We start from the raw sequence: 225,403 nt of genomic DNA, 5'->3' as shown, positions 1-225,403 counted from the left end.
CGTCGGCGCGGCTGGCTCGCGCCGGGGGGGGAATGTCAGTCGCGGCGCACGCGCCGCATCGTCACCAGGGACGCCCGCAATGCGCATCCGCATCCGCCACGAGATCACCCAGCGCTTCGAGCCCGGCACCCGCAACATGGCCGTGACCGTGCGCATGACCCCGCGCGCCCACGAGGGCCAGTTCATCCTGCGCTGGGCGCTGGACCTCAATTCCGACTGCCGCCTGCACCCCCAGGAGGATGCCTTCGGCAACCTCTGCCACACCTTCTCCGTGGACGGGCCGGCCGATCACCTCACCGTCTGTGCCGAGGGCGAGATCGAGACGCAGGACACCACCGGCATCGTGCGCGGCACGGTGGAGCGCTTCCCGCCGTCCCTGTTCCTGCGCCAGACCGACCTCACCGAGGTCGACGCCGCCCTCGCCGCCCTCGCGGCGGACATCGAGGCGCCGGCCGACGACCCGCTGGCCCAGCTTCACGCCCTCATGGTCAAGGTCCACGAGACCGTGGAGGAGCAGGACGGGCCGACCCTCGCTGATCCCCTGAGCGCGGCCGAGGCCGTGAAGGCGGGCACCGCCTGCGCCGGCAGCATCGCCCATGTCTTCACCGCCGCCGCCCGGCACCTGGGTCTGCCGGCGCGCCATATCTCCGGCTATGTCGTGCCCGAGGACGGCGAGGAGGGTGAGGGCGAGGCACGGCACTGGGCCGAGGCCCATGTGCCCAAGATCGGCTGGGTCTCGTTCGACGCCGGCCGCAACATCTGCGGCACGGAGAACTACGTCCGCCTCGCCGTGGGCCTCGACGCCGTGGGCGTGCAGGCGCTGCGCAGCACCGGCCTCGACGTGGAGGAGCGCATCAGCGCCCTCGACGGCCGCGCGCCGCAGAAGCTGGCGCAGGCCCAGAGCCAGGGCCAGAACTGAGCGGAGCGACGCTGAGCCGGCGCAGGAAGCGGTCCTGCCCGGCGCCCCGGAAAAGCGGCGCCGTCGCTCGATTTTTCCCATTCCGCGTGCGCCGCATGAGCTGGCGCAAGGACGCCCCGCAGCAGACGATCTAGGCAGGATACATCAGCTCCTGCCGAGGATCGGTCGCCATGTCCATCCACACCCCGTCGTCGCTGCCCCCGGACGGCTCGGCCCATGCCGGCCTGCCCGCGCCGACGGTCTTCGCCAGCCGGCAGGCGACCCTGCCTCCGGTCAAGCTCTCCGTCCGAAACCTGAGCTTCTATTACGGCGACGCCATCGCCCTCAGGAACATCTCGGTCGACCTGCGCGCGCATTGCGTCACCGCCTTCATCGGCCCGTCGGGCTGCGGAAAATCGACCCTGCTACGCATCTTCAACCGCATGTACGAGCTTTACCCGGACCAGCGGGTGGAGGGCGACGTGCTGCTCGACGGCGTGAGCATTCTCGGCGACGCCATGGACCCTGCCAGCGTCAGGGCCCGCATCGGCATGGTGTTCCAGAAGCCGACGCCGTTCCCCATGTCGATCTACGACAACGTGGCCATCGGCCTGCGCATCAACGAAGACCTGAAGCCGGCCGATCTCGACCTGCGCGTCGAGGAGGCGCTGCGCAAGGCGGCCCTGTGGGACGAGGTGAAGGACATCCTGCCCCAGAGCGGCCTCAGCCTCTCCGGCGGCCAGCAGCAGCGCCTTTGCATCGCCCGCACCATCGCCCTCAAGCCGGAGGTGATCCTGCTCGACGAACCTTGCTCAGCCCTCGACCCCATCACCACGGCACGCATTGAGGAGACCATCGAGGAACTGAAGGCGCACTACACCTTCGCCATCGTCACCCATAATCTCCAGCAGGCGGCGCGCATCTCCGATTTCACCGGCTTCATGTACCTCGGCGAGATGGTGGAGTTCGGCCCCACGCAGGACCTCTTCACCCACCCGCGGGACCGGCGGACGCAGGATTACGTCACCGGCCGGTTCGGCTGAGGTCGTCCGCGCCGCACCGGTGCGGGCTTGACCCCCCGCCCGCGCCCTGCAATCTCCTCCCCCAACAGGGAGACACGTGCATGACCGCAACGCCGGCTTACGATCCGCAGAACATCTTCGCCCGCATCCTTCGCGGCGAGCTGCCGGCGCACAAGGTCTATGAGGACGACAAGGCCCTCGCCTTCCTCGACATCATGCCACGCTGCCCCGGCCATACGCTGGTGATCCCCAAGGCACCAGCCCGCAACATCCTCGACATCACGCCCGAGGACCTCGCCTATGTGGCGACCATCGCCAAGAAGGTGGCCATCGCCGGCATGAAGGCCTTCGCGGCGGACGGAATCACCATCCAGCAGTTCAACGAGGAGGCCGGCGGGCAGGTGGTGTTCCACCTCCACGTCCACGTCATCCCGCGCCATTCGGGTGTGCCCATGAAGCCGCCGGCGAGCGAGATGGAGAAGCCCGACGTGCTCGCCGCCCATGCGGAGCGGCTGCGCGCCGCCCTCGCCGGCTGAGCCGCCGCGTGGATCTGCGCAACGCGGCCGGGGTGAAGGTGCGCGCGCCGGCGCGGCTGCATCTCGGCTTTCTCGATCTCGGCGGCTCGCTCGGCCGCCGCTTCGGCTCGCTCGGCATCGCGCTGGAACGGCCGGCCACCGAGGTGAGCGTCCGCCGCAGCAGCACGGATGCCGCCGAAGGACCGGACAGCGACCGTGCCGCCCGCGCGCGGGATCTGGTGCGCGACAAGCTCGGCATTGAAGAGCGCTTCGCCATCGACGTGGACGCCGCCTTGCCGGCCCATGGCGGGCTCGGCTCCGGCACCCAACTGGCGCTGGCGGTGGGAGTCGCGGTGGCGCGTCTCTCCGGGCATGATTTGTCGCCCCGCGCGGTCGCGACCGTGCTCGGGCGTGGCCGACGCTCGGCCATCGGCATGGAGGCGTTTGCGGCCGGTGGCGTGATCCTCGACGGCGGCAAGGCGCTCGCCGGCCCTGAGGCCAGCGCGCCCCCGCCCCTGCTTGCGCGCTTCCAGGTTCCCGAGAGCTGGCGCATCCTCCTCGTCTTCGATACCGCCCGCGAAGGGCTGAGCGGGCCGCAGGAGACGGCGGCCATGGCCACCCTTCCGCCCTTCCCGGCGGAGCAGGCGGCCGAGCTCTGCCACATGATGCTGCTTCAGGCGCTGCCGGCGCTCGCGGCCGCGGATGCAGACGACTTCGGCCGGGTCATCGGCCACTGGCAGCGCGTGCTGGGCGATCATTATGCCGCAGCTCAGGGCGGCGGGCGCTTCCTGAGCCCGCAGGTTGCGGAAGCCATCGCCGCAATCGAGGCCGAGGGCGTCCCCGGCGTCGGCCAAAGCTCCTGGGGGCCGACCGGATTCGCCATCGTCGATGGCGAGGAGGCGGCGACGCGACTGGCCGCCACCTTGCGCGACCGCTTCGCATCGTTCACAAACCTGTCATTCGATTGCGTGCGAGGAAACAATCAGGGCGCGGACGTCATCGCTCTCTGAGTACCTCCGGCGCGGCACCGGACAGGACGGGAGGAGGCGCGCCCCAAAGGGCCGCGCCGCACAAAAGGCCCCGAAAGTGGGCTCCGAACCAACAGGCTGGGATCCATATGGATATTGCTCTGATCGCCATTTCCGCCCGGCCGCTGGCGGCCAGCGCCGCCCGTGCCGGCTTCGCCGCGCTCTCGTTCGACCTGTTCGCTGATCTCGATACCTGTGCTCACACCGCGCGCTGCGTGCGCGTGCACAAGAAGAACGGCTGCGCCTTCGATGGCGACGACCTGATCCAGGCGCTCCACTCCCTCGCGCCCACCGGGCTGCCGGTGGTGCTGGGTGGCGGGCTGGAGGACGACACCGCCCTCATGACCCGCATCGCCGAGCGCAACCCCATCCTCGGCAACGCGCCGGCCATCGTGCGCGTGCTGAAGGACCCCATCGCCCTTGCCGCCCTCGCGGCCCATCTCGGCATTCCCTTCCCCGCCGTTTCGCTCGAAGCGCCCACCGCCGAGACCTTCGGCGACGCTCCGGTGCTGGAGAAGAAGATCGGCGGGGCGGGCGGTGCCCACATCCGGCGGCGTGCGCCCGGCGACCTCTCCCCGCCCGCGCCGGGCCACTATCTCCAGCGCGAGGTCGACGGGCAGTCCCTCTCTCTGCTTCTCCTGTCCAATGGCAGCGCGGCCCGGGTGATCGGCGCCTCGCGGCAATGGCACGCGCAGGACGAGGAACATCCCTTCCGTTACGGCGGCGCCGCTGGGCCTGTCGCCCTGCCGGAAGCGTTCGCCGGCGAGATGCTGAAGGGCGCGCTCAGCGTCACGCTCGCCTGCGGGCTGGTGGGGCTGGTTTCGCTCGACTTCGTGGTGAACGATGACGGCTGGTGCCTGGTGGAGGTGAACCCTCGCCCCGGTGCCACCCTCGACATCTTCGACACCGATCCCCTGCCCCCCCTGCTCGGCCTGCATCTGGCGGCCTGCGGCGGCAGGCTGCCGGAAGTGCTGCCCGTGCCCGCGCAGGCGCACGCCGCCGGCGTCATCTATGCCGCGCACGACATGGTGGTGCCGCAGGATGCATGGCCCGAATTCGTGGCCGACCGCCCGCCCGCAGGTGCCTCGGTGCTGAAGGGGGCCCCGCTCTGCACCGTGCGCGCCACCGGCCCCACGCCGGAAGTCGCCGAGGCGCGCATGCGCGAGCGCACGCAGGCCCTGCTGCGCGACTTCGGCCTCGGCGCGGTGATGGAACCGGCCCCTTGAGCACTGCTTGCGTCACCGCATGAGGGCTCTTGCGCCGGCCGAGGTGGCGGAAGCCTTCCGCGCCGCCTGCCTTGCCGAGCTGTCCGCGCTGAAGCCCGGCAACGTCCATGTCTTCGCCGCCGGGCACGGCATGGAAACCACTCAGTTCGAGGCGGCGGCCGCTGCCGCGGCTCCTGCCATCGCCCGCGCCGGCGCTTCCGTCGGCGCGCGGGTGCTGGCGGCGGTGGAAGCCTCGCTTGCAGTCGCCGGCTGCAACACCAATCTCGGCATCATCCTGCTCTGCGCACCTCTGGCGGTGGCGGCCGAGGGCGGCGGCCCGCTCCGGGATCAGCTGGTGCAGGTGCTCGACGGGCTGGATCTCGCCGACGCCGAAAACGCCTTCCACGCCATCGCGGCGGCGTCGCCCGGCGGCCTGGGTGCATCGGCCGAGGCGGATGTGCGCGCTCCGGCCAGCGTCACGCTCAAGGCAGCCATGGCGCTCGCCGCCGATCGCGACGCCATCGCCCGCCAGTATGTGACCGGATATGCCGACCTGTTCGCGCTCGGCGTTCCCGCGCTTTCCGGCGGGCCGCTGGAGCGGCGGCGCATTGAGGACGCCTACCTCGCCTTCCTGGCGACGCTTCCAGACAGCCACATTGCCCGCAAGTTCGGGCCGGAGCAGGCGGAGGTGGTGCGGCAGGAGGCTGTGGCGCTGCGTGGCGGGCTCTCCGGCCTGTCACCGGGCGAACGCCACGACGCGCTTCTCGCCTTCGACACGAGCCTGAAGTCCCGCGGCCTTAACCCGGGCACCAGCGCCGACCTCACCGTGGCGAGCATCTTCGCCGCGCTGATCGAGCAGCAGGCCAGGGGCTGAGGCCTCAGGCGCGTCCCTTGCTCCCCGTGGCCGACGAGACGGGCGCGCGATGCGGGGGCGCTCAGCCCTGCCCGCGCGCCCGATCTCCTCAGAACTTCACCGCCAGCGTCGCCTTGCCGGCGTTGTAGCTGGTGCCGTCACCGGCCATGCCCTCGTAGCCTAGCGAGAAGGTAGCGCCGGTGGCGAAGGCGAAGTCGATGCCCACCGAGCCGACGATGCTGTCCTCGGCGATGGCGAGGCCATCGATGCCGAAGGCCGTGCCGGTGTTGATGAAGCTCAGCACCGTCTGCGGCGTTACATCGCCGAAGGCGTGGCGCCAGCCGGCCGAGGCGTGGGGCGTCACGACGATGCCGGAGGCGTTGAAGCTGGTGGCGATGCGCAGGCCCAGTGTGGAATAGGCGGTGTCGAACGACGTGCCGGTGGAGGACAGGCCGGCGACAGGCGCGTTGTTCTCGATGAAGCTGCCGAGATCCACGCTGGTCCAGCCGATACCGGCGAAGGGCTCCAGCGCCACGCCGCTGAACGCGAAGGTGTAGCCGGCTTCGGCGAACAGGTTGCCGGCGGTGCCGGTGTAGCTCGCCTTCGGGCTTTCACCGGTGAGGGCGACGAAGCGGCTCTGGTCGATGCTGCTCCAGCCGTAGCTGGCGCCGGCGCGGAGCTTGATCGCGTCGAAGGTCGCGCCACCGTAGGCGGCGATGCGCCAGGTCTCGGTGTTCGCCGACGCCGCGTCCGCGCTGGTGGAGGCGGAGGAATAGCCGGCGGCGAGGCCCATCACCCAGTTGCTGGCCGAAACGTCCGCACCGATCAGCAGGCCGCCCAGATTGGTGTCAGCCGCCGCGGCATTGCCGTTGGCCGAGGTGGAGAGCCACTGGCCGTAGCCCTGCGCCCAGGTGGTCCACACCGGACCGGGCTCGGGCGCCTTGATGGCCTTGAAGGCCTGCGCACCCGGCGTCGCCGGGTCGGCATAGGCCCGGGCCGGCCCGCCCGCTCCGAGCGCGGCTTCCGCCCCCTTGGCGCTGGTGTATCCCGCCTGCCGCAAGCGGCCGAGGATGAGGTCGTTGACCATCATGTTCTCGGTGGCCAGCTGACCGGGCAGGGTGGCGTAGAGGTCGCCGGACAGCTGGGAGAGGGCGAGGGTGGGGTTGGCGGTGTCCGTCTGCGTGGCGAAGGCGGTGTAGAGCGCGGAAGTCTTCGCCGCCCCGTTGCCGGCGCGGTCCAGCGCGTTCGCGGCGGCGGCGGCATTAGGCGTCGCGGCGTAGGAGGCGAAGGCGATGCCATTGCGCTCCAGTTCCAGATAGACATGGGTCGCGTCGTAGCTCAGCTCCGGCGCGATGAAGAGATAGCTCGGCCCGTAGGCGGCGAGTGATCTGAAGGTGCCATCGATGCCACCCGATGAAGAAAGGATGGTATAGCGCGTACCCCAATCTAGGGTGCCGTAGACATCCACATAGGTGCTCGCTGCATTCAGCGTGGTCTTGCCGCCGGCCGCGATGAGGTCGGACGTGCCGCCCGGCCCCACATCCACCTCATAGCGCATATGGGACAGGGCCACGTCGCCCGTCACCACGATGGTGCCGGTGGTGCCGATGGTGGTGCCGGGCGCGAGCATGAGGTTTGCCACATCGAGGCTGCCGATGGTGCCTTCGCCCCACAGGACCCGCAGGCCGATTCCACCCGCCACGCTCACCACGTGGGCATCAGGGGCGTTGAGATGGTCCAAGAAAACGCTACCCAATTCGCCCATGTTCACGTCGCCGGCAAAGGTACTGGTGCCGGAGAGGGACACGATGCCATCGATGGCCACTTCCTCGAAGTGGCGATAGGTGGCGCTGTCGCCGACCTGGCTGAGGTCGAATTCCATAACCTGACTGCCGCTCGCGAGTTCGAGCGTGTCGCGGCCGCCTTCCGCATCCACGATGCCGACCACCTTGCTGCCCGCGCCGACCACGAACAGGTCGTTGCCGTTGCCCATCTGCACCGCATAGGTGGTGCCGGAGATGGTGCCGTAATTGGTGACGGTGAGGGACTTGGTGGGGTCGCCGCCGGAGTTCACATAGCGGATGCCGTAGCCGTCGAGGCCCTGGATGGTGCCGTAGTTCGTGACGGTCGCGGCGGCGTAGGCATCGCCGCTGTTGCTGTCGTCGATGAGGATGCCGTTGTTGGCGCCGGAGATCAGCGCCGAGGTGTGGGCCGCGTCGCCGTTGACCATCAGACCACCGCCGATGGCGATGCCCTCGGAGGTGCTCGGCTTGGTCTCGCCCGGCTTGATACCCTTGGAGCCGAGGCCCTCGATGGTGCCGTAGTTCAGGACCGTGCCGGCGTGGTCGAAGTCCACGCCGTCGCCATCGCCGAAGCTCGCCGCCGGATCGAAGGTGCCGGAGATCGTGCCGTAATTGGTCAGCGTGCCGGTGCCGTTGGAATTCACGCCCGAGCCGTTGCGGCCCTCGATGGTGCCGTTGTTGGTGACGATCAGGTTGTCGTCGGTGCCGGTGGCCTTGATGCCGTGATAGGCGCCGCTGATGAGGGCGCCGGCATAATTGTTCACCTTGAGGGTGATGGCGTGGCCCTGGTCGTCGCCGCTCACCTTGACGGCGGAATTGTTCTGCGTGTCGGCGGTGCCGGCCGCGTAATAGGACGAGATGGTCCCGTAATTGTTGATGGTGACGCCGTTGGTGCCCTGGATGCCGTCATTGTCGGTGGCGGTAATCAGGCCGGTCTTCTGGTTGGTGATCGTGATCGTGGCGTTGGTGGAATAGATGTCGCCGAGGTCGATGCCCTGACCACCCGACTTCGACTGGATCGTCCCCGCATTGGTGATGGAGATCACCGGAGCCGCGGTGCTGCTGGTGGTGGACGAAATCTTGATGGCGTCGTCGGTGCCGGTGATGACGCCGCCCGCCTCGTTGGTGATGGTGAGGCTCTTCAGCGTGTCGAAGTTCGAGGCCGTGTCGAACTTGATGGCGCGCTTGCCGGACGAGGTGGTCGCGATCGTCCCCGAATTGGTGATGCCGATGGTGCCGCCGCCGAGGCGGATGGCATCCGAGCCGGCCGAGGAGATGGTGCCGGTGTTGCCGATGGTGACGGTGGCCGTGGCCGCGTTCGCCTTGTCGAAGTCCAATGCCTGGCCGGTCTGAGAGCTGATGGTGCCGGCGTTGTTGACGATCACCGTGCCGTTGGCGAGCGGCCCATTGATGCGGAAGGCATCATCCTTGGACATGACCTTGCCGGTGGCGGTGTTGGTCAGCGTGAAGGTGCCGGTGAAGGCACCCGTGGTGTCGATGGTCCGGCCGGTGGACGTGACGGTGCCGGAATTGGTGATGACCACGCCGGGCGTCGTCGTGGCATTGCCATTCCACACGATGGAGGCGGACGAGCCCGTGCTCAGGGTCGCGCCGGCGGCAATGGTGCCGGTATCGCTGCCGGAGACGGTCTGCTGCCCGGAGGCCGGCGGCACCGTGAACGATCCCGCAAGAGCGGGCAGCGCCGCGCCGGAGCAGACGAGTGCCAGGACGATGCGGCTTGCGGACGAATGGAGCAGCGGCAGGCGGAGCATCATGGAAGAGCAATTCCGGGCGGGAGGATCGAGACGCTCGGCCCTGCCTATGGGAACGATACTACAGTTCCGTGACACGGGGCACCCTTGCGGCATCTCCATGTGCAGGTGTGGCGGGAAGGTAACAGTGAACCGGGCTCAAGGCTAAGCACATGCCCCGGCAGGCAAGCCCAATGGCGGCCTGCGCCTCAGGCCCACCGGCGCGCGCTTTCCGCGTCGATCCGCCCGTCGTGAAGGGCGCTCGCCACCAGCGCGCCGGCAACGCCGGCCCGGGCGAGGGCTTCGAGATCCGCTGGCCCCCGCACGCCGCCGGCGGCGTAGAGCGCGGGCGCCGCCCCCTGCCCCTCGGCCAGCCGGCCGGTGCGCTCCAGCGCGGCCATGTCCGGCCCCTCGCCGCTGCCGACGCGGGCGAGCGTCATGACGATCACGCGGGCTGGCCACAGGCGCGCATCGCGGTGCGCACGCGCCGGCCCGCGCGGTCCCGCGGCATCGTGGTCCAGGGAGAGAATCACCCCGTCCACGGCGAGCGCCGCCTCCACGTCGGCCTCGCCGAGGACTTCGGTTCCGACGATGCTGGTGCCGAGCCGGGATCTGGCGCGGGCGACGATCTGGGCCGGATCGCGCTCCCCGGCATCCACCCACAGGTCGAGGCCGGGGAAGGCGCGGACGAGTTCCGCGATCGCGTCATCGTTGCGGCCTGCCCCGGTTATGGCATCGATATCAGCCACATAGAGGGTGCGGAACGGGGCGAGCGAGAGCAGCCCCGCCACCACGTCCCGCGGCCGGGCCGAGGGGGAAAGCGGCGTGACGATGGGACGATAGGCCTCGCGCTCGCCCCTGTGGGCACGCACGACCACCCCTCCCTTCAGGTCAACGACGGGGATAAGCTGCATGTCGAGGTCCGGCTGAGCGTTTGCGAGAGGAGCCCCATGCGCGTCTTCATCTGCGAGTACGTGACATCCGGCGGCATGCGCGACAAGCCCCTGCCGGAGGCGGCCCTGGCGGAGGGGCGCCTGATCCGCGACGCCATCGTCACCGATCTCCAGGAACTCGTCGGCATCAACGTGGTGCTGGCCTATGACGACCGCCTGCCGCCGCCCAACGAGGAGGCGGTGCCGGTGCGCAAGGGCGACGATCCCTGGATCATCTGGTCCGGCCTCGCCCAGGACGCCGACGTGGTGTGGCCCATCGCCCCTGAGGCCGGCGGCCTTCTGGCGCGCCTTGCCCGCCTGATGCGCGAGGGCGGGGCCCGCACGCTCGCGAGTTCCGGCGAGGCCGTCATCCTCACCTCGAACCGGCTGGCATTGGCCCGCCGCCTCGCGGAGTACGGCATTCCGCACGTCCCGACCTACCCGCTCGATGCCCTGCCCTCCGGGCTCGACGGCGATCTGGTGACACGGCCTGAGGACGGCACCGGCTGGTCGGCCGCCCGCGCCTGGCCGAACAGGGCTGCCCTGCCCCGCGCCGGTGGCCTCGTCGTCCAGCCCTTCCTCAACGGCAACCTCGCCAGCCTCAGCGTGCTGGTGCGGCCGGACGGGGTGACATTGCTCGCGGCGAACCGTCTCAGCATCAGCCACCTTGTGGGCGTGTTCGCCTTCGAGGGCGTGCAGGTCGGCGGCATCGCGGATGAGGACGGACGCCTTGCCGAGACGGCGAGACGGGTGGTGGAAGCCATTCCCGGCCTCTCCGGCATCGTCTGCATCGACGTGATCCTGACGCCGGAAGGCCCTGTCGTGGCGGAGGTGAACCCGCGTGTCACCGCCTCCTATGCCGGACTGCACGCGGCACTCGGCGTCAATCCGCTCGCCTTCGTTCCCGAACTGATCCGCGAGGGCGTGCCGCCCTCCATGCCGCGGTTGCCGCGTCCGACTCCGGTCGAGGTGAAGATCCGTTGAAAGCAGGCGGCGAAACCAATAGGAAGGCATCGAGTTTGAGGCAGGGAGCGCGCCCACGGCGGCGCCTCCGCGCGAGGATGAGATGACCTCCGAAGATCCCACCGCCCTTGCGGACACGCAGGCCGACGCGAACCCCGCGCCCCGTACCCGGCCCCACAACACCGACCGGCTGTTCTTGCGGCAACTGCCCTTCTATGCGCGTCACGGCGTGTACGACGCGGAGCGGGAGCTGGGTCAGCGCTTCATCATCGACGTGGACTGCTGGTTCGATACCCGCCCCGCCGCCTGGGCGGACGATGCGGCCCTCACGGTGTCCTACCAGGGCATCTACGAGCAGGTCGCCGCGGTGGTGGGGGACGATCCCGTCCACCTCATCGAGACGCTGGCGGAGCGCATCTCCACGCGCCTTCTGGACCATTTCGAGATGGTCGAGCAGGTGCGCGTGGTGGTGCACAAGCCGGGCGCGCCTGTCACCGGCGTGTTTGGCGATGTCGGTATAGAGATCGTCCGCACCCGCTGAGGCGGGGCAAGACGAAACCCGATCGGACTGCCGTCGGCCCAGCCGCCGGATCGAAGGAGAGCACAAGGTGAGCGTTGCTGTGAGCCTCAAGACCTATCTCACGGACTGGGCAGGGAGCGACGCGTCGCGGCAGGCCGTGGCCGCCACCGTGACCGCCATCGCCGAGGCCGGGCTCGGCATCGCCGACCTCGTGGCCCGTGGCCCGCTGGAAGAGGGGCTCGCCAACATCCGTGGCGTCGATCCCAACGCCGGCGGCGACGCCCAGAAGGAACTCGACGTGGTGGCCGAGGAGCTGATCCGCGAGAAGCTCCTGCCCACCCCCACCGCCTTCCTCGCCTCCGAGGAGAGCGAGGAGCTGATCCCGCTCAATCCCGAAGGCCGCCTCGTGGTTGCGGTGGACCCGCTGGACGGCTCGTCCAACATCGACACCAACGTGTCCGTGGGCACCATCTATTCCATCATGCCCTATGACGCTGCGGCGTTCGCGAAGCCCGAAGATGCGGTGATGCGGCCCGGCTCGGCGCAGGTGGCGGCCGGCTTCCTCGCTTATGGCCCGGCGACCATCCTCGTCGCCACCTTCGGCGAAGGCACGCAGGTGTTCGTGCACGACCGCCGCACCGGCGAGTTCCTGCTGGCCCGCAGCGATGTGGAAATCCCCGCCGAGACCAAGGAATACGGGATCAACCAGTCCAACGTCCGGCACTGGGACGCGCCCATGCAGCGCTATCTCGCCGACTGCCTCGCCGGCAAGGAAGGCCCGCGGGGCAAGGACTTCAACATGCGTTGGGTCGGCTCCATGGTGGCCGACGCCTTCCGCATCTTCACCCGCGGCGGCGTCTACGTGTACCCGCGCGACAAGCGCAAGGGCTACGACAACGGCCGCCTGCGCCTGATCTACGAGGCCTTCCCCCTCGCCTTCCTGGTGGAGCAGGCCAAGGGCGCCGCCACCGACGGCACGACGCGCATCCTCGACATCCAGCCCCACCACATCCACCAGCGCATCCCGCTGGTGTTCGGCTCGAAGGCCGAAGTGGAAGCCATCGCCTCCTATTATTGACGCGTGCGTCCCGCGTGCCTGTGGCGCGCGGGAGAGCCTTGACCTCCCCCGGAAAAAAACGTTCGATCGTTTCCTTGAAGCGCAGCCGCCGGCAGAGCGGCGCCGAGGGAGGTGACGATGCTCGTTCCGGCCGATGACTATGCGGGGCTCAAGCGCGCCTTTTCCTGGCAGGTGCCGGCCCGCTTCAACATGGGCGTCGCCTGTGCCGATGCTCATGCGGACGGATCGGGCAAGCCGGCGCTGATCTTCGTGGAGGAGACGGGCGCGGTCCGCTCCTACAGCTTCGACGAGCTGACAGCCCTCACCAACCGTTTCGCCAACGTCCTCGTCGCCAAGGGCCTCCAGCGCGGCGACCGCGTGGCGGTGTTCCTGCCGCAGGCGCCGGAGACGGCCATCGCCCACATCGCCGCCTTCAAGGCGGGGATGATCTCGGTGCCGCTGTTCACCCTGTTCGGCGACGAGGCGCTGGAATTCCGCCTCGCCGCCTCGGGCGCGAAGGTGCTGGTGACGAATCTGGGCGGGCTCGCCAAGCTCATGCGGGTGCGGGACCACCTGCCCGACCTCGCTTATGTCTTCGTCATCGGCCCCGACAGTGGCGGCGCCCTCTCCTTCGACGCGGCGCTGGCGCAGGGCTCGGACCGCTTCACGCCGGTGGATACGGGGCCGGACGATCCCGGCATCATCATCTTCACCTCTGGCACCACTGGAAACCCGAAGGGCGCGCTGCACGGCCATCGGGTGCTGCTGGGGCACCTGCCCTGCATCGAGTTCGTCCACCAATACATGCCGCAGCCGGGCGATCTGCACTGGACGCCGGCCGACTGGGCGTGGATCGGCGGACTGTTCGACGTGCTCTTCCCCTCGCTCTATTTCGGCGTGCCGGTGCTCGCCCACCGGGCGAAGAAGTTCGATCCCGACGCCGCCATGGCGCTGATGGCGGACCATCATGTGCGCAACGTCTTCCTGCCCCCCACCGCGCTGAAGCTGCTGCGGCAGGCGGACGTGAAGCACAGCGGCCTGAAGCTGCGCTCCCTCCTCACCGGCGGCGAGACTCTGGGGGCGGAGCTGGGCGCCTTCGTCGAGGAGCGGCTGGGTGTCGAGGCGCGGGAGATCTACGGGCAGACCGAATGCAATCTCGTGGTCGGCTCCAACTCCAGCTTTTTCCCCATCCGCCCCGGCTCCATGGGCAAGGCCATCCCTGGCCATGACGTGCGCATCGTGGATGACGCGGGCCACGAGCTTCCCTGCGGAACGGAAGGCCACATCGGCATCCGTCGGGGCGATCCGGTGATGATGCTGGAATACTGGAAGAATCCCGAGGCCACCGCGCAGAAATATGCCGGCGACTTCCTTCTCACCGGCGACATGGGCCGGCAGGATGAGGAGGGCTATCTCTGGTATGTCGGCCGCGCCGACGACGTGATCACCTCAGCCGGCTACCGCATCGGCCCCGGTGAGATCGAGGACTGCATCCTCAAGCACCCGGCGGTGGCGCTGGTTGCGGTGGTGGGGGTTCCGGATGCGCTCCGCACGGAGGCGGTGAAGGCGTGGATCGTGCCGAAGCCGGGCGTTGCTCCCTCCGAGGCGCTGGCGAAGGACATCCAGGACTTCGTGAAGACCCGCCTCTCCGCCCACGAATATCCTCGCATCGTCTCCTTCACCGATGCCCTGCCCATGACCGCCACCGGCAAGATTCTGCGCCGCGAACTGCGCGCTCGAGGGTAGCCGGGGAGCGAGCCCCGCATTCCAAGGCAAGACTGCGGCGGATCGCGCCTCAAAGCCGTAAGCCGGCTGTAAGCTTGGCTTCCTAGTGTCCTTGCCAAACGAGGGGGAGGCTTGCGGTGCGCGCGCCCATCGCTTACGGGAGAGGCTGCCTGACGTCCTTAGGCTGGCTGGTCAGCCGGACAGGTAGTGACATTCGACATGGGGGAGGCTTGCGGCACTCTCCCCCACGGTCCCGGAAGGATCTGCGCCGGCTTACCCAGCGCGACCGTACCTTCGACCCATCGTTTCGCAAGGCCGTAGGATAACGCACAAAGAATGCCGGATTCCGCGCCTGCCCCCTTCGGTTCCTCGTCTCCCCGCGGCCCCGGCGCCATCCGGCCGGGCAGCGCCGAGCCCGAATCCGATGCGACGGACGACGTGACCGCCGGCGCGCTGCCCGCGGTGCCGCGGCTGTCCGTCATCGTCCCCACCTTCAACGAACGCGGCAACGTCGAGCGGATGCTCGTCGGCATCGACGGCGCGCTGAAGGGCGTCCCCTACGAGGTGATCTTCGTCGACGACGATTCGCCTGACGGTACGGCAGACACCGTGCGGCAGATCGGCGAGCGGGATCCCCGCGTCCGCTGCATCCGCAGGGTCGGCCGGCGCGGCCTCGCCGGCGCCTGCATCGAGGGGATGCTGGCCGCCCAGGCGCCCCTCGTCGCCGTCATCGACGGCGATCTCCAGCACGATGTGAACGTGCTGCGGACCATGCTCGATCGGTCCCCCGATGCAGACCTCGTGGTTGCCAGCCGCTATGTGGACGGCGGCAGCGCCGATGGGCTGAACCGCCGGCGCGGCGCCATGAGCCGCACGGCCACCGGCATGGCGCGCCGCATCCTCGGCATCAAGACGTCCGACCCCATGAGCGGCTGCTTCCTCATCCGCCGTGCGCTGGTGGAACGCCTCGCGCCCGCCCTCTCGCCCAACGGCTTCAAGATCCTTCTGGACATCATGACAGCAAGCAAGGAACCAATGCGGGTCGTGGAAGTGCCCATGGCCTTCGCCGCCCGTGACGAGGGTGACAGCAAGCTCGACAGCCGCACGATGCTCGATTTCGTCACCCTCCTGATCTTCAAGGTCAGCGGCGGCACCATCTCGCCCCGTTTCGTCTGGTTCTCGGCCGTGGGCGGCGCAGGGCTGGTGCTGCACCTGCTGATGTTGAAGGGCGGACTGCTCGTCGGGCTCGGCTTCGCCGTGGCCCAGTCCATCGCGACCATCGGCGCCATGACGTCGAACTTCGCCATGAACAACGTCTTCACCTATCGCGACCGGCGGGTGAGCGGCCTCGCCATGCTGCCGGCCCTGCTCAAGTTCTACCTGATCTGCGGCGCCGGCGCGGTGGCCAATGTGGGCGTCGCCAGCTGGGTGTTCGAGGGCGGATGGCGCTGGTGGCTCGCGGGCGTTGCGGGCTCCGTGATCGGCGCGGTCTGGAACTTCGCCATGACCTCCCTGTTCGTCTGGGGACCGTCCAAGTGAGCGTATCCATGCCAGGTCTCGCGCGGCCTGGCGTCGGCGACCGGCCTGCAGGCCTCAAGACGCTGCAGGACCGGATTTCCCCCGCCTCGGCCCTTGCCGCCGTGCTCGTTTTCGCACTGGCCGTGCGTCTCCTGTTCGCGGCCACCACCGGCCTCGGCAACGACGAATCCTACACCGTCGTCACCAGCCGCATCCCCGCGCTGAGCTATTTCGACCATCCGCCCATGGCCTGGTGGCTGGCGCATTACTCCGCCGTCCTCTTTGGCTCGGAGGCGCCGCTCGCGGTGCGGGCGCCGTTCCTGTTGCTCTCCACCCTCTCGACCCTGCTCATGTATCTGCTCACGGCCCGGCTGTTCGGCCGCTGGGCCGGGGTGTGGGCGGCGCTGCTGATGGCGTGCGCGCCCGTGCTGGGCCTGACCAGCGCCACCTGGGTGCTGCCGGACGGGCCGCTCATCGCCTTCCTGCTCGCGGGAACGCTGGTGATCGCCCACGTCCTGTTCGACGAGCGGGCCCACCCTGCCCTGTGGCTTCTGGCCGGGGCCCTGGGCGGGCTGGCGCTCCTCTCCAAGTATCACGGCGTCTTCCTGTTCGCCGGAACCTTCCTGTTCCTGCTGCTGTGCCCGCGGCAGCGGAAATGGCTCGGCACCGTGTGGCCCTATGCGGGTGGCGTGGTCGCCCTCGTCCTGTTCTCGCCGGTGATTGCCTGGAACGTCGGCAACGGCTTTGCCTCCCTCGCCTTCCAGAGCGCGCGGGCGTCGGCGGCGGGCTTCCACCCGCTGATGGCGCTGATGGTGGTGGGCGGCATCGCCCTGTTCCTGACGCCCTGGATCTGGGTCGGCCTCGTGGCAGCGGCGGTGCGTGCGCTCAGGGCCCGGCCCGTCAACCCGCGCGCCCTCCTGCTCCTATGCCTCGCGGCCGGGCCGGTGCTGGTGTTTCCGATGGTGGCGGCCTGGTCGGGTGCCAAGCCCTTCTTCCACTGGGCCGCGCCGGGCTATCTCATGCTCTTTCCCCTGCTCGGGCGGGCCACCGCGCAGCGCTGGGCCGCCAACGCCGCGATCCGGGGCTGGACGGTGTGGTCCGCGGGCTTCACGGCGGCGGGCGTGGCCGTGATCGCCACGGTCTCCATGGTGCCTTCCCTCGGCACGGCGGTCTCCGGCACCGGGGGCGACCCGCTGCGGGAACTCGCGACCTGGAGCGACCTCGAAGCCGCCGTGCGGCGCCACGGCCTGACACCCGGCCCCTATGCCTTCGTGGCGACGCCCGTCTGGCATATGGGCGGAAAGGTGGGCTACGCCCTCGGCCCGTCCTGGCCGGTCGCCTGCATGGGCGACGACTGCCGCGGCTTCCTCATGAGCGACATCCAGCATGGCCGCAAAGGCGCCGACGCAGTGCTCGTGCTCGATGTCGCCGGATCGGAAGCCCAGATGAACGCCATGCGTCGGCGCTTCCAGAGCGTCGAGCCGCTGGAAACGGTGGAAATCCGCCACGCCGGGACGATGGTCGCGCTGGTGGTGCTCGCGACCGGGCGCGGCTATCTCGGCGATCCCTCGACGCGATAGGACTGCGAGGGCTACTTTTGGCCGCCCCGGTACCTCCTGTTCACAGAACCGGTCCATGATAGCTTGACCTTGAGCGTCGCGAGTGGGGGCGGGAAGCGGCATGTCCGGGATTTTCGACTGGCTCGAAAAGGGAATGCCGGCGGTGCTCGACGCCATCCCCGTGCCAGTGTTCGTCAAGGACCCGGACAGCCGGTTCATCCTTATCAACCGGCGTTGCGAGGAACAGTGGGGCATCCCGCGCACCGAGGTGGTGGGCGGCACGGGGGAAGGCATCTTCCCGCCGGAACAGGTGATGCGCCTCATGGAGAACGATCGCCGCGCGCTGGAGGGTTCTGCCGTCGCGTGCGACGAGGTGATGCGCAACGTCGCCCTCGGCCAGGATCGCACCCTGCACACGCTGCGGCGCGCCATCCGTGATCAGGTCGGGCGGACGTGCTCCCTGGTGGGCGTGTCCGTCGATATCACCGACATCAGGCGTACGGAGCCTGCCCTGCGCGACAGCGAGGAGAAGCTGCGCGGCCTGTTCGAGCTTTCGCCCCTCGGCATCGTGCTGAACGGAATGGACGGCAGCTACCTCGAGTTCAATTCCGCATTCTGCGCCATCTGCGGCTACAGCCCGGACGAGCTGCGGCGCCTGGACTATTGGACACTGACGCCGACGAAATACGCCGCGCAGGAGCGCGAGCAGCTCGATGCCCTGCTGACCCAGGGCCACTACGGCCCCTACGAGAAGGAATACATCCGCAAGGATGGCAGTCTCGTGCCGCTGCGCCTCACCGGCGTGCGGCTCCATGCCAGCGACGGCGGGTCCTACATCTGGTCCATCGTCGAGGATATCTCCGCCCAGAAGAAGGCGCAGGAGGCGGTCTGGTATCACGCCAATTTCGACGACATCACCGCGCTCCCCAATCGGCGCCTGGTCCACCAGCGGCTGGAGGAGGAGATCGCGCGGGCGCGCGGGACCGGCCGGCGCATGGCGCTGCTGTTCATCGACTTCGACCGCTTCAAGGAGATCAACGACGCCTTCGGCCACGACAAGGGCGACATGCTGTTGAAGGAAGCCGCGCGGCGCCTCGCAGAGCGCCTGAGCGCGGGCGATACGGTCGGCCGGCTGAACGGGGACGAATTCATGATCGTCGCCGCCGAAGACGACATCCGGCGGCTGCGCGAACTGGCGGACGACCTGAGACAGGCACTCGGCGCCCCCTACCGTCTGGGGGCAGACCTCGCCTATTCCTCGGTCAGCATCGGCATCGCCGTGTTCCCGCAGGATGGCGAGAACGCCGAAGCGCTGGTCCGCCATGCCGACCAAGCCATGTACGAGGCCAAGGGGCTGGGCCGCAACCGCTGCCGCTTCTTCCGCAGCGCGCTGCAAGAGGAGGCGACACGGCGCGGCCGCATCGCCAACGAATTGCGCGGCGCCATCGCAGGCGGCCAGTTCCGCCTGTTCTACCAGCCCATCATCGACCTTGGGACGGGCGAGGTGTTGAAGGCTGAGGCGCTGCTGCGCTGGCAGCATCCGCAGATGGGGCTCGTCAGCCCCGCAGAGTTCATCCCGGTGGCCGAGCAGACCGGCGAGATCATCGCCATCGGCCAGTGGGTGTTCGAGGACGTGCTGCGCCAGATCACCGCCTGGGACGCCGCCGGCCTGCCGCCCATCCGCATCGGCGTCAACCGCTCCCCGGTGGAGTTCCGCCAGTCCGCTGACGTGCTGGACGCCTGGGCCGAGCGCCTCGCGGAACATGGACTGTCCGGCCGGCGCATCCTGGTGGAGATCACCGAGGGGCTGCTGGTGGAACTGAGCGACACGGTACGCGACCAGTTCGAGCGGCTGCAGGGAATGGGAATCTCCCTCTCCCTCGACGATTTCGGCACCGGGTACTCATCCCTCGCCTATCTCAGGAAGTTCGACGTCGATTTCCTCAAGATCGACCGCGCCTTCGTGCAGGGCGTCGAGCGCGGCTCCGACGATCTCGCCTTGTGCGAGGCCATCATCGTGATGGCGCAGAAGCTCGGCATCGAAGTGGTCGCCGAGGGCATCGAGACCGAAGACCAGTGCGCACTGCTGGTCACGGCGGGTTGCCGGCTCGGCCAGGGCTTCCTGTTTTCCCGCCCCCTGCCCGCCGATGCCTTCGCCGCCTATCTCCGCGGCGCGGCGCAGCACGGCTGAGGCGGGAAAGACGGGAAAGACGGGCGAGGCAACTCTGGCCTCGCTGTCCCGCAGCCAACACAAACCGCGCGTAGGCGGCCGGGCGGAAGGCGGCCCCGCCTGAGAGCCACGGGAAACGCATTCCCCGCCTCAGAGGCGCCCGTTAGGGGCTCGTGGGCCAGTTCCATGCTTGATCAGATGAAGTCCGAGGGCGGGGCTGCGCAGGCCGATCACAAGCCGCCGACGGCGACGGACCAGAAGACGTCTGCCCGGTCGAGGCTTCGAGACGGCAACCGCCCTCGCACTCACGTTGTGAGCGGAGCAAAGAACCGATTGTTTTGGGATGATAAATGGCGGGAGTGACGGGGCTCGAACCCGCGACCTCCGGCGTGACAGGCCGGCGCTCTAACCAACTGAGCTACACCCCCGGACCGGCGGAAGGTCTTGCCGACCGCCGAGGAGAGCGGCGTGGTACGGCACCCCTCCGCCCAAGTCAAGCAAGCCGCGCATTTTTTGCCGGGAAGTTGTCCACAGCCCCCTTAAGATTGAGCGCTGGCAACGCTTTTCGGCGCTGCCGGCATTGCGTGTTCTGACCGATGTTTGCGGGGATTCGCGAGGAGCGCGGAGGCGCAAACGGCCCACGTTCGCGTGGGTGGAATCGCGGATGCCGACGTGGGGAGAGGATGGAGCTGGACATGGTGGGCGGTGACGGGCTCGAACCGCCGACCCTCTCGGTGTAAACGAGATGCTCTACCAACTGAGCTAACCGCCCGGTCGTCGCAGGACCTTCCGGCGCTATAATCCGCCCAGGCCGCAGCGGCAAGGGTGGGATGCGGCTGGGGCGTGGAACAGCGGCTGCGCGCTGGCGTGGCGCGCGTGCCCGTCCGCCGGACACCTTCAGAAAAAATGGCTTTGGAAAACGTCGGCGCGATGGCCGGATCTCGCGCTTGGCGCGCTGGCGCTTCGTGCGCCCTGAATCCGCGAGGCCGGGGCTCGTCGGATCGGGGACGCTCCGCCCGGTACGGCCGGGCCGGGAGCGTCCGGATAGCCCCCCGGACATCGATCCGGAGAGGCACATGCAGCGGCATCACGGCCGGCGCAGCGCGCGCCCGGGCCGAGAGGGCCGGATCAGTCGTTGACGGCTTCCTTGAGGCCCTTGCCGGGGGTGAACTTCGGCGCCTTGGAAGCCTTGATCTTCACCGGCTTGCCGGTGCGCGGGTTGCGGCCTTCACGGGCAGCGCGCGTCACCACGGAGAAGCTGCCGAAACCGATCAGCTTGACTTCCTCGCCATCCTTGAGCGCCTTGGCGATGATGTCGAAGGTCGCGTCCACAGCCGCAGCCGCAGCGGTCTTCGTCAGCTTCGCCTCTTCGGCCACGGCGGCGATCAGTTCGTTCTTGGTGGTCATCTGACCTTTCCTTCCGTTGTCAGAACGCGAATCGTGCAGGGCTAGCCCTGACGAACGGCGCGAGCATCACGGAAAATAAGGCTTTTGCAAGCGCGATTGGCGCCAAACCCGCACCAATGCACGATTTTGCGCTGTGCGCCTGCGAAGAGCCGGGGCGCAGGCGACACGCAGCGACACGCCGGAAGTCCATTTAAGTCATTGAAAAGACTGAGGGCGTGCCCCGCGCTCCCCGAACGTCCGGGGATGGCGGCGACACGCCCTCTGAAAAAGTTTCAGAAACTGTTGAAACAGGCCGGGTTGCGGACAATCCGGCCTGTTTTTCGCGTCAGTGGGCGACCACGCCCGCGTTGTCCTCGTCAGCGACCGGCGGGTTGTTCACCGGACGCTCTTCCCAGGTGATGGGCTCGGGCGGGCGAACCAGCGCGTTGGCCAGCACCTCGTCCATGCGCGACACCGGCACGATCTCCAGCGCGTTCTTCACGTTGGCCGGGATATCCGCCAGATCCTTGGCGTTCTCCTCGGGGATCAGCACCTTCTTGATGCCGCCGCGCAGGGCCGCAAGGAGCTTCTCCTTGAGACCGCCGATGGGCAGCACCCGGCCGCGCAGGGTGATCTCGCCGGTCATCGCCACGTCGCGACGGACGGGGATGCCGGTGATGACCGACACGATGGCCGTGGCCATGGCCACGCCGGCGGACGGGCCGTCCTTCGGGGTCGCCCCCTCGGGAACGTGGACGTGGATGTCGCGCCGCTCGAACAGGGGCGGCTCGATGCCGAAGTCCACCGCCCGCGAGCGGACGTAGGACGCCGCCGCGGAGATGCTCTCCTTCATCACGTCACGCAGATTGCCCGTGACCGTCATCTTGCCCTTGCCGGGCATCATGAGGCCCTCAATGGTCAGCAGCTCGCCGCCCACCTCGGTCCAGGCGAGGCCGGTGACGACACCCACCTGGTCCTCGCTCTCCACCTCGCCGTAGCGGAAGCGCGGGGCGCCGATGAAGTCCTCGAGATTCTTGCCCGTGACCTTCACCGACTTCTTCTTGGAGAGCATGAGCTCCTTCACCGCCTTGCGGGCGAGGGTGGAGATCTCACGCTCGAGGTTGCGCACGCCCGCTTCCCGCGTGTAGCGGCGGATGAGCAGGAGCAGGGCCTCGTTGTCGATGGTCCACTCCTTCTCGGTCATGCCGTGCTTCTGGAGCGAGTTGGGGATCAGGTGCTTGCGCGCGATCTCCACCTTCTCGTCTTCCGTGTAGCCGGCGATGCGGATCACCTCCATGCGGTCCAGAAGGGCCGGCGGGATGTTCAGCGTGTTCGCCGTGGTCACGAACATGACGTTCGAGAGGTCGTAATCCACCTCAAGATAGTGGTCGTTGAAGGTGTGGTTCTGCTCGGGGTCGAGAACCTCGAGCAGGGCCGAGGACGGATCGCCGCGGAAGTCGGCGCCCATCTTGTCGATCTCGTCCAGCAGGAACAGCGGGTTGGACTTCTTGGCCTTGCGCATGGACTGGATGATCTTGCCCGGCATGGACCCGATGTAGGTCCGCCGGTGGCCACGGATCTCCGCCTCGTCGCGCACGCCGCCGAGGGCCACGCGCACGAACTCACGGCCCGTCGCCTTGGCGATGGACTTGCCGAGCGAGGTCTTGCCGACGCCCGGAGGGCCGACAAGGCACAGGATGGGCCCGGTGAGCTTGTTGGCGCGGCTCTGGACCGCCAGGTACTCGACGATGCGCTCCTTGACCTTGTCGAGGCCGTGGTGATCGCTGTCGAGAATCTCCTGGGCGTAGTTCAGATCCTTCTTGACCTTGCTCTTCACGCCCCACGGGATGGAGAGCAGCCAATCCAGATAGTTGCGCACGACGGTGGCTTCGGCCGACATGGGCGACATCTGGCGGAGCTTCTTCAGCTCGTGCGTCGCCTTCTCACGGGCTTCCTTGGTGAGCTTGGTCCGCTTGATGCGGTCCTCCAGCTCCTGCAGGTCGTCCTTGCCGTCCTCGTCGCCCAGCTCCTTCTGGATCGCCTTCATCTGCTCGTTCAGGTAGTACTCGCGCTGGGTCTTCTCCATCTGCCGCTTCACGCGGGTCCGGATGCGCTTCTCCACCTGGAGCACGGAGATCTCGCTCTCCATCAGGCCGAGCACCTTCTCGAGGCGATCGGGAACCTTCAGGGTTTCGAGCACGCCCTGCTTCTCGGGAATCTTCACCGCGAGATGCGAGGCCACCGTGTCGGCGAGCTTGGAATGGTCGTCGATCTGGCTGACGACGCCGACCACCTCGGGCGACACCTTCTTGTTGAGCTTCACATAGTTCTCGAACTCGGTGACCACCGAGCGCGCGAGCGCCTCGCCTTCGACGCGGTCTCCGACCTCGTCGTCGAGCGTGATGGCCTCGGCCTCGTAGAGGTCGGTCCGCTCGGTATAGCGGGTCACCTGGGCGCGGCTGACGCCCTCGACCAGCACCTTCACGGTGCCGTCGGGCAGCTTCAGCAGCTGCAGCACGGTCGCGAGCGTGCCCACCGGGAAAATGGCCTCGGGGGCCGGATCGTCATCCGACGCATTTTCCTGGGTGGCGAGCAGGATATAGGTATCGCCGCGCATGACCTCTTCGAGGGCGCGAATGGACTTCTCGCGACCCACGAACAGGGGGACGATCATGTGGGGAAACACCACGATGTCGCGAAGCGGGAGGACCGGGAAGGTCTGGGACACTCCGGCAACGAGCGGCGGGCGCGGCTTCTGGCTCGTCATGACGCAATCCTTTCAAGAAGTGCACGCGCTGGATTTGGGCGCAGAACTGCGTTGCCGCGCGTGCACGCGGCCGGAGACGGGTGTGGATTTTCAATGCTGAAGCGGCTTTCGCCGCAGGAGGCACGAGGTCCGACCCCCGAGACCGGAACTTTCGAAAAGTAGATGGACACGCAACCTGCCCGTTTCAAGGGCACACCATTGACCTCTTTGGAGGATTGGCCCTCGCGGGCAAACGCCCCGAGAAGAGGGCGGACCGGCGCCACGGCCCCGGCCGTCATCTCCCGCCTCATGCCCCGGGCCCTGACCCGAACCGGGACCATCCGCCGGCCGGAAAGGGTCCGGGCCGGTTGAACTCCGGTCGCGTCCCGCCCTCTCCCGAAACCGCGAGGTCTGGGGAGAGGCGCGGGGCCCGACACGTCACGCACTGGCGCCTGCGTCGCCGACGCGATCGGCGTAGATGTAGAGCGGGCGCGCATTCTGCTCGACGACTTCCCGGCTGATCACCACTTCCTCGACCCCCTCCAGACCGGGGAGATCGAACATGGTGTCCAGCAGGATGCCTTCCATGATGGACCTGAGGCCACGGGCACCGGTCTTGCGCTCGATCGCCTTGCGGGCGATGGCGCCGAGGGCCTCCTCGTGGATGGTGAGGTCGACACTCTCCATCTCGAACAGCCGCTGGTACTGCTTGACCAGGGCGTTCTTCGGCTCGGAGAGGATCTTCTTCAGCGCCTCCTCGTCGAGATCACCCAGCGTCGCCAGCACGGGCAGGCGGCCGATGAACTCGGGGATGAGGCCGTACTTCAGCAGATCCTCGGGCTCGACCTCGCGGAACACCTCGCCGGGACGACGATCCTCGGGCGGCGCCACCTTGGCCTGGAAGCCGATGGAGGTGGAGCCCTTGGAGCGGGACGAGATGATCTTGTCGAGGCCGGCGAAGGCACCGCCGCAGATGAAGAGGATGTTGGTGGTGTCCACCTGCAGGAATTCCTGCTGGGGATGCTTGCGGCCCCCCTGGGGAGGAACGGACGCGACCGTGCCTTCCATGATCTTCAGCAGGGCCTGCTGCACGCCCTCGCCCGAGACATCGCGGGTGATGGACGGATTGTCGGATTTGCGACTGATCTTGTCGATCTCGTCGATGTAGACGATGCCGCGCTGCGCCCGCTCGACATTGTAGTCGGCAGCCTGGAGCAGCTTGAGGATGATGTTCTCCACGTCCTCGCCCACGTAGCCGGCCTCGGTCAGCGTGGTGGCGTCGGCCATGGTGAAGGGCACGTCGAGGATGCGCGCCAGCGTCTGCGCGAGCAGCGTCTTGCCGGAGCCGGTGGGCCCGATCAGCAGGATGTTGGACTTCGCGAGTTCCACGTCGCCGTGCTTGGTGGCGTGGTTGAGACGCTTGTAGTGGTTGTGCACCGCGACGGAGAGGACCTTCTTCGCGTGGTCCTGGCCGATGACATAGTCATCGAGGACCTTGCGGATCTCCTTCGGGGTCGGGATTCCATCCCGCGACTTCACCAGAGAGGACTTCGACTCTTCCCGGATGATGTCCATGCACAACTCGACGCATTCGTCGCAGATGAACACGGTGGGTCCGGCGATGAGCTTCCTGACCTCATGCTGGCTTTTGCCGCAGAACGAGCAATAAAGCGTGTTCTTGCTGTCGCTGCCGCCGGTCTTGCTCATCTCACGTCTCCTAACGCCCTCACGAACCGGACATTTGGACCGGCCGTCCCGTCAGGGCCTCTTATGGGTTTTGCACGAAGCAAAAACCTCGCCAAACCCGAATGTGGTGATCGACTTTGCAAAAGCCAATCACCCTGAGGCGACGCGATCAAGGCAGGCTGGCGACATTCCCCAGACCAAGGGATGCACCGCCGCCGACCCTGGGGTCGCGCCGTCCGCCGATCGTCTGCCCACGACCTTTCGCAAATCTGAACCCGGAACTCATTACGAACTCCGGACCCCGATGGTTCATGGCCCTGAAACGCGAAGGCCCCCACCATCAGGCGGGGGCCGACAACGCGGCATCCGATGCCGGCTTAACGACATGCAAGCGCGATCTTGCACCGCACGCAAGTGGGGCAATGCGAGAACGCCGGACGTGTTGCCCAACTATCGCTATCGCCCCGCCCGGCCTTGCGGCCAAGCTCGTGCTCGACCTCAGGCGGCCTTGGCGGCCTCGTCGGTCGGGCGCTTGTCGATCACGGAATCGATGAGCCCGAACTCCTTGGCCGCCTCGGAGGTCATGAAGTTGTCGCGCTCGAGGGCGTTCTCGATGGCCTCGAAGGGCTGGCCGGTGTGCTTCACATAGATTTCATTCAGCCGCTTCTTGAGGCTGAGGATTTCCTGCGCGTGAAGCATGATGTCCGTCACCTGGCCCTGGAAGCCGCCAGACGGCTGGTGGACCATGATTCGGGCGTTCGGCAGCGCGAATCGCATCCCCTTCTCGCCCGCGGTCAGCAGCAGCGAGCCCATGGAGGCCGCCTGGCCGATGCAGAGCGTCGACACCGCCGGCTTGATGAACTGCATGGTGTCGTAGATGGCGAGGCCCGACGTCACCACTCCCCCGGGGGAGTTGATGTACATCGAGATTTCCTTCTTCGGATTGTCCGCCTCGAGGAACAGCAGCTGCGCCACCGCGAGGGTGGCCATGCCGTCCTCGACCGGGCCGGTCAGGAAAAGGATGCGCTCCTTCAGGAGGCGGGAAAAGATGTCGTAGGACCGCTCGCCACGGTTGGTCTGCTCGACCACCATGGGGATCAGGTAATTCATATAAGTATCGACTGGATCACGCATCTTAAGACCCCCGGGGGCGCATAGGGAGGGCGCGGGTAGAGGCACGCCGCTGCCGGCGTGCCGCGCGAATTCGTCGCAGGACGGATCGCGACCCGAGCCTCAGGCCGCCTTCTCGTCCTCGTCATCCTTGAAGAGCTCTTCCTTGGTGACCGTCTTCTCGGTCACGTTGGCAAGCTCCAGGAGGAAGTCGACGACCTTCTCCTCGAACAGGGGGGCGCGCACGGACGCCAGAGCCTCGGGGGTGCGGCGGTAATAGTCCCACACCTGCTGCTCCTGGCCGGGGAACTGGCGGGCCCGTTCGACCACCGCGCGCGTCACCTCGTCGTCGGAAACCTGGATATTGTTGCGCTCCCCGATTTCCGCAAGCACCAGGCCGAGGCGCACGCGACGCTCGGCGATGCGACGGTAGTCCTGGCGGGCCTCGTCCTCGGTGGTGCCTTCATCGGCGAAGGTGCGGTTCTGGGCGGCGAGATCCTCGTTCACCCGGCTCCACACGCCGTAGAATTCCTGCTCCACGAGGCCTTCCGGCACGTCGAACTTGTGAGTCGCGTCGAGGCCGTCGAGCAAAGCGCGCTTCACCTTCTGGCGGGCGGCGCCGGCATATTCCTGCGCGATGCGGGCCTTCACGGTCTCGCGGAGCTTCTCGAGGCTCTCCTGGCCGAGGGTCGCGGCGAAGGCGTCATCGAGCGCGATGGCGCCGGGCGCGTCGACGGACTTCACGGTGACTTCGAAGGTCGCGGCCTTGCCGGCGAGTTCCTTGGCGGCGTAGCCCTCGGGGAAGGTCACGTTGAGGGTGCGGTTCTCACCGGCGGAGGCGCCGACGAGCTGCTCCTCGAAGCCGGGGATGAAGCCCTTGGAGCCGAGCAGGACGTCGATGTCCTGGCCCTCGCCGCCCTGGAACTTCTCGCCGTCCACATAGCCGGTGAAGTCGATGGTCAGGCGGTCGCCGTCGGCGGCCGGGCCTTCCTTCGTGGCGAAGGGGCGGTTGGCGTCGGCGATACGCTGCACCGCCTCGTCCACCTCGGCCTCGGTCACTTCGACCACCGGCTTCTCGACGGAGATGTCCTTGAAGTTGCCGAGCTCGATCTTCGGCAGGATCTCCAGCTCTACGTCGTAGGCGAGGTCCTTGCCGCCATCGAGCAGGGTCTGGAACTGCGGGTCCTCCTCGGGACCCTTGATCCGGGGCTGGAGCGCGAGCTTGAAGCCGTGCTCCTCGACGATCTTGCCGTTGGTCTCGTTGACGGTCTGCTCGATGATCTCGGACATCACGGACTTGCCGTAGACGCGCTTGAGATGGGCCACGGGCACCTTGCCGGGGCGGAAGCCGTTCAGCTTCACCTGGCCCTTGAGCTCGTTGAGCCGGGCGTCGGCCCGGGCGTCGAGGTCGGCGGCGGACACCACCACACGGAAAGCGCGCTTGAGGCCCTCGGCCCCGGTCTCGGTCACCTGCATCGTCTTGCCTTCACATCCTCATCGCGCCAGGCGCGTTAACTTGAATTCAGCGCTGTCACCGGCATCCCGCGGCAATCGCCGGAGGCCGCGCGGCACGGTGGACCTGCCCCGACCGGACCGCCTTGCGGCGACCGACGCGCGGGCTTGCGGCGGCATTGGTGCGGGCGGAGGGTTTCGAACCCCCACGACTTGCGTCACGGGAACCTAAATCCCGCGCGTCTACCAGTTCCGCCACGCCCGCGGCCCCGTCTCGCCAAAGGCCCGTCGCGCCCAAAGGCCCGTCATGCCTGCGAGGTGTCGCCGGGCACGGGAACGGCACCGAAGCGCTTGAGCGCACGACGCCTCCGGGCACAGCTCCACCGCTCGCGCACGAGGCCGCACGCGCCGTTCGGGTCGCGGCTTATATCATGCCCGTGCGGCCGCGCAGCAAGAAAATGGCGCCCGCAACCGCACGCTCCCCATGGCGCTCGCCTCACGGCACGACGCCGCATCTCCGCCCGCGAAGCCGGCCGGCGGAGCGTATGGCCCGGCGGGCGGAAGATTGAGAGCTGCCAAGCTCCCGCTCGCAGACACGATCAACGGACACCCGGCGCCGACGGCGCGGTCCGTGCCGCGGCGCTGGGGAGAGCGCGAGCAAAGCCGCTTGCCCTTTTTCCGGCCGCGTAACATGGTCCACCCACCCCGCCAGGAGATGCAGCGTGAGCCCGTCGATTCCCTCTCGTCGCAACGTTCTCAAGGGGGCTGCGGCCCTGTCGTTCGCCGGCGCTGCCGGTGCCCTGTTGCCGGACTGGGCGTTGGCGCAGGGCCAGGGCGCTAGCCCTGTGGCGCTCGCGGCCGCGGAAGGCAGCCGGCCGGAGATCGCCGGCCAGGGCAACCTTGCGCTCTTCAACGATTCTCTGCCGGGTCCTGTCCTTCGCGTGACGAAGGGGAGCGAGCTTCAGGTCCAGTTCGCCAATGCGCTCAAGGAGAGCGTGGCCCTCACGTGGCAGGGCGTGCGGATGCCGGCGGATGCCGCGGCTTCCGCTGCCGTCGCGGGCGGGCAGAACAAGCTCATCCGGCTCACGCCCAAGGATGCCGGCACCTTCTGGTACCACGCGACATCCCCGGCGCTCGCCCGCCGCGCGCTCTCCGGCGCGCTCATCGTGGCCGAGCCCGGAACCCCGGCCTACGCTTCGGACAATCTCCTGTTCATTCAGTCGTTTCCGCCCGAGAGCGGGGTGCCGATCTTCCCGGTGAACGGCGAGTTCTCGCCGACCTTCCAGGGCCCTGCAAGCGGCCGCAGCCGGCTGCGGCTCGTCAACGCCACGCCCCTGTTCCTGCGCCTCCGCCTGAAGGGCCCGGCGGCCTACGCCATCGCCATCGACGGGCAACCGGTCGCCCAGCCGTTCGAATTGAAGGATGGCCGCCTCCAGATGCCGCCGGGCGGGCGGATGGATGTCGCCGCCACCATCGACGACGCGGATGCCACCATCATCGAGGTCGAGACCGCCCAGGAGCCGATCCGGCTCGCGGTGGTCACGCCCGTCGGCCCCGCCGGCCCGATGCCGTCCGGCCCGCCCGCTCCGCTCCCGGCGAATGATTTGCCGGCTGATATTCCCCTCAAGGACGCCGTTCGTGTAGAACTGCCCATCGGGGGGAAGAGCGGCGCCCCGGCCTCGCTCGGCACCGTGAAGTCAGGCAAGGCAATGGTTCTGACCCTGGCCAACAGCCTCGACGCTCCCGTTTCAGTCTATGTCGCCGGCCATGCGGTGCGGCTGCTTGATAGCCTCGACGATGGCTGGAAGCCGTGGTGGCACGACACAGTTCCTGTGCCGGCTAAAGCGACAGTAAGGGCGGCCCTTCTGGCCCAAGCGACCGGGACATGGAGCGTCACGGCGCAACGGGGCGGCGATGGCGAGGTGGTCGCCTCGGCCACCTATCAGGTCACGGCCTGACCGGTTTTCCCTGTCGAATCACAAATCTATCCCGCCGGGACCACCCGGCGGCCGGGCGCATGCGCTCCGCTGCTGCACGCGAGGACGTCACGGGCCAGACGAGGCGTTCGCTCTGATTCGTTTTCGGACGTCAAGCTTTTTCGATGGCGGCATATAGCCGGCTATAGACCCCACGCAGACCCTCGGGCAGATCGTCGGCGATGAGCCCCGGCCCCGCCTCGCGGGCGGCCTCTCCGTGAAGCCACACGGCAGCGCACGCCGCCTCGAAGGGCGGCATGCCCTGCGCCAGCAGGCCGCCGGCGATGCCGGCCAGCACATCCCCTGCCCCAGCTGTCGCCAGATAGGCCGGCGCGTTCTCCGCGATGGCGGCACGTCCGTCGGGATGGGCGATCACCGTGTCGGCGCCCTTCAGCACCACCACGGCCCCGAGCCTGCGCGCGGCGGCACGGGTGCGGGCGAGCTTGGAGGGTGCCTCCAGCACCTCCCCGTCGCCACGGAACATGCGGGCGAACTCCCCCTCATGCGGCGTGACGATGAGGCCATCGCTGCACGCGGCCACGGCCGCCAGAGCCCAGGGCACGCCCTCGTAGCTGGTCAAGGCATCGGCATCGAGCACCAGGCGCCGCCCCGGGGCGGCCACGTCGATCTTGGCCCGCGTCTGCTCACCGCCGCCGAGGCCCGGCCCGAGCACCACCGTGTTCAGGCGCCGGTCGGCCAGCAGTTCCGCCAACTCCCCTGCCCCGTCCACCGGGCGGGGCATGATGGCGGCATAGGAGGCGGCCTGCAGCGGCAGGGCATCCCGCGGCAGGGCGATGGTGACGAGCCCGGCGCCGGCCCGCAGCGCCCCGCGGGCGGAGAGGCGGGCGGCGCCGGAGGTCCAGGCCGGTCCACTCACCACGACGGCATGGCCGCGGGAATATTTGTGCCCGCCGGCGGTGGGAACAGGGAAGGCGTCGCGCCAGAGGGCCGGCATGTCGACGAACGTCTGCGGGCGAATCGCATCCAGCGCCTCGTCAGGAATGCCGACGTCTGCCACCCGCACCCGGCCGCACAGGCTGCGCCCCGGCTCCAGCAGATGCCCCGGCTTGCGCCGGAAGAAAGTGACCGTCTCCACCGCCTGCGCCGCCGCGCCGCGCACCTTGCCGGTGGCGCCATCGAGACCCGATGGCAGGTCCACGGCGACGATGGGCTTGCCGGACTGCGCCATGCGCTCCACCAGCGCCCGTGCCGCGCCATCGAGGTCGCGGGCGAGGCCGGCGCCGAACAGGGCATCCACGATGACGCCCGCCTCGTCGAGATCGACGGCGGCCGGCTCCTCAACCGCGCCGCGCCAGCGCTCGGCGGCCCGGCGCGCGTCGCCTGTGAGCTTGTCGCGGTCCCCCAGCAGGGCGAGGCGCACCTTGAAGCCCCGCTGCGCCAGCACACGCGCGGCGACGAATCCGTCGCCGCCGTTATTCCCCGGCCCGCAGAGCACGAGGATGCGCGTGGGATAGGGGTAGCGCGCGACCGCATCGGCCACGGCGGTGCCGGCGCGGTCCATCAGCGTCAAGGACGGCGTGCCCATTTCGACGGCGAACTTGTCCGCGCGCGCCATTTCGTGTGGATCAAGCAGTGCGTACACCGATGCCCCCGTCCTCAGATGCTCAGATCATGCTCACGTCGGCGAACTGAAAATCCGCAGGTAAGCCCAATATTTCATCACATCGACTAAGAAATATGCACATCATCCGACCAGCGCTGCCTGTCTTCTGCATGGGCAAATGACGCAAGGCATGGCACATATCATGCTTACAAATGGCGTCTCGACCGTACGGCGGCGGATCGGGTCAGGGAGACGGAGCGGATGAAGAAGATCGAGGCAATCATCAAGCCCTTCAAGCTCGATGAGGTGAAGGAAGCCCTCCAGGACGTCGGTCTGCAAGGCATTACCGTTACGGAGGCCAAGGGATTCGGCCGCCAGAAGGGCCATACGGAGCTCTACCGCGGTGCCGAATATGTGGTCGATTTCCTGCCTAAGGTGAAAATCGAGGTTGTCCTCTCCGACGATATGGTAGATCGAGCCGTCGATGCCATTCGCCGCGCGGCCCAGACCGGGCGGATCGGAGACGGGAAGATCTTCGTGTCGTCCATCGAAGAGGCGATCCGTATCCGGACCGGCGAATCCGGCCTCGACGCGATCTGACGCGTCCAAAACAAACCGTCCAAGAAACGAACTGCAGGCCAGCAGAAAGGTAGCAATCCCCATGACGACCAAGACGGCCAAGGACGTCCTCGACCTCATCAAGAGCGAGGACGTGAAATATGTCGACCTGCGCTTCACCGATCCGCGCGGCAAGTGGCAGCATGTCACGTTCGACATCAGCATGGTCGACGAGGAATTCCTGACCGAAGGCACCGCCTTCGACGGTTCGTCCATCGCCGGCTGGAAGGCCATCAACGAGTCCGACATGCTGCTCATGCCGGATCCGACGACCACCTGCATCGACCCCTTCTTCTCGGAGACCACGCTCTCCATCGTCTGCGACGTGCTGGAGCCCACCACGGGCCAGCCCTATGGCCGCGACCCCCGCTCCATCGCCCGGAAGGCCGAGGCCTATGCCAAGTCCACCGGCGTGGGCGACGCGGTGTATTTCGGCCCCGAGGCCGAGTTTTTCATCTTCGACGACGTGCGCTTCAAGGCGGACCCATACAACACCGGCTTCAAGCTCGACTCCATCGAGCTGCCGACGAACGGCGACACCGAGTATGAGGGCGGCAACCTCGGCCACCGCGTGAAGACCAAGGGCGGCTACTTCCCCGTGCCCCCCATCGACTCGGCGCAGGACATGCGCTCCGAGATGCTGGCCGCCATGGCCAAGATGGGCGCCAAGGTGGAGAAGCACCACCACGAGGTGGCTTCCGCCCAGCACGAGCTCGGCCTCAAGTTCGGCTCGCTCGTGACGATGGCCGACCACCTGCAGGTCTACAAGTACTGCATCCACCAGGTGGCGAACATCTACGGCAAGACGGCGACCTTCATGCCGAAGCCGGTGTTCGGCGACAACGGCTCGGGCATGCACGTGCACCAGTCGATCTGGAAGGAGGGCAAGCCCCTCTTCGCCGGCGACAAGTATGCCGACCTCTCCGAGTACTGCCTGTGGTACATCGGCGGCATCATCAAGCACGCCAAGTCGCTGAACGCCTTCACCAACCCGCTGACCAACTCCTACAAGCGTCTGGTCCCGGGCTATGAGGCCCCCGTGCTGCTCGCCTATTCGGCGCGCAACCGTTCGGCGTCCTGCCGCATCCCCTACACCAACAACCCGAAGGCCAAGCGCGTCGAGGTTCGCTTCCCCGATCCCGGCGCGAACCCCTACCTCGCCTTCGCGGCCCTGTTCATGGCGGGCATGGACGGCATCCTGAACCGGATCGACCCCGGCCAGGCCATGGACAAGGATCTCTACGACCTGCCCCCGGCCGAGCTGAAGCAGATCCCCACCGTCTGCGGCTCGCTCCGCGAGGCGCTCGCCTCCCTCGAGGCGGATCACGAGTACCTGCTGAAGGGCGACGTGTTCCAGAAGGACTTCATCGAGTCCTACATCGACCTGAAGATGGCCGAGGTGATGCGCTTCGAGATGACGCCGCACCCGGTCGAGTTCGAGATGTACTACTCGGTCTGATCGACCTTCCTCCCAAAGCAGAACGGGCGCCCTTCGGGGCGCCCGTTTTCGTTTGTGGTGTCTGTGCTTAAGCGGGGCTCAGTCGGCCTCGCCGCTCCCCGTGGTCCCGCTCCCGGCCTTGCGGGCGGCGGCGCGGGCGTTGTTCTCGGCCTTGCGCGCCTCGCGCCCTTCCCTGCCCTCCTCCAGTGCCGTCACCGCGCCATGCAGGGTGGCGAGATCCTGCCGGGTGAGACCTAGCCGGTGGAAGATGTTGCGCAGGTTGCGGATGGTGGAGGGCGCCTTCTCCGGCGAGCGGAAGAAGCCGGAGGTCTGGAGCGCTGTCTCCAGATGGTCGAAGAAGGCGAAGAGATCGCCCTTGTCGGCCAGCGGCGAGCGATCCGGCGGAGCGAACGGCAGGGCGCCGCCGCTTTCCGCCTTGGACCATTCATATCCCGCCACGGCCACGCAGGTGGCGAGGTTCAGGGAGGCGAAGGCCGGGTTCACCGGAAGGGTGAGGATGGCATCACACAAAGATACCTCCTCCGTGTAGAGGCCGGTGCGCTCGCGGCCGAACACCAGCGCCACCTCCTCGCCGGCGGCCATGCGGCTGCGGGCCTCGGCCACGGCTTCATCTGCTCCGAGCACCCGCTTCGCCATGCCACGCTCGCGGGCGGTGGTGGCGAAGGCGAACTTCACGTCATGCAGCGCCGCGCGCAGGTCCGGGAAGAGCTGCGCCTCGTCGAGGATGCGGTCGGCTCCGGCGGCGAAGGTGCGCGCCCGGTCGTTCGGCCAGCCCTGGCGCGGGTTCACGATGCGCAGGCGCGACAGGCCGAAATTGCCCATGGCGCGCGCCGCCGAGCCGATGTTGTCCCCAAGTTGCGGCTCCACCAGGATGATGAGCGGCCCCCCCGCCGTCCATGGCTTGGTGCTGTCGGTACCCGAACCCGGCATGTGGTCTCCTTGTCCGCGCCTTGGTCGCATACGGCGCCCGGACGTGTCGATACCCGGACGAAAGACGGGCCAGGAGATGCCGATGGCCCGACCGCCAGAGCGGGCGGGCGTGGGAAACGATCTCACGGCATTAGCCGGGTTTCCGTCTTGCGCCGCACTGCACCGGTGCTATAGCGGCCCGTGCCGGAGGCCGGTGGCGCCGCAACGCCGCCATCGCCTCCCCCGATTTACCAAGGCTCATTGAGCAGTCGCGAAAGGCCGTCCCATGGCGAAGATCAAGGTGGCAAATCCGGTCGTCGAGCTCGACGGCGACGAGATGACCCGGATCATCTGGCAGTACATCAAGGACAAGCTGATCCACCCCTATCTCGACCTCGACCTCGAGTATTACGACCTTTCCGTCGAGAACCGCGACGCCACCAACGATCAGGTCACGATCGCCGCCGCCGAGGCCATCAAGAAGCACGGCGTGGGCGTGAAGTGCGCCACCATCACGCCGGACGAGGCCCGCGTGAAGGAATTCAACCTCAAGGAAATGTGGAAGTCGCCCAACGGCACCATCCGCAACATCCTCGGCGGCGTGATCTTCCGCGAGCCCATCATCTGCAAGAACGTGCCGCGCCTGGTGCCGGGCTGGACCCAGCCCATCGTCGTCGGCCGTCACGCCTTCGGCGACCAGTATCGCGCCACCGACTTCAAGGTGCCCGGCAAGGGCAAGCTGACCATCTCCTTCGTGGGCGAGGACGGCACGAAGATCGAGAAGGAAGTCTACAGCTTCCCCGGCGCCGGCGTGGCCATGGCCATGTACAACCTGGATGAGTCGATCCGCGAGTTCGCCCGCGCCTCGCTCAACTACGGCCTGCTGCGCAACTATCCCGTCTACCTCTCCACCAAGAACACGATCCTCAAGGCCTATGACGGCCGCTTCAAGGATATCTTCCAGGAAGTCTACGAGGCCGAGTTCAAGGCGGAGTTCGAGAAGCGCGGCCTCACCTACGAGCACCGCCTCATCGACGACATGGTGGCCTCGGCCCTCAAGTGGTCCGGCGGCTATGTGTGGGCCTGCAAGAACTATGACGGCGACGTGCAGTCCGACATCGTGGCCCAGGGCTTCGGCTCGCTCGGCCTGATGACCTCCGTGCTGATGACGCCCGATGGCAAGACGGTGGAGGCGGAAGCCGCCCACGGCACCGTCACCCGCCACTATCGCGAGCACCAGAAGGGCAAGGAGACCTCCACCAACTCCATCGCCTCCATCTTCGCCTGGACCCGCGGCCTTGCCCATCGCGCCAAGCTCGACGGCAACGAGGACCTCGCCAAGTTCGCCGCGACGCTGGAGAAGGTGTGCGTGGACACGGTCGAGGCCGGCGACATGACCAAGGACCTCGCGCTCCTCGTCGGCGCCGACCAGAAGTGGCTCTCCACCACCGGCTTCCTCGACAAGGTGTCGGAGAACCTCACCAAGGCCATGGCGGCCTGAGGCAGACGATATTTGGCGGCAGCCCAGGCTGCCGCCGCAATCCCGAAGGGGTCGCCACGCGCGGCCCCTTTTCTTTTTAGCGGGAAGGCGTCAGGCGGCGGGGGCGTCGGTCTCGGGCTTCACGTCCGGATGCAGTTCCGAGAGCCGGCCGATCACGTCAGGATGGCGCAAGGCGAGCATGTACAGCTCGTTCTCCTCGATGGAGAGGATCTTGGTCTTCGCCACTGCCCGCACCGTCGCCGGATCGGGCTTCGTGTGACCGGGCAGGAGCCCGAACACCTCGCCCGGCCCCAGCGAACGGATACCATCGGGACTCTCCATCTCCACCCTGCCCTCCAGCACCACAAACAGGTGCGCCGCCTCCTCGCCACGCCGCACCACGTGGTGGCCGCGGTCGTAGCTGCGGGAATGCAGAACGGGCAGGATGTCGCCCAGCACGGGCGCATCGAGATCGGAAAAGGGCGGCAGCCGCGCGATCATGGAGAAGGTGACGACGAAATTGTGCTTCGAGATCACCTCGGCAAAGGAGCCGGCGATGATGGCGATGGGCAGCGCCAGCATCATCAGGCCGGAGATCATGGTGAGGCCGCCGATGACGCGGCCGAGATTGGTCACCGGCACCACGTCGCCATACCCCACCGTGGTGAGGGTGGTGATGGACCACCACATGGCGAGCGGGATGGACCCGAACTTGTCCGGCTGCACATTCCGCTCGGTCAGGTACATGGCGGTCGCCGACATGAGCACGCCCGAGCACAGGATGATGAGGCAGGAGAGCAGCGCGTAGCGCTCGCGTCGGATGGCGAGATAGAGCGCATTGAAGCCGGAGGAATAGCGCGCCAGCTTTAGGAAGCGCACGAGGCGCAGCACCAGCAGGGCGTGGGGATCGAAATCGGTGGCCAGCGCCACGAACCACGGCAGGATGGCGATGAGGTCGATCAGCGCCGGCACGGTCAGCATGTAGCTGAGCCGCGCGCGCGTATTCGACATGCCACGCCGGAGCGGGTGCTCCGGTGCCACCCACAGCCGGAACCCGTATTCCACCGTGAAGATCAGCAGCCCGCAGAACTCGCCGACCCTGAACCACCACGCATCGCGAATTTCCAGGGATTGCACGGTCGCCAGCACCGCGCCCGTCACCGACAGCAGCACCGTTCCGATCAGGAAATAGTGGACGAAATCCGCTGTCCGGTCGCCGGGAAGGTCTCGCTCCAGGATGTCGAACACACGCCGCCGGGCCGATTGCTCCTTCATCTCGTCCTCAAATCCCCTGCCCGCCTGTGCTTCGCGCGCGACCGAGCGCTGTCTCGATGCGGGCCCGGGCGCGCTCGGTGCGCGCCACCACCACCTCGTCCGGCAGACCGAGCTGCGTCAAGAGGCGGGCGGCGAGTTGCAGGCTTGCTTCCTGCGCCTCCGGTATCACGCCCGCCACCCCGAGCGCCGAGAGCCGGTGGGCATGCTCGGTATCCTTGGCACGGGCGATGATGGCGGCCGACGGCCAGTGCTGGCGCACGGCGCTCGCCATGCGTTCGGCCGCATTGGGCGCATCGAGTGTCACCACGAACACGGTCGCGCGCTCGGCGCCCAGACGCGCCAGCATCTCCGCGCGCCCGGCATCGCCGAAATAGACCGGCAGGCCGGCACCCCGCGCCTCGGCCACCCGGCGGGGATCGTTGTCGAGCGCCACATAGGCGACGCCCTCTTCCTCCAGCGCGTCCGCCACCATGCGGCCCACCCGCCCGAAGCCACCAATGACCACGTGGCCCTCGGCGCTGCTCTGCGCAGGCGCGGCGAGGTTGTCGTTGAGGCGGGCATCCAGCGTCCGCCCAAGCCGCCGGCCCAGCCGCGCGAGGAACGGCGTTGCCGCGAGGCTGAGGCCGACCATGGCGATAAGGACGCCGGCATCGGCCCTCGGCAGCGCCCCGTTCGCCGCCAGGAGCGCCAGCACCACGAGGGCGAATTCCCCCGTCTGCGCCAGCAGCACGGCCGCCTCCGCCGCCGCCGGTGGCGCGACTTTCATCAGGCGGCCGGCGGCATAGGTGAAGACGATCTTCACGGCGAGGATGCAGGCGACACCGCCCAGCACCCAGCCGAGCCGTGGCAGCACCACGGCGAAATCGATGCTCATGCCCACGGTGACGAAGAACACGCCGATGAGCAGGCCCTTGAACGGCTCGAGATCCACCTCAATCTGGTGCCGGTAGGCCGTCTCCGACAGCAGCATCCCGGCGAGGAAGGCCCCGAGCGCGCTGGACAGGCCCGCCCGATGGGTGATCGCGGCCGAACCCACCACCACCACCAGCGTGATCGCCATGATGAGATCGCGCGACCGGGTGGAAGCCGCCGCCGCGACCAGAGGCGCCAGCACGAAGCGCCCTGCCACCAGAATCAGCGCGACGGCGCCCACCGCCTTGACGAGCGCAAGGGCGGCCAGCGTCAGCACGTCCGGCGCATTGCCGGTGAGAAGCTCGGCCGCCAGGAGGATGGGCACCACCATCAGGTCCTGAAACAGCAGCACGGCGATGACGAGCTGGCCGAGCGGGGCAAGGGCGCGATGCTGATCGATGAGCAGCTGGCTCACGACCGCCGTGGACGACAAAGCGAGCGCCGAGCCCAGCACCAGCGCCACACCCGGCGGGTATCCGATGAGCACCGCACCCAGCGCCAGCGGGACACCGCAAAACACCACCTGCAGGCAGCCGACGCCGAACACCTCCCGCCGCAGCGCCCACAGGCGTGCGGTGGAGAATTCAAGCCCCAGCAGAAACAGCAGGAAGACGATGCCCAGTTCGCCGAACGGCGCCGCCCGTTCGGGACTGGAAATGGTGACGAAGCGCACAAGCGGCAGCGTATCGGCGAGGCGCCCGAGCCCGTGGGGACCCAAGAGCGCACCCACCGCGATGAAGCCCACCACGGCACCGATACGGGCGCGGTGGAAGAGCGGCACCAGCACCCCGGCGGCGAGGAGATAGACGAACGCATCCTTGAGGAAGCTGTCGTTCAATGCCCCGCCACTCCGCTACCGTTCGCCCGCGCCCCTTCCCTGTGTGGCAAGAATGACTGACGCTGCGCAAGAGGCCTGGATCAAATCAGCCCCCAATACGTCAGAGAATGGTCTCGGAACCCAGCTAGTCGGCGGTCCTGTCCTTTGACACCGCGCTGCGGCGGGGCGGCGAACCGCCCGGCCGTTCAGCCCGCGAGGGCCGCCTCGATGGCGGAGAGGGCCGCGTCCGCCTTGTCGCCGTCGGGTCCGCCGGCCTGGGCCATGTCGGGCCGGCCACCGCCGCCCTTGCCGCCCAGCGCCTCCGCACCCCGCCGCACCAGCGCAACGGCATCCACGCGGGCGGTGAGGTCGGCGGTGACGCCCACCACGATGCCGGCCTTGCCATCGGACGTGACGCCGACGATGGCCACCACGCCCGAGCCGATCTGCTTCTTGCCCTCGTCCACGAGGCCCTTGAGATCCTTGATCTCGATGCCTTCCACCTGCCGCGCCAGGAGCTTGATGTCGCCGACCGTGCGCACGGCGTCGGCCGCGCCCTGGTTGCCACCCATGGCGAGCTTCTTGCGGGTCTCGGCCAGCTCGCGCTCCAGCTTGCGCCGCTCCTCCACCAGCGCGGCGACACGCGCCTCGACCTCCGCCACCGGCGCCTTGAGCGCGGAGGCGGTGGCGATGAGCGCGGCGTTGGCGCCGTTGAGATGCTTGCGGGCCGAGCGGGCGGTGAGCGCCTCGATGCGGCGGACGCCGGACGCCACCGCGCCCTCAGAGACCACCGAGATGAGGCCGATGTCGCCGGTGCGCTTCACATGGGTGCCGCCGCACAGCTCCACCGAATAGGGCGCGCCGTTGCCGTCGTCGGTGCCCATGGAGACGACGCGCACCTCATCGCCATACTTCTCGCCGAACAGCGCGCGGGCGCCGGACTTGATGGCGTCGTCCACCGCGAGGATGCGGGTCTCCACCGGCTCGTTGCGCAGCACGAAGCGGTTGGCGATCTCCTCCACTTCCGCCACCTCGGCCTCGCTGAGGGGCTTGGGGTGGGAGAAATCGAAGCGCAGGCGGTCGGGAGCGACCAGCGATCCCTTCTGCGCCACATGCTCGCCGAGCACCCGGCGGAGCGCCTCGTGCAGGAGATGGGTGGCGGAATGGTTGGCGCGCACCGCGGCACGGCGGTCGTGATTGACCTCCAGCACGAGGACGGTGCCGGGCTTGAGCGTGCCGCTCTCGACCTTCACATCGTGCAGGAACAGGTCGCCCAGCTTCTTCTGGGTGGCTCGGACCTCCACCACGATACCGCCCTCGCCGGTCATGCGGCCGGTGTCGCCCACCTGGCCGCCGGATTCGGCATAGAAGGGGGTCTGGTTGAGCACCACGAGGCCGGTCTCGCCGGCATTGAGGGCCGCAACCTCGGCGCCGTCACGCACGAGCGCGGTGACAACGCCTTCGGCCTTCTCGGTGTCGTAGCCGAGGAAGTCGGTGGCGCCCACCTTGTCGCGAACAGAAAACCACAGCGTGTCGGTCGCTGCCTCGCCGGAGCCGGCCCAATTGGCACGGGCTTCCGCCTTCTGGCGGGCCATGGCGGCGTCGAACGCGTCGGTGTCGACGCTGATGCCGCGGGCGCGCAGCGCGTCCTGGGTCAGATCGAGCGGGAAGCCGTAGGTGTCGTAGAGCTTGAACGCCACCTCACCCGGGAAGCTCGCGCCGGAGACGAGGCCCTGGCTCTCTTCCTCGAGGATGGAGAGCCCGCGCTCCAGCGTGCGGCGGAAGCGCGTCTCCTCCAGCAGCAGCGTCTCTTCCGCCAGCGGCTCGGCGCGCACGATCTCGGGATAGGCCCGGCCCATCTCGCGCACCAGGATGGGCACGAGGCGGTGCATCAGCGGGTCCTTGGCGCCGAGCAGCTGCGCGTGGCGCATGGCGCGGCGCATGATGCGGCGCAGGACGTAGCCGCGCCCCTCGTTGGAGGGCAGCACGCCGTCGGCGGTGAGGAAGACAGACGCGCGCAGGTGATCGGCGATCACCCGGTGGCTGGCCTTCTGCGGCCCTTCGGGATCGACGCCGGTGAATTCCGCGACCTCGGCGATGAGGGCGCGCATGAGGTCGGTCTCGTAATTGTCATGCGTGCCCTGCAGCACGGCCGAGATGCGCTCGAGGCCCATGCCGGTGTCGATGGACGGCCGCGGCAGGCCGACGCGCTCGCCGCCCGGCAGCTGCTCGTACTGCATGAACACGAGATTCCAGATCTCGATGAAGCGGTCGCCGTCCTGGTCCGCCGAGCCGGGCGGGCCACCGAAAATGTGCGGGCCGTGGTCGAAGAAGATTTCCGAGCAGGGGCCGCACGGGCCAGTGTCGCCCATGGACCAGAAATTGTCCGAGGACGCGATGCGGATGATGCGGTCGTCGGACAGGCCGGCGATCTTCTTCCACAGGCCGTAGGCTTCCTCGTCCTCGCTGTAGACGGTGACGAGCAGGCGGTCCTTCGGCAAATCGAAGGTGCGGGTCACGAGGTTCCAGGCGAGCTCGATCGCGCGATCCTTGAAATAGTCGCCGAACGAGAAATTGCCGAGCATCTCGAAGAAGGTGTGGTGCCGCGCCGTGTAGCCCACATTGTCGAGGTCGTTGTGCTTGCCGCCGGCCCTGACGCACTTCTGCGACGTCGCCGCCCGCGAATAGGGCCGCTTCTCGACGCCGGTGAAGACGTTCTTGAACTGCACCATGCCCGCATTGGTGAACATGAGCGTGGGGTCGTTATGCGGCACGAGGGGCGACGAGGCGACGGCCTCGTGGCCCTCCTTGACGAAGTAGTCGATGAAGCTCGACCGGATCTCGTTGACGCCGCTCATGTGCCGGCACTGTCCCTCGGAGGCCGGGCCTTGCGGCGGCCGGCTCTGGTGATCGCTGCGCGCGCCAGCGCCTCGGGCCGAGCTTGGGGCCATCCCTCGGGTGTCGCGCGGTTCCCTCGACCGACGCGGCCGGCGGAACCGGGTTCGTTTAACGATGGGCCCGCCGCTTGTCCAGAAACGCGAGGGCGCAAGACGAAACGGGCGGAGACCATCCGGCCCCCGCCCGCACCGAAATCCGTCAAGGCGACGTCCGCGCCCGGCGCATCAGGCGTCAGCGGCGGACCCTTCGGCGTCCTCCTCCGGATCGCCGGCGAGGATCTTCTCGGCGATGAGGCCGGCATTCTGGCGGATAGCGGCCTCGATGCGCCCGGCGATCTCCTGGTTCTGCTTCAGGAAGGTCTTGGCGTTCTCGCGACCCTGTCCCAGGCGCTGGCTGTCGTGGGAGAACCAGGCCCCGGACTTCTCCACCACGCCAGCCTTGACGCCGAGATCGAGCAACTCGCCCGTCTTGGAGACGCCCTCGCCATACATGATGTCGAACTCGACCTGCTTGAACGGCGGCGCCAGCTTGTTCTTCACCACCTTCACGCGGGTCTGGTTGCCCACCACCTCGTCGCGTTCCTTGATGGCGCCGATGCGGCGGATGTCGAGGCGGATCGAGGCATAGAACTTCAGCGCGTTGCCACCCGTGGTGGTCTCCGGCGAGCCGTACATCACGCCGATCTTCATCCGGATCTGGTTGATGAAGATGACCATGGTGTTGGACTTGGAGATGGAGGCCGTGAGCTTGCGCAGCGCCTGGCTCATGAGGCGGGCCTGAAGGCCCGGCTGGTTGTCGCCCATCTCGCCGTCGAGTTCGGCCCGGGGGGTGAGGGCCGCCACCGAATCGACCACCAGCACGTCGACCGCGCCGGAGCGCACCAGCGTGTCGGCGATCTCCAGCGCCTGCTCGCCGGCGTCGGGCTGGGAGATAAGCAGGTCGTCGAGGTTCACGCCCAGCTTGCGGGCATAGATCGGGTCCAGCGCGTGCTCGGCGTCGATGAAGGCGCAGGTGCCCCCGCGCTTCTGCGATTCGGCGATCGTGTGAAGCGCAAGCGTGGTCTTGCCCGAGGATTCGGGCCCGTAGATCTCCACGACGCGTCCCTTGGGCAGGCCGCCGATGCCCAGTGCGATGTCGAGCCCCAGCGAACCGGTGGGAATGCTCTCAATCTCAAGGGCTTTCCCGCCCTTGCCGAGCCGCATGATGGAGCCCTTGCCGAAATGCCGCTCGATCTGCGAGAGCGCGGCATCCAGCGCCTTGGTCTTGTCCATGGAAGAACCTTCGACGAGTCGGAGTGTCGCCTGAGTCATCGCCGCGCTCCGGTGCGGGTGCAAGGGGAATTAAGAACGTTATGCTTGTACCCTTTTTGTTCTCCGTTCGCAATATGTTCTCTTTTGTCCCCGACGTGTGGTGGAAGCGCTGGGGGCGAAAACGCTCTTTGTCGTTCTTGCGGTTCCAGCTCCCCGCCACTCTCTGTCGATCTTTTCCCCGCAAAGCGTTGCAAACGCATCAAAGTTGGGGTTCCCAAATCAGCAACGGCGGACCAACGGGATCAAAGATCGACAACCAAATGCGGAGCATTATGATTTTGCTCAGCTTTTTGGGGACCCGTTTGTCAAACTGTGACGACGGCTGAATAGATTGGTAACCCAATTGGTAACCCTACATCGGGTCTTTCCGCTGCTTTTTCAGCCGCTCCATACCCAGCCGTACCTTGCGAAAGAACTCCGCCTGCTGCTCCGCTTCAGCCTCCTCGACGACCAAAAGGTTATCTAGATGGTTATCGAGCGAAACACCAAGTATCGCATATACGAAATCGACTACTCCGCGATAGTGAAGCACTAGTAGATTTTCATACGGTATCTTATTGCGCCTTCGCCAAGTCGATATAGTCGTTTTCGATACACCCAGCACGCGCGCCAAATCGGTGTCCGTCTTTAGAGACAGACGCTCAACTACGCGATTCAGAACCACATCCGCTGTCACCCCATGGCTGGCGAGCTCGTGGGCGACGTCAGGCGATCCGATATCATTATCTGTTGACAAATCGCGCACCATAAGTTGGCATAATGCGAACACAAATTCGCAGGCTTTAGCCAATGAGAAGCACGTTGGAACAGCGCAAGGCAAGATTTGAGGCGGAGGGGATATCGGTCAGAGAATGGGCACGCGACCGCGGCTTTTCACCTCGGACCGTCTATGCGGTGCTCAACGGCCAGTTGAAAGCAAAGAGAGGGGTGTCACATCGCATCGCTGTGGCACTCGGGATAAAGCCTGAACTTCGATCCAGCGACGCATGATTATGGCTTGGCTGGATACCTGTGACTTGGCAGCCATTGCCGGCATCTCGCGCCAAAAAGCTCATCGAGCTTTGCAACGTGTCCATCGCGATCCGGTATCCTTGTGGCGCGGTGCCACCCTAGTGGTTCGCACGGTTCGGGGGCGGGGCGGTCGCTCAGGCCTCTGCTACGAGGTTCTCGTCTCCTCCCTGCCGCCTGACCTTCAAGAGCGGCTGAGAGTGCTCTCAGGGGCCTATGAGAGACCTCTTTCCGACCTCTCCACGGCACGGGACGAACGCAACTGGTGGAGCATCGTGCTCGCGCCCGCCGCCGCCCAGCCCAAGTTCTCCCGCGAGCGCGGTGCTGCGGTCGCCGATATCATTGGCCGCACGCACGTGGATTGGCAGGGACGGCCATTCCAGCCATCCCGCAAGACGGTCGAACGGAAATTGGCGGCCTATGAGCTGCATGGGGCGGCCGGCCTCTGCCCTCAGGCCCGGCGCGACAAAAACACCCGCCGCGTCGTCATATCCAAGCCGTGGGACACGGCAGCACCGTTAGATCTGCCACAGAAAGAGCGGATCGCCCACGAACTGCGCCAGCACATCCGAGGGCTCTATAAAGACGGCGCCTCAGCCAAGATCATCGGCGCCCTCGCCAGCGACAAGCTGCGCGTCCTCTCCGCCCTGGCGGGATGGGACCGGCCGCCCGCCGCCGCCCTCGCGGTCCCACGCCGCTTCATTGAAGCGGAAGCCACCTTCCGAAAAGTCGCGATCTTCAACAAAGACCGCAAAGCCCATGAGGACGCGCGGCCGCGCGTGCGGCGCACCCGCGACGGCCTTGCCCCGATGGATACCGTCTTCGGAGACGTGCATCACCTCGATATCGTCATGCGACGCGAAGATGGCACCGAGGCTTGGCCTAAGGCCATCGCGTGGCAAGATTCCGCGACAAACCGAGTGCGCTTCGACCTCGTGCTTCTCGAAAAGGGGAAAAACGTCCGCAACGCGGACCTGATTCGCAGCTTCGTTGCGATGACGCAGGATCCAGCATGGGGCGTCCCACGCGGGCTCTATTTTGATAATGGAAAAGAATACCTCTGGGCCGACTTCATGGACGACGCCATGAAGCTGGTTGAGCGAGTGATGGTCATCGGTGGAGATGATTCATCCCACGTTACGAGGGCCCGTCCCTACAACGCTCAGGCAAAGCCCATCGAGGGGCTCTTCGGTGTTTTGGAGCAACGGTATTTCCGAACCATCCAAGGATGGGTTGGCGGGGACCGGATGAACAAGACGACGGCCAAGGTAGGCCGGCCTACCGAGCCATTCTCCGGCACGCTGGACGATCTACGCGCGATCATCGCGGGATCTCTGGCGGTTTACGAAAGCCTGCCCCAGAAAGGTGCGCTGAAGGGGCGGTCGCCCCGCGCGGCCTACAATGAGGCCCTCGCCGGAGGCTGGCAGAGAATCGACGTGGATGCCCGCCAGCTCCACACCGTCTTTGCCACCACCCAGAACCGAGAGGTTCGACAGGGCTGCATCTCATTCGGCGGCCAACGGTGGACCTGCGACGAACTCACCACCTACCTGTCAGCGCGCGTTTCGATCCTGGTTCCGAAATTCGAGTCGCCCTCGATCCTGCCGCTCCTGGACGAAAAGGGTAACGTCTTCGGCTTCGCTCATCCGGAGCGGGATTATGCTCTTTTGGACCGTGCCGGCGCACGCGAATCCTCGCGCCGAGACCGCTTGCATAAGAGCGCCATTCGTCAGCTCGATCAGATCGCGCCGGACGTGGACACAACTGCCGAGGTGATGCGCCTTGCGGCGACACTGCCGCCGGCCGCTCCGGCTCCGATCGCCGCCACCCTGTCTATTTCCACCACCGCCGCCGAGATCGCCCAAGGCCTCGCCGAGCTACCGGAAGAGAGGCAAGCACGCATTCACTCGCAAAAGGAACGCGAACACAGGGAGCGGACGGCCCAGTTGGAGGCGGCGCACAAGAGGATCATGGGAGGCCGAGCATGAAGTTCTTCGTCGAAACGTCCGTAGCCCAGCGTGTGAGCCGGACGATCGACCTCGCGCGCCGGATGGAAACGAACGCGGCCATCATCGGCGTGCCGGGGGTCGGCAAGACGGTCGCGCTCAATGCCTACAAGGAAAGCCATCCGCTGACGGCGATGTTCACAATCACGCCCATCCTCGCGGGGTCGCTGCGGTCATTGTTGGAAGAGATGTGCCTGCAGGTCGGGCTCTACGGCGGCGGCAGCATCTCAGATCTTGAGCACCGGCTGCTCAAGTTCAACGTGCCACTCTGGAGCAGTCAAGACAGTGAAATGCCGCCATCGAGCCCCCACATCGTAATTCTCGATGAAGCTCAAAATCTTCCGCTCAAATCGTTGCGTCAGCTTCTGCATATGAGCGTCGAGGATGGCGGCAATATCTCCTTCGTTTTCTGCGGAAACAACGAAGTTCTGAAACGAGTTAACACCGATCACGGGGCATTCGCCCAAATCAGTCGCCGCGTCACTTTCCGAGAGCCGATCGAATCCATTCTTGAGGATGACGCAGACCTTCTCGCCAGCGCCTTCGGGACGGAGGGCATGGATGCCTACCGCCTTTTGAGGGCCATAGGCGCCAAATTCCATGCCGATGGCGTTGTGCGCGTCCTCAAAATGGCTCGTCAGCTTGGAGCCGAAAAGGTCATTCGCGCATCCCACATACTCGACGCTATCGAAATTCTTCCGCAGTTCCGTTCTGCAATCCGGCAATACGCCTAAAAAGGAGACGCCAATGTTTCACCTCATAGATCCGAATTTGTTTGAGAGCGGACACGAAGAAATATCCTGCATAGCGGACAACCTTGCACATATTTCCCACTTCATTAGCGAATCACTCCTCTCCGAAAATACAGATTGGAGTCCCAAGGCCATGATCGGTGCCGGCCTTATCGCTGGCGCAGTTGCAAGCAGCTTGGAAAACATCGGCGAGATCGCGCACCGACATCATCAACTTCTTCATTCGCTCCGAAACTCGGGCGTCAAGGGCACCGCCCATGCCGCTGAATAGCAAGCAGATCGGGCTGCTCCATGTCGCCAAGGCGCGGTTGAAGCTCGACGAAATCACATACCGCGCCATTCTCTATAAGTGCGGCGGCGCCATGAGCGCCCGCGACCTCGATCAGCGCGGCTTCGATGCCGCGATGATCTATTTCGCCTCGCTCGGCTTCCGGTCCGACTGGACCAAACGCACCTATGGCGAGCGCCCGGGCATGGCAACACCGAGTCAGGTGGAACTGCTTCGCCAGCTCTGGCAACAGTGGGCGGAGAACGACAACGAGGCGGCGCTGAACTCCTGGCTGGAACGCAGCTATCAAATCAGCGCCCTGCGCTTCGCGGATCGCAAGACGGCCGCCAAAGCCATCAATGGCCTTCGGGCGATGATCCGGCGGAAATTGGCCCGCGTAGCCGAAAACGCATCCGGGGCGCGGTGACGCCCCTTTTCCTTCCGTTGCGCACACATTCCCTACCCGCCGAGCCGTCGCCGCTCCAAGTGGCATCTTAGGCCTCTTATTCGCCTCTCAACGGCTCCGCTCAGGCACAGCGCGGCGGTTGGCCCATCCAAGCCCTGAATTTGCGCCCTCCCGAAACTGATGGCACGCTGTGATCGTGGCCGCCCTGACAACCGGGAAATTCGCCGGTCCGGTTCGTTGATCCCGCCTTGGCTGCGGGCCTGCGCTACGGGGAGGATGGCGTACCCCCTTGGCGGCCACGCCTGAGAGCCACGGGCCGGGATCGTCCTGCGCTGCACAGATATCGCCCTCCCGAAACCGAACCTCTCAGCCTGCACCTGTCATCATTGCTGTCAGGTGCGAGCATGAGCTTTCTATAGCGCATCGTCCGGTAGCGGATATCAGCCCCCGTTCAAATTCGAGATGCGCTTGGACCAAAATAGCGGCCTCCCACTTCCGACTGGCGGCGAAGAAAAGCTCGTCGCACTCATTGGTCCACATGCTGCATTAGTACTTATCGAGGCATTCGGCGGAACCAGAATTTATGTAAGCTCGCGCGATTTTCATCAGTCAAAAATATCGGACCTGATAGGCGCGAATGCCTGCGAGAAGTTGGCCGGAAAATTTGGGGGCCTTGCATTCATGGTGCCCCGTGCCCTCAGCTGGCGAATTCTCATCTACCGAGCAAAAGGTCTGTCCGTCGCCGAAATTGCTCGCCGCGCTGGGACCACTGAACGAACGGTCTACCGGATATTAGGCGATTTCGGTGCGAAGCGGATAAGGGGCAAAGGAATCGTCGGAGCGCCTCGGACCTGATCGTATCGCTCGATATGCCCCCGCTTAGGGGCATTACCTCAATGCTGGGGCATGACGTAATCATCAAACGAGAGAAGTACGAAACTTCGCGAAGGTCGAACACGAGATGCGAACCTGATGTACGACCAAGCAACACTTCCGCCACATCCGCGCGAATTGGAAGAGCTAATATCTTCCATTGGCCCGGATATGACGCTAAAATTGATAGAGTACGCATCCGGAAGCCGCATTTATGTTCCAACCGGCGTAAGAAAATCCATCGACACCAGCGTTTTGTTTCCCATCCTCGGGAATGACGCCCTAGAACGACTTTCGGCAGCAAAGGGCGGTGAGTACCTTAAGGTCCCGGTCGCACGGACTTGGCGTGTTCTCGCCTATCGGGACCGTGGCCTGTCTTACGATGAGATTTGCCGCGCGGCGGGCTGCTCCGCTGCGACGGTCCACCGGATACTTTTTGAGTACGGCCGGACCGGCAAAGACAGAGAGGGAGCCTGATGGCCGCGCCGTCCGCCCCCTCCCGCACCAGCATCGCGCTTTGCACCGAGGCGACAGGTGCTGCGGAAACATGGATCCATCTCCTGCCGCTCGGCACCTTCTCCGGCCGCGACGGTCGGGGGCCTTATCGCCTCGGCGACGCGGCTCCGGTGCTTCGGCAAACCCAGCTGATGGCCGGCTCTCGCGCCATGGTGGTGGACTACGAGCATCAGACCGACCTTGCACCGAAGAACGGTCAACCCGCTCCTGCCGCTGGATGGATCGATGCGCTGCAAACCCGCGCCAACGGCATCTGGGGCCGGGTGAAATGGACAGAGACGGCTTCCGCCTTCCTCGCCAAACGTGAGTATCGCTATCTCTCGCCGGTCTTCCACCACACGACGGATGGCACCGTGACGTGCCTCCTTCGCGCCGCCCTCACCAACCATCCAAACCTTGAACTGACCGCCCTTGCGCGTGCGGAGACACCCATGGACCCGACCGAAGTCGACGCCTTGCTCAACAACTTGCGAACCCTTCTCGGGCTCGCCGCCGATGCTACCGCCGCCGACATCCTCGCGAAGGTGGGCGACCTGACCGCTTCCGCCCACGCCTCCCAGCCCGATCCCAGCCAGTTTGTGCCCATAGGGGTGCTCGAAAATGCCGTCGCCGAAGTCAACCGGCTGAATTGCGGCATCTCGCGGCAGGCGGCGGAAGACCACGTGTCCCGCCAGATCGGGCACGGCAACTTGCCGCCCGCGCTGCGCACCTGGGGGGTCGCCCTCTGCACAGTGAACAAGCCCGCCTTCGATGCCTTCGTTGAGCGCACCCGTGGCGCCTTCAACCGGATTGTCGATCCGAAGGCGACGGGCCGCCAGATCGCGGCGCAGCACAGAGCGACGCACCTCTCTGAAGAGGAGCGCGTTATCTGCGAACGCATGGGCGTCACCGCCGAAGACTATGCGAAGGCCCGCGCCTTCACTGAAACTGGAGCGTGAGCCATGCTTGTCAATCGCGGCAATCTCGACAGCCTTTTCAATGCCTTCAACGCCGCCTTCACCAAGGGTTATGGCGGCGCGGACAGCGCCTATCGCGACGTTGCGATGGTGGTGCCGTCTTCGGCCTCGGCTGAGACCTATGGGTGGCTCGGCCAGTTTCCCAAGATGCGCGAGTGGGTGGGCGATAGGGTGGTGCACAACCTCGCCGCCCACTCCTATGCGATCACGAACAAGAAGTTCGAAAGCACGGTCAGCGTTGGCCGGACTTACATCGAAGATGATCGCTACGGGGTCTTCTCGCCCATAATGGAGGAGATGGGAAAGAGCGCGGCCGAGCATCCCGATGAGCTTGTCTTTTCTCTGCTTTCGCAGGGCTTCACCACCACCTGCTACGACAAGCAATACTTCTTCGACACCGACCATCCGGTGCAGAACGCGGCCGGCGAGGTGGTGTCCGCCAGCAACATGCAGGCCGGCTCCGGGCCGGCTTGGTTCCTGCTGGATTGCAGCCGGGCTATCAAGCCGATGGTCTATCAGGAGCGCATTCCCTACCGGCTCACGCCGCTGAATGACGATGGCGACGCCAACGTGTTCTGGAAGGACGAGTACGTCTATGGCGTGCGTGCCCGATCCAATGCCGGCTTTGGCCTGTGGCAGCTCGCCTATGCCTCAAAGGCAGAACTCACGGCCGAGAACTACGAGGCGGCGCGCGCCGCGATGATGAACCTGCGCGGCGACGGCGGCCGCCCGCTGGGTGTGAAACCGAACATCATCGTCGTGCCGACCGCGCTTGAAGGCGCGGCCATGCGCCTGCTCAACAATGGCACGCGCATTGTCACGGTGGGTGGCACCTCCGTGGCGGTGCAGAACGAATGGGCGGGCACAGCCAAGCCCATCGTGTCTGCCTGGCTGTCCTAACCGGCTCGCCGCACTCCTTCCGGTTCCATGGGGAGTGCGGCCGAGGCGGCCGGCCGCCGTCACTGAACGCGTAGCGCTGCGGCAAGAGCGCGACGCAGACGGCGGCCGGCTTTCCACTCCGACGAAGTCGGAACCGAACGGTTCAACGGTAAATCGGGAAATGCGGCACCCTGAGAAGGCGCGTCGGCAAGCACGGTGTCCCGATCAGTAGATCACGTCCGCACGAACATGCCGGTTGAGCCAAGCCAGCTCGCCCTCTGTCATCGGAGTGCCGCGCTCCAGAGAGCGCTCCATCACGAGAATCATCTCGTCCGCGGCCTGTGCGAAGTCATTGAAGTGCCCAAGGGACTGCTCGCCGAACCGATCGTAATAGCGGCGGGAGAGCGCTACCTTGACTTCCCATTCCTGAAGCGCCGCGCTCACGTCTGCAAATCCCCTGAGTGTGTTCCTCTACCCGTCGAATATAGCGCGAGCTGCGGCGACGATCACCTGTTCCGCTGAGGTCATCGACCCCATGAAAGACCACGCCAACGAACCCGAGCCATTTCCTCTCTATGCGACCATCGCGGGCGTGGCCGTGGTGACGATCCCCATTACCGACTACGCCGCGCTTCTCGAATGTCAGCGGCGAGAAGCTCACGATAGTCCTGCCCCAGCGGTCCCCGCCGTGCCGTCGAGGTCTCCGGTGGAGCGAGATATGGAGGTTACCACCTTCTTGGCCGAAAGCTTTGGTCGCGGTCGCTTGGTGGAAGCGCTTGAGGCGTGCCGCATCCAGTTCGGCTCGAACCGCACCCCGTCCCGAACTGCCGCTTACGCCTATTGGAAGCGGCTGCGCTCGCGCCGGTGACGATCGCGCGCACAGCCCCATCCCACGGAATCCCGCTCAATGTCGCGAAATCCCGCAAAAGATCGACAGGGACCGCCGGAGATCGTCAAAGAGTGTCTACAGAGTCAGCGCGATCGCTCTTTGTCGCTGGAGCACCAACAGGATTCCGGAATTAAATGTCGCTGACGCCGGGCGCTGAACGACCTCGATACGCTCATAACCGGAGCGGGTCGGCACCGCCGCCGCCCTGTCGGTGATCGACCGGCAGGGCGACGTGGCATCGGCGTGGAGGCGTGAGCGCCTAGAGGGCTGCGTGGTCGCGCACGGCTTCGCCGAGGGCGTCCTTGAGGGTGGCGAAGCGGGCATCGAGGGCGAGCGGGTCGGTGCGGTTGAGCGCGATCATCTGCGCCCGCGCCTCGCCGCCCCGCACCACCTCGAAGGCATCGGCCGCGATGCCGGCGACAACCGCTTCGGCCACCGCCTCGGCAGGTTCGCGGCTGAAACCGACCTCCGGTCCGGCGCGGCTGCTGCGCATCATGGGCGTGTCGGTGGCGCCGGGATAGACGGTGAGGACGCGCACGCCTTCTCCCGCCAGTTCCCGCCGAAGCGCCTCGTCGAAGCGCGCGAGGCCAGCCTTCGCCGCCGCATAGGTGGCGTAGAACGGCATGCCGATGAGCGCGATGGCGGAGGTGATGTCCACGATCAGCCCCTCGCCGCTCGCCCGCAGCGCCGGCAGCGCAACGCGGGTGAGGAGGATGGGCGCGATCAGGTCCACCTCGATCATGGCGCGGATGTCGGCCTCGCTCGTCTCCTCCAGCCGGCCGGCGCGCACGCCGCCGGCATTGTTTATGAGAATGTCGAGGCCGCCCAGAGCCGCCACCGCGCCGTCCAGCATGGCCGCACGGTCCGCAGGATCGGTCACGTCGCCAGGGATGCCGTGGACCTCGGCGCCGGACGCCTTGAGCGCGCCCACCGCCTCCGCCAGCACCTCTGGCCGGCGGCCGGTGAGCACGAGGCGTGCGCCGTCTGCCGCCAGAGCGGTGGCGATGGCACGGCCGATGCCGCTCGATCCGCCGGTGAGGAGGATTCGCTTTCCCTTGATCTTCATGGCGTTGCCTGCCCCTTCACTCCGCAGCCGGGGGATAGTTGGAGGGGAAGAGTGCCTTGCGGGATTCCTCATCGCCCATGGGCTTGAAGGCGTGATCGGTGCCCACCGCGCGGGCGCGGGCGGCGGCGGGGCGGGCGTCGATCTCGGCGAACCAGCGCTTGATGTGCGGGAAGCGCGCCAGGGGATCGTCCTCGCCCTTCAGCACACGCGCCGCACGAAGGATCCACCCCCAGGCCGACATGTCGGCGATGGTGTAGTCCTTGCCGGTGATGTAGGGGCGGGTGGCGAGCAGGTCGTCGAGCACCTGATAGTGCCGTTCCGCCTCGCGCCGGTACCGGTTCACGGCATAGCCGAGCCCCTCGGGCGCGGCGTGCTGGAAGTGCACCGCCTGACCGGAGAACGGCCCGAGGCCGCTGGCGAGGAACAGCAGCCAGGAGAGCAGCTCCGGCCGGTCCTTGGGATCACCGCCAAAACGGCCGGTCTTCTCCGCGAGATAAATGAGGATCGCGGTGGAATCGAACACCCGCGCCTCGCCGCCGCCCGGCCCGTCCGTATCGACAATGGCCGGCACCTTGCCGTTGGGATTGATGGCGCGGAACGCCGGCAGGTGCTGCTCGCCCTTGGCGGTGTCCACGGGGATCACCTCGTAGGGAAGGCCCGTCTCTTCCAGGAAGAGCGCGACCTTGGCCGGGTTGGGCGTGGGATGGAAATATAAGCGGATCAACGGGATCACCCTTCGCTGGCAGCCGCCGAAGCGGGCGCGTTTGCGTTTTAGAACGACTGATATAGAATGCACGCATCGGACACCTGCGCAAGCTGTCCGCATCGCAAAATACTGCCGCATGCCAGATCTCGGCGGCGGCACGACATGTCATGGATGATCCCGAATGATCGACCTGCATTATTGGCCGACCCCGAACGGTCACAAGATCACGATGTTTCTCGAAGAAGCGGGCATAGATTACAACATCGTCCCCGTGGACATCAGCGCAGGCGACCAGTTCAAGCCGGATTTTCTGGCCATCGCCCCCAACAACCGCATGCCGGCCATCGTCGATCATGCCCCTGCCGATGGTGGCGCGCCCATCCCGGTGTTCGAATCCGGCGCCATCCTGCTCTATCTCGCGGAGAAGACGGGCCGCTTCATTCCCGCCGACGTGCGCGGGCGCAAGAGCGTGCTGGAATGGCTGTTCTGGCAGGTGGGCGGGCTCGGTCCCATGGCCGGGCAGAACCACCATTTCGTCCAGTACGCGCCGGAGCGCATTCCCTACGCCATGGAGCGCTACGTGAAGGAGACGAACCGTCTCTACGGCGTGCTCAACACGCGCCTCGGCAAGAGCGCGAACGTGGCCGGGGAGGATTATTCCATCGCCGACATGGCCATCTACCCCTGGATCGTGCCGCACCAGCGCCAGCAGCAGGATCTCGACACCTTCCCGCACCTGAAGCGCTGGTTCGAGGCGGTGGCGGCGCGCCCGGCGACCATCGCGGCCTACGCGAAGGGCGAGCCCTTCACCAAGCGACCGACGGTGACCGAGGAAGGCAAGAAGATCCTGTTCGGCCAGACCGCACGGCAGGCCGGATGACGCAACGCCCGGCGCGGGTTACGCTGCGCCGGGTGTCGCGGAAAGACGCGGGAAAGACGGGGTATTATGGCGCGGCCGAGGGCGTTCAACGAGGGCGAGGTATTGGACGCGGCGCTGCGCTGCTTCTGGACCCGCGGCTACGAGGCGACCTCCGTGCGCGATCTCGCCTCCTCCATGGGCCTCACCGGCGCCAGCCTCTACAACGCCTTCGGCGACAAGCGCACGCTCTATGAGAAGGCGCTGGACCGCTATGCGAGCCACAGCATGGCGGAACGCATCCGCCGGCTGGAAGCGCCCGGCATGGCCCCGCGCGACGCCATCGCCACCTTCTTCCGGGAGACGCTGGAGCGGGCGCTGGACGACCCCGAGATGAAGGGCTGCTTCGTGGTGAACGCGGCGGTGGAGATGGGGCCACACGACCCTGAGCTGCGCGCCGCCGCGCTCGCCTCCCTCGGCGAGGTGGAGGCCTTCCTCACCCGCCGCATCGAGGCCGGCCGCACGGACGGCACGATCCAGAGCCGGGAGACCGCGCAGGAACTGGCGCGGATGCTCCTCGGCGTCCACCTTGGCCTCCGGGTGCTGGCGCGCCTGCGGCCCGGTCGTGAGCTGCTGGAAGGGGTGGTGAAACCCGCCCTCGCCGCCCTCGATCCGTGAGGACGCACCGCGCTATTTCGGCAGCGCCTCGGTGAAGTCCTCCTGAAACTCCTTCAGCTCCACCGGATTGAGGTCGGACACCGCCCAATAGGACAGCCCCGCCTCGCTCCAGCCCATGAGCGTGTAGCCGTCGCGGCCCTTCACCGTGTGCGCGCCGGATGCGCCCGGCCAGACGAAGACGTTGATGACATGGCCATTGCGGCGATAGACGAGCGCCGCGACCACCCGTCCCCCCACATAATCGAGCCGCCCGCCCACCAGCGGAAACCCGCGCGCAGCGAGGTCCAACACCGGCGGCGAGAAGTCGATGCGGCCGCCGAACCACGGCTTCACCGTGTGCTGGTTGGACGAGGCCACGTCGGTGAGATGATCGGCGAGCAGGGACCGGACATGGCCTGCGACCAGTTCGTCCTCCAGGGCGCCCCCGCGCGGCGGCAGCACGGCGATGACGAGAGCCACGGCCAGCACCGCGAGGGAGGGCACGAGGCTCCACCGCGCGACCCGTTCGCGTATCACGGTGCGCCCCGCATCGCCCCACAGGCGGCGCCACAGCGCCGCCGGGCTCCAGCCCGCCGCCGGCGCGGCATTGGCCGCCTCCGCCGCGAGGGCAGCGACCACGCTCTCGCGCAGCCCCTCCGGCACCGGCCAGCGGGCCTGCCCGGAGGCGAGGAGCGTGTGCGTGTTTTCCAGCCCCCGCAGGTGCGCGGCGCAGGCCGGACAGGATGCCAGATGCCGCTCCACCTCCAGGACGTGAACGGCGTCGAGTTCCCCGTCGAGGTAAGAATTGAGCCGCGTGTCCCAGTCGGCGCAGGGCTCCGGTGTGCGATCCGGACCTTCGCTCATAGCACCGCCTCCGGCCCGGTGGCGACGCGCTCCCACAAATCGGCGAAATGGCGCCGCGCGCGGGACAGGCGCGACATGACGGTGCCCACCGGCACGCCCGCGACGTCGGCGATCTCGCGATAGGAGAGTTCATCCAGCTCGCGCAGCACCAGCACCTCGCGCAGGGGTTCGGGCAACAGCTCAAGCGTGCCGCGCACCCGGTCGGCCTGAGAACGGCGCAGCAGGATGGTTTCCGGCGTCTCGCCGTCCACCAGCAGATCGATCGCATCTTCCGGGTCGCCGCCCTCTTCTGCGGCCACCGCGTCCGGCGCGCGGCGCTGCATCTCGCGGCGTCGGTGGTCGCGCCAGGTGAGGTGGCAGTTGCGCACGATGGCAAGCAGCCAGGCCCGGGCGCTGCCGCCCTTGAAATCGGCGAAGGCGCGATAGGCGCGCAGATAGGCGTCCTGCACGATATCCTGCGCGGCATCCGCATCGCGTGTGAGATAGCGGGCGAGGGTATAGGCGGCGTCGAGATGGGGCAGCATGCTGGCGCGGAAGTGCGCCGCCTCCGTGGCGGTCAGCGGACGACCGGGCCGCGCCTCCTCGGTGCGCCCGGCGGCGCCCTCCACCGATGCCGCGGCCACGGCGAAGAGCGCGCGCACAGCGTCGGCGACGGCGCCGAAGACGCCGCGCCTGCCGCCCGCGACGGGGACCCGCCACCGCCGCCCGCCTGCAAGCGGGAAGGTCGCAATCGAGATCATTCCATGTCCGTTCCGGATGGAGGGGGCGGCCGTAGCCGCCCCGGACCGGGCATCAGCCGCCCGCCTTCACGATGACCTTTCCGACCATGTGCGGATGAAGGGAACAGAAATACGAGTAATCTCCCGCATTCGTGAAGGTGAAGGAGAATTTTCCTTCCGTATCGAGAGCCTTCGACCGGAAGGCCTGCTTTTTATCCACCACCGTGTGGGGAATATCGTCATTGTTGATCCAGGTCACAGTGGTGCCCGGCGTGACGGTGACTTCGGCCGGCGTGAAGGTAAAATTGTCGATGCTGACTGCGACCTCCTCGGCAGCGGCCGGCGTCGCGAGGGCGCCGAGGGCAAGACAGATGGCGAGCGCCGCAACCTGCGGCGGAAGGGGAAGACGCGATCGTTTCACGGATGAAGCTCCTGTCGGATGACGCCGGCCGCAGCCGACCATGACGAATGAAGGGCGACGGGGGCGGCTCAGCCTTCGAGCGGCGTGTCGATGATGGCGAGTGGTTCGGAGCCGCGGACGAAGTTGACCGTCGCGATGCCGAGATTCTTCTTCAGCTCGCCGGCCGGCAGCTTCAGCGGCCCAGGCGAAGGCGCGGTGCCGGGGGCGGGCTGCGGGAAGGCCGTGGAGCGTGCGGTGTGGAAGGAGACGTTGCCCTCCACCTTCTGCATCACCTGATGGATGTGCCCGTTGAGCACCGTCACGGAGCCGAACCTTTTCAGGTAGGACAGGGCCTCCAACCCATCGGCAGTGCCCCAGCCCCATTCGGGATAGACGGTCCAGAGCGGGATGTGGGCGAACACCACCAGGGGGGTCGAGGACGGCAGGCCGGCGACGTCATTCTCCAGCCATTCCAGCTGCTCGACGCCGAGATTGCCAAGGCCGCCGGCCTTCAGGTTCACCACGTTCACGAGCGCGATGAAATGCACGCCGCCATGGTCGTAGCTGTACCAGCCGGCACCCTTCGCACCCTTGCCGTAGCGGTCGAGATAGGCCTTGCCTTGGCCGTCGTCGAGGAGGTCGTGCTCGCCCGGCACGTAGAAGACGGGGATGCCGGCCTCCTTGATGATCTGGTCGGCGTCGTCGAATTCCTTGTCCTTGGACAGGTGGCTGATGTCGCCGGTGTGGATCATGAAGGCTGGTTTCTCCTTCAGCGTCCGGATACGGGCCACCGCTTCCCGCAGCGTGCCCAGCGCATCCGGATTGGCGGCTTTGTCGAAGCCCACGTGGCTGTCGGAAATCTGCAGGAAGGTCAGCGCCTTCACCGGCTCGGCGGCGAGCGCGCGCCCGAGGCCGACGCCGCTCGCGACGCCGCCGGACATGGACCACAGGATTCCGGTGCCGGCCCAGGTCATGCACTCAAGAAAGCCGCGCCGGTCGATACCGTCGGCGTCAGGGCGAGGGGCGGTCTCGGAAGACGGCCGTTCGTGTCTGCTCATGGATCTCTCCGCATGGCGCCGGGCGCTGCCGGCGCTGCGACCGCGCGCCCGTTAGGGGCGGCGCCGGCCGAGGCGTGGGCGTCGCCTCAGGGCGTCCCACATGGGCCAAGACCGGGGAGCGAGCCGGTTTATTCCCGACCGGAGAGATTTTTTGCGGCTGACGACACCGGCAAAGCGGCGAGCCGGTTTCGCAGCCGGGGCACGGTGAACGTCACGAAGGCCCGCAGCTTCGCGGCCGGCAGGCGCGCCTCGGGATAGACGATGGCCACCGGCAAGGGCGGACCTTCATACTCCTCCAGCAGCAAGGCGAGGCGCCCGGCCGCCACCGCCTCCTCCACCTGATAGGAGAGCACCCGCGTGATGCCGCGGCCGCGCACGGCGGCATCGATGGCCGCCTCGGCGCCGTTCACCACATAATGCGGGCGCACCGTCACCTGCTTGCGCGAGCCGCCGCCGGGACCGGGCGCGAAGCTCCAGATGGAATTGTCGGTGATCTGGGAGAAGGAGACGATCCGGTGGCCGGCGAGGTCCGCCGGCACCTGCGGCACGCCATGGGCGGCGAGATAGGCGGGGCTCGCGCAGACCACGCGGCGCACCTCCCCCACCCGTGTCGCGACGAGGCTGGAATCCGGCAGATGGCCGATGCGCACCGCCGCGTCGTGGCCTTCGTCGATCAGGCTCACCACACGATCCACCAGCAGCAGCCGAGCCTCCAGCTTCGGGTTCGCCTCCAGGAGGTCCTCCACCAGCGGCGCCACATGCAGCCGGCCGAAGGTGACGGGCGCTGTGATGGAGAGGAGGCCGCGCGGATCGGTGCGCTCCCCCGCTGCGAGCTGATCCGCCTCGGCGAGCTCGGCGAGGATGGCGCGGCAGGCGGCGAGATAGCGCTCGCCCGCCTTGGTGAGGTGCAGCGCGCGCGTGGTGCGGTGGAGGAGGCGGGTGCCCAGCCGCTCCTCCAGCAGCGCCACGGCCCGCGTGATGGCCGCCGGCGAGCGCCCGAGGCGCCGCGCCGCGCCGGCAAGGCTCCCTTCGTCCAGCGCGGCGACGAAGGCGGTCATGGCGTCGATGCGGTCCATAGCCCAATTTCAAAAAGTGAAACAATAGCTTTCAGATTATAGCCATTCTGCACAAGAGCGGGAAGCCCTAGCTATTCCTCACCGAGCCGCGAACAAACGCCGGCCCGAAGCGAAACGCGAAAGGCGCCCCCGTGAACCACTCTTCCAGCCGCATCCCGGCCCTCGACCCCGCCTCCACCACCGGCAAGGCGAAGGACCTGCTCTCCGCCGTCCAGGCGAAGTTCGGCGCCACGCCGAACCTGTTCAAGGTCGCCGCCAACGCGCCCGCCGCTCTGGAGGGCCTCATCGGCCTGTCCGGCGCGCTGGGCTCTGGCGCACTGCCGGCGAAGACGCGCGAAAGCCTCGCGATCGCCGTCGCCGAGGTGAACGGCTGCGACTATTGCCTCTCCGCCCACAGCCTCATTGGCAAGGGCGCCGGCCTCTCCGACGCCGATATCACCCTCGCCCGCGCCGGCCGCGCGGCGGACAGCAAGGCGGAAGGCGCTCTGGCCTTCGCCCGCGCGGTGGTCGCCAAGCGTGGCCAGGTGAGCGATGCGGACCTTGCCGCCGCCCGCGCTGCCGGCCTTGACGAAGGCGCGCTGGTGGAAGTGGTGGCGCATGTCGCCGTGAACATCTTCACCAACTACCTCAACAACGTCGCCGGCACCGAGATCGACTTTCCCGTGGTGCGCTCCGGCACGCCGCGGGCCGCCTGAGGCCTGCGGCCGGCATCCGAACGCGCTCCGCCGGACGAACCGCCCCTCAAACGGCGGAGCGCAGGCGAGTGCCAGCCGAAGCCTCACAGCCGGGCCCCTCCGGGGGCCCGGCACCTCGTGTTTTCCGAAGGAGGCTGCCATGTCCGAACCCCTCGCAATCACGCCCTCCAGCGATGTCGCCTTCACGGCGGCGGTGAAGGCGGCGCAGCAGGCGCGCGGCTCGCGCCAAGCCTATGCCCGCGTAGAGGCGCGCGGCGGCTTCCGCACGGAGCTGACGCCGGATTTCGTGCAGTTCCTCGGCGGGATCGACACCGCCTTCCTCGCCACCGCGAACGCCGCCGGCCAGCCCTATGTGCAGCATCGCGGCGGGCCGAAGGGCTTCATCCGCGTGCTGGACGCGCGCACCCTCGGCATGGCGGATTTCAGCGGCAACCGGCAGTACATCACGGTCGGCAATGTCTCGGAAAACCCGAAGGCCTTCCTGTTCCTGATGGATTACACCCACCGCCGCCGCATCAAGGTGTGGGGCGAACTCTCCATGGTGGAGGGAGATGCGGACCTCGTGGCGCGCCTGATGCCGGAGGACTACGGCGCCATTCCCGAGCGCGCCCTGCTGTTCCACGTAACCGCGTGGGACATCAACTGCCCGCAGCACATCCCGCAGAAGATCGACGCCGCGCTCGTCGCAGCCGCCCTGCAGGAGCGTGAGGCGCGCATCGCCGCGCTGGAGATGGAGGTCACGCGCCTGCGCGGCCTTGTCGGCGCGGGCGACGCCGCAGGCGTGTGAAGCAAATCCCCCGTTCACTCGTTCGTGAACGGCGTAACGGGGGCCGCTTCCGCCGCGAATTCACTCACAGACAAGCAAAACCGGAACGGGGACGAGCCATGATCGACCTGCGCGAGGGCGTGCGCACACGCGCCCCGGGGTCTGGAGACCTGTGCGCCATCGCCGTGATGGCGAAGGCGTCGGCGCCCGGACGCACCAAGACGCGGCTCTGCCCGCCGCTCGATCCCACGGAGGCGGCGGCGTTCAACACCGCCTTCATCCAGGACATCGTGGGCAACATCCTCGCCGCCGGACGAATGGCGCCGGTCTCGGCCTATGTCGCCTATGGGCCCGCAGGAGCCGCGCATTTCTTTGATGCCGTGCTGCCGCCGGGCGTCGGGCGGATGGAGGCGGTAGCCCCCGGCTTCGGCGCCTGCCTCACGATGACCCTCGCCCACCTCTTCGCCCTCGGACATCCGGCGGCAGCGGTGTTGAATGCTGACAGCCCGACGCTGCCCCCTGCCCTTCTCGCGGAACTTGCCGACGTGCTCGCCCAGCCCGGCGACCGCGCCGTGCTCGGCCCGTCCACGGACGGCGGCTATTACGTGCTCGGCCTGAAGGCGCCGCACTGGCACCTGTTCGCGGACATCGACTGGAGTACCGAGCGCGTCTTCGAGCAGACGCTGGCGCGCGCCGCCGAGATCGACCTTCCCGTCCATGTACTGCCGCCCTGGTATGACGTGGACGATGCCCACGCGCTGCGCCTGCTCCATGGCGAACTGATCGCCGGCGTGCCCTTCGGCAATGTGCCCCTCGCCCGCGGCGCGGCGCGCAACAGCGCGGAGCTGCTCCGGCGCCTTCTCAGCCACGAACACCTCGCGGAACGGCTCGGCCTGCCCGTGGCCGACATCGATCCTCCCTGCCGCCGCGCGTCCTGATCGCGGCCGCCTCCCCCTTCCAGCAACGGATCTTGACGATGAACGCTCTCACCCCCGGCGCGCCCGCCGTCTCCCGCCGCTATTTCGAGCGGGCGGAAACGGACCGCACCAGCGTGCCGGTCCGAAAGCCGGTGTGCCTCTATCTGGAGACCACGAACCGCTGCAACCTGCTCTGCACCACCTGCCCGCGCACCTATGAGGAGCTTGAGCCGCCGGCGGACATGAGCTGGGAGCTGTTCACCTCCATCGTGGACCAGATCCCCGATCTCGAACGCTGCGTGCTGCACGGCGTCGGCGAGCCCATGCTGGTGCCCGACCTCGACCGCATGGTCCGCTACCTCAAGGATCGCGGCACCTATGTGCTGTTCAACACCAACGGCACGGTGCTGACCGAGAAGAACGGCCGCGCCATGATCGCCGCCGGCCTCGACGAACTGCGCGTTTCCCTCGATGCCGCCAACGCCCATTCCTACCGCGCCATCCGCGGCAAGAACTATTTCGACCGCATCCTGAAGAACGTCCGCGCCTTCCGCGACCTTCAGGAGCGCGAGGGCCACACCAATCCCCGCGTCTCCGCCTGGCTGACGGGCCTCAAGGAGACCATCTCCGAACTACCGGACTTCGTCCGCGTGGCGGCGGAGCTGGGGGTGCGGGAAGTCTATCTCCAACGCCTCGTCTTCTTCGAACAGGAAGCCATCGGCCGCGCCCGCCCGGATCAGGCGCTCTACGAGCAGATCAACACCGATGAAGCCGCCTATATCGCCGAGGCGGCGCGGGTGGCGGCGGAGCTGGGGATGGTCTTCTCCGCCTCCGGCGCGGCCTCCGAGCCGGGCATGAGCCTGAAACGGCCGGAGGAGGGCTCGCCCTGGTCCATGTGCCGGCGGCCGTGGACCGTGATGTACTTCGCCGCCAACGGGCGCGCCCTGCCCTGCTGCATCGCGCCCTTTTCCCAGCGCGGCTACGAGAATTACACGCTGGGCGACGCGACATCCCAGTCCCTGTCCGACATCTGGCACGGCGACGCCTACAAGGCGTTCCGCGCCGGCCTCCTCTCCGAAACGCCGCCGGCCGCCTGTGCCAATTGCGGCCTGCGCTGGAGCCTGTAGATGGCCCGCGCAGGCGCTCCGAGGGTCGCCCTCGTCATCCCGACGCTGAACGAGGCCGAGGCCATCGCCGCGACGCTCGCGGAGATTCCCACCGGCGTCGTTGATCTCGTGGTGGTCGCCGATGGCGGCTCCACCGACGGCACGCAGGAAATCGCGGCGGCGGCAGGGGCCACCGTGCTCGCTTCCGGCCGCGGCTTCGGCCGCGCCTGCCTCGAAGGCGTGTGCGAGGCCCGCGACGCCGACATCATCGCCTTCATGGATGCGGACGGCGCGGATGATCCGGCTTTCCTTCCCGCGCTGCTCAGGCCGCTCGCCGAGGGCAAGGCCGACTTCGCCATTGCCTCCCGCACCCGCGGCGTGCGCGAGCCCGGCGCCATGGCCTGGCATCAGGTGGCGGCGGGGCGCGCGGCGGGCCTCGGCATCCGCGCGCTCTACGGCGTCGCCTATTCGGACATGTGCACCTTCCGCGCCATCCGCCGCGACGCGCTGGTCGGGCTCGGCATGCGGGAACTGACCTACGGCTGGAACATCGAGATGCAGATGCGCGCCGCCCGCGCCGGGCTCGCCATCGTCGAGATTCCCGTCGCCTACCGCCGCCGCAGAGGCGGCGTCTCCAAGGTCGCCGGCAACCTCTCCACCACCCTGACCGCCGGCACCCGCATCGTCTCCACCTTCCTGCGGGTCGCGACCCAAAACGCCGCGCCCGCCGTCGCGCCGAACAAGATGTGAGTGATCGCCATGCTGCTGCAGCCTCTCGACGAAGCCGACGACATCTCGCGCATGCGCGCCGTGCCTGTACCCTCCGGCTTTCTGCCCTCCGGTTTCCTGCCGCTGATCGAGCGGGCGGACCATCGCGCGCCATCGGTGTTCCGGCCCGAGAACATGATGCGCGAGGCGCGCCGCCAGAAAGGGCTCGACGCCGGCCCGGTGCCGCGCGTGGTGCTGCTCGATCCCGACGGCGACATGGTGGACTATGTGCGCGCGCATTTCGGCGCCGTCCGCTCGCCCTACTGGGCCTGTTACCACACGGACATGTGGACGTGGGAGGCGGAGGGCCTCTCCTTCGGCATCGTCGGCTATGCGGTGGGGGCGTCCTTCTCCGTGCTGGTGGCGGAGCAGGCGTTCGTCTGCGGCTGCGAGCTTTTGATCTCGGTGGCCTCCGCCGGGCAGATCGCCGAGCACGCGCCGCCCTCCTACCACATCATCATCGACCGGGCGCTGCGCGACGAGGGCACGAGCTACCACTATCTGCCGCCCGCGCCCTTCGCCCCGGCGAACCCGGAGGTGATCACCATCGCCCGCGCCGCCTGTAGCGAGGCGGTGGGACCGGTGCTGACCGGCGCCACCTGGACCACCGACGCCCCCTTCCGCGAGACCGAGGCGGCCATCTCCCGCCGCAAGGCCGAGGGCCTGCTGGCGGTGGAGATGGAGGCGGCCGCGCTCTACGCCTTCGCCCATGCGCAGGCCAAGCCGGTGCTGTGCCTCGCCCACGTCACCAACCAGCTCGGGCGGGTACATGGCGACTTCGAGAAGGGCGACCACAACGGCGCCTCCCGCTCCATCGCCCTCGCCGCCGGCTTCGCCGCCGCCTGGATGGCGCACTGCGCCCAAACCGTTCACCCCCGCTGAGAGGCCGGCCCCGATGCTCGACCGCACCGCCTATCTCGCCCTCGACGCATCGAGCCTGCCGCGCCGCCTCGGCGGACGGCCGGAGCTTCTGGACCGGCTCGGCCCGGCCGAGGCCTGGCAGGTGCGGGAAGTGGGGGACGGCAACCTGAACCTCGTCTTCATCGTCGAGGGGCTGAAGGGCTCCGTCGTGGTGAAGCAGGCGCTGCCCTATGCCCGCGTGGTGGGCGAGAGCTGGCCTATGTCCCTCGACCGCGCCTTCTTCGAGCATGAAGCGCTGTCGCGTCTTGGCGCGCGCGATCCCGGCCGGACGCCGGAACTCCTCTTCTTCGATCCCGCCCAGGCAATGCTCGCCATGGAGCACCTGACCCCGCACAAGGTGGCCCGCCGCGCCTTCATGGCGGGGGAGGAACTGCCTCTGCTCGGCACCCACCTCGGGCTCTACCTCGCCCGCACGCTCTTCCGGGGCTCGGACTGGTCCATGCCCACGACGGCGCGCAAGGCCGACCTCGCCCTGTTCGCGGGCAATGCGGAACTCGCCGGCATTACCGAGGAACTGGTCTTCTCCGACCCGTTCAAAGCCGCCCCCCTCAACCGGCACACGCCGGGGCTCGACGACATAGCGAGCGCCTTCCGCGCCGACCGCCCGTTGAAGCTCGCGGCTGTGGAGATGAAGGCGCGCTTTGCGACCTGCGCCGAGACCCTGCTGCACGGCGACCTGCACACCGGATCGGTGATGGCGACGCCCACCGACACGCGGGTGATCGACGCCGAGTTCGCCCTCTACGGCCCCATGGGCTTCGATGTGGGCGTGTGCCTCGCCAACCTCTGGATGGCCGCCTTCGCGCAGGAGGGCCACCGCGCCGATGCGCGGGCGGCTGGCGCCTATTGCGAATTCCTGCTGGCCACCGCCGGCATCCTGTGGCGGACCTTCGAGGCGGAATTCTCCCGCCTCTGGACGCACGAGCGCACCGGCATCCTCGGCGGCTCCGACCTGTTCGATGCTCAGGGGGACGAGGCCGGCGCGAAGGTGGCGCTTGCGACCCATCTGGCTTCCGTCTGGCAGGATGCACTGGGCTTTGCCGGCATGGAAATCAGCCGCCGCATTCTGGGCCTTGCCCATATCGCCGAGTTCGAGACCATCACGGACATCGGCCTGCGCGCGCGGCTGGAGCGCCGCGCCCTCGCCTTCGGCCGGCATTTGGCGCTGAACCGGCGGCAGATCCCGTCCATCGAGGCGGCGAACCTGCTGGCGGAAACGCAAAGGGCGCGGCCATGACCGCGCCCCTTCCCAATCAGCGCCGGGTGATGGCGATGCGGATGATGTCGTCTGGCGGCACGCTCTGGCCGGCAGCAGGCGTCCAGGACACGAGCTTCGGCAGGTCGTCGCGGGGGATGTCCAGAAGCGCGATCTGCCGGCCGAGGATCGCCACCGTCTCAAGGGGCACCGGCACCGGCCGGCCGCCATGGCCGAACCAGCCGCCCACCGGCACCACGAGCACGATGCCGCCCTCGGGCGTGCGCGCCACCTCGGTGACGAACCCCAGCGTGCGGTCGTCGAAATCGAGCAACGGCAGGCCCACGAGATCGCCCACCCGCACCTTCTGGGGAAAGCGCTCGGCCATCCGCTCGGCGGGGGTGAGGTCATCGTCCCCCGGCGCGGTCTGGGTGTTGGCGTGGGGCGGACCGCCCGCGAAGGCCGGCGCGCCGATGCCGGTCGCACCGAGGACGAGGGCGAGCGCCAGAACAGGACGAATGGGGTTCATGCAAAGACTCCAAGAGTTTTTATCTGACGATATACATCGTCATATACGAATCTCGGTCAATATTTATTACAAGATACAAAAATAAATACGCAAAATCCGGAACGAAAGCGATGCACATGAAAGAACACACATCAAGACGCATGCATCCGCTTGCCTTGCGGATCATGCACTGGACCAACGCCATCGCCATGATCGTCATGATCGGCAGCGGCTGGAAGATCTACAATGACGAGGTGATCTTCGGCTTCCTGCACTTCCCGCAGGCGATCGTGCTCGGCGTGTGGGCGCAGCACGCCTTGCAATGGCACTTCTTCGGCATGTGGGTGCTGGTGCTGAACGGCCTCGCCTATCTCGCCTACGGCATCGCCACCGGCCGCTTTGCCCGCCTGCTCTTCCCCATCCGCCCCCGCGAGGTGATCGCCGAGGCCGTCGCCGCCTTGACCTTTCGGCTGAAGCACCAGGATCTCACTCACTACAACGCGGTGCAGAAGCTGCTCTATGTGGGCGTCATCACCATCATCGTGGTGCAGGTGGCCTCCGGCCTCGCCATCTGGAAGCCGGTGCAGTTTTCCGGGCTCGTCTCGATGTTCGGCGGCTTCCAGTCGGCGCGGCTGATCCACTTCCTCGGCATGGCGGCCATCGTGCTGTTCATGGTGGTGCACGTGGCCCTGGCGCTGTTGGTGCCGAAGACGCTCTTCGCCATGTTCACCGGCGGCCCTCGCCTGCCCGATCCCGACACCCTCCCCGCCGATGGCGCGCCCGCGCCCGATCCCTCGCGCTGACCTGAGGCAAGCCCATGTCCCTCCGCTCCTTCTTCCGGCCAAACCGGGCCTCCATCACGCGGCCCGACCAGAGCCTCATGGTCGAGAACCGTGCCCTCCTCGAGCGCATCGACCGCCGCAAATTGCTGCGCGGTTCGCTGAGTCTGGGCGCAATGTCGCTCCTCGCCGGCTGCGACATCTCCAATCGCGAAGAGGTTCAAGGGGTTCTTCGAACCGTCTCCGACTTCAACGACGGCGTGCAGGCGGCCCTGTTCGACCCGAAGCGGCTCGCCCCCACCTATTCCCGTGACCTCGTGGTGAAGCCGCCGCGCTTCAACGCCTATTACGAGATCGACGAGGTGAAGCCGGTGGACCTCTCCACCTGGCAGCTGGAACTCTCCGGCCTCGTCAAGGACAAACGGCCGTGGACGCTGGACCGCGTCAATGCCCTGCCGCAGCAGGAAGTGATCATCCGCCACATCTGCGTGGAAGGCTGGGACTATATCGGCCAGTGGTCCGGCCCGAACCTCAGGGACTTTCTCACCCGCATCGGCGCGGACCTCACGGCGAAGTACATCGCCTTCTACGGCAATGACGATTACATGGAGAGCATCGACATGGCCTCGGCGCTCCACCCGCAGACGATCCTCGCCACGCACTATGCGGGCGAGCCCATCACGGACCCGTTCGGCGCACCCATGCGGCTGCGCACGGCGGTGAAGCTCGGCTTCAAGAATCCCAAATGGATCCGCGCCATCGAGGTGACCAACACCTACCCCCTCGGCTTCTGGGAGAAGCAGGGCTTCAACTGGTTCGCCGGCCTGTGACGGCCGGCGCCGCCCGCTGATGGTGTCCCTCCCGAGCCTTCTCCTGTGCCTTCCGCTGGCGCTCGTCCTGTGGGGAATACCCGGCTGGTTTCTGGCGCGCGGACTGGGGCAAGGCCGGACGGCGGCGCTGGCGTTGGCGCCTGCGCTCGGATGGGCCACGCAGACGCCGGCGGCTCTCGCCGTGGCCCATCTGTTCGGCCTCTCGCCGGTCGTCATCATCGGATCGGCGGCGCTGGTAAGCCTGTGCGCGCTCGCCCTTCCGCGCGCGCCGGCCGGTGGTCGCTTTCCGCTCCTCGCGCTCGTGGTCGCCGGGCTTCTAGCGCTGGTGCCGATGCTGGGCGTGCTGCCGAAGATGATGCCGGATGGCGCCATCGCGCTCGCCTCCCCCATCTACGACCACGCCAAGATCATCCTCATCGACGAGATCGCGCAGAACGGCACCATTCCGCCCGCCAATCCCGTGTTCGGGGCGGGCGGCGCGGCGGGGACGGTGGCCTATTATTATCTTTGGCACTTCGGCGCGGCGGAACTCGCCCTCCTCTCCGGCGCGCACGGCTGGGCGGCGGATGCGGCCGCCACCTGGTTCACCGGCTTCGCGGCGCTCGCGCTCGTCGCGGGGCTCGCCTTCCGCCTGCGCCCCGGTTCATCTGCCCCACTCCTCGCGCTCCTCGCCGCATCGGCGGGCTCGCTGCGGCCGGTATTGGCGGCGCTCTTCGGCGGGGCGCGGGTGGATCTTGCGCTCGAACCCGCGTCGGGTCTCGCTGGCCTCCTCTACCAGACGAGCTGGAGCCCGCATCATGTCGCGTCCGCCACGGCCTGCGTGATCGCGGTGCTGCTGATGGCGCGGTTGCGCGCGGGGTCCGGTGGCGGGCAAGGGGCGGTGCTCGCGGGGCTGATCGGGCTCTCCGCAGCAGCGGCCTTTGGCAGCTCCCTGTGGGTGGGCGGCATCACCTTCGCGCTGGCTGGAACGGCGGCGGCGCTGGTTGTGGTCTTCTCCGGGCCCACAAAGGGCCGCCTGCGCTTCCTCGCGGCGCTGGCCGGCGCGGCGCTGGTGGCGCTGGCGCTCGTCGCGCCACTGCTGATGGCGCAAATCCATGCGGCGGCAACGCGGGGCGGTGGAACTCCCCTCCAGCTCACGCCGCTGCCCGTGTTGGGGCCGGGATGGCCGGATGCGGCACGCGCGGTGCTCGATCCGCTCGCCTACTGGCTGGTGCTGCTGCCGGTGGAATTTCCGGGCATCCTCTTCGCTGGCGTCGCGGGGCTTGCGTTGGTGTTCGCCGGGCGCATGGGCGGTCGGTCGGCCCGGCAGATCGCGCGCCCGCTGGCGGCGCTGGCCGTCGTGGCGCTGGCGGTGAGCGCCACCCTGCAAAGCACGGCGGGGGAGAACAACGATCTGGGCTGGCGCGCGGTGCTGCCCGCCGTTCTGGTGCTGGCAGCCTTCGCGGGCACGGCGCTGTCGATGGCGCTGTTCTGGGCCATGCAGACACGGCGCGCTCGGGAGGGCCGCGCCCTTCTCGCCGCGGGCCTCGCTCTTGTCGCCCTCGGACTGCCGGACACAATCGCCCTCGCCCACCGCAACATCACGGGCGAACCGAGCGCGGACGGCCCCGTCTTCGCCGATGATCCGGCGCTGTGGCGAGCAGTGCGGCGGGCGGTCGGGCCGGAGGTGCGGATCGCCAGCAATCCGGCGCGGCTGGAGAAGCTGACGCCTTGGCCCATCAACCTGTCATGGGCGCTCCTTTCGCGCCGCCGCTCCTGCTTCGGCGGGCAGGAGATGGCGCTCGCCTTCGCGCCCCTCTCCGCATCCAAGCGTGTGGACGCGGCAATGCTCTTCGACCGGGTTTTTGCCGGCACCGGAACGGCGGAGGACGTGGCGACCCTGCGCTGGACCTTCGGCTGCGGCGCCATCGTCGTCACCGCGCAGGATGGCGCCTGGAGTCCCGATCCCTTTGCGTCCAGCGCACTCTATCGGCTGGCAGAGGAAGAGGACGGGCGGTGGCGGATCTATGTGGCGAGCACGGTCGCCCGCTGATCCCTCTGAAACGCGAAAAGCCGGCCGCGATGGAGAACCACCGCGGCCGGCTTTTGTGAGGCCCGATCAGCTGTTGCCGAGGCCGCGATCACCGAGCTTGAACAGCGCGCGGTCGGCATCGGAGAGGGTGTGCTCGGGCTGCGCCCCGGCAAAGCCGTGGTGCACCCCGGTATCCGCACCATAACCGAGCGGCGCGGGATCGGTGTGGGTGATGCCGGCGGCGACGCGCACGCTCTCGCGGTTCACGGCGGTCTCGGTCTCGTCCGCGAAGGCGGCAGTGCCGAGGGCCAGAGCAGAGGCGAGGACGGCGAGGGAGAGGATCGACTTACGCATGTATTTTCTCCAGTATCGAAGCGTTGATGCTGGATATTCCGCAAGTCGAACCTCTCAGGTTACAATCAGTTCGAAAGACCTGTTCAACAGATTTTGAGATCACGATAATCCTCCGCGCAACGCTGCCGAAACACTGTCAGGACCAAGGTCTCCGCGGCACGTCCCGGCACCCTCGCATCCTCGTGATCGCGCCGCGTGTAACCTTTCAGCACCGCCCCGCGAATTCGTGCTCATGAGGGGGAATTTCATGAGCCGAGAACCCGATCTGGAAGCGCTGATGCGCGCGAGCCAGTCCGGCGATGCCGAGGCGCACCGGGCGCTTCTGCAGCATGTGTCCGTGCGACTGCGCAGCTATTTCCGCAACCGCCTGCGCCGCAGCGGTGCCGGGACGGACGATGCGGAGGATCTGGTGCAGGACACCCTTCTGGTGCTGCACACCAAGCGCCACACCTATGATGGCTCCTCGCCCGTCCTCGCCTGGACCTACGGCATCGCCCGCTACAAGCTCATCGACCACCTGCGCCTCAACGCGCGGGCGCTGCGCAACGTGCAGATCGACGAGATGGACGATCTCGCCGACGTGGACAGATATGAAGCGGTGGATACATCGCGGGAACTGCACCGGGCACTGGATACGCTGCCCCGGCATTTCCGGCTGCCCATCGAATACGTGAAAATCGAAGGCCTCAGCATCGCCGAGGCCGCAGCCCGCATCGGCATGACCGATGCCGCGGTGAAAATCGGAATCCATCGCGGCATGAAGAAGCTTGCTGCCCTTTTGTCGGAGGCACGCCCATGAACACCGACGACCTCATCGATTTCCTCGCCACCCGCGTCGAGGCGGTGGACCCGGGCCGGCAGGATCGCCTGCTGACGCTCGCCATGGCCGGCTCCCTCTGCCTTGCGGCTCTCGCCTGCATCTTCGCGCTCGGGGTGCGGCCGGACCTGTTGCGGGCGATGGGCACGTTCGATTTCGTGCTGAAGGTCGGCTTCCTCGCCGCGATGGTCGCCATCGCCGCGCACGGCCTGCGCCGGGCGGCGCGGGCCGGACGGGCGAGCGGCAAGCTGCTCCGCCTAGCCCTCCTTCCGCTGGCGCTGGTGTGGTTCGCCGCGGTGATGCAGATCGTCGCCACGCCCGCGACCAGCGGCATGGCGACCATGTTCAACGACTGGTTCGTCTGCGTGCTCGCCATCCCGCTCCTGTCGGTCATTCCGCTCGTGGTGCTCACGCTGGTGCTGCGCGAGACGGCGCCGACGGACCTGCACTATTGCGGGGCGCTGCTCGGCCTCGTGGCCGGCGGCATCGGCGCCCTCGCCTATGCGTCCTTCTGCGTGAATGATGCGCCGGTCTATGTGGGCATCTGGTACGCGGCGGGCCTCGCCATCGTCACCGGCTTCGGCTGGCTGACGGGACCGCGTTTCCTCAAGTGGTGAGCCCGGCCCCGGCCGCTGCCCGCGCGGAAAAGGCGGACAGCGGCTGGGTCATACCAAACTCAACGCGCGGCAGGCTTGCCGGGCGCGGTGGCGGGGAGCGAGCGGGCGAGGAAGTCGCGCATCAGGACGGCGATTTCGGCGCCCTTGTCTTCCAGGGCGAAGTGGCCGCTGTTCAGCAGGTGAAGCTCCGCCTTCGGCAGATCCCTGAGATAGGCCCGCGCCCCGGCGGCCGGGAAGATCTCGTCATTGGCGCCCCAGACGATGAGCGTCGGCGGCTTTTTCTCCCAGAAGAAGGCGTGGAACTGCGGGTAGAGGGCGATGTTGCTCGCATAATCCTTGAACAGATCGAGCATGATCTCATCCACGCCGGGCCGGTCGAGCAGTGCCTGATCCACCAGCCAGGTGTCGGGATCGATGCGCGAGACATCGGCAACCCCGTTCACATATTGCGAGCGGGTCGCCTCAGGCGTGAGGCCCGCGCGCAGCGCCTCCCGGTTGGCCTGTGATCCGTCCGCCCAATAGGCCTTGAGCGGCGACCAGAAGGAGCTCAGGCCGTCCTCATAGGCATTGCCGTTCTGCACCACCAGGGCCGTCACCCGCTCGGGATGCTTGAGGGCCAGCCGGTAGCCCACCGGCGCGCCGTAATCCATCACGTAGAGCGCGTAATGCTCGGCCCCGAGGGTGCCCATGAGGCTGTCCACGAGATCGGCGAAGGCGGCGAACCCGTAGGTGAACTGCGCGCGCTCCGGCACGCCGCTGTGGCCGAAGCCGGGATAGTCCGGCGCGATCACGTGGTAGCGGTCGGCGAGCAGCGGGATGAGGTTTCGGAACATGTGCGAGGACGAGGGAAAGCCGTGCAGCAGCAGGAGCACCGGCGCGTCCACCGGCCCCGCCTCGCGATAGAAGATCTCGACGCCGGCGATGCTCTTCGAGCGGTAATGCACCGTGGGCGAGAGAGCGACCGGCACCGTCGCCGTGGCAGCGGGCGCGGGCGGCGAAGCGGCAGAGGTGGGGGTCGGCAGCGACAGGGCGACAAGGACGGCCATCGCGGCGAGCGAAATCCGTCCCGAGACCGAAGTTGGGGAAAGCGTCAGGGGCACGAGGCTGGCTCCATTGGAGGGCGGCCGCGCCGGATGGTCCGGCGCGGCGCTGTCGGGAACGATGTCAGGCGACGCGGGCGAGGAAGCCGCGGATGGCGCCGGCAATCTCCGGCAGGTGGGTTTCCAGCGCAAAATGGCCGGCGTCGTAGGTGTGCACCTCGGTCGCGGGCACCAGCGCCTTGAACAGGTCGCGGCCCTCGGCGGTGAAGAAGGGATCGTTGTCGCCCCACACCACCAGAATGTTGGGCTGGCGGTCTTTCAGATAGGCCTGGAAGGCGGGATAGGCGCCCACGTTGTCTTGGTAGCGATAAAGCAGTTCCAGCTGGATGCGGTCGTTGCCGGGGCGGTCGAGCAGCGCCTGGTCGTGGGTCCACGTATCGGGCGAGAGGCGGTCGGCGCGGGTGGACGAGCCATGCTCGTACTGGAAGCGCGTGGTCTCGGCGGCCAGGAAGCTGCGGACCGGCTTTTCCGTCTCCGCGTTGCGGTCGGTCCAGTAGGGGCCGAAGGCGGCGGCGGCATTGGCGTGGAAGCCTTCGAGGTTCGCCACCGCATTCTGCACGATGAGCCCCGTCACCCGCTCGGGATGCCGGGCCGCGAGCCGGAAGCCCACCGGACCGCCGTAATCCTGCATGTAGAGCGCATAGCGGCGGATGCCGAGCCCTTCGAGCAGCGCCTCAACCACGTCGGCGAGCGTGTCGAAGCTGTAGGCGAACGCCTCGGGCGCCGGCGCGCTGGACTGGCCGAAGCCGGGATAGTCGGGGGCGATCACCCGGTAGCGGTCGGCGAGCGCGGGAATGAGGTTGCGGAACATGTGCGAGGAGGAGGGAAAGCCGTGCAGCAGCACGACCACCGGCGCGTCGGCCGGGCCGGCCTCCCGGTAGAAGATGTCGAGCCCCCGGATGGCGGCACGGTGATAGGCGACCTCGGTCCCGGCGCCGGAGCGCGCGGCGGTGTTGACGGCATGCATGGGATGTCTCCACGTAACTGGCTTAATGCCGCTTATGGGGTTACATACCGCAAATAACCTGTCAATATCATTTTAAGTGGTTACGTTGGCGGTGCGCGCTTGTGCCCTCCCGGTAATCGCCTATCTTTCCGGTTACAGCCGACGCTGCGCCGGCAGCGGGCAGGATCAGGCGGCAGACAGAGAAGAGGTTCGTGTGAACACACCGCAGGAGAGCGACTTCCGCGACGGGATGCCCTTCCTCGGCAGTCGCCTGTGGATCGATCTCGTCAATTCCGCCCCCGCTGCGCTGGGGGATTTCCTGGCCACCGAGGATGGCTGGCAACGCTGGCTCAAGGCGGCGGGGCTTGATGCCGACGCCGCCCCCGCATTGCGGCCGCAGGCCCTCGCATTGCGTGAGGCGCTCGCCCGCCTGTTCGAATGCCTCAGGACCGGCAGCAAGCCCAAGCCGGCCGACCTTGATTTGGTCAACGCCCTGCTGGCGGCGGGCGCACCCCAGCCGCACCTTGCGTGGCGGGGCGGCGCGCTTGTGGTGGAGGAGCACCCGCCCGAAAGCGCGGGTCCCCTCCCCGCCATCGCCGCAGATTTTGCCGATTTCGCCGCCCGCCACGAGTCGGCGCGGCTCCGGCATTGCGCCAATCCCGAGTGCAGCCTCGTCTTCTACGACACCGCCCGCAACGGCACCCGTCGCTGGTGCTCCATGGCCGCCTGCGGCAATCGCAGCAAGGTGCGCAGCCACCGCTTGCGCGCTTCGGCGGTCACTGAGGGATAGGCCCCGCTCAGCAGGCCCGCGGGCCGGCGTCCCGTTCTGCCGCCCCCTGCGGCACGAAGGCTGCCGCCTGGCCAAGGCGCGCCTCGAACTCCTCCGCAGGCATCGGCCGGCCGAACAGATAGCCCTGCCCTTCCGGACAATGGCGCGCAGCGAGATAGGCACGCTCGGCTTCGGTCTCGATGCCCTCGGCGATCACATCCATGTCGAGAGCCCGGCCCATCTCCAGGATGGCGGCGATGACCGCCGCCTCGCGCGGCGCCTGCAGCATGGCCTGAACGAAGCTGCGATCGAGCTTGATGCAGCTCACCGGAAACCGGGTCAGCAGGCTGAGCGACGCATAGCCGGTGCCGAAATCGTCGAAGGCGATGTGGACACCCATCTGCCGCAGCCGCGTCAACGCGTCGATGGAGGTGGAATGGTCCGAGAGCACGATATTCTCGGTGATCTCAAGCTCCAGCGCCTCCGGCGGCAACCCGTGCCGCGCCAGCGACTCCTCCACCTCGCGGGGCAGATCGCCGGTGCGAAACTGCGAGGCGAAGAGATTGACGGCCATGCGGAAATCGGCGGCGCCCTGCCGTCGCCAGCGGGCCGCCTGGGCGCACCCCTGCTCGATGACCCAACGCCCGACCTGGGGCGCCAGCGCGCTCCCCTCCAGCGCCGGCAGAAAGGCGGCCGGAGACAACAGGCCGCGGCTGGGATGCATCCATCGGATGAGCGCTTCCGCGCCGACCAGCGCCCCGTCCGACAGGCGCACCTGCGGCTGATAGAAAAGCACGAACTCCCCGTTCGCCACTGCCCGGTGCAGATCGATGCTGGAGAGGCGACGGTCCAGCGCATCATTGCGCAGCGCCGGAGAATAGAGCGCGACGTTCGCCGTCGCCTCGGCCTTGGCGGCGTGGAGCGCGAGGTCGGCATCGCCGATCAGTTCCACCGGTTCCTGCGCGTCACGAGGGAACAGCGCGATGCCGCAGCTTGCACTGATCCGCATGTCTTCGTGCCCCATGGGGGCGAGCTCGGATATCTTGGCGAGGAGTTGGCGGGCGAAAGGCTTTGCCGCCTCGGCCGTCAGCCCGCAGACCCGCATGGCGAACTCGTCTCCGCCGATGCGCGCGACGGCGGTGCCGCTCGATGCCTCGGCGACCAGAAGCTGGCCGATCGCTCTCAACACATCGTCGCCCGCGGCAGGGCCGAGGATGTTGTTGATGTCCTTGAAGCCGTCCACGTCCACCATCAGCAGTCCGCAGGCCCGGCCGGTGAGAAGCGCCGCCTCGACCGCCCGGTAGAACTGGCGGCGATTGGGCAGACCGGTCAAGGCGTCGATCTGGGCGAGGTGCGCGAGGTGCTCCGGCCCCACCACCCGCTTGGGCACCGCCGTTCGGCCCGCCGACGCGGCCATGGCGAGGCGGCGGATCTCCAGCCGATCCATCACCATGTGGGCCAGATCGCTCAGGCGGACACGATCCTCGGCGCCGAAGCCGTCATAGGGCACCGTATCGAGGATGCAGAGCACGCCGATGGCGTGGCCGTCCGCCGAGAGCAGCGGTGCGCCGGCATAGAAGCGGATGTTGGTGGCGCCGGAAACCAGCGGATTGTCGTGGAAGCGCTCGTCGTGCGTCGCGTCCGGCACGACCATGGTGGCGCCCTGAAGGATGGTGTGGGCGCAGAAAGAGACTTCCCGGCGCTTGTCAACATCATCGCCGAACCCGGCGCTCGCCGCGAAGAACACGCTGTCGGTGCCGATCATGTTCACGGCCGCCATCGGCACGTTGAAGATGCGCAGGGCTATCTCGACCAATGGCGTGAGGTCGGCGACGGCCCCCTGGCCGGCAAGCACATAGCTATCGAGCGCCGCGAGACGATCTTTCTCGTGCGGAGGTATTGGAGGGCACTTCATCCCTTTTCCCCCTTTCGTCAGCAGCTTAGGCCAAGCGAAATCGGGCATTTATTCGCCTCAAAGTAGCACGATGCGACCTTGAACGCGAGCAAGGGGTGTCCTGAGCCGTCTCCGGATTGATGCGGAACCGTGTGCCTACCCGGCTCCCGCCCTCAGAGCCAAAACGCAAAAGGGCCGCCTTGCGGCGACCCTTTTGAGACCTTGAAACCAAGGTTTGGTTGCGGGGGCAGGATTTGAACCTGCGACCTTCAGGTTATGAGCCTGACGAGCTACCGGGCTGCTCCACCCCGCGTCAGAACCGAGAGTTTGCCGGCGAACCGGCTGTCGGCGAGGCGTATGTAGCAACCCCCGCCCCCGATGGAAAGGGCACGGGCGATAATTTGTGGTCCCGCCCCCCTGCCCTGTGGACGACGCATGCCTCGCAATACCACTCGTCCCGCGTCAAAGCCTTGCCCCGCAACGTGCAGTGCGGAGATCGCCGCGTTTCAGCCGTGGAGAAAATAAGCGCCGCCCATGAGCACGATCTCGCCCACCACCACCCCGGCGAACACCGAGCGGCGCACCACGAGGAAGCCCGCCACCCCTGCGAGCACGGCCCCGAGGCGCAGCGCCAGCGGAACCTCGGCGAGGACGCCGGCCGGCGCGAACAGGAGCCGCGCGATCACCGCAGCCAGGAGGGCGGTGGCCACCGCCCGCACCCAGTGGAAGACGGCGCTGCCCTCCTCCACGCGGCGACCGGCAATGACCGCGAGGGTACGCCACACCTCCGTCGGCAGGAAGCCGAGGAGAATCACCAGCAGCAGGGCGGTGCCCTCGCTCATCGGGGCGATCATCGGCGTCGCTCCAGCAGGCGGCCGGCGATGAAGGCGAGCGTGCCGCCGCCGATGCCGGAGATCATCAGATCGAGCCCGCCCCCAAGGTTCAGCGTCAGCGGCATCAGGATGAGGCCGGCGGCGAGCGCCAGCCAATCGGTGGCGGAGACGGCGTTGCGCACCATCAGCACGGTGAAGGACAGGGGCGTGAGCAGAAGCAGCCCGGCTGCGATCCAGCCCGGCACCTCGCCGGCCATGGTGTAGCCCGTCACCGTGCCGAGGCAGCTCACGCCGATCAGCGAGAGGCCGAGCCCGAGGGTGAAGGGCACGCGCGCCTCACCGGGCAGGTGCGGCAGCATGCGGAGCCCTTCGAGCCAGACCGTCATCGCCACGAAATGGGCGCAGACCAACTCCCAGAACAGACTGCGGCGCGGCCCGCGCATGTAGGGCGCCACCGAAACCACCATGGGCAGGAGGCGCATGGAGGAGAGCCCGACGGCGAGCGCGATGGCCGGCAGCGCCGTGCCCGCCGCAAGGCCGCCGATGAGGATCAATTGTGCCGGCAGGGCCCACACGAGCAAGGTCGAGGCGATACCGGCCCCGAGGGGAAATCCCACCCCATGCAGCACCGCGCCGAAGCCCAGATAGCTCGCGAACAGCACCAGCGCAGGCACCGACACGGCCTTGCGCATGCCCTGGAGGAAATACACCGGCGACGCATGATGCGCATGGTGAAGGGAAGGCGGGGCGTTCACGAGGGAGGATCCGGGGCGAGGGGCAGATGGGCGCACGGGTCGCCCAGAGGGCGAATGCCTCCAAATAGCAGCTTCGCCCGAAGCCGGGGAGTGATCCCGCCGCAGGGCGCTGGCGCCGGCCATGCGGGAACGGAACGTCTGGTGCGGGACTTTACGGCTGGTGCGGACGGCGGGACTCGAACCCGCACGCCTTGCGGCGCAAGATTTTAAGTCTCGTGCGTCTACCGGTTTCGCCACGTCCGCGGGACCGGGCGCGGGGCCCGGCGGACGTGTCTTAGAGCATGTTTCGCGGCGGGAGTGTACCTCCTGCCGCGCCGGCTTCCACCGCGGCTCGGCGCGTGCCGACGGGCTCGTGCCGTCAGGCGCGGGGGCGCGCTTCGCGCTGTCTCAGGCGCGGGGGCGCGCTTCGCGCTCCAGGCGCCAGCACAGGATGGCGCCAATCATCAGGCCGCCGATCAGGCTGATGTGCTCCACCACCACGTGGAACTCGAACAGGCGCTGCTCGCCCTGCATGGTCCAGAAGGGGTGGGCGATGGGAATGGTCAGCGCGGTGAACACCGCCAGCATCCCGAAGCCGAGCCAGGCCATGCGGTTGGCGATGACCATGGCCGAGCCGCCGAGCAGCACGACGATGGCGAGCGGCACGAAGAACAGGGCCGGTTTCACGCCGAAGAAGTCGAACAGCGCCAGCGCCTCGCCGAAGTTGAACAGCTTGTCCAGGCCCGCGCCCCAGAAGATGAAGGTGAGCAAGGCACGGGCGACGATGCCGAATGCGGGGCTCGACAGGAGGGCGGCGATGGGACGAGGGGTCAAGATGGCACCTGTGGGCAGTTATGGCGGCGCGCGACCGCCGGCCCGAGCCGGCATACGCGCGATGTGCCACTCTTGCCGCGGCCAAACTGAACGGCGGCTGAACCGCCCTGCCCCGTTCGGCGCCGAAGCGCCCCTCAGGACGCGTCGGCAGCCGCCGGCGTGATGGCGACGGATTCGCCGCAGCCGCAGGAGGATGTCTGATTGGGATTGTTGAAGACGAACTGGGACGAGACCTTGTCCGTCTTGAAATCCATCTCGGTGCCGATGAGGAAGAGCACCGCCTTGGAATCCACCACGACCTTCACGCCCTTGTCCTCGACGACGGAGTCGAGCGGGGCCACATCGGTGGTGAAATCGAGCTTGTAGGACATGCCGGCGCAACCGCCGTTCTCGATGCCCACCCGAACCGCAGTGCCCGGCTCGGCCTCGGCGAGAATCTCGCGCAGGCGCTCGGCGGCGATGTCGGTGATGCGGATGACCGGCGGCGGGCTGCGCCGGGCGGGGCGCACGGGGGGTGTTTCAGCGACACTCATGGCAGACCTCCAGACCCGGCCGATTCAAGGTCGGCGGGCCAGCTCCCTACAAATGGTGGATGATCGCGGCAGGAGCAAGTCTCAGGATCGAGTCTCGCGATAAGGTATCGGCGGAAGGCCCTGGCCGCCGGGCAGTGGCTTTGCAGGCATTTGGCAGGTATTTTAAAACCTTATCGAAGGGAAATTCCGCGATTTCGCTTTTTCCCACCAACGGCGAAGATATAGGTCTCGAAGCGGCGGCGGCTTGACTGCCGGATCGAGGGCAGCAGGACGAGGCATCATGAGGGCGCAACCGGCCAAAGGGCGGTTCCGCGCGGCGACCGTGTTCACGGCGGTGGCGGCGCTGTGGAGCCGTGCGGCCGAAGCGCAGCCCTCCCTCGCTACCGGCGGCTTCGGTGGTGCGCCGACGCTCAAGACCACCCTCATCGCCCTCGTCGCCGCAGCCGTGATCGGCACCGCTGCGTTCATGGCGACGCTCTTCGTCGCCCGGCGCCGTGCGGCGGCCGCAACGATGGCTCGGACCACCACCGACGTGGCTCCCGCCCCGCGCAGGACCGGCACGGTCGGTGTGGCCTCCACTGTGCCGAACTCCATCGGCGCCATGCGCGCCGTGCTCCTGCTGCTGGGCCTCGGCGCCATCCTTCTCGTGGTGACGGTGCTCGTCTATCAGGCGAGCGTGCAGTCGGCGATCTCCGACACGCGAAGGCTCCTCGGCACCCTTGCGGAAGTGCAGGTGCGCAACCTCGCCCAGGAGCGCCAGCGGCTGGAGACGGGCGCGCTGGCGCTGGGATCGAGCCGCTTCCTGGCCGACGACGTGGCCGGCTGGCACGCCGAGCCTTCCTCCGAGCGCCGCGAGCGCCTGCGCCTTTTGCTGGGCGAGAGCGCGCGCGCCTTCGGCTTCACCGGCGCCGAGCTGTGGGCCAACAACGGCGCTTTCATCTTGTCCTCCGGACCGGAGCCGGGCCGGCCCGACATGGCGGAGATGGTGCGGGAGGTCGCGGCCACTGGCCAGATGGCGGAAGCCCCGCCGCCGCGCGACACCACGCGCACAGGGGGCTTCGCCTTCCTCGTCAACGTGCCGGTACGCGGGGCCGAGCATGATCCCTGCTGCGTCCTGTTCCTGCAGTCGGCGGTGCGGCCGGAAGCCCATCCCATGCTCTCGGCCGTGTTCCGCACCGCCCGCAGCGCCGAGGCGCTGCTGGTGGCGCCGGACCCGCGCGGCGGCGTGCGCGTCGCCTCGGCGGTCTCGCGCGATCAGGCCGCCCCGCTGCCACGGACCTTCGTGGCCGACCCCTATCCCTTCGCCGCCGGCACCGACAGCCCCGGCGCGACCGGCGCCGGCGCCGATCCCTCCGGCCGCGCCGTTCTGGCGGTGCGCGCGCCCATCCCCGGCGACCAATCCTCCCTCGTGCTGAAGGTGGACCGCGACGAGGTTCTGGGCGGCGCCCGCACCTCCGCCTTCTTCTCGGCGGCGCTCGCCTGCGTGCTGCTGCTGCTCGCGGTGGCGGTGGGGCGTGGCCTGCTGCAGAAATCGCGGATGCGCGAGGCGGCGCGCGAGCTTTCGGCCGCCCGCGCGGTGGGCGAGGCCGAAGCGCGCTTCCGCGCCGCCTTCGACCAGGCCGCGACCGGCATCCTCCACCTCGACCTCGACGGCACCATCCTGCGGGCCAACGGCAAGGCCTGCCGCATGCTCGGCCGGCCGGCGAGCGCGCTGATCGGCGAACGCATGTGGCACTTGCGGGAGCCGGACCCCGCCTCCGGCGGCGCCGATGTGATCGGCCCGCTCCTCGACGGCCGGTCGGCCGAGATCGAGACGGAGGAAAGCCTCGTGCGCCCGGACGGCTCGGCCGTCTGGCTGGCCTTCACCTTCTCTCTGGTGCGCAACGCGGATGGCGCGGCAGACCACCTCCTGCTGGTGGCGCAGGACATCTCCGCCCGTCGCGCCGCCGAGGCCGCCCTGCGCGAGAGCGAGGAGCGCTTCGGCCTCGCGGTGAAGGGCTCGGACCAGGGCGTGTGGGATCTCAACATCCGCACCGGCAGCCTCTATCTCTCGCAGCGGGCGCGGGAGATGCTCGGCGTGGGCGCCGACGAGGCCGTGGACATCAGGCGGCCGTGGCACGAATTGCTCCACCCGGACGACCGCCGCAAGGTCGCGGCTGCGTGGAAGGCCTTCCTGCGCGGCGGGGCGCCCACGCTGGAGCTGGACATCCGCCTGCGCCGGCCGGACGGCAGCTATCACGACTTCCGCTGGCACGGCCTCGCCGCCCGCGACGCCGCCGGCGCCCTCAGCCGCGCCGTCGGCCTCCTCGCCGACATCACCAGATCGAAGCACACCGAGCGCCACCTGCGGCTCGCCGCGGCCGTGTTCGCCAATTCCTATGACGGGCTGGTGGTGACGAATCTCAAGTCCGAGGTGTCCGCCGTCAATCCGGCCTTCTCGCGCATCACCGGCTACAGCGAGGAGGAAATCCTCGGCCAGAACATGCGCCTCCTTCATTCCGGCCGGCACGACCGCGACTTCTACCGCAGCCTGTGGAGCGAGCTGACCACCGCCGGCTCCTGGCAGGGCGAGATCTGGAACCGCCGCAAGAACGGCGAGATCTTCCTCCAGCAGCTCAACATCACCACGGTGTATGACGACAGCGGCGCGGCCCAGAATTTCGTCGGCGCCTTCCAGGACATCACCCAGGCCAAGCATTCCGAGTTCGAGCTGGACCGTATCGCCCACTACGACCCGCTCACCGATCTGCCGAACCGCACCCTCCTCGCCTCGCTGCTCGACCTCGCGCTGAGCCGGCCCGGATCGCGCTGCGCGGTGCTGTTCGTGGACCTCGACCGCTTCAAGACCGTCAATGACAGCCTCGGCCACATGGCCGGCGACGCCGTGCTGCAGATGGCCGCCCGGCGCATTCAGGATGAGCTGGAGGCCGGCGCCACGCTCGGGCGCCATGGCGGCGACGAGTTCGTCATCATCCTCGAAGGCATCTCCGGGCCGGAGGATGCCGCCACCCTCGCCAACCACGTCATCCAGGAGATGGGGCGCCCCTTCTCCATGCCCGAAGGCGGGGAAATCTATCTTGGCGCCAGCGTCGGCATCAGCCTGTTCCCGGAGGATGCCGAGACGCCGGCGAGCCTGCTCCAGCACGCGGATTCAGCGCTGGCGGAGGCGAAGTCCCACGGCCGTGGCGGCTACGCCTTCTATACCCAGGCGCTCACCCGCGGCGCCCGCGTGCGGATGGAGATGGAAGCGGACCTGCGGCGCGCCCTCGCCCGCGACGAGTTCATCCTGAACTTCCAGCCGGTGGTGAACCTCGCCACCGGCCGCATCACCGGCACCGAGGCGCTGGTGCGCTGGCAGAGCCCGACCCACGGCCTCGTGACCCCCAACCGCTTCATCCCGCTCGCCGAGGAAACCGGCCTCATCGAGCCGCTCGGCAATTGGGTGATGGAGGCCGCCTGCCGGCAGATGGCCGAATGGCTCGACAAGGGCGCCGACCTCGACTTCATCGCGGTGAACCTGTCCCCGCGCCAGTTCCAGCGCGGCGCCCTGTGCGAGTTCGTGGACGACGTTCTGCGCCGCACCGGCCTGCCGGCGCACAAGCTGGAGGTGGAGATCACCGAGAGCCTGCTGTTCGACGCCCGCGCGGCAGCCGAGCGCAAGCTGCGCCAGCTGAAGGACACCGGCGTGCGCATCGCCCTGGACGATTTCGGCACCGGCTATTCCTCGCTCGCCTATCTCAAGCGCTTCCCCATCTCCAAGCTGAAGATCGACCGCAGCTTCGTACGCGACCTGCCGCGCGCCGCCGACGCGGAGATCGCCACGGCGATCATCTCCATCGCCCGCGCGCTGGGCTTCTCGGTGGTGGCGGAGGGGATCGAGGACCCGCGGCAGCACGACTTCCTGAAGGCGCGGGGCTGCGACTTCGGCCAGGGCCACCTGTTCAGCCGCGCGGTCACGGGCGACCGCCTGCTGCGCCTTGCGCTGAGCGGCCCTCTGGCGCCGGGGCCTGCCCCGGGCGCACCGCGCGGCGCGGGCCCGATCAGCAGCACCTCCCTGCACTGATGCCGGTAGGTGGGCTTATTCCGCGGTCTTGAAGGGCAGCGGAATGTCTTCCAGCGCGATGATGCCGCTGGTCATGATGTAGACGATGCCGGCGGTGACCACGAGCGCGATGAGGCTGGTGGCGATCACCTTGTAGAGCATGAGCGGCCGCACCGGCGCGCCGGGATCGGTGCCCGGCGTGACGTCCGCGCTCTCGGCCTGGGAGCGCACGCCCCACGGCAGCACGGCGAAGAGGCTGGTCCACCACACGATGAAATAGATGGCGACGACGGCACCGATCGACACGGCGTCTTCCTTGACTGGCGGCGCCGGGGTCCCGGCGCCGCGAGGGGGGATCAGGCCTGCTCCAGCTCGACAAGCGTGCCGTTGAAGTCCTTCGGATGAAGGAACAGCACCGGCTTGCCGTGGGCGCCGATCTTCGGCTCGCCGGAGCCGAGCACGCGCGCGCCCCTGGCCTTGAGCTGGTCGCGGGCGACGATGATGTCGTCCACCTCGTAGCACAGATGGTGGATGCCGCCGTCCGGATTGCGCTCCAGGAATTTGGCGATGGGCGAATCCGCGCCGAGCGGCTCCAGGAACTCGATCTTGGTGTTGGGCAGGGTCACGAACACCGTGGTCACGCCGTGCTCCACCTGGGGCACGGCGGCGGAGACCTCCGCGCCGAGCGTGTCGCGATAGAGCGCCGAGGCGGCCGCGATGTCGCGCACCGCGATGGCCACGTGGTTGAGCCGTCCGATCATGTTTCCCTCCGGTTCGTCACCGATCCATAGCGCAACGGGGCGGGCCGAGAAACACGACCTCCGCAGGAGAGAAGGTGGAGAGAACTCACACCTCCAGCACGTGGACGTGGCAGACCGGCTTCTTGCCCCACACCGCATTGACCGCCGAGCGCACGGCCCGCTCCAGGCTCTCCGCCAGCGCCTCGGGATCGCGGCGGCGGGCCTTGGGCAGATTGTCGAGGGTGGCGACCACCGTGTCGAGCACGTGGTCGAGCATGTCCACGCCCCCCTCCCCGCGCTCCGGCACGCCGGTGATCTCGACGGAGGGGTCGCCGGCAAGGCCGCCCTGCTTGTTCACCGCGACGGCGATGGAGATGGCGCCCACGAAGCTCAGCTTGCGCCGCTCGGGAATGGCACGCGCGCCTTCGGCCAGCAGCAGGCGGCCGTCCTTGTAGAGGCGGCCGAAGGGCACGTCGTCCACCCGCTCGGCCGGGCCGGGCGCGAGGCGGATGACGTTGCCGTCGTAGCAGTTCAGCACCTCCGGCACGCCGAGACGGCGGGCGAGCAGAGCGTGCTCGTGCAGGTGCAGCGCCTCGCCATGCACCGGGATCGCCACCTGCGGGCGGATCATGCGGTACATCTCCTCCAGCTCGCCGCGCCGGGGATGGCCGGAGACGTGGACGAGGGCGGTGCGATCGGTGATGACCTCCACCCCGCGCTTGATGAGCGCGTTGACGATGTGGTTCACCACCTTCTCGTTGCCTGGAATGGTGCGCGAGGAGAACACCACCTGATCGCCGGGCGACAGGGCGATCTCGGGATGGTCGTCATCGGCGATGCGGCGCAGCGCGGCGCGCGGCTCGCCCTGGCTGCCGGTGAGGATGGCCACCACCCGCTCGCGCGGCAGATATCCGTAGGCGTCCGCGCCGCGAAAGGCGGGAATGCCGTCCAAGAGCCCCTGCTCGCGGGCGACGCCGATGACGCGCTCCAGCGCCCGGCCCACCAGCACCACCTCGCGGCCATTGGCATAGGCCGCCTCGGCGATGCCGCGGATGCGGGCCACGTTGGAGGAAAAGGTGGTGAAGGCGATGCGGTGCTTCGCCTTGGCGACGATGGCCTTCAGCGAGGCCGCCACGTCCGCCTCGGACGGAGAGATGCCGTCGCGGATGGCATTGGTGGAATCGCAGATGATGGCGCGCACGCCCTCATCGCCCAGCGCCTTCAGCCGCGCGATGTCGGTGGCCTCGCCCACGAGGGGCGTCGGGTCGAGCTTCCAGTCGCCGGTATGAACCACCAGCCCGGCCCTGGTGCGGATGGCGAGTGCATGGCTGTCGGGGATGGAGTGCGACACCGGCACGAATTCGACGCTGAACGGGCCGATCTGCACCGGCTGGCGCGCGCGCACCACCTCGATGGGCAGTTCGGAGGGGGCGCCCGGCTCCCCTGCCCGCTTCGCTTCCAGGAGGCCGGCGGTGAAGCGGGTGGTGTAGATGGGGCACTTGAGGCGCGGCCAGAGGTCCAGCACCGCGCCGATATGGTCCTCGTGACCATGGGTCAGCACGAGGCCGGCGATCTTCTTGCGCTCGGATTCCAGGAAGCGGATGTCGGGCAGCACAAGGTCGACGCCGGGCGCCTCATCCCCGGCGAAGCTCATGCCGAGGTCGACAATAAGCCATTCCCGCGCCTTCTTCGGGCCGAAGCCGTAGAGGCCGAGGTTCATTCCGATCTCGCCCACGCCGCCGAGAGGCGCGAAGACCAGTTCTTCCGAGGGTGCCATCAAAGGGTCACTTCCAAACGCGGCGCCCGCAATGCCGGCTGCCCCGGAGCGCGTCTGCCCCGGGACGCACCGACAGCGCGTGGCGCGCCAAACACAAACAGCCCCACGGCGCGGGGCTCATGAAAAGGCGGGCGGCCGCATGATGGAGGCGCGCCGCCGCAATGCAAGCCTTCAGCACGCGCGCGCGACGATACGCACGTGTGCGGGCAAGTCAGTCCGGCTTGCCGAGGGAGACATCGCCCGCGGTGATGATCTCGGCCACGCCGTCGCGACGCCGCAGCATCATGGCGCCGCGGGTGTCGATATTCTCGAAGCGGCCCACCACCTCGCGCTCGCCGATCTTGACGCTCACCTGATCGCCCATGCCCAGGGCATGGCGCATCCAGTCGGAGCGGATGGCGGGAAAGCCGGCGCCGGCGTTCCACTGGTTGAGGCGAACCGCCATGGCGAGGTCCAGCGCTTCCAGCATCCGGTCGGGCGCGGTGGGCGCGCCCAGCGCCTCAAGGCTGGTCGCCTTGTAGGGCAGGTCCTCGGGATGGTGCAGGCAGTTGACGCCGAAGCCGATGACCGCGGCGGGGCGGCCGTGCGGATCGGTGCCACCCTCCACCAGGATGCCGGCCACCTTGCCGCCGTCGATCAGGAGGTCGTTCGGCCACTTGAGCTTCATGTTGTCCGTCGCGATCTGCGGCGCGGCGGAGATCACCGCGTCCCGCAGCGCAAGGCCGGCGACGAAGCAGAGCTGTGCAAGGTTCGCCACAGGCGCCGGATTGGGCAGCACGAGGGTGGCAAAGAGATTGCCGAGCTCAGACGTCCACGGACGGCCACGGCGTCCTCGCCCGGCCGTCTGGATGTCGGCGACCAGCCACACCGGGAAGGTCTCGCCCCGCTGCAGGCGCGCCATCCCCTCGGCGTTGGTGGAGCCGATCTGGGTGAAGCGGACGATGGGAACCGTGGAACCCTGGAATTCGTAATGAGCCATCGTTCAGAAAAGCGAACGGGCGGCGACACTCGCTGCCTCAATGAGAGGAGCGGGATAGACGAAATAGAAGATGGTGAAAAGCCCGCTCACCGCCAGCACCGCCTTCAGCTCGGTCGGCATGGGGTCGAAGGCGTCCACCGGCTCGTCGAAATACATGATCTTGACGACGCGCAGGTAGTAGAAGGCGCCCACGACGGAGGCGAGCACGCCCACCACGGAGAGGCCATAGAGGCCCGCCTGGATGGCGGCGACGAAGACGTAGTACTTGGCGAGGAAGCCCGCGAGCGGCGGGATGCCGGCCAGCGAGAACATGAGCGCGCCCAGCATCAGCGCCATCAGCGGATTGCGGCGGGCAAGGCCGGCGAGATCATCCACCGTCTCCACCGCCTGACCCTTGCGGCGCATGGTGAGCACGCAGGCGAAGGTGCCGAGCGTCATCATCAGGTAGATGGCCATGTACAACAGCACGCCGCGCACACCCTCGGCGGTGCCGGCGGCGAGGCCTACGAGGGCGAAGCCCATGTGGCCGATGGAGGAGTAGGCGAGCAGTCGCTTGATGTTGCGCTGGCCGATGGCGGCGAAGGCGCCGAGCACCATGGAGGCGAGCGAGACGAAGGCGACGATCTGCTGCCACTGATGCGAGACGTGCGGGAACGCCTCGATCAGCACGCGCACGAAGATGGCCATGCCGGCGACCTTCGGGGCGGAGGCGAAGAAGGCGGTGACAGGCGTGGGCGCGCCTTCATAGACGTCCGGCGTCCACATGTGGAAGGGCACCGCCGACACCTTGAAGCACAGGCCCGCCACCAGGAAGACGAGGCCGAAGATGAGGCCGATGCTCGGCTCCTTCGCGATCGACGCGATCTGCAGGAAATTCACCGAGCCGGTGAAGCCGTAGATCAGCGAGGCGCCGTAGAGCAGCATGCCCGAGGAGAGCGCGCCGAGGACGAAATACTTCAGGCCCGCCTCGGTGGAGCGCACCGAGTCGCGGTTGATGGCGGCCACCACATAGAGCGAGAGGCTCATCAGCTCGAGGCCGAGATAGAGGGCGATGAGGTCGCCGGCCGACACCAGCATGAACATGCCGAGCGTGGCGATCACCACCAGCACCGCATATTCGAACTTCGCCTGCTTCTCCCGTGCCTGCCAGTCCACCGACATGATGAGGGAGACCAGCGCGCCGATGGAGACCAGCACCTTCATGAAGCGGCCGAAGGGATCGATCACCAGGGAGCCGTTGAAGGCCGAGATTTCGGCGCCCGGCTGAAGCAGCACCAGCACGCCCGCCGCGGCGAGCACCGCGATGGCAAGGCCCGTGACCAGATTGGCCGAGCCCTCCCCGCGGAACGCGCCGATGAGGATCAGCGCGATGGCCGAGACGGCGAGCACCAGTTCCGGCAGGACCGCGCCGAGGGGAGGCAGGAGCTGCGACATGAGGCGTCCTCGAAAATCAGAAGCTCAGCAGCAGGGCGGTCTTCACCGCGCCGGCCACGGAATCGGTGCGCGCGACGACCGCGTTCACCGCATGGGATGTCATGTTGAGGATGGGCGCGGGCCACACGCCGAACAGGATGGTGAGGATCACCAGCGGGACCATGATGGCGATCTCGCGGGGCGAGAGATCCATCATGGACTTCAGCTTCTCCTTCTCCAGCGGGCCGAACACCACGCGCCAGTAGAGCCACAGGGCGTAGGCCGCGGAGAGGATGACACCGGTGGCCGCGAAGAAGGCGACCCAGGTGTTGCGCTCGAAGGCGGCGAGCATGGTGAGGAACTCGCCGATGAAGCCCGACGTGCCCGGCAGGCCCACATTCGCCATGGTGAACACCATCAGCACCGTCGCGTAGAGCGGCATGCGCTTCACGAGGCCGCCATAGGCGGCGATCTCGCGGGTGTGCAGCCGGTCGTAGATCACGCCGACACACAGGAACAGCGCGGCCGAGACGAAGCCGTGGGAGATCATGAGGAACATGGCGCCCTGCAGGCCCGCCTCGTTCATCGCGAAGATGCCCATGGTCACAAAGCCCATGTGGGCGATGGACGAGTAGGCGATCAGCTTCTTGATGTCCTCCTGCACCAGCGCGACGAGCGAGGTGTAGATGATGGCCACCACGGAAAGGGTGAACACCAGAGGCGCGAAATAGTGGCTCGCCTCCGGGAACATGGGCAGCGAGAAGCGCAGGAAGCCGTAGCCGCCCATCTTCAGGAGCACGCCGGCCAGGATGACGGAGCCGGCGGTGGGTGCCTCCACGTGCGCGTCGGGCAGCCAGGTGTGCACCGGCCACATGGGCATCTTCACCGCGAAGGAGGCGAAGAAGGCCAACCAGAGCCAGTACTGCATGCCCGACGGGAAGCCGAACTGCATCAGGGTGGGCACGTCGGTGGTGCCGGCCTTCCAGTACATGGCCATGATGGCGAGCATCATCAGCACGGAGCCGGCCAGCGTGTAGAGGAAGAACTTGAAGGCCGCGTAGATGCGGCGCGGCCCGCCCCACACGCCGATGATGAGGAACATCGGGATGAGGCCGCCCTCGAAGAAGAAGTAGAAGAGGACGAGGTCGAGGGCCGTGAAGGTGCCGAGCATCATGGTCTCGAGCACCAGGAAGGCGATCATGTATTCCTTCACCCGCTTATGCACGCTCTCCCAGGAGGCGAGGATGCAGAAGGGCATGAGGAAGGTGGTGAGGATGACGAAGGGCAGCGAGATGCCGTCCACGCCCATGTGGTAGGAGGCGAGATCGCCGAGCCACGCCTTCTTTTCTACGAACTGGAAGCCGGGAGCCGAGGCGTCGAAGCCCGGCAGCAGCAGCAGCGACACCAGGAAGGTGACGAGCGTGGTCCACAGCGCCACCCAGCGGGCGTTGCGCGCGGAGACGTCGTCGTCGCCCCGCACCACGAGGATGAAGAGCGCCCCGACCAGCGGCAGGAAGGTGACGACGGAGAGGATGGGCCAGTCGGTCATCGTCACACTCCGGCGAACATGAACCAAGTGATGAGGGCCGCGACGCCGATCAGCATCACGAAGGCGTAGTGGTAGAGGTAGCCGGTCTGCAGCCGCACCACCCCGCGGGTGATGTCAAGCACGCGGGCGGAGACACCATCCGGTCCCAGCCCATCGATGATGGTGCCGTCACCGCGCTTCCACAGAGTGCGGCCGAGCCAGAGGGCCGGGCGCACAAAGAGGAAGTTGTAGATCTCGTCGAAGTACCACTTGTTCAGGAGGAACTGATACAGCGCGTCCTGCGACTTCGCGAGGGCCGGCGGGATCTTCGGGTTCACGAGATAGAACCAGATGGCGATCAGCGATCCCACCACCATCATCACCGTGGGGGCGAAGGCCGCCCAGCCGGGGATGTCATGCATGGCGTGGAGAATGTGGTTCTCCGCGCCCATGAAGATGGAATGGCGGAAGAAGTCGTGCACGCCCTCGCCCACGAAGATGCCGTGGAAGGCCCAGCCGGCAAAGATCGCGCCGAGGGACAGCACGCCGAGGGGGATGGTCATCACCAGCGGGCTTTCGTGCGCGGCCTCATAGTGGTGATGGTCGTGCGGGTGACCCCAGAAGGTGAGGAAGATGAGGCGCCAGGAATAGAAGGCGGTGAGCGCCGCGGCGATCACGGTCATCCAGTAGCCGTAGGTGCGGAAGTAGTTGTGGCTCGCATAGGCCGCCTCGATGATGGCGTCCTTCGAGTAATAGCCGGCGAGGAACGGGAAGCCGGTGATGGCCAGCGTGCCGATCACCATGGTCCAGTAGGTGTAGGGGATCTTCTTCCGAAGGCCGCCCATGTGCCGCATGTCCTGCTCGTGGTGCATGGCGTGGATGACCGAGCCGGCACCGAGGAAGAGCAGCGCCTTGAAGAAGGCGTGCGTAAGCAGGTGGAACATGCCGATGGAATAGGCGCCCGCGCCCATCGCCACGAACATGTAGCCGAGCTGGGAACAGGTGGAGTAGGCGATCACCTTCTTGATGTCGTTCTGCACCAGACCGACCGTGGCGGCGAAGAAGGCGGTGGTCGCGCCCACCAGCATCACCACGTTGAGCGCGGTCTGCGACAGCTCGAAGATGGGCGACATGCGCGCCACCATGAACACGCCGGCGGTCACCATGGTGGCGGCGTGGATGAGGGCCGAGACCGGGGTCGGGCCTTCCATCGCGTCCGGCAGCCAGGTGTGCAGCAGGAACTGGGCCGACTTGCCGCACGCGCCGACGAACAGCAGCAGGGCGATCACGGTCGGCGCATCCCAGTGGTGGCCGAGGAAGGGAATGGTCTTGCCGGCAAGGCCCGGTGCGGCCGCGAACACCTGCTCGAAGCTCACCGAGTTGGTCATCACGAAGAGGGCGAAGATGCCCAGCATGAAGCCGAAGTCGCCCACGCGGTTCACCACGAAGGCCTTCATGGCCGCCGCGTTCGCCGAAGGCTTCTCGTACCAGAAGCCGATGAGCAGGTAGGAGGCGAGGCCCACGCCCTCCCAGCCGAAGAACAGCTGGAGCAGATTGTCCGCCGTCACCAGCATGAGCATGGCGAAGGTGAACAGCGAGAGATAGGCGAAGAAGCGCGGCCGGCTCGGGTCCTCGTGCATGTAGCCGATGGAGTAGAGATGGACCAGCGAGGACACGGTGGTGACGACGATCAGCATGATCACCGTCATGGTGTCGATGCGGAACGCCCAGTCGACCTTGAGGTCGCCCACGTAGATCCACTTCATCACCTGCACGCGCGTGTCGTGGTCGCCGAAGCCGACCGAGAAGAACGCGATCCATGAGAGCAGGCACGCGACGAACAGGAACGAGGTGGTCACCACCTCGCTGGCGCGGTCACCGATCTTCTTGCCGAACAGGCCGGCGATGAGGAAGCCGAGAAGGGGGAGGAAGACAATCGCCTGATACATGGCCTCAGCCCTTCATGGCGTTGATGTCCTCGACGGCGATCGAACCGCGGTTGCGGTAGAACACCACGAGGATGGCGAGGCCGATGGCCGCCTCGGCTGCGGCGACGGTGAGCACGAGCAGCGCGAACACCTGTCCCGTCAGGTTCCCGAGGAAGGCGGAGAACGAGACGAGGTTGATGTTCACGGCGAGCAGGATCAGCTCCACCGACATGAGGATGACGATGACGTTCTTCCGGTTGAGGAAGATGCCGAGCGTCCCGAGCGTGAACAGGATCGCCGCGACGGTCAGATAGTGGGAGAGACCGATGTCCATGCCCATCCCCCTCAGAGGCCCTGGCCGGGACGCACCTTCACCACCTCGATGGTGGAGGAGCGCGTCACCTGAGCCGTGATGTTCTGCCGGCGCACGTTCACCTTGTGGCGCAGCGTGAGCACGATGGCGCCGATCATGGCGACGAGCAGCACGAAGCCGGCGGCCTGGAAGAAGTAGATGTAGTCCGTGTAGAGCACGGCCGCGATGGCGCGCACGTTGCTCTCGGTGGCGATGCCGCCCGGCGCCGACTGCACCGCGGAGGCGACCCCGGGACCGGTCGCCCAGGCGCCGACCACCAGCACCAGCTCGGCGAGGAAGATCATGCCGACCACCACGCCCACCGGCAGGTATTGCAGGAAGCCCTGGCGCAGCTCCACGAAGTCCACGTCGAGCATCATCACGACGAAGAGGAAGAGCACCGCCACCGCGCCCACATAGACCACCACCAGGATCAGCGCGAGGAACTCGGCGCCGATGAGGATGAAGAGGCCCGCCGCGTTCACGAACGCGAGGATGAGGAACAGAACCGACTGCACCGGGTTGCGGGAGGAGATCACCATGAAGGCGGACGCCACCAGCACGAAGGCGAAGAGATAGAAAAACGCTGCCGCGACGCTCATGCGCGTAGCCCCCCTGCCCGCGGCGCGTCCGCGCCGGTCATGTCCGGCCCCGCAAGGCGGCCGGCCCCTCTGATGTCCTGACGCATCCCGAAAACCCGACGCATCCCGAAAGTCCGATCTATGGCGCCGCGCGCATGGCGCGTCGCCGGTCCCGTTTCAGAAGGCCGGCAGGATGCCGGCCGATGTCTCACGCCCCTCAGCGGTACGGCGCATCGAGCGCGATGGACCGCGCGATCTCGCGCTCCCACCGGTCGCCGTTCGCGAGCAGCTTTTCCTTGTCGTAGTAGAGTTCTTCGCGCGTCTCGGTGGCGAACTCGAAGTTCGGTCCCTCGACGATGGCATCCACCGGGCACGCCTCCTGGCAGAAGCCGCAATAGATGCACTTCACCATGTCGATGTCGTAACGCGTCGTGCGGCGCGTGCCGTCATTGCGGCGTGGGCCGGCCTCGATGGTGATGGCCTGCGCCGGGCAGATGGCCTCGCACAGCTTGCAGGCGATGCAGCGCTCTTCCCCATTGGGATAGCGGCGCAGGGCATGTTCGCCGCGGAAGCGCGGCGAGAGCGGGCCCTTCTCGAAAGGATAGTTCAGCGTCGCCTTGGGCTTGAAGAAGTAGCGCATGGCGAGGAAGAAGCCCGAGACGAGCTCGGTGAGAAAGATGGCGCGCGCGGCCTGATCGAGCTTCACAGGCGCTCTCCCCGAAGGCTGTGCGAAAGGGCGGAAGGAACGGTCATTGCGGCGCCGTCCCGGTGAAGTGCAGCACGCCCGCGACCACCACGACGGCGACGAGGGAGATCGGCAGGAACACCTTCCAGCCGAGCCGCATGAGCTGGTCGTAGCGATAGCGGGGCACCATGGCCTTGGCCATCGCGAACAGGAAGAACATGAAGCAGAGCTTGATGACGAACCACACCAGCCCCGGCACCCAGGTGAAGGGCGCGAACGGGATGGGCGAGAGCCAGCCGCCGAGGAACAGGATGGTTCCCATGGCGCACATGGTCATGATCGCCACGTACTCGCCGAGCATGAACAGCAGATAGGGCGTCGAGCCGTATTCGGTCATGAAGCCCGCCACCAGCTCCGATTCCGCTTCCACGAGGTCGAAGGGCGGGCGGTTCGTCTCGGCGAGCGCCGACACGAAGAAGATGACGAACATGGGCAGCAGCGGCAGCCAGTACCAGCCGAGGAAGCCGAAGCGGCCGTTCTGCGCCTCGACGATCTCGGAGAGGTTCAGCGAGCCCGCGCACATCAGCACGGTGATGATGACGAAGCCGATGGAGACTTCGTAGGACACCATCTGCGCCGCCGAACGGAGCGCGGCGAGGAAGGGATACTTCGAGTTCGAAGCCCAGCCGCCCATGATGATGCCGTACACGCCGAGCGACGAGATGGCGAAGATGTAGAGCACGCCGACGTTGAGATCGGCGATGACCCAGCCCTGCGCGATAGGCACCACCGCCCAGGCGGCGAGCGCCAGCACGCAGGTGACCAGCGGCGCGAGCAGGAAGATCGCCTTGTTGGAGCCCGACGGAATGGTCGGCTCCTTCAGCACGAACTTCAGAAGGTCGGCGAAGGACTGGAAGAGGCCGAACGGCCCCACCACGTTGGGGCCGCGGCGCAACTGCACCGCCGCCCAGATCTTGCGGTCCGCCAGCAGGATGAAGGCGATGAAGATCAACAGCGCCACGAGCAGAGCAAGGCTCTGCCCGAGGATGATGAGCACCTGGATGAGGGTGTCCTGCCAGTTCATGTCCGCGTTTCCGTGAAGCTCGCAGCCGTCCGGTTCACCGTGCCCATCGCCTACTCCGCCGCTTCCGCCGCCGCCGCAAGGCGCAGCGCGGAGCATTCGGCCATCACGGCGGAAGCCCGCGCGATGGGGTTGGTGAGGAAGAAGTCCTCGATCACCGGCGCGAACGCCGCCTTGTCCACGCTGCCGCCCACCCCCGCGAGGGTCGACACGGCGCCCGCGTCCGCCGCCGCCGCCTCGTCGATATGGCCGAGGTGGGGATAGCCGGAGACGAGCTGGGCGCGCAGCGCCTGCATGTTGTCGAACGGCAGCGTCTGGCCCAGCACCTCGGAGAGCGCCCGCAGGATCGCCCAATCCTCGCGCGCCTCGCCGGGCGGGAAGGCGGCGCGGTTGGCGAACTGCACCCGGCCTTCCGTGTTCACATAGATGCCGCTCTTCTCGGGATAGGCGGCACCGGGCAGGATCACGTCCGCCCGGTGGGCGCCGCGATCACCATGGGTGCCGAGATAGACGACGAAGGCGCCAGGGGCGACTTCAACCTCGTCCGCGCCCATCAGGAAGGTCACGTCCAGCGCGCCGGGGGCGGTCATTCCAGCCACGTCCAGCCCGCCGGGGCCGGGAACCGCGCCCACATCGAGGGCGCCGACGCGGGCCGCCGCCGTATGCAGCACGCCGAAGCCGTTCCAGCCATCCTTCACCGCGCCCACCGCCACCGCCACGCGAGCGGCCAGCGAGAGCACCGCCGCGCCGTCCGGCCGCGCCAGCGCGCCCTGGCCGACGATGACCAGCGGCCGCTCAGCCTTGCGCAGGATGTCCCCAAACGCGGAGGAGCCGGCGAGGTCGGCGAGGCTGTCGGGGCCGGCGCCGAGATAGTCATAGGCGTAGGTGAGATCCACCTTGGCGCCGATGAGGCCGATCTTCAGCCCGCCCTGGCGCCAGCGCTTGCGGATGCGCGCATTGATGACGGACGCCTCATGCCGGGGGTCGGTGCCCACGAGGAGGATGGCGTCGGCCTGCTCGATGCCGGCGATGGTGGGGTTGAACACATAAGTTGCGCGGCCGAGCGCCGGATCGAGCTTGGCACCATCCTGGCGCGCGTCGATGTTGGCGGAACCGAGCTTACCCATCAGCGTCTTGAGGGCGAACACCTCTTCCACGCTGGCGAGGTCGCCGATGATCGCTCCGATCTTCGTGGGGGCGGTGCCCTTCACCTTGGCGGCGATGGCGGCGAACGCCTCGCTCCAGGTGGCGGGCACGAGCCGGCCGTCCTTGCGCACATAGGGGCGATCCAGGCGCTGGACCTTCAGGCCGTCCCAGACATAACGGGACTTGTCGGAGATCCACTCCTCGTTCACCGCGTCGTTGTTGCGCGGCAGGAAACGCATGACCTCGCGGCCGCGGGTGTCGATGCGGATGTTGGAACCCACCGCGTCCATGACATCAATGGACTCGGTCTTGATCAGCTCCCACGGCCGGGCGTGGAACTGGTAGGGCTTGTGGGTCAGCGCCCCCACCGGGCAGAGATCCGCCACGTTGCCCTGCATCTCGGAGCGCATGGCGTGCTCAAGATAGGTGGTGATCTCCATGTCCTCGCCGCGGCCGATGGCGCCGAGGTCCGGCACGCCAGCCACTTCCGTGGAGAAGCGCACGCAGCGAGTGCACTGGATGCACCGGTTCATGGAGGTCTTGACCAGCGGGCCGATGTACTTGTCTTCGACGGCGCGCTTGTTCTCGGCGAAGCGCGAGGTATCCGCGCCATAGGCCATGGCCTGGTCCTGCAGGTCGCACTCGCCGCCCTGATCGCAGATCGGGCAATCCAGCGGGTGGTTGATGAGCAGGAACTCCATCACCCCTTCGCGCGCCTTCTTCACCATGGGGCTCTTGGTGAGCACCACGGGCGGCTCGCCGTTGGGGCCGGGGCGCAGGTCCTTCACCGCCATGGCGCAGGACGCCGTGGGCTTGGGCGGACCGCCCTTCACTTCCACAAGGCACATGCGGCAGTTGCCGGCGATGGACAGCCGCTCATGGAAGCAGAAGCGCGGAATCTCGACGCCCGCCGCCTCGCACGCCTGAAGCAGCGTGTATTCGGCAGGTACATCGACCTCGGTTCCGTCGACGACGATCTTCGCCATCACTTCCACCTCACCTTGAACCGCGCCGGGCGCGGCCGGAGCCGGACGCTCGGCGCCCGCTCCCTAGGACAACTCCCCTCCCCGCCCGTCGCGTCGGCGCGCCCGGCGGGGTGCTCTTCACTCCGCCGCCACCGGAACCACCGGTTCCGGATGCGGGTTGGCGGCATACTGGTCGATGCGCGCCTCGATCACATGACGATAATGCCGGATGAGGCCCTGCACCGGCCACGCGGCGGCATCGCCGAGCGCGCAGATGGTGTGGCCCTCGATCTGGGTGGTGACTTCCAGCAGCAGGTCGATTTCGCGCTTCTGGGCGCGGCCCTCGGCCATGCGGTTCACCACGCGCCACATCCAGCCGGTGCCCTCGCGGCACGGCGTGCACTGGCCGCAGCTCTCGTGCTTGAAGAAGGCCGAGATGCGGGCGATGGCCTTGATGATGTCGGTGGACTTGTCCATCACCAGCACGCCGGCCGTGCCGAAGGACGACTTCACTGCGCGGGTGCCGTCGAAGTCCATGATGAGGTCTTCGCACTGCTCGCCGGGGATCACCGGGCAGGACGCACCGCCGGGGATGATGCCGAGCAGGTTGTCCCAGCCGCCGCGGATGCCGCCGCCATGCTTCTCCACAAGCTCCTTGAAGGGGATGCTCATGGCCTCCTCGATCACGCAGGGCGTGTTCACGTGGCCGGCGAGGGAGAACAGCTTGGTGCCCACATTGTTGGGGCGGCCGATGGAGGAGAACCAGGCCGCGCCGCGCCGCAGGATGGTGGGCGCGACCGCGATGCTCTCCACGTTGTTGACCGTGGTGGGGCAGCCATAGAGGCCCATGTTCGCGGGGAACGGGGGCTTCAGGCGCGGCATGCCCTTCTTGCCCTCGAGGCTCTCCAGCAGCGCGGTTTCCTCGCCGCAGATATAGGCGCCGGCACCGTGGTGCACATAGAGGTCGAAGGGATAGCCGTGGACGTTGTCTTTGCCGATGAGGCGCGCCTCATAGGCCTGGTCCACCGCCGCCTGCAGGCGCTCGCGCTCGAAGATGTATTCGCCGCGGATGTAGATGTAGGCCGCGTGGGCGCCCATGGCGAAGGAGGCGATCAGGCAGCCCTCGATCAGCGTATGCGGATCGTTGCGCATGATCTCCCGGTCCTTGCAGGTGCCGGGCTCGGATTCGTCGGCGTTCACCACCAGATAGTGGGGGCGGCCATCGGACTGCTTGGGCATGAAGGACCACTTCATGCCGGTCGAGAAGCCGGCGCCGCCGCGACCGCGCAGGCCGGACGCCTTCATCTCGTTGATGATCCAGTCGCGGCCCTTTTCCAGGATGGCCTTGGTGCCGTCCCAGTTGCCGCGCTTGAGGGCGCCCTCAAGACCGAAGTCGTGGAAGCCGTAGAGATTGGTGAAGATGCGGTCCTTGTCGGCGAGCATGGGCGTCACTCCCCGGAAGTCGGCGCGGGCGCGCCGGATGTGGGGGCCTCGTCCGCGGGTGCCGCTTCCTGGCCGATCTTCACGTCGTGCGCATACAGCGCGGGATCGAGCAGCACACGCGGGCCGCCCTCGGGCTCCGAGCCCTTGCGCGAATTCTGCGGACCCACCTTCACCGGACGGCCGGCGGCGAGATCGTCGAGCAGCTTCTCGAAGTTCTCGGGGGTCAGGTCTTCGTAATAATCGTCGTTGATCTGCACCATAGGCGCATTGGTGCAGGCACCGAGGCATTCCACCTCAAGCCAGGAAAAGGTGCCGTCGGCGGAAACATGCCGCTCGTGGCCGATCTTCTTCTCGCAGACATGCCTGATGGCTTCCGCGCCGCGCAGCATGCAGGGCGTGGTGCCGCACAGCTGAACGAAATACTTCCCCACCGGCTCAAGGTTGAACATGGTGTAGAAGGTGGCGATCTCCAGCACGCGAATGTTCGCCATGCCGAGGCGCTCGGCGACCGCGCGGATCGCGGGCTCGGGCAGCCAGCCGCCGGCGGCCTTCTGGGTTTCCCACAGCAAGGGCACCACGGCGCTGGCCTGCCGGCCTTCCGGATACTTGGCGATCAGCTTCTGCGCGATGGCCTCCAGCTCCGGCGTGAAGCTGAAGCTCTCGGGCTGCTCGGCGGCGAGGCGGCGGACGGACATGGTTCAGATCCCGGAAGAAGCCGCGCGCGGGCCGCGCGCAAGCATCGGGCAAAGGGCGAGAGGAAGGCGGGCCATCAGCGGTCCACCTCCCCGAACACGATGTCGAGCGAGCCGAGCACCGCGGAGACGTCGGCCAGCATGTGGCCGCGATTGAGGAAGTCCATCGCCTGAAGGTGCGCGAAGCCCGGAGCGCGGATCTTGCAACGGTACGGCTTGTTGGTGCCGTCCGAGACGAGATAGACGCCGAACTCGCCCTTGGGCGCTTCCACCGCGGCATACACGTCGCCTTCCGGCACGTGGAAGCCCTCGGTATAGAGCTTGAAGTGGTGGATGAGCGCTTCCATGGAGCGCTTCATCTCGGCCCGCTTCGGCGGCGCGACCTTGTGGTCCTGGGTGTGGACCGGGCCGCTCTCCTTCAGCAGGCGCTCGACGCACTGCTTCATGATGGCGGTGGACTGGCGCATCTCCTCCATGCGGACGAGATAGCGGTCGTAGCAGTCGCCGTGCTTGCCCACCGGAATGTCGAAATCGAGTTCCGAGTAGCACTCGTAGGGCTGCGCGCGGCGCAGGTCCCACGCCGCGCCGGAGCCGCGCAGCACCGGGCCGGAGAAGCCCCAGGACAGCGCCTCGTCCACCGAGACGATACCGATGTCCACGGTGCGCTGCTTGAAGATGCGGTTGTTGGTGACGAGGGCGTCGAGGTCCGCCACCAGCTTCAGGAACGGGTCGCAGAAGGCGCCGATGTCTTCCACCAGAGCGCGCGGCAGGTCCTGATGGACGCCGCCGGGCCGGAAGAAGGCGGCATGCATGCGGCTGCCGGAGGCGCGCTCATAGAAGATCATGAGCTTCTCGCGCTCCTCGAAGCCCCACAGCGGCGGGGTCAGCGCGCCCACGTCCATGGCGAACGTGGTCACGTTGAGGAGGTGGGAAAGCAGACGCCCGATCTCGGAATAGAGCACGCGGATGAGCTGGCCGCGCTTGGGCACCTCGATGCCCAGCAACTTCTCCACCGCGAGGCAGTAGGCGTGCTCCTGGTTCATCGGCGCGCAATAGTCGAGCCGGTCGAAATAGGGCACGGCCTGAAGATAGGTCTTGGCCTCGATCAGCTTCTCGGTGCCGCGGTGCAGCAGGCCGATGTGCGGGTCCACCCGCTCCACCACCTCGCCGTCCAGCTCCAGCACAAGGCGCAGCACGCCGTGCGCCGCAGGATGCTGCGGGCCGAAATTGATCTGGAAGTTGCGGACCTTGTCCGCGGGCTTCATCTCGTCGGCGACATCAACCATGAGACGCTCCCTCACCCGGCCTTGGGCGGCGCGGGCGGCTGGCCCGAGGCCTTCTCGTCACCGGGCAGGACGTATTCGACGCCCTCCCACGGCGAGAGGAAGTCGAAGTTCCGGAACTCCTGCGGCAGGCGGACCGGCTCGTAGACAACGCGCTTCTGGGCGTCGTCGTAGCGCACCTCCACGAAGCCCGTGGTCGGGAAGTCCTTGCGCAGGGGGTGGCCGTCGAAGCCGTAGTCCGTCAGCAGGCGGCGCAGCTCCGGGTGGCCGGTGAACAGGATGCCGTACATGTCGTAGGCCTCCCGCTCGAACCAGTTGGCCCCGGGGAAGACACCGGTGATGGAGGGCACCGGGGTGTCCTCGTCGGTGGCCACCTTGAGGCGGATGCGCGCGTTCTGCTTCACGGAGAGCAGGTGATAGACCACGTCGAACCGCTTCTCGCGGGCCGGATAGTCCACGCCGCACACGTCCACGATGCAGGTGAACTGGCAGGCCGGGTCATCCCGGAGGAAAGTCACGGCCTTGACGATCTGCGACGGCTCGATGAAGAGCGCCAGCTCGCCATAGGCGATCTCGGTGCCGGTCACCACGCCCGGCAGGGCGCCCGATACGTGGGCGGCGAGGTCGTTGAGGGTCTCGTCCATCACACCGGCTCCCGATCAGCGCTCGATGGTGCCGATGCGGCGGATCTTCTTCTGCAGCAGCAGGATGCCGTAGAGCAGCGCCTCCGCGGTGGGCGGGCAGCCCGGCACGTAGATGTCCACCGGCACGATGCGATCGCAGCCGCGCACCACCGAATAGGAGAAGTGGTAGTAGCCGCCGCCATTGGCGCAGGAGCCCATGGAGATGACGTAGCGCGGCTCCGGCATCTGGTCGTAGACCTTGCGCAGGGCCGGGGCCATCTTGTTGGTCAGCGTGCCGGCGACGATCATCACGTCCGACTGGCGTGGCGAGGCGCGCGGCGCGAAGCCGAAGCGCTCCACGTCGTAGCGCGGCATGGAGGCCTGCATCATCTCCACCGCGCAGCAGGCGAGACCGAAGGTCATCCACATGAGCGAGCCGGTGCGCGCCCAGGTGATGAGGTCGTCGGCGGTGGTGAGGAGGAAGCCCTTGTCCGCCAGTTCGTTGTTGATCTCCTTGAAGAAGGGATCATCAGCGCCGACGGGACGGCCGGTGGAGGGATCGACGATGCCGGTGGAGGCGCGTGCGATCTCGGGCTTGGTGGCCGAAGGGGTCAGTCCCATTCCAGAGCTCCCTTGCGCCATTCGTAGATGAACCCGACGGTGAGCACGCCGAGGAAGATCATCATCGACCAGAAGCCGAGGTCGCCGAGGCCACCGAAGCTGATCGCCCACGGGAAGAGGAAGGCGACCTCGAGGTCGAAGATGATGAAGAGGATGGACACCAGATAGAAGCGCACGTCGAACGTCATGCGCGCGTCGTCGAATGCGTTGAAGCCGCACTCGTACGCGGACAGCTTCTCCGGGTCGGGATTCTGGTAGGCGACGATGAAGGGCGACACCAGCAGGGCCAGGCCGATCACCGCGGAAACGCCGATGAAGATCACCACCGGCAGATAGTCCATGAGCAACGCGTTCATCTTGCTCGCACCTCGGAGCGCTCGGTCGGTGCCGTGGGCAGCGCGCTTGGCTCACCCATCAGGGTCAAAAGGAGCTTGAAACGGCTGATCGCCTGAAGCGTTACCGCGCCGTCCGGCTAGAGAAGTTCGAAACGACGCGAGAGCCTTATCGCAGCGCCAGAAGGGAGGCAAGTGCGCGGATCGGCCAAGGTGTCATGCCTTTGGTAGCGGATCGCGGGTGTGCCCGGTGCAGCCCGTCCGCGACCGCCGCGCCGCCCCTTTCGCAGCGCCGCGAAAGCTGGGCCGGAGCCGGCTTGCGGTTCTCTCACGGGAGGTAGATCGGGAGGGCCTCAATTCTGTGCAAGATGCAGTTGCGGGCGACTGTTGCATCCGTGCGACACAATGCCGTGTGCATCTTCCAGCCTTCCCCGGCCCCGCGGAGCGGCGAAGGCCCCGGCCGCAGCCGCAGCCAATCCATCAGCCGGCCTCCCGGCGCGAGCGAGTCGCACCGGGCGCGACCGCAGTGCCGGGGCGAATCCGCCACGGCGATTCTGCGTGAGGTCGGTGCCGGGGCGTGCCCGGCACCGGTTCAGCGATGGGGACGTGCGCCGCCCGCGCGGCCACCGCCGCCGCCGACGCGTCCGCCGCCACCCTGGAGCTTGGCGCCACCGCCGCCACCGCTGCGGTACTGCTTCGGCGGCCCGGCCGGCCGGCCGGCGGGTTTCACGCTCGACTTGCCGCCGCCGCCCTTCTTGAGCTGCTGCGACCCGCCGGAGGGCTTGACCGGCTTTGCCGTGGTGGCCGCACCGCCCGGCTTGCCCGCACTGCCCGGCTTGCCGGCACCGCCGGCCCCACCGGGCTGTCCGGGAGCACCGGGTCCGCCCGGCTTGCCGGGAGCGCCGGGACCACCGGGGCCTCCTGGAGTGCCAGGTCCACCCGGCTTGCCCGGGCCGCCAGGACCACCGGGACCACCGGGACCACCCGGATAACCAGGACCGCCCGGCTTGGCGGGGCCACCGGGACCGCCAGGACCACCGGGATAGCCGGGACCACCCGGTCCGCCGGGCTTGCCGGGGCCACCAGGGCCCCCGGGATAACCGGGGCCACCCACGCCGCCGGGGCCGCCTGGATAGCCGGGCTTGCCGGGAAGGGGCTTGGCGGGATTCGGCTTCCACGGACCGACCGGGCCGCCGGGACCGCCAGGGCCGCCGGGATAACCGGGGCCACCCGGCTTGCCGGGATAGCCGGGACCGCCGGGCTTGCCCGGGTAGCCGGGATACCCCGGGCCTCCGGGATAGCCGGGAGGCGGCGGCCAGCCGGGATGGCCGGGACCACCGGGCCAGCCGCCCGGCGGGCGGGGCGGCGGCGGGCGCCAGCCGGGATAGCCCGGCCACGGCGGCGGATAGACCCAGCCGCGGCCCCAGTTCCACGGGTTGCTCCAGGCACTGCCCACGAGCACGCCGGCGCCGAAGGCCAGCAGGCCGACGCCAGCCGCGGTGTAGATGGTGGAGGAATCGTAGGTCGGCACATAGACCATCGTCGGGTCGGCCGAGGTGATGTAGACCACGTTCCGGCCGTCCTCCTGCCGGGTGGTCACGACCTGCTTGTCGTTACTCTTCAGCGAGCCGGCCGCCTCGGCCTTGGCGCGCAGGGCCTGGATGGCGACCGACACGTCCTCCGGCTGGCTGACGAAGGCGTAGCCGATGGACTGGGTGGCATCGAGGTTTTCATTCAGCTTGGCGACCACGGTGGGGAAGCGCGTCAGCGCCTTCACCGAGGGGTCCCACTTCTGCGCATCGGCGCCGGAGAAATCGCCCTTCTTCACCGCGCTCTTGTGGGAGTCCAGCCAGCGCTGTGCCTGCACCAGCTCCAGCGGATAGGCGGTGGCCGGCAGCATCTGCGCGAGCAGCGTGTCGGGATAGAGCGCATAGGGCGCGAGCAGGGTTTCCAGCTCGGCGAGGGTGTAGAGCGCGGACGCCGGCGGCGCATCGGCGGGGGGCGCCCCGGCCGGAACGACCGGCGCCGGCGCGACGCCCGCAGGAGCAACGCCAGCAGGAGCAACGCCAGCAGGCGCGATAGGTGCGGGCGCGGCCGGTGGCGGCGCGACGACCGTGGTGGCGGGCGGGGCCACAGGAGGCGCAACCGGCGGCGCAGCCTCGGGCGCCACTTGCGGCGCGGCCGCGGGCGGCGTCGTGGGTGGCGGGACCGGCGCCTGCGTTGCTGCCGCGCCGGTATCGGGCGCGCTTTGCTGGGCGAAGGCCGGATAGAGGCTCGTGGTCCAGCCGAAGGCCAGCGCCACGGCGATGCGGGACCAGCCCGCCAGCTCCCGGCGCCGCATGTTCGTGCGTCTTGGTGTCAAGTCAGGGTCCTCCCCCTCGCCGGCCAGCCCGACCGCAGATCGGGCGCGGGGGCCTGATCTGGCGACCGCCGGGCGGGCCGCGCCTTGACAATGCGCAAACGCGGCCCGCCCGTCTAGAGCGCGCCGCGCCTGATGAAGCGCCACCGCGAGGGGTGATATCCCTTCTCTCTCATTACGTTAGAGAAAGGCCGCGCCCGGCGGGCGGGTTCAGGCGCGCAGGGTCTCGCTCACGGCGGCCACCAGCTGCTTCAGCGAGAAGGGCTTGGGCAGGAAGGAGAAGTGCTCGCTCGGCGGCAGGTTGCGGGCGAACGCCTCCTCGGCATAGCCGGAAATGAAGATCACCTTCAGCCCCGGCTCAAGGCTGCGCAATTCCCGCAGCAGGGTCGGGCCGTCCATCTCCGGCATCACCACGTCGGAGATGACGAGATCGACCTTGCCCTCGCGCTCGATCAGTTCCAGCGCCTCGACGCCGCTGGCGGCGGCCAGCACCTCGTAGCCGCGATTGGCCAGCGCCCTGCTGGCGAAGGCGCGCACCGCGTCCTCGTCCTCCACCAGCAGCACGCGACGGCCCTGCCCCGTGGTGTCGCCGGCCTTCGGCTCCGGCTCGGCGGGCCTCGGGGCCTCCTCCGGCTCGATGCCCGCGAGATGGCGGGGCAGGAACACGCGGAAGGTGGTGCCGTGGCCCATCTCGCTGTCGGCGAGGATGGTGCCGCCGGTCTGCTGCACGATGCCGTACACGGTGGAGAGGCCGAGCCCGGTGCCCTTGCCCACCTCCTTGGTGGAGAAGAAGGGCTCGAAGATCTTGTCCATGATGTCGGGCGGGATGCCGGTGCCGGTGTCCGCCACCTCCACCATCACATAATCGCCCTCCGGCAGGCCCTGCCCATAGGCGGCGCAGCCGGCGGCCGGCACATTGCCGGTGCGGATGGTCAGGGTGCCGCCGTCGGGCATGGCGTCGCGGGCATTGACCGCGAGGTTCACGATCACCTGCTCGAACTGGTTCACGTCCACCTTCACCGGCCACAGGTCGCGGGCGTGCTCCACGTCGAGGGTGATGCGCTCGCCGATCAGGCGGCGCAGCAAGGCGGCGGCATCCGAGATCACGTCGCCGAGCTCGATCACCTGCGGGCGCAGGGTCTGGCGGCGGGAGAAGGCGAGCAGCTGCCGCACGAGGCCGGCGGCGCGGTTCGCGTTCTGCTTGATCTGCATGATGTCCGGGAAGGACGGGTCGCTCGGCCGGTGCTTGGCCAGCAGCAGGTCGCAATAGCCGATGATGGCGGTGAGCACGTTATTGAAGTCGTGCGCCACGCCACCGGCGAGGTGCCCCACCGCCTGCAGCTTCTGCGACTGGGCGAACTGCACCTCCAGCGCCCGCTGCTCGGTCATGTCGATGGCGCAGAGCGCGATGTCGCCGCTCACATCGAGGGGCGCCGCATAGAAGCGGACGGAGCGGGCGCTGCCACCGGCCAGCGTCACGTCGCAAGGCGCGGGCGGCTCGCTGGCGCCAGCGGCAGCGGCGAGCAGCGCCTCGGTGCCCGAGGCGTCCGCCACCAGAGCGGTCAGCGGGCGGCCGGCGGCATCGCGGCCGAACAGGCGCTCGAATGCCGCATTGGCGGCGCGCACCCCGCCGGAACGATCCACCAGCGCCATGGCCAGCGGTGCCCGGCGGAAGAACAGGTCGCCGAGAACCTCAGTGCTGTCGCTCTGCGGGGCCTGGGGGGCCGTAGTCCGGGCGGAGGCGCCGAGGGCGCCTTCCACCGCGTCGAGCGGCAAGGCAACGGCGCCGGTGCCATCCGGAGCGGCGGCGATGCGCAGCAGGACGGGAAGCGCCGCGCCGTCCTTGCGCTTGAGCGAGGCGACCAGCGAGGCGCGGCCGCCATTGGCCTGCGCCGCGGCCAGCGCCGGCATGCTTTCCGGGGCGACGATGCGGCTGAGCGGCATGCCGTCCGGCCCCCAGTCGGCGAGGGCGTAGCCGAGCATGCGGCAGAAGGTGAGGTTGGGGTCCACCACCCGCCCGCCGACGATGCGCAGGAGGCCGGCCGGCAGTTCTTCCCATGATGCCACGAGGTCCGGACCGGCATAGCCCTCGGGGGCCGTCGGCGACGGTGCAGGCACCCGGGCTTCGGACACGGGAACAGGGGCGGCAACGGGAACCGGAGCGGCGACGGCCGGCGCGGGTGCCACCACCACCGGATCGGGCGGACGCACGGCGGGCGCGGCCGGCAGCGGCTTCGCCACGACCGGAGCCACAGGGAGAGGCGTGGCGGGGAGAGGCGCGGCGGAATGCGCCGCGGGAGCAGGCCCCGGCGCGGGAGCGAAGGCCGGCGCCGCCTCCGCCTCGGCGGTATCGACCATGCGCAGCGTCCACAGCACGCGCCGGGGGCCGCCCACGGGGTGCACCGAGACCTCGAGCTGCCGCCCGCGCGCTCCGCCCCCGAAGGGCATGGTGCTCAGGTGGGCCGTCGATCCGGCAACGGCGTTGAGCAGCTCGCCTACGATCGTCTGGCTACCGGGAATGCGGGAGAGGAAGCGCTCGGGCAGCGGCGGCTCGGCGGTGCCGCTACGGCACATGCGCAGATAGGCGGCGTTGGTCTCGACGATGCGCTCGCCATCCTCGACCACGGCCATGGCGTCGCCGGATGCCGCAAGGGCAATCGCGCCCAGCGGGTCCTCCGGCTCGACGCCCTTGAAGGCGCGGCGGGCGGCCAGGAACAGTTCCACCACCCCCACCACGGCGAGCGCCGCGATGATGGCCGAGGGCACGCCGCCCCCGTCCCGCCCGAGGATGGTCGCGCCCACGAAGCCACCGGCCAGCGCGAAGACGACGATGAAAAGCCGGGTGCCCAGCGGCCCCGCCCCGCGGCTTTTCCTGCGCCGGACGGCGGTTCCCTGGTCCTTCGTCTGGCGACCCCGCATGCGCTCTTTTACCATTCCGGCGATCCGTTCAGGCGATCTGCCGCCCTGATGCGTGCACCATTCGCACGGATTTAAGGGAGAGAATCGCCGGTGACTTAAATCCTGCCACGATTATCAACAAAACCTTAGGCCCTGAGGCTCACGATGCGCGACCGGCGCGGCTATTGGCGCGAGCGGGCGTCCAGGCATTTCGTGATATTGACGGCGTGAGGGTCCAAAGGGCATCGCGCGTTCCGGATGTGGATGCCGGAGGGAGGCAGCCGACGGGCCATGGCCCGGGGAGGCACCCGGTTCGAGTAAAGCGGAGGCATGATGCTACAGCAGTTGTTCGGTACCCAGCTCGCGTTTCCGATTCGGGTGGCCATCGCCGCCATCGTGATCGCCGCGCTGCTGGGCTTGACGGTGCTGGTGATGCGCCGCCTCGCCGGCCGCGCCGCCGGAGGCGACCGCCGCGGCCGGGCGGGTCCCCGCCTGTCCGTTCTCGACAGCGTTTCCGTGGATCAGCGCCGCCGCCTCGTGCTCGTGCGCCGGGACGAGGTGGAACACCTGCTGCTGGTCGGCGGCAACAGCGACCTCGTCATCGAGCAGAACATCGGCGCGACCGAGGCGGTGGAGACCGCACCCGCCGCCGTGCCGCCGCCGCGCGAGGCGCCGACCCTGCAGCGGCCCACGCCGCGCCGTTCCCTCTCCGCTACCCCCGCCGCGCCGGTGCTGGCCGCCGAGACCGCAGCCGCCAGCCTTCCGGCGCCTGAGCCCGTCGTCGCGGAAGCGCCTGCGTCTGAAACCCGCGAAGATCGCCGCTCCGCTCTGGCGCGCCGGCCGCTGATGCGCGGCGACGGCACCCTCTCCGGCCGTCCCGCGACGCGCGGGGCGGACGCCGCGCCCGAGCCCGCCGCCCCCAGGGAACCGGTCAAGGAGCCGGCGCGGGACGCCGTTCGGGTTGAGGCGCCGCGCCCCGACCAGGCGCGGCTCGACGCCTTGAAGGCCGAATTCGCCGCCAGCACGCCCAAGATCGACGCGCCCAAGATCGATGCCCCGCGCACCGAGCCGGCCCGCGCCGAGGCCGTGAAGATCGAGGCCCCCAAGATCGAGGCCCCCAAGGGGGAGGCATCGAGGACCGAGCCCGAGGACGCGCCCCCCGCGGTCAGCGAGGTCGCTGCGGAGCTGGAGGATCTCACCCACCGTCTTGACGCCGCCCTCGTCCACCCACAGCCGGCCGCCGCCGCGCCGCAGATCAGCCTTTCCGATCTCCTCGGCGACGAGCCCGCAGCGCCCGCCGAGCCGACCCCGGTCACGCCGACCGCCGCCCGACCCGAACCGGTGATCGAGCCCCCGCCGCCGCGCAGCGAAGGCCCGCTGACGCGCTTCCTGTCCCAGTCGCGCAACCGCTCGGCGGAGGCTCGCTCGACGGAGGCCCGCCCGGCAGAGGTGCGCCCCCGCCCCGACGTCACGCCGCGCACCGAGAGCCCCCGCATCGAGGCGCCTCTGCGCCCGCGCGAGTTCGCCTTCCGCCCGGCCGGGGAAAACCGTCCGCTGCCGACGCCGGAGCAGCCGCGCCGCGAGCCCCTCGCCTTGCGCAACGTGACCCGCGAAGACGCCTCCCTGCGGCCCGAGACGGCGAGCCCGCTGCTGCGCGCCCCGTCCCCGACGGTGACGCCGCCGGCGTCCGCGGAGGTCGCCGCTCCGGTGATCCATGCCCCGGCGCCGGCTCAATCAGCGCCTCACGCCTCGCCCTACGCGGCGCCGCCGGTGGCTGCTCCCCCGAGCGTGCCCCACGCCGAGGAGGCTCCCGCCGTCGAGCCGGAGGCGCCGCGCGATCCGCTGGACGATTTCGACGCCGAAATGGCGAACCTGCTCGGCCGCACCAACGCGCGCAGCCGCTGACCCTTCCGCCGGCTTCGGCCGGTCCCGGATGCAAGAAGGCCGGCGGGGCGATGGCTCCGCCGGCCTTCTTCACATCTGAAATCGCTCTGCCGAAATTGGCAGCCGGAAACAGCGGCTCAGTCGTCGCGGTAGACCCGCTCGCGCCGCTCGTGGCGCTCCTGCGCCTCCACCGAGAGGGTGGCGATGGGCCGGGCCTCGAGGCGCTTCAGCGAGATGGGCTCGCCGGTGTCCTCGCAATAGCCGTAGGAACCGTCCTCGATCCGCAGCAGCGCCGCGTCGATCTTGGCGATCAGCTTGCGCTGGCGATCGCGGGCGCGCAGCTCGATGGAGCGGTCGGTCTCGGACGACGCCCGATCCGCCAGGTCCGGGTGATTCTGGTTCTCGTCCTGAAGGTGCTGCAGGGTCTCGCGGGCCTCCTTCAGGATGTCGTCCTTCCAACGCAGCAGCTTGAGGCGAAAATACTCGCGCTGCCGGTCGTTCATGAAGGGCTCATCCTCACGGGGCCGATAGTCCTCGTCGATTTGGATCGACATCAGCAAGGTCCTCGATATGCGTCGCTCTGCCGTCGAAGCAAGACGCTGCAAGGCGGATCATGCCCATCCGGCCTTGCGTGGAGCCAAGCACCGACAACGAACTCCCCGTCACGGAACTCAAGGGCTGCCGCCCCAGCGTCCGGGCCGGCGGAGCCGACCTTTCGGCCAGGAGGACGCCCCATGGTCGCCGCGCTTATATCGACGCCTTCGGGTTCCGACAACCGGCATGTCCTTGTCCAGCGGGCGCCGCCCCTTGACGGATGGGCGCCGGGTGCCGACCTTGCTGCGGCGCGACAGGCGGCGGAAGGGATCAAGTCTCATGCGGTTCGAGGGCACGAAGAGCTATGTGGCCACCGACGACCTCAAGGTCGCCGTCAATGCGGCCCTCGTCCTCGAACGCCCCCTGCTCATCAAGGGCGAGCCCGGCACGGGAAAAACCGTTCTGGCGCAGGAGGTTGCCGAAGCCCTCGGGGCACCGCTGATCGAGTGGCACGTGAAGTCCACCACCAAGGCGCAGCAGGGCCTCTACGAGTATGACGCGGTGGCCCGCCTGCGCGACAGCCAGCTCGGCGACCCCAAGGTCCACGACATCGCCAATTACATCCGCAAGGGAAAGTTGTGGACGGCCTTCTCCTCCCCCGTGCGGCCGGTGCTGCTGATCGACGAGGTGGACAAGGCGGACATCGAGTTTCCCAACGACCTGCTGCAGGAACTCGACCGCATGGAGTTCCATGTCTACGAGACCGGCGAGCAGGTGAAGGCGGAGCAGCGCCCCCTCGTCATCATCACCTCCAACAATGAGAAGGAGCTGCCGGACGCCTTCCTGCGCCGCTGCTTCTTCCACTACATCCGCTTCCCCGATCCCGAGACCATGCGGGCCATCGTCGAGGTGCACTTCCCCGGCATCAAGCAGCGCCTCGTGGGCGAGGCCCTGCGCATCTTCTACGAACTGCGCGACGTGCCGGGGCTGAAGAAGAAGCCCTCCACCTCCGAGCTGATCGACTGGCTGAAGCTGCTGATGGCCGAGGACATCGAGCTGGAAACCCTGCGCGAGAAGGACGTGCGCAAGGCCATCCCCCCGCTCGCCGGCGCGCTGCTGAAGAACGAGCAGGACGTGCACATGTTCGAGCGCCTCGCCTTCCTCGCCCGGCGGGAGCAGCGCTGATCCATGGACGCCACGCAGATCCTCGTCGCCCTCCTCGTCATCGGCGCGCCGCTGGCGCTGTTCCTCAGCCTGCGCGGCAGCGGCAAGGGGGGCGGCGGTGGCGAGAAGGCTGGCGCCGCGAAGCCGGACGCCGCGCCGAACCGGGCGAAGCCGCCGGCGGACTACGGGCTCGGTCGGGAGGATTCCCCCTCCCCCGCCGCATCGACCGCCAGCAGCGAGCCGGACACTGCCAATGCGCAGCGGGCCGCCGCGGCTGCGGCAGCCGGCGGCGCGCTCATCATCGCGGCGGGCTATGCGGCCCATCACCATTCGGGCGAGGCGGGGGGCGAATCCCCCCATGTGGGCCACAGCGGCGGCGGTCCCGATTCCGGTGACAGCGGCGGCTCGGGCGACGGGGACGGCGGCGGGGAATAGGGTCCGCGTCCGCCCGTCTCGATCCGACGGATGCGACCGCGCGCGCTTCAGCCGACGAACGGCAGAGACGCTCGAACGGAAGGTGCCGGACGCTCCGCGCCCCGCCTCACAGGCTCAGCGCGCCGGTCCGGGGACCGGCGCCCCTCACCACCAGGCCTTGCCGATGTTGAAGGTGTAGCTCAGCGAGACGCCGGCGGTGAACTGGTTGGCATCAGTGGTGAGCGGCGAGGAGGCCGCATCGCCGAGGAGGCGGCCATAGCCGCCGAACACGCCGGTCTCGAAGCCGTTGCGGAAATTGTAGGTGAGCTGCGCCATGGCGCCCACCATGTCGAAGCCGGCGGAGGCGTTGTAGACCGGCAGCGGATTGCCGAACGCATTGGCGACGACGGCCTGGACCGGCGTGACGCCGAAATAGGTGCTCATGTAGCCCGAGCCGCCATAGGTGAGGCGGGGGCCGACGGCGAAGCGCCACTGGCCGTAGGGCAGGATCACATCCGCGCCGAGCAGGCCGCGGATGCCCTCGAAGCCGCCGACGCCGTAGCGCAGTTCCGCGCGGGTGCGCAGCCAGTCGGTGATGTACCACTCGGCGAAGGCGCCGGCTTCCAGCGCCGGATCGATGTTGCCGAGGCCGGTGAGGCGATAGGAATCGCCGGAATCACGGCCCCAGTCGATGCGCCCGACCGCGCCGATGCGGAAATTGCCGGTGTCGAAGAGGGCCAGGGACGGGTTGTCGTCCACGCTGCGGAAGACGTTGAGCTGGCTCGCCTTGCGGACCGAGAAGATGAGGCCGGGCCGGAAGGAATAATTGTCCGCGCCGGGATAGCTCGGGTCCGCCGAGACGGACGCGCCGATGGTCAGGTACCAGTCCTCGTTCGCCGAGGGCGGGACCGGCGTGGGCGGCGGCGGCGTGAACAGGTCGGCCGCCTGCGCGACGCCGCACGCTCCCCCGGCGAGTACCGTGGCGAGGAGGAGGGAACGCAGCTTGCGGAACACGACCATCGGGAGACCTCTGTCAAAACCTGCGGCCATCCTGTGGCCGGGCGGCTTTACGAAATGCCAAAACCGCACGGCTGGTGCACGGCAATAAAGCCGGCAAATCCGCTTGTGCAAGGTGAGGGTTAACCAAGCGTTGGGTCAAGGCCGCCGGGACGATCCCGGCCCCGCGTTGCAGATCGGCAACGCCTGTCCGGCGCGGCCGGCCAGGAAGGCGCGTCACGAAGGCGCGTCAGGAGGGCGCGTCAGGAGGCGCGGCGGCGCCGGCTGATGAAGACCGCGAGGCCCACGCCCACCAGCGAGGCCGCGAGGCCGTACCAGGTGAGCGCATATTCCAGATGCCGGTTGGGAAAGGCGATGCGCGTGCCGCCGCCGATGGGCAGTCCGCCCGGCACCAGCGTCGCATCGGCATCGATGAGAAAGGGCGCGGCGCCGGAAATGCCGCGGGCGGCGGCGATCTCGGCCGGCTCCATGCGGTAGAAGCTGCCATGGGCGGGATCATTGGCCGGCACGAACCAGCTCGCCTCCTCGGGGAAGCGCAGCAGGCCGACCACCTCCACCTCGCCCTTCACCTCACCTTCCGCCCGCGTCGCGGGATCGCGCCGTTCGGACGGGATGAAGCCGCGATTGATGAGGATGGGCGGGCCGTCCGGGCGAATCAGCGGCGTCACCACCAGGAACCCCTGCCCCTTCACCGGGCCGGCGGCGTCCTCCCCGCGCACGGTGTAGACGAGGGCTTCCTTCGCGTGGTCGAAGGTGCCGCGCACCTTCACCCTCCGGTATTCGTCCTCCTCGCGGGTCAGCGCGGACCAGCGGGCGGGGGGCGGCACATCCTGCGGGGCGGCATGAACGCGCGCCTCGACGCGGGCGAGCAGCGCCTCCTTCCAGGCGAGGCGGTTGAGCTGCCACGTCCCGAGGCCGATCAGCACCGCGAAGGCCACGCAGGCGAGGACGAGCAGGAGAAGCCCGCGGCCGCGCCGCGCGGGAGACAGCGCGGTGGCAGGCGGCACCGAGGACGGCGGCACCGGGGACGGCGCTTTGCCGGTCACTGGCCGTCCAGCCGGCCCTCGGAGGCCTTGTTGCGATACTGCAGCGCCACCATCAGCGCCTTCAGCGGCCGCAACAGGCCGAGGGTGACGACGAGGATGGCCGGGATCCACAGCAGCGCGTGCACCCACATGGGCGGCTCGAACTTCGCCTCCACCCAGAAGGCGAGCGCGACCACGATGAAGCCGGCGAACAGGATGACGAACACCGCCGGGCCGTCGCCCGCATCGGCGAAATCATAGTCGAGGTCGCAGGAGGTGCACTTGGGCGCGAGGTCGAGAAAGCCCTTGAACAGCGGGCCGCGGCCGCAGCGCGGGCAGCGGCAGGAGAGGCCCGCCGCGAAGGGGGAAACCGGGGCGTGATAGGGATCGAGCGACACGGGGCACCTCCGGTGCCGAAATGAGAAGGCCGGCGCGTGGGTGCGCCGGCCTGAGGCTTGTCTCTGGCGCGGTGGAACCCGCGCGGATCAGGCGTGTCCGCCCTGCGCCCACACATAGATGAAGGTGAACAGGAACAGCCACACCACGTCCACGAAGTGCCAGTACCAGGCGGCCGCCTCGAAGCCGAAATGCTTCTGGGGGGTAAAGTCGCCCATGTAGGTGCGCATCAGGCACACCGCGAGGAAGATGGTGCCGACGATCACATGGAAGCCGTGGAAGCCGGTCGCCATGAAGAAGGTCGCGCCGTAGATGTTGCCGGCGAAGTGGAAGTGCGCGTGGATGTACTCGTACGCTTGGCACATGGAGAACAGGACGCCGAGCACCACCGTGCACCACAGGCCCCACTTGAGGCCCTGGCGGTCGCCGTGCACCAGCGCGTGGTGCGCCCAGGTCACCGTCGTGCCCGAGGTGAGCAGGATCAGCGTGTTGAGCAGCGGCAGGTGCCAGGGATCGAGGCTCTCGATGCCCTTGGGCGGCCACACGCCGCCGGTGAAGTCCATGCGCATGAAGTTGATGGCCTCACCCGAGAACAGGGAGGCATCGAAGAAGGCCCAGAACCACGCGACGAAGAACATCACCTCGGAGGCGATGAACAGGATCATGCCGTATCGCAGGCCGAGCACCACCACGCGGGTATGGAAGCCGGCGCGGCTCTCGCGGATCACGTCCCGCCACCATCCGAACATGGTGTAGAGCACGCCGAGGAAGCCGACGATCATGACGAGCGAGGTGCCGCCGTGCATCCACACCACGGCGCCCGAGGTGAGGATCAGCGCCGCGACCGAGCCGATAATCGGCCACGGGCTCGGGTCGACGACGTGGTAATCGTGCTTGACGTGTATGTCGGCCATGGCGAACCGGCCTCCCCTTTTCCCAGTCTCGTCGAGCCCACCCGGCTTCACGCCGGGGGGCCGTTTGCGTTCTGGACGGCGACGCCGCCCGAATGTCATGCCCCGGTCGGGGCGGTGATCGTTGCGCCTAGAGCGGCTTTCGCGCGCCCTCCGCGTCGGCGCGGACCTTGTCCAGCGTGTCCGCGTTGGCGCGGACCTGTGGCTTGTCCGCCTTCGCCGGGAAGAAGGTGTAGGACAGGGTGATGTCCTTCAGCGTCTTCAGGTCCGGGTCGTCGGCGATGGACGGATCGACGTAGAACACCACCGGCATGTCCATCTTCTCGCGGCCGGCCAGGGTCTGCTCCTCGAAGCAGAAGCACTGCAGCTTCACGAAATAGGCGCCGGCCTGGGGCGGCGACACGTTGTAGGTGGCGTTGGCGCGGGTATCGTCGGCGGAGCGGTTCTGCGCCGTGTAATGGGCGAGGCTGGTGGCGCCGATCTTCACCGTCATTTCCCGCTGCACGGGGGCGAAGGCCCACGGCAGGCCGGGCGAGACGTTGGCGTCGAAGCGGATGGTGATCTCGCGATCGAGCGGTGCGGCGGTGGGCGTCGAGCCGACGCGGGTGGCGCCGCCGAAGCCGGTGAGCGAGCAGAACATGGCGTAGAGCGGCACGGAGGCGTAGGTGACGCCCACCATGGCGGCGATGAAGCCGACGCACGCAGCCGCCACCACCCAGTGTCGGGCGGCGCGGGGAGCGCTCTCAGCCATCTTGTCGTTCGCCTCGGCCATTCCTCGTCCTCGCGTCCGGAGCCCCCCGGACCCTCTTCCGTCTGATCCTGCCCGTTCCGCCGATCCCCTGCCCTGCCCTAGAGTGGGCGGTTGAGCACGTTGGGACCGAGCTTCACGATCGTCACCACGTAGAACAGCAGCGCCAGGAACCCCAGCACGGAGGCGATGGCGATGCTGCGCGCGCGCTGCCGCTTGAGCTGCTCTGGCGTCAGCACGACACCGTCCTCCTGCGGAGGACGCGGCTTTTCCTTCTTCTCACCGCTCATCGCAGCAGGCCACCAATGACCGCCTCGCCGAGCAGCGTCGCGAACAATGCAAACAGATACACGATGGAAAATCCAAACAGGCCCTTGGCTGCCTTCACCGCCGCCTCGCCCTGCCGGACGCGGAAGACGCGCACCGCAAGGACGATCATCCAGGCCCCGGCCAGCACCGAGACCGCGCCATAGGCGAGGCCGGCATAGCCGAGGAAGGCGGGGCTGGCGGCAAGCGGCACCAGGAACAGGGTGTAGAGGAGAATCTGCAGGCGGGTTTCGTCCGGCCCCGCCGTCACCGGCAGCATGGGCACGCCGGCGCGGGCGTAGTCGTCGGCCCGGTAGAGCGCCAGCGCCCAGAAGTGGGGCGGCGTCCAGAAGAAGATGATGGCGAACAGCAGCACCGGCTCCAGCGACACGGTGCCGGAGGCGGCGGCCCAGGCGACCAGCGGCGGGAAGGCGCCGGCGGCACCGCCGATGACGATGTTCTGCGAGGTCGAGCGCTTCAGCCACATGGTGTAGATCACCACGTAGAAGAAGATGGTGAAGGCGAGCAGGGCGCCGGCGAGCGCATTGACCAGAAGGCCGAGCACCACCACCGAGAAGGCCGAAAGGGTGAGGCCGAAGGCCAGCGCCTCGTGGCCTGTGACGCGGCCGGAGGGCACCGGACGGCCACGCGTGCGGGTCATCACGGCATCGATGTCGGCGTCCCACCACATGTTGAGCGCGCCCGAGGCGCCCGCGCCCACGGCGATGCACAGCAAGGCGGTGAAGGCGATGACGGGGTGCACGTCGCCCGGCGCACGCACGAGGCCGACCAGCGCGGTGAAGATCACCAGCGACATGACGCGGGGCTTCAGGAGCTCGAAATAATCGCGCGGCGCGGCGAGGCCCTCGCCCGCGGCGGCGACGCCGGCCGACGCAGCCCCGCCCGCCATAACGCCGCCCGACGCCATGGCGTACGGGTCGGGTCCGGTCAGGCTGGCACGCTCGTCACTCATTTCCAAACTCCGGACATCCTTGAACGCGACGTTCGAGACTTCACTTCGGAAACATCCGCCCCGGAGGGCGGCGGGAGCCGCGGTCGCCCGCGGCCCCGGAGCCTGGTTCCTGCCTCACTTGATGCGGGGCAGGACCTCGAACTGGTGGTAGGGCGGCGGGGACGGCAGGGTCCACTCCAGGGTGGTCGCACCCTCGCCCCACGGATTGTCCCCCGCCTTCTCCTTGCGCAGGAAGGCGAGCGTGGTGCCGGTGATGAAGATCAGCACCGCGACGCCGGAGATGTAGGAACCGATCGAGGAGACGAAGTTCCAGTGGGCGAACGCGTCCGGATAGTCCGCATAGCGGCGCGGCATGCCGGCGAGACCCAGGAAGTGCTGCGGGAAGAACACCAGGTTCACGCCGACGAAGGTGACCCAGAAGTGCAGCTTGCCCCAGAATTCCGGGATCATGTAGCCGAACATCTTCGGGAACCAGTAGTACCAGCCCGCGAAGATGGCGAACACGGCGCCGAGCGACAGCACGTAGTGGAAGTGCGCCACCACGTAATAGGTGTCGTGCAGCGAGCGGTCGATGCCGGCGTTGGAGAGCACCACGCCGGTGACGCCGCCCACGGTGAACAGGAAGATGAAGCCGATGGCCCACAGCATGGGCGTGCGGAACTGGATGGAGCCGCCCCACATGGTGGCGATCCACGAGAAGATCTTCACGCCCGTGGGCACCGCGATGATCATGGTCGCGGCGACGAAGTAGGACTGGGTCGAGGAGGACAGGCCCACCGTGTACATGTGGTGCGCCCACACCACGAAGCCCACCACGCCGATGGCGACCATCGCGTAGGCCATGCCGAGATAGCCGAACACGGGCTTGCGCGAGAAGGTGGAGATGATGTGGGAGATCAGCCCGAAGCCGGGCAGGATCAGGATGTACACCTCGGGATGGCCGAAGAACCAGAAGAGGTGCTGGAACAGGATCGGATCACCGCCGCCGGCCGGGTCGAAGAAGGTGGTGCCGAAGTTGCGGTCCGTCAGCAGCATGGTGATGGCGCCGGCCAGGACGGGCAGCGACAGCAGCAGCAGGAAGCCGGTGATGAGCTGCGACCAGGCGAACAGCGGCATCTTGTGCAGCGTCATGCCCGGGGCGCGCATGTTGAAGATGGTGGTGATGAGGTTGATGGCGCCGAGCAGCGAGGACGCGCCGGCAAGGTGCAGCGAGAAGATCAGCAGATCCATGGCCGGGCCGGGATGACCGAGCTTGGACGAGAGCGGGGGATAGATGGTCCAGCCGCCGCCGAAGCCGTTGGTGCCCGGCGCGCCTTCCACGAACAGCGAGGAGAGCGCGAGGATGAACGCGGGCGGCAGCAGCCAGAAGGCGATGTTGTTGATGCGCGGGAACGCGGTGTCCGGCGCGCCGATCATCAGCGGGGCGAAGTAGTTGCCGTAACCGCCGATGAGCGCGGGCATCACCATGAAGAAGATCATGATGAGGCCGTGGCCGGTGGTGAAGACGTTGAAGGTCTGCGGATCCTTGAAGATCTGGAGACCCGGCTGCTGCAGCTCCATGCGGATGGCGATGGAGAGGGCGCCGCCCACGATCCCCGCCACGATGGCGAAGATCAGGTACATCACGCCGATGTCCTTGTGGTTGGTCGAGAACACCCAGCGCTTCCAGCCCGTGGGGATGTGCGCATCGTGGGTGTCGTGATCGTCGTGATGGCTGTGGGTGACTGCCTCGGTGGCCATTCCCGCTTTCCTCGTGTTCCCGGCGCCGGCCCCGTCCCGCCGCGCCGCATCTACCCTGGAAACCGCCCGGCCGTCCGCCGCGCGGGGAAACCTCAAGGGCCCGCCAGAGCGGGCCCGGAACCGTCAGCGCGCGGTCGCGGCACCCTCGAGGGTGCTGGCGTCGGCGAACTTGCCCTCGGCATCCCTGGCGGAAGCGAACTTGGCCTTGGCCTGAGCGACCCAGGCGTTGAAGTCGGCTTCGCTCACGGCGCGCACGGCGATGGGCATGAAGGCATGATCGCGGCCGCACAGCTCGGAGCACTGGCCGTAATAGACGCCCTCGCGGGTGATCTTGAACCAGCTCTCGTTCAGGCGGCCCGGCATGGCGTCGATCTTCACGCCGAAGGAGGGCACCGCGAAGGAGTGGATCACGTCCGCCGCCGTCACCTGGATACGGATGTTCTTGTTGATCGGAACAACGACTTCGTTGTCCACCGCGAGCAGGCGGGGCTGGCCGGGCTTCAGGTCCTTCTCGGCGACGAGGTAGGAGTCAAAGCCGAAGCCGCCATTGTCCGGATATTCGTAGGACCAGTACCACTGGTGGCCGGTCACCTTCACGGTGAGGTCGGGCTTGGGGATGTTCAGCTCCAGGTGCAGGAGCCGGAACGAGGGGATGGCGATGGCCACCAGGATCAGCACCGGCACCACCGTCCAGGCCACTTCGATCATGGTGTTGTGGCTGGTCTTGGAGGGCACCGGATTGGCGCGCTCGTTGAACCGCACCACCACGATCACCAGCAGCACCAGCACGAACAGCACGATGGCGGTGATGATGCTGATGAGCAGGACGTTGAAGGTGTGGATGTTCTCCATCACCGGGGTGGCGGCGTCCTGCAGATTGATCTGCCACGGGGCCGGCTGGCCCATCTGGGCATGGGCCGCCGCGCTCGCGAACATCGCCGCGGCGAAAGCGCCGGCGGCGAGGGCAGCATCGCGCATACGGGTCGCGGTGCGAATGAGCGACATCATCTTCTACCCATCTCCCTGGCCGGCGGAGAACCGCCGGAAATTTCCCTGCCGCCGGTGCGCCGAAGGGGCGCGCCACGGGGCCCTTATTCGAGTGCGAGACCGCGTTCTGCAGCCGCATGCAACTGCGTTGTTTTTGGGCAGGCACTCTCCCTAAGATTCATCAAACACAATTGGGGGCGCCTTGCAATCGCCCGGGGTTTGCCCAATTGGACAAAACGTCCAAGCCCGCTCCGGCCGGCGCCGGAGGGCGCGCCGATCGTTTTAGTAACCAATTGTTCTAACTCCACTTTAGCCAGCCCCACACACCTCCTCGAGCGAGTCGCACGGGGTTTGAAACGGGGCGCAAGAGACAAAATACCGCGCACCCCGTCCGTGGTTTACGCAAGGGCGCCGGGTCGGAATGCCGACGGGGGAAAGTGGGTCCTGCCCCATTGTTGACGCGATGCCTTGGGCATTAAGGCATTGGTTCACGAAATCAGATAAGGCAGGATCGCCCGGCCTCCCCCGCCGGACCCTGCCGGAGCTTGCGATGGTCCTGTCGTTCCGACCTTTTCCCGCCATTGAGACCGATCGCGCCGAAACGCCCGGCACGGGGACGCCTCGCGCCGGGGGGCGCGCGCTGGCGCTGTTCCTCGGGACCTTCGTGGCCGCACTGCTCTCGGCGGCGGCCCCGGCGGCGGCGCAGGGCGTGGTGAAGTCGGTGTTTGGCGAATGGCAGATTCGCTGCGACACCCCGCCCGGCGCGCAGAGCGAGCAGTGCGTGCTGCTCCAGTCGGTGCAGGCGGAAGACCGGCCCAATGTCGGCCTCACCGTGATCGTGCTGAAGACCTCGGACCAGAAGAGCCGCCTTTTGCGCGTGCTGGCGCCGCTCGGTGTGCTGCTGCCCGCCGGCCTCGGCCTCAAGATCGACGACCAGGACATCGGCCGCGCCGGATTCGTGCGCTGCCTGCCCAATGGCTGCGTCGCTGAGGTGGTGATGGACGAAACCCTCGTCGGCCGCCTCAAGTCCGGCAAGACCGCCACCTTCATCATCTTCCAGACCCCGGAAGAAGGCATCGGCGTGCCGCTCAGCCTCAACGGATTCGGTCCGGGATTTGATGCCCTGAAGTAAGGTCGTCGATGGTCGTCACGCTTCGGCGGACGGCCACCACCACGCCGCGTCGACGGCATGGTTTCGACACGCTCGCCCGTCATGAGCGAAGAGCAGGGGCCACTGGGGATGGGTGGCGCCGAAGTTGCTTGGAAGCAGCCCTTGCGGAAGGCGTTCTGATCCGTCAGGGATCGGGACCGGGGGAGGACGTCGCGCATGCCAGTCGATGAACACGCCTTGTTCGGTGGGGCGCTGGCCTTCATGTGCGCCGCCGTCATCGCGGTCCTCGTCGCCAAGCGCATCGGTTTCTCACCCATCGTCGGCTACCTCCTGGTGGGCATCGCCATCGGCCCCATCGGCCTCAATGTGGCCGACCCCTCGGTGGTGCACACCGTGGCCGAGCTGGGCGTGGTCATGCTCCTGTTCCTCGTCGGGCTGGAGCTGAAGCCGTCGCACCTCCTCTCCATGGGGCACTACATCTTCGGGCTGGGCACGGCGCAGCTGGTGCTCACCTCGCTGGCGTTCGCGCTGCTGGCCTATTTCGGCCTCGGCTTCGGCGTGGCGGCGGCGGTGGTCTCCGGCCTCGCGCTGTCGGTGTCGGGTACCGCCATCGCGCTGCAGCTCGTGGGCGAGCGCGGCGACCTCGGCAGTCCCTACGGGCAGCGCACCTTCTCCATTCTCCTGTTCCAGGACATCGCGGTGGTGCCGCTGCTGGCGCTGGTGCCGCTGCTCGCCCCCGGCAGCGAGACCGAGATCCACGATCCGAAGGCCACACTGATGCAGGCGGGCATGGCGGTGGGCGCCATCGCGGTCATCGTCGTGGCCGGCCGCTATCTGCTCAATCCCCTGTTCCGGGTGCTGGCCCGCTCCGGCGCCCGCGAGGCGATGACGGCGGCCGCGCTGATGGTGGTGCTCGGCGCCGCCGGCCTGATGGAGATCGCCGGCATGTCGGCGGCCATGGGCGCGTTCCTCGCCGGCCTCCTGCTCTCGGAAAGCACCTTCCGGCACGAACTCGAAGCCAATGTGGATGCCTTCCGCGGCCTGCTGCTCGCCATCTTCTTCATGAGCATCGGCATGACGCTGAACATCGACGTGATCCTCCACCACATTCCGCGCCTCGTGGTGGGCGCGCTGGCGGTGGCGGTCATCAAGTCGGTGGTGGTCTATCTGGTGTTCCGGGCCGACAACATCGCCCCCGGCGATTCCCTGCGCGCCTCCGTGGCGCTGATGGCGGCGGGCGAATTTGCCTTCGTCCTGTTCCCCCTGGGCCTCGCCAACAACATCCTGCGCACCGAGCAGACGGACCTGCTCATCGCCCTCGCGGCGCTCACCATGGTGCTCGGCCCCCTGCTCTTCGCCGGCGTCTCGCGCTTCCTGCCGCGCTTCACCCCGCCGGCGCCGGAGCCGCCCGCCGACGACTTCACCGATGCCGACGGCTCGGTGCTGGTGATCGGCTTCGGCCGGTTCGGGCAGATCGTGTCCCAGTGCCTTCTGGCGCAGGACGTGAGCGTGACGATCATCGACAAGGACGTGGAGATGATCCAGAGCGCCGGCCGGTTCGGCGTGCACATCTATTATGGCGACGGCACACGGCTTGACGTTCTTCGCGCCGCTGGCGCGGAGACGATGGAAGTGATCTGCATCTGCGTGGACAACAAGGAAGACGCCAACCGCATCGTCGAGATCGTGCGCACCTCCATCCAGGGGCCGCGCCTGTTCGTGCGCAGCTTCGATCGCGTGCACTCCATGGAGCTGGTGCGCCTCGGCGTGGATTTCGAACTGCGCGAGACCCTCGAATCGGCCCTCTCCTTCGGCGCCCGCACCCTTGAGGCGCTGGGCGTGAGCGAGAGCGCCGCCGAGGCCCGCATCGCCGACGTGCGCGAGCGCGACCGCGCCCGGCTGGAGCGGCAGATGCAGGACGGCCTGTTCGCCGGCGCCGATCCCTTCACGCGTCCCAAGGTGGAGCCCGAGCCCCTCACCGAACCCGAACACCGCGCCCGCCCGCTCAACCCCGAGGCGCAGGACATCCTCACCCACGAGACCGAATTCTCGGGGTGATCAGTCGGCGGCGCCGCCGCTTGTCCGGGCAAAGAGGCGTCGGGGCAGTGTGTCCGGACCAGCACCGCCGTCATGGCCGGGCTTGTCCCGGCCATCCACGTGGGTGGGCCGGGAACACCCGTCCAGACATCGCGCCTGCCGCCCGACGTGGATACAAGGGACAAGCCCGGGCATGACAGTGGAGAGCAGAGGGAACAGCTGTTCAAGCACGGGGACGCCCTTGGCTCCAAGCGCGGCCGGCGGGTGCGGCGAGCTATCTCGCGCCCCGGACGCATGGAGCGTCAGCGGAATGCGAGCCGGGGCCCGGCGCAAAAGACCGCCGAAGGCGCTTCCGAACTTCAGCGCTCTCAGGCATTGCCCGCTGCGCGGGAATCTTGCGCTGGCCCCCGGATCGGCGCTCCACCTGCGGTGTCGCTTGTCCGGGGAGACCAGCGCCCGGTACCGTCATCCGCGCTGGAAGCATCGCTTCCACCATCCCCTGTCAATTCCCGTAACGGAACCGAACCATTTCGTGATTTCGGCAGGACGATGGCGTAAGCTTGCTGCCAAGATTTCGGGCAGAAGCCGGAGCGGGACGCCTTCTCCCCTCGCACGCCCGCGATCCGACGGAGTTCGCGTATGGATCAGTTCGTGGAGATGCTGCGCGCGGCCCAGGGCGGGCAGGCGATGGAGAATATCGGCCGCATGTACGGCCTTTCCGCGCAGCAGGCCCAGCAGGTGGCCGAGGCGGTGATGCCCGCCTTCGGGGAGGCATTCAAGCAGGCCTCGCGGTCTCCCGAATCCCTTGCCGCGTTGATGACGCTGATGACGAGCGGCCCCTATGGCGCCTTCTATTCGCAGCCCGCGCCCCCCGCCGAGCTGACCCGCGCCGGCTCCGAGGCGCTCGATACCGTTTTCGGCTCCTCCGAGGTCAGCCGCGCCGTGGCCGCGCACGTCGCCTCCTCCACCGGCCTCGGCATGGCCATGGTGAAGCAGGTGATGCCCACCTACGCCACCCTGGTGGTGGGTGGCCTCGCCAAGTCGCTCGCCGCCTCCGGCGCGTTGCAGCAGATGCTGGCCGCCATGCTCAGCCGGATGCCGGGGCAGACCGAGCAGAAGATCGCGCCCATCTCCTCGGGCAATCCCTGGATCGACGCCTTCCTGGCCTTCACCAGCACCGCCACCGAGCAGGGCGGCCGATCCTACAGCACGGGCAATCCGTGGGCGGATGCCTATGCCCAGATGATGTTCCAGCGCGCCGCCCCGGCCCCTGCGCCCCAGCGCAATCCGGCCAACGCGTGGCAGGACGTGGTGAACGCCATGTCCAAGACCATGATGCAGGCCGGCGTGCCGCCCACCCGCGAGAAGCCGCCGGAGCCCCCGCCCGCGCCGCTGCTGCCGTTCCAAAACTTCTTCGCGCAGATGTTCGCCCAGGGCTTCCCACCGCCCTTCCCGCCGCCGGCCCAGCCCGGCGCGCCCGATGCGAGCCGGCAGGCTTATGCAGTGCCGGAATTCTGGCTCAACATCATGCGCTCGGCCGCAGCGTCCATGTCGGCCGCCACCCAGAGCATGAATGCGGTCACCCAGAACGGGCAGACTGTGCAGGAAGCCGAGACCCTGCCCCCCGACCGCCCCCGCCTCGGCCGCGCCGATGGCGACAAGCCCGCGACGGACCGCTTCTCCAGCGGCAAGTGATTGAGCGTAGCCAATTGATGGCCAGATAAAAATCGACCCGCGCCGGTTGCGGACGGCGCGGGTCGAGGCACGGCGGAGTCGAGGGGCGCTTCCGCCGGATTCTTGAATTCAGTCGGCCGGATAGCCGCGCCAGGCGGCGAGCCGCGCCGCAGCCCGGCGCTCCTTGGCGCGGACCACCAGAATCTGGGTCGGGTCTTCGAACAGCGGCGCGGAGACGGCATCGCGCACATCCGCCCGCGTTACCCCGATATCGCGCAGCATGTGGTCATCGAGATGGGCGATCTCAGCCATCACCTGCCGTCGCTCGATGACGCGGCCGATGGTCTGCACCTGACGCAGGCCCTTGACGGCAGCGCCGACGGCCGAGAGGCACAAGGCGGCGACCAGCTCGCCCGCGGGGGCGAAGGGGGTCCTGCGGGTTTCACCATGGTACGTCATCATCATCTCCGTTGCCTGGATGCGCTCCGCCGACCCTCCTTTCCGGGGCCGTGATGGTCTGAACACACCCGGCATGTGCTGAACGGGCCTGAAACTGGCCCTGACACCCCGGTGAAACCACCCGATTTCGCGCCGCATCCAATCGGCAGGACCTTTCTGGATGCTTCGCACAAATCACGCTAGCGAATGTTTTTCATCTCTCGTATCGTTTTGTGTGATGATTGCGGCGACGGGGCGGCCGGCCCATGCGGCTGGCGCAGGGCTGCCCCACAGGAGCGCGACGATGACGGCCATGCTCGACCCCGACCAGCTGAGAACCTTTGTGGCCATTGCCGAAACCGGCAGTTTCACCAAGGCGGCGGAGGTGGTCCACAAGACCCAGTCGGCGGTCTCCATGCAGATGAAACGGCTGGAGGAGCGGGTCGACCGCCCCATCTTCGTCCGCGACGGCCGCGCCTCCCGCCTCACCGAGGACGGCGAGCGCCTCCTCGATTATGCTCGGCGCATCGTGAAGCTGAACATGGAGGCCGTCTCCAGCTTTGCCGACGCCGAGCTTTCGGGGCGGGTGTGCCTGGGGGTGCCGGACGATTACGCCGACCGCTATCTACCTGATATCATGGCGCGATTTTCGCGCACGCATCCGTCCGTCGAGCTCACGGTGATCTGCGAGCCGACCGCCGAGCTGGTGCAGTACATCGCCTCCGGCACCATCGATCTCGCCATCATCACCGCCACCGAGATCACCTCGCGCAACGCCCATGTGATCCGCCGGGAACGCCTGCTGTGGGTCTCCTCCGCCCGCCATGCGGCGCATCTGGAAACCCCGGTGCCGCTGGCCTTGGGGCGGCCCACCTGCCAGTGGCGGGAGATCGCCGTGTCGCGGCTGGCCGGCGCCGGGCGCGGACACCGCATCCTCTACACCAGCCCCAATTGCGGCGCCGTGGTCGCGGCGGTTCTCTCCGGTCTCGCGGTGTCCGTGCTGCCGGAATCGGCGTTGCGCCCCGGCATGCGCGTGCTCGGCGCGTCGGAGGGCTACCCTCCCCTACCCCCTTGCGATATCGGGCTTTTGCGCAATCGCCATGAGCCCTCCCCGCTGGCCGATGCGCTCGCCCAGCACATCGTGCAGGGCCTCGACAACCTCACCGAAGTGGACGCTGCGGAGTAGGCCGGCGCAGGCCGTCACACTGTCTCGGCGTAACGCTCGTAGGCGTCCTCGACCGTGAGGATATGCGAGCGCATGGCCTGCGCCGCCTCCGCCTTGTCGCCCCGCAGGATGGCCGTCACCACCCGGTCGTGCTCCTCGTAGGAGCGGGCCAGGCGGCCGAGGGTGCGGAACTGGGCGCGGCGGAACGGTTGCAGCCGGGCGCGGGTGGCGAGCGTCAGTTCGGTCAGGTAGTCGTTGTGGCTGCCGGCATAGAGCGTTGTGTGGAAACGCTCGTTGAGCACCGTGTAACTGCCCTCGTCACCCCGCCGGGTGAGGTCGGCCAGCTCGGCATGGATGGATTCAAGCCCCGCACGTTCGGCCGGCGTCATGTTCACCGCGCACAGGCCGGCGCACAGGGCTTCCAGCTCCGCCATCACGTCGAACATGCCGCGCAGACGATCGAGGGACGGCTGGGCCACCAAAGCGCTGCGATGGGGGCGCGCCTCCACGAGGCCGGACGCGGCGAGGTCGCGCAACGCCTCCCGCACCGGCGTGCGGGATACGCCGTAACGCTTTGCGATATCGACCTCTTCCAGCGCCGTGCCGGGTGCGAGGCGGCCGCGAACGATGTCGTCGGCGATCTGCAGACGCAGTTCCTCGGTGCGCGTCACGGGGCGACCGACCGTCCGGCGCTTGCGTACGCGCGGGGTCGGGGCCGACGTCTTCATGGTGGGTGGCGCGAACAGGGTCATGTGCACGATTTTACCGGGATTCCCGCCTGCGGCGAAATCCGTGAAACGTCGCAAGTGGATGGCAAGTCACACGCCGGCACCTCATGCCGTCGGCTCGTCGATCATGGAGACGTGGGCGGCCACCACACGCCAGCTTTGCGAGGTCCGCACCCAGGTCTGCTGCTGGCGCCCCACCTTGCCCGGCGCGTTGTCGCGATAAAACAGGGTGGATGCCACGGCAAAGTCCCGGCCGTACGTGGTGATGACCGTCTGCGCCAGGTTGCGCGCGAGGCCCACCGGCGAGCGGGCACGGCGGAAGGCGCGGATGGCATCCATGCCGTAAAGGTTCTCGCCGCCGCCAAAGCGGATGGTGCGCGGATCGTCGTGAAACAGGGCCTCCAGCGTCTCCACATCGTTGCCGACGAGCGCGGCCTCGTAAGCCGCGAACGCCTCTTCGACCTCGGCCTTCACCTCGGGAATGTCGATTTCCAACAGGTCCTCCTTCAAAAGGCTGCCGCAGGGGCGGCGGCGACGCCCTGCCGCTCAAGCTCCGCGGCCACGCGCAATGCCATGTCTTCCCGCCACGGCGGCGCGATGACCTGCACGGCGACGGGCAATTCAGGTGTGTCACCCACATCCACCCGCACCGGCACGGCCACCACGGGCAGGCCGATGAAGGAAATGGGCTGGGTGAACAGGCCGAGATTCGGCCGCACCAGCATCTCCTCACCATCGAGCACGAAGGTCTTCTGCCCCAGCTTCGGCGCCCGACAGGGCGTGGCGGGGGCGAGCAGCACGTCGTGAGTCTCGAACAGCTTCAGCATCTCACCCCGGAAGTGCCGGCGGAAGCGCTGGGCGGCATCGACCCACGAGGCGGGAATGGCGAGACCGGCCAGCAACCGGTCGCGCACGGCGGGATCGAAATCCTCCGCCCGCACGGCGAGGCGCCGCGCGTGGAGGCTCGCCCCTTCGGCCGCGGTGATGATGTAGGCGGAGGCGCGAGCGCGGGCGGCGTCGGGAATGTCCACCGTGTCTTGTGCGCCGAGCGCGGCGGCGACCGCATCCACGGCGGCGAGCGCTTCCGGATGCGCCTTGGCGCGGAACCAGCCGCCGGCGATGGCGATGCGCAGCCCGCCGATCCCCTTCCCGATCACCCCGGACACAGGCTCGAAGGGGCGTGGCGTCTGGCCGGGATCGCGGGCGTCCTCGCCCTGCATGGCGTCATAGGAGAGCGCGAGGTCGGCAACCGAGCGGGCGAGCGGCCCGAGGTGGTCCAGCGCCGTCACGAAGGGAAAGCTGCCGCCCCGCCCCAGCCGGCCATAGGTGGGCTTCAGGCCGAACGTGCCGCACAAAGAGGACGGCACGCGGATGGAGCCGTTGGTGTCGGAGCCGAGCGCGAGCGGCACCATGGCCGCCGCCACCGCCGCCCCGGAACCACCGGAGGAGCCCCCCGACATGCGGGTGAGGTCGTGTGGGTTGCGCGAGGACCCGTCATGGACGTTCTCGCCGGTGAAGTCATAGGCATATTCGCCCATGTTGAGCCCACCGACGAGGATGGCGCCGGCCGCCTCCAGCTTCTCCACCAGGAAGGCATCGTGGGGGGACGGGGCACGTTCCCGGTTGATCTTGGAGCCGGCGCGGGTGGGCAGGCCGGCGATGTCGAACAGGTTCTTCACCGCGAACGGCACGCCGGCGAGCGGCCCCAGCGGTTTGCCGGCGGCGCGAGCGGCGTCGATCCCGTCCGCCTGGGCGCGGGCGCGCTCCGCCGTGAGATCGGTGAAGGCGTTGATGGCCGGATCAAGAGCCGCGATTCGGGCCAGCGTCGCCTCGATAACGGCGCGGGCGGTGACGGTGCCGGAAGCAACGGCGGCTGCGATCTCGGCGGCGGTCGCGCCGGCGAGGCGGGTGGCGTCGGGAACGGGGACGGGCGCGTTCATGACCACCTCACGGACGATAGACGGGGGCCGGTTCCTCGGCGTCGCCGAGGTCCAGGCTACGCACCAGCGTCGCTGCATCGGCGATGCTGCGCAGATAGGCAAGCGCCTCCGTGCGCCATTCGGGGCGCGCGGTGATGCCGTGGGCGGAGAGCGCCCCGTCGAGAAGTTGCCCGAGGGCGGCATCCTCGACCTTGGGCAGGGTGGTTTCGCTGGCCATGGTTTGCCTCAGACCGGGGGATGGGGAATGGCGGCGATGAGTTCGCGGGTATAGGCGTCCTTGGGTGCTTCCAGAACCGCCTGCGCGGTGCCCTCCTCCACGATCCGGCCTTGCCGCATCACGATCACCCGGTCGCACAGAAGGCCCACCACATGGAGGTCGTGGGAGACGAAGAGATAGCTCATGCCGAGCCGCTGCTTCAGCTCCTCCAGCAGGTTCAGGACCACGGCCTGCACCGACACGTCCAGCGCCGCCGTCGGCTCGTCGAGGATGACGAGATCGGGATCGAGGGCGATGGCACGGGCGATGCCGATGCGCGCCTTCTGGCCGCCGGACAACTGGTGCGGGAAACGCTCCAGCAGGTTCTGCGGCAGGCCCACCATCTCGGCGAGTTCCGCCACGCGGGCATTGAGCTTCGCGCCGCCGGAATAACCGCCCATGCGCAGCAGCGGATCGGCAATGGCGCGGGCGGCCGTGTAGCGGGGATTGAGGCTCTCGGTCGGGTCCTGGAACACCATCTGGATGCGCTTGCGCATGGGGTGGTGGGCGAAGTCCTTGGCCGGGATGGCGCCGATGTCCTCGCCGGCGAAGGTGATCTTGCCCGCCGTGGGATCGATGAGGCGCATCACCATGGTGGAGGTGGTGGACTTGCCGCAGCCGCTCTCGCCCACGAGGCCGACGCTTTCGCCGCGCTTCACCTCGAAGGAGATGCCGTCCACGGCGCGGAAGATGGTCTCCTCCTGCGTTAGCGTCTTCCCCTTGAGCTTGGCGAGGAAGGCCGAGGGAGCGCCCTGACGGGGATATTCGCGGACAAGGTTCTCGACGGTGAGCAGAGGCTCGCCGGCCGAGGCCACGGGTGTCGACACCGTCGACGCGGCGGCCGACACCTCTCCCTCCGGGAGAAGGTCCTTCAGCGTGATGCCCGGGCGGGGCGTCGCACGCATGAGCTTGCGGGTGTAGGGGTGCTGGGGATCGCGGAAGATGCGCTCGGCGGGTGCCGTCTCCACCACCTTGCCCTTCTCCATCACCATCACCGTATCGCAATAGGCGGCGGCGAGGCCGAGGTCGTGGGTGATGAGGATGGTGGACATGCCGCGCTCGCGCGTCAGCTCGGTCACGAGGTCCATCACCGCCTTCTGGGTGGTCACGTCGAGGCCGGTGGTGGGCTCGTCCGCGATCATCAGCTGCGGCCGGCAGGCGAGTGCCAGCGCGATGACGATGCGCTGGCACATGCCGCCGGACAGCTCGAACGGATAGGCGTGGTAGCGGTCTTCCGGCCGGGCGATGCGCACCTGCTTGAGGATGTCGATGACCTTGTGCTTCACGTTGCGCGGGTCGGCCTGGACATGCTGGAGCAGCACGTCGCCGATCTGCGCGCCCACGGTGCGGATCGGGTTCAGCGCCGCCCGCGGGTTCTGGAAGATCATCGACATTTCGCGGCCGCGCAGGTCGCGCATCTCGCTCTCGGGCGCATGGGCCACGTCGATGCCGGAGAAGGTGATGGAGCCTTCCGCGATGCGGCCGGCGCGGTCGAGGATGCGCATCACCGTGTAGGAGGTGACGGACTTGCCCGAGCCCGATTCCCCCACGATGCCGAGCGTCTCGCCCTTGCCGAGGGTCAGATCCACCTTGCTCACCGCCGTGACGATGCCGCGGCGGGTGGCGAACTCGACGGTGAGATCGCGTACCTGAAGCAGCGGGCCGCTCGGCGTTTCGGAGGACTTGGCGGCATGGTCCTTCACGTCCACAACTCCATGCATGGCGGCCTCCATCAGGTGCGGCGCTGGGGATCGACGATGTCGCGCAGACCGTCGCCCAGGAGGTTGAAGCAGAAGACCGCGAACATGAGCGCGAGGCCGGGGAACAGCGCGATCCACCATTCGCCGGAGACGATGTAGGCCGAGCCTTCGGCCACCATGATGCCCCACTCGGGCGTCGGCGGACGCACGCCGAGGCCGATGAAGGAGAGGCCGGCGGCGTTGAGAATGGCGTAGCCCATGGTGAGCGACATCTGCACCATCATGATGGGCAGGATGTTGGGCAGGATGGTCGTCAGCAGGATGCGCCATTCCGAATTGCCGGTGAGCCGCGCCGCCTGCACATAGCCGGCATTGCGGCGGATGGCGGCTTCGGATTTCGCCACGCGCACATAGAGCGGGAAGTTGATGATGGCGGTGGCGATGACGATGTTCGTCACCGTGTTGCCCAGCGCCGCAACGATGCCCATGGCCAGCACGAACAGCGGGAAGGCCATGATGGTGTCGGAGATGCGGCCAATGATCCGGTCCGTCCAGCCGCCGAAGAAGCCGGAAGCGATGCCGGCGATGCCGCCCACCGCGAACACCAGCGCCACCGAGAAGATGGCGATGGCCATGTCCAGCCGGCTCGCTACCACCACGCGGGAGAAAATATCCCGGCCGAGGTTGTCGGTGCCGAACCAGTGCGCGGCCGAGGGCGGCTGCAACGCGGCGGCCGTGTCGGAGGCGAGCGGATCGTAGGGCACGATGAACGGCCCGAGCGCTGCGCACACCACCAGCACCAGGAACATGCCGAAGGCGATGCCCGTGACCGGGTTATCCGAGATCACGTAGCGGGCGTGGGCGAGCGTGGCGGCAAGGCCGCCCGGGGCCTTCTGGGTGTCGGCCGTGGCGAGGGTCATGCTTCGCTCCGCGCGCGGGGATCGATGATGCCGTAGGCAAGGTCGATCAGGAGGTTGAGGATGACGTAGAGGATCGCCATGGCGAGCACGAAGCCCTGCACCGGCGCGTAGTCCGAGGTAATCAGCGCCTCGACCGCATAAGAGCCGATGCCCGGCCAGGCGAACACCTTCTCCACCAGCACGTTGGCGCCCAGCAGGAAGGAGAACACCATGCCCAGCGTCGTCACCACCGGCAGCATGGCATTGCGGAAGGCGTAGGTGATGATGACCGTGTAGTCGGTCAGGCCCGCCGCCTTCGCCGTGCGCACGAACTCGGAGGAGAGAACCGCCAGCATGGAGGCGCGGGTCATGCGGGCGATGGGCGCGAGGGCGAAGATGGCCAGCGTGATGGCAGGCACCGCCAGTTGCGCCAGCGCGGCGCGGAAGGTCTCGAAGTCGCGCGCGATCAGGCTGTCGATGAGGTAGAAGCCCGTCACCGTCTCTGGCGCCGAGAAGAACACGTCGAGCCGCCCCAGCGGCGCCGGCGCCCATCCCAGCTTGAAGTAGAAGACATAGACCAGCAAAAGCCCGGTGAAGAACACCGGCAGCGACACGCCCGCCGTGGTGATGATGCGGCAGGCATGGTCGATCCACGATCCCTGTCGCACCGCCGCCATGATGCCGAAGGGCACCGCGATCAGCAGCGCCAGCACCAGCCCCGCCAGCGTCAGTTCGGCCGAGGCCGGCAGGCGGGCCGCGATCTCGGTGGCGACCGGCTGGCCGGTGGAAAGCGAGGAGCCGAGGTCGCCCTTCGCCAGCGCCGAGACGTAATCGGCGAACTGAACCGGCAAGGGCTTGTCGAGGCCCAGCTTGGTGCGGATCTCGGCGATGGCCTGCGGCGTCGCGGCAGGGCCTGCGAAATAGGCTGCCGTGTCGCCGGGCAGCACGCGGGTGAGCAGGAAGGTCACGATCACCACGCCGATCAGGCTGGGCACGGCTGTGGCGAGACGACTGCCTAGGAGCTTCAGCATGGCGATATCCCTGTGTGCGAACCGCGCTGCGGGGCCATCGGGCGCCGCAGTTTTTCTCGTTTCCGGCGGGGCGCCGGCGTGTGGTGTGAGGGGCGGCACCGATGCCGGCACCCGGGCGAACCCAGGCGCCGGCTTCCGCCCCCGGCGCCACCCCTCACGTCTCTTCCTCCCTGAAGAGGAAGAGGGATGCCTCAGCCCTTCTGGAAGGCGCGATAGTCCAGCCGGCGGTGGAACCAGTATTCGTAGCCGGTGATGTTCTTCTGCATCGCGACATTGACGAACGGCTGGTAGAGCGGAATGCGCGGCACGTCGGCGAAGGCGAGGTCCACCATGCCCTTCACGTCCGTATCGTAAGCCGCCTTGTCGCCGCTCGCCGCCGCTGCGCGGGCGCCGTCGATGAAGGTGTCCATGGCCGCAGACTGATAGCTCATGGTGTTGAAGACCGAATTGGAGCCGTGATAGCACCAGAAGAAGAAGTATTCGGGATAGTCGAGCCAGCCCGAGAACACGTTGGTGTAGAGCGGCAGAACCTTCTTGTTCAGCTCCGTGCGCCAGTTGGCGCCGGGAATCTTGTTGATGGTGGTCTTGATGCCGATCTGCGCCAGGTTCTCCTGCAGCAGCACGCAGATGGGCTCGTTGACGCCGGCGAAGCCGAGGTCGAAGGAGAGCGTGGTGTCGATGCCGCCGGCGTAGCCCGCCTCGGCCATCAGCTGCTTGGCCTTGGCGAGGTCGGTCTTGAACTTGGTGGGCTGCGGCCAGGCGACCTTTGTGACGGCATCGGCCGGCGCGCCGAACATGGGCTTGCCAAGGCCATAGAGCACGGCCTCCATGATCTTCTCGTAGGGAATGGCGTAGGCGACAGCCTCGCGCACCTTCGGATTGTCGAAGGGCGGGTTCTTCACGTTCATGCCGATGTACTGCACGCCGTTGGAGTACGGCACCGACGTGATGTTGAGCTTGCCGGCCTGCTTCAGCTCAACGAAATCCTTGTTGGGCAGATCATAGGAGATGTCCGCGTCGCCGCGCTCCAAAAGCGCCCGGCGGTTGCCGGCGGAAGGCACCATGCGCCAGATCACGCGCTTGATCTTGGGCAGCGGGCCGCCCTTCCAGTCGTCGAAGCGCTCGAAGATGACCTCGGTGCCGGGCGTCCACTTGGTGACGCGATAGGCGCCAGAGCCGGCCGTGTTCTGCTTGGTGTATTCGAGGCCCCAGGGGTCCTTCTCGGTGGCGTTCTTCTTCACCAGCTCGGAATTGATGACGCACGGCACGATGACCGCGAGGTCGGGGATGGTCAGGCGATCCTTGCGCAGGAAGTCCACGCGCACGGTGTGGTCGTCCACCACCACGAACTGCTCGGGCTTCTCCAGCGAGCCGGCCTTCATCTGGAAGGTGGGGAAGCCGCCCACGGAGACGGCGCGATCCAGCGACCACTTTACGTCCTTGGCGGTGACGGGGCTGCCGTCCTGGAAGGTCGCGTTCTTCTTCAGCTTGAAGGTGACGGACATGTCGCCGATGTTCATGTCCTCGGCAAGCTCGCCCTTGAGCTTGTCGCGGTCATAGTAGCGCACGCCGTCCTTCTCGGTCATCTCGTGGGTGATGAGCCGGTCATAGGTGTTCCAGCTCGCCTCGTAGCCAGGCACGTTGGTGCCGACACCGTGAATGTCGAGATTGTTGGGACCGCTCTCGGAGACGATCAGCAGCGTTTCGTTCCGGGCCTGCGCCTTCGCCGGGGAAAATACCGCCGGGGCGGCAACGCCCGTGCCGGTAGCAACAGCAGTGGCTGAGGCGGACTTCATGAATTCGCGGCGGTTCATCGGCGACGTCCCTGTGGTGGCGGTCGCCAAATGCCATTCAAGCTGCGTGCCAATTGCATACAGTTTTTGAAATTTCAATATTTATCATAGGTTTATATCAAATCAGTGATCTGCAACCCTGCAGACCAATCCGCATCTATGACCATAATTTAATCAACTGCATGCGCATTGTATGCAATTCAATGCGCAACGCTTCGGCAAGGCTTGCCCAGCGAGGCGCCAGCCGCCATCGCGCAAAGATCAGGAGGGCAACACTTCGGAGGGGGCCGGCGCCGCAGCGGCACGCTCGGCCTTCCACGCCTTCATCTGGCGCCTGTAGCGCAGGGTCGAGACAGGCAGGAGAGCCAGATACAGCATGGTGCAGACCGAAAGCACCACCCACGGATAGCTCGCCAGCAGCGCGAAATAGATCGCCACCGCCACGAACAGCGGCAGCACCATGTCCCGCCGCACCCGCCGCCCCAGCGTCTTGCCGGACCAGGCCGGAACCGTGGAGATCATGAGGAAGGCGATGGCGAGGCAATAGACGAGGGCGATGATGGCGCTCACCCGTCCGTGCGGCAGACCGATCAGCTCCAGATAGATCGGCAGCAGCACCGTGATGGCGCCCGCCGGGGCCGGAATGCCGGTGAAATAGTCGCCGGCGAAGGGCGGCTTGTTCGGATCGTCCAGCATCACGTTGAAACGGGCGAGGCGCAGGGCCGCGCAGATGGCATAGGCCAGCGCGGCGATCCAGCCGAACGAGCCGGCTTCGTTGAGACCCCAGAAATAGAGCATCAGCGCCGGCACGCAGCCGAAGTTCACGAAGTCCGCGAGGCTGTCCAGCTCCGCGCCGAACCGCGAGGTGCCCTTCAGCGCCCGCGCCAGCCGCCCGTCCACCCCATCGAGGATGGCCGCGAACACGATGGCCGCCAGCGCCAGTTCGATCCGCTCCTCGATGGCGAGCCGCACGGCGGTGAGGCCGGAGCACAGCGCGAGCAACGTCACAAGATTGGGCAGGAGCACGCGGATCGGCACCTTGCCGATGCTGCCGCCGAGACGCGGCCGGGGCCGGCCTTCAGGATCGAACGGGGGAAAGGGGGTTTCCATCAGCTCACCCGATAGGCGGTCTCGCGCTGCTGCGGCTGGGAGAGATCGCACAGGACCGTCTCGCCCGCCACCGTCAACTGCCCTTCGCTGACCAGCACGCGCGAGCCCACGGGCAGATAAACGTCCACGCGAGAGCCGAAGCGGATCAGGCCGAAGCGCTCGCCGGAACCGATGGATTCGCCCTCGCGCACGAAAGAGACGATGCGGCGCGCGACGAGGCCGGCGATCTGCACGCAGCCCACCCGGCAGTAGGGCGTGGAGATGATGAGGCCGTTGCGCTCATTGTCCTCGCTCGCCTTGTCGAGGTCGGCGTTGAGGAAGAGGCCCGGCTTGTAGGCGATGCGCTCAATGCGTCCCGTCACCGGCGCGCGGTTCACGTGGACGTTGAACACGTTCATGAAGATGGAGACGCGCAGCAGCGGATCGTCGGAGAGGTCCAGCTCCCGCGGCGGCCGCGCCAGCCCCACCTGCGACACCCGCCCGTCCGCCGGCGCGATGACCAGCCCCTCGCGCACCGGCGTCACCCGCTCGGGGTCGCGGAAGAACAGCGCCGTCCAGATGGCAAGGCCGAAGCCGATCATGCCGAAGAAGGTGGAGAACATGAACAGCACGAGCGCGATCACCACCGCGATGGCGATGAACGGATAGCCCTCCCGATGAATCGGGACGAGGGTCTTGCGGATGCTGGCAATGATCGACAACAGGTGTCTCCACGGTCGCCCGGCAGGACGCCCCGGATGGCGCCGCGCGGGCATAGACTGCGCACAGGTAGTCAGCCGCCGCCCCGCCGTCAAATGGCGGAACGCCGCTCTCCCTCAGGCCCCGGCGCGGCGGAAGGCACCCGGGCTCAGATCCGTCCACTTGCGGAATGCCCGATGGAAGGCGCTTGGCTCGGAAAAGCCAAGCTCCGCCGCGATCTCGCCCACGGGCCGGTCGGTGGCCCGCAGCAGATCCTCGGCCCGCAGCCGGCGCAGTTCGTCCTTGATGTCGCGATAGGCGGCCCCCTCCTCCGCCAGCCGCCGCCGCAGGGTGGAGGCCGGGAGGCGCAGCTGTCGGGCGAGTTCGTCGAAGGTCGGCCACGCCGTGGCCGACTGCTCCCGGAGCCGGGCGCGGACACGGGCGGCAAGCCCTTCGTCGTGCCGGTAGCGCACGAGGATGTTGGCCGGCGCACCGCGCAGGAAGTCCCGCAGCGCCCGCTCGCTGCGGTGGGCCGGCAGCTTCAGGAAGGCCGCATCGAAGGCGAGCCGACTCTCCGGCGCGTCAAACCGCACGGGAGCGCCGAAGAACAGGCGATAGTCCGCCCCATGCTCCGGCGGACCGCAGCGGAAATCCACCTGCCGGATCGGAATGCGCCGGCCCACCAGCCAGCAGGTGATGCCATGAAGGATGATCCAGTAGGTGCGGTAAGCGAAGGCCGAGTGTGCGGCGCCCTTGTCCGAGAGCACGACCGACGCAAGACCGTCGCCGACCACAAGCTCGCCGCACGGGTCATCCAGCACCACCCGCAGGAAGCGCAGCGCCCGTCGCAGCGCCTGTTCCAGCGTCTGCGCGCCCATCAGGGCATGGCAGAGCAGGGTGAAGCTGCCGCAGCGCATGGGGCGGGCGGCGAGGCCGAAGAACTCGTCGTCCAGCGCCTCGGCGGCGGCTGTCCACAGCGCCCCGTACTGTTCCGCGGAGACCGCCTCCGTCACCGGCAGCGCGAGCCCCGCCCGCGCCAGCACGGGGCCGGCGTCGATGCCCCGCGCCGTCAGGCAACCCAGGGCATCATCCACGAAGGTCCCGGAGATCATGCGCCGTTCCAAGGCACGCTCCCGAATGGCAAAAACGCTCACCTGAATAGATCGCTAGCGTCATCGAATGTCACTCGGCTTTTCTGCTAGACGAGAGGCAACGGCCGCCGAAGCGGCGGCATGTCTCCCTGGGAGGGGCACCATGAAGATTGAAGGGCGCGTCTTTCTCGTCACCGGCGGCGGCTCGGGCCTGGGCGCGGCGGTGTCGCGAATGGTGGTGGACAATGGGGGCCGGGTCGTCCTCGTCGACATCAACGCCGATGCCGGTGCCGCCATGGCCGCCGAACTCGGAGATGCCGCCCGCTTCCAGCGCGCCGACGTGAGCAGCGAAGCCGACGGCAAAGCCGCCGTGCAGCTCGCCCTCGACAGCTTCGGCCACGTTCACGGTCTCGTGAACTGCGCCGGCGTCGCCCCCGGCGAGAAGGTGGTCGGCCGCGATGGCCCGCACCGGCTCGAAAGCTTCGTGCGCGGCATCACCGTCAACCTCATCGGCACCTTCAACATGCTGCGGCTCGCCGCCGACGCCATGGTGAAGGAGGCGCCGGACGCCGAGGGCGAGCGTGGCGTCATCGTCAACACCGCCTCCGTCGCCGCCTTCGATGGGCAGATCGGCCAGGCCGCCTATGCCGCCTCCAAGGGCGGTGTTGCAGCCCTCACACTGCCGGTAGCGCGAGAGCTGGCGCGGTTCGGCATCCGCGTCGTCACCATCGCCCCCGGCATCTTCGAGACGCCGATGATGGCCGGCCTGCCGCAGGACGTGCAGGACAGCCTGGGCAAGAGCGTGCCCTTCCCCTCGCGCCTCGGACGGCCGTCGGAATACGCCGCCCTCGTCAAGCACATCTGCGAAAACAACATGCTGAACGGCGAGGTCATCCGCCTCGACGGCGCGCTGCGGATGGCGCCGCGCTGAGCCTGTACCGCTGACGACCTCCTCCCGCGACCGGAGACACGCAACATGACGGCTTCCGACCCCATCGTCATCGTCGGCACCGCCCGCACGCCCATGGGCGGCTTCCAGGGCGACCTTAAGGACGTGGCCGCGCCCGCGCTCGGCTCCGCAGCCATCGGCGCCGCCCTCGCCCGCGCCGGCCTCGCGCCGGATCAGGTGGAGGAAGTGGTGTTCGGCTGCGTGCTGCCGGCGGGCCTCGGCCAGGCTCCGGCCCGCCAGGCCGCGCTCGGCGCGGGGCTTCCTCTCTCCACCGGCGCCACCACCGTCAACAAGATGTGCGGCTCCGGCATGAAGGCGGCCATGTTCGCCCATGACCTCCTCGCCGCCGGCTCGGCCTCCGTTGCGGTTGCGGGCGGCATGGAGAGCATGACCAACGCCCCCTACCTGCTCGACCGTGCCCGTGGCGGCTACCGCATGGGCCACGGCAGGGTCATCGACCACATGTTCTTCGACGGCCTTGAGGATGCCTATGACAAGGGCCGTCTCATGGGCACCTTCGCCGAGGAATGCGCCGAGGCCTACCAGTTCACCCGCGAGGCGCAGGACGCCTTCGCCATCGCCTCCCTCACCAAGGCGCAGAAGGCCATGGCCGGGGGCGCCTTCGACAAGGAGATCACCCCCGTCACCGTGAAAGCCGGCAAGACCGAGCGCGTGGTGGCGGCGGACGAGCAGCCTCCCAAGGCGAAGCTGGACAAGATCCCGACGCTGAAGCCCGCCTTCCGCGACGGCGGCACGGTGACGGCGGCGAACTCCTCTTCCATCTCCGACGGCGCGGCCGCCCTCGTGCTCATGCGCCGCTCCGAAGCGGAGAAGCGCGGCCTCACGCCGCTCGCCGCCATCGTCGGCCACTCCACCCACGCCCAGGCACCGAACCTCTTCACCACGGCCCCGATCGGCGCGGTGCAGAAGCTCGCCGGGAAGACCGGCTGGGATCTGAAGGACGTGGACCTGTTCGAGATCAACGAGGCGTTCGCCGTGGTGCCCATGGCCGCCATGCGTGATCTCGGCCTGCCGGAGGACAAGGTGAACGTCCACGGCGGCGCCTGCGCCCTCGGCCACCCCATCGGGGCATCTGGCGCTCGGGTGATGGTGACGCTGCTGGCGGCGCTGGAGCGCTACGGCCTCAAGCGCGGCATCGCCTCGCTCTGCATCGGCGGCGGCGAGGCGACGGCGGTCGCCATCGAGCGTCTGAGCTGAGGCAGAGGCCGCCAAGGAAACCTAACAACAAGACCCGGAGGAACCTGCCATGATCCTCACCGAAACCCAGGTTGCCATCCGCGACGCGGTACGCGCCTTCGCCTCCGAGCGCCTCGCGCCCGGAGCCGCGGCGCGGGACAGGGAGCACCGCTTCCCCGGCGCGGAACTGAAGGAGCTGGGCGCCCTCGGCTTCCTCGGCATGCTGGTGCCCGAGGACCATGGCGGTTCCGCCACCGATCTCGTCTCCTATGCCCTCGCGCTGGAGGAGATCGCAGCCGCGGACGGTGCCTGCTCCACCATCGTCAGCGTGCATTCCTCCGTCGGCTGCATGCCCATCGTGAAGTTCGGCACGCAGGCGCAGAAGGAGCGCTTCCTGCCCAAGCTGGCGAGCGGCGAATGGATCGGCGGCTTCGCCCTCACCGAGCCGCAGGCGGGATCGGACGCCGCAGCGCTCCGCACCCGCGCCCGGCGGGACGGCGACCATTATGTGCTCTCCGGCGCCAAGCAGTTCATCACCTCGGGCAAGAACGGCGATGTCATCATCGTCTTCGCTGTGACCGACCCGGACGCGGGCAAGAAGGGCATCTCCGCCTTCATCGTGCCCACCGACACGCCCGGCTACGAGGTCGTGCGGGTGGAGGAAAAGCTCGGCCAGCATTCCTCCGACACCTGCCAGCTCGCCTTCAACGACATGCGCCTTCCCGCCGACCTCCGGCTCGGGGCCGAGGGCGAGGGTCTGAAGATCGCGCTGTCCAATCTTGAAGGCGGGCGCATCGGCATCGCCTCGCAATGCGTGGGCATGGCGCGCGCCGCGTTCGAGGCGGCCCGGACCTATGCGAAGGAGCGGGTGACCTTCGGCAAGCCCATCATGGAGCATCAGGCCGTCGCCTTCCGCCTCGCCGACATGGCGACCCGCATCGAGGCGGCGCGCCAGATGGTGCTGCACGCCGCCGCCCTGCGCGAGGCCGGCCTGCCATGCCTCACCGAGGCGTCCATGGCGAAGCTGTTCGCCTCGGAGATGGCGGAGCAGGCGTGTTCCGCGGCCATCCAGACCTTCGGCGGCTACGGCTATCTCGCGGACTTCCCGGTGGAACGCATCTATCGCGATGTGCGGGTGTGCCAGATCTATGAGGGCACCAGCGACGTTCAGCGCATCGTCATCGCGCGGGGGCTGTGATGGTCGAGGCCCCCTTCCCTGCCCCGCGCGGTCCCCTCGCCGGCATCCGCGTCGTCGATCTCTCCCGGCTCGCCCCTGGCCCCTACTGCACCATGCTGCTGGCCGATTTCGGGGCAGAAGTGATCGTGGTGGGCGGCGGACGGGCCGGCGTCGCCATCCCGGAATTCTCGCGCGGCAAGCGGCATATCTCCCTCGACCTGAAAGCACCCGCCGGCCGTTCCGCGCTCCATGCGCTGGTGAAGACCGCCGACGTGTTGGTGGAGGGTTTCCGCCCCGGCGTCGCCGACCGGATCGGCGCGGGATACGAGACGCTGGCGGCGCTCAACCCGCGCCTCGTCTACTGCTCGCTCACCGGCTTTGGGCAGGACGGCCCGCGCGCGCTGGAGGCGGGGCACGACATCACCTATCTCGCCCTAGCCGGCGTGCTCGGGTCCATGGGACCGAAGGACGGGCCGCCCGAGGCGCCGCTCAATCTTGTCGCGGATTTCGCCGGCGGCAGCCTGATCGCCGCGCTCGGCATCCTCGCTGCGGTGATCGAAGCCAAGACAACCGGACAGGGCCAGAAGATCGACGCCGCCATGGTGGACGGCGCGCTGTCGCTGATGGCCATGCACTGGCCGCTCTGGAAGACCCCCCATTGGCCGGCGCGCGGCGACGGGCTGCTGGGCGGCGGCGCGCCGTTCTATCGCGCCTATCGCTGCGCGGATGGCGGCTTCATCGCGGTGGGTGCGCTGGAGCGGGGCTTCTTTGAAGCACTGTGGCGGCGTCTCGATCTCGGCGAACCGCCGGACCACATGCGACGCGACCTTTGGCCGGAAATCGAACGGACGCTGGAAGCGACCTTCGCGGGACAATCGCGCGATCACTGGACCGCCCTGTTTACCGGCACGGACGCCTGCGTCGCGCCTGTGCTGGCGCCGGACGAGGTGTGGAGCGATCCCCACATCGCAGCCCGGCATCCGGACAGCGGGCCGAACCGCGTGCCCGCCGTCCCGCGCCTCTCGCGCACTCCCGCGCAGGCCCACCCGCTCGATCTCAGCGATTGCACGGCGCAGGTGCTGCGCGAGGCGGGCCTCAGCGACGACGAGATCGCCGCCGCAGCCGCGCCGTCCGATCCGGCGGGTCGCTCCGGCCTCGACTGGCCGCCGGAGCTGCGCTGAGCCTCAGAAGGCGGGATCGGCCGCGGCTGCCTTCGGCTTGTGCATCGCCCGGCTGTCGTCCGGCGCCTCGTCGCGCTCGAACATGCCATAGTCGCGCACCACGGCGGCGACGCGCAGGCGATAGTCGCGGAACACCCCTGCCCGCCCCGCCGCCTGCGTCTTGCGATGGGAGGTGAGGTTGCGCCAGGCCTTCACCGCCTCCTCATCGCGCCACATGGAGAGCGAGAGCATCTTGCCCGGATTGGTCAGGCTCTCGAACCGCTCTACCGAGATGAAGCCGTCCATCTTCTCCAGTTCCACGCGCAGGCGCGCGGCAAGATCGAGATAGGTGTCGCGCTGGCCCTCGGCCGGCCACACCTCGAAAATGATGGCGATCATGCCCCCTCTTCCTCTTCTTGTTTCTTGTCGGACTAGACCTTGTCGCCCGGCCGGCGCTGCACCTCGGGGAACACCCACATGGCGACGACCATGAAGATGCCGAGGAAGGCGACCGCATATTTGGGTCCCTCCTGCCCCAGCGCTGCCTGGAAGGCATAGCCGGCCGCAGCCACGGCGAGGACGATGAGGGAGAGGATGAGCTTGATGTGGGTGGGCATGGGATGTCCCCTCTTGCTGGCCGGACTGCGCCGGCGCTGACCTTCAGATGAGTGCGCCGCCGCCGGGAAGCGCGGCCCAGACGGCGAGCGCCGCGCCCTGGAGAGCGACCAGGGCGGCAAGGCCCCGCCGGCCGTCGCGGAACGATGTCGGCAGCAGATCGAACGGTGCCGGAGCGAACAGCAGCACGAGGCCGCCGACGACGATCAGGCTGGTGAGGCGCAGGTTGGCGTAGCCGTAGACCAGCGCCGCAGCCGCCAGCGCGAGCCACAGCAGGCTGTTCACCAGGACGAGGGCGCGCCCCCCCGCCTGTCGCGCCCCCGCCGGCCGGGTGCTCTCCGGGAACATGCCGGAGAGCACCAGAAAGCCCATGCAGGCCGCGGTCCACAGGCCCGCGAAAATCGCGAGCCCGGCGATATTGGGTTCGATCGACGCCATCGCCTCACTCCGCCGGAGCGACGTGGCCGGCCGGGCTTGCCTTGCCTTTCGGCGTACGCGCGGTGCGGCGCATGTCGGTCTTCAGATGGCGGGTGTCATAGCCGTTGAAGAGATGGCCGATGAGCCCGCGGTTGAGATCCGATGTGCCGAACGCCCAGTCCATGATGGGGAAGGTGAGGTTCATGTTGCGCTCCATCATGAGCGACTGGTTGTGGTGCGCGGCGTGGTGGCGGCGGTTGGTGTTGATGAAGGGCACGTTCCGCACGAACCAGTTTTCGTCGATGTGCGTGGTGAAGTGCATGAACTCGTAGAGCAGGTAGACCGAGGTGGTGGTGGCGATGAAAAGCCAGCCCACGTTCGGCGAGATCAGCCACCCGAACACGATGGCGCCGGGAATGGACATGAGCGTAAACGTCACTAGCGCGTAGGGCGGGAAGAAGGTGACGCGCCAGTCGTGATGCCCGGCGAAGCGCATCTCTTCTTCGGTGAAGAACTGGTGGTGCATCAGCGTGTGGCGATTATAGACCGCGCGGAACAGCGGAAAACTCGACGGCCGGTGCATCACGTAGCGGTGCAGCCACCACTCGAAGAAATTACAGAACAGGAACACGACGGGAATGGTCAAAAACTCCCACCAGCGGATCGCATGCATGTTCGAGACATAGATGTAGAGGGCAGTGAAGCCGATCGTGTAGATGATGGCGATGTGCAGCCATCCGTTATACCAGCCGGTGACACGCTCGCGGTAGGTCGCGCGGTATTTGCGCTGCCGATCCGTCATGGGGCTCGAGGTGAGTTCCATCGCTCTCTCCCTTGCGCGCTGTTGGTGCGCGCCATTGTCTTGATTCTCTCGGCGCCGCGTCTGGAGGCGCCGGCTCCTGAAGACCCCGGCTGCTGAACGCGCCGGGGCCTGGAGCCGTCGCCCGCCCCAGCTCCCTCGCGCCCGGACGGGGGAAGGATGCTCCGCGACAGCGGATGCACCACTAATATGTCAGCCACACATCATATGCAAGGCGCCAATCCGGCCCCGCCAAACGCCTGTCGCCCCACGAATGCGACCAAAGTTCAACAATTTAACACTTTGATTCAACTCAACTTTTCCAACCCTTCTTCCTTAAAAATGATCCAGATCAAAAAAGCTTCTTGCAGACATTCTTTTGGCATATCTATGATATGTCAGTTCACAAAGGCGGGCACGAGACCCGCCTAGGGGAGGACGCCAATGAACATTTCTCGCCGCACTTTGATGCGGGGGATCGGTGCTGCCGGTCTCGCTGCCGCCGCTCCGGGGATCTTTTCCCCCGCCATCGCCCAGTCGAAGCCGGTTCGCATCGGCATTCTCGCGCCGCGCTCCGGGGCCATGGGCACGGTGGGCGAATGCGGCATCCGCGCTGTGCAGTGGGCGACGGAGCGCATGAACAAGGACGGCGGCATCGCCGGGCGCCCGATCGAGCTCGTCATCGAGGAGGAAACCTCTCCCAAGGACACCATCGAGCGCTTCCGCCGCCTGGTGCTGCAGGAGAAGGTGGATTGCGTTCAGGGCCTCATCTCCACGGGCGTGTCGCTGGGCGTCGCGCCCGTGGCGGAGGAGGAACAGGCACTCCTCATCATGTGGGACGGCACCACGCAGGACGGCGTGAAGGAGGCGATGCCCAAGTCGCAGTACGTTTTCCGCTCCACCGACAATGAATGCGAGGCCGTGATGGCCTCCCTGCTCTCGATCAAATACTTCAAGGGCAAGATCAAGCGCATTGCCGGCATCAACCCGGACTATTCCTACGGCCGCAACAATTGGGAGGCTTTCCAGCAGATCCTCAAGCGCGCCGGCGTGGAGGTGGAGGTGGTGGCCGAGCAGTGGCCGAAGGTCGGCACCATGGACCTCACGTCCCACGTCGCGGCGCTGAAGGCGGCCAAACCCGACTTCATCTTCTCGTCGATGCTGTTCGCCGACCTGCCCGTCTTCATGAAGCAGGGCTCCGCCGCCGGCCTGTTCGAAGGCGTGAACCTCGCTTTGCCCGCCGCCGGCTGGCAGATCAACCAGCTGAAGAAGGAGTTCATGCCCGAGAACATCGTGTTCGGGCACAACACACTCTACTTCGCGCTGCCCAATGCCTCCCCGCTCCAGAAGGCGTTCGTGGAAGACTACATGGGCCGCTACAAGGAGGCTCCGAGCTGGGAGGCCGACCGCGCCTATTTCGCCCTGGCCGCATACAAGGCGGGCGTCGAAGCCGCGGCCAAGGCCACGGGGCGCTGGCCGAAGCTCACGGAGATCATCGAATCCATCCCCAAGCAGAAGATCGAGAGCCTGGGGGGGCCGGGGCAGTTTCGCGCCGACAAGATCGCTGAGCAGACCTTCTACCAGGGCCTTTCCACTAACCAGAACTCCTACGATTTCCCGACGCTGAAGACGGTGGACAGCTTCACCGCCGATCAGCTCCAGAAGCCGCCGGGCGTGGACTTCTGGGAATGGCTCAAGACCTCCAAGCTTCCCGTGTGAGGAGCGCCGCGTGACCGTCTTCCTCGACGTCCTCCTCGGCGGCGTGTTTCACGCCGCCATTCTCTTCCTCGTGGCCGCCGGGCTCCAGCTGGTGTTCGGCGTGCAGAAGGTCATCAACCTCGCTTGCGGCTCGTTCTACGCGCTGGGCGCCTATTTCGGCATCACGGCCGTTGGCCTCGCCTCGGCCGCCGGCTTTCCAGCCTGGACGGTGCTGCCGGTGCTCATTCTCGCGGGGCTGGCGATCGGCCTCGTCGGCCTGCCGGTGGAACGCATCCTGCGCACGGTCTACCGGCGGGACGAGAGCTATCAATTGCTCCTCACCTTCGGCCTGCTGCTGATGTTCCAGGACGTGTTCCGCTTCTTCTGGGGCGCCACGCCCCGGACACTGGACAACGCCTATCTCGCCTACGGCACGGCCGAGTTCATGGGCCTTCGGGTGCCCACCTACAATCTCCTCGTGATCGCCGCCTCCATCGCCATCGCGGTGGCGCTCGGCGCCTTCCTGCAGAAGACCCGCACCGGACGCATCATCCGCGCCACGGCGGAAAACCGGGACATGAGCGAGGGTCTCGGCGTCAATTCCTCCCGCGTGTTCGCGGCCGTGTTCACGGTCGGCTGCATGCTCGGCACGGTGGGCGGCGCGCTGGTGGTGCCGGCCTCGGCCTCCTCGCTTGAAATGGCCGTGGAGCTGGTGGTGGAAGCGTTCGCCGTGGTGGTCATCGGCGGGCTCGGCTCCATGCGCGGCGCGCTCGCCGGTGCACTCATCGTCGGCCTGATCCGGGCTGCGGCCATCATGGTGCTGCCCGAGGCCGAAATTCTCTCCATCTATCTGGTCGTCATCGCCGTGCTCATCCTGCGGCCGGCCGGGCTTTTCGGAAAGGCAATGGCATGAGCACCCCGACCTCCGCCCCGGCCACGGTGGCGCCGGCCGTGTCCCCCAGCCTCTGGCGACCTTCGGGCCTCATATCCTTCCTGGTCATCATCGCCGCCATGGCAGGGCTGCCGCTCGTCGCCTCCACCTACATGCTCACCCTGATGGTGCCGTTCTTCGGCTTTGCCATCGCTCTTCTCGGCTTCAACCTGCTGTTCGGCTACACGGGCCTGCTCTCCTTCGGCCACGCCATGTTCCTCGGCATCGGCGCCTATGCGGCGGCGGTGATGACCTCGAAGCTCGGCGTCCAGTCGCTGGAGTTGATCCTGCTCGTCGCGGTGGCGGCCGCCGTGGTCATCGCGGTGCCGGTGGGCTTCCTGTGCGTGCGCTACACGCGCATCTTCTTCGGCATGCTGACGCTGGCCTTCGGCATGCTGTTCCACTCCATCCTGTTCAAGTTCTACGGCCTCACCGGCGGCGACCAGGGCATGCGGGTAATGCGCCCGCTGCTGTTCGGCATGGCGTTCGAGGGCGGCAAGACGGCCTTCATCACCGGGCCGTTCTACTACTACGCTCTCGGCCTCCTCACCTTGCTCGGCTGCGCCATGTGGCGGATCGTGCGCTCGCCCTTCGGGCTGCACCTCACGGCCATTCGGGAGAACGCGCAGAAGGCAGCCTATCTCGGCGTCACCGTCTCGCGGATGCGGCTGGCGGCCTACGTCATCTCCGGCGTCTACGGCGCCATCGGCGGGGTGATCCTGGCCGTCACCATCGGCCTTGCGGACCCTGAGATCGTCTATTGGACGCAATCCGGCAACCTCGTCTTCATGGCGGTGCTGGGCGGCTCCGGTGCCTTCGCCGGCCCCGTGGTGGGTGGCCTTGCCTTCGTGCTGCTGCAGGACACGGTGATGTCCGCCACCCAGTACTGGCGGTTCGTGATGGGCGCGGTGCTGGTGCTCATCGTCATCTTCTTCCCGCGGGGGATCGCCGGCCTGTTCGGCGACGCCTTCGCCCGCCTCAAGCGCGGGAGCTGACCCATGGCCTCACGCGCCCTTCTCTCCGCCCATCAGGTCTCCAAGAGCTACGGCGATTTCCATGCGCTCCGGAACGTCTCGGTGCATGTGGACGATGGTGAATTCATCTCCATCGTCGGCCCCAACGGCGCCGGCAAGTCCACCCTCGTCAACGTGCTGACGGGGCTGCTGAAGCCGACGTCTGGCCACGTCCATTTCCGCGGGCAGGACATCGCCGGCATCGGGCCGGTGGAACTCTCCCGCCGGGGCATGGCGCGGGGGTTCCAGCTGGTGAACATCTTCCCCGAGCTTACGGTGCGGGAGACGCTGGGTGTCGCCGCTGCGTCACGCCTCAGGCGCATCGGCAATCCCTTCCGCAGCCTCGGCGGGGATCGCGAGATTCGCGATGCCGTGGAGGAGGTGGCCGACATCTTCAACCTGCGCCACCGCCTGGACCAGCAGGCGAGCGCCCTCTCCCAGGGCGAGAAGAAGCTGCTGGACGTGGCGAGCGCCTTCGCGCTCAAGCCGGAACTCATCCTTATCGACGAACCCACCTCCGGCGTTTCCACCGGCGACAAGCACGCCATCATGGAGCTGCTGGTTTCCGCGTCCCGCAAGGCCGGCGTGCGCGGCATCATCCAGGTGGAGCACGACATGGACCTCGTGGCCCGCTACTCGGACCGCATCGTCGCGCTCCAGGCGGGTACCGTTCTCGCCGATGAGAAGCCGGAAACCTTCTTCAAGGATCCCGCCCTCATCGCCGCCGTGGTGGGTACGCGCCCGCCCAAGGTGCCCCCCAGAGAAATGGCCCCGAAAGCCGCCGTTCAGGAGAGCCGCCCATGCTGAGCATTTCGGGCCTCAAGGTGGATATCGCCGGCAGCCGCATCCTGTCCGGTATCGACCTCGCCGTGGAGCCGGGCGAACTCGTCTGCCTCATCGGCCGCAACGGCGCGGGCAAGACCACCACGTTCCGCTCCATCATGGGCTATCGCAAGCCTGTCGCCGGCTCCATCCGCTTCGCCGGCAAGGAACTGATCGGCCGCGCGCCGCATGAGATCGCGCAGATGGGCGTGGGCTTCTCGCCGGAGGAATCGGAGGTCTATGCCGACCTCACGGTCGCCGAGAATCTGGAGCTGCCGACCTGGACGCGGCGCTCGAAGATGTCGGAGAAGGACCGCGTCGAGCGCTCCCTCACCGTATTCCCCAAGCTCCGGCAGTATCTGCACCGGGGCGGAGCGCAGCTCTCCGGCGGCGAGCGCAAGATGGTGTCGGTGGCGCGGGCACTCGCCCTCGACCCGAGCCTTCTCCTGCTCGACGAGCCGTTCGAGGGGCTGTCGCCGGCCATCATCCCGGTGATCTCGGAGGGCATCGCCTCCATCCGCGCCATGGGGCAGGCCGTGCTGATGGCGGAATCCAACGTCCACCACCTCCCGGATTATGTGGATCGCCTTTACGTGCTGGAGCGCGGCGAGATGATCTTCTCCGGCACGCTGGCGGAGGCGTACCGCGACAAGGCGGTCATGCGCGTCATCGCCGGCGAGGTGGAGCTGGAGCACACCTGACCCATGCCCCTCACCTATCGTGCCGCGGTGCTCCACGCGCCGCAGACGCCGCTCGCCATCGAGACGGTGGAGGCGGCCCCGCTCGGGCCATCCGACGTGCTCGTGCGCATCAAGGCGGCCGGGCTGTGCCATACCGATCTCGAGGTGATCGAGGGCGGCCTCGTCTACCCCATGCCCATCGTGCTCGGCCACGAGGCGGCGGGCATCGTGGAGGATGTAGGGCGGGAGGCGAAGGGCGTCCGCAAGGGCGACCATGTGGTGCTCTCCTGGAATCCCCATTGCGGCCACTGCTTCTATTGCGACCGCGCGCTGCCCATCCTGTGCGAGGGCTATCTCGCGGAAGGTCCGAAGGCCCGTGCCTTCGACGGCGCCGCCAAGGCGCGGCTCGCGGACGGGCGGGAGCTGGGGAACCTCATGTTCCTCGGCGCCTTCGGCGAATACTGCATCGTCACGGACCAGCAGGCCGTGCCGGTGCCCAAAGAACTTCCGTTTGACGAGGCGTGCCTCATCGGCTGCGGGATCATGACCGGCGTGGGCGCGGCATTGAACGTGGCGCACATCGGGCCCGGCGATACGGCCCTCGTCATCGGGTGCGGCGCCGTGGGCCTCGCGGCGGTGCAGGGGGCGAGGCTGGCAGGCGCAGAGACCATCCTTGCCGCCGATCTCGATGATGCCAAGCTCGCCCTCGCCCGCGCCATGGGGGCCACCCACACGGTGAATGCCCGCACGGGCAACGTGGTGGAGGCGGCCCGCGCGCTCACCCAAGGCCGCGGTGCCGACGTGGTGCTGGAATCGGCCGGCAGCCCGATTGCCTTCCGCGCGACGGTGGAGGCGGTGCGGCCGGGCGGCGAGGTGATCTGGCTCGGCAAGATCGACGTGACGAAGGACGTGTCCTTCCGCTGGGGCTCGCTGATGGCGGAAAAGCGCATCCGCCGCGTCTCCTATGGCGGTGCCCGCCCTGCCCGCGACTTCCCCTTCCTCGCTCGAGCCGCGCTTGCCGGACGGCTGGACCTCAAGGGCCTGATCTCCCGACGGATCGCGCTGGAGGAGATCAACGCGGGGTTCGCCGCGCTGAAGGCGGGCGAGACCATTCGCAGCGTCGTGATCTTCTGAAGGCTCGAGGCTCCCTCTCCCCTTGCGGGAGAGGGAGCCTCGAGCCCTCACGCATCCAGGGTCTTGCGGGCGAAATCCTCGATATAATCCACGAGGTTGGCAGCCGCGGTCTCGGCCCCTTTGCGGTCGCGGCGGGCCACCGCCTCGGCCACCTCGGCGTGGAGCCGGGCGGCGAGCGGCAGGTCGGCGACCTCCCGGTAATGCTGGTACCAGAAGCGACGCGACAGGGCGTTCATGAGGCCCATGGAGCGCACCGCGAACTCGTTGCGCGACGCCTGCGCCATCAAAAGGTTGAAGCGCCGATCAAGGCGCATGAAAGCGAGGTCGTCCTCCACCTCGGCCGCCTGCCGCATGGAGCCGGCGATCTCGGCGAAGGCGTCCCGCTCCTCGGCCGTGGCGCGCTCGGCGGCGAGGCCGGCCATCAGCACCTCCAGCACACGCCGCACCTCCAGCAGGCGAAGCTGGGTGCGCAGGTTGATATCCGACACCAGCACGCCGCGCCGCGGCAGCACCACGACCAGCCCGTCGCGGGCAAGGCGTTGCAGTGCCTCGCGGATGGGCGTGCGGCCGATCTTCAGCCGGTCGGAAAGCGTGAGTTCGGAAAGCACCGCGCCCGGGGGCAGTTGCAGGGTCGCGATCAGTTCCTCAAGGATGCGGTAGGCGCGATCGGTGAGGCTCGCATCCTCGGTCACCGGCTCATCCTTGCGGGCGCGACGGGCCGGGGTGCGAGGCTCCTTGCGAGTTTCGCGGAGCGGCTCCAACAGGAGATCAAGCGCGCCTTCACCTCCGGCCAGCGCGGATTGCCGCTTCTGGCGCCGCACCGGCGCCACGGAACCCGCAATGGCCCCTGCCTTGGACCCCGCCTTCGCCATGCCGCTTGCTCCCCTGCCTTGTCTCTGAGACGACGGATTCGTCTCCTGCCGTCAAGCCTCGGGCGGATGCCGATCAGGCTGCGACGCGGTGGAGCGCGGCGTCGATATCGTCGGAGGTCATCTCCCACTCGTTGGCGAAATTGGCGACCACGTCGCGCATGAACTGGTCGTGCAGCGAATAGGCGCGCCGGTCGTCGCCGAGGTGGTCGGCGAGCAAGGCGAGGGCGAGTTGGGCGGGGGCCTGCCCCTCATAGCTCCACTCGAAGCCGTCGCTGCTCAGTTTGGCGATGTCGGTGCGCTGCGGCAGCGGCTTGCCGTCCACCGTCACCGCGATGCCGTCGATGGTGCGGTCTCCCCGATAGGTCTTCATGCGTCCTGCCCTGCCTGTTATTGCCCGTCCAATTGGGATTGCACTGATATGTTACATGAGCAGCAGGAACCGTTCAACGGCCCTGCGACGCGAAAGCCGCGCGCGCGGCGGCGCGCCCTCGGGTAAGGTCGGTGCTTTCAGACGGGGGATTGCGATGACGACGACGATCTACGGCATCAAGGCCTGCGACACCATGAAGAAGGCGCGCGCCTGGCTCGACGAGAAGGGCGTCGCCTATGCCTTCCACGACTACAAGTCGGCCGGCATAGACGCGAACACGCTTCAGGGCTGGGCGAAGAAGGTCGGCTGGGAAAAGCTGCTTAACAGGGCCGGCACGACCTTCAGGAAGCTCCCTGACGCCGACAAGGCCCACATCGACGAGGCAAAGGCTCTGGCGCTGATGCTGGCGCACCCCTCCATGATCAAGCGCCCGGTGCTGGAGCACGGGCGCGATCTGATCGTCGGCTTCAAGCCGGAGGATTATGCGGCGCGGATAAAGTGAACCCGGGTGAAGTGAGGCCGACGTAAGCTACAGCAGACCTGCGCCGGCCTCGGGACCAGTGTGATGGTCAGGACGCCTCGGCCGCCGGAGGCACCTCGGCCGGCGCGTTCAGCGCTTCGGCGAAGCTGGTGAAGAACTGGTCGGAGAGCTTCTTGGCTGTCGCCTGCACGAGGCGCCCGCCAAGAGAGGCGAGCTTGCCGCCGATCTGGGCGTCCGCCACGTAGGTCAGGATGGTATCGGCGCCATCCTCGGCCAGCGCCACCTTGGCCTCGCCCTTGGCGAAGCCGGCGATGCCCCCATTGCCCTGCCCGACGATGCGGCAACCGGCCGGGGCCTCCATGTCGGTGAGTTCCACCGAGCCGGAGAAGGTGGCCGAGACCGGCCCGACCTTCACCTGCACCTTGGCGGCATAGGCGTTGTCGCCCGTCTGCTCCAGCTCCTTGCAGCCGGGAATGCAGCGCTTGAGCATCTCAGGATCAAGGATCGCCTTCCACACGGTCTCGCGCGGGGCGCTGATGCGATATTCGCCGGTCAGTTCCACGGGATGGTCCTCCCCTTGTTCTCGTTCGCGCGTGCCGCTCTTCGGCAATGGCGCTCAGACCGCACAATAGCGATCCTGGATGTCCTTGTCGGCGAGCAGTGCAGCAGCGCTCGATTGATGCACCAGCTCGCCCTGATCGATGATGATGGCGCGGCTCGCGAGATTGAGCGCCCATTCCACGTTCTGCTCCACCAGAAGCAGCGTCGTGCCCTGGTCGCGCAGCCGCCGGAAGAGCACGCCCATCTCCTCCACCAGCACCGGCATGATGCCCTCGGAGGGCTCGTCCAGCAGCACCATCTTCGGCTTGGAAATGATGGCGCGGGCGATGGCGAGCATCTGCTGCTCGCCACCGGACATGGTGGTCCCCTGCTGCTCCAGCCGCTCCTTCAGGCGCGGGAAGCTCTTGGCGATCTCGTCGATGGCCGCGCGCTCGTCCGTGCGGGCGGCGGCGACGAGGCCGAGCTGCAGGTTTTCCCGCACCGTAAGGCCGGAGACGATGCGCCGCTCCTCCGGCACGTAGCCGAGACCGAGGCGGAAGCGGGCGTGGGCACCGAGCGGCAGCAAATCCGTGCCGTCGAACGTCACCCGGCCTTCCACCCGCGGCATGAGCCCCATGATGGCCCGCAGGGTGGACGTCTTGCCGGCGCCGTTGCGACCGACGAGGGCGACGATTTCGCCCTGTTCGATCCTGAACGTCAGATCGTGGACGACGTGGCTCGGCCCGTACCAGGCATTGAGCTTCTCGACCTCAAGCATAGCCATCGTTCTGCCCCAGATAGACGCGGCGGACTTCCGGATCGGCCTGCACCGCTGTCGGCGTGCCGTCGGCGATGAGGCGGCCGTGATGCAGCACCAGGATGCGGTCCGACAGGCCGAGGATCATCTTCATCTTGTGCTCGACCAGGAGAATGGTGCGGTCCGCCGCGAGGCGCTCGATGAGCGCCACCATCTCCTTGGTCTCTTCCGGCCCCATGCCGGCCGTGGGCTCGTCGAGCAGCAGAAGCTCGGGGTTCGCCACCAGCGCGATGGCGATCTCCAGCGCCCGCTGCTCGCCATGGGCGAGGTCGCGGGCGCGGCGGGCGCGGCGATGGGTGAGGCCCACCTCGGCCAGCGCCGCCTCTGCTTTCTGCGCCAGCTCGGGATAGCGATCGCGATGGCTGAAGACGTCGTAGCGCGTCTTCAGTGCCTGTGCCGCCACACGCACGTTCTCCTCCACCGACAGCTCGGGAAAGAGGTTGGTGATCTGGTAGGAGCGGGCAATGCCGAGATGGGCGAAGCGGTGCTGCTTCAGCCCCTTCAGCTCCTGCCCCTTGAACCGGATGGAGCCGGTCGAGGGCTGGAGCACGCCGGACAGCACGTTGAAGAAGGTGCTCTTGCCGGCGCCATTGGGGCCGATCACTGCCGTCACCTTGTTGCGCTCGAAGCTGGCCGAGATGCCCGCGAGGGCCACGAAGCCGCCGAAGGAGCGGCCCACGTCCGTCACTTCCATCAGCGCGCTCATGACGCCCTCCTGCGGCGCACGATCTGGATCAGGCTGCCCCAGATGCCCTTGGGCAGGAACAGCACGAACAGGATGAAGACGATGCCGACGATGAGCTGCCAGTGGGTGGTCCACAGCGAGGCGACATCCTCGATGAGCAGGAACACCAGCGCCCCCACGAACGGCCCGAAGAAGGAGCCGGCGCCGCCCAGCATGGTCATCATCACCACGATGGACGAGGTGTGAACGCCCAGCGCATCGAGCGGTACAATGGAGAGATGAAGCGCGGAAAGCGTGCCGGCGAGGCCGCACAGGGCGCCCGAGAGCACGAACGATAGGAGCTTGGTGCGCTCCACGTCGAAGCCGCAGGCGCGGGCGCGGGTTTCGTTCTCGCGCACCGCCTCGATGGCCGCGCCGAAGGGGGAGTTCAGCACCCGCGACACGAACCACAGCGCCAGCGCTGCGAAGAACATGATGAAGTAGTATTTCGCCAGCGGGTTCAGCAGGTTCACCGAGAAGCCGCCGATCAGGTCGGCCTTCACCACAGTGAAGCCGCGCAGGCCGTTCTCGCCGCCGGTCCAGCCGGACGCCTGGAGCGCGACGTAATAGACGAGCTGCGCGAGCGCCAAAGTGACCATGCAGAAATAGATGCCGCGCGTGCGGATGGAGAGCGCGCCGATCACCACCGAGAGCAGGCTCGCGCCGACGATGCCCGTGAGCATGGCCGGAAACCAGCCGAAGCCGAGAAGGGCGATGGCCATTCCTGTCAGGTACGCCCCGGTGCCGAAGAAGGCGGCATGGCCGAAGGAGAGAAGGCCCGTGTAGCCGAACAGCAGGTTGAAGCCGACGGTGAACAGGCCGTAGATCAGCACGTTCACCGCCAGCGCCTGCGACGGCAGCACGAAGGGCAGCACCGCCAGCACGGCAATGGTGAGCGGCACGCGCCAGCGATCCAGCGCGGCGCCGGCCTTCGGCAGGGTGCGCGGCGCCACGCCCTGCCCGGCGGCGAGGTCGGTTGTGGTCATGGTGTCGTCTCCGTTCACGCGCCGGGTTCCGTCAGGCGCCGGCCGGCCGGCCGAACAGGCCCTGCGGTCGGACGAGGAGGATGAGAGCCATCAGGCCGAACATGACGATGGTCGCCATCTCGGGAGCGAACAGCGCGGTCATGCTCACGGCGACGCCCACGAGCAGCCCCGCCACCACGGCCCCGAGCAGCGATCCCATGCCGCCGATGACGGTGACGACGAAGGCCTCCGCCAGCACCAGCGTGCCCATCTCCGGGCTCACGTTGCGCATGGGCGCGGCCAGCACGCCGCCGAGCGCGGTGAGGCCGACGCCGAGGCCGAACACCAGCAGCCACAGCCGGCTCACGTCCACCCCCAGCACTTTCATGATGAGCGGATCGCGCGCGCCGGCCCGCACGATGAGGCCGAAGCGGGTCTTCTCCAGCGCCACCCAGAGCAGCAGCAGGATGACCGCCACCACGCCCATGACGAACAGGCGATAGATGGGGAAATAGCCGACGCCGAGATCCACCACGCCCTGAAGCGCGTCGGGCGCCGAGAAGGGAATGCCGTCCGTGCCGAAGGTGATGCGCACGGCCTCCACCAGCACATAGCCAAGGCCGAAGGTGAGCAGCAGCGGATCATCCGGCGTGCGGCCATAGAGCGGCCGGATCAGGAAGCGCTCGATCAGCATGCCCAGCACGCCGACCGCAAGGGGAGCGACGATGAGCGCCCACCAGAAGCTGCCGGTCTGCGCGGCGACCCACAGCCCCGCATAGGCCCCCACCATGAACAGGGCGCCATGGGCGAAATTCACGATGCCCAGCATGCCGAACACGATGGTGAGCCCGAGGGCGACCATCACCAGGATCGCCCCGAGCGCGAGCCCGGAGAACAGCTGCATGAGGATGAGTTCAAGGTCCATCGGGCGTCTCTCGGGGCGGACGGGGCATTCGGCACGGTGCTTCTCCCCTCTCCCCTTGCGGGAGAGGGGCCGGGGGTGAGGGGTTGGATCGCGCTCTGTTGCTGCCTTCCCCTCATCCGTCTCGCGGCTGCGCCGCGATCCACCTTCTCCCGCAAGGGGAGAAGGGATCAGGTCTCAGGTCGGGAAGCCCAGTTCGCCGCAGGAGCGCAGCATCTGCTCGGAGCCGGGGACGTTCTCGACGATGTCGAACAGGTCCTGCTCACTCTTCATGTCGGCCTTGGCCTTGGACTTCAGGACCAGCACCGATTGCACCGACTGGTGGTCGCACTTGCGGAAGTATTGCGGCCCCTTGGCCACGTCGTACTTCAAATCCTGCAGCGCCTCGACCACCTTGTCCGTGTCCGTCCCGCCGGCCTTCGCCATGGCCAGGAGCAGCGCAGAGACGCCCGTGAACCCGTAGGCCCCGTAATCGGTCGGAAGCGAGCCGTACGCCGCCTTGTAGGCGTCGTTGAAGGTCTTGGCGGAGGGGATGGTGCTCTCCAGCGCCCAGTAATAGTTGGCGCCGCCGATGATGCCCTCGAACACGTCGGGCGCCACGGCGATGCGCTGGTTGTGCAGCAGCACGGGCACCACGATCTGCATCTGCTTCTTCATGCCGAAGTCGTTGGCCTGCTTGATGGAGTTGGCCTGGTCACGACCGAAGTTGCAGATGGCGAGGATGTCCGGCTTGAGCGCGCGGATGCGGGGCATCAGCGTGGAATAGTCCGCCGCGCCGAAGGGGTGGAGGATCTCGCCGACGATCTCGGCGCCGAGTTCGCCGGCGGCGCGCTTGAAGCCGCGGATCATCTCGTGGCCATAGGCGTAGTCGGCGCCGAGCAGGGCCACCTTCGAGCCCTTCTTGAAGGTCGCCCGCGCCACGGCGGCCGTGGTCATGCGCGGATTGAGCGCCTCGTGGAAGGTGTACTTCGAGAAGTCCTTCACCTCGTTGATGGTGTCGGACTGGCTGATGGAGACGTAGATGACGCCACGGGCGCGCGTCACTTCGTTCACCGCGAGCTGAACGGCACTGGAGAGCGCCCCGACCACCGCGTGAACCTTGTCCTTCTCGATCAGCTCAAGGGTGCGGGTGGCGGCCTCGCCGGCGTTCAGCTTGTCGTCGCGGACCAGCAGTTCGACCTTGCGGCCGGCAATGCCGCCCTTGTCATTGACGAGCTTCACGGCGAGTTCCGCGCTCTTCACCTGGTCCTTCGCCTCGGCGCCGAAGGGGCCGGTGAGCGGGGTGGGGAAGCCGATGCGGATGGTCTCCGCCTGCGCCCGCACAAGGGCCGGCGAAGCGATGAGGCCGACGCCCGCGGCACCGAGGCCGGCAAGCACCGTGCGACGGGATACGCTGGAGAGGGGATGGTCGGTCCGCTTGGTCATGAAATCCTCCCGGTGTGTCTTGTTTTTTGGCTGTGGGCGGTCGTCAGTAGGCGCCGAGCGCTTTCAGGATGCGCGCGGGGGTCATGGGAATCTGGGTCAGCTCGGCGCCCAGCGGCGCGAGGGCGTCGTTGACCGCGTTGAGCGCGGCGGCGGACGACGCGGCGGTGCCCGCCTCCCCACAGCCCTTGGCACCAAGCTCGGTGTCGCGGGTCGGCGTTTCCATATGGGCGATGACGATGTCCGGCATCTCGCAGGACATGGGCACGAGATAATCGGCGAGCGAGCCGTTCACGAGCTGGCCGGCCTCGTCGTAGCGGCATTCCTCGAAGAAGGCGGCGCCGAGCCCCTGCACCACGCCGCCGCGCACCTGCTCCTCCACGAGGAGCGGGTTGATGATGCGGCCGCAATCCTCCACCACGAAGTGCTTGAGGATTTTGACGAGCCCTATCTCCGCATCCACCTCCACATGGCAGCCGTGGATGCCGTTGGTGAAGGCGAAGGGGTAGCCGGAAGGCGCATAGTGATGCGCAACCGTGAGCTGCGCGTCGGTGCCCGGCGGCAGCGTGTCGGAGCGGAAATAGGCGATGCGCGCGACCTCGGCGAGGCTGAGGCGCACCGTGCCGCCCGCCTTGTCCACCACCTCGGCATCGACGAGATCGAGGTCGCCCGGCTGCGCCTGGAGGATGGCGGCGGCCACGTTCAGCACGTTGGCCTTGAGCTTCTTCGCAGCCTGAAGGGCCGTCTCGCCGCCGATCCCGGCACCGCGGCAGGCCCAGGTGGCGCCGCCGTGGGGCGTCACCTCGGTGTCGCCGGTGATGACCCGCACGATATCCCGGGACACGCCGAGATAATCGGCGACGATCTGGCCGATGATGGCCTCGGTGCCCTGCCCCTGCTCCGTCACCGAAATCAGGCAGCGCACCTCGCCGGACGGGGTGATCTTGATGACCGCCCCGTCCTGCGCCGAGATGCGCGCACCGCCGATGCCGTAGAAAGCGGGCGTGGGATTGGTGATCTCGACGAAGGCGGCGATGCCGATGCCGCGATGGATGCCGCGGGCGCACAGCTCCGCCTGCTCGGCGCGCAGGCGGTCATAGTCCATCAGCGTCTTGAGCTTCGCGAGGCAGGCCTCATGGGAGAGCTGCTCGAACTTGAAGCCGGTGAGGGACTGGCAGGGATAGGCGTCGTCCGAGATGAGGTTGCGCGCGCGCACCTCGAACGGGTCGAGCCCGGTCGCGGCGGCGGCCTTCTCCATCAGATGCTCGGTCACGGCGCAGGCGATGGGATGGCCCACCGCCCGATACTGGCTCGTCTGCGTCTTATTCTGGAACACCACTTTCAGATCGGCGCGGTAGGCCTCCAGCCGGTAGGGCGCGCCGATGAGGCGGATGACCTGGTTGCCCTCCACCGCACTGGTGCGAGGATAGGTGGAGAAGGCGCCGATGGCGGTCTCGTCCTCCACCGCCATGGCGAGGATGCGGCCGTCCGCGCCCACCGCCGCCTTCGCCTTCACGCGATGATCGCGGGCGTGGATGTCGGAGACGAAGGCCTCCAGCCGGTCCACCACGTATTTCACCGGCCGGCCCGCCAGCATGGACAGGCCGATGACCGCCATGTCCTCGTGATAGACATGCAGCTTCACGCCGAACGAGCCGCCCACGTCCGGCGCCGCCACCCGCACGCGGGCTTCGGGAATGCCATAGTGGCGGGAATAGAGGTCCTGGAACTGGAACGGCGTCTGGGTGCCATGATGGACGGTGAGGGCGTGCTCGCTGGCATCGTAGTCGGCGATGATCGCGCGCGGCTCCAGCGTCACGCCCGTGTGGCGGCCGAAGGCGAGGTCCGCCTCCACGACATGCGCGGCAGAGGCGAAGAGGTCGTCGACCGCGCCGCTCTCCAGAGCTGAGCGGAAGCACAGATTGTCGGCGAAGCCCTCCACGAGACGCGGGGCGTCGGGCGCCAGCGCCGTGTCGAGATCGGCGAGGACGGGCAGGTCCTCATACTCGATCTCCACCAGTTCGCAGGCGTCCTCGGCGGCAGCACGGCTTTCCGCCACCACGGCGACCACCGCCTGCCCGCTCCATGTCACCCGCTCGAGGGGCAGCGGAAGCTGGGGCTCGGACTTCATGCCCTTGAAATGGTCGAGCGTGCCCACCCACGGCGTACACAGCTTCGCAAGGTCCTCCCCCGTCGCCACCAGAGCAACGCCGGGCGCCGCGCGGGCGGCCTCCACGTCGATGCGCACAATGCGGGCATGGGCGAAGGGCGAGCGCACGAAGGCCGCATGCAGCATGCGCGGCCGCTTCATGTCGGTGACATAGTTGCCCCGCCCGGCCACCAGCCGCTTGGCATTGGGGCGCGGTAGCGGACGGCCCACATGAACGCCCGGCTCAAGATGGGGCGCCGCGCCGAGCGGACGGTCGAAGGGGGCATTCATTCCGCACCCTCCCCGTTCGCCTTGCGGGCAGCCGCCTCGATGGCGTCGACGATGGCCTCGTAGCCGGTGCAGCGGCAGTAATTGCCGGAGATCGCGTCGCGAATTTCCTCGCGATCCGGCACGCTACCGCGGGCGATCAGGGCATGGGCGTTCACCAGCATGCCCGGCGTGCAGAAGCCGCATTGCAGCGCGTTGCGCTCATGGAAGGCCTGCTGGAGCGGCGCCAGCGCGCCGCTGGCGACAAGCCCCTCCACCGTCTCGACGCTCTGCCCCTGCGCCTGCACAGCGAAGACGAGGCAGGAATGCACCGGCACCCCATCCAGCAGCACGAGGCAGGCGCCACAGGCCCCCATCTCACAGCCCACATGGGTGGCGGTGAGTTCGAGATCCGTGCGCAGGAAATCCGCCAGCGTGGTCCGCGGCGCGACCATGCGCGCGACCTCCTCGCCATTGACGGTGAGGGAGAGGGGGACGGTGCCCGCCATCATATTCATGAGCAGGTCTCCAGCTTGCGCAGCAGACGCCCGAGCAGGACGCGCGCGAGGTGGCGGCGCATGGCGGCAGGAATTTCGGCGTCGTCCAGTGGATCGATGTCGGCATCGAGCGCGCGCTGGGCGGCGGCGATGGTGTCGGCATCGAGCGCCTTGCCGGCAATCTCCGCCTCGGCATTGCGGGCGCGCACCGGCGTCGGGCCGACCGAAAAGAGAGCGATGCGCGGGTTCACGATCACCGCGCCGTCACGCTCGGCGAGGATGCCGCCGCCGACCATGGCGTAGTCGCCACGACGTCGCGCCATCTCGTCGAAGGCACAGACATGGCGCGGCCCGGCGGCCGGCACATGCAGCGCCACGAGGATTTCCCCGGGCTCGATGGCGGTCTGGTAGAGGTCCTGAAAGAAGTCATCGGCGGCGACGCGGCGCATGCCGTCGACCCCGGAGATTTCCATCTCGGCGCCCATCGCCAGCATCATGGCCGGGAATTCGGAGGCCGGATCGGCCAGCGCCACGCTGCCGCCGACCGTGCCGCGATTGCGGATGGCGGGATGGGCGACGAAAGGCGCGGCGGCCGCAAGCAGCGGCGCATGGGCCCGGATCAGCGGCTCGGTCAGCGTTTCGGCATGGCGGGTGAGCGCGCCGATGCGCAGGGTTTCCCCGTCCAGCCGCACGCCGCGCATCTCGGGAATCGCGGAGAGGTCGATCAGCACCTGCGGCGCCTGCAGCCGCATCGCCAGCGCCGGCACGAGGCTCTGCCCGCCGGAGATGAAGCTTGCATCCCCATCGGCCCCGGCAAAGGCGGCATGCGCCTCGGCAAGGCTCGACGGACGCGCATAGGCGAAAGCGCGGGCTTTCAAGGGCAGGTTCCTCCCGGTCGAGCGTGGCTTCATTTTAGTGACCACTTGGTCACAACATGATATCAGGCCGATGTGCCTGTCAATAGTGCTGTGCGACCATTGGCGAAGTGCTTGGGAAAAGCGCTGGCAGGGAAATCATTGCAGTGCAGCGCGACGCTATTCCCACCCGGATATATGATTGTTGCCTTCCCTCACCTTTTCCTCGACTTCACGCGCCACAGGAGCTGCCGCCGCGACGTGGGAGCGGGCGTCGCCGCGCTCGGAGACCCTTGGTGGCGCGGGAAGGTTGCGCTATCGCAGGACGGTGGGCGCCCGGCCCATGCGTTGAACGGACTCGCCTTGAAGCCCACGCCCGACCAGAAGCCGCCGCCGCCCGCCCGCCCCCGTCGCCAGCACATGCGGGCGGCCGACCGCGAACAGGCGATCATCGAGGAAGCCGTGCGCTTCTTCGCCGAGCACGGATTCGAGGGACAGACGCGCGAGCTGGCGAAGCGGATGGGAATCACCCATTCCGCCATCTACCGCTACATCCCTTCCAAGGAAGCGCTCATCGAGCGGGTCTACGAGCACGTCTATCTCAGCCGCTGGAAGGCGGACTGGGCGCCTCTCGTGACCGACCGATCCAAGCCGCTGGAGGCGCGGCTCACGCAATTCTACCTCGAATATGTCGAGCAGGTTTTCGACTACCACTGGGTGCGAATCTTCGCCTTTTCAGGCCTCAAGTCGTTCGACATCACCAGCCGCTACCTCATGATCGTCCGCGACCAGATCATCCTGCCCGCCTGCGCCGAGCTCAGGGCAGAGCTGAAGCTGCCGGCCCCCGGCGAAATTCCGGTCAGCGAACGCGAGGCCGAGCTGTTCTGGGGCCTGCACGGGCGCATTTTCTACCTTGCGATCCGCCGCTACGTGTACGGCACCACGACGCCGGAGGATCTCGACCCCATCGTCCGCGACGCGGTTCGCGCCTTCCGCGCCGGTGTCGCACCCGTGCTGAAGGACATCCTAGCGCAAGCCGGATCCTGAAGAATGAAGGGCCTCGGGAGGGGGCTGCGCAGATGACGCAACGTCATGCTCGCCCCTCGCCAAGACGGCGTTCCCTTGGTAAAGTTTCCGTGCGAACGGCCTTGTTCTCGCCGTCGTGATCTGGTCTAGCGTGGGGCGTAAAGGGAAAAGAAACCGAATTTCGGCAAGGTTGCAGGGCTGGCGGGAATGTGCGGCGGGGCCGCGCGGGCGCAGCGTTCTGAGCCGGTGGTCGGTCGGAGAATATCCGAACCGGGCAAGGTTTGTGCGATGCGTTAGACCGAGGGACCCTGCGATGGACGAACGGAGCCGGTACCGACCGGCAGCGCTGATAGCGGGGACCATGAGGCACTCGGACCGGCAGGAATACGCGGCTTGGCAGGACGACGCGAGCGATCATGACGCGCGCGCGGGCCATGACGCAGGCTTGCGCGACCACGGTGAATGGGACCGCGACGACGCTGATCCCCATGCCGACTGGCATGACCGGGCCGACTGGCACTGGACGCCGCACGTCCACGAGGAGGAGGTCGATGCCTCCGACTACGACCCCCACGCCTCGGATCCCCGGCCGCGCAGCACGTCCCGCCGCGGCACACTCGTCGGCATCGGCACGGGCGTCGTCGCCGGCCTGATGGTTGCCGCAGGGGCCGTCTGGTACACGCAAGGCTCGTTCGCGTTCGGCGTCTCCGCACCGCCGCCCCAGATCGTCAACCGCCCCCTCGTCCGCGAGCTCAGCATGGCGGCCGCGGGAACGACCGTGACCGAGATTTCGCTCGTCGTCGGCTCCGGCGCGCTGGGCGTCGATCCGGGCAGCATCTACCTGACCAACGTGGCCATTGATGGCCGGTCCTTTGCCGCCGGGCCTGGACCGTCGGACAATTCCGCGCGCCTCACCGGCCGCGTCGTGCCGCTGCCCATGGCCAATCCACTGAACCGGAACCAGGTGGCTGCCGCTGACGGAATCAAGGCGCTGGAACAGTTTGACCAGGGCGCGGTGCCCCTGCCCCTGCGCAAGCCGGCCATGCCGAACCAGCGCCTCGCCTATGCCTCCCTGCCCGACGCCTCCCTGACCGACACGCCCTCTGCCGTCCCCGGCAGCCAGGCCCCGGCTCCAGAGACGCCGACGCTCTCAGAGGATGAGCCGGCACTGCCAACGCCCGGCAGCGGCTATGCCATCTACGACATCAAGGCCAAGGTCGTTTACATGCCGAACGGGGATCGGCTGGAAGCCCATTCTGGCTACGGCGATACCTTCGACGACGTGCGTGCCGTCAACAAGCGCATGGTGGGCCCGACCCCGCCCAACACCTACCAGCTGACCATGCGCGAATCCCTGTTCCACGGCATCGAGGCGGTGCGCCTCAATCCGATCGGAACCGGCCGGATGTACGGCCGCGCCGGCATCCTCGCCCACCCCTATCTCCTTGGTCCGCGTGGAGATTCCAACGGCTGCGTGTCGGTCAAGGACTACGACAAGTTCCTTGCCGCCTTCAAACGCGGTGAGGTGAAGAAGATGGTGGTGGTGGCCGAGCTGAAGCATGGCCCCAAGAAGGAAGAGAACTTCCTCCTGTCCTTCCTGAAGCCCAGGGACCAGTAGGGCGCCGGGGCGCCCTTCCGCTGCAGGGCAAATTTTGCTCTCGGCGCCATTTCGACAATCCAGCAATGGCAAGGGTGCACGCCGGCTTTCGGTAGCGGCGAACCTCAATTCAGGCTGCAGTGCAGCAGAATGCACGCCATTCTTGCGCCACATCAAATTTCGCTGGCTTTCCGGATAGATACGGATGCTCCCGCACCCGTAGATCAACGGAATTGACCCGAGGGAGAGACGGGACCTTAGCTGCGGCCATTCGCACGTGCGAAAGCAACGTCCGGCCTGTCGCAATCGTTGGGCCGGCGAGAGACGGGAGCCCGTCATGGCCGCCGATACGCCTGCCCCCTCCCCTGTCCTTTCCCCCTTCCAGAACCTGCTGCCGTTCGACCCGAACGCCGCGATGTCGGCATTCCAGAAGGGACTTTCACCGGCATTCAACCCACAGTTCGGCATGGGTTCAGGTGCGAGTCAGGGCGGACCTCTCGGCGCCTACCTCGTGGACGCCACCCAGCGCCAGGTCCTCTTCCTCGATCTCCTCCGCCGGAGGGGGAACGAGCAGCACGATATGACCTCACGCCCCATGGCGACGGTGCTCTCCTTCGACCATGAGGTGCTGGTGAGCGGGCGGGCGCTGCCGCGGCCCATCAACTACTCCCTGTCCCGCATCGTCCCCCCCGCCGGAGTGGTGGTGGACCCGCGGAAGCGGCCGGTGGTGGTGGTGGACCCGCGCGCCGGGCAGGGGCCGGGCATCGGCGGGTTCAAGACCGAGAGCGAGATCGGCGAGGCGCTGGGCACCGGGCATCCGGTCTACTTCATCGGCTTCGCCGCCGAGCCGGAACCGGGGCAGACCTTCCTCGACGTGGTGGAAGGGCAGGTCTCCTTCTTCGAGCGGATCCGGCAGATGCACCCGGAGGCGCCGCCTACCTTCGCCATCGGCAATTGCCAGGCCGGCTACCAGACGCTGATGGTGGCGATGCTGCGGCCGGACCTGTTCGGCCCCTGCATGGTGGCGGGCTCGCCCATGTCCTACTGGCAGGGCGTGCATGGCAAGAACCCCATGCGCTATTCCGGCGGCCTGCTCGGCGGCTCGTGGCTGACCAACCTCATCAGCGACCTCGGCGGCGGCAAGTTCGACGGCACCTGGCTGATCCTGAACTTCGACAATCTGAACCCGGCCAACTGGCTGTGGGGCAAGCAGTATGACGTCTGGTCGAAGGTGGACACGGAAGGCCCGCGCTATCTCGAGTTCGAGAAGTGGTGGGGCGACTTCATCAAGCTGAACGGCGACGAGATCCAGTTCCTGGTGGACGAGTTCTTCATCGGCGACAAGCTCACCCGCAACGAGGTGCGCTCCACCGACGGCAAGGTGTTCGACCTGCGCAACATCTCCTCGCCGGTCATCGTCTTCACCTCGCAGGGCGACAACATCTCCCCGCCGCCGCAGACGCTGGGCTGGATCCTCGACCTCTACAGGGACGTGGACGACATCCGCGCCGAGGGCCGCACCATCGTCTATTGCATGAACCAGAAGGTGGGCCACCTCGCCATCTTCGTCTCGGCCAAGGTCGGGGCGAAGGAGGACGAGGAGCTGGTGCGCCTCATGGACCTCATCGACTGCCTGCCCCCCGGCCTCTACGAGCTGGTGATCGAGCCGGCCTCCGAGGAGCAGGTGAAGGCCGGTGGCCCGGCCTGGCATTCCCGCTTCGAGCTGCGCTCGCTGGACGACATCCGCGCCTATGGCCGCAACAGCGTGGAGGATGATCGCGCCTTCGCCGCTGCGCGGCGGGTGTCGGAGATCAATCACTCGCTCTATCGCACCTTCCTCCAGCCCGTCGTGAAGGCGATGGCGACGCCGCAGCTCGCGGATGCGCTGTTCCGCTTCAATCCGCTGCGGCTCTCCTACTCCCTGTTCGCGGACACCAACCCGCTCATGAAGGGGGTGGAGAAGCTCGCCGCCGACGTCACCACGGCCCGCAAGCCGGCGGACGCCTCCAATCCCTTCGTCACGGCGCAGAACTTCTGGTCCGACCAGATCAACGCCGCCCTCGACGGCTGGCGCGATGTGCGCGACCGGGCGGTGGAGCAGTCCTTCTTCGCCGTCTACGGCTCGCCGGTGCTGCACGGCCTTCTGGGCCTCAACCTCGACGAGAAGGTCCGCGAGCTGCCGGCCAACAGCCCGCAGAAGGAAGCCTTCCGCGACCGCAAGATCGCCGAGTTCCGCGACCGCGTGGCCGAAGGCGGCTTCAACGAGGCACTGGTGCGCGCCTCGCTCTACGTGCTCTCGGTGACACGCGCGCTGGACGAGGCGGCCGCCAGCTCGCTCAACGAGACGCGGCAGAAGCTGATGCAGCTCTCGCTGCCCGAGTTCAAGACGCTGGTGCGCGACCAGTTCTACATCCTGCTCCTGGAACGGGAGAAGGCGGTGGAGGCCATCGCCCGTCTGGTCACAGATCCCGGCCAGCGGCAGGATCTGGTGAACAAGGTGGTCGGCGTCGCCACGGCGGATGGCACCTACACCCCCGGCGAGCGGGCCCTGGTGGAACGCCTGGCCGAAATCCTCGGCGTCTCGGCGCCGAAGAACGTGGCGCTGGCAGCGGTGAAGACCGCGCCGGCCCCCGTGCCCGGCCAGAACCTCCCCGCAGCCGTCTGAGCCGGGAAGACGGGCGCGGCGCATCCCCCGCGCCGCGCCCGGACTTCTCTTTTCCCCGGCCCGCCTGTTCCTCGCCTTCCCTCCCAGTGACGCGCCCGAGGAGGCATGTTCGTGCCCACCATCGCCAATCGTCTGTTCGAGGACATCAAAGCGGGCGACAGTGCGTCCGCCACGCGTATCATCCGCACGCCGGACCTGCGGGCCTGGGGCGCCGCCTTCGGCGATGCCGGCATGCTCGCCGGCGCCGGGTCGGGTCAGGCGGATGCCGGCCTTGCCGCCTCCCTGTTCGCCGCCCTGGTGGGCACCTCCCTGCCCGGCCCCGGCGCGGCCATCCGCGCCTCCAGCGTGCGCATCGCCGCGCCGCTGCCGGCCGACGTGCCGCTCACCGTTTCCCTTTCGGTCCGCGAAACGAACGCGGCGGACCGCACGCTCGGCCTCGACGGCGCGATCGCCGCGCCCTCCGGCGCCATCGTCGCCACCGCCGCCATCACCGTGGCCGCGCCCGAGAAGGCCATCAGCGTCAGCGTGCCCGAGCATCGGCTGGAGGCGCTGCTGGAGCGCTGCAAGGGGCTCGATCCCCTGCCCACCGGCGTGGTCCATCCCTTGAGCCTTGATGCCCTGTCCGGCGCCCTCGATGCTGCCGCCGCCGGGCTCATCAAGCCTGTGCTGTTCGGTCCGGAGGCGGACATCCGCCGCATCGCCGCATCTGGCGGCCTCGATCTTTCCGGCGCCCGCGTCGTCTCCACCACGAGCGAGGAAGACTCGGCCGCCAAGGCCGCCGCTGCGGCCGGCGCGGGCGAGGTGGGGGCGCTGATGAAGGGTAGCCTTCACACCGACGTGCTGCTTCGCGCCGTGATGGCGAAGGAGGCGGGGCTGCGCACCGGCCGGCTGCTCAGCCATTGCGCCATCATGTCCGTGCCCACCTATGCCCGCCGCGTGCTGGTGACGGATGTGGCGCTCAACATCGCGCCCGACACAGACCAGAAGCGCGACATCTGCCAGAACGCCATCGGCCTCGCGAAGGCGCTGGGCATCGAGACGCCCAAGGTGGCGGTGCTGGCGGCGGTGGAGATGGTGCACACCAAGATGCCCGCCACCCTCGACGGCGCCATCCTCTCCAAGATGGCCGATCGGGGCCAGATCGTCGGCGGCATCGTGGACGGACCGCTCGACCTCGACGCGGCGGTGGATGCCGCGGCGGCGCAGGTGAAGCACATCGTCTCGCCCGTCGCCGGCACGGCGGACGTGCTGCTGGTGCCCAACATCGAGGCCGGCAACATGGTCTACAAGAATCTCGGCTTCATGGCCGACGCCCAGAGCGCCGGCCTCGTGGTCGGCGCCCGCGTGCCGGTGATGCTGACGAGCCGCGCCGACAGCGCCGAGGCCCGGCGCTTCTCCGCCGCCGCGGCGGTGATCTACGCCGATGCGCTCAAGCGCACGCCCGACGCCATCCTTCCCCACACCGCCGACTGAGCGAGGCTGCCATGACCGACGCCGTTCTGGTCGTCAATTCCGGCTCCACCAGCCTCAAGTTCGGCGCCTATGGGACGTCGAACGCGGAAGACCCACCTTTGCTCTGCCGGGGCGGCATCGACAGCATGGCGGGGGATCCGCACTTCATCGCCAAGGAGCCGGACGGCAAGCCCATCGATGCCCACGAATGGGGTTCCGGCCATGCCCTGAGCCACAAGGAGGCGCTGGGCTACATCGTGAGGTGGCTGGAGCAGCACGAGGCCAACATCAAGGTGGTGGCGGCCGGCCACCGCGTGGTGCTCGGCGGCACGCGCTTTGAGGGCCCGGCGAGGATCACGCCCGAGGTGCTGGACTATCTCGATGGCCTGTCCGCCATGGAGCCCTCGCACCAGCCGTTCAACGTGCGCGGCGCGCGGGCCATCGCCGAGGCCTTTCCCGGCCTGCCGCAGGTGGCGGTGTTCGACACCTCCTTCCACCGCACCATGCCGGAGGTGGCGCAGATCTACGCCCTGCCCAAGGCGGTGCGCGACACCGGCGTGCGGCACTGGGGCTATCACGGCATCTCCTACGACTATATCAGCCGGCAAGTGCCCAAGGTCGCGCCCGGCGCGCGGCGGGTCATCGCCGCCCATCTCGGCGGCGGCGCCTCGGCGTGCGCCATGCTGGACGGCAGGAGCGTCGAGACATCCATGGCCTTCGCCGGCCTCACCGGCCTGCCCATGGCGACCCGCTCCGGCGACGTGCCGGCGGACGTGATCTTCTATCTGCTGCGTTCCGCCGGCTACACGCCCGACGCGCTGGAAAAACTGCTCTACGGCCAGTCCGGCCTGCTCGGCCTCTCCGGCGACAGCGCCGACATGCGGGTGCTGCAGGACAGCGCGGCGGCGGACGACAGGCTGGCCGTGGACTATTTCGTCTATAGCCTCGTGAAATTCATCGGCGCCTATGCGGCGGTGCTGGGCGGGCTCGACGCGCTCGTCTTCACCGCCGGCATCGGCGAGAACTCGGCCAAGGTGCGCGCCGCCGTGCTGGAGCGCCTCGCCCCCTTCGGCCTCACCCTCGATCCGGCGGCCAATGCCGCCAACGGGCCGCGCATCACCACGGCGGACAGCGCCGTCGCGGCCTTCGTCATCCCCACCAACGAAGAACTGATGATCGCCCAGCACACGCTGGCGCTCACCCGTTCCGCCTGACCGGGAGAAGTCCAATGGCACAGAGCGCAGCCCTCGCCGCCGCAGCTCCCACCGAGGCCCCCGCCGCGAAGCCGGCGTCGGGATCGTCCTCCGGCTCCGTCCGGCTGGATGCGGCGGCCATCGCCGCCAAATTCACAGAACTCGGCGCCTCCCCCAAGGGCCTCACCGCCGCCGAGGCGGCCGAACGGCAGGCGAAATACGGCCCCAACGCCATCGTCGCCCATGAGGACAGCCGGTGGGAGAAGCTGGTCGGCTATTTCTGGGGCCCCATCCCCTGGATGATCGAGGCGGCGGCGCTGCTCTCCCTCATCCGGCAGGACTGGCCCGATTTCATCGTCGTCATGGGCCTGCTCATCTACAACGCCATCGTCGGCTTCTGGCAGGACAGCAAGGCCGCGAGCGCCCTCGCCGCGCTGAAGAAGGGCCTTGCGCTCAAGGCCCGCGTGCTGCGCGACGGCCAGTGGATGACGGTGGACACCGCCGCCCTCGTGCCCGGCGACGTGGTGAGCGTGGCCGGCGGCGAGACGCTTCCCGCCGATCTGCTGCTGATCGAGGGCAAGTATCTCTCCGTCGATCAGGCGGCGCTGACCGGCGAGTCACTCCCCGTTTCCAAGGCGGTGGGCGACAGCGGTTATTCCGGCTCCATCGTGCGGCAGGGCACCATGACGGCCCTCGTGACCGCCACCGGCAATGCCACCTTCTTCGGCCGCACGGCGAAGCTCGTCGCCTCGGCCGGCGCCAAGTCCCATGCGGAGAAGGCGGTCATCCAGATGGGTGACTTCCTCATCATCCTCTCCGCCGCTTTGGCGCTGGTGCTGGTGGTGGCGCAGGTCCACCGCGACATCATCGCCGACGGGCATTGGGAGTGGCAGCACGCCGGCGCCATCGTGCAGATCGTGCTGGTGCTGCTGGTGGCCTCGGTGCCGGTGGCGACGCCGGCCGTCATGTCCGTGACCATGGCGCTGGGCGCGCTGGCGCTGTCCAAGCAGCAGGCCATCGTCTCCCGCCTCTCGGCCATCGAGGAGCTGGCGGGCGTGGACGTGCTGTGCTCCGACAAGACCGGCACGCTGACCCTGAACCAGCTCACCCTCCAGACGCCCATCCCGTGGGGCAGCGCCAAGCCGGACGATCTCATCCTCGGCGCCGCGCTCGCCTCCCAGCGCCAGAGCGACGACGCCATCGACAAGGCGGTGATCGCCGCGGTGAAGGACCCGAAGGTGCTGGACGGCTACAAGAGCGTGGACTTCACGCCCTTCGATCCCGTCAGCAAGAAGACGGTGGCGAGCGTCACCGGCCCGGACGGCAAGACCGTGCATTTCGCCAAGGGCGCGCCGCAGGCCATCGCCGCCCAGTGCGGCCTCTCGGAGGCCGCTGCGAAGGGCTATTTCGACGCGGTGGAAACCCTCGCCCGCAGCGGCACCCGCGCGCTGGGCGTCGCCCGCTCCGACGACGGCAAGACCTGGACGCTGCTCGGCCTCCTGCCCATGCTCGACCCGCCCCGGCCGGACGCGGCGGAGACCATCGCCAAGGCCAAGGCGCTCGGCGTCTCGGTGAAGATGGTGACGGGCGATGATGTGGCCATCGGCGGCGAGATTTCCCGCCAGCTCGGCCTCGGCGATCATCTCCTCGTGGCGAGCGACGTGTTCGGCCAGGATTCCGGCCCCGAGCACATCGCCATCGACGCCGCCCGCGCGGTGGAGGTGGCCGACGGCTTCGGCCGCGTCTTCCCCGAGCACAAGTTCCAGATCGTGAAGGCCTTGCAGGAGCGCGGCCACATCGTCGCCATGACCGGCGACGGCGTGAACGACGCCCCCGCCCTGAAGCAGGCGGACTGCGGCGTGGCCGTCTCCGGCGCCACGGACGCGGCCCGCAGCGCCGCGGCGCTCATCCTCACGGCGCCGGGGCTCTCCACCATCATCAACGCCATCATGGAGGCGCGGGCGATCTTCGAGCGGATCACCAGCTACATCTACTACCGCATCGCCATGACGCTAAATATCATGCTGGTGGTCGTGCTGGTTTATCTGGTGTACGACTTCATGCCGCTCACCGCGATCATGATCGTCGTCATGGCGTTGCTTGACGACATCCCGATCATGACCATCGCTTATGACAATGTGAAGGTTCAGGACTCACCGGTGCGCTGGAACATGCAGCGCATCCTCTCCTTCTCGACCATCATGGGCATCATGGCGCTGGTGCAGAGCTTCGGCATCGTCATGCTCGGCATGTTCTGGATGAAGAGCCCGGAACTCATGGCGCGGCTGCCCATGGACCTCTCCCACATCCAGACCATGCTGTTCCTGCAATTGTGCGCCGGCGGGCACCTGCTGTTCTTCGTCTCGCGGGTGCAGGGCACGCTGTTCCGCCCGCCCTACCCCAGCCTGCCCGTGCTCGCGGCGGTGATGGGCACGCAGATCTTCGCCATCTTCATGTGCGCCTTCGGCTGGTTCATGCCGGCTTTGCCGTGGCTGCTCATCGGCGTGGTCTGGGCCTATTGCCTGGTGTGGACGCTGGTGATGGACCTCGTGAAGGTCATCTACTTCCGCTTCGTGAATGCGCGGGAGCGGCGCATGAGCCTGATCGACGCCTCCATCGGCCCGGTCGTTCCGGGCTGAACGGCGGTACTCCCCGATACCAGCGGTGCCCCCTCTCCCCTTGCGGGAGAGGGCTGGGGTGAGGGGTATGCCTCCGCCAGAACGGGAGCCGGGACGAATGGACAGGCCCTCCCCCTCACCCCCAACCCCTCTCCCGCAAGGGGAGAGGGGAGATAGGCCGCACCACGCCTGCCCCTGCGGCGCGGTTGCGTCGCTGGCGTGCGGCGAGGATGCTGCGGGCGCGGGGGAGACCTTCGCGCCTGTTTGCGTCACGACACCCGGACTGCCTTCGACGATGACACGCCTCCTCCCCGCCCTCCTCCCCGCCCTCTTCCTCGCGTTCCTCCCGGCCGCAGCCCTCGCCAATGACGACGTGCTGACGCGCACCGCCACTGGCGCGGAGCAGGTGTTGCAGACCGTGGACTACGCCAACACGCGCTATTCCCCGCTGAAGCAGATCGACGCCGGCAACGTGGGGCGCCTGCAGGTGGCGTGGACCTTCTCCACCGGCGTGCTGCGCGGCCATGAGGGCGCGCCGCTGGTGGTGGGGGACGTGATGTATGTCCACACGCCCTTCCCCAATCTGGTCTATGCCCTCGACCTCAAGAACGAAGGCCGCATCCTCTGGAAATACGAGCCGCGCCAGAAGAAGGACGTGGCCGCGGTGATGTGCTGCGATCTCGTCAATCGCGGCCTCGCCTATGCGGACGGCCTCGTCTTCCTGCATCAGGCGGACACGACCATCGTCGCGCTCGATGCGAAGACGGGAGCGAAGCGCTGGTCGGTGGCGAACGGCGATCCGGCGCTGGGCGCCTCCAACACCGCCACGGTCATGCCGGTGAAGGACAAGCTCATCGTCGGCATTTCCGGCGCCGAGGCCGGCGTGCGCGGGCATCTCTCCGCCTATGACCTCAAGGACGGCCACCTCGTCTGGCGCGCCTTCAGCACCGGGCCGGATGCTGAGATGCTGATCGACCCGGAAAAGACCACCGAGCTGGGCAAGCCGGTGGGCAAGGATTCGTCCCTCAAGAGCTGGTCCGGCGACCAGTGGAAGATCGGCGGCGGCGCCACCTGGGGCTGGTTCGCCTACGACCCGAAGCTCAACCTCGTCTATTACGGCACCGCCAACCCGGCCACCTGGAACCCCGGCCAGCGGCCGGGGGACAACCGCTGGTCCGACACCATCATCGCCCGCGACGCGGACACGGGCGTCGCCCGCTGGGTCTACCAGATGACCCCCCACGACGAGTGGGACTATGACGGCGTCAACGAGATGATCCTGACCGATGGGGAGGTGGACGGGAAAGCCACCCCGCTCCTCACCCATTTCGACCGCAACGGCTTCGCCTACACGCTGAACCGCGAGACCGGCGCGCTGCTCCGCGCGGGCAAGTACGAGACCACCGCCAACTGGGCGAGCGGCATCGATCTCGACCCGAAGAGCCCCGCCTATGGCCGCCCCAAGCGCGAGCCCGCCTTCTCCACCGAGCGGGAGGGCGAGGATGTCACCTACACCGGCATCTGCCCCTCCTCGCTGGGCGCCAAGAACCAGCAGCCGGCGGCGTTCTCGCCGCAGACGCGGCTGTTCTACGTGCCCGTCACCCGCATGTGCATGGATTACGAGCCGTTCCACGTGGATTACGTGCCCGGCCAGCCCTATGTGGGCGCCACTCTCTCCATGCATCCCGCCCCCGGCACCGCGGGCAGCACCGGCGCCTTCCTCGCCTGGGATGCGCTGAAGGGCGCGGCCGTGTGGTCGAAGCCGGAGCAATTCTCCGTCTGGTCGGGGGCGCTGGCGACGGCGGGCGGCATCGTCTTCTACGGCACGCTGGAAGGTTGGCTGAAGGCGGTGGACGCGAAGACGGGGAAGGAGCTGTACCGCTTCAAGACGCCCTCCGGCATCGTCGGCAACGTCACCACCTTCATGCAGGGCGGCCGGCAATATGTGGCCGTGCTCTCCGGCGTCGGCGGCTGGGCCGGCATCGGCCTCGCCGCCGGCCTCAGCGACCCCGGCGACGGCTCCGGCGCCAACGAGGCCTATGCGGCGCTGAACCAGTATACGGCGCTGGGCGGGCAGCTCACGGTGTTCGCCCTGCCCAAGGGGGAGTGAGGGGAGGCCGCGAAGCGCCCCCGTTCCCCGGACAAGCGACGGCGACAGCCGGAGCGCCGATCCGGGGTCCAGCGCAAGAGTCCCCGCGCAGCGGGGCAAAACGCGAGGGCGGTGGGGTCAGGAAGCGCCTGCGGCGAACTCTTGCGCTGGGCCCCGGCTCGCATTCCGCTGTCGCTGCACGCGTCCGGGGCGCGAGGGTGGTTCATCGCGCCCCCGTCGCCCCGAAGGGATGCGCGTGCCCCCTACTGTGCCGCCGGCGGCACGCGGCTCAGGCGGGTGGCGAGGGTGTCTCCGCGCGGCACGAGCCGGGCGATGGGATCGCTCTTCAGGCGGGCGAAGAGGATGTGGTCCTCCCACGTCCCGTTGATACACAGATATTCCCGGGAATAGCCCTCGCGGGTGAAGCCGCAGCTTTCAAGCAGGCGGATGGAGGCCTGGTTGTGGGGCATGCAGGCTGCCTCCACCCGGCGCAGGTGGAGCACGTCGTGGGCCACGGGCAGGAGCGCCGTCACCGCCGCCCGCATGTAGCCCTGCCCGGCATAGGGCGCGCCCATCCAGTAGCCGAGGCTCGCCGCCTGGCACACGCCGCGCCGCACGTTGGAGAGGGTGAGGCCACCGACGAGTTCATCGTCCGCGCGGCGGAAGATGAAGAGCGGATAGGCCTCGTCCGTCACCATGTCGCGGGCGTAGCGCCGCAGCCGCCGGCGGAAGGCGCCGCGGGTGAGGTCATCGGCCGGCCACAGCGGCTCCCAGGGCGTGAGGAAGCCGCGGCTGATGTCGCGCAGGGTCCGCCACGCCACGAAGTCCTTCATCTGCGGCACGCGCAGATAGACGCCCTTGCCCTCGATGGTGGGGAGGGGCTCGGCGGGGAAGGGAAAGAGTGCGGACAGCCACATCACGTTGCGCCCGAGCCAAACTCCGTTGCCGGCGCAGCCGGTTAGTGACCCCCAAGACGCTGCACCACCCGTGCAGCCGGTTCAAGCCCGCCCTTCGGCCCTATGACGCTGAGCGTCGGCCGGCCGCGGCCGATGAGACGGGACGCCGCGGCGCGCACGGCGGCGACATCCACCGCCTCCACCCGGGCGACGATCTCCTCCACCGGGATCACCCGGTCGAAGCCGAGGATCTGCCGGGCGAGCTGGTCGGCGCGGGCGCCGGAGCTTTCCAGCGCGGCGAGCAGCCCCACCTTCATCTGCGCCTTGGCGCGGGCCACCTCCAGCTCGGTCACGGTCTCGGCTGTGTCGAAGATCTGGTCCACCACCGCGTTGGAGAGCTCCTCCACGTCGCCGGTGTCGGTGCCGGCATAGATGCCGAACAGCCCGGTGTCCTGATAGCTCCAGTGGAAGGCGTAGATGGAGTAGCAGAGCCCCCGCTCCTCCCGCACATCCTGGAACAGGCGGGAGGACATGCCCCCGCCCAGCACGTTCGAGAGCACCTGAAGGGCGTGGTAGTCCGCATCCTTGTAGGAGCAGCCCTCCAGCCCCATCAGCACGTGCACCTGCTCGAGGTCGCGCGCGGTCAGCCGCGTACCGCCGGCGTAAGTTGCGGGCGACAGCTCCGGTGCCGCGCCGTTGCCGACGCCGGAGAGGCGGGCGGCGGCCTCGTCCACGAGGCGGTCATGCTCCACCGCGCCGGCGGCGGAGACCACCATGCGCGGGCCGCGATAGGTGCGCCCGAGATAGGCGCCGAGCTGGTCGCGGCTGAAGCCGCGCACCGTCTCCGGCGTGCCGAGGATGGAGCGGCCGACGCTCTGGCCGGGGAAGGCCTGCTCCTGGAACAGGTCGAACACCAAATCGTCGGGCGTATCCATGACCGCGCCGATCTCCTGCACGATCACGTTCTTCTCCCGCTCCAGCTCGTCGGGGGCGAAGGCCGGCTCGGTGAGGATGTCGGCGAGGATGTCGATGCCGAGGCCCACGTCCTCGCCCAGCACGCGGACGTTGTAGGTGGTCTGCTCCACCGAGGTCGCGGCGTTGATGTCGCCGCCCACCTGCTCGATCTCCTCGGCGATGCGCCGGGCGGTCCGGCGGCGGGTACCCTTGAAGGCCATGTGCTCCAGAAGGTGCGAGATGCCGTGCTCGTCGCCCTTCTCGTGCCGCGCGCCGGCGCCCACCCAGATGCCGAGCGAGGCGGTGCCGAGATGGCTCATCTCGTCGGAGATGACGGTGATGCCGTTGTCGAGGGTCGAGATCTTCACGCTCATGCCGCGGCGCCCCGTCCGACCCGCGCATGGGTGCGGATGAAGGTTTCGATGGCCACGAGGTCGTTGGGCAGCACGCTCACGCTTTCCTTGCGGGTCAACAAGTCCGCCATGTGCGGCGGCAGGCCGGGGCGGTGGCCGGTGGCGGCTTCCACCGCATCGGGGAACTTGGCGGGATGGGCGGTGGAGAGCACCACCTGCGGCACCTTGGCCGCATGCTCCACCTTGTCCGCCACCGCGAGCGCCACGGCGGTGTGCGGATCGGCCAGATAGCCGGCGGACTGGTAGAGCCGCGCGATGGTCTGCGCCGTCTCCGGCTCGTCGGCGCGGCCGGCGGAGAAGTCGCTGCAAATGGCAGCGAGCGCCTCGCGCGGCACGGTGAAGGCGCCGGACTGGCCGAGCGAGGCCATGAGCTGGCGCACCTGCGTGCTGTCCCGGTCCACCGCCTCGAACAGCAGGCGCTCGAAGTTCGACGACACCTGGATGTCCATGGACGGCGAGGAGGAGGGATGCACCCCCTTCACCTCATAGCGCCCCGTCTCCAGCGTGCGGGCCAGGATGTCGTTGACGTTGGTGGCGATGGAGAGGTCGCGGATGGGCAGGCCCATGCGCTTGGCCACATAGCCGGCAAAGATGTCGCCGAAATTGCCGGTGGGCACCACGAACGACACCTCGCGGTGCGGCGCGCCCAGCGCGGTGGCGGCATAGAAATAATAGACCACCTGGGCGACGATGCGCGCCCAGTTGATGGAGTTCACCCCGGCCAGCGCGAGGGAATCGCGGAAGGCGTGGTGATTGAACATGGCCTTCACATGGGCCTGGCAGTCGTCGAACGTGCCTTCCACCGCGATGGCGTGGACGTTGTGCGCGTTCACGGTGGTCATCTGCCGGCGCTGCACCTCGGACACGCGCTTGTGCGGGTAGAGGATGAACACGTCCACCGCGTCCGAGTGGCGGAACGCCTCGATGGCCGCGCTGCCGGTATCGCCCGAGGTCGCGCCGACGATGGTGGCGCGGGCGCCGCGGGCGGCGAGCACATGGTCCATCATGCGGGCGAGCAACTGCATCGCCACGTCCTTGAAGGCCAAGGTCGGACCGTGGAACAGCTCCAGCAGGAAGCGGTTGGGGCCGATCTGCGTCAGCGGCGTCACCGCCGGATGGCGGAAGGAGGCGTAGGCGTCGGCGATCATCAGGTCGAGCACGCGCTCGGGCAGCGCATCGCCGACGAAGGGGGAAATCACCGCCTTGGCCACCGCCGGATAGGGTTTTCCCGCCAGCGCGGCGATCTCGTCCGCGCTCAGGGTGGGGAACGCCTCCGGCACATAGAGGCCACCGTCGCGCGCCAGACCGGCCAGCAGCGCATCGGAAAACGACAGGACAGGAGCTTCGCCCCGGGTGGAAACGTAACGCACGGGCCCTCGACAGGTCTTGAGAGGCCCAAAGCGGGCCTGCCGCCAAACTACCCGCAAGCGGCCTCGCGGGAAAGGCGGCGTGACGCGGGGTGTGCGGAGGTGGGCCGATGGCGGCGTGATGGCGGTCGGGAGCCCGCTGCTATTGGGACCATGCAGCTCGCTGGCTGAACCCACAGGCCGTCATGGCCGGGCTTGTCCCGGCCATCCACGTGGTTTGGCCGGGAATACATCTTCGGCCGTCGTCCCATCGGCCCGACGTGGATGCCCGGGACAAGCCCGGGCATGACGGTGGTGAGGGATGGGTCGTCCCGGTCTAGCCGGAAGGGCGACGGCGGTGAGGAGCCGAGGCATTCGGGCCGTAGCTCACGGGCTGAACCCACAGGCCGTCATGGCCGGGCTTGTCCCGGAAGTCGGCGGTCGCCGACTTCCGGCTTTGAGAACGCAACCCGCAAAAATGCGGGTTGCGGCCATCCACGTGGTTCGGCCGGGAATACATCTTCGGCCGTCGTCCCATCGGCACGACGTGGATGCCCGGGACAAGCCCGGGCATGACGGCGGTGAGGAAGCGGGGCGCGCGCCCCCTCCCCTCAGCTCTTTTCGCGCACGTAGCGGCCGGGGGCGTCTTCGATGGGGGTGAAGTGGCCGCCGCCGATGGGGCGGGCGGGCACGTCCTCGGGGTAGTAGCCGGAGAACCAGTTCAGCCAGTCCGGCCACCAGGAGCCCTTGTGCTCCTGTGCGCCCTGGAGCCAGAGGTCGTAGCTCGGTCCGGTGGGGCCGTCGGCCCAGTACTGGTACTTCATCTTGGCCGGCGGATTGACCACGCCGGCGATGTGGCCGGAGCCGGCCAGCACGTAGCGCACCGGGCCGGAGAGCATGTTGGCACCGATGAACACCGAGTTGGGCGGGGCGATGTGGTCTTCCCGCGTCGCCAGCGAATAGACCGGCACGTTCACCTTGGTCATGTCGATGCGCACGCCGGACAACTCGGCGAGGCCCCGGGCGATGTTGTTGGTGAGGTAGCAGTTGCGCAGGTAGTAGGAGTGGTTCGCCGCCGGCATGCGGGTGGAATCGGCGTTCCAGAACAAAAGGTCGAACGGGAACGGCGCCTTGCCCTTCATGTAGTTGTTCACGACATAGGGCCAGATCAGGTCGTTCGAGCGCAGCATGTTGAAGGCCGAGGCCATCTTGCTGCCTTCGAGATAGCCGGTCTGCTTCATCTTGCGCTCGATGGCGGCGAGCTGGTCCTCGTCCACGAACACCTTCAGATCGCCCGCGTGGGTGAAGTCGATCTGGGTGGTGAGGAAGGTGGCGGAGGCGATGCGGTCATCCCCCGTCGCGGCCATGTAGGCGAGCGTGGTGGCGAGCAGGGTGCCGCCGACGCAATAGCCCATGGCGTGGGCCTGCCGCTCGCCGGTGGCGACGGCCACCTTGTCGAGGGCGGTCATGATGCCCTCGCGCATGTAATCGTCGAAGCCCTTCTCGGCGAGACGGGCATCGGGATTGACCCAGGAGATCACGAAGACGCTGATGCCCTGGTCCACCAGCCACTTGATGAAGGACTTCTCCGCCGTCAGGTCGAGGATGTAGAACTTGTTGATCCACGGCGGCACGACGAGCAGCGGCATCTTCTTCACGCTGCCGGTCGTGGCCTCGTACTGGATGAGCTGCATCAGATCGTTTTCGTAGATCACCTTGCCCGGCGTGGTGGCGAGGTTGCGGCCCACCTCGAACGCGCTCAGGTCCGACTGGCGGATCTTGAGCGAGCCCTTGCCGGCGACGAGGTCCTCCGTGAGGTTCTTCATCCCCTTCACGAGATTCTCGCCGGACGAGGAGAAGGTCTCGCGGATCAGCTCCGGATTGGTCATCACGAAGTTGGAGGGCGAGATGGCGTTCGTCACCTGCTTCACCAGGAAGCCGGCCTTGTGCTTGGTGTGGGCGTCGAGGCCCTCGGCCTCCTCCACCATGTCCTCGGCCCAGCGGGTGGTGACGAGATAGGCCTGCTTGAGCGCATCGAAGATGGGGCTTTCGCGCCAGCCCTCGTCCTTGAAGCGGGCGTCGCGCGCGTCCGGCGCCGTCACCGGCTCCACCTGTTCGCCGCCGAGGCGCTTCAGCGTGTTGGTCCACACCGAGAGATAGCCGGCCATGAGGCGGGTCTGCGCCTCCAGCGTGCGCTGGGGATCGGTCATCCAGTATTCGGCGACCTGCCCCACGGTCTTGAGGGCGTCGGCGATCTCGTCGGCGAGGTCGTCGGTCTTGGCCTGGGTGCGCGGGCCGAGATAGGCGGCGAGCGCCTTGCCGCCCTCGTCCACCATCTGCGCGAGATTCTGGGAGAAGGCTTCGATGTTGAGGCCGGGGCGGGCGCCGTCGCCCTTGCCATCGCCTTTGCTGTCGCTTCTGCCCTCAGCCCTGGACCCGGCACCGGCCTTCGGCGCGTCCGCCCTGGCCGCAGGGGGCGCCGATTCGGGCGCGGGATTCGGGGGGGTCTGGGCCGCGGGGGGGACGACGCTGAGATGCGCGGGGCCACCCGCCGCAACCGGCGATTCCACCGACATCATGGGGGCGGCGGATACGTTCGGCGTTTCCTCAACACGGGACATGCGCGTTTCCTCTCGCGGGTCTTGCTCGCGGGCCGTTACGAAACGTAGCCCATCTTTATCGCTGCCTGCGCTTCCTTCATACTCTAGAGTGTGAAAGTGACAGGATCGAGCCTCGCGGCCACGCCGCAGGCGCCCTTAGACACCCCTCCTTGGTCGAGTCTGCGGTACGCCCGCACGGCACCGGCCCCTCAGGAGGTATCTCGCCCCGGTATCGTCACCGCCGGGACCGGGAGCCATCCGGAACGGACAATGGACCTTTTCTCCCCGACGGCGCGAGGCCGTGCCGTCCCGACGCTGCGCGCCGCGCTTCTCCTCGCGCTCGCCGCGAGCCTCTCCGCCTGCGCCGGCTCGGGCATTCCGGGCCTCGCGCCGCCGCAGACCTCGGTGCCCGAGGTGGACGCCACCCACTTCCCCACGCTGGGCGCCCCACCCGCCGAGCGCCGAGACCCGCTCACCACCGAGCAGCAGCAGAAGCTGCAGCGCGACCTTGAGCGCCTCGCCCGCCAGCAGCAGGCCAAGCAGGTGCCGCAGGCGCAGTAAGCCGCGCGCGGCGCCTGCGGGCGTTTCGCGTCATTGTGCGGTGCGATATGGCGGCCACCGCCCCATCGCCACCGCAATCAAGGCTTTTTCATTCACCGAACAGTGCTACAAAGCCCGACTGCCGCGCCGGGAGACAACATGCGCGGCCTCTGGAGCCATTGAGATGACGACCGATTTCCACCGCATTCGCCGGCTGCCGCCCTACGTGTTCGAGCAAGTGAACCGTGTGAAGGCCGCCGCCCGCAATGCCGGGGTGGACATCGTCGACCTCGGCATGGGCAACCCGGACCTCGACGCGCCGGCGCACGTCTACGAGAAGCTCAAAGAGACCATCGGCAAGCCGCGCACCGACCGCTATTCCGCCTCCAAGGGCATCCCCGGCCTGCGCAAGGCGCAGGCGGCCTATTACGAGCGGCGATTCGGCGTGAAGCTGGACCCCGACCGGCAGGTCGTCGCCACGCTGGGCTCCAAGGAAGGCTTCGCCAACATGGCGCAGGCCATCACCGCCCCCGGCGACGTGATCCTGACCCCCAATCCCTCCTACCCCATCCACGCCTTCGGCTTCCTGATGGCCGGCGGCGTCATCCGCTCGGTTCCGGCCGAGCCGGGGCCGGAGTTCTTCCACGCCATGGAGCGGGCGGTCCAGCACTCCATCCCCAAGCCCATCGCAGTGGTGCTGTGCTATCCCTCGAACCCCACGGCCTGCGTGGCGGATCTCGAGTTCTACAAGGACGTGGTGGCCTTCGCGAAGAAGAACGACCTGATCGTTCTCTCCGACCTCGCCTATGCCGAGCTTTATTTCGACGGCAACCCGCCCCCCTCGGTGCTGCAGGTGCCGGGCGCCATGGACGTGGCGGTGGAGTTCACCTCCATGTCCAAGACCTATTCCATGGCCGGCTGGCGCATGGGCTTCGCCGTGGGCAACGAGCGGCTCATCGCCGCGCTCTCGCGGGTGAAGTCCTATCTCGACTACGGCGCCTACACCCCCATCCAGGTGGCGGCCACCGCGGCGCTCAACGGCCCCCAGGAGTGCATCGCCGAGATGCGCGAGACCTACAAGAAGCGCCGCGACGCGCTGGTGGAGAGCTTCGGCCGCGCCGGCTGGAACATCCCGGTGCCCCGCGCCACCATGTTTGCCTGGTCGCCCATTCCGGAGCCCTTCCGGGCCATGGGCTCGGTGGAATTCGCCAAGCTCCTCATCGAGAAGGCGGAGGTGGCGGTGTCGCCGGGCGTCGGCTTCGGCGAGCATGGCGACGAATACGTCCGCATCGCCGTGGTGGAGAACGAGCAGCGCATCCGCCAGGCGGCGCGCAACGTCCGCCGCTTCTTCGAGCAGGCCGGCACCACGCTGCACAACGTGGTTCCGCTCAGCGCCGCGCGCTGAGCCGACGCCCCCGCCCCTCTGACACCGGGGCCGAACGGGTTGGCGATCGAGCATTGACCGGTTCCGGCGACAGCCGGAACCTCGCGCCGGGCGGGCTGTGGTATGACGCCAGCCGAGGACAGGAACCGGACTGACAGATGAGCGATTTGAAAGTGGGCCTCGCCGGCCTCGGCACCGTCGGGGCCGCGGTCTTCCGCATGCTCGAGCGCCGCGCCGGCGAGCTTGAGGCGCGCACCGGCCGTACCGTGAAGGTGACGGCGGTGGCCGCCCGCGACCGCAGCCGCGACCGCGGCCTCGATCTCTCAAGCGTGGCCTGGTTCGAGGATCCGGTGGCGCTCGCCCGCGAGGGCGACATCGACGTGTTCGTGGAGCTGATGGGCGGCGACGGCGACCCGGCGAAGGCGGCCGTGGCTGCCGCGCTGGACCGTGGAATTCCCGTCGTCACCGCCAACAAGGCGCTGCTCGCCAAGTGCGGCGTGGAGCTCGCCCGCCGGGCCGAGGCCTCCGGCGCGGGCCTGCATTTCGAGGCGGCGGTGGCGGGCGGCATCCCCATCGTGAAGACGCTGCGCGAGGCGCTCGCCGGCAACGCCATCGAGCGCGTGTCGGGCATCCTCAACGGCACCTGCAACTACATCCTCACCCGCATGGCGGACGAGAAGCTCTCCTTCCACGTCTGCCTCACCGAGGCGCAGCGGCTCGGCTATGCGGAGGCGGACCCGACCTTCGACATCGACGGCTTCGACACCGCCCACAAGCTCGCCATCCTCACCTCGCTGGCCTTCGGCACGCAGGTGGATGCGGACGCCATCTATGTGGAGGGCATCCGCCAGCTCACCCTCGCCGACCTCGAGGCGGCGGACGATCTCGGCTACCGGGTGAAGCTGCTCGGCGTGGCGGTGAAGACCGACACCGGCATCGAGCAGCGCGTGCATCCCACCATGGTGCCGAAGCACTGGCCCATCGCCCAGGTCTCCGGCGTCACCAATGCGGTGGCGGTGGACGGCGATGCGGTGACGCTGACGCTGGTCGGCCCCGGCGCCGGCGGCGATGCCACCGCCTCGGCGGTGGTGGGCGACCTGTTCGACGTTGCGCGCGGCGTGAAGGGCTATGCCTTCGGCCTGCCCGTGGACCGCCTCGCCAAGGCCGAGCGCGCCGCCATGCAGCGCCACGAGGGCGGCTACTACATCCGCCTCGCCGTGGTGAACAAGCCGGGCACCGCCGCCACCATCACCCGCCGCATGGCGGACGAGCAGATCTCGCTGGAATCCATCGTCCAGCGGCAGCCGGGCGGCGCGATGCCGTCCGATACGGCGCATGTGATTCTCATCACCTATGCCACGACCGAGGCCGCCGTGCGCCGCGCCATCGCCGCCATCGAGGCGGACGGCGTGGTCGCCTCCCTGCCCCAGGTCATCCGGATCGAGAAGGACTGATCCGGAGCGCGGCAACAGAACCAGAAGGACCGACGTCATGAGCGGTGCCCGGACCCAGAGGACGCCTGAGAAGTCTGCCCAGCGAGCCGAGCAGGTGCTCGACCGCCGTCTTGCCCTCGACATGGCCCAGGCCATGGAACGCTGCGCCGTCGCCGCCGCCCGCCTGCGCGGCCACGGCGACGAGCAGGCCGCCGACATCGCCGCCATGACCGTCTGCCATCGCGAGGTGAACGAGATTCCGGTCTCCGGCACCCTGGTGATCGGCGAAGGCATCGAGGGCGATTGCGACCAGCTGTTCGTCGGCGAGAAGCTGGGGCGCGGCGGGGCCGAGGTGGACCTCGCGGTGGACGCGCTGGAAGGCACCACGCTCTGCGCCAAGAACATGGAGGGCTCGCTCTGCGTGCTCGTGCTCGCCGAGCATGACACGCTGCTGAAGATGCCGCCCTGCTACATGGAGAAGATCGCCATCGGGCCGGGCTATCCTGAGGGCATCGTTTCCCTCTCCCAGAGCCCGCAGGACAACATCCGCGCTTTGGCCGAGGCCAAGGGCGTGCCGCCCTCCGACGTCACCGCCCTCATCCTCGACCGGCCCCGCCATGGCCCGCTGATCGATGCCGTGCGCAAGACCGGCGCCGCCATCAAGCTCATCACCGACGGCGACGTGGCGGGCGTGGTGCACACCGCCAACCCGCATGAGAGCGGCATCGACATCTATCTCGGCCTCGGCGGCGCCGCCGAGGGCGTGCTGGCCGCCGCCGCGCTGCGCTGCATCGGCGGGCAGATGGAGGGCCGGCTCGTGCTCGACACCGAGAAGAAGCGCGCCCAGGCCAAGGCGCTGGGCATCACCGACTTCTCCAAGGTCTACAAGCTGGACGAGATGGTGCGCGGCGACTGCCTGTTCGCCGCCACCGGCGTCACGGACGGCGCGCTGCTGAAGGGCGTGCGCTTCGGCCGGGATGTGATCCTCACCGACACCATCGTGATGCGCGCCGCCACCGGCACCGTCCGCCGCATCGCCACCGAGCACCGCGACTTCTCCAAGTTCCGGCTGGCGTGAGCGGGGAACTTCTTCCTCCCCTCTCCCCTTGCGGGAGAGGGGCTGGGGGTGAGGGGTGCTTTCTCCGCCGTCTTAACCGCCGTTACGGCCGCACCATCCCCCTCACCCGTCTCGCGGCGTCGCCGCGATCCACCCTCTCCCGCAAGGGGAGAGGGGTTTCCCTATCCTCCCTCCCCTCTCCCCTTGCGGGAGAGGGGCCGGGGGTGAGGGGTATTCCGGGCGCAAGACCCGCGCTGCTTTCGCGGAACCAGCCCCCTCACCCGTCTCGCGGCGCCGCCGCGATCCACCCTCTCCCGCAAGGGGAGAGGGAAACCGCGCGCCCCTGTCTTTTCCCTGACGTGTGATTGGGTGTAAGCACCTTGGCCCCGTTCGCCGGCTGCGGCCGGGCGGCGGGAGACCCTTCGGGAGAGCAAGATGTCTGACGCAAAGGCAAGGATCGCGGTATTGGGCGCCTCGGGCTACACCGGCTCCGAGCTGGTGCGCCTGCTGCTGCGCCATCCGCGCGTCGAGATCGTCGCGCTCACCGCGGACCGCAAGGCCGGCCAGTCCATGGCCGACGTGTTCCCCCAGTTCGCGCCCTTCGCGCTGCCCAAGCTCGTGACCATCGACCAGGTGGATTTCACCGCCGTGGACGTGGTGTTCTGCGCGCTGCCGCACGCCACCACCCAATTGGTCATCAAGAAGGTGTTCGATACGGCGCCCAACGTGAAGGTGGTGGACCTTTCCGCCGACTTCCGCCTGTCCGATCCCGGCGCTTACGAGGAATGGTACGGCCATCCCCACCAGGCGCTCGACCTCCAGAAGGAGGCGGCCTACGGCATCGCCGAGATCTATCGCGACGAGATCCGCAAGGCCCGCCTCGTCGCCAATCCCGGCTGCCATTCCTCCACCGCCATCCTGCCCATCGTGCCGCTGCTGGAAGCCGGCGCGCTGGAGCCGGAGAGCATCGTGGTCGATTCCAAGACCGGCATGTCCGGCGCCGGCCGCTCGGCCAAGGAGGCGATGCTGTTCTCCGAGGTGTCGGAGGGCATCCACGCCTATGCGGTTTCCGGCCATCGCCACATGGGCGAGCTGGACCAGGAATTCTCCAAGGCCGCCGGCCGGCCGGTGAAGCCCATGTTCGTGCCGGTGCTTTCGCCCATGAACCGGGGCATCTACGCCACCATCTACGTGCGCACCACCGGCGCCACCGCCGAGGACCTGCACCGCATCCTGACCGACTTCTACAAGGGCGCGGCCTTCGTCCACGTGCTGCCGTTCGGCCAGGTGCCCCAGTCGCGCCATGTGCGCGGGTCCAACATGGTGTTCCTGGGCGTGGTGGCCGACCGCGTGCCCGGCCGGGCCGTCATCATCTCCACGCTGGACAACCTCGTGAAGGGCGCGTCCGGCTCGGCGGTGCAGAACATGAACCTCGTCATGGGCTTCCCCGAGACCGAGGGCCTGGAGCAGATCGCGCTGATGCCGTGATCCCCACCTGACGCGAAAAGGCCGCGCCCTCATCAGGCGCGGCCTTTTTGTATCTGCGATCCCGATCCCGCGGATCAGCCGCGGACCACCTCGACCGGACCATGGTCGTCGCAATGGCCGCCGTGCGGGTGGTGCAGGTGGCCGTCCACCAGATAGTCGACGTGATCGCCGTGGGGCACCGCCTCATGGCCGCAGCCGGGGCCGTGGACATGGCCGGGCTCGTGGCCCGCGCAGGTGTGGTTGGGGGTGCAGCGGTCGGGATTGGTCTCGCTCACCGCGATCACGTGCTCATCCACATGGTCGCCGTGCATGTGGTGCAGGTGGCCGTCGTGGAGATAGTCCACATGCCCCTCATGGCGGATGGCGGTGTGGCCGCAGCCGGGGCCGTGCTGGTGGTCGTGGTTCGGATGGATCTTGCAGGTCCCGGACATGGCTTGCTCCTCGCGTCAACGGTTCTCGGCTTCAATGATTCTCGCAGGCGTGCTCCACCGCACTCGCCACGAGGGCGAGCACATGGTCGTCCGCCAGGTGATAGAGGATCGACTTGCCCTCGCGCCGCCGCCCGACGAGGCGCGCGGCGTGAAGCACCTTCAGCCGCACCGACACCGTCGAGAGCTTCTCCCCCTGGGCCTCCGCCAGCTCCGTCACCGAAGCCTCGCGACCGGCCAGCAGGATCAGCAGCCGCAGGCGCTGGGGGTCGGCCAAGGCGGAGAACATCCCCGCCGCCTCATCCACCTGCCGGCCCGTGAGCGAACGCTGCGCGTCGAAACTCATGTGAACACTCTATCAATTGTTGAAGTGTTAAAGTCAAGAGGTATCTGGGACCGACTCGGTCCGAGCTTCATCGTGCGCCTTCTGCCGGCTACCGCAAGGTCCGTCGGGCCCCCCATACCAAAGGACAAGCTGTGTCCGGTCGCGGGCCGCACTAGTGTCCGGCCCGATCGCATTCTTACCTCCGCCGGATTCGTCCCATGAGCTTTGTTGTCTGCCTTGCGGCGCTCTTCTTCCTGATGCTCGTGGCCTATCGGGGCTTCAGCGTCATCCTGTTCGCCCCCGTCGCCGCCATCGGCGCGGTGCTGCTCACGGATCCGGCCGCGGTGCCGGTCGTCTTTTCCGGCCTGTTCATGGAAAAGATGGTGGGCTTCATCAAGCTCTACTTCCCGGTGTTCCTGCTGGGCGCCGTCTTCGGCAAGCTCATCGAGCTGTCGGGCTTTTCGCGGTCCATCGTCGCTTCGGTGGTGAAGCTTTTGGGGCCGGGCCGCGCCATCCTCTCCATCGTGCTGGTGGGCGCCCTGCTGACCTATGGCGGCGTCTCGCTGTTCGTGGTGGTGTTCGCCGTCTACCCCTTCGGCGCGGAAATGTTCCGCCAGGTGGGCATTCCCAAGCGGCTCCTGCCGGCGGTGGTGGCGCTCGGGGCGTTCTCCTTCACCATGGACACGCTGCCCGGCACGCCGCAGATCCAGAACATCATCCCCACCACCTTCTTCCACACCACAGCCTACGCCGCGCCCATCCTGGGCCTCGTCGGAACCGCCTTCATCCTCGCGGTGGGGCTGTCCTACCTCGAGTTCCGCCGCCGCCAGGCGGCGAAGGCCGGCGAGGGCTACGGCACCGGCCACCTCAACGAGGTGGTGGTGGACGAGACCGTGCCGCTCGTCTCCCCGATTCTCGCCTTGCTGCCGCTGGTCGTGGTGGGCATCGCCAACCTGATCTTCGCCCGCCTCATACCGCAGTGGTTCGGCGCCACCGCGACCGCCACGCTGGTTCCGGGCGCGGCCCCCGTGAGCGTGCCGACCAGCACCTGGGCGGCGATCTGGGCCGTGGAAGCAGCGCTGCTTCTCGGCATTTTCACGGTCGCGGTGTTCGGCTTCAAATCCATCGCCGGCAAGTTCTCCACCGGCTCCAAGGATGCCGTGTCAGGCGCGCTGCTCGCGGGCCTCAACACCGCCACCGAGTACGGCTTCGGCGCGGTCATCGCGGCGCTGCCCGGCTTCCTTCTCATCAAGTCGGCGCTGTCGGCCATCCCCAATCCGCTGGTCAACGAGGCCATCACCGTAACCACGCTGGCCGGCATCACCGGCTCGGCCTCGGGCGGCCTGTCCATCGCGCTCGCGGCCATGTCGGAGCAGTTCATCGCCCAGGCCAATGCCGCCGGCATCCCCATGGAGGTGCTGCACCGCGTCGCCTCCATGGCCTCCGGCGGCATGGACACGCTGCCCCACAACGGCGCCGTCATCACCCTGCTCGCCGTGACCGGCCTGAGCCACCGGCAGGCCTATGGCGACATCTTCGCCATCACGCTGGTGAAGACCGCCGCGGTGTTCTTCGTGATCGGCTTCTATTATCTCACCGGCCTCTATTGAGCGGGTGCAGCGTCGCGCACAGATCGCGCCGCCATAGGGGCTGGCAGGGAATGACGCCGACCCGGCGGATGCCGGGGCGGCGGCAAGCCATTGCAGTGCAACAATTCTTATGAATTCCGAAGCTGGTGCTCGGCCGTAGGGCGCATTACTGTCCCGCTTGAGGACTCCCCTACCTGCGCCGGATTGACAGCCATGAGCTTCGTCGTCTGCCTCGCCGCGCTCTTCTTCCTGATGCTCGTGGCCTATCGGGGCTTCAGCGTCATCCTGTTCGCGCCCGTCGCCGCCATCGGCGCGGTGCTGCTGACCGATCCGGCGGCGGTGCCGGTGATCTTTTCCGGCCTGTTCATGGAAAAGATGGTGGGCTTCATCAAGCTCTACTTCCCGGTGTTCCTGCTGGGCGCCATCTTCGGCAAGCTCATCGAGCTGGCCGGCTTCTCGCGCTCCATCGTCTCGGCGGTGGTGAACCTGCTGGGGCCGCGGCGGGCCATCGTCTCCATCGTGCTGGTGGGCGCAGTGCTCACCTATGGCGGCGTCTCGCTGTTCGTGGTGGTGTTCGCGCTCTATCCCTTCGGCGCCGAGATGTTCCGGCAGGTGGGCATCCCCAAGCGCCTGCTGCCGGCGGTGATCGCGCTCGGTGCCTTCTCCTTCACGGCGGATACGCTGCCCGGCACGCCGCAGTTGCAGAACATCATCCCCACCGCCTTCTTCGGCACGACAGCCTATGCGGCGCCCATCCTCGGCATCGTCGGCTCCATCTTCATCTTCGTGGTGGGCATCTCCTATCTGGAATTCCGCCGGATGCAGGCCCACCGCGCCGGCGAAGGCTATGGCACCGGCCACCTCAACGAGAGCCTGCCGGACGACGGCGTCCCGCCCGTGCCGCCGCTGCTCGCGGTGCTGCCGCTGGTTGTGGTGGGCCTCGCCAATCTGTTCTTCGCCTGGCACATCCCCGGATGGTTCGGGCCGCAGGCCAGCGCGACGCTTGTGGAGGGCGGCCCGACGGTGAGCGTTGAGACCCACGTCTGGGCCGGCATCTGGGCGGTGGAAGCGGCGCTGCTGCTCGGCATCCTCACGGTGGTGGCGTTCGGCTACCGGGCCATCGCCGGCCATTTCGCCGGCGGCTCCAAGGAAGCGGTGGGGGGCGCGCTGCTCGCCGGGCTGAACACGGCGACGGAATACGGCTTCGGCGCGGTGATCGCGGCGCTGCCGGGCTTCCTCGTCATCAAGGCTGCGCTCACCTCCATCCCCAATCCCCTCATCAACGAGGCGATCACGGTGACGACGCTGGCCGGCATCACCGGCTCGGCCTCGGGCGGCCTCTCCATCGCGCTCGGGGCCATGGCGCAGCAATTCATCGCCGAGGCGCAGGCCTATGGCATCCCGCTGGAGGTGATGCACCGCGTCGCCTCCATGGCCGCCGGTGGCATGGACACGCTGCCGCACAACGGCGCGGTCATCACCCTCCTCACCGTGACGGGGCTGACGCATCGTCAGTCCTACGGCGACATTTTCGCCGTCACCATCATCAAGACCACTGCCGCCTTCGTCGTGATCGGCTTCTATTATTTGACCGGCCTCTATTGAGCAGGTGCAGCATCGCCTTTAGGTTGCGGCGCAACATGGGCTGCGAGGGGTGGTGCGGACATGGCCGAAGTGGGGGAGGCCGACGCCGGGGGGCGGGTTATCGCCGTTGCCAACATGAAGGGCGGCGTGGGCAAGACCACCACCGTGGTCATGCTGGCGGAAGGCTTTGCGGAGCAAGGCGCGCGGGTGGTGGTGGTCGATCTCGACGCCCAGGCCAACGCCTCCTACTGCTTCGCCCATGACGACGAGCTGCGCGCGATCCTCGACCGCCGCCAGTCGGTGACGTCCTTCCTCGCCGACCGGCTCCTCTATGGCGACCGCACCTCCATCGCCCAGTACATCTCGCCGAGCATCTGCCACGTGATGAAGGCGGGTGAGGAACTGGCCATCGACATGGTGGTGGCGAGCCCCCGCCTGCGCCTGCTGGAGCGCGAGATCGTCCTGCGGCTGGCAGAGAAGAATTACGGGCTGCGCTCGCTGGAGGGCCAGTCCCTGAGGGTGCTGGACGAGGCGCTCGGCTACCTGCGCGCGCACTATGACGTGGTGCTGTTCGACTGCGCGCCCGGCATCTCCGCCTTCACCGAGGTGGCCATCCGCCTCGCCGACATGGTGATCGTGCCCACCATTCCCGACTATCTCTCCACCCTCGGCTTCGACGCCTTCCGCGCCTCGGTGTGGGAGAACGCCCACGTCACGCGCTCCGCCTTGCCCCAGCCGAAGCGCCGGCCGCTGGTGCTGGCGAGCCGGGTGCATGCGCAGAAGATCCAGCATCGTGACACACTCATCAGCCTGCGGGACGAGGCGGAGGAAGCCGATGCGGTCTATGAGATGTTCGACACGGAAGTCCGCAATCAGGCCGCCATAGAGCGGGCCATGGACCCGGAAAACTTTCCCTACGCGCCCTCCTTCGAGCAGAAATGGTACAACGCGGTGGATGCTGTGCGCGATCTGGTGAACGAGACGCGGAGGCGGCTCCATGGCTGAAGCTTCGGATTTCTTCGCTCTGCTCGCGGCCATCGGCGGCAAGGCCGGCCTGTTCCCGGCCGGCGGCAATCTCGCGCGCAAGGCGGTGAACGAGATCGCCCGCGCCCAGCTGGTGGCGGAGGGGACGGACCTTGAGGCCATCCGCGCCATCCGCGCCTTGCTCGGCCCCACCGCCTTCGCCGAGGCGCTGGATGGCGTGCCGGCGCCCAAGACCAAGGCGCTGCTCACCCGCGTCGATCCGCACGCCCCTGCCCTCGCCCAGCCCGGCGACCGGGTGAAGGCGCTGCTTGCCCTCGCCGATGGCAGCCGCGCCCCGGCCGCACCGGCCGCCAAGCCGGCGAAGAAGGCCTCTTCGCGCAAGGCACCAGCTCCGGCGCCCGCCATCCCCGTAGAGACCGCGCCGGCCGATGGGAAGCCCGCGCCGCGCAAGCGCAAGATCACCGGGCGGACGGCGCTGCGGGTGTCGGAAGAGCGCTGAGGCGCAGGTTTACGCCTTGTCCTTCTGCGGCGCCGGGTCCGGCCCCAGCGTGAAGATCTCCGCCACCGCCACGAAGGTGGGTACGAACAGGCACCACATGCCCACCGCGCGATAGAGCAGCGCGGCCGCAAGGCAGCCGAAGAGGAAGGCGGCGAGGTACGCGCTCATCCGGCCGAGACGGGCGCGGGTGGCGGGAATGTTGGTGCCTTCCAGCGGTCGCAAGAGATTGGCGATGTCCACCAGCACCTGCGTGAACGTGCCCGTCATCACGGTGGAGGGCGGCGAGTCGGTGAGGTGGGTGCGGTGGAGCGCGTTCTGCAGCGCCATGGCCGCCACCAAGGTCATGCCCATCATCACGGCAGCGGGAGAGTCGTGGTCGTAGAAGGGCCCGTTCTGCACCGCCACCAGCGCTGCATGGGCGAGCAGCACGAGCTTTGCCGCCATCAGGATGCGGAAATCGTCCCGCCCGCGCCGGGCGAGGAACAGGCTCAGCTCCCGCGCGCACAGCACCACGATGGCGAACACCGGCAGCGCCAGGACCTTCGTCAGCGAGGGCGCATCCCCATGGGCCAGCGAGGCGGCTATGGTGACGAAATTGCCGGTGACATGGGCCGCGAACAGCCCGCCGAGCGCGACGAAGCCCGCTGCATCCACGAAGCCGGCGTTGAAGCAGAGGAGGACGGCGAGCAGGACCTTCACAGCGGCGACCTCATCCGGCCTCGGCCACGTCGCGGATGCGCAACGCCACCCGCGTCTCGCCCTGCCAGGTGTCGATGTCGAGGCACCCGGCGACGTGCAGATTGCGCCCGCGCCCGGCCAAGAGCGCCCGGCCCAGCGGCTCCTCGGCGCAGCGGAAGGCGGTGGCCTTCAGGGTCGTGCCGTCCGGCGAGGAGATGCGGGCGCGCACATGGCCGGCGCCGAAGCTCTCGACATAGCTGATGCGGTGGCCGGGAAAGGCGAACACCGGCTCGGGATTGCCGGCGCCGAACGGGCCGGCGCGGGAAACGGTCTCCACGAGATCCAGCGTGGCGCCGCGTGCGGTCAGCGCGCCGTCGATGGAAAGGGTGCCCTCGGCGCGGGCGCGCTCCACGTCCGGCGCGAGGCGCTGCTCCAGCTCCGCGCGTAGCGCCCCGAGCTGGCGGCGCTCCACCGTGAGGCCGGCCGCCATGGCATGGCCGCCGCCCTTCACCAGGAGCCCGCTCTCCACCGCCCCGCGCACCGCGCGGCCGATGTCCACGCCGGGAATGGAGCGGCCGGAGCCGGTGCCGGTCTCGCCATTGAAGGCGATGGCGAAGGCCGGGCGCTGGAAGCGCTCCTTCAGCCGCGCCGCGACGAGGCCGACGACGCCGGGGTGCCACCCCTCGCCGCTCACCACCACCACGGCGCCCTCCTCCGAGATGCCGAGCGCTGCATGCGCCTCGGCCTCGGCGGCGGCGAGGATGGCGCGCTCCACCTCCTGCCGCTCGGCGTTGAGGCGGTCCAGTTCGGCGGCGATGCCGCGCGCCTCGGCGGGGTCCTGCGTCAGCAGCAGGCGCGCGCCCAGCGTCGCCTCGCCGATGCGCCCGCCGGCATTGATGCGCGGGCCGATGAGGAAGCCGAGATGGAAGGGCCTCGGCGGCCCGTCGAGCCGCGCCGCGTCCATCAGGGCGGTGAGGCCGATGCGGGTGCGCCGGCGCATGGCGATGAGCCCCTTCGCCACGAAGGCGCGGTTGAGGCCAATCAGCGGCACCACGTCCGCCACCGTGGCCAGCGCCACGATGTCGAGGGCTTCGAGCAGGTCCGGCGCGGGCCGCTCGGCGTTGAAATGCCCGCTCTGGCGCAGCGCCCGCACGAGGCCCACCGCCACCACGAAGGCGAGCCCGGCCGCGCAGACATGGCCGAGGCCGGAGAGGTCGTCCTCCCGGTTCGGGTTCACGATGGCGGTGGCAGGCGGCAGGGTCTCCCCCGCCTGATGGTGATCGATGACCACCACGTCCATGCCGAGCCGTTTCGCGGCCACAAGCGGTTCAAGCGAGGTGGTGCCGCAATCCACCGTCACCAGCAGGGTCACGCCGCGCGCGGCGAGCTGCTCGATGGCCGGCACGTTGGGGCCGTAACCCTCGAAGATGCGATCCGGGATGTGGAAGAACGGGTCGAGCCCGCCGGCCTGGAGCACGCCCACCATGAGGGCGGTGGAGCAGGCGCCATCCACGTCATAGTCGCCGAACACCGCCACCTGCTCGCCGGTCGTCACCGCGCGGGCGAGGCGCGCCACGGCGGCGGGCATGTCGGTGAGCGTGTCGGGATCGGGCAGAAGGGTGCGGATGGAGGGGTCGAGATAGCGCTCCACCTCGTCCAGCTGCACGTTGCGGGCGGCGAGTACGCGGGCCAGAAGCTCGCTGATGCCAAAGCGCTGGGCCATGGCCAGCGCCGTCTGCCCCCCGCGCACGTCCAGCCGTTCCCGCCAGGTGCGGCCGGTGGCGGAGCGGGCGACGTCGAGGAAGAGGCGATTCGGCACGGCGATGTTCACGCGCGCATGAAGCCAGAGGAGAGGCGCGGCGTCGAGCACGGGCCGGGCATGGCTCAATTGTTGCCATTCTGTTCCCCTCGCCCTCCGGCTCTGTCACTATGGGGAAATCAGGGGCCGCGGCGCCGTCCCGATTCGCGCCGGCCCTGCCGTTCTGCTATCTGGCGCCCAAACCTCCGACCTCAGAGACCCATGTCCGACAGCGATAATTCCGACGATCTCTTCGCCGCCCGCCCGCGCGGTGCCAGCAAGTCGCCTGCGCGGGAATCGACCGGCAGGGAGAGCGCGCGCGGCAAGGCCGCCGTCGTGCCCGCCATGGCGGGCGATTATACCGCCGCCCATATCGAGGTGCTGGAAGGGCTGGAGCCGGTGCGGCGCCGCCCGGGCATGTATATCGGCGGCACCGATTCCAAGGCGCTGCACCACCTCTTCGCCGAGGTGGTGGACAATTCGATGGACGAGGCCGTGGCCGGCCACGCCACCTTCATCGAAGTGCAGCTCGGCGCCGACGGCTACCTCACCGTCTCGGACAATGGCCGCGGCATCCCGGTGGAGGAGCACCCCAAGTTTCCCGGCAAGTCGGCGCTGGAGGTCATCATGACCACGCTGCACGCCGGCGGTAAGTTCGACAGCAAGGTCTACGAGACCTCCGGCGGCCTGCACGGCGTCGGCGTCTCGGTGGTGAACGCGCTCTCCGACGATCTGGAGGTGGAGATCGCGCGCAACCAGACCCTCTATCGTCAGAGCTTCTCCAAGGGCGTGCCGCAGGGGCCGCTCAAGGAAGTCGGCCGCATCACCAACCGGCGCGGCACCCGCGTGCGCTTCCATCCCGATCCGGAAATCTTCGGCGCCGGCGCGCATTTCGAGCCGGCCCGCGTGTTCCGCATGGCCCGCTCCAAGGCGTACCTGTTCGGCGGCGTGGAAATCCGCTGGTCGTGCGACCCCGAGTTGCTGAAGGCCGGCGAGAACATCCCGGAGAAGACGGTCTTCCGCTTCCCCGGCGGCCTGAAGGACTATCTGGCGGCGGACCTCGAAGGCAACACGCTGGTCCATCCCGACATCTTCGCTGGCCGCATCCAGAAGACCGGCGGGCACGGCTCGGTGGAATGGGCGGTGGCGTGGGTGGCGGATGCCGATGGCAGCATTTCCTCCTATTGCAACACCATCCCCACCCCCGATGGCGGCACCCATGAGAACGGCCTCAAGGCGGTTCTGCTCAAGGGCCTGAAGGACTATTCGGAGCGTGCCGGACAGGGCAAGCGCGGCTCCGTCATCACCGGCGACGACGTGATCACCGGCTGCGCCGCCATGCTCTCCGTGTTCGTGCGCGAGCCGGAATTCCAGGGCCAGACCAAGGACCGCCTCGCCACCGCCGAGGCCGCCCGCATCGTCGAGCAGGCGCTGCGCGACCCGTTCGACCACTGGCTCGCGGCCAATCCGGTGCAGGCCTCGCGCCTGCTCGACCATGTGATCGACCGCGCCGAGGAGCGGCTGCGCCGCAAGCAGGAGAAGGAGGTCTCCCGCAAGACCGCCGTGCGCAAGCTGCGCCTGCCCGGCAAGCTGGCCGACTGCTCCAACACCGAGGCGGCCGGCTCCGAGATCTTCATCGTCGAGGGCGACTCGGCCGGCGGCTCGGCCAAGCAGGCGCGGGACCGCAAGACGCAGGCCGTGCTGCCCTTGCGCGGCAAGATCCTCAACGTCGCCAACGCCACCCGCGACAAGCTCGCCGCCAACCAGCAGCTCGCCGATCTCGGCCAGGCGCTGGGCTGCGGCACCCTCGCCCATTATCGCGAGACGGACCTTCGCTACGAGAAGGTCATCATCATGACCGACGCCGACGTGGACGGGGCGCACATCGCTTCCCTCCTCGTCACCTATTTCTTCCGCCAGATGCCGAAGCTGATCGAGGAGGGCCACCTCTTCCTCGCCGTGCCGCCGCTCTACCGCATCACGCAGGGGGCCAAGACCCTCTATGCGCGGGACGACGCCCACCGCGAGCGGCTGCTGAAGAAGGAATTCAACGGCAAGGGCAAGGTGGACGTGGGCCGCTTCAAGGGCCTCGGCGAGATGATGCCGGCGCAGCTCAAGGAAACCACCATGGACCCGAAGACGCGCACCCTGCAGCGCGTCTCCGTGGAGGATGCCGAGCGCGCCGCCACCGTGGATCTCGTGGAGCGCCTCATGGGCAACAAGCCCGAAGCCCGCTTCGCCTTCATCTCCGAGCGCGCCGCCTTCGCCGGCGAGGAGATGCTGGACATCTGAGCCGGCGCGGGGGCGCCGGGCGATTAACGCCGCCATCGCGGCACCGGAGGGGGAAGATCATGGGGGACGGGAAGAACGTACCGCGCGCGGGGCGCGGCGTGCGGATGGCTCTAGCGGGCGGCCTTGCGCTTGCGACGCTGCTGCCGGGGGCGGCGCAGGCGCAGTCGTTCGGGAATGACGAGCAGTCCTGCGTCTCTTATGGCTATTGGGCAGTGTCCGTCATCTACCTGGCGGCGAGCCAGGGCTGCGACTGGAGGCGCGCCAACGAATTGATCGACCCCATGCGCCACACCAAATGGTGCATGGGCCAGTCGGCGCAATCCATGTCCAGGGCGCCGCAGGTCCACCGCAACGGCGTCACCGCCCGCTGCGCCAAGCAGGGCGCGTCGGTGAGGATCAACATCTGACGGGAGCCGCCGCCCTCACGAGGTGCGCAGCTCAAAGCGTCTCGGGGGGTGAGATCTGGCCCCGCCTCGGCTGGAGCAGCCCGGCGGGGCCGGCGAGCAGCAGCATGCCGATGCCGGCGGTGATGAACATGGCCACCACCCCGGCAAAACCCGCCGCCTGAGTCAGCCCCAGCGCGCCCAACGCCTGGCCGATGAAGAAGGAGGAGGCGAACAGCGCCAGCGCCGATCCGCGCGCCTCGGGAGCCAGTTCCGTGGCGAGGATCTGCAGCACGTTGTGGATCATGTAGAAGGCGAAACCCGCCCCGGCGAAGATCGCCGCCATGAGCACCAGCCCATGGGCACGGGTGGCGAGAATGAGCAGCACGCCCACACCCGCCGCGCCCCAGCGCACCATGCCGCTGAGGCCGAGATAGCGCACCAGCAGCGGCACGGCGAAGGTATAGACGGCGCCACCGATGGCGAAGGCCGCGAGCGCGATGCCGGCCTCCTTGGCATTGCCGATGCCCTGATGGACCATCAGCGGCGCCACCAGCGGAAACACGCCGAAGCTCAGCGCCCCCTCGATGGCCACCACGCCGTAGACCTTGATGGACAGCGGGTTGCGCAGCACCAGCCCATAGCGGGCGATGGAGGCGGCGAAGGACAAAGGCTTGCGCTCGCCCTCCTCCGTCAGGCCGAAGGTGGTGGCGAGCGCCGCCAACGCCGCGACGGCGAGGGCGCACCAGAACACCTCGCGCCACCCCACCAGCTCGGCGATGAAGCCGGCCAGCGCCGAACCGGAGAGCTGGCCCAGCACCAAAGCGAGCAGCACGCGGCTGAGGGCCAGCGGACGCCGCTCGAACGGTACCCGGTCGCCCACCGTCGCCAGCACCACCGGAATGATGCCGCCGGCGAAGGCGCCGCAGAAGACGCGGGAGGCGAGCAGCATCTCGTGGCTGGTGGCGGTCGCCGAGACCACGAGGCCGACGGAGAGCATGGCGAGGTTCACGCGGATGAGCCGCACCTTGCCCACCGCATCGCCGATGGGGCCGAACACCAGCTGCATCAGCGCATAGGGAAAGGTGAAGGCGCTGGCGAGCATCGCCACCTGCTGCAACGTCACCTGAAGCTCGCTCGCCAGGATGTTCAGCATGGGATCGACGACGCGCATGGAAAACGCGCTCGCGAACGCCGCGAGGCCGAGGACGAGAAGGAAAGGCATGGGATCCGGAACGGCGACAGGAACGCCATCCGTGCGGCGTCGGCCGGATCGGGTCAACCCGACGAGACCGCATGGGTGCAGCGCACACTCATTCGCCGCGCGCATGGCGACTGCCCGCAAAGCGTGCATTTCCGCGCCACCGCCGGAAGATCGGCGCTTTATGCCCGCCGAATCGGCGAGACCGGGCGGAAAACATTGACACGGCGCATCATTTTCTTATGTTGCTATGCGTCGTCCGAGATATGTCGAATCCAAGCGCGCCGACCGACGACCACTCGTCTGACCCCGTACGGCACGGGACGTTCGATCAGCGGCGCGCCGCCGCATCCAAAAGATGCAATGTCATTTTCCGAGCTCGGCCTGAGCGATAAGGTTCTCGCGGCTGTCGCCGATACTGGCTACACGACCCCGACCCCCATCCAGGCCCAGGCCATCCCCCATGTTCTCGCGCGCCGGGATGTTCTCGGCCTCGCGCAGACAGGTACCGGCAAGACCGCCGCCTTCACGCTCCCCATGCTGACGCTGCTGGAGCAGGGCCGCGCCCGTGCCCGCATGCCGCGCACTCTCATCCTGGAACCCACCCGCGAACTCGCGGCCCAGGTGGAAGAGAATTTCACGCGCTACGGCAAGTACAGCAAGCTCAACGTCGCCCTGCTCATTGGCGGCGTTTCCTTCGGCGACCAGGACACCAAGCTCGTTCGCGGCGTGGACGTGCTGATCGCCACCCCCGGCCGCCTGCTCGACCATGTGGAGCGCGGCCGCCTGCTCCTCTCCGGCATCGAAGTGCTCGTCATCGACGAGGCCGACCGCATGCTGGACATGGGCTTCATCCCGGACATCGAGCGCATCTGCAAGCTCGTGCCCTTCACCCGCCAGACGCTGTTCTTCTCGGCCACCATGCCGCCGGAGATCCAGCGCCTCGTCTCGCAATTCCTCTCCAACCCGGTTCGGGTGGAGGTCTCCAAGCCCGCGTCCACCGCTACCACGGTGACGCAGGAACTGGTCGCCTCCGGCCGCGAGGATTACGAGAAGCGCGACGTCCTGCGGGAGCTGATCCGAGGCTGCGAGAATTTGCAGAACGGCATCATCTTCTGCAACCGCAAGCGCGACGTGGCGGTGCTCCACCGCTCGCTGCAGAAGCACGGCTTCAATGCCGTCGCCCTGCACGGCGACATGGACCAGCACGCCCGCATCAAGGCGCTGGACGAGTTCCGCAACGGCGAGGCGACCCTGCTTGTTGCCTCCGACGTGGCCGCCCGCGGCCTCGACATTCCGGCGGTGAGCCACGTCTTCAACTATGACGTGCCCCACCACGCCGAGGATTACGTCCACCGCATCGGCCGCACGGGCCGCGCCGGCCGCGCCGGCACGGCCTACACCATGGTCACGCACCTCGATGCCAAGTCCCTCTCGGCCATCGAGAAGCTGATCGGCAATCCGATCCCCTGGCATGGCGCGCCCCTGGGCGACGCCCCGCCGGCCTCCGAGCGCCGCGGGCGCGAGGATGGCCGTCTGCGCGGCAAGCGCCGCATGGACAAGGAGCCCCGCGAGGGCCGTGGTGATCGCGAAGGTCGCGGCGAGCGCGAGCCGCGCCGTGAGCGCGAGCCCCGGGCCGAAGGCGCGGAGCGTGCCGAGCGTCAGCCGCGGGCTGAACGGGCGGAGCGTCCCGAACGCGCCGATCGTCCTGAGCGCACGGAGCGTCCCGAGCGCACGGAACGCCCCGAGCGTCAGGAGCGGGAACGCGCCGCACGTCCGGAACGGACCGCCGAGCGTGGCGACCGCCCCGAGCGCAACCGCCGTCCCGCCCGCGAGGATGCTGCCGAGGCGCGTCCCCCGCGCCGCGAGCGGGCGCCCGCCAACGAGCCGGCGGACATGTCCCACCTCCCCGCTTTCCTTCTGCGCCCCGTGCGTGTGAAGGCCGGCGCGTGATGGCAGGCTGAAGTCTGCGCCGACCTCCGGGACGGCGCATCCTGTCAAATGTTCTGACGGATCAGCGCGCCGCTCAGCCTTGGGCCGGCGCGCTTTTCTTTTTGGCGGCGGGCGTCTTCCCGCCCGCTCCGCCTGCCGGCTTCGGCTTTTTCGCAGACGCTCCGCCTGTCGGCTTCGCTTTGTTCGCAGACGCCCGGCCTGCCGGCCGGGCTTTGGCTTTGGCCTCGCTGGCCGCGTGCGCCACGAAGAGGGCTCGGCGGGCGAGGGCCGCGAGGTCGTCGGCATCGTCGAGTGCCGCCTCGGGCACCGACCAGTAGCCGCCCATTGTGCGCACGACGCCCTTGGCCTCGTAGCTGAAGGGGACCGAGCCCCGCCCCTTCAGATCCTCGGCGAGTGCCGCATCGGCCTTGAGGTAGAAGGTCTCCCCCGCCCACAAGGCGAACATCAGCCCGTCCGCATAGAGCCCGGCCCCGCCGAACATGCGCTTCACCGCCACCGGGCCGAAGGCAGCGAAGAGATCGGCAATCGCGTCCTCGTCCATTCCCCCTCCCCACTCAGGCGCCGCGCGGGAGTCCCGCGTTGCTTCGCTCAGACGCCGCGCGGGCTTTGCCCGTTGCTTCGCTCAAACGCCGCGCGGGCTTTCCGCGTTGCTCCGCTCAAACGCCGCGCGGGCTTGAAGGGCGGCTCAGCCCAGCGCCAGCACCTGTGCCGCCGCGTCCATCTCGGTGCGGCGGGCGGCGCGGCGGGCGGTGGCGAGTTCGTCCTCGCCCCATTGCTCGCGGTTGAAATCCTCGTCCACATGGGCCGCCGTCCACGCCGCGTCGGCGGAGAGCGCGCCCTCGGCCACCGCAAGGGCGAGGAGGGCCGAGCCGGTGAGCGTGGTGATGGAATGCACGGCCGCGAGGCGCAGCGGATCGGCCGGCACCAGCGCCCGCACCTTCGCCAGCGCCTCCTCCGGCTGCTTCACATGGGTGATGCCCTCGGCGAGGAAAAAGCGCGCGCCGTGGGTCGCGCCCATCCAGTCCAGCACGGCATCCCAGTGCTTCGCCTGCCGGTCCAGCAGCTTCTGCGGGCCGTCGGCGCGATAGAACAACATGTCGGTGCCGGCGTAGTTCACCACCTCGTCCGCCACCGCCTGCGCCTCCGGCGTCACCCGATCGAGGGCGACGTTGACGAGGCGGGTGAGCGGCATGCTGAAGGGGTCGATCTCGGTCTGCTGGGCCGCCCATTCGGCCGCCATGGCTTCCGCCAGCGCGCGGGTCGGTGCCTTCAGCAGGCCGCGCGCCGGGGTGCGCACCGGGCGGCCGTCGAGGAGAATGGTGAAACCGCCCTCCCCCTCGCCCACGCTGACCTCCTTGTAGAAGCGCTTGGGCAGAGGCGCCTTCTGGGCGGCGCGGGCGCGGGCGACGGGATCGCCCGGATCGCCGCTCTCCACATCTTCCAGGAACTCACGCATCTCGAGCTGTCCTCAGATCACGACGCGGCGGCGGGCCAGAAGCTCGGCGATGGCGTCGGGCACCTCGCGGAAATGCTGGACGATGCGGTCCGCGCCGGCCCGCTCCAGCGCCGGCGTCTCATGATAACCCCAGGCGACGCCGAGCGCCGAGGCCCCGGCCTGCAGGGCCATGGAGATGTCGTAGGTGGTATCGCCGATCACCACCGTGTCCTCCGGCCGCGCACCAACCTCGCCCATGGCCTGGAACACCATGGCCGGATGGGGCTTGGACGGCGCATCGTCGGCGGTCTGGATGGTGGAGAACCAGCCTTCCATACCCTGCACGGCGAGGATGCGGTTCACCCCCCGCCGCGACTTGCCGGTGACGATGCCCAGCACCACGTCCTCGCGCTGGCGCAGCCCCTCCAGCACCTCGCGGGCGCCGTCGAACATGGGCTCAGGGGCATCGGCATTCAGCATGCGGTTGAAGGCGACCTTGTAGGCATCGACCATCGCCTGAATGGGATAGGACGCATCCCCCTGCGACAGCACGGCGAAAGCCTGCGGCAGCGAGAGCCCCACCACCGAGAGCAGCTTCTCCCGGTCGGGCACCGGCACGCCGTAGGCGACGTGGACATCGTTCATGGCCGAGACGATCAGGTGCTGGCTGTCCACCAGCGTGCCGTCGCAATCGAACAGCACCAGCTTCAGGCCAGCAGCGGGGGAAGGATCGGTGTCGCCTGCTGCGCTCATTTCTGCGTCATCTGCTGGGTGGCGATATCATAAACCCATGTGGTGCCGGACGGATCGACGAAAAACACCTGCCGGAAACCGCGCTGCTCGCACTGCTTGGGGAAGGGGCCGCCGACGATCAGTTCGGCCGCCTCCTTTGCCGGGAAGTTGAACTTGATGGTGAGGAGCGTCGCGTCGTTGCCGCCGGCCGTCACAGTGAGGTCGAGGCCGTTCTGGGCGAAGCTGTCCTGCTTGCTCTTGGCGAAGGCCCGGCGCGCGGCGGCATCCGCCGCCGGAGCCGCGACGGGAGTGTTCACCGTGGGCAGCGGCAGGGAGGCTTCCTGTCCCGGCGCGGCCGCGGGCGGTTCCGTCGGGCTCGGTGCAGCGGCCTGCGCCGGAGGCTGGGCGGGGGCAGGCTGCACGGGCGCAGGCTGTTGCGGAGCGGGGGTCGCGGGGGCGGGAGCCGTGGCCTGAACCTGCGGCTGCGCATCGGGCGTCTCGCCCGGCTCGGCCGACATGACCCACCAGACGAGGCCGCCCGAGATCAGCGCCACCACGGTGCCGCCCAGACCCACGAGGAAGGGCATCACATAGCTCGTATGGAGCTTGCGGCCGCAGAAGGGGCAATGGGCCTCCTCGGGATAGACCTGCGCCCCGCAGCCGGGACAGAAGTCGGGCCTCGGGTTCATCGCAATCACCTCCGCACGCTCGGCCGAGTCCGTTTCGGTCGCCTGGCTGCGCCACGCTGGCGGTCGCCCCGGCCGGTCCAGCACCTTGATCGATCGATGGGCCCTGGGTCCCGCGGCGCGCCGCGAATCGCAAGGCCTCCCCCGTCACCACGAATGCACGACGGGGCGGAGGAACTGAAGCCCTCCACCCCGTCATCTCCATTCCGAATGCGCCCTTAGGAGGGCAAGGCCAGCCCGCCGGCGCCCGCTATTTCCCGAAGCCGAGGTCGAGGGGCGGCGGCGGCGCGGCATCGAGGCCCGGCGAAAGGTTCTCGAACTGCTGCTGGATCTGCTTCTGGTCGAGCTGGATGCCGCCGCTCTTGTAGTGGGTCACCATGCCCGGGAAGATCAGGATGAGCGCCACCATGATGAGCTGGATGAACACGAACGGCACCGCGCCCCAGTAGATCTGGCCCGTGGTCACGGGCTGCATCATCTTGCCCGTCACCCGGTCCACATAGGGCACCTTGGCCGCCACCGAGCGCAGGAAGAACAGGGCGAAGCCGAACGGCGGATGCATGAACGAGGTTTGCATGTTCACCGCCAGCATCACGCCGAACCAGATGAGGTCGATGCCCATCTTGTCCGCCGCAGGCCCCAGCAGCGGGATGATGATGAAGGCCAGCTCGAAATAATCGAGGAAGAAGGCCAGCACGAACACCAGCGCGTTCACCGCGATGAGGAAGCCGGTCTGCCCGCCGGGCAGCGACACCAGCAGCTCCTCCACCCACTTGTGCCCGTCCACCCCGTAGAAGGTGAGCGAGAACACGCGGGCGCCGAGCAGGATGAACAGCACGAAGGCAGAAAGCTTGGCGGTGGAATAGGTCGCCTGCCGCAGCAGGTCGAACTTCAGCCGGCCGCGGGCGAAGGCGAGGATGACCGCGCCCAGCGAGCCCATGGCGCCGCCCTCGGTCGGCGTCGCGACGCCGATGAAGATGGTGCCGAGCACGAGGAAGATGAGCGCCAGCGGCGGCACCATCACGAACACCACCTGCTCGGCGAGCTTGGACATCAGCTTCAGCCGGAACAGGCGGTTGATGACCGCCACCACGAAGGCGATGCCCACCGTGGCCGACATGGTGAGCACCACATAGTCCGCGCCGAACTTCACATGGCTGCGCTCCATCAGCACGATGCCGCCGGCGATGGAGAAGGCGAGCGCGATGAAGAGGGACGGCGTCAGCAGCTTCGCCGTGCCCGACATGACGAAATAGAGCAGCACGAACGCCACGATGCCCCACACCGCCACGTTGGCGACGCCGGGAATGGCTCCGGCCGTGAGGCCCGGCAGGGAGCCGGTGGCGATGAGATAGGCGAAGCCCGCCGCCGCCACCGCGCCGAGAATGCGCGAGGGCATCATCTTCTGCTCGGGGTCGCGCAGGGTCTGCGCCTCCAGCGGCAGGCCGGGCGCGGCGCTCGGAAAGATCGACGAGACGATGAAGATGTAGACCGCGTAGAGGCCGGCGAGCAGCAGGCCGGGCACGAACGCGCCCTCATACATGTCGCCCACCGAGCGGTTCAGCTGGTCGGCCATGACGATGAGCACGAGGGAGGGCGGGATGATCTGCGCCAGCGTGCCCGACGCCGCGATGACGCCCGAGGCGACCCGCCGGTCGTAGCCGTAGCGCAGCATGATGGGCAGCGAGATGAGGCCCATGGAGATCACCGAGGCCGCCACCACGCCGGTGGTCGCCGCGAGCAGCGCGCCCACGAAGATCACCGCATAGGCGAGGCCGCCGCGGATGGAGCCGAACACCTGGCCGATGGTGTCGAGCAGGTCCTCGGCCATGCCGGAGCGCTCGAGGATGAGGCCCATGAAGGTGAAGAAGGGCACCGCGAGGAGCACTTCGTTGTTCATGGTGCCGTACACGCGCTCGGGCAGCGCCTGCAGGAACTTGGGCTCGAACAGGCCGAGCCAGATGCCGATGAGGCCGAAGATCAGGCCGTTGGCCGCCAGCGAGAAGGCCACCGGGTAGCCGAGCAGCAGGAACAGCACCAGCGCGCCGAACATGATCGGCGCCATGTTGTGGATGAACCAACCGCGGAAGCCGGGCTCCGCCGCCATCGCCACATCGGGCAGGGCGATGAGCAAAGCGGCGAGGAGCGCGACGGCGAGCGCGGCGAGGGGGCGGCGCTTCAGGAGCGTGCGGACGAAAGACATGAACGCGCTCCTACTTCTTGACCGCAGAGACGCCGGGCGCCCCATCGGGAAGTTCGGCCTCGGCCAGCAGGCGCTCGGCCTCGGCCGCCAGGGCCGCATGGCTGCCGCCCGCGCCCTCGTGGGGGTCCTCCATCTTTCCGGTGAAGATGGCGACGCGCTTGATGAGCTCCGAGATGCCCTGGAGCGTCAGGAAGAAGAAGCCCACCGGCACCAGCAGCTTCGCCGGCCACTGGGGCAGGCCGCCGGCGTTCAGCGACTGCTCGTTGATCTCGAAGGAGGCGAGGAAGAAGGGCCAGGAGGTCCACAGTAACAGGATCGAGAACGGCAGCAGGAAGAAGATGTGGCCGAAGATGTCGATGCCGTCGCGGGTGCGCTTGGGCAGCCGGGAATTCACGATGTCGATGCGGATGTGCTCGTTGTCGATGAGCGTCCATGACGCGCACAGCAGGAACACCGCGGCGAACAGCACCCATTGCAGCTCCAGCCACGAATTCGAGCTCATGTCGAACAGCTTGCGGATGATCGCATTGAGCGCCGACACAAGGATGGACAGGAGGATCAGCCACGCGGCGGCCTTGCCGATGCGGGTGTTGACGGCATCGATCCCCCGCGAGAGGGCGAGAAGGGCTGTCATCGAGATCAATTCCCTCGGGCGCGGCCGGAGATGGCTCCGGACTGCTTCTTCTTTGGCCTTCAGGCCTTGGCGCGCACCATAGGGGAAGATGACGTGACTTCAAGCCGGAGGCGGTTACCAGACTGCCGAATGCGGCAAGGCTCAGACCAAAGTCGAAGACGCCGGCTTCAGCGCGGCGCGGGCGCATCCGGCCAGGGTGGCGGACCGGGCAAAATCTGCCCTTGCGTGAAGCGGGCGGTGCCCCGGTCCCATTCCAGCACCCGGCCGGTTCCCGCGACGGGGCTGGGCGCCACGCACCACACCGCAAGATCGGTGCCCTGGCGTGGCAGCAGGGTGATGGCCCGGCCGAGGCCTTCGAACGCGGCCGTGCTCTCCTCCACCTCCTGCGGCTCGGTGCGGCAGAGGCTTTGGTCCTGCGACGGCATCACCGCGTCCGTGACCAGATTCCACCGCCCGGACGCATGGGAATAGAAGCGCACCCGCCCGCCGAACGGCACGCCGCCACGCAGCGCGCGCTCGCTGAGGCCCAGCAGCGGAAATCCCTCCCGGTCGAACCACACGGCGACTTCGGTGACGAAGTGCGCCGCCCCGTCGCCATCGCCCCGGTCGTCGATGCGCAGATATCCGTGCGGAACATCAAGGGTGAGCGTCACCCGCGCCCGCGGCCCGTAGAGGCGGCCGCCCGAGGCCGTTGCGCCGGCGCCCTCCCCGCTGATCTCATAGTCGGGAAAGCCGGTGGCCTGGGCGATCTGGAGATCACGGAACCAGTAGAGTACGCCGTCCCGCCCGGCCCCTGCACCACCTGCCGCCGCCGGCGCGACGGCCAATGCCGCCGCAACAAGCCACCCAAGGGCGGCGCGTCTCATCCCTCGGGCGCTTCCAGGATGGGATCGTACTGGGAGGCGTCGAAGCCGAGCACGGCGAAGGTCTGCGCCATGTGCTGCGGCAGCGGCGCGGACACGTCGATCACCCCCTGCCCGCGCGGATGCGGTATGACGAGCCGCCGCGCCAGCAGGTGCAGGCGGTTCTGCAGGCCGCCGGGCAATTCCCAATTCTCGATGTCGAAATACTTGGGGTCGCCGAGGATGGGGTGGTGGATGTGGGCGAGATGGGCGCGCAGCTGGTGGGTGCGGCCCGTGACCGGCTTCAGCGACAGCCAGCTCATCTTCTGCGCGGCCTGGTCCACTACCGCATAATAGGTGATAGCGTGGCTCGCCTCGTCCTCGCCATGGCGGGCGACGCGCATCTTCTCCTCGTCCTCGTCGCGGGCGAGATAGGTGGAGATGCGCCCCTGCCGGGGCTTCGGCACGCCCGGCACCACGGCCCAATAGACCTTGCGCGCCTCGCGCGAGCGGAAGCTCTTGGCCAGCACTGACGCCGCAAGCCGCGACTTGGCGATGAGCAGGCAGCCGGACGTGTCCTTGTCGATGCGGTGGACGAGGCGCGGCTTCTGCCCGTCCTTGTCCTTCAGCGCCTCCAGAAGCCCATCCACATGGCGATAGGTGCCGGAGCCGCCCTGCACCGCGAGGCCGAAGGGCTTGTTCAGCACCATCACGTCCTTGTCCTCGAACAGGGTGATGGATTTGATGAAGGCCCGGTCCTCCTCCAGCTTGCGCACGGCGGGGTCTTTGGACGCGCGGGGCTTTGCCGGTGGATTGGCGGACGGATTGGCGCCAGTCTCGGCGGAGGCCGCGCGGGCGCCCTCCTTGCCAGCCTCGCCGCTGCGCGCGCCCTTCGCCGGGGCGGGCGCCGCCTCGGGCTCTTCCATGCCGAGCGGGGGAATGCGCACGCTCTGGCCGGGCTCGACGCGGGAAGAGGTCTTCACCCGGCCGCCGTCCACCCGCACCTGCCCGGTGCGCACCAGCTTCTGCAGGTGCCCGAAGGAGAGGTCCGGATAATGCACCTTGAACCAGCGGTCGAGGCGCATGCCCGCCTCGTCCTCGGCCACGGTTCTGGTCACGACAGCCATATTCGACCTAGTCCTCGCGCAAACCCTTTGATGCCGCAGCAATAGAGCTTTCGCTGCGCCGTGGCCACCTCCGGCGAAAATATCCCGATCACGTCAGGCTGCGCACCAGCATGATGCCGGCCCAGACGCCGCCGAAGCCGAGCAGCACCGAGCCGAGGGCATAGGCCAGCGCCATCCCCAGCTCGCCCCGCTCGGCGAGATAGAGGAAATCCAGCGAGAAGGTGGAGAAGGTGGTGTAGCCGCCCAGCACCCCGGTGGTGAGGAACAGCCGCACCGGCTGCGTCCACCCCTCCCCGTCTTTGAAGGCGAGATAGCCCGCCATCAGCCCCATGATAAGGCTGCCCGACACGTTGATGAGAAAGGTGGCGAAGGGAAAGCCCGTCCCCAGCAGCCGCGGCACCGCCATGTTCACGAAATGCCGGATGGTGCCGCCGAGACCGGCGCCGAGGAAGACGATGAGGGCGGGGGGCAAAGAGAACGCCATGGAAGGTCAGGCCTTTCGGTCTCGGGCGGTATGTATGATGGCGATGATCTCGACGTCTCCCGTCGGGAGCACGCGATAGGTCACGACATATCGCGTGCCGGGAATCGCTGTCGCGCGCACCCCCGTCCGCGAGGTCGGATGCCCCGAATAAGGGAAAGCGGAGAGTCGCTCGAAGGTCGTCAGGAAATGCCGTGCGGCGCCGGCCGCTGCCACGGGGCTCTGCGCGCGCAGATAGGCATCGATCTGCTGGATGTTCCGGCGGGCCGTTTCGCGCAGACGAAAGCTCACGCGCCGAGCCCACGCAGAAAGCGCCGCGCCTCCTCCTCTTCAAGGACGGGCTCCCCGTCCTCCAGCGCGCGGCGGACCTCCTCCTCCTGCTCGGGGGTGAGGACGTAGACATCGCCTTCCGCAGCGCCGGCCTCGATCACATGGAGGAATTCGCGTGCGAGCGCGTCCTGCTCCGCCTCGGGCAGGGCTTCGAGCTTCTCGATGAGTTCGCGCATCAGCCGGGTCATGGTGGTCTTCGTCGGTGCCAGCCTGTGGGCGGATCATATACGAAGGCCCAAACCCACGCTATTTGCCCACGCTATCTGCCCCGCTATTTCCCGCCGCGCTCGGCCCGAAGGCGCGCCCAATACTCCAGGCGCTTCCTGATCTCGCGCTCGAAGCCGCGCTCCACCGGGCGGTAGAAATTCTGGCGGCCCAGCGCCTCGGGGAAATAGTTCTGGCCGGAGAAGGCGTCCGGCTCGTCATGGTCGTAGCGATAGCCGGTGCCGTAGCCCTCGGCCTTCATCAGCTTGGTCGGCGCGTTCAGGATGACCTTGGGCGGCACCAGCGAGCCGCCCTCCTTGGCGACGCGCATGGCGGCCTTGAAGGCAGTGTAGACCGCATTCGATTTCGGCGCGGTGGCCACATAGACGACCGCCTGCGCCAGCGCCAGCTCGCCCTCGGGGGAGCCGAGGAAGTCGTAGGCCTCCTTCGCCGCATTGGCGACGACAAGCGCCTGCGGATCGGCATTGCCGATGTCCTCGATGGCCATGCGCACGATGCGCCGGGCAAGGAAGAGCGGGCTCTCCCCCGCATCCAGCATGCGCGCGAGATAATAGAGCGCGGCGTCAGGGTCGGAGCCGCGCACCGCCTTGTGCAGGGCGGAGATGAGGTTGTAGTGGCCGTCCTCGCTCTTGTCGTAGATGGGCGCGCGGCGCTGCACCACCTCGCTCAGGCCCGCCACGTCGAACACCTCGCCCGGCCGCGCGGCGCGCCACACCTCTTCCGCGAGCGTGAGGGAGGCGCGGCCGTCGCCATCGGCCATGTTCACCAGCGCCACGCGCGCGTCCTCGGTGAGCGGCAGCTCCCGGCCCTCCACCTCCTCGGCGCGGGCGAGCAGCTTGGCGACAGCCTCGGCGTCGAGGGAGCGGAACACCAGCACCCGCGCGCGGGAGAGAAGCGCCGCGTTCAGCTCGAAGGAGGGGTTTTCCGTGGTGGCGCCCACCAGCGTTACCGTGCCGTCCTCCATGACGGGCAGGAAGCTATCCTGCTGGGCGCGGTTGAAGCGGTGGATCTCGTCCACGAACAGGAGCGTCGCGGTGCCGGAGAGGCGGCGGCCGCGCGCCTGCTCGAACACCTTCTTGAGGTCCGCGACGCCGGAGAAGATGGCGGAGATCTGCTCGAAATGCAGGTCCGTGGCCGAGGCGAGCAGGCGCGCCACGGTGGTCTTGCCGGTGCCCGGCGGCCCCCACAGGATCAGCGAGCCGAGGGAGCGCGTCTCCAGCATGCGCGAGAGAACGCCATCCGGCCCCACCAGATGATCCTGCCCTACCACCTCGGAGAGGCGCGACGGGCGCAGCCGGTCGGCGAGCGGCCGTGCCACTCCCTCTCCCAGTCCCGCTACCTCGAACAGATCGCCCATCGGAGCCCTCAGCCGCGCAGGACGGCGGTGATGCTGCGCCCGCCGCGCAGGACCGTGACCCGCCAGCCGCGTTGGGGCACGGCGGAAAGCTGGCCGAGATCGCCGGTGCGCCCCACCTTCTCGTTGTTCACCTCGACGATGACGTCGCCGGGGCGGAAGCCCGCCGCGGCGGCGGGGGAATTGTCCTGAACGTCATAGACCACGACGCCGGTGGCGTTGGCGTCCACCTTCAGCTCCTCCGCCACGGCAGGGGAGAGGTTCACGATGGTCGCCCCGGCGAAGGGCGAGCGACCGCGCAGCAGCAGCTCCTCGCGCGGCACCGTCTCCGGAGCCACCTCCAGCACCACCACGAGGGTCTGCTCCTTGCCGGAGCGGTTCACCAGTAGCGCCGCCTTGCCGCCGATGGGGCGGGTGGCGAGGCGATAGTTGAGGGATTCGGGATCGTCGATCCCCTGCCCTTCCACCGACACCACGAGGTCGCCGGTCTTGAGCCCAGCCTTGGCGGCAGGGCTGCCGGCGGTCACGCTCTGCACCAGCACGCCCGTGGGACGCGGCAGGCCGAGGCTTTCGGCGATGTCCGGCGTAACCCGTTGCAGCCGGGCGCCGAGCCAGGGCCGGCGCACGGACTTGGACCCGCTCTTGGCCTGCTCCACCACCACCCGGCCCATGTTGGCGGGAATGGCGAAGCCGATGCCGTGGGAGCCCCCGGACCGCGAATAGATGGCGGAGTTGATGCCCACCACGCGCCCCGCCATGTCCACCAGCGGCCCGCCCGAATTGCCGGGATTGATGGCGGCATCGGTCTGGATGAAGAACTGATAGTCGGAGACGCCGACCTGCGTGCGGGCCAGCGCCGAGACGATGCCCTGCGTCACCGTCTGCCCGACGCCGAAGGGATCGCCGATGGCGAGCACGAGGTCACCCACGGCGAGCCCGTCCGAATCGCCCAGCTCCAGGAAGGGGAAGCGCTCCTTCGCCTCGGTCTTGATGCGCAGCACGGCGAGGTCCGTGCGCTGGTCGCGTAGCAGAACCTCGGCCTCGTATTCGCGCCGGTCGTTGAGAGCGATGCGGATTTCGTCCGCCCCCTCGATGACATGGTAATTGGTGAGCACCAGCCCCGCGGGATCGACGATCACGCCCGAGCCCAGAGAGCGCTGCACCCGCTCCGGCGCGCGCAGCCCCGGCCCGTCGCCGGGGCCACCCGGCCCGCCGGGGCCGGGCATGCCGAAGAATCGGCGGAAGAAGGGATCGTCGAAGATCGGGTTCACGCGCTGCTGCGCCGTCTTGAGCGCATAGACGTTCACCACCGCCGGCGCCGTCTTCGCCACCACAGGCGCGAAGGTGAGCGTCACCTCCGCCTGCGACGCCGGCACCCGCTGCTGCGCCGCCGGCTGGGCAAAGGCGCCCGTGGCGAGGAGGAGACCGAAGGCGGCCACAGCCGCCGGACGTGAGAGACGTGCGAACATTGCGCCACCCTTGAAGCCTGTTCCGCGCCCAATGCCGGTCGGGGCGACCCGTTCCCGCCGCGGCGGGAGGCACGGCCGATTCGCGCGGTTCAGCCGATCCTTGCAACGAAAGACGTTCTCTCGAACGAAAAAAGGGCGGTCCGAGGACCGCCCTTTTTCATAGCCTCAAATCAGCTGAAGCTCACGCAGCTTCCGCGGCAGCGGCGGTGCGGGCGTGGTCGGCGGCGCCCTTGGCGTCCACGTCACGATCCACGAACTCGATCACCGCGACGGCGGTGTTGTCGCCATAGCGGAAGCCGGCCTTGACGATGCGGGTGTAGCCGCCCGGGCGGGCCGCATAGCGGGGCGCCAGCACGTCGAACAGCTTCTTGACCACGGCCTGGTCCTTCAGCTCGGCGATCGCCTGGCGGCGGGCGTGCAGGTCGCCGCGGCGGGCGAGGGTCACGAGCTTCTCCACCACCGGGCGAAGATCCTTCGCCTTGGGCAGGGTGGTCACGATCTGCTCGTGGGTGATGAGGGCGCCCGCGAGGTTGGAGAACATCGCCTTGCGGTGCTCCCAGGTGCGGTTGAACTTGCGGTGTACCTTGCCGTGACGCATGACGGCGAACTCCTGAAGATGGCGACGGACGAGCCGGTCGATGGGTTGCGCGGCTCGGGCCGCTCGAAAGGGGTCGGGGCAGCGGGCCGCCCCGGATTGCGGATCAGTAGTGCTCCTCGAAGCGCTTGGCCAGCTCTTCGATGTTCTCGGGCGGCCAGCCGGGCACTTCCATGCCGAGATGCAGGCCGAGGGAGGCGAGCACCTCCTTGATCTCGTTGAGCGACTTCCGGCCGAAGTTCGGCGTGCGGAGCATCTCCGTCTCGCTCTTCTGGATCAGGTCGCCGATGTAGACGATGTTGTCGTTCTTCAGGCAGTTGGCCGAACGGACGGAGAGCTCGAGCTCGTCCACCTTCTTCAGCAGCGCCGGAGAGAACGGCAGCGTCTGGATCGCGGTCGCCTCGCTCTCGCGCTTGGGCTCCTCGAAGTTGACGAAGATCTCCAGCTGGTCCTGCAGGATGCGGGCGGCATAGGCCAGCGCGTCCTCGGCCGTGATCGAACCGTTGGTCTCGATCTGGAGCGTCAGCTTGTCATAGTCGAGAATCTGGCCCTCACGGGTGTTCTCGACCTTGTAGGAGACCTTGCGCACCGGCGAGTAGAGGCTGTCGATCGGGATCAGGCCGATCGGAGCGTCCTCGGGACGATTGCGGTCGGCGGCCACGTAGCCCTTGCCGGTGTCGACCGTGAACTCGATGCGCAGCTCCGCGCCCTCATCGAGGGTGCAGATGGGCAGATGCGGGTTCAGGATCTGCACGTCGCCGACGGTCTGGATGTCGCCGGCCACCAGCACGCCGGGGCCGGTCTTCTTGGCCACCATGCGCTTGGGGCCATCGCCCTGCATCTTGATGGCCACATCCTTCACGTTGAGGATGATGTCCGTCACGTCCTCACGCACGCCGGGGATCGACGAGAACTCGTGCAGCACGCCGTCGATGTGGATCGAGGTCACCGCCGCGCCCTGCAGCGACGACAGGAGGATGCGGCGCAGGGCGTTGCCGAGGGTCATGCCGAAGCCACGCTCCAGCGGCTCGGCGACGACGGTCGCCAGGCGCTTGGGATCGTGGCCGGGATTGACCTGCAGCTTCTCGGGCTTGATCAGCTCTTGCCAGTTCTTCTGAATCACTTGCTTCACCTTGCTTTCTCGCCGGGCCACGGCAGCTGCCGGGGTGGTGAGCCTCAACCGGAGGCCGTCCACCAGAAGCCTGGCCCGTCCCGCTCGGGGGAGGAGAAACCGGGCTTGATCCCCGCGGACCGGGGTCCGCGGAGGAACGAAGAGCGGATCAGACGCGACGGCGCTTGCGCGGACGGCAGCCGTTGTGCGGGATCGGCGTCACGTCGCGGATGGAGGTGACGAGGAAGCCAGCCGCCTGCAGCGCGCGAAGAGCGGACTCACGGCCGGAACCCGGACCGCAGACTTCCACTTCCAGGGTGCGCATGCCGTGCTCGGCCGCCTTGCGGGCCGCATCCTCGGCCGCGACCTGCGCGGCGTACGGGGTGGACTTGCGCGAGCCCTTGAAGCCCATGGCGCCGGCCGAGGACCAGGAGATGGTGTTGCCCTGGGCGTCGGTGATGGTGATCATGGTGTTGTTGAACGAGGCGTTCACATGCGCCACGCCGGAGGCGATGTTCTTGCGCTCGCGGCGCTTCACGCGTGTTGCTTCTTTAGCCATCTGTCTCTCAGATCCTTCAGGCGCGCCCGTAACTCCAGGCGCTCGGGATGGCCCTTGACGGGCCGGTCAACGGGGAAAGGCCGGCTTGGCCGGCCTCCCCAATTCTCAAGCCTTGCGGCCGATCACTTCTTCTTGCCGGCGATCGGCTTCGCCGGCCCCTTGCGGGTGCGGGCGTTGGTGTGGGTGCGCTGGCCGCGCACGGGCAGGCCGCGGCGATGACGCAGGCCGCGGTAGCAGCCGAGGTCCATGAGGCGCTTGATGTTCATCGCCACTTCGCGGCGCAGGTCGCCTTCCACGATGTAGTCGCGGTCGATGGTCTCGCGGATCTGCAGCACTTCCTGGTCGGTCAGCTGGTTCACGCGACGCTCGGCGGGAATGCCCACCTTCTCGACGATCTCTTCAGCCTTCTTGGGGCCGATGCCGTGGATGTACTGGAGCGCGATGACGACGCGCTTGTTGGTCGGGATGTTGACGCCTGCAATACGAGCCACTGCGCTCTCCATGTGCGCCGGAGCCCGAAGGCCGCCGGCCGGTTGTTGTCCCCGCGTCCGGTGGAGGCCGGCCCATGCGGGATATTGACGAAAGCTGCCCCGGATACGACAAAGCTACCGCCCTGTCCGACCCTTCCGGGTGGACCGAACGGCACCTGTTCCGAAGCGAGGGAGTGCCCATAGCGGAGATTCCGCGATGGGTCAAGGGCGTAAGGCGCTTCGGCCCCGCTCCAGCCCTGCCGAGTCCGTGAGGACCTGCCGAGTCAGAGAGCCGCGATTTGCTCGGCCGCCCCTTGCGCATCGCCGGAACCGGCCGGAAGCCCGATCTCGCGTTCGGTGATGCCCTCGAGCAGCGCCCGCAGGGCGGCCACGTCCGCCCTTTCCATCCACGCCCGGGCGACCGCGCCGACATAGCCGTCGTATTCGTCGCGCGCCTGCGGGATGCCTCGCACGCCGATCGGGTCCCAAACCTCGATCAGGATCTGCCGGATCGAGCCCATCACGGCTTTCACGCCGTCCATAGCCATACCCTCGCGCCGGCAGGCAAGGTGCCCCTTCGCCATTGCCCCGGCAAGCCCGCCAAACGGAAAGGCCCCTCCCGCCGTCTGGCGGAAGGGGCCCTGATCCATGACAGCTTGATCCATGACACGAGGGCAGGAACCCCCTGCCCTCACACCGCCTCGGCGAGCACCCCGTCGATGGCGGCGGTGACCTGATCGATGGGCGCCATGCCGTCGATCTGCTTCAGCTGGCCGCGCGCCTTGTAGTAGGGCGCCACGACAGCGGTATCGCGGTTGTAGGCCTCAAGGCGGGTCTTGAAGACCACCGGATCATCATCCTTGCGCACCGGCTCGCCCTTGGCGGCGGCCTCTGCGGCACGGTTGAGGATGCGGTTGACCAGCTTCTCCTGGTCCACCACCAGCTCGATCACCGCGTCGAGCTTGAGGCCCTTCTCGGTGAGCAGATGGTCCAGCGCCTCGGCCTGCGCCACCGTGCGCGGGAAGCCGTCGAGGATGAAACCATTCTTCGCGTCCGCCTCGCCGATGCGCTCGGCGATGATGCCGATGACGATCTCGTCGGAGACCAGCCCGCCGGCATCCATCACCGCCTTCGCCTTCAGCCCCACCGGCGTACCCGCGGCAACCGCCGCGCGCAGCATGTCTCCGGTGGAAAGCTGGACGATGCCGTGACGGGCCACCAGCCGCTGTGCCTGAGTTCCCTTGCCTGCCCCGGGCGGGCCCAACAGCACCAGCCTCATATTATTTCCTCCTCCCCCCGCGCAGCTTGGCCTTCTTGACCAGTCCTTCGTACTGGTGGGCCAACAGATGTCCCTGGATCTGGGACACGGTGTCCATGGTCACGCTGACCACGATCAGAAGCGACGTTCCTCCGAAATAGAACGGAAGAGAGGCGTAGGAAATCAGCAGTTCGGGGAAGAGGCAAACCGCCGCAATGTAGGCTGCGCCCACGACGGTGATGCGGGTGAGCACATAGTCGATGTATTCGGCCGTGCGCTCGCCCGGACGGATGCCGGGAATGAAGCCGCCGTGCTTCTTCAGATTGTCAGCCGTCTCCACCGGATTGAACACGATCGCGGTGTAGAAGAAGCAGAAGAACACGATCAGCGCCACATACAGCACCATGTAGAGCGGGCGCCCGTGGCCGATGTAGGTCGTGACGGTCTGCAGCCACTCCGGCCCCGAGCCCTGCATGAAGCTGGCGATGGTGGTGGGAATGAGCAGCAGCGAGGAGGCGAAGATCGGCGGGATGACGCCCGACGTGTTCAGCTTCAGCGGCAGATGCGAGGACTGGCCCTCGTAGATGCGGTTGCCCACCTGGCGCTTGGGATACTGGATCAGCAGCCGGCGCTGGGCGCGCTCCATGAACACGATGAAGGCGATGACGACCACGGCCATCACCAGCATGCCGAGAATCACCACCGTGGAGATGGCGCCCTCGCGGCCAAGTTCCAGCGTGCGCACGAACGCGCCGGGCAGCTCGGCGACGATGCCGGCGAAGATGATGAGCGAGGTGCCGTTGCCGATGCCGCGCGAGGTGATCTGCTCACCCAGCCACATCAGGAACATGGTGCCGCCGGTGAGCGTCAGGACCGTGGAGATGCGGAAGAACCAGCCGGGCTCCGCCACCACGCTGCCCGAGCCCTCGAGGCCGACGGCGATGCCGTAGGCCTGGAACAGGGCCAGCACCACGGTGAGGTAGCGGGTGTACTGGTTGAGCTGCTTGCGGCCCGCCTCGCCTTCCTTCTTCAGCGCCTCCAGCGTCGGCGAGACGCTGGTGAGGAGCTGGATGATGATGGAGGCGGAGATGTACGGCATGATGTTCAGGGCGAAGATGGCCATGCGCTGCACGGCGCCGCCCGAGAACATGTTGAAGAGGCCGATGATTCCCTGCTGGGCGTTCTTGAAGACGTCCGCCAGCGCGTCCGGATTGATGCCGGGCATGGGGATGTAGGTGCCGAGCCGATAGACGAGAAGCGCGCCGAGGGTGAACCAGATGCGCTTCTTCAGCTCCTCGGCCTTGCCGAGGGCACCGAAATTGAGGTTCGCCGCGAGTTGTTCCGCCGCCGAGACCATGCCTTGCTCCGATGGACGCCACCCTGGTGGGCGGCCCTTATATGAGGGCGCAACGCTCGGGTGCCAAGGCAGAGGGACCGGGCGGAGGGACAAGGGCTCCCCGCCGACGGTCCGGTACCAGGCTCCCTTGCCGAGGCGCTGGACCCTTGGCGGGAGTGCCATGGGCCGCTGCCCGGGCGCGTCCTGGACGGAAGGTCCGGAACGGAGCGTTGGGGCAAACTGGGGCCGGCGCGACGGAAGGCCGCAGGCCGGCAGGAAAGCCGGTTCCGCCGGTGGCGCGCCACCCGGGCACGCGGGAGCGATCCCGACTCGGGCGCTTGAGGCCAAGAGGGCCATCGCGCCCGTCACACGTTCGACGGCACCGGAGCGTCACCTGAACCCGAGCGCCTGAACGGCCTCCCGAGACACGAAGACCCGACCTTGGGCCGGGCATCCGCAAGAGGTTCGTCCGAATATGGGTTCGGCGCGGCGGCATGAAGCCCCGCGCCGTCCCCTGTTCCGGATCAGCCTCGGCTCACTCGGCCTCGACGGCCGCCGCGAGCATGCTCACCGAGCCACCGGCCTTCTCCACGGCGGCGACGGCGGACTTGGTGGCGTAGGCCACCTCCAGCGTCACCTTGGCGGAGAGCTCACCGGTGCCGAGCACGCGCACACCATCCTTCACCCGGCGCAGCACGCCGGCGGCGACGAGGGCGGCCTCGGTCACGGGCTGGCCCGCGTCGAGACGGCCGGCATCGACCGCAGCCTGGATCTTGGCGAGGGAGACCTCGTTGTAGTCCAGGCGGAAGATGTTGTGGAAGCCGCGCTTCGGCAGGCGACGATGCAGCGGCATCTGGCCGCCCTCGAAGCCCTTGATGGCGACGCCGGTCCGGGCCTTCTGGCCCTTCACGCCGCGACCAGCGGTCTTGCCCTTGCCGGAGCCGATGCCCCGGCCCACGCGCATCCGCTTCTTGCGGGCGCCGGGATTGTCCCTGATTTCGTCGAGCTTCATGTCCCGCTCCTCACTCGACCACACGGACGAGGTGGGCGACCTTGGCGATCATGCCGCGGACGGCCGGGGTATCCTTGAGAGTGGAGCGGCGGTGCCGCTTGTTCAGCCCGAGACCGACGAGAGTGGCCTCCTGGTCGAACGGGCGGCGGATCGGCGAGCCGATCTGCTCCACGGTGATGGTCTTGTCGCTCATGGCGCAATCCTATCCTTCGGCCTGCGCCGCTCAGTCGGTCGCTTCCGCGTCTTCGACGCGGCGGCGGGACTGGAGCTGGGAGACCTTGATGCCGCGACGCGCAGCGACGGAGCGCGGCGAGTCCTGGTTCTTCAGGGCGTCGAAGGTGGCGCGCACCATGTTGTAGGGGTTGGAAGACCCGAAGGACTTCGCCACCACATCGTGCATGCCGAGCGTCTCGAACACCGCGCGCATCGGGCCGCCGGCGATGATGCCGGTACCCGCCGGAGCGGCGCGGAGCACCACCTTGCCGGCGCCGTGGTGACCATGCACGTCGTGGTGCAGGGTCCGGCCTTCGCGCAGCGGGACGCGGATGAGAGCGCGCTTGGCGCTCTCGGTGGCCTTGCGGATCGCCTCCGGCACCTCACGGGCCTTGCCGTGGCCGAAGCCGACGCGGCCCTTCTGGTCACCCACCACCACCAGGGCAGCAAAGCCGAAACGACGGCCGCCCTTCACCACCTTGGCGACGCGGTTGATGTGGACCAGCTTGTCCACGAACGTATTGTCGCGGTCCTCGCGCTCGTGGCGCTGTTCCCGTTCACGGGCCATGTTCGCTCGTCCTTGCGTCAGAACTGAAGGCCGCCTTCGCGGGCGCCCTCAGCGAGCGCCTTGACGCGCCCATGATAGATGTATGCGCCACGATCGAAGACGACCGCAGTCACGCCCTTGGCCATCGCCCGCTCGGCAACAAGCTTGCCGATCGTCTTGGCGGCCTCGGTGTCCGCACCGGTCTTCAGCGACCCGCGCAGGTCCTTCTCAAGGCTCGACGCGGCGGCGAGAGTCTCGCCCTTCGCATCGTCGATGACCTGCGCATAGATGTGCTGCGAGGTCCGGTGCACCGACAGGCGCGGACGCCCGTTCGCAGCAACGCGGATCGCACGGCGCACCTTGGCCTTGCGGCGCGCCTGCGCCTCCAAATCCTTAGCCATGGTTCGCCTCCGTCACTTCTTCTTGCCTTCCTTGCGGAAGATGAATTCGCCGGCATACTTGACGCCCTTGCCCTTGTAGGGCTCGGGGCCACGGAACTCGCGGATCTCCGCCGCCACCTGGCCGACCTTCTGGCGGTCGATGCCCGTGACCACCACTTCGGTGGGCTTGGGGGTGACGATCTGGATGCCCTCGGGGATCGCGTAGATCACGTCGTGGCTGTAGCCGAGCGAGAGGTTCAGGTTCTTGCCCTGCACCGCCGCCTTGTAGCCGACGCCGGTGATCTCGAGCTTCTTCTCGAAGCCCTTGGTCACGCCTTCGACCAGGTTGGAGACCAGCGTGCGGGACATGCCCCACATGGCCTTGTGACGGGAGGTCTCGCCGTTCATCGAGAGCTTGATTTCCGAGCCCTCGATCTTGGCGGCGATCTCTTCCACCAGGATCACTTCCAGGGCGCCCTTGGGGCCCTTTACCTTCACCGTCTGTCCGTCCAGGCTGGCGGTGACGCCGGCCGGAATGGCGACGGGCAGCTTGCCGATCTTCGACATCTTGTCCTCCGTCGTCAGAACACGGTGAAGAGCACTTCGCCGCCGACGTTCTTGTCGCGGGCTTCGTGGTCGGCCATCACGCCCTGGGGCGTGGAGACGACGGCGATGCCGAGACCGTTGGCGACGCGGGGAAGGTTCTTGACCGCCGCATAGACGCGACGGCCGGGCTTCGACACGCGGGAGATCTCGCGGATCACCGGCGTTCCGTCGAAATACTTCAGCTCGATCTCGAACTCGGTCCGGCCGTTGCCGTGATCGGTCGAGGTGTAGCCGCGGATGTAGCCCTCGTCGCGCAGGACATCGAGGACCGAGGCGCGCAGACGCGAGCCGGGGGTCGAGGTCTTGTCCTTGCGGCGCATCTGGGCGTTGCGGATGCGGGTGATCAGATCGCCGATGGGATCAGTTACAGCCATCGTTCCCTCCTCACCAGCTCGACTTCACGAGGCCAGGAACCATGCCCTGGTTACCCAGCTCGCGCAGCGCGATACGGCTCATCTTGAGCTTGCGGTAGAAGGCACGCGGACGGCCAGTCACCTCGCAGCGGTTGCGGATCCGGATCTTCGCGCCGTTGCGCGGCATTTCCGCCAGCTTGAGGGTCGCCTGGAAGCGCTCCTCGATCGGCAGGGTCTTGTCATTCACGATCGCCTTCAGACGCGCGCGCTTCGCCGCCTGGCCAGTGGCCAGCTTGCGGCGGCGCTCGTTCGTCTCGATCGCGCTTTTCTTCGCCATCTTAAGCTCCTGTTCTCCGCGTCTGAGCAGCTCGACCTGAGCCCCTCACGGCCGGAAAATCACATCCTCACTCGTCTCGTCGTCCGGCCCCGGCCATCAGCCGGAACCGAAGAGGCGCTTCGAGCGAAGCGCCTCTCATACCCGCTCACTGGCGGAAGGGGAAGTTGAAGGCCTTCAGAAGCGCGCGGGCTTCCTCATCGGTCTTCGCCGTGGTGCACACGATGATGTCCATGCCCCAGATCTGCTCGACGCGGTCGTAGTTGATCTCGGGGAACACGATGTGCTCCTTCACGCCCATGGCATAGTTGCCACGGCCGTCGAAGCTCTTCGGGTTCAGGCCGCGGAAGTCGCGAACGCGGGGCAGAGCCACGGTCACGAGGCGGTCCATGAACTCGTACATGCGGGTCTTGCGAAGGGTGACCTTCGCGCCGACCGGCTGGTTTTCGCGCAGCTTGAAGTTCGAGATCGCCTTGCGGGCCCGGGTGATGACCGGCTTCTGGCCGGCGATCTGGGCGAGGTCCGCGGCGGCGGTCGTCACCTTCTTGGTGTCGGCGGTGGCTTCGCCCACGCCCATGTTGATGACGATCTTGTCGATGACCGGCACTTCCATGGGGTTCTTGTAGCCGAACTGCTCGATCATCTTCGGCCGCACCACCTCTTCATAGAAGGTGCGCAGCCGCGCGTTGTAGGTCGCCTCAGCCATCGATCCTCTCCCCGGAACGCTTGGCCACGCGGACCTTGCGTCCGTCATCCAGCACCTCGAAGCCGACGCGGGTCGGCTTGCCGTCCTTGGGGTCGGCAATGGCGACGTTCGACAGGTGGATGGGAGCCTCCTTGGAGATGATCCCGCCTTCCTGGTTCGCCGACTGGCGCTGGTGACGCTTCACGATATTCACGCCGCGCACGAGAGCCTTCTCGTCCTTCGGCATCACCTGAATGACCTCGCCGGTGCGGCCCTTGTCGCGGCCGGCGAGGACGACGACCTTGTCGCCCTTCTTGATCTTCGCGGCCATCACAGCACCTCCGGCGCCAGCGAGATGATCTTCATGTGGTTCTTGGAGCGCAGCTCGCGCGGAACCGGTCCGAAGATGCGGGTGCCCACCGGCTCCTTGTTGTTGTTGATCAGCACGGCCGCGTTCTTGTCGAAGCGGATGACCGAGCCGTCCACGCGACGGATGTCCTTGGCGGTGCGAACCACCACGGCCTTCATCACGTCGCCCTTCTTCACGCGGCCGCGCGGGATCGCCTCCTTGACGGACACCACGATGATGTCGCCGACGTGGGCATACTTCCGCTTCGAGCCGCCAAGTACCTTGATGCACATGACGCGACGGGCGCCGGAATTGTCCGCCACGTCGAGATTGGTCTGCATCTGGATCATGACGCACCTGTTCTCGTCATCCAGCGCCGCCGGCGCACCGGCATTGCCTCAACCCTTGTTCGCCGTGCCCGCTCATCGGAACACGGTGTTGCCGCGGTGCGGTCTCCACTCGATCCCCCCTTGGGACGATCGACGGACCCGGCACCGGAGCCCTCCCGGCCGGACGATCCATCCGGACGGGAAACTCTCTTATCAGACCTCGGCGCGCTTTTCGCCCTGGATCACGATCCAGTTCTTCAGCTTCGAGATCGGACGGTGCTCCTCGATCCACACCGTATCGCCCACGTGCCAGTTATTGGCCTCATCGTGGGCATGATACTTCTTGGACCGCCGCACGGTCTTCTTGAGCAGCGGGTGGGTGAAGCGCCGCTCCACCCGGACCACCACGGTCTTGTCAGTCTTGTCGCTCACCACGACGCCCTGGAGCACGCGCTTCGGCATCGCTTCCTCACTTCGCCTTCTGCACCGGCGAACCGGTGCGCTTGTCGGTCTGCACGGTCTTGATCCGCGCGATGTCGCGGCGGATCTGCTTGGACCGCGCGGTATTCTCGAGCTGGCCTGTCGCCTTCTGGAAGCGCAGGTTGAACTGCTCCTTCTTCAGCTTCAGCAGCTCATCAGCGAGCTGATCGGGGCTGAGGGCCCGAACGTCCTCGGCTTTCATGAGCCTCTCCTCACTCGGCGATGCGCTGGATGAAGCGCGTCTTGATGGGCAGCTTGGCCGCCGCGAGGGTCAGCGCCTCGCGAGCGAGCTCGACGCTTACCCCATCGATCTCGAACATGATACGGCCCGGCTTGACGCGGGCCGCCCAATACTCGGGCGCGCCCTTGCCCTTGCCCATACGGACTTCCGTGGGCTTGGCCGACACCGGGACGTCGGGGAACACCCGGATCCAGACGCGTCCGGCGCGCTTCATGTGGCGGGTGAGCGCGCGGCGGGCCGCCTCGATCTGGCGGGCAGTCACGCGCTCCGGCTCGACGGCCTTGAGGCCGAACTCGCCGAAGTTCAATTCCGTGCCGCCCTTGGCAACGCCGTGAATGCGTCCCTTGAACTGCTTGCGGAACTTGGTGCGCTTGGGTTGCAGCATGGCTTGATCGCCTTCTCTCTAGCCGGCCGTCAAGCCCGGGAGCCGCGGTCGCCGCGGTCGCCACGATCGCGGTCACCGCGCTCGCGACGCTGGGGACGCGACGACGGACCAGCTTCCTGTTCGGCCTGGCGCTTGTCCTGCGCCATGGGGTCGTGCTCGAGGATCTCGCCCTTGAACACCCACACCTTGACACCGCAGGTGCCGTAGGTGGTGAAGGCGGTGGCGGTGCCGTAGTCCACGTCCGCACGCAGGGTATGCAGCGGAACGCGGCCTTCGCGGTACCATTCGAGGCGCGCGATCTCAGCGCCGCCGAGACGGCCCGAGCAATTGATGCGGATGCCCTCCGCGCCGAGGCGCATGGCGGACTGCACGGCGCGCTTCATGGCGCGACGGAAGGCCACGCGGCGCTCCAGCTGCTGGGCGATGGACTCGGCGACAAGGCGCGCGTCGATTTCCGGCTTCCGGATCTCGACGATGTTGATGAAGACTTCCGAGTTGGTCATCTCGGAGACCTTCTTGCGCAGCTTGTCGATGTCCGCGCCCTTCTTGCCGATGACCACGCCCGGACGACCCGAGTAGATGGTCACGCGGCACTTCTTGTGCGGGCGCTCGATCACCACCTTGGACACCGCCGCCTGCTTGAGCTGCTTCATCAGCATCTCGCGGATCTTGATGTCCTCGTGGAGCAGCTTGCCGTATTCGCCCTTGTTGGCGAACCAGCGGCTGTCCCACGTGCGGTTGATGCCGAGCCGGAGCCCGACCGGATTGACCTTTTGACCCATCAGGCCCGCTCCTCGACTTCCCGCACCACGATGGTGATGTGGGCAAAGGGCTTCTCGATGCGCGAGGCGCGACCGCGCGCCCGCGGCGAGAACCGCTTCATGACCAGTCCCTTGCCCACGTGGGCCTCGGCGACGATGAGATCGTCGACATCCAGCTCGTGGTTGTTCTCGGCGTTGGCGATCGCGCTCTCGAGGCACTTCTTCACGTCGCGGGCGATCCGCTTGTGAGAGAACTCGAGATCGGCGAGCGCCGTCGCCACCTTCTTGCCGCGGATCAGGCCCGCGACCAGATTGAGCTTCTGGGGCGAGACGCGCAGGTTGCGCGCCACCGCCTTGGCTTCGTTGTCCGCGAGCGCGCGGGGCTTTGCCTGCTTACCCATGACCGATCACCGCCGCTTCGACTTCTTGTCGGCCGCGTGCCCGTAGTAAGTCCGCGTCGGAGCGAACTCGCCGAACTTCTGGCCGATCATGTCCTCGGTGACATTCACGGGCACGTGCTTGTGACCGTTGTAGACGCCGAAGGTTAAGCCCACGAACTGGGGCAGAATGGTGGAGCGCCGGCTCCAGATCTTGATCACATCGCGGCGGCCCGAGCCCGCGGCAGCTTCCGCCTTCTTCAGCATGTAGCCGTCGACGAACGGGCCCTTCCAGACAGAGCGAGACATAGCTCAGGCCCTCACTTCTTGCGCTTGTGGCGGCTGGACACGATGAACTTGTCCGTCGCCTTGTTGCTGCGGGTCTTCTTGCCCTTGGTCGGGATACCCCAGGGCGTGACCGGATGACGGCCGCCCGAGGTACGGCCTTCGCCGCCGCCGTGCGGGTGATCGACCGGGTTCATGACGACACCGCGGTTATGCGGCATCCGCCCGAGCCAGCGGCTGCGACCCGCCTTGCCCAGCGAGATGTTCATGTGGTCCGGGTTGGAGACCGCGCCCACGGTGGCGTAGCACGCACCGTGCACGAGGCGCTGCTCGCCGGAGTTCAGGCGCACGATCACGTAGCCCTCGTCGCGACCCACGATCTGCGCGTAGGTGCCGGCGGAGCGGGCGATCTGGCCACCCTTGCCGATCTTCAGCTCGACGTTGTGCACGATCGTGCCCACCGGGAGCGAGGACAGCGGGCCGGCATTGCCGGGCTTCACGTCCACGCTGTCGCCGGCGATCACCTGATCGCCCACCGCCAGACGCTGCGGCGCCAGGATGTAGGCCAGCTCACCGTCCTCGTACTTGAGGAGGGCGATGAACGAGGTGCGGTTCGGATCGTATTCCAGCCGCTCCACCGTCGCCGGCATCCCGCGCTTGAGGCGCTTGAAGTCGACCAGACGGTAGGTCTGCTTGTGGCCGCCGCCGCGGAAGCGGACGGTGATGCGGCCATTGTTGTTGCGTCCGCCCGAGGAGCTCTTGCCCTCGGTCAGGGTCTTGACCGGCTTGCCCTTGTAGAGGCCGGAGCGGTCCACGATCACGAGCTGGCGAAGGCTCGGCGTGACCGGCTTGAAATGCTTCAGCGCCATGGTCTTATTCCGTTCCCCTCGGCTCTCAGAGGCCCGTGGTGATGTCGATCTTCTGGCCCTCTTCGAGGGTCACGACCGCCTTCTTGACGTCGCTCTGGACGCCCTTGCGGCCCTTGAAGATCTTCGTCTTGCCCTTGCGGACCAGCGTATTCACGCTCTTCACCTTCACGTCGAAAAGCTTCTCCACGGCCTCCTTGATGGAAGGCTTGGTGGCAGTCTTCGCGACGTTGAAGACAACCTTGTTCTGCTCGCTCGCGGTCGTCGCCTTCTCGGTGATGACGGGCGAGACGATCACGTCGTAGTGACGCGGTTCGATATTGCGCGAGCTCATTTGAAGCGCGCCTCCAGCGCATCCACGGCGGCCTTGGTCAGGACCAGGGTGTCGCGGCGCAGGATGTCATAGACGTTGATGCCCTGGATGGGCAGCACGTCCACGTAGGGCAGGTTGCGCGCCGCGAGCGCGATGTTCTGCTCCACCTGGGCGCCGTCCACGAACAGCACGGACGAGATGCCGAGCTTCTCAAGCCGCTCCTTGAGCGCCTTGGTCTTGGGATCGGCGAGGTTGGCGGTGTCGAGCACGATGATCTGCTCGGCCTTCGCCTTCGACGAGAGCGCATGCTTCAGCGCGAGGGCACGGACCTTCTTCGGCAGGTCGATGGCGTGCGAACGCACCACCGGGCCGAAGGCACGACCGCCGCCGCGGAACTGCGGAGCGGACGCGGCGCCGTGACGGGCGTTGCCGGTGCCCTTCTGCTTGTACAGCTTCTTGGACGTGCGGTTGATTTCCGAACGGCCCTTGGTGCGGTGCGTGCCGGCCTGGCGGCGCGAGAGCTGCCAGGTGACGCAACGGTGCAGGATGTCGGCGCGCGGCTCGAGGCCGAAGATCGCGTCCGACAGGGTCACGGAGCCGGCTTCGGAGCCGTCGAGCGTCTTGACGGTGAGTTCCATCACGCGCCCTCCTCATTGGCGGCTTCGGCGGCGGGGGCCGCGTCCGAACCGTTGCCGAGCTTGAACGCGCCGGGCTTGGGGGCCTCGGCGGGCAACCTCTTCTTCACGGCGTCGCGAACGGTGATCCAGCCACCCGCGTGGCCGGGAACGGCGCCTTCGACGGCGATGAGGCCGCGCTCGACGTCGGTCATCACGACCTTCAGGTTCTGGGTGGTGACGGTGACGTCACCCATATGGCCGGGCATCTTCTTGTTCTTGAAGGTCTTGCCGGGGTCCTGACGGCCGCCGGTCGAACCGATCGAACGATGCGAGATGGAGACGCCGTGCGTCGCGCGAAGACCACCGAAGTTGTGGCGCTTCATGCCGCCGGCGAAACCCTTGCCGATGGTGGTGCCGGTGACGTCCACATACTGGCCCACGACGAAGTGGTCAGCGGTGATCTCGGCACCGACGGGGATGAGCCCGTCTTCCGGCACGCGGAACTCGGCCATCTTCCGCTTGGGCTCGACCTGAGCCACGGCGAAGTGGCCGCGCTCGGCGCGGGTCACATTCTTGGGCTTGCGACGGCCAGCACCAAGCTGGACCGCAACGTAGCCATTCTTGTCGAGCGTGCGGTGGGCAACCACCTGGCAGCTCTCAACCTTCAGCACAGTGACCGGCACGTGCTCGCCAGCATCGGTGAAGATGCGGGTCATGCCGACCTTCTGTGCGATGACGCCTGACCGCATGGTCGTGTCTCCTCGCACCACGTCAGAGCTTGATTTCGACGTCAACGCCGGCGGCGAGGTCGAGCTTCATCAGCGCGTCCACCGTCTGGGGCGTCGGATCGACGATATCGAGCAGGCGCTTGTGGGTGCGCATCTCGAACTGCTCACGCGACTTCTTGTCGATGTGAGGCGAACGGTTGACGGTGAACTTCTCGATCCGCGTGGGCAGCGGGATCGGGCCGCGCACCTGCGCGCCCGTGCGCTTGGCCGTGGCGACGATCTCGCGCGTCGACGCATCGAGGATGCGGTGATCGAACGCCTTCAGGCGAATTCGAATGTTCTGGCCGTTCATGGCTCAATTGGCTCCAGGAAGAGGAAACGCGCACGCCGGTGCGCAGCGCGTTTCGTTCTTGTTGATCACTCGATGATGGCAGCGACGACGCCGGCGCCGACGGTGCGGCCACCTTCACGGATGGCGAAGCGCAGCTTCTCCTCCATGGCGATCGGAACGATCAGGTGCACGTCCATCGACACGTTGTCGC

217 protein-coding genes and 5 tRNA genes are annotated in these 225,403 nt (G+C 67.9%); 78 read left to right on the top strand and 144 right to left on the bottom strand.

Annotation, left to right across the window (positions count from 1 at the left end):
* The first annotated feature begins 79 nt into the window (after nt 1–79).
* From EJ105_RS06495 to EJ105_RS06470, 6 genes are all read left to right on the top strand, one after another.
* Nucleotides 80–919, top strand: a complete 840-nt coding sequence (locus tag EJ105_RS06495; protein WP_250165690.1) for a transglutaminase-like domain-containing protein — start codon at nt 80–82, stop codon at nt 917–919.
* A gap of 170 nt (nt 920–1,089) precedes the next feature.
* On the top strand, nt 1,090–1,941 hold the full coding sequence (gene pstB / locus EJ105_RS06490) for a phosphate ABC transporter ATP-binding protein PstB (RefSeq protein WP_250165689.1): 852 nt from the start codon (nt 1,090–1,092) through the stop codon (nt 1,939–1,941).
* Between the two features lie 80 nt (nt 1,942–2,021).
* On the top strand, nt 2,022–2,456 hold the full coding sequence (locus EJ105_RS06485; protein WP_024278735.1) for an HIT family protein: 435 nt from the start codon (nt 2,022–2,024) through the stop codon (nt 2,454–2,456).
* A gap of 8 nt (nt 2,457–2,464) precedes the next feature.
* Nucleotides 2,465–3,445, top strand: a complete 981-nt coding sequence (locus EJ105_RS06480; RefSeq protein WP_250165688.1) for a beta-ribofuranosylaminobenzene 5'-phosphate synthase family protein — start codon at nt 2,465–2,467, stop codon at nt 3,443–3,445.
* 107 nt (nt 3,446–3,552) lie between these two features.
* Complete coding sequence (locus EJ105_RS06475) at nt 3,553–4,689, top strand: ATP-grasp domain-containing protein (RefSeq protein WP_024278733.1); 1,137 nt, start codon at nt 3,553–3,555, stop codon at nt 4,687–4,689.
* Between the two features lie 19 nt (nt 4,690–4,708).
* On the top strand, nt 4,709–5,542 hold the full coding sequence (locus EJ105_RS06470) for a triphosphoribosyl-dephospho-CoA synthase (RefSeq protein WP_250165687.1): 834 nt from the start codon (nt 4,709–4,711) through the stop codon (nt 5,540–5,542).
* Between the two features lie 88 nt (nt 5,543–5,630).
* Here EJ105_RS06470 and EJ105_RS06465 read toward each other — a convergent pair whose 3' ends face one another.
* The gene (locus EJ105_RS06465) at nt 5,631–9,098 is read right to left on the bottom strand and encodes an autotransporter domain-containing protein (protein WP_250165686.1); all 3,468 of its coding nucleotides are present in this window, start codon (nt 9,096–9,098) and stop codon (nt 5,631–5,633) included.
* A 185-nt stretch (nt 9,099–9,283) separates the two neighbouring features.
* Nucleotides 9,284–9,988 (bottom strand): HisA/HisF-related TIM barrel protein, encoded by a 705-nt coding sequence (locus EJ105_RS06460; RefSeq protein ID WP_250165685.1) that lies wholly within the window; start codon nt 9,986–9,988, stop codon nt 9,284–9,286.
* Between the two features lie 36 nt (nt 9,989–10,024).
* Here EJ105_RS06460 and EJ105_RS06455 point away from each other — a divergent pair, with 36 nt between their 5' ends.
* The 7 genes from EJ105_RS06455 (at nt 10,025) to EJ105_RS06425 (ending at nt 19,539) form a co-directional block, all read left to right on the top strand.
* Nucleotides 10,025–10,990, top strand: a complete 966-nt coding sequence (locus EJ105_RS06455) for an ATP-grasp domain-containing protein (RefSeq protein ID WP_029558801.1) — start codon at nt 10,025–10,027, stop codon at nt 10,988–10,990.
* Between the two features lie 82 nt (nt 10,991–11,072).
* A complete protein-coding gene (gene folB, locus EJ105_RS06450; protein WP_081837867.1) occupies nt 11,073–11,510 on the top strand; it encodes a dihydroneopterin aldolase in 438 nt (145 codons plus the stop codon).
* A gap of 67 nt (nt 11,511–11,577) precedes the next feature.
* Nucleotides 11,578–12,567: a class 1 fructose-bisphosphatase gene (locus EJ105_RS06445; RefSeq protein WP_250165684.1), complete on the top strand. Its 990-nt coding sequence runs from the start codon at nt 11,578–11,580 to the stop codon at nt 12,565–12,567.
* 117 nt (nt 12,568–12,684) lie between these two features.
* Nucleotides 12,685–14,292 carry an acyl-CoA synthetase gene (locus EJ105_RS06440; protein WP_250165683.1) on the top strand — a complete coding sequence of 536 codons (1,608 nt, stop codon included), beginning with the start codon at nt 12,685–12,687 and terminating at the stop codon, nt 14,290–14,292.
* Between the two features lie 315 nt (nt 14,293–14,607).
* Nucleotides 14,608–15,810, top strand: a complete 1,203-nt coding sequence (locus EJ105_RS06435) for a glycosyltransferase (RefSeq protein WP_284145330.1) — start codon at nt 14,608–14,610, stop codon at nt 15,808–15,810.
* 8 nt (nt 15,811–15,818) lie between these two features.
* A complete protein-coding gene (locus EJ105_RS06430; RefSeq protein WP_250165682.1) occupies nt 15,819–17,369 on the top strand; it encodes a glycosyltransferase family 39 protein in 1,551 nt (516 codons plus the stop codon).
* Nucleotides 17,370–17,469: 100 nt separating this feature from the next.
* Nucleotides 17,470–19,539, top strand: coding sequence for a putative bifunctional diguanylate cyclase/phosphodiesterase (locus EJ105_RS06425; RefSeq protein WP_250165681.1), 2,070 nt, complete (start codon nt 17,470–17,472; stop codon nt 19,537–19,539).
* A 330-nt stretch (nt 19,540–19,869) separates the two neighbouring features.
* On the opposite strand, the gene EJ105_RS06420 is transcribed toward EJ105_RS06425, so the two are convergent.
* From EJ105_RS06420 to EJ105_RS06385, 8 genes are all read right to left on the bottom strand, one after another.
* Nucleotides 19,870–19,946: transfer RNA gene (locus tag EJ105_RS06420), tRNA-Asp, on the bottom strand.
* 268 nt (nt 19,947–20,214) lie between these two features.
* Nucleotides 20,215–20,290: transfer RNA gene (locus EJ105_RS06415), tRNA-Val, on the bottom strand.
* 356 nt (nt 20,291–20,646) lie between these two features.
* Nucleotides 20,647–20,925 (bottom strand): HU family DNA-binding protein, encoded by a 279-nt coding sequence (locus EJ105_RS06410; RefSeq protein WP_024278722.1) that lies wholly within the window; start codon nt 20,923–20,925, stop codon nt 20,647–20,649.
* A 325-nt stretch (nt 20,926–21,250) separates the two neighbouring features.
* Entirely contained in the window at nt 21,251–23,671 is a 2,421-nt protein-coding gene (gene lon / locus EJ105_RS06405; protein WP_024278721.1) for an endopeptidase La, read from the bottom strand.
* A 417-nt stretch (nt 23,672–24,088) separates the two neighbouring features.
* On the bottom strand, nt 24,089–25,357 hold the full coding sequence (gene clpX / locus EJ105_RS06400) for an ATP-dependent Clp protease ATP-binding subunit ClpX (RefSeq protein WP_024278720.1): 1,269 nt from the start codon (nt 25,355–25,357) through the stop codon (nt 24,089–24,091).
* A gap of 477 nt (nt 25,358–25,834) precedes the next feature.
* Nucleotides 25,835–26,470, bottom strand: a complete 636-nt coding sequence (clpP, locus tag EJ105_RS06395) for an ATP-dependent Clp endopeptidase proteolytic subunit ClpP (RefSeq protein ID WP_024278719.1) — start codon at nt 26,468–26,470, stop codon at nt 25,835–25,837.
* 99 nt (nt 26,471–26,569) lie between these two features.
* Nucleotides 26,570–27,922 carry a trigger factor gene (tig, locus tag EJ105_RS06390; RefSeq protein WP_029558810.1) on the bottom strand — a complete coding sequence of 451 codons (1,353 nt, stop codon included), beginning with the start codon at nt 27,920–27,922 and terminating at the stop codon, nt 26,570–26,572.
* A gap of 156 nt (nt 27,923–28,078) precedes the next feature.
* Nucleotides 28,079–28,163, bottom strand: a tRNA-Leu gene (locus EJ105_RS06385).
* Between the two features lie 457 nt (nt 28,164–28,620).
* Between EJ105_RS06385 and EJ105_RS06380 the strand changes: the two genes are divergently transcribed.
* On the top strand, nt 28,621–29,856 hold the full coding sequence (locus EJ105_RS06380; protein ID WP_250165680.1) for a multicopper oxidase family protein: 1,236 nt from the start codon (nt 28,621–28,623) through the stop codon (nt 29,854–29,856).
* Between the two features lie 130 nt (nt 29,857–29,986).
* Here EJ105_RS06380 and EJ105_RS06375 read toward each other — a convergent pair whose 3' ends face one another.
* Entirely contained in the window at nt 29,987–31,450 is a 1,464-nt protein-coding gene (locus EJ105_RS06375) for an NAD(P)H-hydrate dehydratase (protein ID WP_250165679.1), read from the bottom strand.
* Nucleotides 31,451–31,699: 249 nt separating this feature from the next.
* Here EJ105_RS06375 and EJ105_RS06370 point away from each other — a divergent pair, with 249 nt between their 5' ends.
* The gene (locus EJ105_RS06370) at nt 31,700–32,038 is read left to right on the top strand and encodes a P-II family nitrogen regulator (protein WP_012115561.1); all 339 of its coding nucleotides are present in this window, start codon (nt 31,700–31,702) and stop codon (nt 32,036–32,038) included.
* 61 nt (nt 32,039–32,099) lie between these two features.
* Nucleotides 32,100–33,515: a type I glutamate--ammonia ligase gene (gene glnA, locus EJ105_RS06365; RefSeq protein WP_024278715.1), complete on the top strand. Its 1,416-nt coding sequence runs from the start codon at nt 32,100–32,102 to the stop codon at nt 33,513–33,515.
* Between the two features lie 78 nt (nt 33,516–33,593).
* On the opposite strand, the gene EJ105_RS06360 is transcribed toward glnA, so the two are convergent.
* Nucleotides 33,594–34,445 carry an RNA methyltransferase gene (locus tag EJ105_RS06360; protein WP_250165678.1) on the bottom strand — a complete coding sequence of 284 codons (852 nt, stop codon included), beginning with the start codon at nt 34,443–34,445 and terminating at the stop codon, nt 33,594–33,596.
* 265 nt (nt 34,446–34,710) lie between these two features.
* Between EJ105_RS06360 and EJ105_RS06355 the strand changes: the two genes are divergently transcribed.
* Nucleotides 34,711–35,925, top strand: a complete 1,215-nt coding sequence (locus EJ105_RS06355; protein WP_029558814.1) for an NADP-dependent isocitrate dehydrogenase — start codon at nt 34,711–34,713, stop codon at nt 35,923–35,925.
* 90 nt (nt 35,926–36,015) lie between these two features.
* On the opposite strand, the gene EJ105_RS06350 is transcribed toward EJ105_RS06355, so the two are convergent.
* The 5 genes from EJ105_RS06350 to EJ105_RS06330 form a co-directional block, all read right to left on the bottom strand.
* Nucleotides 36,016–37,179, bottom strand: a complete 1,164-nt coding sequence (locus EJ105_RS06350; RefSeq protein ID WP_081837746.1) for a cyclic nucleotide-gated ion channel — start codon at nt 37,177–37,179, stop codon at nt 36,016–36,018.
* A 7-nt stretch (nt 37,180–37,186) separates the two neighbouring features.
* On the bottom strand, nt 37,187–38,929 hold the full coding sequence (locus EJ105_RS06345; protein ID WP_250165677.1) for a cation:proton antiporter domain-containing protein: 1,743 nt from the start codon (nt 38,927–38,929) through the stop codon (nt 37,187–37,189).
* A gap of 185 nt (nt 38,930–39,114) precedes the next feature.
* Nucleotides 39,115–41,766, bottom strand: coding sequence for an alanine--tRNA ligase (gene alaS / locus EJ105_RS06340; protein WP_250165676.1), 2,652 nt, complete (start codon nt 41,764–41,766; stop codon nt 39,115–39,117).
* 264 nt (nt 41,767–42,030) lie between these two features.
* Nucleotides 42,031–43,116 carry a recombinase RecA gene (recA, locus tag EJ105_RS06335; RefSeq protein ID WP_029558818.1) on the bottom strand — a complete coding sequence of 362 codons (1,086 nt, stop codon included), beginning with the start codon at nt 43,114–43,116 and terminating at the stop codon, nt 42,031–42,033.
* A 352-nt stretch (nt 43,117–43,468) separates the two neighbouring features.
* On the bottom strand, nt 43,469–43,906 hold the full coding sequence (locus tag EJ105_RS06330; RefSeq protein ID WP_250165675.1) for a helix-turn-helix domain-containing protein: 438 nt from the start codon (nt 43,904–43,906) through the stop codon (nt 43,469–43,471).
* Here EJ105_RS06330 and EJ105_RS06325 point away from each other — a divergent pair.
* The 7 genes from EJ105_RS06325 (at nt 43,906) to EJ105_RS06295 (ending at nt 50,801) form a co-directional block, all read left to right on the top strand.
* Nucleotides 43,906–44,106, top strand: coding sequence for a DNA-binding protein (locus EJ105_RS06325; protein ID WP_250165674.1), 201 nt, complete (start codon nt 43,906–43,908; stop codon nt 44,104–44,106). The two genes, EJ105_RS06330 and EJ105_RS06325, sit on opposite strands and share 1 nt — an antisense overlap.
* A 2-nt stretch (nt 44,107–44,108) precedes the next feature.
* Nucleotides 44,109–46,112, top strand: coding sequence for a hypothetical protein (locus EJ105_RS06320; RefSeq protein ID WP_250165673.1), 2,004 nt, complete (start codon nt 44,109–44,111; stop codon nt 46,110–46,112).
* The gene (locus EJ105_RS06315; protein WP_250165672.1) at nt 46,109–46,864 is read left to right on the top strand and encodes an AAA family ATPase; all 756 of its coding nucleotides are present in this window, start codon (nt 46,109–46,111) and stop codon (nt 46,862–46,864) included. The genes EJ105_RS06320 and EJ105_RS06315 overlap by 4 nt, the downstream gene beginning before the upstream one ends.
* Nucleotides 46,865–46,877: 13 nt before the next feature.
* The gene (locus EJ105_RS06310; protein WP_250165671.1) at nt 46,878–47,153 is read left to right on the top strand and encodes a hypothetical protein; all 276 of its coding nucleotides are present in this window, start codon (nt 46,878–46,880) and stop codon (nt 47,151–47,153) included.
* Nucleotides 47,140–47,577 (top strand): regulatory protein GemA, encoded by a 438-nt coding sequence (locus EJ105_RS06305; RefSeq protein WP_250165670.1) that lies wholly within the window; start codon nt 47,140–47,142, stop codon nt 47,575–47,577. The genes EJ105_RS06310 and EJ105_RS06305 overlap by 14 nt, the downstream gene beginning before the upstream one ends.
* A gap of 1,328 nt (nt 47,578–48,905) precedes the next feature.
* On the top strand, nt 48,906–49,883 hold the full coding sequence (locus tag EJ105_RS06300) for a phage protease (protein ID WP_250165669.1): 978 nt from the start codon (nt 48,906–48,908) through the stop codon (nt 49,881–49,883).
* 3 nt (nt 49,884–49,886) lie between these two features.
* Nucleotides 49,887–50,801: a Mu-like prophage major head subunit gpT family protein gene (locus EJ105_RS06295; RefSeq protein WP_250165668.1), complete on the top strand. Its 915-nt coding sequence runs from the start codon at nt 49,887–49,889 to the stop codon at nt 50,799–50,801.
* Nucleotides 50,802–51,005: 204 nt separating this feature from the next.
* Here the strand turns inward: EJ105_RS06295 and EJ105_RS06290 are convergent, their stop codons facing one another.
* Nucleotides 51,006–51,224, bottom strand: a complete 219-nt coding sequence (locus tag EJ105_RS06290) for a hypothetical protein (RefSeq protein ID WP_250165667.1) — start codon at nt 51,222–51,224, stop codon at nt 51,006–51,008.
* A gap of 91 nt (nt 51,225–51,315) precedes the next feature.
* On the opposite strand from EJ105_RS06290, the gene EJ105_RS06285 reads away from it, so the two are divergent.
* Nucleotides 51,316–51,648 carry a hypothetical protein gene (locus EJ105_RS06285; RefSeq protein ID WP_250165666.1) on the top strand — a complete coding sequence of 111 codons (333 nt, stop codon included), beginning with the start codon at nt 51,316–51,318 and terminating at the stop codon, nt 51,646–51,648.
* A 280-nt stretch (nt 51,649–51,928) separates the two neighbouring features.
* Here the strand turns inward: EJ105_RS06285 and EJ105_RS06280 are convergent, their stop codons facing one another.
* Both EJ105_RS06280 and EJ105_RS06275 read right to left on the bottom strand, forming a co-directional pair.
* Nucleotides 51,929–52,735, bottom strand: coding sequence for an SDR family NAD(P)-dependent oxidoreductase (locus tag EJ105_RS06280; protein ID WP_250165665.1), 807 nt, complete (start codon nt 52,733–52,735; stop codon nt 51,929–51,931).
* A gap of 16 nt (nt 52,736–52,751) precedes the next feature.
* A complete protein-coding gene (locus EJ105_RS06275; RefSeq protein ID WP_250165664.1) occupies nt 52,752–53,459 on the bottom strand; it encodes a glutathione S-transferase family protein in 708 nt (235 codons plus the stop codon).
* A gap of 163 nt (nt 53,460–53,622) precedes the next feature.
* Here EJ105_RS06275 and EJ105_RS06270 point away from each other — a divergent pair, with 163 nt between their 5' ends.
* Complete coding sequence (locus EJ105_RS06270) at nt 53,623–54,321, top strand: glutathione binding-like protein (protein WP_250165663.1); 699 nt, start codon at nt 53,623–53,625, stop codon at nt 54,319–54,321.
* Nucleotides 54,322–54,387: 66 nt separating this feature from the next.
* Nucleotides 54,388–54,975, top strand: a complete 588-nt coding sequence (locus EJ105_RS06265; protein ID WP_250165662.1) for a TetR/AcrR family transcriptional regulator — start codon at nt 54,388–54,390, stop codon at nt 54,973–54,975.
* A 12-nt stretch (nt 54,976–54,987) separates the two neighbouring features.
* Here the strand turns inward: EJ105_RS06265 and EJ105_RS06260 are convergent, their stop codons facing one another.
* From EJ105_RS06260 to EJ105_RS06240, 5 genes are all read right to left on the bottom strand, one after another.
* Nucleotides 54,988–55,818, bottom strand: coding sequence for an anti-sigma factor family protein (locus EJ105_RS06260; protein ID WP_250165661.1), 831 nt, complete (start codon nt 55,816–55,818; stop codon nt 54,988–54,990).
* Complete coding sequence (locus tag EJ105_RS06255; RefSeq protein ID WP_250165660.1) at nt 55,815–56,558, bottom strand: sigma-70 family RNA polymerase sigma factor; 744 nt, start codon at nt 56,556–56,558, stop codon at nt 55,815–55,817. The genes EJ105_RS06260 and EJ105_RS06255 overlap by 4 nt, the downstream gene beginning before the upstream one ends.
* Nucleotides 56,559–56,610: 52 nt before the next feature.
* Nucleotides 56,611–56,958, bottom strand: a complete 348-nt coding sequence (locus EJ105_RS06250; protein ID WP_250165659.1) for a cupredoxin domain-containing protein — start codon at nt 56,956–56,958, stop codon at nt 56,611–56,613.
* Between the two features lie 68 nt (nt 56,959–57,026).
* A complete protein-coding gene (locus EJ105_RS06245; RefSeq protein ID WP_250165658.1) occupies nt 57,027–57,995 on the bottom strand; it encodes a metallophosphoesterase family protein in 969 nt (322 codons plus the stop codon).
* 128 nt (nt 57,996–58,123) lie between these two features.
* Entirely contained in the window at nt 58,124–59,071 is a 948-nt protein-coding gene (locus EJ105_RS06240; protein ID WP_029558828.1) for a LysR family transcriptional regulator, read from the bottom strand.
* A 131-nt stretch (nt 59,072–59,202) separates the two neighbouring features.
* On the opposite strand from EJ105_RS06240, the gene EJ105_RS06235 reads away from it, so the two are divergent.
* The 7 genes from EJ105_RS06235 (at nt 59,203) to mtnK (ending at nt 65,481) form a co-directional block, all read left to right on the top strand.
* Complete coding sequence (locus tag EJ105_RS06235; protein ID WP_250165657.1) at nt 59,203–59,766, top strand: carboxymuconolactone decarboxylase family protein; 564 nt, start codon at nt 59,203–59,205, stop codon at nt 59,764–59,766.
* 139 nt (nt 59,767–59,905) lie between these two features.
* Nucleotides 59,906–60,553, top strand: coding sequence for a pyridoxamine 5'-phosphate oxidase family protein (locus EJ105_RS06230; protein ID WP_250165656.1), 648 nt, complete (start codon nt 59,906–59,908; stop codon nt 60,551–60,553).
* A 98-nt stretch (nt 60,554–60,651) separates the two neighbouring features.
* The gene (locus EJ105_RS06225; protein WP_250165655.1) at nt 60,652–61,470 is read left to right on the top strand and encodes a TIGR04282 family arsenosugar biosynthesis glycosyltransferase; all 819 of its coding nucleotides are present in this window, start codon (nt 60,652–60,654) and stop codon (nt 61,468–61,470) included.
* A 38-nt stretch (nt 61,471–61,508) separates the two neighbouring features.
* A complete protein-coding gene (locus EJ105_RS06220; RefSeq protein ID WP_250165654.1) occupies nt 61,509–62,576 on the top strand; it encodes a radical SAM protein in 1,068 nt (355 codons plus the stop codon).
* Nucleotides 62,577–63,305, top strand: a complete 729-nt coding sequence (locus EJ105_RS06215; RefSeq protein ID WP_250165653.1) for a glycosyltransferase family 2 protein — start codon at nt 62,577–62,579, stop codon at nt 63,303–63,305.
* A 9-nt stretch (nt 63,306–63,314) separates the two neighbouring features.
* Nucleotides 63,315–64,205 (top strand): nucleoside phosphorylase, encoded by an 891-nt coding sequence (locus EJ105_RS06210; RefSeq protein WP_250165652.1) that lies wholly within the window; start codon nt 63,315–63,317, stop codon nt 64,203–64,205.
* A gap of 13 nt (nt 64,206–64,218) precedes the next feature.
* The gene (gene mtnK, locus EJ105_RS06205) at nt 64,219–65,481 is read left to right on the top strand and encodes an S-methyl-5-thioribose kinase (RefSeq protein ID WP_250165651.1); all 1,263 of its coding nucleotides are present in this window, start codon (nt 64,219–64,221) and stop codon (nt 65,479–65,481) included.
* A 16-nt stretch (nt 65,482–65,497) separates the two neighbouring features.
* Here mtnK and EJ105_RS06200 read toward each other — a convergent pair whose 3' ends face one another.
* Nucleotides 65,498–65,968, bottom strand: coding sequence for a PRC-barrel domain-containing protein (locus EJ105_RS06200; protein WP_250165650.1), 471 nt, complete (start codon nt 65,966–65,968; stop codon nt 65,498–65,500).
* 140 nt (nt 65,969–66,108) lie between these two features.
* On the opposite strand from EJ105_RS06200, the gene EJ105_RS06195 reads away from it, so the two are divergent.
* From EJ105_RS06195 to EJ105_RS06185, 3 genes are read left to right on the top strand one after another with little or no spacing between them, the layout of a single operon-like run.
* Entirely contained in the window at nt 66,109–66,750 is a 642-nt protein-coding gene (locus tag EJ105_RS06195; protein ID WP_250165649.1) for a cytochrome b/b6 domain-containing protein, read from the top strand.
* A gap of 14 nt (nt 66,751–66,764) precedes the next feature.
* Complete coding sequence (locus tag EJ105_RS06190; RefSeq protein ID WP_250165648.1) at nt 66,765–67,556, top strand: molybdopterin-dependent oxidoreductase; 792 nt, start codon at nt 66,765–66,767, stop codon at nt 67,554–67,556.
* A gap of 19 nt (nt 67,557–67,575) precedes the next feature.
* Nucleotides 67,576–69,588, top strand: coding sequence for a hypothetical protein (locus tag EJ105_RS06185; RefSeq protein ID WP_250165647.1), 2,013 nt, complete (start codon nt 67,576–67,578; stop codon nt 69,586–69,588).
* Between the two features lie 66 nt (nt 69,589–69,654).
* On the opposite strand, the gene EJ105_RS06180 is transcribed toward EJ105_RS06185, so the two are convergent.
* A complete protein-coding gene (locus tag EJ105_RS06180) occupies nt 69,655–69,921 on the bottom strand; it encodes a hypothetical protein (protein WP_250165646.1) in 267 nt (88 codons plus the stop codon).
* Nucleotides 69,922–70,168: 247 nt separating this feature from the next.
* On the opposite strand from EJ105_RS06180, the gene EJ105_RS06175 reads away from it, so the two are divergent.
* Nucleotides 70,169–70,720: a sigma-70 family RNA polymerase sigma factor gene (locus EJ105_RS06175; protein ID WP_024278687.1), complete on the top strand. Its 552-nt coding sequence runs from the start codon at nt 70,169–70,171 to the stop codon at nt 70,718–70,720.
* Entirely contained in the window at nt 70,717–71,355 is a 639-nt protein-coding gene (locus EJ105_RS06170; RefSeq protein WP_250165645.1) for an NrsF family protein, read from the top strand. Before EJ105_RS06175 ends, EJ105_RS06170 begins: the two co-directional genes overlap by 4 nt.
* Before the next feature lie 59 nt (nt 71,356–71,414).
* Here EJ105_RS06170 and EJ105_RS06165 read toward each other — a convergent pair whose 3' ends face one another.
* Together EJ105_RS06165 and EJ105_RS06160 are read right to left on the bottom strand one after the other, a co-directional pair.
* Nucleotides 71,415–72,401, bottom strand: a complete 987-nt coding sequence (locus EJ105_RS06165; RefSeq protein ID WP_250165644.1) for an alpha/beta fold hydrolase — start codon at nt 72,399–72,401, stop codon at nt 71,415–71,417.
* Between the two features lie 118 nt (nt 72,402–72,519).
* Nucleotides 72,520–73,422, bottom strand: coding sequence for an alpha/beta fold hydrolase (locus EJ105_RS06160; protein ID WP_250165643.1), 903 nt, complete (start codon nt 73,420–73,422; stop codon nt 72,520–72,522).
* 193 nt (nt 73,423–73,615) lie between these two features.
* Between EJ105_RS06160 and EJ105_RS06155 the strand changes: the two genes are divergently transcribed.
* Nucleotides 73,616–74,191: a CGNR zinc finger domain-containing protein gene (locus EJ105_RS06155; RefSeq protein WP_250165642.1), complete on the top strand. Its 576-nt coding sequence runs from the start codon at nt 73,616–73,618 to the stop codon at nt 74,189–74,191.
* Nucleotides 74,192–74,198: 7 nt separating this feature from the next.
* Here the strand turns inward: EJ105_RS06155 and EJ105_RS06150 are convergent, their stop codons facing one another.
* From EJ105_RS06150 to EJ105_RS06120, 7 genes are all read right to left on the bottom strand, one after another.
* Nucleotides 74,199–76,085, bottom strand: coding sequence for a putative bifunctional diguanylate cyclase/phosphodiesterase (locus tag EJ105_RS06150; protein ID WP_250165641.1), 1,887 nt, complete (start codon nt 76,083–76,085; stop codon nt 74,199–74,201).
* Between the two features lie 215 nt (nt 76,086–76,300).
* Nucleotides 76,301–76,377: transfer RNA gene (locus tag EJ105_RS06145), tRNA-Met, on the bottom strand.
* Nucleotides 76,378–76,570: 193 nt separating this feature from the next.
* A complete protein-coding gene (locus EJ105_RS06140; protein ID WP_250165640.1) occupies nt 76,571–76,918 on the bottom strand; it encodes an AzlD domain-containing protein in 348 nt (115 codons plus the stop codon).
* Complete coding sequence (locus EJ105_RS06135) at nt 76,915–77,652, bottom strand: AzlC family ABC transporter permease (RefSeq protein WP_250165639.1); 738 nt, start codon at nt 77,650–77,652, stop codon at nt 76,915–76,917. Before EJ105_RS06135 ends, EJ105_RS06140 begins: the two co-directional genes overlap by 4 nt.
* Before the next feature lie 158 nt (nt 77,653–77,810).
* Nucleotides 77,811–77,895, bottom strand: a tRNA-Leu gene (locus tag EJ105_RS06130).
* 144 nt (nt 77,896–78,039) lie between these two features.
* Nucleotides 78,040–78,465, bottom strand: a complete 426-nt coding sequence (locus EJ105_RS06125) for a DoxX family protein (RefSeq protein ID WP_029558848.1) — start codon at nt 78,463–78,465, stop codon at nt 78,040–78,042.
* A 134-nt stretch (nt 78,466–78,599) separates the two neighbouring features.
* Complete coding sequence (locus tag EJ105_RS06120; protein ID WP_250165638.1) at nt 78,600–78,998, bottom strand: HesB/IscA family protein; 399 nt, start codon at nt 78,996–78,998, stop codon at nt 78,600–78,602.
* Nucleotides 78,999–79,278: 280 nt separating this feature from the next.
* Here EJ105_RS06120 and EJ105_RS06115 point away from each other — a divergent pair, with 280 nt between their 5' ends.
* Complete coding sequence (locus tag EJ105_RS06115) at nt 79,279–83,061, top strand: bifunctional diguanylate cyclase/phosphodiesterase (RefSeq protein WP_250165637.1); 3,783 nt, start codon at nt 79,279–79,281, stop codon at nt 83,059–83,061.
* Between the two features lie 15 nt (nt 83,062–83,076).
* Here EJ105_RS06115 and EJ105_RS06110 read toward each other — a convergent pair whose 3' ends face one another.
* From EJ105_RS06110 to EJ105_RS06015, 20 genes are all read right to left on the bottom strand, one after another.
* A complete protein-coding gene (locus tag EJ105_RS06110) occupies nt 83,077–83,346 on the bottom strand; it encodes a DUF1467 family protein (RefSeq protein WP_250165636.1) in 270 nt (89 codons plus the stop codon).
* Between the two features lie 50 nt (nt 83,347–83,396).
* A complete protein-coding gene (gene mce, locus EJ105_RS06105; protein WP_250165635.1) occupies nt 83,397–83,801 on the bottom strand; it encodes a methylmalonyl-CoA epimerase in 405 nt (134 codons plus the stop codon).
* Nucleotides 83,802–83,886: 85 nt separating this feature from the next.
* A complete protein-coding gene (locus EJ105_RS06100) occupies nt 83,887–85,557 on the bottom strand; it encodes a ribonuclease J (RefSeq protein WP_250165634.1) in 1,671 nt (556 codons plus the stop codon).
* 211 nt (nt 85,558–85,768) lie between these two features.
* A complete protein-coding gene (locus EJ105_RS06095; RefSeq protein ID WP_168458145.1) occupies nt 85,769–86,536 on the bottom strand; it encodes a biotin--[acetyl-CoA-carboxylase] ligase in 768 nt (255 codons plus the stop codon).
* A 3-nt stretch (nt 86,537–86,539) separates the two neighbouring features.
* Nucleotides 86,540–87,970, bottom strand: coding sequence for an NADH-quinone oxidoreductase subunit NuoN (gene nuoN / locus EJ105_RS06090; protein ID WP_250165633.1), 1,431 nt, complete (start codon nt 87,968–87,970; stop codon nt 86,540–86,542).
* A gap of 16 nt (nt 87,971–87,986) precedes the next feature.
* Entirely contained in the window at nt 87,987–89,498 is a 1,512-nt protein-coding gene (locus EJ105_RS06085) for an NADH-quinone oxidoreductase subunit M (protein ID WP_029558855.1), read from the bottom strand.
* A 2-nt stretch (nt 89,499–89,500) separates the two neighbouring features.
* A complete protein-coding gene (gene nuoL, locus EJ105_RS06080) occupies nt 89,501–91,426 on the bottom strand; it encodes an NADH-quinone oxidoreductase subunit L (RefSeq protein WP_250165632.1) in 1,926 nt (641 codons plus the stop codon).
* A 4-nt stretch (nt 91,427–91,430) separates the two neighbouring features.
* Nucleotides 91,431–91,739, bottom strand: coding sequence for an NADH-quinone oxidoreductase subunit NuoK (nuoK, locus tag EJ105_RS06075; RefSeq protein WP_024278575.1), 309 nt, complete (start codon nt 91,737–91,739; stop codon nt 91,431–91,433).
* A gap of 11 nt (nt 91,740–91,750) precedes the next feature.
* Nucleotides 91,751–92,359 carry an NADH-quinone oxidoreductase subunit J gene (locus tag EJ105_RS06070; RefSeq protein WP_029558857.1) on the bottom strand — a complete coding sequence of 203 codons (609 nt, stop codon included), beginning with the start codon at nt 92,357–92,359 and terminating at the stop codon, nt 91,751–91,753.
* Between the two features lie 196 nt (nt 92,360–92,555).
* Nucleotides 92,556–93,044 (bottom strand): NADH-quinone oxidoreductase subunit NuoI, encoded by a 489-nt coding sequence (nuoI, locus tag EJ105_RS06065; protein WP_024278573.1) that lies wholly within the window; start codon nt 93,042–93,044, stop codon nt 92,556–92,558.
* A gap of 43 nt (nt 93,045–93,087) precedes the next feature.
* Nucleotides 93,088–94,107: an NADH-quinone oxidoreductase subunit NuoH gene (gene nuoH, locus EJ105_RS06060; protein ID WP_024278572.1), complete on the bottom strand. Its 1,020-nt coding sequence runs from the start codon at nt 94,105–94,107 to the stop codon at nt 93,088–93,090.
* A 50-nt stretch (nt 94,108–94,157) separates the two neighbouring features.
* Nucleotides 94,158–96,236, bottom strand: coding sequence for an NADH-quinone oxidoreductase subunit NuoG (gene nuoG / locus EJ105_RS06055; RefSeq protein WP_250165631.1), 2,079 nt, complete (start codon nt 96,234–96,236; stop codon nt 94,158–94,160).
* A gap of 117 nt (nt 96,237–96,353) precedes the next feature.
* Entirely contained in the window at nt 96,354–97,658 is a 1,305-nt protein-coding gene (nuoF, locus tag EJ105_RS06050; protein ID WP_250165630.1) for an NADH-quinone oxidoreductase subunit NuoF, read from the bottom strand.
* A gap of 5 nt (nt 97,659–97,663) precedes the next feature.
* On the bottom strand, nt 97,664–98,353 hold the full coding sequence (gene nuoE, locus EJ105_RS06045) for an NADH-quinone oxidoreductase subunit NuoE (protein WP_024278569.1): 690 nt from the start codon (nt 98,351–98,353) through the stop codon (nt 97,664–97,666).
* A gap of 74 nt (nt 98,354–98,427) precedes the next feature.
* Nucleotides 98,428–99,615: an NADH-quinone oxidoreductase subunit D gene (locus EJ105_RS06040; protein WP_029558862.1), complete on the bottom strand. Its 1,188-nt coding sequence runs from the start codon at nt 99,613–99,615 to the stop codon at nt 98,428–98,430.
* A 32-nt stretch (nt 99,616–99,647) separates the two neighbouring features.
* Nucleotides 99,648–100,277 carry an NADH-quinone oxidoreductase subunit C gene (locus EJ105_RS06035; protein WP_024278567.1) on the bottom strand — a complete coding sequence of 210 codons (630 nt, stop codon included), beginning with the start codon at nt 100,275–100,277 and terminating at the stop codon, nt 99,648–99,650.
* A 15-nt stretch (nt 100,278–100,292) separates the two neighbouring features.
* Nucleotides 100,293–100,877, bottom strand: coding sequence for a NuoB/complex I 20 kDa subunit family protein (locus tag EJ105_RS06030; protein ID WP_024278566.1), 585 nt, complete (start codon nt 100,875–100,877; stop codon nt 100,293–100,295).
* On the bottom strand, nt 100,868–101,233 hold the full coding sequence (locus tag EJ105_RS06025; protein ID WP_024278565.1) for an NADH-quinone oxidoreductase subunit A: 366 nt from the start codon (nt 101,231–101,233) through the stop codon (nt 100,868–100,870). The genes EJ105_RS06030 and EJ105_RS06025 overlap by 10 nt, the downstream gene beginning before the upstream one ends.
* Nucleotides 101,234–101,801: 568 nt before the next feature.
* Complete coding sequence (locus EJ105_RS06020) at nt 101,802–103,550, bottom strand: DUF3300 domain-containing protein (protein WP_250165629.1); 1,749 nt, start codon at nt 103,548–103,550, stop codon at nt 101,802–101,804.
* A gap of 228 nt (nt 103,551–103,778) precedes the next feature.
* A complete protein-coding gene (locus EJ105_RS06015; RefSeq protein ID WP_250165628.1) occupies nt 103,779–106,502 on the bottom strand; it encodes a hybrid sensor histidine kinase/response regulator in 2,724 nt (907 codons plus the stop codon).
* A gap of 294 nt (nt 106,503–106,796) precedes the next feature.
* On the opposite strand from EJ105_RS06015, the gene EJ105_RS06010 reads away from it, so the two are divergent.
* Complete coding sequence (locus EJ105_RS06010) at nt 106,797–108,371, top strand: flagellar biosynthetic protein FliO (RefSeq protein ID WP_250165627.1); 1,575 nt, start codon at nt 106,797–106,799, stop codon at nt 108,369–108,371.
* A 116-nt stretch (nt 108,372–108,487) separates the two neighbouring features.
* On the opposite strand, the gene dksA is transcribed toward EJ105_RS06010, so the two are convergent.
* Nucleotides 108,488–108,904, bottom strand: coding sequence for an RNA polymerase-binding protein DksA (dksA, locus tag EJ105_RS06005; RefSeq protein WP_024278561.1), 417 nt, complete (start codon nt 108,902–108,904; stop codon nt 108,488–108,490).
* A gap of 319 nt (nt 108,905–109,223) precedes the next feature.
* Here dksA and EJ105_RS06000 point away from each other — a divergent pair, with 319 nt between their 5' ends.
* Complete coding sequence (locus tag EJ105_RS06000; RefSeq protein WP_029558866.1) at nt 109,224–110,069, top strand: AAA family ATPase; 846 nt, start codon at nt 109,224–109,226, stop codon at nt 110,067–110,069.
* A gap of 3 nt (nt 110,070–110,072) precedes the next feature.
* Nucleotides 110,073–110,483 (top strand): hypothetical protein, encoded by a 411-nt coding sequence (locus tag EJ105_RS05995; protein ID WP_250165626.1) that lies wholly within the window; start codon nt 110,073–110,075, stop codon nt 110,481–110,483.
* Nucleotides 110,484–110,627: 144 nt separating this feature from the next.
* Here the strand turns inward: EJ105_RS05995 and EJ105_RS05990 are convergent, their stop codons facing one another.
* From EJ105_RS05990 to coxB, 9 genes are all read right to left on the bottom strand, one after another.
* A complete protein-coding gene (locus EJ105_RS05990; RefSeq protein WP_029558868.1) occupies nt 110,628–111,482 on the bottom strand; it encodes a MipA/OmpV family protein in 855 nt (284 codons plus the stop codon).
* Between the two features lie 239 nt (nt 111,483–111,721).
* Nucleotides 111,722–112,525 carry an SURF1 family protein gene (locus EJ105_RS05985; RefSeq protein WP_250165625.1) on the bottom strand — a complete coding sequence of 268 codons (804 nt, stop codon included), beginning with the start codon at nt 112,523–112,525 and terminating at the stop codon, nt 111,722–111,724.
* Complete coding sequence (locus EJ105_RS05980; protein WP_029558870.1) at nt 112,522–112,902, bottom strand: DUF983 domain-containing protein; 381 nt, start codon at nt 112,900–112,902, stop codon at nt 112,522–112,524. Before EJ105_RS05980 ends, EJ105_RS05985 begins: the two co-directional genes overlap by 4 nt.
* Before the next feature lie 87 nt (nt 112,903–112,989).
* Nucleotides 112,990–113,814, bottom strand: a complete 825-nt coding sequence (locus EJ105_RS05975) for a cytochrome c oxidase subunit 3 (RefSeq protein ID WP_024278553.1) — start codon at nt 113,812–113,814, stop codon at nt 112,990–112,992.
* Between the two features lie 127 nt (nt 113,815–113,941).
* On the bottom strand, nt 113,942–114,583 hold the full coding sequence (locus EJ105_RS05970) for a cytochrome c oxidase assembly protein (RefSeq protein WP_051679295.1): 642 nt from the start codon (nt 114,581–114,583) through the stop codon (nt 113,942–113,944).
* Between the two features lie 77 nt (nt 114,584–114,660).
* Nucleotides 114,661–114,849, bottom strand: a complete 189-nt coding sequence (locus EJ105_RS05965; protein WP_024278551.1) for a hypothetical protein — start codon at nt 114,847–114,849, stop codon at nt 114,661–114,663.
* Nucleotides 114,846–115,775 carry a heme o synthase gene (locus EJ105_RS05960; protein WP_024278550.1) on the bottom strand — a complete coding sequence of 310 codons (930 nt, stop codon included), beginning with the start codon at nt 115,773–115,775 and terminating at the stop codon, nt 114,846–114,848. The genes EJ105_RS05965 and EJ105_RS05960 overlap by 4 nt, the downstream gene beginning before the upstream one ends.
* A 177-nt stretch (nt 115,776–115,952) precedes the next feature.
* Nucleotides 115,953–117,578, bottom strand: a complete 1,626-nt coding sequence (gene ctaD / locus EJ105_RS05955; protein WP_024278549.1) for a cytochrome c oxidase subunit I — start codon at nt 117,576–117,578, stop codon at nt 115,953–115,955.
* A gap of 123 nt (nt 117,579–117,701) precedes the next feature.
* Entirely contained in the window at nt 117,702–118,514 is an 813-nt protein-coding gene (gene coxB, locus EJ105_RS05950) for a cytochrome c oxidase subunit II (protein WP_394041708.1), read from the bottom strand.
* Nucleotides 118,515–119,115: 601 nt separating this feature from the next.
* On the opposite strand from coxB, the gene EJ105_RS05945 reads away from it, so the two are divergent.
* From EJ105_RS05945 to EJ105_RS05935, 3 genes are all read left to right on the top strand, one after another.
* On the top strand, nt 119,116–119,697 hold the full coding sequence (locus tag EJ105_RS05945; RefSeq protein ID WP_250165624.1) for an invasion associated locus B family protein: 582 nt from the start codon (nt 119,116–119,118) through the stop codon (nt 119,695–119,697).
* Nucleotides 119,698–119,892: 195 nt separating this feature from the next.
* Nucleotides 119,893–121,734, top strand: coding sequence for a monovalent cation:proton antiporter-2 (CPA2) family protein (locus EJ105_RS05940; protein WP_029558875.1), 1,842 nt, complete (start codon nt 119,893–119,895; stop codon nt 121,732–121,734).
* Nucleotides 121,735–122,352: 618 nt separating this feature from the next.
* The gene (locus EJ105_RS05935) at nt 122,353–123,408 is read left to right on the top strand and encodes a DUF937 domain-containing protein (RefSeq protein ID WP_250165623.1); all 1,056 of its coding nucleotides are present in this window, start codon (nt 122,353–122,355) and stop codon (nt 123,406–123,408) included.
* A 108-nt stretch (nt 123,409–123,516) separates the two neighbouring features.
* On the opposite strand, the gene EJ105_RS05930 is transcribed toward EJ105_RS05935, so the two are convergent.
* A complete protein-coding gene (locus EJ105_RS05930; protein ID WP_250165622.1) occupies nt 123,517–123,846 on the bottom strand; it encodes a DUF1127 domain-containing protein in 330 nt (109 codons plus the stop codon).
* Nucleotides 123,847–124,129: 283 nt separating this feature from the next.
* Between EJ105_RS05930 and EJ105_RS05925 the strand changes: the two genes are divergently transcribed.
* Nucleotides 124,130–125,011 carry a LysR substrate-binding domain-containing protein gene (locus EJ105_RS05925; RefSeq protein WP_250165621.1) on the top strand — a complete coding sequence of 294 codons (882 nt, stop codon included), beginning with the start codon at nt 124,130–124,132 and terminating at the stop codon, nt 125,009–125,011.
* A 14-nt stretch (nt 125,012–125,025) separates the two neighbouring features.
* Here the strand turns inward: EJ105_RS05925 and EJ105_RS05920 are convergent, their stop codons facing one another.
* The 11 genes from EJ105_RS05920 to EJ105_RS05870 form a co-directional block, all read right to left on the bottom strand.
* Nucleotides 125,026–125,718 (bottom strand): GntR family transcriptional regulator, encoded by a 693-nt coding sequence (locus EJ105_RS05920; protein ID WP_250165845.1) that lies wholly within the window; start codon nt 125,716–125,718, stop codon nt 125,026–125,028.
* Nucleotides 125,719–125,823: 105 nt separating this feature from the next.
* Complete coding sequence (gene hpxZ, locus EJ105_RS05915; RefSeq protein WP_250165620.1) at nt 125,824–126,213, bottom strand: oxalurate catabolism protein HpxZ; 390 nt, start codon at nt 126,211–126,213, stop codon at nt 125,824–125,826.
* Nucleotides 126,214–126,224: 11 nt separating this feature from the next.
* A complete protein-coding gene (locus EJ105_RS05910; RefSeq protein ID WP_250165619.1) occupies nt 126,225–127,658 on the bottom strand; it encodes an AtzE family amidohydrolase in 1,434 nt (477 codons plus the stop codon).
* A gap of 7 nt (nt 127,659–127,665) precedes the next feature.
* On the bottom strand, nt 127,666–127,875 hold the full coding sequence (locus EJ105_RS05905) for an AtzG-like protein (protein WP_250165618.1): 210 nt from the start codon (nt 127,873–127,875) through the stop codon (nt 127,666–127,668).
* Between the two features lie 8 nt (nt 127,876–127,883).
* Nucleotides 127,884–129,635, bottom strand: coding sequence for a dipeptide ABC transporter ATP-binding protein (locus EJ105_RS05900; protein WP_250165617.1), 1,752 nt, complete (start codon nt 129,633–129,635; stop codon nt 127,884–127,886).
* Nucleotides 129,636–129,646: 11 nt separating this feature from the next.
* Nucleotides 129,647–130,534, bottom strand: coding sequence for an ABC transporter permease (locus EJ105_RS05895; protein ID WP_029558883.1), 888 nt, complete (start codon nt 130,532–130,534; stop codon nt 129,647–129,649).
* A complete protein-coding gene (locus tag EJ105_RS05890) occupies nt 130,531–131,544 on the bottom strand; it encodes an ABC transporter permease (RefSeq protein WP_250165616.1) in 1,014 nt (337 codons plus the stop codon). The genes EJ105_RS05895 and EJ105_RS05890 overlap by 4 nt, the downstream gene beginning before the upstream one ends.
* Before the next feature lie 191 nt (nt 131,545–131,735).
* Nucleotides 131,736–133,358 (bottom strand): ABC transporter substrate-binding protein, encoded by a 1,623-nt coding sequence (locus EJ105_RS05885; protein WP_029558885.1) that lies wholly within the window; start codon nt 133,356–133,358, stop codon nt 131,736–131,738.
* Nucleotides 133,359–133,598: 240 nt separating this feature from the next.
* A complete protein-coding gene (gene pssA / locus EJ105_RS05880; RefSeq protein WP_250165615.1) occupies nt 133,599–134,447 on the bottom strand; it encodes a CDP-diacylglycerol--serine O-phosphatidyltransferase in 849 nt (282 codons plus the stop codon).
* On the bottom strand, nt 134,447–135,148 hold the full coding sequence (locus EJ105_RS05875; RefSeq protein WP_029558887.1) for a phosphatidylserine decarboxylase: 702 nt from the start codon (nt 135,146–135,148) through the stop codon (nt 134,447–134,449). The genes pssA and EJ105_RS05875 overlap by 1 nt, the downstream gene beginning before the upstream one ends.
* A gap of 114 nt (nt 135,149–135,262) precedes the next feature.
* The gene (locus EJ105_RS05870; RefSeq protein ID WP_250165614.1) at nt 135,263–136,249 is read right to left on the bottom strand and encodes an AraC family transcriptional regulator; all 987 of its coding nucleotides are present in this window, start codon (nt 136,247–136,249) and stop codon (nt 135,263–135,265) included.
* A 130-nt stretch (nt 136,250–136,379) separates the two neighbouring features.
* Here EJ105_RS05870 and EJ105_RS05865 point away from each other — a divergent pair, with 130 nt between their 5' ends.
* The 4 genes from EJ105_RS05865 to EJ105_RS05850 are packed head-to-tail and all read left to right on the top strand — an operon-like array spanning nt 136,380 to nt 140,720.
* The gene (locus EJ105_RS05865; protein ID WP_024278531.1) at nt 136,380–137,147 is read left to right on the top strand and encodes a 3-hydroxyacyl-CoA dehydrogenase; all 768 of its coding nucleotides are present in this window, start codon (nt 136,380–136,382) and stop codon (nt 137,145–137,147) included.
* Between the two features lie 45 nt (nt 137,148–137,192).
* Nucleotides 137,193–138,383: an acetyl-CoA C-acyltransferase gene (locus tag EJ105_RS05860; RefSeq protein WP_250165613.1), complete on the top strand. Its 1,191-nt coding sequence runs from the start codon at nt 137,193–137,195 to the stop codon at nt 138,381–138,383.
* Between the two features lie 49 nt (nt 138,384–138,432).
* Nucleotides 138,433–139,560 carry an acyl-CoA dehydrogenase family protein gene (locus EJ105_RS05855; RefSeq protein ID WP_250165612.1) on the top strand — a complete coding sequence of 376 codons (1,128 nt, stop codon included), beginning with the start codon at nt 138,433–138,435 and terminating at the stop codon, nt 139,558–139,560.
* The gene (locus tag EJ105_RS05850) at nt 139,560–140,720 is read left to right on the top strand and encodes a CaiB/BaiF CoA transferase family protein (protein WP_250165611.1); all 1,161 of its coding nucleotides are present in this window, start codon (nt 139,560–139,562) and stop codon (nt 140,718–140,720) included. Before EJ105_RS05855 ends, EJ105_RS05850 begins: the two co-directional genes overlap by 1 nt.
* 3 nt (nt 140,721–140,723) lie before the next feature.
* On the opposite strand, the gene EJ105_RS05845 is transcribed toward EJ105_RS05850, so the two are convergent.
* The 4 genes from EJ105_RS05845 to EJ105_RS05830 are packed head-to-tail and all read right to left on the bottom strand — an operon-like array spanning nt 140,724 to nt 142,554.
* A complete protein-coding gene (locus EJ105_RS05845) occupies nt 140,724–141,098 on the bottom strand; it encodes an antibiotic biosynthesis monooxygenase family protein (RefSeq protein ID WP_029558893.1) in 375 nt (124 codons plus the stop codon).
* Between the two features lie 32 nt (nt 141,099–141,130).
* Nucleotides 141,131–141,316 carry a hypothetical protein gene (locus EJ105_RS05840; protein WP_024278526.1) on the bottom strand — a complete coding sequence of 62 codons (186 nt, stop codon included), beginning with the start codon at nt 141,314–141,316 and terminating at the stop codon, nt 141,131–141,133.
* 43 nt (nt 141,317–141,359) lie between these two features.
* Nucleotides 141,360–141,752: a hypothetical protein gene (locus EJ105_RS05835; RefSeq protein WP_250165610.1), complete on the bottom strand. Its 393-nt coding sequence runs from the start codon at nt 141,750–141,752 to the stop codon at nt 141,360–141,362.
* A gap of 4 nt (nt 141,753–141,756) precedes the next feature.
* Nucleotides 141,757–142,554: a sterol desaturase family protein gene (locus EJ105_RS05830; RefSeq protein WP_250165609.1), complete on the bottom strand. Its 798-nt coding sequence runs from the start codon at nt 142,552–142,554 to the stop codon at nt 141,757–141,759.
* A gap of 420 nt (nt 142,555–142,974) precedes the next feature.
* Here EJ105_RS05830 and EJ105_RS05825 point away from each other — a divergent pair, with 420 nt between their 5' ends.
* The 6 genes from EJ105_RS05825 to EJ105_RS05800 are packed head-to-tail and all read left to right on the top strand — an operon-like array spanning nt 142,975 to nt 148,808.
* Nucleotides 142,975–144,249: an ABC transporter substrate-binding protein gene (locus tag EJ105_RS05825; protein ID WP_029558897.1), complete on the top strand. Its 1,275-nt coding sequence runs from the start codon at nt 142,975–142,977 to the stop codon at nt 144,247–144,249.
* 10 nt (nt 144,250–144,259) lie between these two features.
* Nucleotides 144,260–145,141: a branched-chain amino acid ABC transporter permease gene (locus EJ105_RS05820; RefSeq protein ID WP_024278522.1), complete on the top strand. Its 882-nt coding sequence runs from the start codon at nt 144,260–144,262 to the stop codon at nt 145,139–145,141.
* On the top strand, nt 145,138–146,154 hold the full coding sequence (locus tag EJ105_RS05815; RefSeq protein WP_051679297.1) for a branched-chain amino acid ABC transporter permease: 1,017 nt from the start codon (nt 145,138–145,140) through the stop codon (nt 146,152–146,154). Before EJ105_RS05820 ends, EJ105_RS05815 begins: the two co-directional genes overlap by 4 nt.
* Before the next feature lie 3 nt (nt 146,155–146,157).
* Nucleotides 146,158–146,979: an ABC transporter ATP-binding protein gene (locus tag EJ105_RS05810; RefSeq protein ID WP_250165608.1), complete on the top strand. Its 822-nt coding sequence runs from the start codon at nt 146,158–146,160 to the stop codon at nt 146,977–146,979.
* A complete protein-coding gene (locus EJ105_RS05805; RefSeq protein ID WP_250165607.1) occupies nt 146,973–147,695 on the top strand; it encodes an ABC transporter ATP-binding protein in 723 nt (240 codons plus the stop codon). Before EJ105_RS05810 ends, EJ105_RS05805 begins: the two co-directional genes overlap by 7 nt.
* A 3-nt stretch (nt 147,696–147,698) precedes the next feature.
* Nucleotides 147,699–148,808, top strand: a complete 1,110-nt coding sequence (locus tag EJ105_RS05800) for a Zn-dependent alcohol dehydrogenase (RefSeq protein ID WP_250165606.1) — start codon at nt 147,699–147,701, stop codon at nt 148,806–148,808.
* Between the two features lie 47 nt (nt 148,809–148,855).
* Here EJ105_RS05800 and EJ105_RS05795 read toward each other — a convergent pair whose 3' ends face one another.
* Nucleotides 148,856–149,680 carry a GntR family transcriptional regulator gene (locus EJ105_RS05795; RefSeq protein ID WP_250165605.1) on the bottom strand — a complete coding sequence of 275 codons (825 nt, stop codon included), beginning with the start codon at nt 149,678–149,680 and terminating at the stop codon, nt 148,856–148,858.
* A gap of 73 nt (nt 149,681–149,753) precedes the next feature.
* Entirely contained in the window at nt 149,754–150,050 is a 297-nt protein-coding gene (locus tag EJ105_RS05790; protein ID WP_024278516.1) for a DUF6166 domain-containing protein, read from the bottom strand.
* A gap of 154 nt (nt 150,051–150,204) precedes the next feature.
* Here EJ105_RS05790 and EJ105_RS05785 point away from each other — a divergent pair, with 154 nt between their 5' ends.
* Entirely contained in the window at nt 150,205–150,552 is a 348-nt protein-coding gene (locus EJ105_RS05785) for an ArsC family reductase (protein WP_250165844.1), read from the top strand.
* Between the two features lie 67 nt (nt 150,553–150,619).
* On the opposite strand, the gene EJ105_RS05780 is transcribed toward EJ105_RS05785, so the two are convergent.
* The 9 genes from EJ105_RS05780 to EJ105_RS05740 form a co-directional block, all read right to left on the bottom strand.
* Nucleotides 150,620–151,093, bottom strand: a complete 474-nt coding sequence (locus tag EJ105_RS05780) for an SRPBCC family protein (RefSeq protein WP_250165604.1) — start codon at nt 151,091–151,093, stop codon at nt 150,620–150,622.
* Nucleotides 151,094–151,147: 54 nt separating this feature from the next.
* Nucleotides 151,148–151,849 (bottom strand): ABC transporter ATP-binding protein, encoded by a 702-nt coding sequence (locus EJ105_RS05775; protein ID WP_250165843.1) that lies wholly within the window; start codon nt 151,847–151,849, stop codon nt 151,148–151,150.
* A complete protein-coding gene (locus tag EJ105_RS05770) occupies nt 151,842–152,594 on the bottom strand; it encodes an ABC transporter ATP-binding protein (RefSeq protein WP_250165603.1) in 753 nt (250 codons plus the stop codon). The genes EJ105_RS05775 and EJ105_RS05770 overlap by 8 nt, the downstream gene beginning before the upstream one ends.
* Nucleotides 152,591–153,598, bottom strand: coding sequence for a branched-chain amino acid ABC transporter permease (locus EJ105_RS05765; RefSeq protein ID WP_250165602.1), 1,008 nt, complete (start codon nt 153,596–153,598; stop codon nt 152,591–152,593). Before EJ105_RS05765 ends, EJ105_RS05770 begins: the two co-directional genes overlap by 4 nt.
* Before the next feature lie 31 nt (nt 153,599–153,629).
* Nucleotides 153,630–154,502, bottom strand: coding sequence for a branched-chain amino acid ABC transporter permease (locus EJ105_RS05760; protein ID WP_024278510.1), 873 nt, complete (start codon nt 154,500–154,502; stop codon nt 153,630–153,632).
* 174 nt (nt 154,503–154,676) lie between these two features.
* A complete protein-coding gene (locus tag EJ105_RS05755) occupies nt 154,677–155,924 on the bottom strand; it encodes an ABC transporter substrate-binding protein (protein ID WP_250165601.1) in 1,248 nt (415 codons plus the stop codon).
* Between the two features lie 43 nt (nt 155,925–155,967).
* Nucleotides 155,968–158,361 carry a xanthine dehydrogenase family protein molybdopterin-binding subunit gene (locus EJ105_RS05750; RefSeq protein ID WP_250165600.1) on the bottom strand — a complete coding sequence of 798 codons (2,394 nt, stop codon included), beginning with the start codon at nt 158,359–158,361 and terminating at the stop codon, nt 155,968–155,970.
* Nucleotides 158,358–158,855, bottom strand: a complete 498-nt coding sequence (locus EJ105_RS05745; protein ID WP_394041686.1) for a (2Fe-2S)-binding protein — start codon at nt 158,853–158,855, stop codon at nt 158,358–158,360. The genes EJ105_RS05750 and EJ105_RS05745 overlap by 4 nt, the downstream gene beginning before the upstream one ends.
* Nucleotides 158,852–159,712, bottom strand: a complete 861-nt coding sequence (locus tag EJ105_RS05740; protein ID WP_250165599.1) for an FAD binding domain-containing protein — start codon at nt 159,710–159,712, stop codon at nt 158,852–158,854. Before EJ105_RS05740 ends, EJ105_RS05745 begins: the two co-directional genes overlap by 4 nt.
* A 396-nt stretch (nt 159,713–160,108) precedes the next feature.
* Between EJ105_RS05740 and EJ105_RS05735 the strand changes: the two genes are divergently transcribed.
* The 7 genes from EJ105_RS05735 (at nt 160,109) to EJ105_RS05705 (ending at nt 172,349) form a co-directional block, all read left to right on the top strand.
* Entirely contained in the window at nt 160,109–160,735 is a 627-nt protein-coding gene (locus tag EJ105_RS05735) for a TetR/AcrR family transcriptional regulator (RefSeq protein WP_024278505.1), read from the top strand.
* A gap of 424 nt (nt 160,736–161,159) precedes the next feature.
* Entirely contained in the window at nt 161,160–162,332 is a 1,173-nt protein-coding gene (locus tag EJ105_RS05730; protein WP_250165598.1) for a DUF2778 domain-containing protein, read from the top strand.
* 316 nt (nt 162,333–162,648) lie between these two features.
* Nucleotides 162,649–164,976 (top strand): DUF3141 domain-containing protein, encoded by a 2,328-nt coding sequence (locus tag EJ105_RS05725; RefSeq protein ID WP_250165597.1) that lies wholly within the window; start codon nt 162,649–162,651, stop codon nt 164,974–164,976.
* A gap of 111 nt (nt 164,977–165,087) precedes the next feature.
* Nucleotides 165,088–166,449: a bifunctional enoyl-CoA hydratase/phosphate acetyltransferase gene (locus EJ105_RS05720; RefSeq protein ID WP_250165596.1), complete on the top strand. Its 1,362-nt coding sequence runs from the start codon at nt 165,088–165,090 to the stop codon at nt 166,447–166,449.
* Nucleotides 166,450–166,460: 11 nt separating this feature from the next.
* The gene (locus tag EJ105_RS05715) at nt 166,461–167,642 is read left to right on the top strand and encodes an acetate/propionate family kinase (protein ID WP_250165595.1); all 1,182 of its coding nucleotides are present in this window, start codon (nt 166,461–166,463) and stop codon (nt 167,640–167,642) included.
* Nucleotides 167,643–167,656: 14 nt separating this feature from the next.
* Nucleotides 167,657–170,260, top strand: a complete 2,604-nt coding sequence (locus EJ105_RS05710) for a plasma-membrane proton-efflux P-type ATPase (protein ID WP_250165594.1) — start codon at nt 167,657–167,659, stop codon at nt 170,258–170,260.
* Between the two features lie 274 nt (nt 170,261–170,534).
* Nucleotides 170,535–172,349, top strand: a complete 1,815-nt coding sequence (locus EJ105_RS05705) for a methanol/ethanol family PQQ-dependent dehydrogenase (protein ID WP_250165593.1) — start codon at nt 170,535–170,537, stop codon at nt 172,347–172,349.
* Nucleotides 172,350–172,591: 242 nt separating this feature from the next.
* On the opposite strand, the gene EJ105_RS05700 is transcribed toward EJ105_RS05705, so the two are convergent.
* The 4 genes from EJ105_RS05700 to phaC form a co-directional block, all read right to left on the bottom strand.
* Nucleotides 172,592–173,245, bottom strand: a complete 654-nt coding sequence (locus EJ105_RS05700) for a GNAT family N-acetyltransferase (RefSeq protein WP_029558920.1) — start codon at nt 173,243–173,245, stop codon at nt 172,592–172,594.
* Between the two features lie 41 nt (nt 173,246–173,286).
* Nucleotides 173,287–174,552, bottom strand: coding sequence for a M16 family metallopeptidase (locus EJ105_RS05695; RefSeq protein ID WP_250165592.1), 1,266 nt, complete (start codon nt 174,550–174,552; stop codon nt 173,287–173,289).
* Nucleotides 174,549–175,961, bottom strand: coding sequence for a threonine synthase (gene thrC, locus EJ105_RS05690; protein WP_250165591.1), 1,413 nt, complete (start codon nt 175,959–175,961; stop codon nt 174,549–174,551). Before thrC ends, EJ105_RS05695 begins: the two co-directional genes overlap by 4 nt.
* 587 nt (nt 175,962–176,548) lie before the next feature.
* Complete coding sequence (gene phaC / locus EJ105_RS05685; RefSeq protein WP_394041691.1) at nt 176,549–178,558, bottom strand: class I poly(R)-hydroxyalkanoic acid synthase; 2,010 nt, start codon at nt 178,556–178,558, stop codon at nt 176,549–176,551.
* 249 nt (nt 178,559–178,807) lie between these two features.
* On the opposite strand from phaC, the gene EJ105_RS05680 reads away from it, so the two are divergent.
* The 5 genes from EJ105_RS05680 (at nt 178,808) to argC (ending at nt 184,439) form a co-directional block, all read left to right on the top strand.
* The gene (locus EJ105_RS05680; protein ID WP_250165590.1) at nt 178,808–179,098 is read left to right on the top strand and encodes a hypothetical protein; all 291 of its coding nucleotides are present in this window, start codon (nt 178,808–178,810) and stop codon (nt 179,096–179,098) included.
* A gap of 163 nt (nt 179,099–179,261) precedes the next feature.
* The gene (locus tag EJ105_RS05675) at nt 179,262–180,482 is read left to right on the top strand and encodes an LL-diaminopimelate aminotransferase (RefSeq protein WP_024278493.1); all 1,221 of its coding nucleotides are present in this window, start codon (nt 179,262–179,264) and stop codon (nt 180,480–180,482) included.
* A 137-nt stretch (nt 180,483–180,619) separates the two neighbouring features.
* Nucleotides 180,620–181,915 (top strand): homoserine dehydrogenase, encoded by a 1,296-nt coding sequence (locus EJ105_RS05670; RefSeq protein ID WP_250165589.1) that lies wholly within the window; start codon nt 180,620–180,622, stop codon nt 181,913–181,915.
* Between the two features lie 37 nt (nt 181,916–181,952).
* Nucleotides 181,953–182,972 (top strand): class II fructose-bisphosphatase, encoded by a 1,020-nt coding sequence (gene glpX / locus EJ105_RS05665; protein ID WP_051679301.1) that lies wholly within the window; start codon nt 181,953–181,955, stop codon nt 182,970–182,972.
* 414 nt (nt 182,973–183,386) lie between these two features.
* Entirely contained in the window at nt 183,387–184,439 is a 1,053-nt protein-coding gene (gene argC, locus EJ105_RS05660) for an N-acetyl-gamma-glutamyl-phosphate reductase (protein WP_250165588.1), read from the top strand.
* A gap of 74 nt (nt 184,440–184,513) precedes the next feature.
* On the opposite strand, the gene EJ105_RS05655 is transcribed toward argC, so the two are convergent.
* Both EJ105_RS05655 and EJ105_RS05650 read right to left on the bottom strand, forming a co-directional pair.
* A complete protein-coding gene (locus EJ105_RS05655) occupies nt 184,514–184,870 on the bottom strand; it encodes a hypothetical protein (protein ID WP_024278489.1) in 357 nt (118 codons plus the stop codon).
* A 31-nt stretch (nt 184,871–184,901) separates the two neighbouring features.
* Nucleotides 184,902–185,213, bottom strand: coding sequence for an ArsR/SmtB family transcription factor (locus EJ105_RS05650; protein ID WP_169124321.1), 312 nt, complete (start codon nt 185,211–185,213; stop codon nt 184,902–184,904).
* A 197-nt stretch (nt 185,214–185,410) separates the two neighbouring features.
* Between EJ105_RS05650 and EJ105_RS05645 the strand changes: the two genes are divergently transcribed.
* From EJ105_RS05645 to EJ105_RS05630, 4 genes are all read left to right on the top strand, one after another.
* On the top strand, nt 185,411–186,802 hold the full coding sequence (locus EJ105_RS05645) for a GntP family permease (protein WP_029558929.1): 1,392 nt from the start codon (nt 185,411–185,413) through the stop codon (nt 186,800–186,802).
* Nucleotides 186,803–186,994: 192 nt separating this feature from the next.
* Nucleotides 186,995–188,386: a GntP family permease gene (locus EJ105_RS05640; protein WP_250165587.1), complete on the top strand. Its 1,392-nt coding sequence runs from the start codon at nt 186,995–186,997 to the stop codon at nt 188,384–188,386.
* A 60-nt stretch (nt 188,387–188,446) separates the two neighbouring features.
* A complete protein-coding gene (locus EJ105_RS05635) occupies nt 188,447–189,370 on the top strand; it encodes a ParA family protein (protein WP_250165586.1) in 924 nt (307 codons plus the stop codon).
* On the top strand, nt 189,363–189,848 hold the full coding sequence (locus EJ105_RS05630) for a hypothetical protein (protein ID WP_250165585.1): 486 nt from the start codon (nt 189,363–189,365) through the stop codon (nt 189,846–189,848). Before EJ105_RS05635 ends, EJ105_RS05630 begins: the two co-directional genes overlap by 8 nt.
* 9 nt (nt 189,849–189,857) lie before the next feature.
* Here EJ105_RS05630 and EJ105_RS05625 read toward each other — a convergent pair whose 3' ends face one another.
* On the bottom strand, nt 189,858–190,547 hold the full coding sequence (locus tag EJ105_RS05625; protein ID WP_250165584.1) for a YoaK family protein: 690 nt from the start codon (nt 190,545–190,547) through the stop codon (nt 189,858–189,860).
* A gap of 10 nt (nt 190,548–190,557) precedes the next feature.
* Nucleotides 190,558–192,357, bottom strand: coding sequence for a single-stranded-DNA-specific exonuclease RecJ (gene recJ, locus EJ105_RS05620; protein WP_250165840.1), 1,800 nt, complete (start codon nt 192,355–192,357; stop codon nt 190,558–190,560).
* A 189-nt stretch (nt 192,358–192,546) separates the two neighbouring features.
* Between recJ and parE the strand changes: the two genes are divergently transcribed.
* A complete protein-coding gene (gene parE, locus EJ105_RS05615) occupies nt 192,547–194,616 on the top strand; it encodes a DNA topoisomerase IV subunit B (protein ID WP_250165583.1) in 2,070 nt (689 codons plus the stop codon).
* Nucleotides 194,617–194,675: 59 nt separating this feature from the next.
* Nucleotides 194,676–195,023 carry a hypothetical protein gene (locus EJ105_RS05610; RefSeq protein WP_250165582.1) on the top strand — a complete coding sequence of 116 codons (348 nt, stop codon included), beginning with the start codon at nt 194,676–194,678 and terminating at the stop codon, nt 195,021–195,023.
* Between the two features lie 31 nt (nt 195,024–195,054).
* Here EJ105_RS05610 and EJ105_RS05605 read toward each other — a convergent pair whose 3' ends face one another.
* Nucleotides 195,055–196,224: an MFS transporter gene (locus EJ105_RS05605; RefSeq protein ID WP_250165581.1), complete on the bottom strand. Its 1,170-nt coding sequence runs from the start codon at nt 196,222–196,224 to the stop codon at nt 195,055–195,057.
* Nucleotides 196,225–196,563: 339 nt separating this feature from the next.
* Between EJ105_RS05605 and EJ105_RS05600 the strand changes: the two genes are divergently transcribed.
* Nucleotides 196,564–198,153, top strand: a complete 1,590-nt coding sequence (locus EJ105_RS05600; protein ID WP_029558938.1) for a DEAD/DEAH box helicase — start codon at nt 196,564–196,566, stop codon at nt 198,151–198,153.
* A 73-nt stretch (nt 198,154–198,226) separates the two neighbouring features.
* On the opposite strand, the gene EJ105_RS05595 is transcribed toward EJ105_RS05600, so the two are convergent.
* The 42 genes from EJ105_RS05595 to EJ105_RS05390 form a co-directional block, all read right to left on the bottom strand.
* Complete coding sequence (locus EJ105_RS05595) at nt 198,227–198,694, bottom strand: TfoX/Sxy family protein (RefSeq protein ID WP_250165580.1); 468 nt, start codon at nt 198,692–198,694, stop codon at nt 198,227–198,229.
* A gap of 144 nt (nt 198,695–198,838) precedes the next feature.
* On the bottom strand, nt 198,839–199,609 hold the full coding sequence (locus EJ105_RS05590; RefSeq protein WP_250165579.1) for an ATP12 family chaperone protein: 771 nt from the start codon (nt 199,607–199,609) through the stop codon (nt 198,839–198,841).
* A 12-nt stretch (nt 199,610–199,621) separates the two neighbouring features.
* Nucleotides 199,622–200,341, bottom strand: coding sequence for an HAD-IA family hydrolase (locus tag EJ105_RS05585; RefSeq protein WP_250165578.1), 720 nt, complete (start codon nt 200,339–200,341; stop codon nt 199,622–199,624).
* A complete protein-coding gene (locus EJ105_RS05580; RefSeq protein WP_024278475.1) occupies nt 200,338–201,009 on the bottom strand; it encodes a zinc ribbon domain-containing protein in 672 nt (223 codons plus the stop codon). Before EJ105_RS05580 ends, EJ105_RS05585 begins: the two co-directional genes overlap by 4 nt.
* A gap of 247 nt (nt 201,010–201,256) precedes the next feature.
* Complete coding sequence (locus EJ105_RS05575) at nt 201,257–203,113, bottom strand: TRAP transporter large permease (RefSeq protein WP_029558943.1); 1,857 nt, start codon at nt 203,111–203,113, stop codon at nt 201,257–201,259.
* Nucleotides 203,114–203,219: 106 nt separating this feature from the next.
* On the bottom strand, nt 203,220–203,843 hold the full coding sequence (locus tag EJ105_RS05570; RefSeq protein ID WP_029558944.1) for a TRAP transporter small permease subunit: 624 nt from the start codon (nt 203,841–203,843) through the stop codon (nt 203,220–203,222).
* Nucleotides 203,844–204,010: 167 nt separating this feature from the next.
* Entirely contained in the window at nt 204,011–204,709 is a 699-nt protein-coding gene (locus EJ105_RS05565) for a hypothetical protein (RefSeq protein WP_250165577.1), read from the bottom strand.
* A complete protein-coding gene (locus tag EJ105_RS05560; protein ID WP_250165576.1) occupies nt 204,706–205,812 on the bottom strand; it encodes an RluA family pseudouridine synthase in 1,107 nt (368 codons plus the stop codon). Before EJ105_RS05560 ends, EJ105_RS05565 begins: the two co-directional genes overlap by 4 nt.
* Nucleotides 205,813–205,900: 88 nt before the next feature.
* Entirely contained in the window at nt 205,901–206,296 is a 396-nt protein-coding gene (gene crcB, locus EJ105_RS05555) for a fluoride efflux transporter CrcB (RefSeq protein WP_250165575.1), read from the bottom strand.
* 6 nt (nt 206,297–206,302) lie between these two features.
* Nucleotides 206,303–206,584 (bottom strand): type II toxin-antitoxin system RelE/ParE family toxin, encoded by a 282-nt coding sequence (locus EJ105_RS05550; protein WP_250165574.1) that lies wholly within the window; start codon nt 206,582–206,584, stop codon nt 206,303–206,305.
* Nucleotides 206,581–206,811 carry a hypothetical protein gene (locus EJ105_RS05545; protein WP_024278468.1) on the bottom strand — a complete coding sequence of 77 codons (231 nt, stop codon included), beginning with the start codon at nt 206,809–206,811 and terminating at the stop codon, nt 206,581–206,583. Before EJ105_RS05545 ends, EJ105_RS05550 begins: the two co-directional genes overlap by 4 nt.
* Nucleotides 206,812–206,894: 83 nt before the next feature.
* Complete coding sequence (locus tag EJ105_RS05540) at nt 206,895–208,205, bottom strand: replication-associated recombination protein A (protein WP_250165573.1); 1,311 nt, start codon at nt 208,203–208,205, stop codon at nt 206,895–206,897.
* Between the two features lie 8 nt (nt 208,206–208,213).
* Nucleotides 208,214–209,671: a DegQ family serine endoprotease gene (locus EJ105_RS05535; protein WP_250165572.1), complete on the bottom strand. Its 1,458-nt coding sequence runs from the start codon at nt 209,669–209,671 to the stop codon at nt 208,214–208,216.
* 181 nt (nt 209,672–209,852) lie between these two features.
* Entirely contained in the window at nt 209,853–210,269 is a 417-nt protein-coding gene (gene rplQ, locus EJ105_RS05530; RefSeq protein WP_024278465.1) for a 50S ribosomal protein L17, read from the bottom strand.
* A gap of 103 nt (nt 210,270–210,372) precedes the next feature.
* Nucleotides 210,373–211,389 carry a DNA-directed RNA polymerase subunit alpha gene (locus EJ105_RS05525; protein ID WP_024278464.1) on the bottom strand — a complete coding sequence of 339 codons (1,017 nt, stop codon included), beginning with the start codon at nt 211,387–211,389 and terminating at the stop codon, nt 210,373–210,375.
* A 157-nt stretch (nt 211,390–211,546) separates the two neighbouring features.
* A complete protein-coding gene (rpsK, locus tag EJ105_RS05520; protein ID WP_024278463.1) occupies nt 211,547–211,936 on the bottom strand; it encodes a 30S ribosomal protein S11 in 390 nt (129 codons plus the stop codon).
* A gap of 122 nt (nt 211,937–212,058) precedes the next feature.
* Complete coding sequence (rpsM, locus tag EJ105_RS05515) at nt 212,059–212,427, bottom strand: 30S ribosomal protein S13 (RefSeq protein WP_024278462.1); 369 nt, start codon at nt 212,425–212,427, stop codon at nt 212,059–212,061.
* Between the two features lie 263 nt (nt 212,428–212,690).
* Complete coding sequence (locus tag EJ105_RS05510; protein WP_250165571.1) at nt 212,691–213,056, bottom strand: hypothetical protein; 366 nt, start codon at nt 213,054–213,056, stop codon at nt 212,691–212,693.
* 41 nt (nt 213,057–213,097) lie between these two features.
* Nucleotides 213,098–213,685, bottom strand: a complete 588-nt coding sequence (locus EJ105_RS05505) for an adenylate kinase (RefSeq protein ID WP_024278461.1) — start codon at nt 213,683–213,685, stop codon at nt 213,098–213,100.
* 1 nt (nt 213,686) lies between these two features.
* Nucleotides 213,687–215,021 carry a preprotein translocase subunit SecY gene (secY, locus tag EJ105_RS05500; RefSeq protein WP_029558955.1) on the bottom strand — a complete coding sequence of 445 codons (1,335 nt, stop codon included), beginning with the start codon at nt 215,019–215,021 and terminating at the stop codon, nt 213,687–213,689.
* 514 nt (nt 215,022–215,535) lie between these two features.
* Nucleotides 215,536–216,012, bottom strand: a complete 477-nt coding sequence (gene rplO, locus EJ105_RS05495) for a 50S ribosomal protein L15 (RefSeq protein ID WP_250165570.1) — start codon at nt 216,010–216,012, stop codon at nt 215,536–215,538.
* A gap of 10 nt (nt 216,013–216,022) precedes the next feature.
* Nucleotides 216,023–216,205, bottom strand: a complete 183-nt coding sequence (rpmD, locus tag EJ105_RS05490) for a 50S ribosomal protein L30 (protein WP_024278458.1) — start codon at nt 216,203–216,205, stop codon at nt 216,023–216,025.
* 30 nt (nt 216,206–216,235) lie between these two features.
* Nucleotides 216,236–216,793, bottom strand: coding sequence for a 30S ribosomal protein S5 (gene rpsE, locus EJ105_RS05485; protein WP_024278457.1), 558 nt, complete (start codon nt 216,791–216,793; stop codon nt 216,236–216,238).
* A 17-nt stretch (nt 216,794–216,810) separates the two neighbouring features.
* Entirely contained in the window at nt 216,811–217,173 is a 363-nt protein-coding gene (gene rplR / locus EJ105_RS05480) for a 50S ribosomal protein L18 (protein WP_024278456.1), read from the bottom strand.
* Nucleotides 217,174–217,185: 12 nt separating this feature from the next.
* On the bottom strand, nt 217,186–217,719 hold the full coding sequence (gene rplF, locus EJ105_RS05475; protein WP_024278455.1) for a 50S ribosomal protein L6: 534 nt from the start codon (nt 217,717–217,719) through the stop codon (nt 217,186–217,188).
* A 14-nt stretch (nt 217,720–217,733) separates the two neighbouring features.
* Nucleotides 217,734–218,132, bottom strand: a complete 399-nt coding sequence (rpsH, locus tag EJ105_RS05470) for a 30S ribosomal protein S8 (protein WP_024278454.1) — start codon at nt 218,130–218,132, stop codon at nt 217,734–217,736.
* Nucleotides 218,133–218,142: 10 nt separating this feature from the next.
* Entirely contained in the window at nt 218,143–218,448 is a 306-nt protein-coding gene (gene rpsN / locus EJ105_RS05465) for a 30S ribosomal protein S14 (protein WP_024278453.1), read from the bottom strand.
* A 145-nt stretch (nt 218,449–218,593) separates the two neighbouring features.
* Nucleotides 218,594–219,151: a 50S ribosomal protein L5 gene (rplE, locus tag EJ105_RS05460; RefSeq protein ID WP_029558957.1), complete on the bottom strand. Its 558-nt coding sequence runs from the start codon at nt 219,149–219,151 to the stop codon at nt 218,594–218,596.
* A complete protein-coding gene (gene rplX, locus EJ105_RS05455) occupies nt 219,144–219,461 on the bottom strand; it encodes a 50S ribosomal protein L24 (protein ID WP_029558958.1) in 318 nt (105 codons plus the stop codon). Before rplX ends, rplE begins: the two co-directional genes overlap by 8 nt.
* Nucleotides 219,461–219,829 (bottom strand): 50S ribosomal protein L14, encoded by a 369-nt coding sequence (gene rplN, locus EJ105_RS05450; protein WP_024278450.1) that lies wholly within the window; start codon nt 219,827–219,829, stop codon nt 219,461–219,463. The genes rplX and rplN overlap by 1 nt, the downstream gene beginning before the upstream one ends.
* Nucleotides 219,830–220,021: 192 nt before the next feature.
* Nucleotides 220,022–220,270 carry a 30S ribosomal protein S17 gene (gene rpsQ, locus EJ105_RS05445; protein ID WP_024278449.1) on the bottom strand — a complete coding sequence of 83 codons (249 nt, stop codon included), beginning with the start codon at nt 220,268–220,270 and terminating at the stop codon, nt 220,022–220,024.
* A gap of 7 nt (nt 220,271–220,277) precedes the next feature.
* Entirely contained in the window at nt 220,278–220,490 is a 213-nt protein-coding gene (gene rpmC, locus EJ105_RS05440; protein WP_024278448.1) for a 50S ribosomal protein L29, read from the bottom strand.
* A 10-nt stretch (nt 220,491–220,500) separates the two neighbouring features.
* Nucleotides 220,501–220,914, bottom strand: a complete 414-nt coding sequence (rplP, locus tag EJ105_RS05435) for a 50S ribosomal protein L16 (RefSeq protein WP_024278447.1) — start codon at nt 220,912–220,914, stop codon at nt 220,501–220,503.
* A 29-nt stretch (nt 220,915–220,943) separates the two neighbouring features.
* Nucleotides 220,944–221,696 (bottom strand): 30S ribosomal protein S3, encoded by a 753-nt coding sequence (gene rpsC / locus EJ105_RS05430; protein WP_024278446.1) that lies wholly within the window; start codon nt 221,694–221,696, stop codon nt 220,944–220,946.
* Entirely contained in the window at nt 221,696–222,076 is a 381-nt protein-coding gene (gene rplV, locus EJ105_RS05425; RefSeq protein WP_038193664.1) for a 50S ribosomal protein L22, read from the bottom strand. The genes rpsC and rplV overlap by 1 nt, the downstream gene beginning before the upstream one ends.
* A gap of 6 nt (nt 222,077–222,082) precedes the next feature.
* Nucleotides 222,083–222,361 (bottom strand): 30S ribosomal protein S19, encoded by a 279-nt coding sequence (gene rpsS / locus EJ105_RS05420; RefSeq protein WP_024278444.1) that lies wholly within the window; start codon nt 222,359–222,361, stop codon nt 222,083–222,085.
* Between the two features lie 11 nt (nt 222,362–222,372).
* Nucleotides 222,373–223,206 (bottom strand): 50S ribosomal protein L2, encoded by an 834-nt coding sequence (rplB, locus tag EJ105_RS05415; RefSeq protein ID WP_029558960.1) that lies wholly within the window; start codon nt 223,204–223,206, stop codon nt 222,373–222,375.
* Nucleotides 223,207–223,231: 25 nt separating this feature from the next.
* Nucleotides 223,232–223,537 carry a 50S ribosomal protein L23 gene (locus tag EJ105_RS05410; RefSeq protein WP_024278442.1) on the bottom strand — a complete coding sequence of 102 codons (306 nt, stop codon included), beginning with the start codon at nt 223,535–223,537 and terminating at the stop codon, nt 223,232–223,234.
* Nucleotides 223,534–224,154, bottom strand: a complete 621-nt coding sequence (gene rplD / locus EJ105_RS05405) for a 50S ribosomal protein L4 (protein ID WP_024278441.1) — start codon at nt 224,152–224,154, stop codon at nt 223,534–223,536. Before rplD ends, EJ105_RS05410 begins: the two co-directional genes overlap by 4 nt.
* A complete protein-coding gene (gene rplC / locus EJ105_RS05400; protein ID WP_024278440.1) occupies nt 224,154–224,882 on the bottom strand; it encodes a 50S ribosomal protein L3 in 729 nt (242 codons plus the stop codon). Before rplC ends, rplD begins: the two co-directional genes overlap by 1 nt.
* A 22-nt stretch (nt 224,883–224,904) precedes the next feature.
* A complete protein-coding gene (rpsJ, locus tag EJ105_RS05395) occupies nt 224,905–225,213 on the bottom strand; it encodes a 30S ribosomal protein S10 (RefSeq protein ID WP_012113701.1) in 309 nt (102 codons plus the stop codon).
* 65 nt (nt 225,214–225,278) lie between these two features.
* Nucleotides 225,279–225,403: EF-Tu C-terminal domain-related protein (locus EJ105_RS05390; protein WP_488657465.1), on the bottom strand; the 125-nt coding region annotated here is incomplete at its 5' end.

Origin of the sequence: Xanthobacter aminoxidans (genome assembly GCF_023571765.1) — a bacterium.
Taxonomy (GTDB): domain Bacteria; phylum Pseudomonadota; class Alphaproteobacteria; order Rhizobiales; family Xanthobacteraceae; genus Xanthobacter; species Xanthobacter aminoxidans.
The sequence above is the reverse complement of the archived record's forward strand: the minus strand, read 5'-3'. Positions and strand labels throughout refer to the sequence as shown.

Coding starts and splice junctions, on each gene's coding strand:
- EJ105_RS06495 (WP_250165690.1), top strand. CDS start 80: ATGCGCATCCGCATCCGCCACGAGATCACCCAGCGCTTCGAGCCCGGC.
- pstB (WP_250165689.1), top strand. CDS start 1,090: ATGTCCATCCACACCCCGTCGTCGCTGCCCCCGGACGGCTCGGCCCAT.
- EJ105_RS06485 (WP_024278735.1), top strand. CDS start 2,022: ATGACCGCAACGCCGGCTTACGATCCGCAGAACATCTTCGCCCGCATC.
- EJ105_RS06475 (WP_024278733.1), top strand. CDS start 3,553: ATGGATATTGCTCTGATCGCCATTTCCGCCCGGCCGCTGGCGGCCAGC.
- EJ105_RS06470 (WP_250165687.1), top strand. CDS start 4,709: ATGAGGGCTCTTGCGCCGGCCGAGGTGGCGGAAGCCTTCCGCGCCGCC.
- EJ105_RS06465 (WP_250165686.1), bottom strand. CDS start 9,098: ATGATGCTCCGCCTGCCGCTGCTCCATTCGTCCGCAAGCCGCATCGTC.
- EJ105_RS06460 (WP_250165685.1), bottom strand. CDS start 9,988: ATGCAGCTTATCCCCGTCGTTGACCTGAAGGGAGGGGTGGTCGTGCGT.
- EJ105_RS06455 (WP_029558801.1), top strand. CDS start 10,025: ATGCGCGTCTTCATCTGCGAGTACGTGACATCCGGCGGCATGCGCGAC.
- folB (WP_081837867.1), top strand. CDS start 11,073: ATGACCTCCGAAGATCCCACCGCCCTTGCGGACACGCAGGCCGACGCG.
- EJ105_RS06440 (WP_250165683.1), top strand. CDS start 12,685: ATGCTCGTTCCGGCCGATGACTATGCGGGGCTCAAGCGCGCCTTTTCC.
- EJ105_RS06435 (WP_284145330.1), top strand. CDS start 14,608: ATGCCGGATTCCGCGCCTGCCCCCTTCGGTTCCTCGTCTCCCCGCGGC.
- EJ105_RS06430 (WP_250165682.1), top strand. CDS start 15,819: ATGCCAGGTCTCGCGCGGCCTGGCGTCGGCGACCGGCCTGCAGGCCTC.
- EJ105_RS06425 (WP_250165681.1), top strand. CDS start 17,470: ATGTCCGGGATTTTCGACTGGCTCGAAAAGGGAATGCCGGCGGTGCTC.
- EJ105_RS06410 (WP_024278722.1), bottom strand. CDS start 20,925: ATGACCACCAAGAACGAACTGATCGCCGCCGTGGCCGAAGAGGCGAAG.
- lon (WP_024278721.1), bottom strand. CDS start 23,671: ATGACGAGCCAGAAGCCGCGCCCGCCGCTCGTTGCCGGAGTGTCCCAG.
- clpX (WP_024278720.1), bottom strand. CDS start 25,357: ATGAGCAAGACCGGCGGCAGCGACAGCAAGAACACGCTTTATTGCTCG.
- clpP (WP_024278719.1), bottom strand. CDS start 26,470: ATGCGTGATCCAGTCGATACTTATATGAATTACCTGATCCCCATGGTG.
- tig (WP_029558810.1), bottom strand. CDS start 27,922: ATGCAGGTGACCGAGACCGGGGCCGAGGGCCTCAAGCGCGCTTTCCGT.
- EJ105_RS06375 (WP_250165679.1), bottom strand. CDS start 31,450: ATGGCGCGCGCGGACAAGTTCGCCGTCGAAATGGGCACGCCGTCCTTG.
- EJ105_RS06370 (WP_012115561.1), top strand. CDS start 31,700: ATGAAGAAGATCGAGGCAATCATCAAGCCCTTCAAGCTCGATGAGGTG.
- glnA (WP_024278715.1), top strand. CDS start 32,100: ATGACGACCAAGACGGCCAAGGACGTCCTCGACCTCATCAAGAGCGAG.
- EJ105_RS06360 (WP_250165678.1), bottom strand. CDS start 34,445: ATGCCGGGTTCGGGTACCGACAGCACCAAGCCATGGACGGCGGGGGGG.
- EJ105_RS06355 (WP_029558814.1), top strand. CDS start 34,711: ATGGCGAAGATCAAGGTGGCAAATCCGGTCGTCGAGCTCGACGGCGAC.
- EJ105_RS06350 (WP_081837746.1), bottom strand. CDS start 37,179: ATGAAGGAGCAATCGGCCCGGCGGCGTGTGTTCGACATCCTGGAGCGA.
- alaS (WP_250165676.1), bottom strand. CDS start 41,766: ATGAGCGGCGTCAACGAGATCCGGTCGAGCTTCATCGACTACTTCGTC.
- recA (WP_029558818.1), bottom strand. CDS start 43,116: ATGACTCAGGCGACACTCCGACTCGTCGAAGGTTCTTCCATGGACAAG.
- EJ105_RS06325 (WP_250165674.1), top strand. CDS start 43,906: ATGAGAAGCACGTTGGAACAGCGCAAGGCAAGATTTGAGGCGGAGGGG.
- EJ105_RS06320 (WP_250165673.1), top strand. CDS start 44,109: ATGGCTTGGCTGGATACCTGTGACTTGGCAGCCATTGCCGGCATCTCG.
- EJ105_RS06315 (WP_250165672.1), top strand. CDS start 46,109: ATGAAGTTCTTCGTCGAAACGTCCGTAGCCCAGCGTGTGAGCCGGACG.
- EJ105_RS06310 (WP_250165671.1), top strand. CDS start 46,878: ATGTTTCACCTCATAGATCCGAATTTGTTTGAGAGCGGACACGAAGAA.
- EJ105_RS06305 (WP_250165670.1), top strand. CDS start 47,140: ATGCCGCTGAATAGCAAGCAGATCGGGCTGCTCCATGTCGCCAAGGCG.
- EJ105_RS06300 (WP_250165669.1), top strand. CDS start 48,906: ATGGCCGCGCCGTCCGCCCCCTCCCGCACCAGCATCGCGCTTTGCACC.
- EJ105_RS06295 (WP_250165668.1), top strand. CDS start 49,887: ATGCTTGTCAATCGCGGCAATCTCGACAGCCTTTTCAATGCCTTCAAC.
- EJ105_RS06285 (WP_250165666.1), top strand. CDS start 51,316: ATGAAAGACCACGCCAACGAACCCGAGCCATTTCCTCTCTATGCGACC.
- EJ105_RS06280 (WP_250165665.1), bottom strand. CDS start 52,735: ATGAAGATCAAGGGAAAGCGAATCCTCCTCACCGGCGGATCGAGCGGC.
- EJ105_RS06270 (WP_250165663.1), top strand. CDS start 53,623: ATGATCGACCTGCATTATTGGCCGACCCCGAACGGTCACAAGATCACG.
- EJ105_RS06265 (WP_250165662.1), top strand. CDS start 54,388: ATGGCGCGGCCGAGGGCGTTCAACGAGGGCGAGGTATTGGACGCGGCG.
- EJ105_RS06260 (WP_250165661.1), bottom strand. CDS start 55,818: ATGAGCGAAGGTCCGGATCGCACACCGGAGCCCTGCGCCGACTGGGAC.
- EJ105_RS06255 (WP_250165660.1), bottom strand. CDS start 56,558: ATGATCTCGATTGCGACCTTCCCGCTTGCAGGCGGGCGGCGGTGGCGG.
- EJ105_RS06245 (WP_250165658.1), bottom strand. CDS start 57,995: ATGAGCAGACACGAACGGCCGTCTTCCGAGACCGCCCCTCGCCCTGAC.
- EJ105_RS06240 (WP_029558828.1), bottom strand. CDS start 59,071: ATGGACCGCATCGACGCCATGACCGCCTTCGTCGCCGCGCTGGACGAA.
- EJ105_RS06230 (WP_250165656.1), top strand. CDS start 59,906: ATGTCCGAACCCCTCGCAATCACGCCCTCCAGCGATGTCGCCTTCACG.
- EJ105_RS06225 (WP_250165655.1), top strand. CDS start 60,652: ATGATCGACCTGCGCGAGGGCGTGCGCACACGCGCCCCGGGGTCTGGA.
- EJ105_RS06220 (WP_250165654.1), top strand. CDS start 61,509: ATGAACGCTCTCACCCCCGGCGCGCCCGCCGTCTCCCGCCGCTATTTC.
- EJ105_RS06215 (WP_250165653.1), top strand. CDS start 62,577: ATGGCCCGCGCAGGCGCTCCGAGGGTCGCCCTCGTCATCCCGACGCTG.
- EJ105_RS06210 (WP_250165652.1), top strand. CDS start 63,315: ATGCTGCTGCAGCCTCTCGACGAAGCCGACGACATCTCGCGCATGCGC.
- mtnK (WP_250165651.1), top strand. CDS start 64,219: ATGCTCGACCGCACCGCCTATCTCGCCCTCGACGCATCGAGCCTGCCG.
- EJ105_RS06200 (WP_250165650.1), bottom strand. CDS start 65,968: ATGAACCCCATTCGTCCTGTTCTGGCGCTCGCCCTCGTCCTCGGTGCG.
- EJ105_RS06195 (WP_250165649.1), top strand. CDS start 66,109: ATGCATCCGCTTGCCTTGCGGATCATGCACTGGACCAACGCCATCGCC.
- EJ105_RS06190 (WP_250165648.1), top strand. CDS start 66,765: ATGTCCCTCCGCTCCTTCTTCCGGCCAAACCGGGCCTCCATCACGCGG.
- EJ105_RS06185 (WP_250165647.1), top strand. CDS start 67,576: ATGGTGTCCCTCCCGAGCCTTCTCCTGTGCCTTCCGCTGGCGCTCGTC.
- EJ105_RS06180 (WP_250165646.1), bottom strand. CDS start 69,921: ATGCGTAAGTCGATCCTCTCCCTCGCCGTCCTCGCCTCTGCTCTGGCC.
- EJ105_RS06175 (WP_024278687.1), top strand. CDS start 70,169: ATGAGCCGAGAACCCGATCTGGAAGCGCTGATGCGCGCGAGCCAGTCC.
- EJ105_RS06170 (WP_250165645.1), top strand. CDS start 70,717: ATGAACACCGACGACCTCATCGATTTCCTCGCCACCCGCGTCGAGGCG.
- EJ105_RS06165 (WP_250165644.1), bottom strand. CDS start 72,401: ATGGCCGTCCTTGTCGCCCTGTCGCTGCCGACCCCCACCTCTGCCGCT.
- EJ105_RS06160 (WP_250165643.1), bottom strand. CDS start 73,422: ATGCATGCCGTCAACACCGCCGCGCGCTCCGGCGCCGGGACCGAGGTC.
- EJ105_RS06150 (WP_250165641.1), bottom strand. CDS start 76,085: ATGAAGTGCCCTCCAATACCTCCGCACGAGAAAGATCGTCTCGCGGCG.
- EJ105_RS06140 (WP_250165640.1), bottom strand. CDS start 76,918: ATGATCGCCCCGATGAGCGAGGGCACCGCCCTGCTGCTGGTGATTCTC.
- EJ105_RS06120 (WP_250165638.1), bottom strand. CDS start 78,998: ATGAGTGTCGCTGAAACACCCCCCGTGCGCCCCGCCCGGCGCAGCCCG.
- EJ105_RS06115 (WP_250165637.1), top strand. CDS start 79,279: ATGAGGGCGCAACCGGCCAAAGGGCGGTTCCGCGCGGCGACCGTGTTC.
- mce (WP_250165635.1), bottom strand. CDS start 83,801: ATGATCGGACGGCTCAACCACGTGGCCATCGCGGTGCGCGACATCGCG.
- EJ105_RS06100 (WP_250165634.1), bottom strand. CDS start 85,557: ATGGCACCCTCGGAAGAACTGGTCTTCGCGCCTCTCGGCGGCGTGGGC.
- EJ105_RS06095 (WP_168458145.1), bottom strand. CDS start 86,536: ATGGCTCATTACGAATTCCAGGGTTCCACGGTTCCCATCGTCCGCTTC.
- nuoN (WP_250165633.1), bottom strand. CDS start 87,970: ATGTCGCAGCTCCTGCCTCCCCTCGGCGCGGTCCTGCCGGAACTGGTG.
- EJ105_RS06085 (WP_029558855.1), bottom strand. CDS start 89,498: ATGACCGACTGGCCCATCCTCTCCGTCGTCACCTTCCTGCCGCTGGTC.
- nuoL (WP_250165632.1), bottom strand. CDS start 91,426: ATGTATCAGGCGATTGTCTTCCTCCCCCTTCTCGGCTTCCTCATCGCC.
- nuoK (WP_024278575.1), bottom strand. CDS start 91,739: ATGGACATCGGTCTCTCCCACTATCTGACCGTCGCGGCGATCCTGTTC.
- EJ105_RS06070 (WP_029558857.1), bottom strand. CDS start 92,359: ATGAGCGTCGCGGCAGCGTTTTTCTATCTCTTCGCCTTCGTGCTGGTG.
- nuoH (WP_024278572.1), bottom strand. CDS start 94,107: ATGAACTGGCAGGACACCCTCATCCAGGTGCTCATCATCCTCGGGCAG.
- nuoG (WP_250165631.1), bottom strand. CDS start 96,236: ATGGCGAAGATCGTCGTCGACGGAACCGAGGTCGATGTACCTGCCGAA.
- nuoF (WP_250165630.1), bottom strand. CDS start 97,658: ATGCTCGCCGACAAGGACCGCATCTTCACCAATCTCTACGGCTTCCAC.
- nuoE (WP_024278569.1), bottom strand. CDS start 98,353: ATGTCCGTCCGCCGCCTCGCCGCCGAGCAGCCCGAGAGCTTCAGCTTC.
- EJ105_RS06040 (WP_029558862.1), bottom strand. CDS start 99,615: ATGAAGCCCGCGGACAAGGTCCGCAACTTCCAGATCAATTTCGGCCCG.
- EJ105_RS06035 (WP_024278567.1), bottom strand. CDS start 100,277: ATGGACGAGACCCTCAACGACCTCGCCGCCCACGTATCGGGCGCCCTG.
- EJ105_RS06030 (WP_024278566.1), bottom strand. CDS start 100,877: ATGGGACTGACCCCTTCGGCCACCAAGCCCGAGATCGCACGCGCCTCC.
- EJ105_RS06025 (WP_024278565.1), bottom strand. CDS start 101,233: ATGAACGCGTTGCTCATGGACTATCTGCCGGTGGTGATCTTCATCGGC.
- EJ105_RS06020 (WP_250165629.1), bottom strand. CDS start 103,550: ATGCGGCGCCGGGAGCTGGCGGGCTGGTCCCGCATCGCCGTGGCGCTG.
- EJ105_RS06015 (WP_250165628.1), bottom strand. CDS start 106,502: ATGGTAAAAGAGCGCATGCGGGGTCGCCAGACGAAGGACCAGGGAACC.
- EJ105_RS06010 (WP_250165627.1), top strand. CDS start 106,797: ATGATGCTACAGCAGTTGTTCGGTACCCAGCTCGCGTTTCCGATTCGG.
- dksA (WP_024278561.1), bottom strand. CDS start 108,904: ATGTCGATCCAAATCGACGAGGACTATCGGCCCCGTGAGGATGAGCCC.
- EJ105_RS06000 (WP_029558866.1), top strand. CDS start 109,224: ATGCGGTTCGAGGGCACGAAGAGCTATGTGGCCACCGACGACCTCAAG.
- EJ105_RS05995 (WP_250165626.1), top strand. CDS start 110,073: ATGGACGCCACGCAGATCCTCGTCGCCCTCCTCGTCATCGGCGCGCCG.
- EJ105_RS05990 (WP_029558868.1), bottom strand. CDS start 111,482: ATGGTCGTGTTCCGCAAGCTGCGTTCCCTCCTCCTCGCCACGGTACTC.
- EJ105_RS05975 (WP_024278553.1), bottom strand. CDS start 113,814: ATGGCCGACATACACGTCAAGCACGATTACCACGTCGTCGACCCGAGC.
- EJ105_RS05970 (WP_051679295.1), bottom strand. CDS start 114,583: ATGGCCGAGGCGAACGACAAGATGGCTGAGAGCGCTCCCCGCGCCGCC.
- EJ105_RS05965 (WP_024278551.1), bottom strand. CDS start 114,849: ATGAGCGGTGAGAAGAAGGAAAAGCCGCGTCCTCCGCAGGAGGACGGT.
- EJ105_RS05960 (WP_024278550.1), bottom strand. CDS start 115,775: ATGGCGGGCGGGGCTGCGTCGGCCGGCGTCGCCGCCGCGGGCGAGGGC.
- ctaD (WP_024278549.1), bottom strand. CDS start 117,578: ATGGCCACCGAGGCAGTCACCCACAGCCATCACGACGATCACGACACC.
- coxB (WP_394041708.1), bottom strand. CDS start 118,514: ATGTTCGCGAGCGCGGCGGCCCATGCCCAGATGGGCCAGCCGGCCCCG.
- EJ105_RS05945 (WP_250165624.1), top strand. CDS start 119,116: ATGGTCCTGTCGTTCCGACCTTTTCCCGCCATTGAGACCGATCGCGCC.
- EJ105_RS05940 (WP_029558875.1), top strand. CDS start 119,893: ATGCCAGTCGATGAACACGCCTTGTTCGGTGGGGCGCTGGCCTTCATG.
- EJ105_RS05935 (WP_250165623.1), top strand. CDS start 122,353: ATGGATCAGTTCGTGGAGATGCTGCGCGCGGCCCAGGGCGGGCAGGCG.
- EJ105_RS05930 (WP_250165622.1), bottom strand. CDS start 123,846: ATGACGTACCATGGTGAAACCCGCAGGACCCCCTTCGCCCCCGCGGGC.
- EJ105_RS05925 (WP_250165621.1), top strand. CDS start 124,130: ATGACGGCCATGCTCGACCCCGACCAGCTGAGAACCTTTGTGGCCATT.
- EJ105_RS05920 (WP_250165845.1), bottom strand. CDS start 125,718: ATGAAGACGTCGGCCCCGACCCCGCGCGTACGCAAGCGCCGGACGGTC.
- EJ105_RS05910 (WP_250165619.1), bottom strand. CDS start 127,658: ATGAACGCGCCCGTCCCCGTTCCCGACGCCACCCGCCTCGCCGGCGCG.
- EJ105_RS05905 (WP_250165618.1), bottom strand. CDS start 127,875: ATGGCCAGCGAAACCACCCTGCCCAAGGTCGAGGATGCCGCCCTCGGG.
- EJ105_RS05900 (WP_250165617.1), bottom strand. CDS start 129,635: ATGCATGGAGTTGTGGACGTGAAGGACCATGCCGCCAAGTCCTCCGAA.
- EJ105_RS05895 (WP_029558883.1), bottom strand. CDS start 130,534: ATGACCCTCGCCACGGCCGACACCCAGAAGGCCCCGGGCGGCCTTGCC.
- EJ105_RS05890 (WP_250165616.1), bottom strand. CDS start 131,544: ATGCTGAAGCTCCTAGGCAGTCGTCTCGCCACAGCCGTGCCCAGCCTG.
- EJ105_RS05885 (WP_029558885.1), bottom strand. CDS start 133,358: ATGAACCGCCGCGAATTCATGAAGTCCGCCTCAGCCACTGCTGTTGCT.
- pssA (WP_250165615.1), bottom strand. CDS start 134,447: ATGGAAACCCCCTTTCCCCCGTTCGATCCTGAAGGCCGGCCCCGGCCG.
- EJ105_RS05865 (WP_024278531.1), top strand. CDS start 136,380: ATGAAGATTGAAGGGCGCGTCTTTCTCGTCACCGGCGGCGGCTCGGGC.
- EJ105_RS05860 (WP_250165613.1), top strand. CDS start 137,193: ATGACGGCTTCCGACCCCATCGTCATCGTCGGCACCGCCCGCACGCCC.
- EJ105_RS05855 (WP_250165612.1), top strand. CDS start 138,433: ATGATCCTCACCGAAACCCAGGTTGCCATCCGCGACGCGGTACGCGCC.
- EJ105_RS05850 (WP_250165611.1), top strand. CDS start 139,560: ATGGTCGAGGCCCCCTTCCCTGCCCCGCGCGGTCCCCTCGCCGGCATC.
- EJ105_RS05845 (WP_029558893.1), bottom strand. CDS start 141,098: ATGATCGCCATCATTTTCGAGGTGTGGCCGGCCGAGGGCCAGCGCGAC.
- EJ105_RS05840 (WP_024278526.1), bottom strand. CDS start 141,316: ATGCCCACCCACATCAAGCTCATCCTCTCCCTCATCGTCCTCGCCGTG.
- EJ105_RS05835 (WP_250165610.1), bottom strand. CDS start 141,752: ATGGCGTCGATCGAACCCAATATCGCCGGGCTCGCGATTTTCGCGGGC.
- EJ105_RS05830 (WP_250165609.1), bottom strand. CDS start 142,554: ATGGAACTCACCTCGAGCCCCATGACGGATCGGCAGCGCAAATACCGC.
- EJ105_RS05825 (WP_029558897.1), top strand. CDS start 142,975: ATGAACATTTCTCGCCGCACTTTGATGCGGGGGATCGGTGCTGCCGGT.
- EJ105_RS05815 (WP_051679297.1), top strand. CDS start 145,138: ATGAGCACCCCGACCTCCGCCCCGGCCACGGTGGCGCCGGCCGTGTCC.
- EJ105_RS05810 (WP_250165608.1), top strand. CDS start 146,158: ATGGCCTCACGCGCCCTTCTCTCCGCCCATCAGGTCTCCAAGAGCTAC.
- EJ105_RS05805 (WP_250165607.1), top strand. CDS start 146,973: ATGCTGAGCATTTCGGGCCTCAAGGTGGATATCGCCGGCAGCCGCATC.
- EJ105_RS05800 (WP_250165606.1), top strand. CDS start 147,699: ATGCCCCTCACCTATCGTGCCGCGGTGCTCCACGCGCCGCAGACGCCG.
- EJ105_RS05795 (WP_250165605.1), bottom strand. CDS start 149,680: ATGGCGAAGGCGGGGTCCAAGGCAGGGGCCATTGCGGGTTCCGTGGCG.
- EJ105_RS05790 (WP_024278516.1), bottom strand. CDS start 150,050: ATGAAGACCTATCGGGGAGACCGCACCATCGACGGCATCGCGGTGACG.
- EJ105_RS05785 (WP_250165844.1), top strand. CDS start 150,205: ATGACGACGACGATCTACGGCATCAAGGCCTGCGACACCATGAAGAAG.
- EJ105_RS05775 (WP_250165843.1), bottom strand. CDS start 151,849: ATGCTTGAGGTCGAGAAGCTCAATGCCTGGTACGGGCCGAGCCACGTC.
- EJ105_RS05770 (WP_250165603.1), bottom strand. CDS start 152,594: ATGAGCGCGCTGATGGAAGTGACGGACGTGGGCCGCTCCTTCGGCGGC.
- EJ105_RS05765 (WP_250165602.1), bottom strand. CDS start 153,598: ATGACCACAACCGACCTCGCCGCCGGGCAGGGCGTGGCGCCGCGCACC.
- EJ105_RS05760 (WP_024278510.1), bottom strand. CDS start 154,502: ATGGACCTTGAACTCATCCTCATGCAGCTGTTCTCCGGGCTCGCGCTC.
- EJ105_RS05755 (WP_250165601.1), bottom strand. CDS start 155,924: ATGACCAAGCGGACCGACCATCCCCTCTCCAGCGTATCCCGTCGCACG.
- EJ105_RS05750 (WP_250165600.1), bottom strand. CDS start 158,361: ATGAATGCCCCCTTCGACCGTCCGCTCGGCGCGGCGCCCCATCTTGAG.
- EJ105_RS05745 (WP_394041686.1), bottom strand. CDS start 158,855: ATGAATATGATGGCGGGCACCGTCCCCCTCTCCCTCACCGTCAATGGC.
- EJ105_RS05735 (WP_024278505.1), top strand. CDS start 160,109: ATGCGGGCGGCCGACCGCGAACAGGCGATCATCGAGGAAGCCGTGCGC.
- EJ105_RS05725 (WP_250165597.1), top strand. CDS start 162,649: ATGGCCGCCGATACGCCTGCCCCCTCCCCTGTCCTTTCCCCCTTCCAG.
- EJ105_RS05715 (WP_250165595.1), top strand. CDS start 166,461: ATGACCGACGCCGTTCTGGTCGTCAATTCCGGCTCCACCAGCCTCAAG.
- EJ105_RS05710 (WP_250165594.1), top strand. CDS start 167,657: ATGGCACAGAGCGCAGCCCTCGCCGCCGCAGCTCCCACCGAGGCCCCC.
- EJ105_RS05705 (WP_250165593.1), top strand. CDS start 170,535: ATGACACGCCTCCTCCCCGCCCTCCTCCCCGCCCTCTTCCTCGCGTTC.
- EJ105_RS05700 (WP_029558920.1), bottom strand. CDS start 173,245: ATGTGGCTGTCCGCACTCTTTCCCTTCCCCGCCGAGCCCCTCCCCACC.
- EJ105_RS05695 (WP_250165592.1), bottom strand. CDS start 174,552: ATGAGCGTGAAGATCTCGACCCTCGACAACGGCATCACCGTCATCTCC.
- phaC (WP_394041691.1), bottom strand. CDS start 178,558: ATGTCCCGTGTTGAGGAAACGCCGAACGTATCCGCCGCCCCCATGATG.
- EJ105_RS05680 (WP_250165590.1), top strand. CDS start 178,808: ATGGACCTTTTCTCCCCGACGGCGCGAGGCCGTGCCGTCCCGACGCTG.
- EJ105_RS05675 (WP_024278493.1), top strand. CDS start 179,262: ATGACGACCGATTTCCACCGCATTCGCCGGCTGCCGCCCTACGTGTTC.
- EJ105_RS05670 (WP_250165589.1), top strand. CDS start 180,620: ATGAGCGATTTGAAAGTGGGCCTCGCCGGCCTCGGCACCGTCGGGGCC.
- glpX (WP_051679301.1), top strand. CDS start 181,953: ATGAGCGGTGCCCGGACCCAGAGGACGCCTGAGAAGTCTGCCCAGCGA.
- argC (WP_250165588.1), top strand. CDS start 183,387: ATGTCTGACGCAAAGGCAAGGATCGCGGTATTGGGCGCCTCGGGCTAC.
- EJ105_RS05655 (WP_024278489.1), bottom strand. CDS start 184,870: ATGTCCGGGACCTGCAAGATCCATCCGAACCACGACCACCAGCACGGC.
- EJ105_RS05650 (WP_169124321.1), bottom strand. CDS start 185,213: ATGAGTTTCGACGCGCAGCGTTCGCTCACGGGCCGGCAGGTGGATGAG.
- EJ105_RS05645 (WP_029558929.1), top strand. CDS start 185,411: ATGAGCTTTGTTGTCTGCCTTGCGGCGCTCTTCTTCCTGATGCTCGTG.
- EJ105_RS05640 (WP_250165587.1), top strand. CDS start 186,995: ATGAGCTTCGTCGTCTGCCTCGCCGCGCTCTTCTTCCTGATGCTCGTG.
- EJ105_RS05635 (WP_250165586.1), top strand. CDS start 188,447: ATGGCCGAAGTGGGGGAGGCCGACGCCGGGGGGCGGGTTATCGCCGTT.
- EJ105_RS05630 (WP_250165585.1), top strand. CDS start 189,363: ATGGCTGAAGCTTCGGATTTCTTCGCTCTGCTCGCGGCCATCGGCGGC.
- parE (WP_250165583.1), top strand. CDS start 192,547: ATGTCCGACAGCGATAATTCCGACGATCTCTTCGCCGCCCGCCCGCGC.
- EJ105_RS05610 (WP_250165582.1), top strand. CDS start 194,676: ATGGGGGACGGGAAGAACGTACCGCGCGCGGGGCGCGGCGTGCGGATG.
- EJ105_RS05605 (WP_250165581.1), bottom strand. CDS start 196,224: ATGCCTTTCCTTCTCGTCCTCGGCCTCGCGGCGTTCGCGAGCGCGTTT.
- EJ105_RS05600 (WP_029558938.1), top strand. CDS start 196,564: ATGTCATTTTCCGAGCTCGGCCTGAGCGATAAGGTTCTCGCGGCTGTC.
- EJ105_RS05595 (WP_250165580.1), bottom strand. CDS start 198,694: ATGGACGAGGACGCGATTGCCGATCTCTTCGCTGCCTTCGGCCCGGTG.
- EJ105_RS05590 (WP_250165579.1), bottom strand. CDS start 199,609: ATGCGTGAGTTCCTGGAAGATGTGGAGAGCGGCGATCCGGGCGATCCC.
- EJ105_RS05585 (WP_250165578.1), bottom strand. CDS start 200,341: ATGAGCGCAGCAGGCGACACCGATCCTTCCCCCGCTGCTGGCCTGAAG.
- EJ105_RS05580 (WP_024278475.1), bottom strand. CDS start 201,009: ATGAACCCGAGGCCCGACTTCTGTCCCGGCTGCGGGGCGCAGGTCTAT.
- EJ105_RS05575 (WP_029558943.1), bottom strand. CDS start 203,113: ATGGCGGCGGAGCCCGGCTTCCGCGGTTGGTTCATCCACAACATGGCG.
- EJ105_RS05570 (WP_029558944.1), bottom strand. CDS start 203,843: ATGACAGCCCTTCTCGCCCTCTCGCGGGGGATCGATGCCGTCAACACC.
- EJ105_RS05565 (WP_250165577.1), bottom strand. CDS start 204,709: ATGAGACGCGCCGCCCTTGGGTGGCTTGTTGCGGCGGCATTGGCCGTC.
- EJ105_RS05560 (WP_250165576.1), bottom strand. CDS start 205,812: ATGGCTGTCGTGACCAGAACCGTGGCCGAGGACGAGGCGGGCATGCGC.
- crcB (WP_250165575.1), bottom strand. CDS start 206,296: ATGGCGTTCTCTTTGCCCCCCGCCCTCATCGTCTTCCTCGGCGCCGGT.
- EJ105_RS05545 (WP_024278468.1), bottom strand. CDS start 206,811: ATGACCCGGCTGATGCGCGAACTCATCGAGAAGCTCGAAGCCCTGCCC.
- EJ105_RS05540 (WP_250165573.1), bottom strand. CDS start 208,205: ATGGGCGATCTGTTCGAGGTAGCGGGACTGGGAGAGGGAGTGGCACGG.
- EJ105_RS05535 (WP_250165572.1), bottom strand. CDS start 209,671: ATGTTCGCACGTCTCTCACGTCCGGCGGCTGTGGCCGCCTTCGGTCTC.
- rplQ (WP_024278465.1), bottom strand. CDS start 210,269: ATGCGTCACGGCAAGGTACACCGCAAGTTCAACCGCACCTGGGAGCAC.
- rpsK (WP_024278463.1), bottom strand. CDS start 211,936: ATGGCTAAAGAAGCAACACGCGTGAAGCGCCGCGAGCGCAAGAACATC.
- EJ105_RS05510 (WP_250165571.1), bottom strand. CDS start 213,056: ATGGATCAGGGCCCCTTCCGCCAGACGGCGGGAGGGGCCTTTCCGTTT.
- EJ105_RS05505 (WP_024278461.1), bottom strand. CDS start 213,685: ATGAGGCTGGTGCTGTTGGGCCCGCCCGGGGCAGGCAAGGGAACTCAG.
- secY (WP_029558955.1), bottom strand. CDS start 215,021: ATGGTCTCGGCGGCGGAACAACTCGCGGCGAACCTCAATTTCGGTGCC.
- rplO (WP_250165570.1), bottom strand. CDS start 216,012: ATGAAGCTCGACGAAATCAGGGACAATCCCGGCGCCCGCAAGAAGCGG.
- rpmD (WP_024278458.1), bottom strand. CDS start 216,205: ATGAGCGACAAGACCATCACCGTGGAGCAGATCGGCTCGCCGATCCGC.
- rpsE (WP_024278457.1), bottom strand. CDS start 216,793: ATGGCCCGTGAACGGGAACAGCGCCACGAGCGCGAGGACCGCGACAAT.
- rplR (WP_024278456.1), bottom strand. CDS start 217,173: ATGGCTAAGGATTTGGAGGCGCAGGCGCGCCGCAAGGCCAAGGTGCGC.
- rplF (WP_024278455.1), bottom strand. CDS start 217,719: ATGTCGAAGATCGGCAAGCTGCCCGTCGCCATTCCGGCCGGCGTCACC.
- rpsH (WP_024278454.1), bottom strand. CDS start 218,132: ATGGCTGTAACTGATCCCATCGGCGATCTGATCACCCGCATCCGCAAC.
- rpsN (WP_024278453.1), bottom strand. CDS start 218,448: ATGGCGAAGAAAAGCGCGATCGAGACGAACGAGCGCCGCCGCAAGCTG.
- rplE (WP_029558957.1), bottom strand. CDS start 219,151: ATGGCTGAGGCGACCTACAACGCGCGGCTGCGCACCTTCTATGAAGAG.
- rplX (WP_029558958.1), bottom strand. CDS start 219,461: ATGGCCGCGAAGATCAAGAAGGGCGACAAGGTCGTCGTCCTCGCCGGC.
- rplN (WP_024278450.1), bottom strand. CDS start 219,829: ATGATCCAGATGCAGACCAATCTCGACGTGGCGGACAATTCCGGCGCC.
- rpsQ (WP_024278449.1), bottom strand. CDS start 220,270: ATGCCGAAGCGCGTGCTCCAGGGCGTCGTGGTGAGCGACAAGACTGAC.
- rpmC (WP_024278448.1), bottom strand. CDS start 220,490: ATGAAAGCCGAGGACGTTCGGGCCCTCAGCCCCGATCAGCTCGCTGAT.
- rplP (WP_024278447.1), bottom strand. CDS start 220,914: ATGCTGCAACCCAAGCGCACCAAGTTCCGCAAGCAGTTCAAGGGACGC.
- rpsC (WP_024278446.1), bottom strand. CDS start 221,696: ATGGGTCAAAAGGTCAATCCGGTCGGGCTCCGGCTCGGCATCAACCGC.
- rplV (WP_038193664.1), bottom strand. CDS start 222,076: ATGGGTAAGCAGGCAAAGCCCCGCGCGCTCGCGGACAACGAAGCCAAG.
- rpsS (WP_024278444.1), bottom strand. CDS start 222,361: ATGTCTCGCTCTGTCTGGAAGGGCCCGTTCGTCGACGGCTACATGCTG.
- rplB (WP_029558960.1), bottom strand. CDS start 223,206: ATGGCGCTGAAGCATTTCAAGCCGGTCACGCCGAGCCTTCGCCAGCTC.
- EJ105_RS05410 (WP_024278442.1), bottom strand. CDS start 223,537: ATGAGCTCGCGCAATATCGAACCGCGTCACTACGACGTGATCGTCTCG.
- rplD (WP_024278441.1), bottom strand. CDS start 224,154: ATGGAACTCACCGTCAAGACGCTCGACGGCTCCGAAGCCGGCTCCGTG.
- rplC (WP_024278440.1), bottom strand. CDS start 224,882: ATGCGGTCAGGCGTCATCGCACAGAAGGTCGGCATGACCCGCATCTTC.
- rpsJ (WP_012113701.1), bottom strand. CDS start 225,213: ATGAACGGCCAGAACATTCGAATTCGCCTGAAGGCGTTCGATCACCGC.